This is a genomic window from Weissella oryzae SG25 (assembly GCF_000691805.2).
GTDB lineage: Bacteria > Bacillota > Bacilli > Lactobacillales > Lactobacillaceae > Weissella > Weissella oryzae.
Genome location: NZ_DF820485.1, coordinates 1 through 199,258 on the forward strand (window position 1 = coordinate 1; position 199,258 = coordinate 199,258).

General features: G+C 38.5%; 196 protein-coding genes, 2 tRNA genes and 1 riboswitch. Of the genes, 166 read left to right on the forward strand and 32 right to left on the reverse strand.

What is annotated here, in order from left to right; genetic code table 11:
• The first annotated feature begins 136 nt into the window (after window positions 1–136).
• From TT13_RS01505 to TT13_RS01630, 29 genes are all read left to right on the forward strand, one after another.
• On the forward strand, window positions 137–379 hold the full coding sequence (locus TT13_RS01505) for a hypothetical protein (protein WP_145912323.1): 243 nt from the start codon (window positions 137–139) through the stop codon (window positions 377–379).
• A gap of 83 nt (window positions 380–462) precedes the next feature.
• A complete protein-coding gene (locus TT13_RS01510; RefSeq protein ID WP_340147918.1) occupies window positions 463–873 on the forward strand; it encodes an HNH endonuclease in 411 nt (136 codons plus the stop codon).
• A gap of 106 nt (window positions 874–979) precedes the next feature.
• Window positions 980–1,453, forward strand: a complete 474-nt coding sequence (locus TT13_RS01515; RefSeq protein WP_027698338.1) for a phage terminase small subunit P27 family — start codon at window positions 980–982, stop codon at window positions 1,451–1,453.
• On the forward strand, window positions 1,450–3,282 hold the full coding sequence (locus tag TT13_RS01520) for a terminase large subunit (RefSeq protein ID WP_027698339.1): 1,833 nt from the start codon (window positions 1,450–1,452) through the stop codon (window positions 3,280–3,282). Before TT13_RS01515 ends, TT13_RS01520 begins: the two co-directional genes overlap by 4 nt.
• Window positions 3,283–3,298: 16 nt before the next feature.
• The gene (locus tag TT13_RS11210; RefSeq protein WP_190279598.1) at window positions 3,299–3,463 is read left to right on the forward strand and encodes a hypothetical protein; all 165 of its coding nucleotides are present in this window, start codon (window positions 3,299–3,301) and stop codon (window positions 3,461–3,463) included.
• The gene (locus TT13_RS01525) at window positions 3,460–4,548 is read left to right on the forward strand and encodes a phage portal protein (RefSeq protein ID WP_027698340.1); all 1,089 of its coding nucleotides are present in this window, start codon (window positions 3,460–3,462) and stop codon (window positions 4,546–4,548) included. Before TT13_RS11210 ends, TT13_RS01525 begins: the two co-directional genes overlap by 4 nt.
• A complete protein-coding gene (locus TT13_RS01530) occupies window positions 4,545–5,135 on the forward strand; it encodes an HK97 family phage prohead protease (RefSeq protein ID WP_045476392.1) in 591 nt (196 codons plus the stop codon). The genes TT13_RS01525 and TT13_RS01530 overlap by 4 nt, the downstream gene beginning before the upstream one ends.
• Window positions 5,122–6,399, forward strand: a complete 1,278-nt coding sequence (locus tag TT13_RS01535; RefSeq protein ID WP_027698342.1) for a phage major capsid protein — start codon at window positions 5,122–5,124, stop codon at window positions 6,397–6,399. Before TT13_RS01530 ends, TT13_RS01535 begins: the two co-directional genes overlap by 14 nt.
• A gap of 17 nt (window positions 6,400–6,416) precedes the next feature.
• The gene (locus TT13_RS01540; RefSeq protein ID WP_052348505.1) at window positions 6,417–6,737 is read left to right on the forward strand and encodes a head-tail connector protein; all 321 of its coding nucleotides are present in this window, start codon (window positions 6,417–6,419) and stop codon (window positions 6,735–6,737) included.
• On the forward strand, window positions 6,724–7,053 hold the full coding sequence (locus tag TT13_RS01545; RefSeq protein ID WP_027698344.1) for a phage head closure protein: 330 nt from the start codon (window positions 6,724–6,726) through the stop codon (window positions 7,051–7,053). Before TT13_RS01540 ends, TT13_RS01545 begins: the two co-directional genes overlap by 14 nt.
• A gap of 1 nt (window position 7,054) precedes the next feature.
• Window positions 7,055–7,537, forward strand: a complete 483-nt coding sequence (locus TT13_RS01550) for an HK97 gp10 family phage protein (RefSeq protein ID WP_027698345.1) — start codon at window positions 7,055–7,057, stop codon at window positions 7,535–7,537.
• Complete coding sequence (locus tag TT13_RS01555; protein WP_027698346.1) at window positions 7,537–7,926, forward strand: DUF806 family protein; 390 nt, start codon at window positions 7,537–7,539, stop codon at window positions 7,924–7,926. The genes TT13_RS01550 and TT13_RS01555 overlap by 1 nt, the downstream gene beginning before the upstream one ends.
• Before the next feature lie 47 nt (window positions 7,927–7,973).
• On the forward strand, window positions 7,974–8,606 hold the full coding sequence (locus TT13_RS01560; RefSeq protein WP_027698347.1) for a phage tail protein: 633 nt from the start codon (window positions 7,974–7,976) through the stop codon (window positions 8,604–8,606).
• Between the two features lie 86 nt (window positions 8,607–8,692).
• The gene (locus TT13_RS01565; RefSeq protein WP_027698348.1) at window positions 8,693–9,064 is read left to right on the forward strand and encodes a phage tail tube assembly chaperone; all 372 of its coding nucleotides are present in this window, start codon (window positions 8,693–8,695) and stop codon (window positions 9,062–9,064) included.
• Between the two features lie 32 nt (window positions 9,065–9,096).
• Window positions 9,097–9,252 (forward strand): hypothetical protein, encoded by a 156-nt coding sequence (locus TT13_RS11215; protein ID WP_190279599.1) that lies wholly within the window; start codon window positions 9,097–9,099, stop codon window positions 9,250–9,252.
• A 16-nt stretch (window positions 9,253–9,268) separates the two neighbouring features.
• Window positions 9,269–13,798: a tape measure protein gene (locus TT13_RS11030; RefSeq protein ID WP_082816159.1), complete on the forward strand. Its 4,530-nt coding sequence runs from the start codon at window positions 9,269–9,271 to the stop codon at window positions 13,796–13,798.
• A gap of 14 nt (window positions 13,799–13,812) precedes the next feature.
• On the forward strand, window positions 13,813–14,649 hold the full coding sequence (locus TT13_RS01575; protein ID WP_027698349.1) for a phage tail domain-containing protein: 837 nt from the start codon (window positions 13,813–13,815) through the stop codon (window positions 14,647–14,649).
• Window positions 14,650–15,726, forward strand: coding sequence for a prophage endopeptidase tail family protein (locus TT13_RS01580; protein WP_027698350.1), 1,077 nt, complete (start codon window positions 14,650–14,652; stop codon window positions 15,724–15,726).
• 4 nt (window positions 15,727–15,730) lie between these two features.
• Entirely contained in the window at window positions 15,731–15,988 is a 258-nt protein-coding gene (locus TT13_RS01585; RefSeq protein WP_027698351.1) for a hypothetical protein, read from the forward strand.
• Window positions 15,951–16,349: a hypothetical protein gene (locus tag TT13_RS01590; protein ID WP_190279600.1), complete on the forward strand. Its 399-nt coding sequence runs from the start codon at window positions 15,951–15,953 to the stop codon at window positions 16,347–16,349. Before TT13_RS01585 ends, TT13_RS01590 begins: the two co-directional genes overlap by 38 nt.
• Before the next feature lies 1 nt (window position 16,350).
• Window positions 16,351–17,802 carry a BppU family phage baseplate upper protein gene (locus TT13_RS01595; protein WP_052348506.1) on the forward strand — a complete coding sequence of 484 codons (1,452 nt, stop codon included), beginning with the start codon at window positions 16,351–16,353 and terminating at the stop codon, window positions 17,800–17,802.
• A 10-nt stretch (window positions 17,803–17,812) separates the two neighbouring features.
• A complete protein-coding gene (locus tag TT13_RS01600) occupies window positions 17,813–18,121 on the forward strand; it encodes a hypothetical protein (protein ID WP_027698353.1) in 309 nt (102 codons plus the stop codon).
• Complete coding sequence (locus TT13_RS11035; protein WP_082816160.1) at window positions 18,105–18,227, forward strand: XkdX family protein; 123 nt, start codon at window positions 18,105–18,107, stop codon at window positions 18,225–18,227. Before TT13_RS01600 ends, TT13_RS11035 begins: the two co-directional genes overlap by 17 nt.
• Before the next feature lie 11 nt (window positions 18,228–18,238).
• On the forward strand, window positions 18,239–19,342 hold the full coding sequence (locus TT13_RS01605; protein WP_145912325.1) for a collagen-like triple helix repeat-containing protein: 1,104 nt from the start codon (window positions 18,239–18,241) through the stop codon (window positions 19,340–19,342).
• Between the two features lie 18 nt (window positions 19,343–19,360).
• The gene (locus TT13_RS01610) at window positions 19,361–19,642 is read left to right on the forward strand and encodes an MreC domain-containing protein (RefSeq protein ID WP_027698354.1); all 282 of its coding nucleotides are present in this window, start codon (window positions 19,361–19,363) and stop codon (window positions 19,640–19,642) included.
• 1 nt (window position 19,643) lies between these two features.
• Window positions 19,644–19,859, forward strand: coding sequence for a phage holin family protein (locus tag TT13_RS01615; RefSeq protein ID WP_027698355.1), 216 nt, complete (start codon window positions 19,644–19,646; stop codon window positions 19,857–19,859).
• Window positions 19,852–20,919, forward strand: coding sequence for a glycoside hydrolase family 25 protein (locus tag TT13_RS01620; protein ID WP_027698356.1), 1,068 nt, complete (start codon window positions 19,852–19,854; stop codon window positions 20,917–20,919). The genes TT13_RS01615 and TT13_RS01620 overlap by 8 nt, the downstream gene beginning before the upstream one ends.
• A 212-nt stretch (window positions 20,920–21,131) precedes the next feature.
• A complete protein-coding gene (locus TT13_RS01625) occupies window positions 21,132–22,088 on the forward strand; it encodes a lytic exoenzyme target recognition domain-containing protein (RefSeq protein ID WP_052348508.1) in 957 nt (318 codons plus the stop codon).
• A gap of 543 nt (window positions 22,089–22,631) precedes the next feature.
• Window positions 22,632–22,967 carry a DsrE family protein gene (locus tag TT13_RS01630; RefSeq protein ID WP_027698357.1) on the forward strand — a complete coding sequence of 112 codons (336 nt, stop codon included), beginning with the start codon at window positions 22,632–22,634 and terminating at the stop codon, window positions 22,965–22,967.
• A 561-nt stretch (window positions 22,968–23,528) separates the two neighbouring features.
• Here TT13_RS01630 and TT13_RS01635 read toward each other — a convergent pair.
• Window positions 23,529–23,801 (reverse strand): SemiSWEET family transporter, encoded by a 273-nt coding sequence (locus tag TT13_RS01635; protein WP_422821960.1) that lies wholly within the window; start codon window positions 23,799–23,801, stop codon window positions 23,529–23,531.
• Between the two features lie 814 nt (window positions 23,802–24,615).
• Between TT13_RS01635 and TT13_RS01640 the strand changes: the two genes are divergently transcribed.
• From TT13_RS01640 to TT13_RS01670, 7 genes are all read left to right on the forward strand, one after another.
• The gene (locus tag TT13_RS01640) at window positions 24,616–25,029 is read left to right on the forward strand and encodes an Hsp20/alpha crystallin family protein (protein ID WP_027698359.1); all 414 of its coding nucleotides are present in this window, start codon (window positions 24,616–24,618) and stop codon (window positions 25,027–25,029) included.
• 293 nt (window positions 25,030–25,322) lie between these two features.
• On the forward strand, window positions 25,323–25,670 hold the full coding sequence (locus TT13_RS01645) for an MmcQ/YjbR family DNA-binding protein (protein ID WP_027698360.1): 348 nt from the start codon (window positions 25,323–25,325) through the stop codon (window positions 25,668–25,670).
• A 1,352-nt stretch (window positions 25,671–27,022) separates the two neighbouring features.
• Window positions 27,023–28,021, forward strand: a complete 999-nt coding sequence (locus TT13_RS01650; protein ID WP_027698361.1) for an amidohydrolase family protein — start codon at window positions 27,023–27,025, stop codon at window positions 28,019–28,021.
• A 514-nt stretch (window positions 28,022–28,535) separates the two neighbouring features.
• Complete coding sequence (locus TT13_RS01655; protein WP_027698362.1) at window positions 28,536–29,078, forward strand: hypothetical protein; 543 nt, start codon at window positions 28,536–28,538, stop codon at window positions 29,076–29,078.
• 480 nt (window positions 29,079–29,558) lie between these two features.
• Window positions 29,559–30,038 carry a hypothetical protein gene (locus TT13_RS01660; protein ID WP_027698363.1) on the forward strand — a complete coding sequence of 160 codons (480 nt, stop codon included), beginning with the start codon at window positions 29,559–29,561 and terminating at the stop codon, window positions 30,036–30,038.
• A 254-nt stretch (window positions 30,039–30,292) separates the two neighbouring features.
• Window positions 30,293–30,748, forward strand: coding sequence for a hypothetical protein (locus tag TT13_RS01665; protein WP_027698364.1), 456 nt, complete (start codon window positions 30,293–30,295; stop codon window positions 30,746–30,748).
• 313 nt (window positions 30,749–31,061) lie between these two features.
• Complete coding sequence (locus TT13_RS01670; protein WP_027698365.1) at window positions 31,062–31,535, forward strand: TspO/MBR family protein; 474 nt, start codon at window positions 31,062–31,064, stop codon at window positions 31,533–31,535.
• Between the two features lie 114 nt (window positions 31,536–31,649).
• On the opposite strand, the gene TT13_RS01675 is transcribed toward TT13_RS01670, so the two are convergent.
• Both TT13_RS01675 and TT13_RS11220 read right to left on the reverse strand, forming a co-directional pair.
• Window positions 31,650–32,282, reverse strand: a complete 633-nt coding sequence (locus TT13_RS01675) for a DUF1361 domain-containing protein (RefSeq protein ID WP_027698366.1) — start codon at window positions 32,280–32,282, stop codon at window positions 31,650–31,652.
• Between the two features lie 305 nt (window positions 32,283–32,587).
• A complete protein-coding gene (locus TT13_RS11220; RefSeq protein WP_190279601.1) occupies window positions 32,588–32,746 on the reverse strand; it encodes a hypothetical protein in 159 nt (52 codons plus the stop codon).
• A gap of 223 nt (window positions 32,747–32,969) precedes the next feature.
• On the opposite strand from TT13_RS11220, the gene spxA reads away from it, so the two are divergent.
• The 6 genes from spxA to TT13_RS01705 all read left to right on the forward strand — a co-directional run bounded on the left by spxA (window position 32,970) and on the right by TT13_RS01705 (window position 38,039).
• Window positions 32,970–33,374, forward strand: coding sequence for a transcriptional regulator SpxA (gene spxA / locus TT13_RS01680; RefSeq protein WP_027698367.1), 405 nt, complete (start codon window positions 32,970–32,972; stop codon window positions 33,372–33,374).
• Window positions 33,375–33,460: 86 nt separating this feature from the next.
• Entirely contained in the window at window positions 33,461–34,204 is a 744-nt protein-coding gene (locus TT13_RS01685) for an adaptor protein MecA (protein WP_027698368.1), read from the forward strand.
• Window positions 34,205–34,380: 176 nt separating this feature from the next.
• Window positions 34,381–35,169 (forward strand): competence protein CoiA family protein, encoded by a 789-nt coding sequence (locus TT13_RS01690; RefSeq protein WP_027698369.1) that lies wholly within the window; start codon window positions 34,381–34,383, stop codon window positions 35,167–35,169.
• A gap of 74 nt (window positions 35,170–35,243) precedes the next feature.
• Window positions 35,244–37,067, forward strand: coding sequence for an oligoendopeptidase F (gene pepF, locus TT13_RS01695; protein ID WP_027698370.1), 1,824 nt, complete (start codon window positions 35,244–35,246; stop codon window positions 37,065–37,067).
• A 69-nt stretch (window positions 37,068–37,136) separates the two neighbouring features.
• Window positions 37,137–37,523: a DUF948 domain-containing protein gene (locus TT13_RS01700; RefSeq protein WP_027698371.1), complete on the forward strand. Its 387-nt coding sequence runs from the start codon at window positions 37,137–37,139 to the stop codon at window positions 37,521–37,523.
• Between the two features lie 15 nt (window positions 37,524–37,538).
• Complete coding sequence (locus tag TT13_RS01705) at window positions 37,539–38,039, forward strand: YtxH domain-containing protein (RefSeq protein WP_027698372.1); 501 nt, start codon at window positions 37,539–37,541, stop codon at window positions 38,037–38,039.
• Window positions 38,040–38,117: 78 nt separating this feature from the next.
• On the opposite strand, the gene TT13_RS01710 is transcribed toward TT13_RS01705, so the two are convergent.
• Window positions 38,118–39,218, reverse strand: coding sequence for a M24 family metallopeptidase (locus tag TT13_RS01710; protein WP_027698373.1), 1,101 nt, complete (start codon window positions 39,216–39,218; stop codon window positions 38,118–38,120).
• A 245-nt stretch (window positions 39,219–39,463) separates the two neighbouring features.
• Between TT13_RS01710 and ccpA the strand changes: the two genes are divergently transcribed.
• The 3 genes from ccpA to TT13_RS01725 all read left to right on the forward strand — a co-directional run bounded on the left by ccpA (window position 39,464) and on the right by TT13_RS01725 (window position 40,881).
• On the forward strand, window positions 39,464–40,471 hold the full coding sequence (gene ccpA, locus TT13_RS01715) for a catabolite control protein A (RefSeq protein ID WP_027698374.1): 1,008 nt from the start codon (window positions 39,464–39,466) through the stop codon (window positions 40,469–40,471).
• A 126-nt stretch (window positions 40,472–40,597) separates the two neighbouring features.
• Window positions 40,598–40,669, forward strand: a tRNA-Glu gene (locus tag TT13_RS01720).
• A 123-nt stretch (window positions 40,670–40,792) separates the two neighbouring features.
• Window positions 40,793–40,881, forward strand: a tRNA-Ser gene (locus TT13_RS01725).
• A gap of 198 nt (window positions 40,882–41,079) precedes the next feature.
• Here the strand turns inward: TT13_RS01725 and TT13_RS01730 are convergent.
• Both TT13_RS01730 and TT13_RS01735 read right to left on the reverse strand, forming a co-directional pair.
• Window positions 41,080–42,258 carry a tyrosine-type recombinase/integrase gene (locus tag TT13_RS01730; RefSeq protein WP_027698375.1) on the reverse strand — a complete coding sequence of 393 codons (1,179 nt, stop codon included), beginning with the start codon at window positions 42,256–42,258 and terminating at the stop codon, window positions 41,080–41,082.
• A gap of 862 nt (window positions 42,259–43,120) precedes the next feature.
• On the reverse strand, window positions 43,121–43,873 hold the full coding sequence (locus tag TT13_RS01735) for a hypothetical protein (RefSeq protein ID WP_052348509.1): 753 nt from the start codon (window positions 43,871–43,873) through the stop codon (window positions 43,121–43,123).
• Between the two features lie 458 nt (window positions 43,874–44,331).
• Here TT13_RS01735 and TT13_RS01740 point away from each other — a divergent pair, with 458 nt between their 5' ends.
• From TT13_RS01740 to TT13_RS01850, 23 genes are all read left to right on the forward strand, one after another.
• The gene (locus tag TT13_RS01740; RefSeq protein WP_027698376.1) at window positions 44,332–45,804 is read left to right on the forward strand and encodes a helix-turn-helix domain-containing protein; all 1,473 of its coding nucleotides are present in this window, start codon (window positions 44,332–44,334) and stop codon (window positions 45,802–45,804) included.
• A gap of 408 nt (window positions 45,805–46,212) precedes the next feature.
• The gene (gene coaBC, locus TT13_RS01745; RefSeq protein WP_027698377.1) at window positions 46,213–47,409 is read left to right on the forward strand and encodes a bifunctional phosphopantothenoylcysteine decarboxylase/phosphopantothenate--cysteine ligase CoaBC; all 1,197 of its coding nucleotides are present in this window, start codon (window positions 46,213–46,215) and stop codon (window positions 47,407–47,409) included.
• A 16-nt stretch (window positions 47,410–47,425) separates the two neighbouring features.
• Window positions 47,426–48,595, forward strand: a complete 1,170-nt coding sequence (locus TT13_RS01750) for a hydroxymethylglutaryl-CoA synthase (protein WP_027698378.1) — start codon at window positions 47,426–47,428, stop codon at window positions 48,593–48,595.
• A 54-nt stretch (window positions 48,596–48,649) separates the two neighbouring features.
• Complete coding sequence (locus TT13_RS01755; protein WP_027698379.1) at window positions 48,650–49,537, forward strand: N-acetylmuramoyl-L-alanine amidase family protein; 888 nt, start codon at window positions 48,650–48,652, stop codon at window positions 49,535–49,537.
• A 272-nt stretch (window positions 49,538–49,809) separates the two neighbouring features.
• Window positions 49,810–51,120, forward strand: a complete 1,311-nt coding sequence (gene hisS, locus TT13_RS01760; RefSeq protein ID WP_027698380.1) for a histidine--tRNA ligase — start codon at window positions 49,810–49,812, stop codon at window positions 51,118–51,120.
• Window positions 51,117–52,922, forward strand: coding sequence for an aspartate--tRNA ligase (aspS, locus tag TT13_RS01765; RefSeq protein ID WP_027698381.1), 1,806 nt, complete (start codon window positions 51,117–51,119; stop codon window positions 52,920–52,922). Before hisS ends, aspS begins: the two co-directional genes overlap by 4 nt.
• Window positions 52,923–52,924: 2 nt before the next feature.
• Window positions 52,925–53,806: a YitT family protein gene (locus tag TT13_RS01770; protein ID WP_027698382.1), complete on the forward strand. Its 882-nt coding sequence runs from the start codon at window positions 52,925–52,927 to the stop codon at window positions 53,804–53,806.
• 148 nt (window positions 53,807–53,954) lie between these two features.
• Entirely contained in the window at window positions 53,955–54,140 is a 186-nt protein-coding gene (gene rpsU / locus TT13_RS01775) for a 30S ribosomal protein S21 (RefSeq protein ID WP_027698383.1), read from the forward strand.
• Window positions 54,141–54,215: 75 nt separating this feature from the next.
• Window positions 54,216–54,659 (forward strand): GatB/YqeY domain-containing protein, encoded by a 444-nt coding sequence (locus TT13_RS01780; RefSeq protein ID WP_027698384.1) that lies wholly within the window; start codon window positions 54,216–54,218, stop codon window positions 54,657–54,659.
• A gap of 99 nt (window positions 54,660–54,758) precedes the next feature.
• On the forward strand, window positions 54,759–55,742 hold the full coding sequence (locus TT13_RS01785; RefSeq protein ID WP_027698385.1) for a PhoH family protein: 984 nt from the start codon (window positions 54,759–54,761) through the stop codon (window positions 55,740–55,742).
• 4 nt (window positions 55,743–55,746) lie between these two features.
• Window positions 55,747–56,229, forward strand: a complete 483-nt coding sequence (gene ybeY / locus TT13_RS01790; protein ID WP_027698386.1) for an rRNA maturation RNase YbeY — start codon at window positions 55,747–55,749, stop codon at window positions 56,227–56,229.
• The gene (locus tag TT13_RS01795) at window positions 56,213–56,629 is read left to right on the forward strand and encodes a diacylglycerol kinase family protein (RefSeq protein WP_027698387.1); all 417 of its coding nucleotides are present in this window, start codon (window positions 56,213–56,215) and stop codon (window positions 56,627–56,629) included. Before ybeY ends, TT13_RS01795 begins: the two co-directional genes overlap by 17 nt.
• A 37-nt stretch (window positions 56,630–56,666) precedes the next feature.
• On the forward strand, window positions 56,667–57,575 hold the full coding sequence (gene era / locus TT13_RS01800; protein WP_027698388.1) for a GTPase Era: 909 nt from the start codon (window positions 56,667–56,669) through the stop codon (window positions 57,573–57,575).
• 168 nt (window positions 57,576–57,743) lie between these two features.
• Window positions 57,744–59,543: a pyruvate oxidase gene (gene spxB, locus TT13_RS01805; RefSeq protein ID WP_027698389.1), complete on the forward strand. Its 1,800-nt coding sequence runs from the start codon at window positions 57,744–57,746 to the stop codon at window positions 59,541–59,543.
• A gap of 151 nt (window positions 59,544–59,694) precedes the next feature.
• Window positions 59,695–60,333, forward strand: coding sequence for a hypothetical protein (locus tag TT13_RS01810; protein WP_027698390.1), 639 nt, complete (start codon window positions 59,695–59,697; stop codon window positions 60,331–60,333).
• Between the two features lie 6 nt (window positions 60,334–60,339).
• Window positions 60,340–62,418: a DNA topoisomerase gene (locus TT13_RS01815; protein WP_027698391.1), complete on the forward strand. Its 2,079-nt coding sequence runs from the start codon at window positions 60,340–60,342 to the stop codon at window positions 62,416–62,418.
• A 175-nt stretch (window positions 62,419–62,593) separates the two neighbouring features.
• Window positions 62,594–62,743 carry a 50S ribosomal protein L33 gene (rpmG, locus tag TT13_RS01820; protein ID WP_027698392.1) on the forward strand — a complete coding sequence of 50 codons (150 nt, stop codon included), beginning with the start codon at window positions 62,594–62,596 and terminating at the stop codon, window positions 62,741–62,743.
• A gap of 2 nt (window positions 62,744–62,745) precedes the next feature.
• The gene (gene rpsN / locus TT13_RS01825) at window positions 62,746–63,015 is read left to right on the forward strand and encodes a 30S ribosomal protein S14 (protein WP_027698393.1); all 270 of its coding nucleotides are present in this window, start codon (window positions 62,746–62,748) and stop codon (window positions 63,013–63,015) included.
• Between the two features lie 103 nt (window positions 63,016–63,118).
• Window positions 63,119–63,601 carry a large conductance mechanosensitive channel protein MscL gene (locus tag TT13_RS01830; RefSeq protein WP_027698394.1) on the forward strand — a complete coding sequence of 161 codons (483 nt, stop codon included), beginning with the start codon at window positions 63,119–63,121 and terminating at the stop codon, window positions 63,599–63,601.
• Between the two features lie 16 nt (window positions 63,602–63,617).
• Window positions 63,618–64,196: a TetR/AcrR family transcriptional regulator gene (locus TT13_RS01835; RefSeq protein ID WP_027698395.1), complete on the forward strand. Its 579-nt coding sequence runs from the start codon at window positions 63,618–63,620 to the stop codon at window positions 64,194–64,196.
• Between the two features lie 350 nt (window positions 64,197–64,546).
• Window positions 64,547–66,355 (forward strand): glycosyltransferase family 2 protein, encoded by a 1,809-nt coding sequence (locus tag TT13_RS01840; protein WP_027698396.1) that lies wholly within the window; start codon window positions 64,547–64,549, stop codon window positions 66,353–66,355.
• A 120-nt stretch (window positions 66,356–66,475) separates the two neighbouring features.
• Window positions 66,476–67,456 (forward strand): ABC transporter ATP-binding protein, encoded by a 981-nt coding sequence (locus TT13_RS01845; RefSeq protein WP_027698397.1) that lies wholly within the window; start codon window positions 66,476–66,478, stop codon window positions 67,454–67,456.
• A 5-nt stretch (window positions 67,457–67,461) separates the two neighbouring features.
• On the forward strand, window positions 67,462–68,289 hold the full coding sequence (locus tag TT13_RS01850) for an ABC transporter permease (protein ID WP_027698398.1): 828 nt from the start codon (window positions 67,462–67,464) through the stop codon (window positions 68,287–68,289).
• 50 nt (window positions 68,290–68,339) lie between these two features.
• On the opposite strand, the gene TT13_RS01855 is transcribed toward TT13_RS01850, so the two are convergent.
• From TT13_RS01855 to TT13_RS01870, 4 genes are all read right to left on the reverse strand, one after another.
• Window positions 68,340–69,110 (reverse strand): histidine racemase CntK family protein, encoded by a 771-nt coding sequence (locus TT13_RS01855; RefSeq protein WP_027698399.1) that lies wholly within the window; start codon window positions 69,108–69,110, stop codon window positions 68,340–68,342.
• A gap of 18 nt (window positions 69,111–69,128) precedes the next feature.
• Complete coding sequence (locus tag TT13_RS01860; RefSeq protein WP_045476398.1) at window positions 69,129–70,586, reverse strand: basic amino acid/polyamine antiporter; 1,458 nt, start codon at window positions 70,584–70,586, stop codon at window positions 69,129–69,131.
• Between the two features lie 297 nt (window positions 70,587–70,883).
• On the reverse strand, window positions 70,884–71,141 hold the full coding sequence (locus TT13_RS01865; protein WP_190279602.1) for a hypothetical protein: 258 nt from the start codon (window positions 71,139–71,141) through the stop codon (window positions 70,884–70,886).
• A gap of 4 nt (window positions 71,142–71,145) precedes the next feature.
• Window positions 71,146–71,565 (reverse strand): HIT family protein, encoded by a 420-nt coding sequence (locus tag TT13_RS01870; RefSeq protein ID WP_027698401.1) that lies wholly within the window; start codon window positions 71,563–71,565, stop codon window positions 71,146–71,148.
• 371 nt (window positions 71,566–71,936) lie between these two features.
• Here TT13_RS01870 and TT13_RS01875 point away from each other — a divergent pair, with 371 nt between their 5' ends.
• The 4 genes from TT13_RS01875 to TT13_RS01890 all read left to right on the forward strand — a co-directional run bounded on the left by TT13_RS01875 (window position 71,937) and on the right by TT13_RS01890 (window position 78,249).
• The gene (locus tag TT13_RS01875) at window positions 71,937–73,388 is read left to right on the forward strand and encodes a basic amino acid/polyamine antiporter (RefSeq protein WP_027698402.1); all 1,452 of its coding nucleotides are present in this window, start codon (window positions 71,937–71,939) and stop codon (window positions 73,386–73,388) included.
• 139 nt (window positions 73,389–73,527) lie between these two features.
• Complete coding sequence (locus tag TT13_RS01880) at window positions 73,528–74,496, forward strand: LacI family DNA-binding transcriptional regulator (RefSeq protein WP_027698403.1); 969 nt, start codon at window positions 73,528–73,530, stop codon at window positions 74,494–74,496.
• Window positions 74,497–74,622: 126 nt separating this feature from the next.
• Window positions 74,623–75,966, forward strand: a complete 1,344-nt coding sequence (locus TT13_RS01885) for an SLC45 family MFS transporter (RefSeq protein ID WP_045476402.1) — start codon at window positions 74,623–74,625, stop codon at window positions 75,964–75,966.
• A 15-nt stretch (window positions 75,967–75,981) separates the two neighbouring features.
• Window positions 75,982–78,249 carry a glycoside hydrolase family 65 protein gene (locus TT13_RS01890; RefSeq protein ID WP_027698405.1) on the forward strand — a complete coding sequence of 756 codons (2,268 nt, stop codon included), beginning with the start codon at window positions 75,982–75,984 and terminating at the stop codon, window positions 78,247–78,249.
• A gap of 105 nt (window positions 78,250–78,354) precedes the next feature.
• On the opposite strand, the gene TT13_RS01895 is transcribed toward TT13_RS01890, so the two are convergent.
• Window positions 78,355–78,969 (reverse strand): uracil-DNA glycosylase family protein, encoded by a 615-nt coding sequence (locus tag TT13_RS01895; protein WP_045476404.1) that lies wholly within the window; start codon window positions 78,967–78,969, stop codon window positions 78,355–78,357.
• Between the two features lie 320 nt (window positions 78,970–79,289).
• Here TT13_RS01895 and TT13_RS01900 point away from each other — a divergent pair, with 320 nt between their 5' ends.
• The 6 genes from TT13_RS01900 to glyS all read left to right on the forward strand — a co-directional run bounded on the left by TT13_RS01900 (window position 79,290) and on the right by glyS (window position 87,147).
• On the forward strand, window positions 79,290–80,009 hold the full coding sequence (locus TT13_RS01900) for an ABC transporter ATP-binding protein (protein ID WP_045476406.1): 720 nt from the start codon (window positions 79,290–79,292) through the stop codon (window positions 80,007–80,009).
• Complete coding sequence (locus TT13_RS01905) at window positions 79,990–81,048, forward strand: ABC transporter permease (protein WP_027698407.1); 1,059 nt, start codon at window positions 79,990–79,992, stop codon at window positions 81,046–81,048. The genes TT13_RS01900 and TT13_RS01905 overlap by 20 nt, the downstream gene beginning before the upstream one ends.
• Window positions 81,049–81,163: 115 nt before the next feature.
• The gene (locus tag TT13_RS01910) at window positions 81,164–82,513 is read left to right on the forward strand and encodes a dihydrolipoyl dehydrogenase family protein (RefSeq protein ID WP_027698408.1); all 1,350 of its coding nucleotides are present in this window, start codon (window positions 81,164–81,166) and stop codon (window positions 82,511–82,513) included.
• 288 nt (window positions 82,514–82,801) lie between these two features.
• On the forward strand, window positions 82,802–83,590 hold the full coding sequence (recO, locus tag TT13_RS01915; RefSeq protein WP_027698409.1) for a DNA repair protein RecO: 789 nt from the start codon (window positions 82,802–82,804) through the stop codon (window positions 83,588–83,590).
• A 547-nt stretch (window positions 83,591–84,137) separates the two neighbouring features.
• On the forward strand, window positions 84,138–85,064 hold the full coding sequence (gene glyQ / locus TT13_RS01920; RefSeq protein WP_027698410.1) for a glycine--tRNA ligase subunit alpha: 927 nt from the start codon (window positions 84,138–84,140) through the stop codon (window positions 85,062–85,064).
• Window position 85,065: 1 nt separating this feature from the next.
• The gene (gene glyS / locus TT13_RS01925) at window positions 85,066–87,147 is read left to right on the forward strand and encodes a glycine--tRNA ligase subunit beta (RefSeq protein ID WP_027698411.1); all 2,082 of its coding nucleotides are present in this window, start codon (window positions 85,066–85,068) and stop codon (window positions 87,145–87,147) included.
• 65 nt (window positions 87,148–87,212) lie between these two features.
• Here the strand turns inward: glyS and TT13_RS01930 are convergent, their stop codons facing one another.
• Entirely contained in the window at window positions 87,213–88,097 is an 885-nt protein-coding gene (locus TT13_RS01930; protein WP_027698412.1) for a 3-hydroxyacyl-CoA dehydrogenase, read from the reverse strand.
• Between the two features lie 338 nt (window positions 88,098–88,435).
• Here TT13_RS01930 and TT13_RS01935 point away from each other — a divergent pair, with 338 nt between their 5' ends.
• The 10 genes from TT13_RS01935 (at window position 88,436) to TT13_RS01980 (ending at window position 100,378) form a co-directional block, all read left to right on the forward strand.
• On the forward strand, window positions 88,436–90,322 hold the full coding sequence (locus TT13_RS01935; protein WP_027698413.1) for a lectin-like domain-containing protein: 1,887 nt from the start codon (window positions 88,436–88,438) through the stop codon (window positions 90,320–90,322).
• 129 nt (window positions 90,323–90,451) lie between these two features.
• The gene (locus tag TT13_RS01940) at window positions 90,452–90,958 is read left to right on the forward strand and encodes a hypothetical protein (RefSeq protein WP_027698414.1); all 507 of its coding nucleotides are present in this window, start codon (window positions 90,452–90,454) and stop codon (window positions 90,956–90,958) included.
• Window positions 90,959–91,038: 80 nt separating this feature from the next.
• A complete protein-coding gene (locus tag TT13_RS01945) occupies window positions 91,039–91,992 on the forward strand; it encodes a TerC family protein (protein WP_027698415.1) in 954 nt (317 codons plus the stop codon).
• 77 nt (window positions 91,993–92,069) lie between these two features.
• Complete coding sequence (locus tag TT13_RS01950) at window positions 92,070–93,104, forward strand: lactonase family protein (protein ID WP_027698416.1); 1,035 nt, start codon at window positions 92,070–92,072, stop codon at window positions 93,102–93,104.
• Window positions 93,105–93,197: 93 nt separating this feature from the next.
• Window positions 93,198–94,346: an AI-2E family transporter gene (locus TT13_RS01955; protein ID WP_027698417.1), complete on the forward strand. Its 1,149-nt coding sequence runs from the start codon at window positions 93,198–93,200 to the stop codon at window positions 94,344–94,346.
• Between the two features lie 183 nt (window positions 94,347–94,529).
• Window positions 94,530–95,045: a tRNA (cytidine(34)-2'-O)-methyltransferase gene (locus tag TT13_RS01960; protein ID WP_027698418.1), complete on the forward strand. Its 516-nt coding sequence runs from the start codon at window positions 94,530–94,532 to the stop codon at window positions 95,043–95,045.
• Window positions 95,046–95,058: 13 nt separating this feature from the next.
• Entirely contained in the window at window positions 95,059–97,833 is a 2,775-nt protein-coding gene (locus tag TT13_RS01965) for a DNA translocase FtsK (protein ID WP_082816163.1), read from the forward strand.
• Window positions 97,817–98,110: a hypothetical protein gene (locus TT13_RS01970; protein WP_027698419.1), complete on the forward strand. Its 294-nt coding sequence runs from the start codon at window positions 97,817–97,819 to the stop codon at window positions 98,108–98,110. Before TT13_RS01965 ends, TT13_RS01970 begins: the two co-directional genes overlap by 17 nt.
• A gap of 128 nt (window positions 98,111–98,238) precedes the next feature.
• A complete protein-coding gene (locus TT13_RS01975) occupies window positions 98,239–99,138 on the forward strand; it encodes an ABC transporter ATP-binding protein (protein WP_027698420.1) in 900 nt (299 codons plus the stop codon).
• Window positions 99,131–100,378, forward strand: coding sequence for an ABC transporter permease (locus TT13_RS01980; protein WP_027698421.1), 1,248 nt, complete (start codon window positions 99,131–99,133; stop codon window positions 100,376–100,378). The genes TT13_RS01975 and TT13_RS01980 overlap by 8 nt, the downstream gene beginning before the upstream one ends.
• A gap of 45 nt (window positions 100,379–100,423) precedes the next feature.
• Here the strand turns inward: TT13_RS01980 and TT13_RS11595 are convergent, their stop codons facing one another.
• On the reverse strand, window positions 100,424–100,549 hold the full coding sequence (locus TT13_RS11595; RefSeq protein ID WP_278279333.1) for a hypothetical protein: 126 nt from the start codon (window positions 100,547–100,549) through the stop codon (window positions 100,424–100,426).
• An 82-nt stretch (window positions 100,550–100,631) separates the two neighbouring features.
• On the opposite strand from TT13_RS11595, the gene uvrC reads away from it, so the two are divergent.
• Window positions 100,632–102,443 (forward strand): excinuclease ABC subunit UvrC, encoded by a 1,812-nt coding sequence (uvrC, locus tag TT13_RS01985; RefSeq protein ID WP_027698422.1) that lies wholly within the window; start codon window positions 100,632–100,634, stop codon window positions 102,441–102,443.
• Between the two features lie 66 nt (window positions 102,444–102,509).
• Window positions 102,510–103,820, forward strand: coding sequence for a GTPase ObgE (gene obgE, locus TT13_RS01990; RefSeq protein WP_027698423.1), 1,311 nt, complete (start codon window positions 102,510–102,512; stop codon window positions 103,818–103,820).
• A gap of 53 nt (window positions 103,821–103,873) precedes the next feature.
• Here the strand turns inward: obgE and TT13_RS01995 are convergent, their stop codons facing one another.
• A complete protein-coding gene (locus tag TT13_RS01995; protein WP_082816164.1) occupies window positions 103,874–105,100 on the reverse strand; it encodes a multidrug efflux MFS transporter in 1,227 nt (408 codons plus the stop codon).
• A gap of 269 nt (window positions 105,101–105,369) precedes the next feature.
• Window positions 105,370–105,468: riboswitch (purine riboswitch) on the forward strand.
• A 70-nt stretch (window positions 105,469–105,538) separates the two neighbouring features.
• Between TT13_RS01995 and guaB the strand changes: the two genes are divergently transcribed.
• The 26 genes from guaB (at window position 105,539) to TT13_RS02125 (ending at window position 131,340) form a co-directional block, all read left to right on the forward strand.
• Window positions 105,539–106,684 (forward strand): IMP dehydrogenase, encoded by a 1,146-nt coding sequence (gene guaB / locus TT13_RS02000; protein ID WP_027698425.1) that lies wholly within the window; start codon window positions 105,539–105,541, stop codon window positions 106,682–106,684.
• A 16-nt stretch (window positions 106,685–106,700) separates the two neighbouring features.
• Window positions 106,701–107,675, forward strand: a complete 975-nt coding sequence (locus tag TT13_RS02005) for an IMP dehydrogenase (protein ID WP_045476408.1) — start codon at window positions 106,701–106,703, stop codon at window positions 107,673–107,675.
• A gap of 413 nt (window positions 107,676–108,088) precedes the next feature.
• Window positions 108,089–108,688 (forward strand): Holliday junction branch migration protein RuvA, encoded by a 600-nt coding sequence (gene ruvA, locus TT13_RS02010; RefSeq protein ID WP_027698427.1) that lies wholly within the window; start codon window positions 108,089–108,091, stop codon window positions 108,686–108,688.
• Window positions 108,689–108,702: 14 nt separating this feature from the next.
• Window positions 108,703–109,713: a Holliday junction branch migration DNA helicase RuvB gene (gene ruvB / locus TT13_RS02015; RefSeq protein WP_027698428.1), complete on the forward strand. Its 1,011-nt coding sequence runs from the start codon at window positions 108,703–108,705 to the stop codon at window positions 109,711–109,713.
• 2 nt (window positions 109,714–109,715) lie between these two features.
• Window positions 109,716–110,762, forward strand: coding sequence for a tRNA preQ1(34) S-adenosylmethionine ribosyltransferase-isomerase QueA (queA, locus tag TT13_RS02020; RefSeq protein WP_045476410.1), 1,047 nt, complete (start codon window positions 109,716–109,718; stop codon window positions 110,760–110,762).
• Window positions 110,763–110,775: 13 nt separating this feature from the next.
• On the forward strand, window positions 110,776–111,987 hold the full coding sequence (gene tgt / locus TT13_RS02025; RefSeq protein ID WP_082816165.1) for a tRNA guanosine(34) transglycosylase Tgt: 1,212 nt from the start codon (window positions 110,776–110,778) through the stop codon (window positions 111,985–111,987).
• Window positions 111,988–112,008: 21 nt separating this feature from the next.
• Window positions 112,009–112,401: a preprotein translocase subunit YajC gene (gene yajC / locus TT13_RS02030; RefSeq protein WP_045476411.1), complete on the forward strand. Its 393-nt coding sequence runs from the start codon at window positions 112,009–112,011 to the stop codon at window positions 112,399–112,401.
• Between the two features lie 93 nt (window positions 112,402–112,494).
• On the forward strand, window positions 112,495–113,607 hold the full coding sequence (dinB, locus tag TT13_RS02035; protein WP_027698432.1) for a DNA polymerase IV: 1,113 nt from the start codon (window positions 112,495–112,497) through the stop codon (window positions 113,605–113,607).
• 95 nt (window positions 113,608–113,702) lie between these two features.
• A complete protein-coding gene (locus TT13_RS02040; protein ID WP_027698433.1) occupies window positions 113,703–114,647 on the forward strand; it encodes a DHH family phosphoesterase in 945 nt (314 codons plus the stop codon).
• The gene (locus TT13_RS02045) at window positions 114,647–116,011 is read left to right on the forward strand and encodes a DEAD/DEAH box helicase (RefSeq protein WP_027698434.1); all 1,365 of its coding nucleotides are present in this window, start codon (window positions 114,647–114,649) and stop codon (window positions 116,009–116,011) included. The genes TT13_RS02040 and TT13_RS02045 overlap by 1 nt, the downstream gene beginning before the upstream one ends.
• A gap of 159 nt (window positions 116,012–116,170) precedes the next feature.
• Window positions 116,171–117,127: a riboflavin biosynthesis protein RibF gene (gene ribF / locus TT13_RS02050; RefSeq protein ID WP_027698435.1), complete on the forward strand. Its 957-nt coding sequence runs from the start codon at window positions 116,171–116,173 to the stop codon at window positions 117,125–117,127.
• Complete coding sequence (locus tag TT13_RS02055; RefSeq protein ID WP_027698436.1) at window positions 117,117–118,817, forward strand: NFACT RNA binding domain-containing protein; 1,701 nt, start codon at window positions 117,117–117,119, stop codon at window positions 118,815–118,817. Before ribF ends, TT13_RS02055 begins: the two co-directional genes overlap by 11 nt.
• Before the next feature lie 92 nt (window positions 118,818–118,909).
• On the forward strand, window positions 118,910–119,548 hold the full coding sequence (locus TT13_RS02060) for a copper homeostasis protein CutC (RefSeq protein WP_027698437.1): 639 nt from the start codon (window positions 118,910–118,912) through the stop codon (window positions 119,546–119,548).
• Between the two features lie 2 nt (window positions 119,549–119,550).
• Entirely contained in the window at window positions 119,551–119,991 is a 441-nt protein-coding gene (locus tag TT13_RS02065) for a MarR family winged helix-turn-helix transcriptional regulator (protein ID WP_027698438.1), read from the forward strand.
• Window positions 119,992–120,063: 72 nt separating this feature from the next.
• Window positions 120,064–120,930 (forward strand): DegV family protein, encoded by an 867-nt coding sequence (locus TT13_RS02070; RefSeq protein ID WP_027698439.1) that lies wholly within the window; start codon window positions 120,064–120,066, stop codon window positions 120,928–120,930.
• Between the two features lie 139 nt (window positions 120,931–121,069).
• Window positions 121,070–121,912, forward strand: a complete 843-nt coding sequence (locus TT13_RS02075) for a DegV family protein (protein WP_027698440.1) — start codon at window positions 121,070–121,072, stop codon at window positions 121,910–121,912.
• Window positions 121,913–122,020: 108 nt separating this feature from the next.
• Window positions 122,021–122,893: a GDSL-type esterase/lipase family protein gene (locus tag TT13_RS02080; protein ID WP_027698441.1), complete on the forward strand. Its 873-nt coding sequence runs from the start codon at window positions 122,021–122,023 to the stop codon at window positions 122,891–122,893.
• Window position 122,894: 1 nt separating this feature from the next.
• On the forward strand, window positions 122,895–123,509 hold the full coding sequence (locus tag TT13_RS02085; protein ID WP_027698442.1) for a YpmS family protein: 615 nt from the start codon (window positions 122,895–122,897) through the stop codon (window positions 123,507–123,509).
• On the forward strand, window positions 123,509–123,730 hold the full coding sequence (locus TT13_RS02090; RefSeq protein ID WP_027698443.1) for a YozE family protein: 222 nt from the start codon (window positions 123,509–123,511) through the stop codon (window positions 123,728–123,730). Before TT13_RS02085 ends, TT13_RS02090 begins: the two co-directional genes overlap by 1 nt.
• A gap of 8 nt (window positions 123,731–123,738) precedes the next feature.
• Window positions 123,739–124,614, forward strand: coding sequence for a ribosome biogenesis GTPase YlqF (gene ylqF, locus TT13_RS02095; RefSeq protein ID WP_027698444.1), 876 nt, complete (start codon window positions 123,739–123,741; stop codon window positions 124,612–124,614).
• Complete coding sequence (locus tag TT13_RS02100; RefSeq protein ID WP_027698445.1) at window positions 124,601–125,377, forward strand: ribonuclease HII; 777 nt, start codon at window positions 124,601–124,603, stop codon at window positions 125,375–125,377. Before ylqF ends, TT13_RS02100 begins: the two co-directional genes overlap by 14 nt.
• Before the next feature lie 145 nt (window positions 125,378–125,522).
• Window positions 125,523–126,377 (forward strand): DNA-processing protein DprA, encoded by an 855-nt coding sequence (gene dprA, locus TT13_RS02105; RefSeq protein ID WP_027698446.1) that lies wholly within the window; start codon window positions 125,523–125,525, stop codon window positions 126,375–126,377.
• Between the two features lie 91 nt (window positions 126,378–126,468).
• The gene (gene topA / locus TT13_RS02110; RefSeq protein ID WP_027698447.1) at window positions 126,469–128,577 is read left to right on the forward strand and encodes a type I DNA topoisomerase; all 2,109 of its coding nucleotides are present in this window, start codon (window positions 126,469–126,471) and stop codon (window positions 128,575–128,577) included.
• Window position 128,578: 1 nt separating this feature from the next.
• Window positions 128,579–129,490 carry a tyrosine recombinase XerC gene (gene xerC, locus TT13_RS02115; RefSeq protein WP_027698448.1) on the forward strand — a complete coding sequence of 304 codons (912 nt, stop codon included), beginning with the start codon at window positions 128,579–128,581 and terminating at the stop codon, window positions 129,488–129,490.
• Window positions 129,491–129,575: 85 nt separating this feature from the next.
• Window positions 129,576–130,457, forward strand: a complete 882-nt coding sequence (locus tag TT13_RS02120; RefSeq protein ID WP_027698449.1) for an aldose 1-epimerase family protein — start codon at window positions 129,576–129,578, stop codon at window positions 130,455–130,457.
• A 154-nt stretch (window positions 130,458–130,611) separates the two neighbouring features.
• Complete coding sequence (locus tag TT13_RS02125; protein WP_027698450.1) at window positions 130,612–131,340, forward strand: M15 family metallopeptidase; 729 nt, start codon at window positions 130,612–130,614, stop codon at window positions 131,338–131,340.
• A gap of 82 nt (window positions 131,341–131,422) precedes the next feature.
• Here TT13_RS02125 and plsY read toward each other — a convergent pair whose 3' ends face one another.
• Window positions 131,423–132,055, reverse strand: coding sequence for a glycerol-3-phosphate 1-O-acyltransferase PlsY (plsY, locus tag TT13_RS02130; protein ID WP_027698451.1), 633 nt, complete (start codon window positions 132,053–132,055; stop codon window positions 131,423–131,425).
• Window positions 132,056–132,270: 215 nt separating this feature from the next.
• Here plsY and parE point away from each other — a divergent pair, with 215 nt between their 5' ends.
• From parE to TT13_RS02155, 5 genes are all read left to right on the forward strand, one after another.
• Window positions 132,271–134,292: a DNA topoisomerase IV subunit B gene (gene parE, locus TT13_RS02135; protein ID WP_027698452.1), complete on the forward strand. Its 2,022-nt coding sequence runs from the start codon at window positions 132,271–132,273 to the stop codon at window positions 134,290–134,292.
• Between the two features lies 1 nt (window position 134,293).
• Window positions 134,294–136,750, forward strand: coding sequence for a DNA topoisomerase IV subunit A (gene parC, locus TT13_RS02140; RefSeq protein ID WP_027698453.1), 2,457 nt, complete (start codon window positions 134,294–134,296; stop codon window positions 136,748–136,750).
• A 60-nt stretch (window positions 136,751–136,810) separates the two neighbouring features.
• Window positions 136,811–137,737: a manganese-dependent inorganic pyrophosphatase gene (locus TT13_RS02145; RefSeq protein ID WP_027698454.1), complete on the forward strand. Its 927-nt coding sequence runs from the start codon at window positions 136,811–136,813 to the stop codon at window positions 137,735–137,737.
• Between the two features lie 371 nt (window positions 137,738–138,108).
• The gene (locus TT13_RS02150) at window positions 138,109–139,071 is read left to right on the forward strand and encodes a diacylglycerol/lipid kinase family protein (protein ID WP_027698455.1); all 963 of its coding nucleotides are present in this window, start codon (window positions 138,109–138,111) and stop codon (window positions 139,069–139,071) included.
• A gap of 122 nt (window positions 139,072–139,193) precedes the next feature.
• On the forward strand, window positions 139,194–139,517 hold the full coding sequence (locus TT13_RS02155) for a hypothetical protein (protein WP_027698456.1): 324 nt from the start codon (window positions 139,194–139,196) through the stop codon (window positions 139,515–139,517).
• 110 nt (window positions 139,518–139,627) lie between these two features.
• Here the strand turns inward: TT13_RS02155 and rnjA are convergent, their stop codons facing one another.
• Window positions 139,628–141,313: a ribonuclease J1 gene (rnjA, locus tag TT13_RS02160; protein WP_027698457.1), complete on the reverse strand. Its 1,686-nt coding sequence runs from the start codon at window positions 141,311–141,313 to the stop codon at window positions 139,628–139,630.
• A gap of 3 nt (window positions 141,314–141,316) precedes the next feature.
• Window positions 141,317–141,529 carry a DNA-directed RNA polymerase subunit epsilon gene (locus TT13_RS02165; protein ID WP_027698458.1) on the reverse strand — a complete coding sequence of 71 codons (213 nt, stop codon included), beginning with the start codon at window positions 141,527–141,529 and terminating at the stop codon, window positions 141,317–141,319.
• A gap of 190 nt (window positions 141,530–141,719) precedes the next feature.
• Between TT13_RS02165 and TT13_RS02170 the strand changes: the two genes are divergently transcribed.
• From TT13_RS02170 to TT13_RS02245, 16 genes are all read left to right on the forward strand, one after another.
• A complete protein-coding gene (locus TT13_RS02170) occupies window positions 141,720–142,316 on the forward strand; it encodes a hypothetical protein (RefSeq protein ID WP_027698459.1) in 597 nt (198 codons plus the stop codon).
• Entirely contained in the window at window positions 142,316–142,804 is a 489-nt protein-coding gene (locus TT13_RS02175; protein WP_027698460.1) for a hypothetical protein, read from the forward strand. The genes TT13_RS02170 and TT13_RS02175 overlap by 1 nt, the downstream gene beginning before the upstream one ends.
• A gap of 51 nt (window positions 142,805–142,855) precedes the next feature.
• Window positions 142,856–143,449, forward strand: coding sequence for a peptide deformylase (gene def / locus TT13_RS02180; RefSeq protein WP_027698461.1), 594 nt, complete (start codon window positions 142,856–142,858; stop codon window positions 143,447–143,449).
• 3 nt (window positions 143,450–143,452) lie between these two features.
• A complete protein-coding gene (locus tag TT13_RS02185; protein WP_027698462.1) occupies window positions 143,453–143,740 on the forward strand; it encodes a UPF0223 family protein in 288 nt (95 codons plus the stop codon).
• The gene (locus TT13_RS02190) at window positions 143,737–144,516 is read left to right on the forward strand and encodes an inositol monophosphatase family protein (protein WP_242868505.1); all 780 of its coding nucleotides are present in this window, start codon (window positions 143,737–143,739) and stop codon (window positions 144,514–144,516) included. The genes TT13_RS02185 and TT13_RS02190 overlap by 4 nt, the downstream gene beginning before the upstream one ends.
• Before the next feature lie 108 nt (window positions 144,517–144,624).
• Entirely contained in the window at window positions 144,625–146,469 is a 1,845-nt protein-coding gene (gene typA, locus TT13_RS02195; RefSeq protein ID WP_027698464.1) for a translational GTPase TypA, read from the forward strand.
• Between the two features lie 82 nt (window positions 146,470–146,551).
• Window positions 146,552–147,847, forward strand: coding sequence for an APC family permease (locus TT13_RS02200; protein ID WP_027698465.1), 1,296 nt, complete (start codon window positions 146,552–146,554; stop codon window positions 147,845–147,847).
• A gap of 18 nt (window positions 147,848–147,865) precedes the next feature.
• Window positions 147,866–148,564 (forward strand): class A sortase, encoded by a 699-nt coding sequence (locus tag TT13_RS02205; protein ID WP_027698466.1) that lies wholly within the window; start codon window positions 147,866–147,868, stop codon window positions 148,562–148,564.
• A gap of 441 nt (window positions 148,565–149,005) precedes the next feature.
• Entirely contained in the window at window positions 149,006–150,361 is a 1,356-nt protein-coding gene (locus TT13_RS02210) for an MFS transporter (RefSeq protein WP_027698467.1), read from the forward strand.
• A gap of 166 nt (window positions 150,362–150,527) precedes the next feature.
• Window positions 150,528–152,303 (forward strand): oleate hydratase, encoded by a 1,776-nt coding sequence (locus TT13_RS02215; RefSeq protein WP_027698468.1) that lies wholly within the window; start codon window positions 150,528–150,530, stop codon window positions 152,301–152,303.
• 252 nt (window positions 152,304–152,555) lie between these two features.
• Window positions 152,556–153,749: a quaternary amine ABC transporter ATP-binding protein gene (locus tag TT13_RS02220; RefSeq protein ID WP_027698469.1), complete on the forward strand. Its 1,194-nt coding sequence runs from the start codon at window positions 152,556–152,558 to the stop codon at window positions 153,747–153,749.
• Between the two features lies 1 nt (window position 153,750).
• On the forward strand, window positions 153,751–155,472 hold the full coding sequence (locus tag TT13_RS02225; protein WP_027698470.1) for an ABC transporter permease/substrate binding protein: 1,722 nt from the start codon (window positions 153,751–153,753) through the stop codon (window positions 155,470–155,472).
• Between the two features lie 95 nt (window positions 155,473–155,567).
• On the forward strand, window positions 155,568–156,257 hold the full coding sequence (locus TT13_RS02230; protein ID WP_027698471.1) for a Crp/Fnr family transcriptional regulator: 690 nt from the start codon (window positions 155,568–155,570) through the stop codon (window positions 156,255–156,257).
• Between the two features lie 91 nt (window positions 156,258–156,348).
• Window positions 156,349–156,681, forward strand: a complete 333-nt coding sequence (locus TT13_RS02235; RefSeq protein WP_027698472.1) for a DMT family transporter — start codon at window positions 156,349–156,351, stop codon at window positions 156,679–156,681.
• Between the two features lie 3 nt (window positions 156,682–156,684).
• A complete protein-coding gene (locus TT13_RS02240) occupies window positions 156,685–157,008 on the forward strand; it encodes a DMT family transporter (protein WP_027698473.1) in 324 nt (107 codons plus the stop codon).
• A 218-nt stretch (window positions 157,009–157,226) separates the two neighbouring features.
• Window positions 157,227–158,489, forward strand: coding sequence for a D-alanyl-D-alanine carboxypeptidase family protein (locus tag TT13_RS02245; protein WP_052348510.1), 1,263 nt, complete (start codon window positions 157,227–157,229; stop codon window positions 158,487–158,489).
• Between the two features lie 104 nt (window positions 158,490–158,593).
• Here TT13_RS02245 and TT13_RS02250 read toward each other — a convergent pair whose 3' ends face one another.
• A complete protein-coding gene (locus TT13_RS02250) occupies window positions 158,594–159,604 on the reverse strand; it encodes a YeiH family protein (protein WP_027698475.1) in 1,011 nt (336 codons plus the stop codon).
• 99 nt (window positions 159,605–159,703) lie between these two features.
• Between TT13_RS02250 and TT13_RS02255 the strand changes: the two genes are divergently transcribed.
• The gene (locus TT13_RS02255) at window positions 159,704–160,525 is read left to right on the forward strand and encodes a LysR family transcriptional regulator (protein WP_027698476.1); all 822 of its coding nucleotides are present in this window, start codon (window positions 159,704–159,706) and stop codon (window positions 160,523–160,525) included.
• 52 nt (window positions 160,526–160,577) lie between these two features.
• On the opposite strand, the gene TT13_RS02260 is transcribed toward TT13_RS02255, so the two are convergent.
• Window positions 160,578–161,675 (reverse strand): YdcF family protein, encoded by a 1,098-nt coding sequence (locus TT13_RS02260; protein WP_045476417.1) that lies wholly within the window; start codon window positions 161,673–161,675, stop codon window positions 160,578–160,580.
• Between the two features lie 198 nt (window positions 161,676–161,873).
• On the opposite strand from TT13_RS02260, the gene TT13_RS02265 reads away from it, so the two are divergent.
• From TT13_RS02265 to yjeM, 14 genes are all read left to right on the forward strand, one after another.
• A complete protein-coding gene (locus TT13_RS02265; RefSeq protein ID WP_027698478.1) occupies window positions 161,874–163,061 on the forward strand; it encodes a multidrug effflux MFS transporter in 1,188 nt (395 codons plus the stop codon).
• Window positions 163,062–163,109: 48 nt separating this feature from the next.
• On the forward strand, window positions 163,110–164,297 hold the full coding sequence (locus TT13_RS02270; protein ID WP_027698479.1) for a thiolase family protein: 1,188 nt from the start codon (window positions 163,110–163,112) through the stop codon (window positions 164,295–164,297).
• Window positions 164,298–164,477: 180 nt separating this feature from the next.
• Window positions 164,478–164,636 (forward strand): hypothetical protein, encoded by a 159-nt coding sequence (locus tag TT13_RS11225; RefSeq protein WP_190279603.1) that lies wholly within the window; start codon window positions 164,478–164,480, stop codon window positions 164,634–164,636.
• A gap of 215 nt (window positions 164,637–164,851) precedes the next feature.
• Window positions 164,852–165,034 (forward strand): hypothetical protein, encoded by a 183-nt coding sequence (locus TT13_RS02275; RefSeq protein ID WP_027698480.1) that lies wholly within the window; start codon window positions 164,852–164,854, stop codon window positions 165,032–165,034.
• 586 nt (window positions 165,035–165,620) lie between these two features.
• Window positions 165,621–166,463, forward strand: a complete 843-nt coding sequence (gene mutM, locus TT13_RS02280) for a DNA-formamidopyrimidine glycosylase (protein WP_027698481.1) — start codon at window positions 165,621–165,623, stop codon at window positions 166,461–166,463.
• Window positions 166,456–167,055, forward strand: coding sequence for a dephospho-CoA kinase (coaE, locus tag TT13_RS02285; protein ID WP_027698482.1), 600 nt, complete (start codon window positions 166,456–166,458; stop codon window positions 167,053–167,055). Before mutM ends, coaE begins: the two co-directional genes overlap by 8 nt.
• Before the next feature lie 15 nt (window positions 167,056–167,070).
• Window positions 167,071–168,417 (forward strand): DnaD domain protein, encoded by a 1,347-nt coding sequence (locus TT13_RS02290; RefSeq protein WP_027698483.1) that lies wholly within the window; start codon window positions 167,071–167,073, stop codon window positions 168,415–168,417.
• Window positions 168,410–169,378: a primosomal protein DnaI gene (dnaI, locus tag TT13_RS02295; protein WP_052348511.1), complete on the forward strand. Its 969-nt coding sequence runs from the start codon at window positions 168,410–168,412 to the stop codon at window positions 169,376–169,378. The genes TT13_RS02290 and dnaI overlap by 8 nt, the downstream gene beginning before the upstream one ends.
• A 95-nt stretch (window positions 169,379–169,473) precedes the next feature.
• The gene (locus TT13_RS02300) at window positions 169,474–170,493 is read left to right on the forward strand and encodes a YibE/F family protein (RefSeq protein ID WP_242868506.1); all 1,020 of its coding nucleotides are present in this window, start codon (window positions 169,474–169,476) and stop codon (window positions 170,491–170,493) included.
• Between the two features lies 1 nt (window position 170,494).
• The gene (locus TT13_RS02305) at window positions 170,495–171,259 is read left to right on the forward strand and encodes a YibE/F family protein (RefSeq protein WP_027698486.1); all 765 of its coding nucleotides are present in this window, start codon (window positions 170,495–170,497) and stop codon (window positions 171,257–171,259) included.
• A 115-nt stretch (window positions 171,260–171,374) separates the two neighbouring features.
• Window positions 171,375–172,064 (forward strand): response regulator transcription factor, encoded by a 690-nt coding sequence (locus tag TT13_RS02310; protein WP_027698487.1) that lies wholly within the window; start codon window positions 171,375–171,377, stop codon window positions 172,062–172,064.
• A gap of 12 nt (window positions 172,065–172,076) precedes the next feature.
• Entirely contained in the window at window positions 172,077–173,552 is a 1,476-nt protein-coding gene (locus tag TT13_RS02315; RefSeq protein WP_027698488.1) for a HAMP domain-containing sensor histidine kinase, read from the forward strand.
• 69 nt (window positions 173,553–173,621) lie between these two features.
• Window positions 173,622–174,623, forward strand: a complete 1,002-nt coding sequence (locus TT13_RS02320; protein WP_027698489.1) for a nucleoid-associated protein — start codon at window positions 173,622–173,624, stop codon at window positions 174,621–174,623.
• A 205-nt stretch (window positions 174,624–174,828) separates the two neighbouring features.
• Complete coding sequence (yjeM, locus tag TT13_RS02325; protein WP_027698490.1) at window positions 174,829–176,316, forward strand: glutamate/gamma-aminobutyrate family transporter YjeM; 1,488 nt, start codon at window positions 174,829–174,831, stop codon at window positions 176,314–176,316.
• Between the two features lie 323 nt (window positions 176,317–176,639).
• Here yjeM and TT13_RS02330 read toward each other — a convergent pair whose 3' ends face one another.
• The gene (locus TT13_RS02330; RefSeq protein WP_242868507.1) at window positions 176,640–177,212 is read right to left on the reverse strand and encodes a cadmium resistance transporter; all 573 of its coding nucleotides are present in this window, start codon (window positions 177,210–177,212) and stop codon (window positions 176,640–176,642) included.
• An 80-nt stretch (window positions 177,213–177,292) separates the two neighbouring features.
• Between TT13_RS02330 and TT13_RS02335 the strand changes: the two genes are divergently transcribed.
• A complete protein-coding gene (locus tag TT13_RS02335) occupies window positions 177,293–177,619 on the forward strand; it encodes an ArsR/SmtB family transcription factor (protein ID WP_027698492.1) in 327 nt (108 codons plus the stop codon).
• 155 nt (window positions 177,620–177,774) lie between these two features.
• Here the strand turns inward: TT13_RS02335 and TT13_RS02340 are convergent, their stop codons facing one another.
• Complete coding sequence (locus TT13_RS02340) at window positions 177,775–179,211, reverse strand: MDR family MFS transporter (RefSeq protein WP_027698493.1); 1,437 nt, start codon at window positions 179,209–179,211, stop codon at window positions 177,775–177,777.
• A gap of 117 nt (window positions 179,212–179,328) precedes the next feature.
• On the opposite strand from TT13_RS02340, the gene TT13_RS02345 reads away from it, so the two are divergent.
• Entirely contained in the window at window positions 179,329–179,766 is a 438-nt protein-coding gene (locus TT13_RS02345; RefSeq protein ID WP_027698494.1) for a MarR family winged helix-turn-helix transcriptional regulator, read from the forward strand.
• A gap of 356 nt (window positions 179,767–180,122) precedes the next feature.
• Complete coding sequence (gene yidC, locus TT13_RS02350; protein ID WP_027698495.1) at window positions 180,123–181,091, forward strand: membrane protein insertase YidC; 969 nt, start codon at window positions 180,123–180,125, stop codon at window positions 181,089–181,091.
• A gap of 47 nt (window positions 181,092–181,138) precedes the next feature.
• Here yidC and TT13_RS02355 read toward each other — a convergent pair whose 3' ends face one another.
• From TT13_RS02355 to mvk, 6 genes are all read right to left on the reverse strand, one after another.
• Entirely contained in the window at window positions 181,139–182,029 is an 891-nt protein-coding gene (locus TT13_RS02355) for a YitT family protein (RefSeq protein WP_027698496.1), read from the reverse strand.
• A 121-nt stretch (window positions 182,030–182,150) separates the two neighbouring features.
• The gene (locus TT13_RS02360; RefSeq protein WP_027698497.1) at window positions 182,151–182,702 is read right to left on the reverse strand and encodes a TetR/AcrR family transcriptional regulator; all 552 of its coding nucleotides are present in this window, start codon (window positions 182,700–182,702) and stop codon (window positions 182,151–182,153) included.
• Window positions 182,703–182,821: 119 nt separating this feature from the next.
• The gene (gene fni, locus TT13_RS02365; protein ID WP_027698498.1) at window positions 182,822–183,856 is read right to left on the reverse strand and encodes a type 2 isopentenyl-diphosphate Delta-isomerase; all 1,035 of its coding nucleotides are present in this window, start codon (window positions 183,854–183,856) and stop codon (window positions 182,822–182,824) included.
• Window positions 183,857–183,871: 15 nt separating this feature from the next.
• On the reverse strand, window positions 183,872–184,900 hold the full coding sequence (locus TT13_RS02370; RefSeq protein ID WP_027698499.1) for a phosphomevalonate kinase: 1,029 nt from the start codon (window positions 184,898–184,900) through the stop codon (window positions 183,872–183,874).
• Complete coding sequence (mvaD, locus tag TT13_RS02375; protein ID WP_027698500.1) at window positions 184,893–185,885, reverse strand: diphosphomevalonate decarboxylase; 993 nt, start codon at window positions 185,883–185,885, stop codon at window positions 184,893–184,895. The genes TT13_RS02370 and mvaD overlap by 8 nt, the downstream gene beginning before the upstream one ends.
• Window positions 185,886–185,887: 2 nt before the next feature.
• Window positions 185,888–186,829 (reverse strand): mevalonate kinase, encoded by a 942-nt coding sequence (mvk, locus tag TT13_RS02380; RefSeq protein WP_027698501.1) that lies wholly within the window; start codon window positions 186,827–186,829, stop codon window positions 185,888–185,890.
• 121 nt (window positions 186,830–186,950) lie between these two features.
• Between mvk and TT13_RS02385 the strand changes: the two genes are divergently transcribed.
• The 3 genes from TT13_RS02385 (at window position 186,951) to asnS (ending at window position 191,675) form a co-directional block, all read left to right on the forward strand.
• Window positions 186,951–189,761, forward strand: coding sequence for a helicase C-terminal domain-containing protein (locus tag TT13_RS02385; RefSeq protein WP_027698502.1), 2,811 nt, complete (start codon window positions 186,951–186,953; stop codon window positions 189,759–189,761).
• Between the two features lie 68 nt (window positions 189,762–189,829).
• A complete protein-coding gene (locus TT13_RS02390; protein WP_027698503.1) occupies window positions 189,830–190,354 on the forward strand; it encodes a hypothetical protein in 525 nt (174 codons plus the stop codon).
• 25 nt (window positions 190,355–190,379) lie between these two features.
• Window positions 190,380–191,675, forward strand: a complete 1,296-nt coding sequence (gene asnS / locus TT13_RS02395; RefSeq protein WP_027698504.1) for an asparagine--tRNA ligase — start codon at window positions 190,380–190,382, stop codon at window positions 191,673–191,675.
• Between the two features lie 155 nt (window positions 191,676–191,830).
• On the opposite strand, the gene TT13_RS02400 is transcribed toward asnS, so the two are convergent.
• The 4 genes from TT13_RS02400 to TT13_RS02420 form a co-directional block, all read right to left on the reverse strand.
• A complete protein-coding gene (locus tag TT13_RS02400; RefSeq protein WP_027698505.1) occupies window positions 191,831–192,910 on the reverse strand; it encodes a tyrosine-type recombinase/integrase in 1,080 nt (359 codons plus the stop codon).
• A 176-nt stretch (window positions 192,911–193,086) separates the two neighbouring features.
• Window positions 193,087–193,536, reverse strand: coding sequence for a hypothetical protein (locus TT13_RS02405; RefSeq protein ID WP_045476426.1), 450 nt, complete (start codon window positions 193,534–193,536; stop codon window positions 193,087–193,089).
• 554 nt (window positions 193,537–194,090) lie between these two features.
• A complete protein-coding gene (locus TT13_RS02415) occupies window positions 194,091–195,344 on the reverse strand; it encodes an ImmA/IrrE family metallo-endopeptidase (RefSeq protein ID WP_027698508.1) in 1,254 nt (417 codons plus the stop codon).
• Entirely contained in the window at window positions 195,325–195,678 is a 354-nt protein-coding gene (locus TT13_RS02420; protein ID WP_027698509.1) for a helix-turn-helix domain-containing protein, read from the reverse strand. Before TT13_RS02420 ends, TT13_RS02415 begins: the two co-directional genes overlap by 20 nt.
• 270 nt (window positions 195,679–195,948) lie before the next feature.
• Between TT13_RS02420 and TT13_RS02425 the strand changes: the two genes are divergently transcribed.
• The 6 genes from TT13_RS02425 to TT13_RS11235 are packed head-to-tail and all read left to right on the forward strand — an operon-like array spanning window position 195,949 to window position 198,105.
• Window positions 195,949–196,185 carry a MarR family transcriptional regulator gene (locus TT13_RS02425; RefSeq protein ID WP_027698510.1) on the forward strand — a complete coding sequence of 79 codons (237 nt, stop codon included), beginning with the start codon at window positions 195,949–195,951 and terminating at the stop codon, window positions 196,183–196,185.
• Between the two features lie 3 nt (window positions 196,186–196,188).
• The gene (locus TT13_RS02430; RefSeq protein ID WP_052348512.1) at window positions 196,189–196,764 is read left to right on the forward strand and encodes a BRO-N domain-containing protein; all 576 of its coding nucleotides are present in this window, start codon (window positions 196,189–196,191) and stop codon (window positions 196,762–196,764) included.
• Window positions 196,764–197,555 (forward strand): phage antirepressor, encoded by a 792-nt coding sequence (locus TT13_RS02435; RefSeq protein ID WP_027698511.1) that lies wholly within the window; start codon window positions 196,764–196,766, stop codon window positions 197,553–197,555. The genes TT13_RS02430 and TT13_RS02435 overlap by 1 nt, the downstream gene beginning before the upstream one ends.
• A 15-nt stretch (window positions 197,556–197,570) precedes the next feature.
• Complete coding sequence (locus TT13_RS02440; RefSeq protein WP_027698512.1) at window positions 197,571–197,795, forward strand: hypothetical protein; 225 nt, start codon at window positions 197,571–197,573, stop codon at window positions 197,793–197,795.
• Window positions 197,796–197,815: 20 nt separating this feature from the next.
• A complete protein-coding gene (locus tag TT13_RS11230; RefSeq protein WP_190279604.1) occupies window positions 197,816–197,962 on the forward strand; it encodes a hypothetical protein in 147 nt (48 codons plus the stop codon).
• The gene (locus TT13_RS11235; RefSeq protein ID WP_190279605.1) at window positions 197,962–198,105 is read left to right on the forward strand and encodes a hypothetical protein; all 144 of its coding nucleotides are present in this window, start codon (window positions 197,962–197,964) and stop codon (window positions 198,103–198,105) included. The genes TT13_RS11230 and TT13_RS11235 overlap by 1 nt, the downstream gene beginning before the upstream one ends.
• Here TT13_RS11235 and TT13_RS02445 read toward each other — a convergent pair.
• Entirely contained in the window at window positions 198,088–198,306 is a 219-nt protein-coding gene (locus tag TT13_RS02445) for a hypothetical protein (protein ID WP_027698513.1), read from the reverse strand. The genes TT13_RS11235 and TT13_RS02445 overlap by 18 nt on opposite strands.
• Window positions 198,307–198,435: 129 nt before the next feature.
• On the opposite strand from TT13_RS02445, the gene TT13_RS11720 reads away from it, so the two are divergent.
• Together TT13_RS11720 and TT13_RS02455 are read left to right on the forward strand one after the other, a co-directional pair.
• Window positions 198,436–198,687 carry a helix-turn-helix domain-containing protein gene (locus TT13_RS11720; RefSeq protein WP_027698514.1) on the forward strand — a complete coding sequence of 84 codons (252 nt, stop codon included), beginning with the start codon at window positions 198,436–198,438 and terminating at the stop codon, window positions 198,685–198,687.
• A 71-nt stretch (window positions 198,688–198,758) separates the two neighbouring features.
• Window positions 198,759–199,199, forward strand: a complete 441-nt coding sequence (locus tag TT13_RS02455; RefSeq protein ID WP_027698515.1) for a hypothetical protein — start codon at window positions 198,759–198,761, stop codon at window positions 199,197–199,199.
• Window positions 199,200–199,258 lie beyond the last annotated feature (59 nt).

The window sequence follows — 199,258 nt, forward strand, 5'->3', positions numbered from 1 at the left end:
ACTAGATTGTTGCCTTTTTATTTTGTGATGAAAGGTGGTGAGAGTGGTGTAGTTATGAGAAAAGATAAAGAGTATGGCTTAGTATCCGGTGATGAAGAGCTGAGGATACTAAGACGATTAGATAAGGAGATTATTGATGAAGAAGAATCTATTAGAACGAATGCAATGGTCAAATGAGTATAATCGACCTGAATATTTTCCTCTTTACGCTAACAGTTCTATCGTAGGCTATATCAAGCAGGGCGGTAAGAAATATACGGGGAATACAAATGTTGTAAAAGATGAGCTGAATTATTCATCTGTAGAACATCTAAATGAATTAGATGATAAGCGGAAAGTGAAAGGCCATAGTTTACTTGCCAAGGTATTCTGCCGATGAGGATGCACAGATGTGCTGAGGTTAGATGTACTGAACTCATCCCTTTAAAGTATGACTACTGTCAGAAGCATTACGAGGCTCGTATGCAGCGTTTTAATAAGCAACGAGTAATTAGCCAAGAACTTAATGCAAAGACATTGAGAGGTCAGCAACAGCTTAGAGAAGCAACACATAGTTATGACAAGACCAAGCGCCAAGAATTACATGACGGTTTCTATCAGAGCGTACAGTGGACTAAGATTGCTGAGTACGTAAAGCATAGGGACGGTTACTTAGATGGGGTAAACGGCAGAGTATGGGACAAAGGACAGCTCATAGTTGACCACTTGATACCCAGACGACTGTTAGAAGGACGAGAGCAGTATGATACGTCTAACCTATGGCTATTAACTAGGCCGCAACACAATCACAAGACGGCAGTCGAAAAGAAATTGAATGACAATCAATTGAAAAAAGTTTCTAAAGATTGGTGGATAAAAGTTTTGAAAAAATAAAAATACCCCCCGCTATTGGTTAGGAAAAGAACCGAATAACAAATAGTGCCGTCTTGCTAATGCGTTGCAGTTATTTTTATTTTTTAAGTTGAAGGGAGGTGGTTAAATGCCACGAAAACGGAAAATTACAACTGATGAAGGTGATAGAAAAGACCAACGAGATGCAACCGAAGCTCTAAAAGAGTCTCTTCAAGACGCTAATCAATTACCTGAAACTGCACCAAGACATTTAACTAGTGAAGCTAAGAAACTTTGGGAAAAGTTAGTGCCAGTTTTGAATGATACTGGGTACATAATTGATGTTGATAGTTCAACAGTTGAAACATTGGTTATCAATTACGCTATGCTCCGGGAAGCTTATGAATCAATTAAGAAGAACAAGGTTGTTTATGAAATTGACGGTAAAATTTATAAAAATCCTGCAGTCGCTATCGTTGATTCAACAACGAAAATTATTAAGTCAGTTGGTAGCGATTTAGGCCTTTCTCCACAAAGTCGGGCAACGCTAATAGATATGGCTAAGGTTGAAGAAGATGACGAAGGCCAAGACTATGCAGAAAGGTTTGGCGCTGACAGATGATTAAATATAGAGATTTACTAGAACGGTATCCAGGTGACCCAGCTTTAACTTATGCGGTTGATGTTTTGCGTGGCAGGGTAATTGCTGGTGAAAAGATTAAGCGTGCGGCTGAACGCCATATCAGCGATTTAAGACGTATTGATAGCGATGAAGATTTTAAGTATTTATATGACGTTGACGAAGCGAAGAAAATAAATGAGTTTGCAGTGTTACTGAAAGATGTAACATCTGGTGAACCATTTAAACCTTCACCTTATCAGCGTTTTATTTTGGCAATGATTCAGGGATGGCGTAATCCAGAAACTAAGGGAATGCGTTTCAAGAATATCTTTATTTCAATGGCTCGAACAAATGGAAAGACACAATTACTTTCAGCTTATACTTTGTATAATTTTTTGTTTGGCTATCCTAAGATTAATCGACAGCTTGCAGTAAGTTCTATTGATATATCACACACGAAGCCATTATATAAATATATGACCTATAACTGGGACCAGTTAAAGAAAGGTGTATTCAAAAAGTTAGCCAACAGATGGGGTGTTGAATATAACCAAAATGAGATGCGTATAGATTCACAGTCAACATCTATGAAACGTTTATCAGCACAAGCTAGTGCATCAGATGGTGACCATTACACGACGGGAATTGTTGATGAATATCATCTGTTTGGTCAGGGCCAACGTGAGTTTGTAAACTCAATGACTTCTGGTATGGTTAATAATCCATTGGCACAGATGTTTTATATTTCAACAGCTGGACTCGACCCAAATACGCCGATGTTTGAAGATTACCGAAGATATGGCAAGTATCTTGAAGACGGTAACTGGTCTAATATTGACAAAGATTTGGTGCTGATTTGGGAACAGGACGATGAAGACGAGGCATATTTGCCAAATACGTGGCCAAAAAGCAATCCATTAATGGAATTGCCAGCCATGAAGAAAAATCTTGTTGAAGGTATCATCACAGAAAGAGATGCAAAGGCATCACAAGGTAAATTATCAGAGTTCATTGTAAAAAATATGAACATGTGGCAGAACGCCAAAGATAATGCTTTCTTACCACTTGATTTAATTCAGAAGGCAATCATTGAGCAAGATGATTTCAAGATGTTTGGACGTGATGTATATATTGGCTTTGATTTCTCTCAGACTAATGATGACACGGCATTAGCTTTTGTATTTCCTTATGTAGATACTGACGGTTCACAGAAGTTCCATTTGTATCAACATTCATGGATTCCGATTGCTAAAGCTGGCTCTATTGAAGCAAAGGAACAGCGAGATAGTATCAATTATCGAGATGTTGAACAGAAAGGCTTTGCAACTGTTACTCGTGATCGTTTTGGCTTGATTGATGAAGATGAAGTATTCAACTGGATGCTTCAATTTATTGAAGAGAATGAGTTACACGTTAAGGGTATGCTTCATGATCAGTGGGGTACAGGTAATTTTATTCGCCGGCTAGATGAAATCAAAGAAGAGTATTTAATTATCCCAGTACGTCAAGGGATTAAGTCATTAAATGAGCCTACTAAGTTTTTACAGACCTCATTCATTAAGCAGAATATAACAATGTTTGATGACCAAGCTATGCAACAAGCACTAGTTAATGCTGTGATTGTGTCAGATAACAACGGTATTAAAGTTGACAAAAATGTCAATTCACAAAAGATTGATATTGTTGATGCCATTGTTGACGCACTATTTGAAGGTCAATTCTACTTTACTGACTTTACTAACGTAGAAGAAAAGGCTACAAAATCGCCTTTTGGTAACATGTCAAATGATGAGATTAGCGATTACTTTGTAAATAACTTTACTTTTTAAGAAAGGAGAATAGCGAATGCAAAAATTATTTAATTACTTTCCGCTATTAATGTTAGTAGTTGGATTTATTTTAATTTCAATAGGAGCGTTTATTTGTTCGATTATGCTTGGCTTTGTTATATCAGGCCTATTATTGATTGTGTTAGCTTACTTAGTTATTCCAAAAGGTGATAATCAATGAGCTTTAGAAATCCATTTGAAAGGATAGAAACCCGTTCACAGGCCGGTGTTATATCTATTAATCCGTCCTTTGTACAGAATGGAACATTAATTACACCGGATGGCTTGGTATCAGCAGATGAAGCCTTGAAAAATAGTGATTTATATACCGTCATTAGCCTAATAAGTTCTGATATTGCAGCTGCTGATTTTAAAGGTGATGGCAAAGGCTTTATTAATATGCTGAATAGTCCGTCAGAAATTTCTAATAGATATAATTTTTGGCAGACAGTAATAGTAAATGTGTTATTGAGTGGAAATTCATTTGTAAAAATTGACCGTGAAGGTCGAAAGCTGCGTTTAATACCCACAAGTGCAGTGATTATTGATTTATCTAATGATAAATTGACCTATGAAGTCAGGGGTTATGACGATTATTTGCCAGAGAAAGTCTCATATGAAAATATGTTTCATTTTAAAATTATGGCTTATTCTGATGGTGAATATATTAGAAACTTAATCGGTCATTCGCCTTTGGAATCATTGACTAGTGAAATTGAATTGCAAAAGCAAGCCAATAGATTATCGTTATCAACGTTGATGAATGGTTTAAATCCAACAAGTAAAATTACTGTTCCAGAAGGTACACTGAGTCCAGAAGCAAAAGATACAATTCGCGATGAATTTCAAAAGGCTGTAGGTGGCAAAAATGCTGGTAAAGCATTAGTTTTAGACCAGTCAGCAAGCTTTGAAGTCGTTTCAATAAACGCTGACGTTGCGAAATATTTGGAAAATATGGATTGGAATAGGACACAGATAGCTAAAGCTTTTGGTGTTCCTGATTCATATTTGAACGGTGCTGGGGATGCACAATCCTCACTCGAAATGATTACACAAATGTATGTTAATGGCTTGAATCGATTTATTGAGCCAATTTTGTCAGAGATTAATCATAAGTTAGATAGCAACGATATTAGATTAGATATGTCGGACATTATGGATTATTCTGGGGCCATATTCAGGCAAGATATTAAAGATTACGTAGATAAAGGCATTCTCTCACCGGAGGATGCTTTTAATTTGCTCAAAGAAAGGAATATGTTGTGAACGAATTAGACGAGCGTGTTATCCATTTCAAAGATTTAGAGATTCGAGATGGAACTGAAACAAATGATTTTGTTGGTCAGATAGCTGGTTATGCTATTGCTTTTAATAGTCCTAGTGTTAGTGCTGGCCCGTTTATTGAATATATCGATAAGACAGCATTGAACGGCGTTGATTTGAGTAATGTGTTGGCGCTGTATGATCATGACTATTCAAACGTTTTAGGTCGAGTGACAGCAGGGACATTGAAATTAAAGGTTGATGCTAAAGGACTGTATTTTGAGCTGGATGTACCGAACACAACCTTAGGCAATGACATTTATAAGCAGATTAAACTTGGTAACTTGCAAGGGGTAAGTTTTGGATTTTCTGTTGATGATGGTGGAGATAGTTGGTCTTATCAGGATGGCAAACCGGTAAGAGCAGTTGAACAAATTGCCTCTTTGAAAGAGATTTCTGTTGTATCTGTGCCAGCATATGAAGCAACCACGGTTCAAGCTACTCGTTCATTAAATGATTGGCAAAAAAACAATAATTACAAAGAAAAAGTTGCAGTGTATATGAAAGGATTTAACAATGACAATGATTGAAAAACTCACAAAGAAAATCGCAGAGCAAGAAAAAAATCGAGAAGAGTTACGCTCTGAAATTCGTTCAGCTGTTGATGATGAAAAATCAAGCCCCGATGACGTTAAGGAAAAGATGGCTAAGCTTGATAAGGCAGATGAAGAATTAAACAAGAGTAAGAACGACTTAAATATTTTGAAAGCTGCTAAGGATAAAACAGAGTCAGATAAATCTAGTAATGAGAAAAATAACGATAAGCAAATCAAAGATGACTCAAAGAAGAACGAAAATTCAAATGAAGTAGAGAAGCGGGATGAAAATGATGATATTGAAACCCGAAGCAAGGAAGGGATGCAAATGAAAACTAAAGTAGCGCCAAACAAGAAGGATGTAGCATTAGGGGCATTTGAAAAGTTTTTGCGAACTGGTGAAACTCGTGATGTAACAGGATTAGGGTTGTCGGATGGGGCGGTAATTATTCCCGAAGCAATTTTGCCAGTAGAACATGAAAATTATCAATTCCCACGTTTAGGCTCATTAGTGCGTACAGTTTCGGTTACCACAACTACTGGAAAGTTGCCTGTATTCATGAATTCAACGGATTCATTGAGTGAACATACAGAGTACAAGCCAACTGGAAAGAATGCCAACCCAGAAATTAAGCCTATCCTTTGGGACTTGAAGACTTACACCGGAGCTTACGTCTTTAGTCAAGAATTGATGTCAGATTCATCATTTAACTGGCAAGCAGAACTTCAAGGCCGTTTGTCTGAATTACGTGATAATACTGATGATGGCTTGATTATTAATGCTCTTACATCTGGGATTACGGTAGAGCAATCAACAGATATTATTGCCTCCCTTAAGACTGCGTTAAATGTAACTTTGAAGCCAGCAGATTCTAATAGCGCTTCTATTGTGCTTTCTCAATCTGCATATAATGCTCTTGATCAATTGAAGGATGGAGAAGGGCGCCCAATGCTGCAACCCTCTATCACCAATGCTTCAGGAGAGACTTTACTTGGTAAGCAAGTTACTATCGTCGAAGATACATTGTTCCCTAAGGCTAAGGCTGGAGATATTAACATCGTCGTTGCACCTCTGAAAAAGGCTGTTATTAACTTCAAATTGACAGAAATTACAGGCCAATTCCAAGATACTTATGACATTTGGTACAAGCAACTTGGTATTTTCTTACGCGAGAACGTTGTTCAAGCTCGTAAGGATTTGATTATTAATATTACTGGTAAGGTTGCGCCGGTAACTGAGCCAACTACTGATAAGTAAGATAGGAGAAGCAGGGCATGGCAGAAGAGCAAGTAAATTTATTAAATGCTAAGATGCTGCTTGATGAACTTCACGTGGATGAGAGCCCAGAAGAATTGGCCACAATTAAATCCTTAATTAATGATGCGAGCGTTATTATCCGGGGGTCAATCCGGGATAATTTAAGTGAAGAGGATGTCCTTAAAACAGCAGGTAATTTGTTTAATAGACTCATATCCGCACTGGCAACACAAATGTATTATGACAGGACGTTATCCACTGGTTACAGTGCTGGTGTTCAAATTATGCTTAATCAATTACGGGCCAAAGTGTTAGGAGGTCAAGATGAAACCATCTGATTTTAATCACAAGGCAGATTTTGGAAAGATTGACACGGTTAAGAATAATAACACTGGGTCAACATCTAAGAAATTCGTTCCTGTATTCTCGTTATGGTTTGCACCTAAAACTCGCTCGATTGCTCTGCAATTACAGTTGCAAGGCACAGACCAATCAGATACTAGGGAAATAATCGTTAAGCATAATAAAGCGTTAAATGAGACTATGTTGGTAAAAATTGACGGAGAGCAATATAACATAGTTAATATTTCATCTGATGACACAAATCAAATTATTAGTTATGACTATGTGACTATAAAGCGAGTTGGTGGCTGATATGCCAGAAGAGATGAACTTTGAAGATATCCTGAATGCTTTTGTAAAAGAAGCTGAGGATGTAACTGTAAATATGAGTGTTGAGGATAAAGCCAAGATTACTAAAGCCGGTGCCGAGGTGTTTAAGACGGAATTGGAAACAGTGACCAAGGATAAGCACTATCGAGAAAGAAAAACGGGTAAAAATCCGCATCTGGCTGACAGTATAATAGTCCAAAATACTAATATTGATGGTATGAAAAACGGCTCGTCCGTTGTTGGATGGGATAAAAAGAAAGCCTATGTGGGGAACTTTATTGAGAATGGTACTAAGTTCCCTATGTACACTAAAAATGGCCGTAAATACAAACACGGCGGAGAAGTAAATGTTGTTGGTGATCATTTTGTCAGGGATGTTCGTGATTCTCCAGCCGTTCAGCAGAAGATGTTAGAGGCCGAAGCAAAGGCGTACGGGCAAATCATCAAGGATAGAGGAGGAAATTAATGGATAGACCTGTAGTATTGGCACAGCAAACGATATTAAACGGTAAATTTCCGATTGATGATGTCTACCTAGATGAAATCCCGGCGGAAATATTGAAAAATGATGACCTTACCAAGACACAGGTATTGCTGAAAGAAGCAAGGAATGAGCCTAGTGGTTGGGGAAATGAAACATTTACAAGTTTAGACGTTGCTGTTGATATTCAAATTTTTTATAGTTTGGATTTTAACGAAAATATGACGATGTTTGAGGTTAACTTGATGAAGGCATTTGAAAAAGATGGTTGGCGTATAGCTAGTTCACAACCACATTATTTGGATATTAGCTCATCTAGTGATATGCATCAAACAATCAAAAACATCACGGTATCAAAGAATATAACACTTTAAGGATTGACAGTTAGTCAGTCCTTTTTATTTTGGAAAGGAATTAATTTATGGCACAAGTAGGATTACATCGCACATTTTTGGCTAATATCGATAAAGTATTGCAAACAATTTTGAAAGGCGAGGCTGGTTTATCCGAAGATGGTTTGTTCGAAGTAACCACGGCAATGCTTGGTACTAAGACAGCCAATATTACTAATATCTCAACGAATGGTACGCCCATCTATGGAAACAATACCAAGGTAGACCAAACGCAAGCTAAGGGTGAACCATCAGTAGCTCTTGACTTTAATAATTTGCCCTTTGAGATTAAGCAAAAACTGTTGGGACGAATCAGTGATGGCAAGGGCGGCTATTTACAAGAGGAACGTCCACAAGTTGCCTTATTAATCGAGTCTCAAACTCTAGATCGTAAGAACTCAATTTATTACGGTTTAGCTAACGGAGAAATGCAAGAAAATGCTGTTAATGTACAAACTGACACTAATAATGAAGTGCGGGCTGATGATGCACTAACGTTTACATCATTTGGCGTTGATAAGTGGAACGGTGAAGCTATGAAGGTTTACTTCTCTGGTGATGCAAAGTTTGATAAGGCAGCAATGCTTGCAGATGTATTCGGTGGTTATACTGATGGCACTAAACCAGACACATCAGGAGACAACAAGCAACCACAAGCTTAAATATAAGCCTTACAGCCAAGGAAAATGGCTCAAATGGGGTGGGAAGCCCTTTTTACATAACCTGTGAACCATGAAAGGAACTAACTATGAATATTGTTGTTAAGCAACTACGTACAAATCCATTTGAGATTAAGAAGAGCACAAAGAATTTGAAGAAAACTTATCGAATGCAATTAGCAATGGCAACTATTCAAGACGTTGCTGATGATGAATCACTAGACGGTGTATCAGTATTGAAACGGCAAATGGAGTTACAAGATACGATTGTCAATTATACGGTCGATATGTTGGGTTTGTCTGAAAAGGAGACAGACAAGTTAGAGGAGTTAGAGTTTGACGAAGTAGTCGATATTTCACTTTACATTTCTATGCGGGTAACTGGTATGAGCGATAAGGAAATCGAAGAATCACGAGCAGAAGAGGATAAGGGTTTAGACCAAGCCCAGCCGAGCAAGTAATTAGATTTCATAATTTATTACTCGAAATCAAATTGTTTGAAAAAGATGCCATGCAAAATTTGCATTGGGATTTAAATACAGTTGATGAGCAAGATTATGCTGAATTAATTGAGGTCTTGTCAGCAAATAAGGACGATCATATGGTCTCACCAGAAGAGATGGCTAAGCAATGGGCCTCATTAAATTAGAGGAAAGGAGGAATATATGGCAGAGGAAAAAGTAGCCGGGTTAATGGCCACCGGTATTGGGCTGAATGTTAATAATGCTGTTGAACCACTTGGAAAGTTAAAATCTGCGGTTAAGGATGCAAATAATGAGTGGAAACAAATGGAATCGCAGGCGAAACAGTCAGGCGATACTGTTGGGGCAACAAAAGCTAGGTTTGAAGGCCTAACTGATACAGTTTCAAAGCAAGAGCAGGTATTAGCTAAGCTTAAGCAAGAGCAATCAGAAGTTAATCGAAGTACCGAGGCTGGAGAACAGACTTATCAAAAGTATGCTAATCAAATTACACAGGCTGAAAGTAAGCTCGCCTCTTTAAATACTCAAACCGAAAAAGCTCGAAAAGCTTATGAGTACCAGGAGAGCGGTTTAGCTAAGCTGAATGATGAGATTAAGCATTCGAATGATTTAACTGATGCTCGTGTTAAAAGATTAGAGGCCGAAGGCAAGACCGAGGAGGCTAATAAAACTAAAGTTGATGCACTTACTTCTGTTCAGGATAAGTACACTAAGATTTTAGAAATTCAGAAAAACGAACTCGAAAAATTGGGTGACTCTGGGGACAAAAATTCTAAGGCCTACAAGCTACAAGAGTTACGTGTCGAACAGACCGGAGCAAAGATTGCTGAAACAACTAGCAAAATCAAAACGTTAAATAATACTGACGTAAAACCTAATGTTAGCGGAGTTGGAAAAGCAAAGTCGCAACTTGAAAACCTGAACGATGTACTTGCTAGTACTCACAGTCGATTTAAAGATGTTCTAATGGGGAACATTGTTGCTAATGGTATTACTAATACGTTGAGTGACATTAAAAGCAAATTTACTGGTGCATTGAAGGCTGGTGTTGAATACAACAAGGAGATGCAGTCACTTTCTGTATCAATGGACAATTTCACTAATGGTGATGACAAGCTAAGCAAGGCATTAATTGGCAATGTTAAATCATTGAAAGAGGAATCGGGCTATGCAACTGACACCGTTTCATTGCTGACAAAGAAAACTTATGGACTTACTAAAAGCGTTGATGGTGCTAAACAACTATCTGATGCATTTGTTAATTTGGGACGAGCTACTGGACAATCTGATGAGTCTTTGCAAGGTATTATTAAAAAGTTCTCCCAAGTAAATGCTTCTGGTCAGATTACGACTGGTTCACTTACCAAAATGGAGAAGTCGTTGCCTGGATTTAATGCGGCATTAGCTACAAGCATGGGCAAAAGTCGAGATGAGATTAGTAAGTTGGCTTCTGATGGAAAACTATCAATGGCTGACTTATCGAAGGCTATCGAAACAATGTCGGATGCCAAGCCATATGCGTTAGATAACTATTACACTACGCTTGATGGATTTAGCAGTCATTTGGAAGAGAAGTATAAGAGCTTATCCGGTAAAATAACAAGCGGTTTCTTTCAGTCCAATAATGACTTTTTGAAGAACATGTCTAAGTCATTGGACGGTGAGGAAGTAGAAAATGCTTTTAATCACATTGGAGACTCAGCGAACAAGGCAGTAAATACTGTAGTTGATGCGTTTAGTAAGACTTTCAAAGGTACGAAGAATCCGATCGCAGATATAGCCAATAGTACAGCTGATCAGATTGAGAAACTTGGTAATTTTGTGGCCACGCATTCGAAGGATATCGAAAACTTTTTCAAAATGGTAAAGGATATTGGTGGAGCTGGATTTAAATTAATCGGTGATACGCTTAAAGTTACATTACCGATTCTTGAAAAGGTTGGAGATTTTGCATCTAAGCATCCGAAAGACGTTAAGTTGTTAGCGGAAACTTATCTAGGCCTTACTCTTGCATTAAAAGGCACACTTGGAACCTTAAAGGGTATTGAAAAAGCCAAAAGTTTTGGTGCATTTACTAAAGGGCTCTTTTTAAAGGTTGACACTGAAACAGGTGAGAAACAGCTAACAAAATTGGGCACTCTCGCTTCAAAAATCGGTGGGGGTATAAAAAATTCTTTGAAAGCAACTGCTAAAGTAATAACAACTGGGGCAACTAAAAGCTTTGGCTTGCTTAAAAAGGCAGGATTGGCAACTGGTAGAGGTTTGGGGAAGGCTCTAAGTGCTACGGCTAGAGTTGCAACAACCGGAGCAACTAAAAGTTTTGAATTGCTTAAAAAGGGAGCTAGTGCGACAGGTTCTTCAATAGCAAAAATGTTTAAATCATCCGAGACGGCTAAAATTGTAACCAAAGGTGCAACTAAATCATTTGATGTATTGAAAAAGGGCGCTCAATCAACGGGAACTTTTGTAAAGAGCAAGTTAAGTGCAGTTGCTTCGGTTGCAACTAAAGGCGCAACAAAGAGTTTAAACATATTTCAAAAGCTTGCATCAACAGCTAAAAACGGCATAACTAAAGCAGTTAGCTTCACGGCTAAGATTGCTACTAACGTCGCTTCAAAAACATATTCTGTTTTTAAAAAATCTTTACAAGCATCCGGAAAGGCGATTGTTAAAAGTTTAAAGTTTACTGCATCGATAGCAACTAAGGGTGCAACTAAGGCATTTTCTCTTCTAAAGAGTGGAGCGAAGTTGGCAGATAAAGCTGTTGCAAAGTCATTAAGTTTTACTGCTAAGGTTGCAACTAAAGCAGCCACTAAAAGTTTCGCATTGCTAAAAGCTGGTGCAAAAGGTGTTGCAAGTGGTTTTGTATCATTAACTGCCAAAATTAAAGCTTTTAGCTTAGCGCAGGCAGCGGCAACCGTTAAGACAAAGGCGTTGGCAGCAGCGACTAAGTTACAAGCAGCAGCCCAAAAGATTATGAACTTGTCAATGAAAGCTAACCCATTTGGCATAGCGGTAGTTGCTATAACTGCCCTAATTGCTGGATTTGTAGCGCTGTATAAGCATAGTAAAGCTTTCCGAGAGTTCGTTAATGGTTTAGCAAAAGCTGCAAGAGAATTTGCCAAGCAGATTATTAAAATATTTGCCAATATTTGGGACTCATTATCTGATTCATTTGGGAAATATGTTGATTACACCAAAAAGATTGTAAAGGCGTTTACTGATTTCTTCACTGGCAAATGGGGGAATCTAGGGAAAGATTTAAAAGACATCTGGAATTCACTCTGGAACTATTTAGAGTCGATTTTTGGTAAAAAAATTGATAGTTTACGAAAAGGAATTGAAGATTTTGCTGGTAAGATTGGCGATATTTTTAACGGCATTAAAAAGACGGTTTCGGATATTTGGAGCAGTCTTTGGGACGGCATGAAAAATATTGTTAAAGACGGTCTGAATGTAGTTATCAGTATTATCAATGCTGGAATAGGTGGCATTAACTCTGTAGTTCATACATTCGGTGGTAAAGAGAATGCAATCGGCAAGATTGATAAAATCAAGAAGTTTGCAAATGGAACTAAAGGAGCACCAAAAGGTCTAGCAGTAGTCAATGATGCCCCTGGTGTTGATTATCAAGAAGCCATTATTGATAACTCGGGAGAAGCTCATGTTTTAGAGGGTCGTAACCGATTAGTTAATTTTAGTGGTGGTGAAACAGTTATCCCGGCACATGCCATGCCTAAATTTGCTAAGGGAACTGATGATTGGTTGGGAGCAGTTGGTAATTGGTTTAAAGACAAGTGGGATGGCCTGGTTGAATTTGTCAAACATCCATTAGATTCATTAAGTAAGGTTATGACCAAAGCAGTTACAGGGATGATTGGAGGTCAAACTGCATTAGTAACCCAACTTGCACCAGCTATGGGTAATGGTCTTGTGGGTGGAATTGTTGACCCAATTAAAAGGATGTTCGAAGCACTAAAGAAAAAGCATGACTCTGATGGTGGAGGCGGTAAAGGTGCACCAAGTGGTTCGGGTGTTAATCGTTGGCGTGATCAAGTTGTAGAAGCTTTGAAAGCTAATGGGTTAAGCACTAATGATGACATGGTTAATAAAGTGTTACGGCAAATTGCTACCGAGTCTGGTGGTAATGAGAAAGCGGTGCAAGGCGGCTACACTGACGTAAACACACTTAGCGGTGATTTAGCTAAGGGATTGATGCAAACCATTTCTGCCACGTTTAATGCTTATAAATTCCCTGGTCATGGTGACATTTTTAACGGTTACGATAACTTGTTGGCAGCATTGAAATATGCTAAGAATCGATACGGAAATGATTTATCATTTCTTGGCCAAGGACATGGTTATGAATATGGTGGCATTGTGTCACAACATGGCCTATATGAAGTTGCTGAAAAGAACATGCCTGAAATGATTATCCCGTTGGCAGCTGATAAGCATAACCGTGCTAATCAATTGCTTTCAGAAGCAAATTATCGAGTAAATGGTACTACTAATTCAGCTGATTCAACTAGTAATATAGATGTTTCAGAAATACAAGCCGGTGTTAATCAATTGGTCGGTCTTGTTGGGCTACTCTTGGGTGTTAATAAAGAGCAGCTCATGGCTTTATCAAAAAACAAAGGTATCACAATGCCTGATTTGTATAATCGCATGGCTAAAGATAGTTCAATGAATAATTTCCAGTCAATTTAAGATAGGAGGAACAAATGCCAGGTTTATATGGAAGTCTTTACATTAAGTTAGATGGTAGAGATGAATTTGACTTAACCGCCAGATTACCGAATGTACACTTTTTAAACTTACAGAGTACAGCCCCAGCCATTACTCCAGATTGGTTGACTATAGCGGGTAGTGACGGGCAAAGGTTAAAATCGGTTAGTTTTGGTGCAACCACTATAACATTGAGCCTATTTATAAAAGCTACGAATATGGCTGAGTTCAGATTGATAAAAGCTGAATTACAGAGCATTTTTTATGGACGTACGCTTATAAGACTTAGAAGTTCGTTTAGCCCCGGCAAAGTATATAATGTCTTAGCTAATCCGGTTGATATTGTACCAATTCAGAATAGTTCACAGAGTTTAGTGGATTTAACCTTTACTAATCCAAGTGGCATGGCACAATCTTTAGTTCAGTCTGATAAACTGCCTGATTTAACAGATGATTTAGAGTACAGCATGAATATTCCGATTGATAAGGAACTTAAATATCAGTACGAAGAGTCGTTGTTTGATGTTTATAACCCTAGTGATGTTGCGATTGATCCTTATAGACAACATCATGATTTAAAAATCACGGTTAAGGGTGAGGGTAACAGTTTTAGTCTGGTGAATATGACCAATAACACAGCTATTACTGTGAATACTAGCATGAAGCAAGGGGACGTATTCATATTGAATGGTGTCTTACCATACTTGAATAACAGTTCAGACGTCGATACAGACTTCGGCCACATTGAATTGGCTAAAGGCGAAAACAACATTAAGATTACTGGCCTAAATAATGTTGATGTAACCTTTAGTTTTCCATTTCTATACTTCTAAATGTTTGCTGACAACACAGTTGTTATTCAATCGCATGACGGCCAGAATAAACAGATTTTATCAGCGATTGAATGGGATACATTTCAAAGAGTATGGGCTAAAAATGAGCAATATCAACTACTATTTACCGCTTATGACGACCGATCACTAGCATTTAACCTATTAACATCCGAAAATAGTGTGTTCTATGATGGACAAGAATATATCATTAAACAAATTGTTGATGAATTTAACGGTGGGCAACACACCATGCAAATTACAGCAACCCATGTATACTATCAGCTCTCTTCACGAGTTCAGTTCAATGTACGGGCAGGTGACAACTCATTTAGTTTGAGTGAAGCTTTAGGGTTCTTGTTTGACGGAGTTAGCGGCTTTAGTTATGAAATACATGGTGGTTTCAATAGCAGTAAAACATTGACTGATTTCGGTAATGTGCCGATTTCAGAAGGGATTTCAACAATAAAAGACACCTTTGGAGTTTATGCAGTTATCCCAGATAACCATGTGGTTAATATCTATGATGAATCTAGTTACGTTAAAGAAACTAGAAATGTCCTTAGGTATCGTAATGATACAAGCGATATTCAATTGCAGTATGACAGCCAAAGTATTGTAAATCGTGTGCAAGCAGTCTCAACAGCCGAAACGCCAGCCTTTGAGCCTTTTTTTGTAGAAAATCAGGAGTCTATTAACACTTGGGGCATAAGAGAAGGCGTCAGAGTGGAGAGCGACACGGTGACTGATGTAAATCAGATGAGAACTTTGGCTGCACAGTCTTTTGTTTTGCAACCAACAATTGCATTCTCAATAACTACAGAGGAAAATCGAAAAGTTAAGCCTGGGGAACTTTGGAATGTTCAAATTTTGGAAACTAACTTTTTAACCAAAGTAGAAGTTGTGTCAATTACTGAAACACCATTTACTTCTGCAGCTGTGCAAATTGAGTTGAATAATAGTCGAGCAAATTATTTAGATGCTCAAAAAGCGCAAGCAAAAATCATTAAGAATATTCAAGATAAACAGTCCAATGTTGATACGATTAATACATGGGTAATTGGATATGTGGAGGAATAAATAGATGGGCACAAGTAAACAAAATTCAGTCAAACCGGTAACTAAAACGCCAATTGTTCAAGTACCCGACCCTAGCGGCAATCCGTCTTTTGTGTTGACCCATTGGCAAGCAGTTAATGCTAAACCATTTGATGACGATAATAACCTTATTTTAGTTAGCCCTGATGGCGTGAAGTGGCGATTGATGATTGATAACAAAGGTACGTTAAAGGGGGAAAAGATAGTTGATGACAACGGCTCAAATGGTGAAAAAACTCAGTGAGTTAGATAGCCCAATATTAGATGTATATCAGGCTTTTTATGATGTAGCTATGATTGATACAATACCAGTTGAAATTAACGAAGTTACCATATCTAAATACGATGAGCAGGCGTTCCTAGATGTCGGGAACGCTATTTTATTGTTAAAAAATCGGGTGAACAAATTAGTTGAACTTCTCAACAAAAATAAATTAGTTGATATGAATGGCGATTCAGTTAGTGGCCTTGATTTCTGGCAACCTAATCGAACAGGAATTTATGAGCTAAAAGTAGAGTTTGAAAACCGGATAAATTCAATTGAGGCAACACTGGAGAAGATAAACGAAATTATGATTTTAAATGGACTAATGGAAAGGAAGTAATATGTTAATAGCAGATACAGTAGGTAAATTTGCCATTGTTAATACTCTGTTAAATACGACAGATGTAACCTTGATTGACCAACTAAATGGTCGTCAGGGTGACAATGGCCGAGAAGTATTCTTTTGGTTGAAGAAAGGCACACTACCTTTTGATATTTCGAACAAAGACATCAAGATTACCGTCAAAGATTCAGCAGGTAAGATTAAAGAGGTTTCAACGGTTAAAAATGTAATCAATACGCAAGCAGGCCAGTTCTCTATGATTATCCCAGCTGAGATGTATCAAGCATCAGGAGATATTCAAGAGGGTTATATTAGCGTTACTGATGAGACTGGAATGGTAGTTTCAAGTATTCCAATTATGTTTAACGTTTTATCGAATAACATCATTTTTACTGCAAACCCATCTAATGATTACATCGATACAATCGAGAAGGTAATTAGTGAAGCAAAGGCTAAATTAGCAAATATTAGTGACACTTTAGAGATGCAACAAGCTGCATATGATGCTCTAAAAGTTTCCTTAACGGCGATTATTCAGCAAATCAATGATAAGCAAGTAGCTATTTTAAATGGTGACAATGATTTCAGTGGTGCTAATACGTTTGCTCAACCCATTGATGGTGGTTTGGCAACTCGTTTAGCAACCTTTACTGATTTAGCGGATGTGGCTAAAGATACGTTCAAGTATGCTGGTAATTGGTCAATTAGCAACGTAGTTATTGGAAATTCGCCAGTTAGCGGGCAATATACTTTAGATGTAGAACCCGGTTATGATAGTCAATCAGGCCACCTAACAATTCATGATTTAGGTTCTAATACTGAGCTTTATGCAAGTGTTGATAAGGGAATAATCAAAGCCTGGAAACGAGTGTCGGGGGATTTAGTGGCAACACTTATTCCAGCTAAGGCAGACCTAAATGATTACACAGTACCTGGTATTTATGATAGTGGCGAAAATGCCGCAACAATTCTAAACGGGATTACTAACCCTAGTACCGAAATCGGTCATGATTTTATTTTGACTGTTACAGCTGATGCTAAAGGAACGACGATTCAACAGGACTTAAAAACCTATACAGGTTGGGCATTCACTCGGACGATTTATCAAGGTCAAGCAACGGTTTGGACGGCGTATTCTGGAACAATGAACACTACGATTGAAGGCCCATTTAAGAGTGCAATTAACTTATTGCGAACCGGTAATTATGTAATTGCTCGGATTGTCAATGTCACTCAGGGCTTGGCCGGCGGGCAACAGTCAGATGAGATTGTGCCAACTGATTATATTCCTGTTTACGTTATTAATAAGGTTCCGAATATGACAGAAGCAATTATCCGTTCATATTATGAGGATCGAGTATTGACGGTACAAAGTAACGGAACAGTTAAGAATTGGGGTTCTGAGGAGTTTAAAGGGACGGGCTATGGAACGTGGCCAATAATTGGCTAGGAGGTCAAAAATGTTTTATTTATATGATAAAAGCACACGAAAATATACCGGCATGGCAGTTACTAAACCAGCTGATAATTGTTTTACAGAGGTTGAACCTAGTGAAGCAAACATTCAAGATGTTTGGTATTTACGTATTTATCAACCTGAAACTAATACTTGGCGAGATTGGGACCCATTCGAGTATAAGAAGTGGTTAGAAAGTCAAAAGCCACAAGCGGATGACTTATTCAAAATGGATTTACTAGCTCAAATTGCGACCTTAACTGAAAAAGTGAATAAGCTAGTGGGAGGTACTCCAGATGTTTCAACAAATTAAAGAATGGTATGAGAAGAGTTGGATTACTGCTGATAAAGTTACCTTTTATCATAAGGCGGGCTTATTGACAGATGAGCAATATAAAGCAATCACCGGTATTGAATAGGAGGCTGATAATTGAGAAAAGTAGTGATGATGTCAGGCCATACTAACAAAGTAGCCGACACTGCTATGGCCTTTAGTTTCCGTTTAGTTTCCGACGGTGAAAACCAGAGTTTGACTGATAAAACAGTTACTGTGAATATCGCTAATTCAAGTGGCTACTTATTTACAATTACGCCTATGGTAAATGATGATGTTATCACCATGAAATTTACAGATAAGTTGCTGGAACAGTTGACCACGGATAACACTTATCAATTTGAAGTTTGCGTGACAGATGTCAATAATCAAGTAGCAATTTATCCTTCTGAGGGAGCGATGGGTTTTCAAGTTGTTAAAAATCTTAAAGAGGTCAATGGAAATCTAGTCCCGCAAATAACTATTGATTCGGTTATTGAACAGGTTACTAAGTACGTAGATACCAAAATGAATGAGATTGCCAAAGGAAAAGATGGTGATTCGGCATATCAGGTAGCTTTAAATGACGGTTTCACAGGTACCGAAGAAGAATGGCTTAAATCTTTGCAAGGTGAGCAAGGAGAACCTGGACCACCAGGAAAACAAGGCGATAAGGGAGACCCAGGTGAACCAGGAAAGCAAGGTGACAAAGGCGACCCAGGAAAACCAGGGCTCACCGTGCCATTAAACGAGTACGGTATTATCATTCGAAAGGGTGCGCCAATGGCCTTCTTTTTTGACCGAGAAGCTGACCCATGGCGCATTGTATTTGATAACGGTTCTTATATGACACTAGATGAATACCCAGCTCATCCGGGCGATAATGTTAATACAATTTATGGTTGGAACTCACCAAATATTAATACTTGGAGTAATAAGATTGATGATTACCCACTCACTGGTAATCTTTTTAAGATGATGAAGGGTATTATCACAATTGATACATGGAAGAAAGCAGACTCTGGTAAGTTATCATTTTGGGGGCGAACAACAATTACGAACCCAGTTAATAGTTTAGATAACTATGATTGGAGCAAGACCACACTTGGCATATCAGGTGGTATCTATGATGCCAGACAAATCAATGTTATTAAGGTTGCTTACCAGCTTGGTATTTGGACGGGTAAAGATGTAGAAGGTTTAGGAGCAATTAAAAAATAAGGAAGTAGGAATATAATTTTGTCAGATTTTATTAGTGGACTGTTTGGTGCGGTAGCGGGCTGGGTTGGAAGTATTGTTCTTGCAAAAATTAAGATTAAGCCTGAGATGGTGAATGTCACAACTGAAAGTTATCAAAAGGTAATGAATCGTTTATCTCAGGCGCTTGAAGAACAACAGGATTGGCTAGCAGAACGAGCAGAATTACGAGCGGAAATTAAACAACTCAATACAACAATCGAAGAATTAAAAGCACAGCTAGCAGGCTTTGAGTCTTTATTGATTAAAAAGGAAGGGAAGTAAATTGAATAAAATTGAATTTGCATCAGTCGCTACAACAGTTCTTACTGCATTAGCGACTTTTTATTTAGCCGTTGCTAAAATTTGGAATTTACCGTTTGGTGAAGAAGTGTCAAATACCATTTACGCAGTTGTAGCAATGATTGCATCTATTTTGGGTGGCTCAACCATTGGTAAAATTTCAAAGCGGAATCAAGATAAGGAGAAAGCAAGTGAATAAATTTAAAACTTTGGCTGTTGCGACTGCAACGGCCTTTTTGTTTGCAGGTGGAATGGCTGTTACTAATGATTCGGTTCATGCGGATAGTTACGGTACAGATGTAAGCAGCCACCAAGGTAATTATTTAGCTGATAACTGGGACTTTGCTATTGTGAAGGCTACAGAAGGAACAAGTTACACAAATCCATATATGTATAGTCAATCTCTTGAAACTCAACAAAAAGGAAAGCATTTAGGATATTATCATTACCTACGGTCTGATAGTGATGTAATTGCACAAGCGCATTACTTTGTTAATTCATTGAGTGCAGCGGACATTGCAAATCCTGATGTAACCTTGTGGTTAGATTTTGAAGAGGGAGCTGTTGATGGCAACCATTTTACGGGGAATGAGCCTAAGCAATTCATGGACGAGGTACAACGACTTACAGGCAAAAAGGTTGGTATCTATACTAGCTATTTCTTTGCCAAGGGAGCAAATGGCCGGTTTGACTGGTCAGATATTGCAGACCATCCACTTTGGGTGGCTTTTTATCCATATATGGGGAACACAACACTAACTGCTGAAATTAAGGAATGGGCTGAAAAGCAAATGTTAAGTATTCCTTGGTGGAGTAAGGTAACGTCTTACCAATATGGCGATGGTGGTGGTTATGATTGGGATTACTTATACGGTAATTGGTCGGACTTAACGGGTTCAACTAGTGATAACGATGATAGTTCAGTTACTCCACCAGATACAAGTAAGGCCGAAACCGCTTCATTAAATGATGTTTATGTAGTTGATTCATGGAAAACCTATAATGGTGATTGGTATGCTCGCAACAACGACATGAGTATCCCAGTAGCCGATTATAATAACGATATGCCAGTGCAAAGCCTAACTTTGACTGACCGTTATGGTAACGCTTTGAGCAATCAAGTAGCACAAGGTAATAACGGACGAATGGAGTACTTTACATTGAACGATAACTATAAAGTGCTTAGCCGTGCAGGCAATTCAATCGAGATTGAAATGAATGGCGAGCCAGTGTGGTTGAAGCTTGCGTATGTTAAGTAGTAGAATTTAATCGTAAAAAAAGAAAGGATAATCCTTCTCTCAATTTCATACTTAAAGCCGCATCAGGTAGATTAATTTCTACTTGGTGCGGTTTTTTATTGATTAATAATATCAAATTAGTTGATATTTATTTGAGTTGTTTTTGAATTTTTTTAGAATATATAATAATATGTGTTGCTGAAACAACATAATAATTTTAAGGAGATTTTTTAATGGTTGAAGTATTGGATAATATTGTAGTACCTGGACGTCCAGCACTTGATGCAGGATTGGCAAAACCACCCTTTACTCAAGTACATTTGCATTCTACAGCAAACATTCTTGACTCATTGGAGAGTGAAAAGAACTATCTTTCAACAAGTTATGAATCTGCTAATTATACGCATATTGTCGGTTGGAATCCAAAGACGAAGCAAGCTGAGGCTTGGCAAGTTATGGCTACCGATGGCGGCGCATATGATTTTGGCGGAGATTGGAACTGGGAAGCTTATGCTGCAATTGAATTTGCTGAGGGTTCAATTACAAATAAAGAGCAGTTCTTTGCGACTTATAAAATTTATATCGAGCTTGCGATTCAATTAGCTAAAGAAGCCGGAATTACTGACTTTACGCTAGATACTCCTGAAGTTCCAGGGGTTAAGACTCATAACTATGCGTCAGCAACTGGCCATGGATCTGATCACGTTGATCCTCTACCATTCCTAGAACGGTGGGGTGTATCTTATGATCAATTGAAGAAAGACATCCTTAATGGTGTGGCTTCACAGCCAAAAGAACCTCAAGGTGTTGTTGTTGGTGCTGTAGTAGAGCCTTATCGTGCAGATGATAAAGACAAGGGAACCTTGTTTACAGCAGACGCTGTTACAACTAGTGCTGGAATTGCGCAATTAGCTAGTTATCTATTAGCTGGTGGAGCTGATCAATTTGCTTGGGCTGATAATGGTATTCCAACTGCCTTTGTAGATGAATATGATAGTACTGGTGAAAATAAGACTGAAGATCAAGTTATCGAAGTTGGTTCATATTTCCGATTTAATGTTAACTTTGTTATCACAAGTCAAGCGAATAATGCAACTAGTGGTAAGAACTATAGTTTCATTATTCCTGAAGGTTACACATCAGGATATGGTTTCTGGGTATTAACTGACTATCTGCGAGAAGTAAAGTAATTTGGAATAAAACTTGAATAACCACAAATACCTTGCCTCACTAAGTAGATTAATTTCTACTTAGTGAGGCTTTTTTGTTTATTGACAGAGTCAACTTGTTAAGATAGAGTTTAGACATAGAAGACAACACCTTGGTACTCTCTTTTGAGGCAGACGCGTTCTGTAGACCAAGGTTTTTTCGTTTGTATTCACTGGTCGTCAAAATGCCCTAAAATAGGTAAGACATTTACATTAAATAAAGTATAAAGAGCATGGCACGCTCTTTTATTCGTAATTTAGCAACTAGTGATGACCTTGAAGAGTTAAAAGAATTGATTGCTGAGCGTGAGCAAAGCATAGACTAAAAAAGCCACTCAACATAGAGTGACTGAAAAATTTACTACAAATTTACTACAAAAACCTTTCAAACCGCCTGTATATAGGCAGGCGAAAGCCTGTCGGCGGCTAATTACTGGTTTATTTACAATGGAAAAGTACAATTATACTTACTTGAGATAAGCATAATTAAGGGCTATATTAGTTGTTAAGACGAGGTAGAAAGCTATGTTAAGTACAATTTTTCATATAGATGAAAGAGCGAAATGGTCTACAGTATTATCTAATCTACATCATATGGTTGAATGGATGGATAATAATAATAATGATGGGACAGTTGAGCTACTTGTAAATGGTGAAGCTGTTGTTGACTCGTTAAAGAATTCTAAACAGGACTTATCTGCATTAGTGGAGTTAGGCATTGATGTTAGAATTTGCAGGAATTCAATGAGTCAAAGGAATATTCTGGATGATGATTTACAGAATGATTTGAAAATAGTACCTTCTGGAGTAGTGGAGCTGGCACTGAAACAACAAGAAGGCTTTAGTTACATCAAACCCTAATTAATAAGGCATCTAATAATTATTAGGTGTTTTTTATTTTGTAACGAAAGAGTGTAGTGAGCATGACCAATGAAAAAAAATCAAAATGTGCCTTGCTTTAATGACATATAAAAAACATCCTCTGTTCTAAAACAATTAAAGCAGAATCTACACGCATGTAAAGATAAGGTCTGATTTAGTTCAAGCTTTTTGGTTTTGTAATGAACTAACTAATATAACTTATTAATTTAAAAAAGTGCATTGACCCTGTTTTTTCGCCATCCTTTAGAACAATAACATTACTAGTTAGAATTTCGCCTTGCTTATATGTCCTTGCTATAAGTTAAAACTAACTTACCTATTATAAAATAGAGCAGTTTAAAGACATGCTCAAGTCTGATATTTGAATAGCAGCGTTAAGTAATACTCAAGTCTAGAATGTACGTCACTTTGTTTTTTAGTGGATTAATTGCCTATGGCGGCCGACCTAATCGAATTATATGATGCTTTTTACGTTAGACATTTTCAATAGCCACCATGTATGACTAATAGATCTTTAAGAATATAAATAAGAATAAAAAGTTAAATAATTGCAGTTAAAGCAGCCGTAAATCCAAAAATAATTCCCGGAACATTAGCGAAGATAATCGCACGGTCTCTTGTTTTACCATCTAATCCAAAGAAACCATGGATAGTCCAAAAAATACAGTTTACCATGGCCACTAGAGGCTGAATTGGATTGCTAGGTTCTCCACTAAGGTTTGAAATAATTTGTGGAATATAAGAAACATACATAAGCACTGACATAATAGAAGCAACGCTCGCAATAATTTGTAATCCTTTTTTTGTAGCCATTTTTCTCCTCTTCATCTAAGCTTTTAACGTGAATCATGTTTGCACGTACTTGTGGATCCTACCTAAGATTAGATAGGCGATGTACTAGTTCAAACGACTCTGATGGTAGCCACACGAAAATGATGAGCTAGATAGTATCAATTGGTAGAATAAAGTTAATAAAAATCCCGAGGGTCATCTATTAGTATGGACATATATGTTATTTATCCAGTTGAAATATGTATCTTGGCATTGTACCTCAGCAGGATTAAGAAAGAACGTAATTGGAACCATGCCAATTGCGGTAATTAGCACGATTGAACAATCTGAGCACGCTACCAGTTAGTACATGATTTATAATTCAGTCCACGTTAACGATGTTAAGCCAGTTAATGGAATTTGGCAATTAGCTAATTATATCTTGTTGGATACTAAAGTATATAGCACGGCTTTTGGTTGGCTTTAAAACAGTAGTCTATTGGTAGTTATCAATTAAAATGATAACGCTAATAATAACAATGTTGGTGTTGGTACACGATAGCCCTTTCAATCAAGTCAAGTCGGTAGCGATGATACAATCGATGAATATGATTAAGCGGATAATGTCAGCATTATCTTCAGCAATTAGGACATGATTTTATGTAATGGTACGACTGAATAAATGCTTTTGATTTATATATTCAGCACTATAGAATTAATGATTGAATTCTGTTTAGTATGCCAATTTCATTTATTAAGATTTTTAACTATGATGTTTTCAGTGTAGAATTTAACAAATTAAAATCTTGGTGCTACTATATAAGTGTAGTTAAAAGAAAAAATATGGAGGCATTTAATGATGGCTAATGAGTTACTTAAGAATTCTTGGAATCCATTTGATGCGTTTGACATGGATTTTTTTGGAAACACAAGGGTTCCTCGCAGATTTATGAATACTGATATTTCAGATGAGGGCAGCAAGTACCTAGTTAGCGTAGAGTTACCAGGCTTACAAAAGGAAAACGTAAATTTAAGCTTTGATGATAATGTGCTAACAATCTCAACAGAGAAACACGAAATTGCAGATCATGGTCATGGCGACTTGATTCAAAGTGAACGGTCAAGTGAAGCAATGTCACGTTCGTTCCGCTTTTCAAACATTGATGAAGATAATATTTCTGCTGAGTATAAGAATGGTGTGTTGAAGGTTGAGCTACCAAAGCAAAATGAAGACGATGTTGAAGGTTATCATAAAATTGAAATTAATTAAATAATGTAAACTCGCTCGAAAGCTCTTAACTGATTACTTAGTTGAAATTGTTGAGTTCACTGAAGAGTGATTAGATGGTTTAATGAAAAAAGCAGGTACACTAACTAGTATTTAAACTTGTTAGTGTACCTGCTTTTTAAAAATTCCGACTGCCTTTAAATCTTAAAATATCATTTAATGAATTGATAAATACTTTAGTTTTTAATCAAACGCTTAGGTATTGTAATAAGTTGATATAATTATACTGAATTGCTTCCAATAAGCAATTGGTATGATTTTAAAGAGGTAATACAATGAGCTCAGATGAATTGATGATATTAGTTGAGGATACAATAAAAGCTAAGCTAGTTTATCCCTTTAATGCTGGTAATATGCACTCAAAGATTATTTATCATGTATATGAAAATGAAAGAAATGATAAGATGATTGCCATGGTTTATGAAGTTAAAAATAAGGTATATATCAATTTAAAATTGACACCCGAACATGTTGATCAAGTTGTTGAAATAGCTGGAGTTTCTCGGGGATTTCATATGAGTAAACGCCATTGGGTAACAATAGATATAAACAATACTGATGTGTCTCAAGCGGAATTAGTGAAAATGTTGCATGAAAGTGAACGCTTAATTGCCAATTTTTAATGACCATTTAGCTGGCTTGTCTATTTTAAATGAGTTTTAATTGAAATCAACTTGCTGTTGATTAGGATAATTGGTACAACTATATCTGTTGATTTTTAGAAAGTATTAACAGGATTATTAATCAAAGAGTCGCTTAGTATATAAGTACAAAGTGGCCCGCTTGTTTATAGAACACAAGAATATTAATGAACACTTTATTGTACATAATAGGCGATGCAATTATTTGCTTCTTATCTCCACTCTGTGGGATGTAAGATTCTGCTTTAGTAAGATATGGATTAATATATTTGAAACTAACTAAACGATGATGGTGCTAAGCTGTCGTCATTTTATATTCATTTTTTAACCTTTCACTAAAAGATAGTTGACAGGCTGGTGGGGAAGACACAAAATTTTACGGACTGTTTGAGTAATTTGCAATAGAATTTGATTTTTAAATCAATTTTAGTGGAAAAGATTTTATCTTTGTTGGTAGTAGGAAGCTAAGAATAAAGATAAATAGTAAGTACGCCTCGTATAATTAACAAAAATGAATTTTATAAACTAAAGTTATTTAAAAGAGATAGAAGAGTTGACAAAGATAAATTTGAAGAAAAAAGAATTTCAATCGTCATATGAATCTGTCACGGATTATGAAATAGACTATTAAATTAAAAAGGTAGCAACCTAAGTTACTAGCTTTTAATGATTAAAAATTATATATTTTGACCTAAAAAGATTAATTTATTTTGTAATAATAAAGTGCATTCCAAAAAATTAACATATAGTTATTAATTGTTGAATTATTATTGCTTTAGTTATGTGATACGATGAACGTGTTTGCTAATTCATTATCAATCTCTTCAAAATAATATTTTAATTAACCAACTTAACGTATATATTTTGACTTAGCAAATATCTATATAATCTTGGATGATATTACCATCCAAATTATAGGAGTGTCTGATTTTATTAGATACTCTTTTATTTTATGATATACTTAAATTGTTTACTAATTCACAATATTTATGATCTTCTACTCAACTTCAAATAAGCAAAAACATAATTCTAGCTATATAAATATAGTGTTTTAGTAAAATTGTATTCCTTTAGTTCAATGATTAAAGCAGATGGCTGTAACTTCCGGTTGTTTGATTCATTTTAGCAAGGAATATATCAAGACGGCTAATTTTTGTTAGCCGTCTTTTTGTGTACTTTATAAATTAAAATATTAGCTAATTAACTAACTTTGATTGGGATAATTATATTTATTTCTATTTTAAAAAAAAATAAAAATTCAAAAAAATAAATAAGATGCTAGACTATGAATGTAAAGCCTTACAAAAAAGAGATTAAAGAAAGAAGTTTTTAATATGGTTAAGAAGATTGCATTAGAAGAACATTATTCATCACCAATGAACGATGCATATTGGGATAAAGCAGCTGAAGCAAATCGTGATGGAAAACCTTATTTTGATTTCGTTGAAAAGCGCCTTTGGAATACAGATGACTATATTCCAGAACTACAAGCTATGGATATTTCTAAAGCAGTTATGTCTTTGACTTCTCCAGGTGTACAAGGAATTGCCGATACTAAAAAAGCAATTGAATTGGCTCAAAGTTCAAACGATGCGGTTTATGAAAAGTATGTTGCACAAAACCCCGAACAATTTACAGCTTTTGCAGCGGTTGCTTTACAAGATCCTGCTGCTGCCGCTTCCGAACTTGAGCGGGCAGTAAACGACTTGGGTATGAAAGGTGCACTAATTAATGGGTATTCGAATATTGGTAGTGAGGGGGAGACCGTTTATCTTGATGACCCATCTATGGATGTATTTTGGAAGAAGGTTAATGAGTTGGATGTACCAGTTTACCTTCATCCTCGTGATCCGCAACCTAATCAACAACGTATTTATCAGGATTTACCTGGCCTTATAGGTTCCGTTTGGGGATTTACCCAAGAAACTGCAGTGCATGTAATTCGTATCATGATGAGTGGACTATTTGACCGCTACCCTAATATCAAGTTGATTATTGGTCATCTTGGTGAAGGATTATCACAGACCTTGCCTCGTACCCAACATCGGTTATATAAGCAAATTAACGGAGAAAACGGTGGAGATTATAAGCGACCATTGACTGATTATTTACGAACAAATGTTTATGCCACGACAAGTGGTCACTTTACGACGACAGCCTTTAACAATGCCCTTTCTGTATTTGGCCCAGATCATATTCTATTTTCAGTTGATTATCCATATGAAGATAATGCTGATGCAGCTGTTTGGTTTGATCAATTACCAATTACGGATGAATTAAAGCAAAAAATTGGATATGATAATGCTGCCAAGATTTTAAGAATTGACGATTAATAATAATAGTCTCGTCTTTGAGAGCGCCTGATAAGTTCAGGCGTTTTTATTTTGCAATCAACGGTAGTGGGCGGTGTAATTATGGAGAAACAAGTATGGTTTAATTATCTGGTTATGCGAAGTTGAGGATGTTAAAACAATTAGAGTTAAGATGTTATCCGGACATAATGACAAGGCATTAAACAATGTCAATAGGTAGGGCGAGTTTGTTAAGAATAGCAAGGTACATTAACCACTAAACTGGGTAACTTCTACTCGCAATTTAGTAACTGGTGTCGAACTTGAAGAATTGAAAAAATTAGTTGATTGCTGAAACTAACATTTAGTTATGTAAAAGTATGTTTAATATGCTATGTGCACTTTTAATTATAAACAAAAGGACTTTAAATCAAATTTAATATGGCTATAAACGTTGTTTTTGACACATCAGAATAAAATGTACAACATGTTTATGAACAATTGACTCTTTACAGTAGTAGGTATAAAGTAGTTAAGTCGTATTAAAGGGGATATAATGAATTACAAGAAATTAATGTATACGTTATTAGCTACAACGGGGGTTGTAGGAGCTTTTGTCGGTGGTAGCACTATGGCCGATAATAATTGGATTGGTTCTGAGGCACTTTCACAAGTACGTGCCTCAGTGGATACTTTAAGTGGAAAAAACAAGAGCCTTTCAGATAAGTATCAGAATGTATCACAAAATCTTTTAGATAGTAAATCTGAAGTTACTAATTTAAATTCACAAATTAGTGCTTTGAACAAGCAGCTTGTATCTAAACAAAATGAGATGGATAATGCACTAAACCAATTGGATATTCAAAAAGAAGCTGAAATTCAGCAGAAGATCAATGAGATTCAACAAAAGATCGATGAAGGCAATCAAAAGGTTGCTGCTAAGCAAGCTGAAGTTGATGCAAAACAAAAAGAAATTGACACTTTGACAGAGCAGTTATCAAAGGCAAATGCCAATAATAATGAATTGCAAAAGGCTTTGGCAGATGCGCAAGCTACTGCGAAGTATGCTAGCGACTCAGCTAATGCTGCAAAAGATTAATTTTTAAAACCTCACTAGGTAGTTAGTTTCTACTTGGTGAGGTTTTTTAATAGTGTAATTTTAAACTTTAATAATTAGGTGATGAAAAGCGCCTAGAAACATGGTCGAAAAATTAACTACATGTTTTTTAGAGGTAGGTGTATTTCTTTTTGTTGGGGGCGTAGGTGTAGTGACAAATTTTGTTTACTTTAATGGACATGCGGATATTAATAACACGGTTAAACATAAGTTGTATTGAAATAAGTAAGAAGGATTAAGACCTAATTAACAGGGCTGACATAATAATTATTTAAATATATAAAGCTAATGGTACACATTGTTAAGAATATCTCAATTTAACTGAAACAAGATAGTTCAGCCTATTGGTATAGGTGATTAATAAAATAAAAAATTCACAATCTATTTTTTTGTACTATACTTAACTTATGGACAGAGAAAGCGGTTACTTTGGCTGAATAAATATTTTTTTGGAGGCTTTATATGAGTTTTGTATCTAAATTGTTGGTTTCTTCTAGTGTAATTGCTTGTACTATGGGGGCGTTTGGTGTAGTCGCGGATGCATCGAATGTCATGCAAACGCCAGACACAATGGTTTATACGAAAGCTAATGCAACAAACTTAGAGGCGATTGGTAACTATACTGCAATCTTCCCAGACTTTCAATATTACGGTATTGATGGTATTTCAGCTAATAATACGTATGGCCAGAAGTATACCGATAAATCTACAGTACTCTCTCTAAGAGCCGATTCACGAGTATTAGAAGATGCAAACGCAACAGGTGCTGTATTTCAAGCAGCTAATGGACAAGAATATGGTACAACTACATTTGTAAATGGAAAGATTGAGTTTAGCAATATTCCAGCCGGACAAATGAATGGCGGAGTTGTATATATTATTACTACTACTGATAACAATACGTTTGAGACACCAGTACTTGCTTTGAATCCATTGGTTTAGATAAGAGTATATGTTTGGATAATTCCTTGCAGTTTTGATAGCTACTTAGGCAGTAACAGTTAAATTTTGCATAAGGGTAAGTGGATAAGAGACAGTGGTCAAACGATTACTGTCTTTTATTATTGCGCATATCGACTGCTAGAATTATGAGTTACTTAAAATTATTTCCCCTATTCCTTTAGACTAACTAATATTTACTAGCTATGTTTTGTTTTGTACTATAAACTTAGAGTCTATCTAGGGGGAGTGCAGTTATGTCAAAGAAAAAATATTTAAATTTGTTTTTAGCTTTGTTAATTGGTTTAATTTTTTTGTTTTTAGCGGCCTTTTTCATCCTTTTCTTTATCTTTCGAGGAATTATTTTAGCTGGTCATGATAGCTTATTTCGTTTATTAGCAAGGGTTAATTATTCCGATCTGTATGATACTTTTGAATTTGTATTTATTTCGATGGTAGTGTTCGATTTATTGACGGTTGTTTTAAAAAGGTTAATTCAGATTAAAAAAAATCAGGTAGCAGATTTGTCAAAAAATTTTTTAAACCGGTTTTGGAGAAATAACTTCAGGATACATCTAACCTTCATATTGCTGACAATTTTTTTAACTATTTCAATCGGGCTGCCTGCTACAATAATGGATTCCTTTACGGCAATTGTGTCAATTTCGGTTCTAATAAGTAATTTAACTAAAACTAAAGATAAAAAAGATTGAAAATAATTATTATTATTTCTAATCGCCTTAGTGTTGTAGATGCCTAAATGAATAAGTATAACGAAGATATGTAAAAATTTAAGTTATGGGATTATGGTAGTGAACGGCTAGCTAGTAGGCAGTGTAAATTACGAGTTAGCTTGTTAATTATTTAGATGGTGAAGATAAAATTGAATATGATTAACTTCATACTTTTGATAGAAAATATTCTAACTTTAGTCTGTGAAAAATAGCAGAATAAAAATTAGATATATGTATGCTTTGAACTGAGCGGGAGTATTTGTTACTAACAGAAAGTTTCTAAGGGGGGCATATGAAGAATTTATCAATACCGTTAAGAGCGGTTATCTTTTCAATAATAATTATTATACTAGGTTCAGTTTCGGCTTTTAGTGTCGAATGGGTCCGTGGTGTCTCAATTGGAGTGATTTATGCTAGCTTTCGACTACCTACATTAGCACCACCACAATGGTTATTTGGTCCGACTTGGATTTTACTCTATATTATGTTGGGAATATATTGCGCCAGCTTGAGCAGATTGGATAGTAACAGGAAAAGTATATATTTTTTGATGTATGTCCAATTAGGATTGAATATTTTGTGGACGGTCGCATTCTTTACATTAGGTAATTTCTTACTTGCTAGTATCATGATTATTATCATGGATGGATTAGTGATAGCTTTATTACGGTTTGATCAACGAAAAATCAAGTATATCTTAATACCATATTTAATATGGCTACTATTTGCTAGCTATCTATCCCTAGCAGTAACGATTTTAAATTAAAACTAAACATATTTCGCATTCTTGATGTTCACCATAATGAATTGCCTTGGCTATTGAGAGTATATTAGGCAATTATTATTACGATTAAAAAAGCACCCGGAAGGGTGCTTTTCTCTATATATACTCCCTTTTGCAATAGATTAATGCAAATTGATAGATAAAGATTAAGAATAGCTGCATTAAGGAAAAGTAACTGACAAAATTCAATAATTCATTTGAGTTAGCAGCTAAAATTGTATTAATTGTCTCAGTTGGTTTAAAGAAGAGATCGCTTGAATTTAGACGAAGGAAACGGCCAAAATAGATTGCAAAGGCGGCCAAAATACTTAATATAATATATCCTAAAATCTTTAGACCAGCAGACCTTGTTAGCATGTTTAAGATGCTTTCCATACTTAGGAGTCCAAGAAGTAAGGCTAAGATGATGCTAACAGTAAGAATTGAGTAGTTAAAATACTGAAATGAGTTAGCTAGGCCTGTACCGATAGATGAAAGATGACTAAAGTCAGTTAGCATATAGATTGTATTTGGATAAAAAACTAGCCAAATCAAAAATAGTGGAATATGCAAATATGGTTTACTTGGTATGTTCTTGGTTAGCAGACTGAGATTAAATGGAATTAAGGCTAGGGCTAGGTTAACGATCAGAAATTGAAAGTGTGCCTTTGTAAGGTAAATATAGGCGATTAAAAGGAGGGTTGTTATATTAAGCACCATTGCTGGATGTTTTATCAAAAAATTTTTCATGATATGCGACACCTCCATTTTGAATTAGTTTAACTAAAATATCAGTATAGCGAATTATTTAGATTAACGAAAGTATCGAAGGGTTTAAGTTGATAGATTGATAAAAACTTTATAGAAATATAATGTTACTATATTGTTGCCTATTGTTCATTAGCTTGTTTTTATTTAGTATGCTGTGACATTATTAATTGTGTAGCTAACTTATTTAGTAGAAAATTGACTACTATAATTTTGTGATTTAATCGTTGAAACTGACATAAAAAAACTATTGTTAATTTCCAGCCAATTAACAATAGTTTCTATATTTATAATAGGATTGTTATACCGCCAAGGATTAAGAAACCAAGACCACAGATGAAAGTAGGGCTTATCCGCCAAGCGCCATGGGTAATTTTATAGGTAACCTGTGACTTGATGGCTAAAGAAATTAGTGTTATTCCGATGAATAGAATAAAGAAACTCATAAGTAATCACCTCCATTTGTTTTATTAATTAATTTTAATTGGTAAATCGGAAGAATTTACAGCTAATGTTTGTTTAAATTATGGTGCATAGATGGCATATAACCAAATTTAATATTAGCTTCTTCCAAAGATAATGCTAAAAATGGCAAAAGTTCTTCATAACTTACGCAAATAATATAAGTATTATAAGTACCAGGTAAAACAACTGAAGGGAGTATTTAAAATGGTAGTAATATTTACGTCACCTAGTTGCACATCATGTAGAAAGGCTTTAGCTTGGCTGAAAGCCCATAAAATTTCTTTTATTGAACGGAATATCTTTAAGGAGCCTCTAACTCGCGATGAGTTAAAAACGATTTTGCGATTAACTGAGAACGGTACGGAGGAAATTATTTCAACTCGTTCAAGTCAATTTCAAAAATTGGCAATCAATTTGGATGAACTTAAGCTAAGTGAATTAATTGACTTGTTGGTTAAGGAACCGACGTTATTAAAGCGTCCGCTGATGGTTGATGATCGTCGCCTACAAGTGGGTTATAACGAAGATGAAATTCGTTGCTTCTTACCACGGGCTGTTCGCCAGTCAGCATTAAACGATGTAATTAATTTTGCAGATATGCAGGCTTAAGTTGGAGATAAGCACGCCAGATTGCTAAATATTTGTTATACTTATGTAAGTATTTACGGAATTATGCTGAAAGGGGTGTGCCCATAATGGAAATGGAACGGATTAACGAGGATACAATTCGGGTAGTTGTTACAAATGAAGATCTAGCCGAGCGTAGTATGTCAGTGATCGACCTTCTGGGCAACCAAGAGGAGATTGAACATTTCTTCTATTCTATTTTAGAAGAAGTTGATATTGATCACGACTTTGAAAATAATGAAGCGGTAACTTTTCAGGTCTTGCCGAATCGGAATGGCTTGGAAGTATTTATATCAAAAAGTTTAAATGATAAAGATATGGTTAACGGCGTTATGAAATCAATGCTTGGTGACCGCGATATGTCTGAGAGTAATGATGAGGTTTCAGATGAGATTTTAGAACAACTCTTAGATCGTGATGATGACTCAAAAGTTGAACAGGCTAGCAAACAAGCTGTACCAGCAGAAGCTGATGAAACAGTTGATCGATTGTTGGACGGTGGTCAAAATACTAAAACCAGTCAAACAACTGCACATATAATGATGAAGTTTAACGACTTTGAAAATGTAATTAGTTTTGCTAAGATGATGGCAACTATTCCAGCACAAACGACTTTATATGAGTTAAAAGGGATGTACTACATGGAATTTCTCTTTAGTAGCACAACACGTCAAAGTGATATTCAAGATATTATGGCGGTTGCTAGGGAATATGGAGAAGTTACGCCGTTGTCCCCAGATGTTTTGACTGAACATGGTAAAGTTATTTTTACCATTCGGGCTTTGGCTCTGATTAATCAATACTTCAAGTAAGATAAAAGAGGTTGCAATACGCAGCCTCTTTTTTTGACTTTTAAAAACGTTTCGTATTCTATTTTATTGTAGAGGTTGCAGTTAGAATAATTTGAAGAAATAGCTTTAAGTAAAGACGCTTCGAGCAGAAACTTTTTAATTACAAACTATATTTTAACCAAGGAGCGAATTACGCATTGTTTCAGCAAGGTGAAAGTCAACTACATGAATGGCATAAGCATCAATTAGCAAATTATTTTGAAAATATTGGATATCATGTAGAAATTGAAGCTTGGATAGAGATGATTAAGCAGCGACCAGATTTATTAATTAGCAATGCAAAGCAAGCATTTGCAATTGAATTTCAACATTCAAAGATTAGTACAGCTTTAATTAAAAAGCGAACAGTAGGATATCAGAAAATTGGTTTAACGGTGATTTGGATAGCCAGCGAACAATTGCTTGCTAAGCAGACAGTAGCTGTAAATTGGGCTAAGTTTGGACAATGCTGGGGTGATGACTTAGTTTTATTTAATTGGCAACAAGGGAAAATATGGTTGAAAAAGTGGGTATGGGTTAATCAGTTATCACAGGATAAGTATCTTAGAAATTTTCAAGCTATTTGTAAGCAAAGCTTTTATGCAGATGAGCGACTACAGTCAATCGTTAATCGTCTTTACTATCAAGGTCGGATTATTAAAAATTTGCCTAAAGAATATCATAGCCCTTACTTGGCCACTAAATATTTAAAGATGCCATCATGGTTATTAAATTTAGATATATTATTGCTACTAGAAAGGAAGCAGTCAACGATTGTAGAGTTACTTAATCAGTTAATGCCACAATATTGGCTAAAAACCGGCGCAGCTGAGTTAGAATTCGTACAATATGTTTATCTTAGGCATGTTTTAAAAGTTTGGTTAAAACGTAAGATAGTTAGAGATCAAAATGGTAAGTTTTACCTAGCAAGGCCTTTAGTCTGGTAAGTGGTAAATCGCAATCATTATGAAAGTAGCTTATAATACAATATAAGTTATTGAAAAAAAGGATGGCGATAAGGATGGCTAAAAAATTACCAATACGGACAGAAGTTCCACTAGCGATGACTTGGGATTTGACCACAATTTTTAAAGATGATGATGCATGGCAAGCAGCCTATGATGATTTGGAAGACCGACTAGCCGGTGCAAATGTCTTGGCTGAAAATGCTGATGCTTCAGCAGCTAATTTATTAGTAGCTTTAAAATATGGCTTAGGTCTTATGCGCGATTTAGAGCGAATCTATGTATATGCTTCGATGAAAAGCGATCAAGATACAAATAATAATTTTTATCAAGGGTTAGCAGCTAAAGCGGGAGCACTAGCTGCTAAAGTATCAGCAGCGATTGCCTTCTTTGACCCATTAGTTCTATCATTACCAGCTGAGAAATTGACGGCATACTTTGCAGAGGAACCTGAATTACAATCTTATCAACATTATTTTGACTCGATTTTGACGCAGCGTGGGCACTTATTATCCTCTGATGAGGAACGCCTGTTAGCTGCCGCAAGTGATGTCTTTGGGGCTTCTGAACGTACATTTGGTATTTTGGATAATGCAGATCTTAAATTTGGGACTGTTATTGATGACGCTGGGGATGAAGTTCAATTATCCAATGGGGTATATAGTCAATTACTTGAGTCACCAATACGTAAGGTACGTGAGGAAACTTTTAAAACTTTCTATCAGTCATACATTGATTTGGAAAATACTTTCGCGTCACTTTTGGCGGGAAACGTTAAGAGCCAAAATTTTAATGCCCAAGTGCATAATTATGGATCAGCACGTGAAGCAGCTTTGGCTCGTAACCATGTTCCCGAACAAGTTTATGATAATCTCGTTACTGAGGTTAATAAGGCACTGCCATTATTGCATCGTTATGTTGCATTACGTAAGAAACTCCTTAATTTAAAGGAGTTACATTCTTATGATTTGTATACACCAATCTTAGGAACTCCGGATTATGAGATTGATTTTGAAGGGGCAAAGGCTGAAGCACTACAAGCATTAGCTCCTTTGGGTGATGATTATTTAGCGGTTGTAAACACTGCATTTGACAATCGTTGGATTGATGTGGTTGAGAATCAAGGTAAGCGATCAGGGGCCTATTCAGGTGGCTCTTATGATACGAATCCATTTATTTTGTTGAATTGGCAAGATAACCTTAATAATTTAGATACATTAGTCCACGAAATGGGTCACTCCGTACACTCATACTTTACGCGTCAAAACCAGCCTTATCACTATGGTGATTATCCAATCTTTTTGGCAGAAATTGCTTCAACTACGAATGAAAATTTGCTGACAGATTATTTGCTGAATAGCTTGGATGACAAGAAATTAAAAGCTTATATTTTAAATCAATTCTTAGATGGGGTGAAGGGTACAGTCTTTAGGCAGACGCAGTTTGCTGAGTTTGAACAGTGGATGCATGTGCAAGACGCAGCTGGTGTGCCGTTGACTGCGGAGGTCTTAGATGATGCTTATGCAGAATTAAATCAACGCTATTATGGCCCTGAATTGATGATTGATGAAGAAATTGCGCATGAATGGGAGCGCATTCCACACTTCTATTATAATTTCTATGTATATCAATATAGTACTGGATTTGCAGCAGCAGTCGCTATGAGTGATAAAATTTTGCATGGCGGTGAAAAAGCAGTTATTGAATACAAAAATTATTTGAAGGCTGGTTCATCAGCTGATCCAATTGATGTGATGAAGGCTGCTGGGTTAGATATGACAAAGCCGGACTATTTGCAGGACACATTTAGACTCTTTGAAGAAAGACTAACTGAATTTGAAAGCGTCGTTGCAGAACTCGAAGCAACTGATCAATTATAATTGCTTTTGATTGAAACAATTTGTGAAAGCGGTTAGAATTAGTTTAATGTAGATAACATGGAGGGTGATATGACGGCTGGCGGAATTGCATTAATTATTCTTGCAAGTGCTGTAATGTTGTTTGTGATATTCTTAGGAATTTTCCTTATGCGCTTGACCCGTAGTTTAGGCGTTATTACGCGGGATGTTGACATTATTGCGCGAGAAACAAATGATATTATGGCAAACGCAAATACTTTGTTAGATGATGTAAACGGTAAAGTTGCAACGATTGACCCAGCATTTCAAGCGATTGCGGATGTTGGAACCTCGGTTTCAGATTTAAATGAAGCGGTACAAAATGTAACTTCTAAGTTGCGAAGCAAGAACACCAATCGAGGAACTGCTGGTGCAGCCTCAGTTTTTGCGGCGGTTAATAACTTGCGTAAATCAAAAAAGAACGCGAAAAAAGATTAAGAAAGTAGGTAAAGTATGGCTAAGGGATTGTTTACAGGTTTAGTACTTGGTGCAACAGCTGCAACGGCTGGCTATCTTGCTTATAAAGCTTTGACGCCGGAACAGCAAGCTAATTTGCGAGATAAGGTTGATGGAGTGGTTAGCGAGGCTCAAGATTGGGTTGAGCCTCACGTTCAAACTGCATCAGAGAAGATAACGGATTTTATTGAAAAGGCTGATGATTTTATCGAAGAGCAGGGTTACGGTGATACTCGTGATCAAGCTTTGGAGAAGCTTGATCTGATGATGGAAACCTTGCAAGCTAAGAAGGATGAATTACGACAAGGTTATGATGACCTTAAAGAGCAAGCACGTGAAAAAATGGCTCCAGATTTAGCTGAGGCTGATATTAATATTGTATTAGACGATACTAATGAGCAATCTTTGTCAGATGCACTTGATGAGATTTATGGCGCTGATGACAAATCTGCAACTTCAGTTGAACCAATTGAACTGGCGCCTAAGGCTGAATCATAAGTCATTTGAAGATAAACTAAAATACCGGTCAATCATCTATTAGATGATTGACCGGTATTTTAGTTTATTGAAGGTTAATTAATCGATGATACGTAGTTCTTTAGATAGATGAGTAAATGAATCTGCACCATCTTCAGTTAGAACAACAGAATCTTCAATTCGGATTCCTAAATCACCAGGTATATAAATACCAGGTTCAATTGAGAAAGCCATGCCAGCCTTTAAAATAAGTTCATTTCCACTGGCAATTTGGATGCTCTCATGTACAGATGAGCCAATTCCATGGCCAAGGCGATGGACGAAATATTCACCATAACCAGCCTTAGTGATAACATCTCGGGCAACGGCATCTAATTCACCGGCTGTCATACCAGGCTTAGCAGCTGCTTGAGCGGTTAATTGAGCTTCCAGTACGATATTATAGATATCTCGTTGGTGATTGGATACTTGCTTAAAGGCAACAGTTCGTGTTGCATCGGAAACATATCCTTCATAGAGAGTCCCTAAATCAAATAGGGCTAAGTCACCATTTTTAAGTGTGTTTAAACCAGTTGCACCATGTGGCTCAGCAGCGTGTTTTCCAAATTGAACAAGCGAGTCAAAGCTCATACCAACAACGCCACGTTGTTTTAATTCATATTCAAGTTTTGCAGCAACGGCAAGCTCAGTTTTTCCTTCAGCTAGTGCAGCAAAACCATATTCGAAAGCAGTATCAACGTCTCGACCGGCTTGGTGCATCTTGGCAATTTCATCTGGTGTCTTAATTAAACGCATTTCAGTCATGACTGGGGTTAAATCAGCTGCAAAGTCGGCTTCTGATATGACGCGTTTAACTTCATTTGCTCGCAAGAGAGTTAATTGGCCAGCTTCAACTGCCCAACGGTTTAATGCTTGCTTGCTGTCACGAAGATGCTTAGCAATCAATTGATAAGCATCCTCGCTATCTTGATAACCGTAAACTGGAAAAGCCCATCCGGTTTGCTTAACGGCTTCAACTTCTAAGGCTGGAGCAAAGATAAATGGCTCGGCGTTGGGAAAAACAAATAAAGCTAATGTGCGCTCAATTGGATCTGATTCAAAACCTGTAAGATAGGCAATCGAATGAAAATCTGAGAAATAAGCAACATCTAACTGTTTTTCATTTAGCCATTTAGCAATTTGATTAATTTGTGTCGTCATAGCTTACATCCTCCAAATAATTGGTATTAGTCAATTAACACTGTATTAATAGTCATTATAGGCTATTTAAAAAAAAACGCACACTTAGTTTTTTTATGATATGATAGTCTAGTTTCTGAAAACTTATGAAAACATGATTGTATTCAGGTGTAAGCGGTTGCAGGGGAACAAAAAAACGCCTATAATACGAATAAGACTTAGGTTTTTTAACTAAGGAAGACTGTCAAAAAGGGGATTAATAACTAATGGATAAACAAACGGTTACGATTTATGATGTTGCGCGTGAAGCAAGTGTATCAATGGCAACTGTTTCACGAGTAGTGAATGGTAATGCAAATGTAAAGCAAGAAACTAAAGAAAAAGTTGAAGCTGTGATTAAGCGATTGGGCTATCGGCCGAATGCAGTTGCTCGAGGTTTGGCTTCGCGTAAGACAACCACAATCGGAGTTGTTATTCCTGATGTAACGGATAATTACTTTGCAGAGTTAGCTCGAGGAATTAACGACGTTGCTCAGATGTATCATTATCATATTATCTTGGCAAATGCTGATGAGGCAGGTACTAAGGAAGCTCAAGTTATTGATAATTTATTGAGTAAACAAGTTGATGGAGTTATCTTTATGGGTAATTCAATTGGCACTGCAGTACGTGAGGAAATGGTACGTGCAGATGTACCATTTGTTTTAGCTGGAACAGTTGATAAAACTGGTGAGCAACCCTCAGTTAATATTGATTACATTTCAGCTGTTGATGAAGCTACAGCTAGCCTTATTAAGGCTGGACATAAACAGATTGCCTTTATCTCAGGTCCTCTAGAAGATGAAATTAATCGTGACTATAAGTTAATGGGTTATAAAAATGCAATCACGGTTGCTGGTTATGACTATGATCCTGCTTTGGTCTTGTCAACAAATTATGATTATCAAAGTGGCTATGCATTGGCGGATCAAGTACGCAATACAGCTGCAACTGCAGCAATTATTGTCAGTGATGAGATGGCAGCCGGTGTATTAAATGGTTTGACTGATGCTGGCTTACGAGTACCAGAAGACTTTGAAATTATTACAAATAATAATTCAAAGCTAGCAATGATTACTCGTCCACAACTTTCATCAATTACCCAGCCAATGTACGATTTGGGGGCGGTTGCCATGCGGATGTTAACCAAGATGATGGAACGCGAAGAATTAGCAGTTAAAAATGTGATTTTGCCACACGGTTATATTGCACGTGAGTCAACCAAAAACAAGTGAAATTACTGTGGTAAAAATTGATAAATATATATTCAAAGAATTTTTATAAAAAAGCTTGCACAAAGTGAAAATAGCTGGTATATTAATATCTGTTGTTAAGAGCGACAACCTAGAAGTTAAGCTCTTGGCCCTTTCGTCTAGTGGTTAGGACACAGGATTTTCATTCCTGCAACAAGAGTTCGATTCTCTTAAGGGCTATACTTTTTATATATAAACTCTCAGGTTTAATGCTTGAGAGTTTTTTTGTGCAAATCTAAGTTAGTATTTTAACAGGGCTATTGAATCGGAATTGAATTTTCGCTATACTTATCTAGAACTGTTGGAGACATGGCAGAGTGGTAATGCAGCGGACTCGAAATCCGCCGAGCCGATGTTGAGTCGGTGCACGGGTTCAAATCCCGTTGTCTCCTTACAAAAGGTAAGTTGGTTGAATATGAAAGCCCCTAAACGTTGATTTAGAGGCTTTTTATTTTTTCTGAAACATCCTGAAACATTCTAATACAACACAGCTGAAACCACAGTGAAACCACGAAACTAATAAAATTTTGCTGATTTATAGCCATTCTTACAATGTGTAAATAGCGATTACAACCATTTTGAAACCAAATTTACCATAGATTGCGAACCATCTCTTGTCCTTTTTGAGCTTGTTCATCTAATAGGGCGCGATAATATTTGTTAATAATCTCAATAGTGTGTCCAGAAATTTGAGCAATGTACTCAATAGGCACGCCAGCCGCTATCAATATTGTATCGTGTGTGGCTCTCAGAGCCTTAGGGGTAATCTTTTGACCATCTCTAGTAGTCCAGTTACACTCTGGCACACCGGACTTCTTTAAAGCTAAAAATAGAGCTTTCTGCGTCATCTGTGGCGTAGATAGAATACGAGATGATTGTTTGTCACCCAGTTTCCTAAAAATCAAATTAGTAGCTCTTGAAATATGGCTATTATTTATATCCATTTTCTTGATTCGCATAAACACGGTTAATCGCTCAGCAAGCTCAGTTGAGATTGGAACATAACGATCCATACCGTTTTTAGGATAACGTTTAAGCTCATCCGTTTTATTAACGTAGTTATTTTGAATATGAATTTGCTTTCTTTCAACATCAATATATCGGAACTCTAAAGACTTTGCTTCATTAACACGAGCACCAGTTTCAAGCATTATCAATAACGCTAAATATTCCTGGTATTTAGGCTCATTTGGGACACTGTATAAGTAATTACGTAGAAGATTAGCATCATTGCGAGAGAGGGCAGGGACGGCCTTTTTAAGACGGCTATCAGTGCCAGTAATTTTAATGCGGTTTTCATAGGGGAATGGTGTTTTACGAATAACACCGTTATATTCTGCGTCTGAAAACATTCGCTGCAACATTGAACGATACTTGCTGTTTGTGCCGGTAGTGTAGATTTTACCTAAGATATTGAAAAATCTTTGAGCGAGCTGTTTTTGACCGTCCCAATCAATCATCTTAGTCTCAGGTAATTCTTTTTCTAAACGGCGCCGCAAGTTAAAATAATCTTGTTTTGAATTGACCTCTAGTGTTGGTTCAATCATATCCTGAAACCATTTCCAGAAATACTCTGAAATCAAACTAGAGGCATCAAATTTTGTGTACCCCCTATCAAAATCATGGTTAAGGTCATCTTCAACTTTTCTTGCCTCTGCTAAAGTATTAGCATATATACGAGCAGAGGCAGTTAGAGTACCGTTAATTCGGCGATGAACACGAACCATGTACTTACCAGCAAATTTACCGGTTGCGACTTTTTTAATCATCTTTCTTCTCCAATTAGATCCCCGGCAGGAGTACATATATTGGAAAGTAGTTTATAGACTTGCTAAGGTCTAAGTTAGACTATCACTAAAGCGTGTTATAATTTAGATACGAGTTGAGATAACATATACTGTTACCTTCAAGCTATTCTTGGTTTCGCGGCTAGGAATAGCTTTTTATTTACGCTGAACACATGTTATACTCTAGGTACAAGTTGAACCAAAGCTGATTGTCTTTGGTCTAAGCTACTTTCTGATTTTGCGGTCGGGAGTAGCTTTTTATTTACGCTAAATGTAAAGCGTGTTATACTTTAAGTACGAATTGAGTCATGTATGGCTATGCCTACATGTCTAAGCTACTTTCTGGTTTTGCGGCTGGGAGTAGCTTTTTTTGTGTCCTTGATGTGGTATTATTTAATCTGTGCTACCGCAAAAATAGGCACAGACTGGAGGCATATAGATATATGGCTCAATTCGTAATCGCAGTGTTAGCTGGTTTAGCAGTAAACCTAATAAGCTACATTGCTAAGTGTTGGATAGATAAGGACTAGTCCTAATTTATTGAACAGGCCCTATTGTTATTGCAGTAGGGCTTTTTTGTTGTGTTTTAAACTGGTCGAAATCGACCAGTTTAGAGAGACTTTTAACGTAGTCGTATAGTATAGATAAGTTTCAAATTACACATTGGATATTTTAAGATGTCACGATAGAACTTATTATTCTTGAGAGTTATCGGTAAGTAGTTTTTAAATAAAAAATGTCTGACTTTTTGGTTAGTGATTATGTATCCTGTCGATTGACAGGAATGAATTTATTGCGCTAGCTGGTCTATTTTATCCATGACACAAGTATGTAGATTGAGATTTTAAGATTTTTGTAATGACACAGTTTGAATATTAAGGATTAACAGTTGTCCTTTTTCTAGTGTGATTTTCATAGATTTATTGGTATCAGGCGATAAATCAGCATTAACTTGATTATCCGCGGTTCTTAGAGTGCCACCACCTGCAACTAGAGTTACGGTATACGTACCCGGTAAAACATCTTTACCAACTCTGTATTCTCCGGCAGTTAAATTACCATTTGAAATTGCAGGGCTAGCCTTAAGTGCTTCCAAATGGGCACTTGGAAAGCCCATGATTTTAATTGAACTTCCTTTTGGTAAAATTGCCCGATATGATGTTACATTTGAGTCTACAGCACTGTTGTCCAGCTGTGGCGAAGTTAAAATAATGTCTATTAAGCCGTCACTAGAGATGATGTTTCCAGAGCCCGATGGACTTGATAATTCATAGATACCAGCCGCAATATTGCTACCGACATGGTAAGATTTATCATTTTTAATATCAGTAGTCATTGCCGAATTTGTATGTTTTAAAAGATTATTACCCACAACAGTTGATTTACGCTTAGTAAATTGGTCTGTATGATTCGATGAAATTGGCTGGTTAGGTGAAAGTGTTGCAATTAATAGTCCTAACATAATAAAGGTAAGGCCACCCCAGCCAAAATACCGATAAATACGTTTCATTGGTTGCTTGTTATGTAGCTTTTGATAAAAGTGGGTCGTTAACATAATTAAACCAATTAGTACGCTGAAAATAAAAAAACTCCCCATAGTAAAAAACTCCTAAGCTTTTAACGTCATTCCTTGCTGGACGTATTATCAATTTGATAATGATGTAATGAAATAAATAAATGGCTAGCTGTACGGTTGGTTGATGTAGTTATAAAAAAATTAAATCTTTTTTAGTACGAATTTTGTATTATTCAATGTTAATTGAACTACTATTGAATATCATTAAATATAATTTTACAATTAACAAAATGATAGTACAAGTCAATAATGGCAAATAACCTTGAAATAGGATTCTGTAGTTAATCGTTTTAGCGGTTAAAAATAGATAGTAGATATTATTTAGTTGATGAAGCGAGTAAAACTAAACAGCTAAGTAACGTTATAGAATTAATTAATGGTATTATATTTCATGTGCCGAATTACTGGCATACTTTAATGCGAAAACTACATTGTTAAAATATAATGAGAAGCAATACTGGTTTGAGGGGAGTCGGATAATGGAAAAAATCTTTGCATGGGTTTTAGAACGAAAAGATTATGAAAAATTACAGTTAAACGACTACTTCTATAGTCGGCCTGAGATAATTGTGCCAATTAAGACGATTATGCGTGATTTAGCTTGGTCGCGATATCGAGTGCTAACAACCTATGAATTACTAGTTGCTGATTTAGCTAAGTTACAATCTAAGCAGCAAAGGCCTTTTTATTATGATGATGAATTAAAAGCAATTATTGTAAATCACAATGTAATTTTAGAACGTTATATTTTACAAAAAAAATATTTGGATAAGTCAATTGTTTGGCAGTATTTAGGTGAGCTATTAGCTGAACAGATAGTTTCTTTAGAAGATTTTGCGAAACGTTATCTAACCTCAGTTCCCGTTGTACGAGCAGCAAAACAACTCGTTGACCAACATTTAGCAGATTTAGATTTGCATATTTCAAAAGATAATCGCTTAATTGGTTCAGAAAATACAATTCGTTCTTTTTATTTTGGGATTGTACGAATCATTAAAGGACCACTAATGTTAGCTACACCTGGACAGCAATTTGATAGTATTGTGGACGAATTATTTGCGCGCCTTGAAAAGCGAATAAATAATCCATTGCGGCAAACCAATATTTTGAAGTTAAAATTAATTATTTCAATTTGGTTTCTCAGAATTCAAAAGGGAAATTTCTTACAAGACCGCGATGTGGATTATACATTTGCATCAGGCGTTGATAGTTTATATCAGACGGTTGCTGAGATAACTGGTGAATTGATTGCCAATCAACATATACAACTACTTGAAGCTCGTTATTTAACGGCGGCACTTTACGCAAGTGGAGTAGTGAGTGATGGGAAAATTGATATATTTGATTCAGCAGCACAGAGTAAACTATTAGCCTTACGGTCGATACTACAAGAAAGTTATCATGATTTTTTTAAAGCAGATTTTACCTTAAAGCAATTGATGACGCTTGATGAAATGATTTTTGCAGCGCACCTTCGTTTTCTCTTCTTTCCTTATGCGCGGCTTATATCAGACAATGAGGAGGGCTCGATTATCAAAGCACTACCGATTCAATCTGCCTTTGCTAGGTATGCGATAAATCAAATTACAGTTTTAAGTGAAGATAAGGCGGTTTCAAGTTATTTACCTTTATTGTTTAATGATTATTTAGTTACTTTTACTTATATCATTGATGAAAAGGTTCTCCCTGTCGTCAAAATTGTTTTAGATTTTACTGATAACCAAGCAATGGCTCGGCTACTACGCAAGCAAATTTTAAATATACAAGGGCTTAACATTGAGATTGAAGAATTCTTGAATGAGACAACTGATATTTATGTGTCAGATCAGATGTTGACTTGGGATAAAGCAATCCCTGCTTTTTTATGGGCATCCTTGCCGAGCGATTATGCTTTTTCAAGATTTTTAAACCAAGTAGTTACGATAACGAAAGACAAGTTTATCGCGGAATAAAGCAATAAATTTGATTTTTTTTGAAAATAATAAAAAAAAACTCATGGACGACTTTTTATGAATTTAGTACATTTATAAGTGTAGATGATTAACATTTCAATCCGGATATGTAAATGTTATTAAGAAATAACTTTGTTGATAGGATTAACGAGTTTTGGGGAAATTTGTAATGAAATCTGTGAGTTGTGTTTTCACAACTCAATTATGTGAACAAAGTTAGTGTTAGTTAAGTAAAGCCGTGGGGGCTTTGCTAAATTATTTACGTAGAAAGAGCCTATAGACGTGCAAATGTCTATAGGCTCTTTCCTTATGTCTAAAAATAACGGACCTGGGTTATAATGATATACATAACATTTTAATGAGGTGGCTTACTTTTAAGAGGCGCTGATAGTGTGGGGGAATTCAAGTATGTTTAATAACAAAAACATCGTTTTAATTGTAACGGGTGGGGTTGCAGCTTATAAGGCCGCTACATTTGCCCGCCTTTTAATTAAAGAAAAGGCAACTGTGCGGGTGGTCTTGACCAATGCAGCAAGTGAATTTATTACTGATAAAACATTTGCCGCTTTAACACAACAGCCAGTGCTAATGGATTTATTTGATAACAACGTAGATTATATCGCTCATATCAGCTTGGCTGACTGGGCTGATTATATTTTTGTGGTGCCAATCACTGCAAATATGCTTGCTAAAATTGCACACGGAATTGCTGACGATGCGGCTTCAACAGTTATTCTTGCTCGTCATACCCCCTTGATAGTGGTGCCAGCGATGAATGTAAATATGTATGAGAATCCAGCGGTTCAAAGGAATTTGGCCCAATTGAAAGCGGACGGTGTTTTTATAATTGAGCCGGTCACTGGGCTATTAGCTGAGGGCTATGTTGGTAAAGGCCGGATGCCTGAGCCACTTGAGATATTAAAGCAAAGTGAATTGAAGTTACGGCAAAAAGATGGTCAATTAAAAGGCCGTAAGGTGATAGTTACGGCTGGCGGGACGCTTGAGCCGATTGATCCAGTGCGTTATATTTCAAATCGCTCATCAGGGAAAATGGGCTTAGCATTTGCACAGGCTGCTAGTGAAGCTGGAGCTGAGGTGCTTTTAATTACAACTAGTGATTTACCAGTGCCCTTTGGTGTTGAGGTCAAACGAGTTGAGACCGCACAACAAATGCTGGACGCTATCTTGGCAAGGTATGACTGGGCCGATTTAGTGGTTATGGCTGCGGCAGTGGCAGATTACCGGTTTTCACAACCGGCAGAACAAAAGATTAAAAAGCAAGCTGAGCACCAAGCATTACATCTAGATTTGGTTGAAAATCCAGATATCTTAGCTCAGCTAGGTGCGGCTAAAACACATCAATATTTAATCGGCTTTGCAGCTGAAACTAACGATTTATTAGCACATGCCAGTGAAAAATTAAAAAAGAAGCACGTGGATATGCTATTGGCTAATGATGTTTCTAAAGAGAACATTGGATTTGGTTATGATACAAATGAATTATTAATTTTAGAACCAGATAAAAGTCCAATTACCTTACCTTTAGCTTCTAAGCTTGAATTAGCACGCAAAATTTTGCTAGACGTTGCGAAAAAAATAAAATAATGAAGGAGTAAAGATAATGACAGTTGGTATCGATAAAATTAGTTTTTTTTCACCAGACGAATATATTGATTTAGCGGAATTAGCGCAAAAAAGAGCCGTTGATCCAAATAAATTTATCATCGGCATTGGTCAGACGCAACAAGCTGTAATTCCGCCCACCCAGGATGCGGTGACCATGGCTGCTAATGCGGCGGATCAAATGCTAACAGCTCAGGACCGAGCTGAACTCAGTATGATTATTTTTGCAACGGAATCAGGCATTGATAATTCAAAGTCTGGAGCGATTTACTTACAAAATTTATTAGGGGTTAATAAATATATCCGCACAATTGAAGTGAAACAAGCATGTTATGGCGGCACTTATGGCTTAATGCAGGCGCGTGATTATGTAAGCCTAAATCCTGGTGCAAAAGTCTTAGTTGTTGCTAGTGATATTGCCCGTTACGGCTTAGCAACGCCAGGGGAAGTAACCCAAGGCGGTGGTGCAGTAGCGATGTTGGTTACGGAACAACCTAGTATTTTAAGTTTAGAGCGTGACAGTCAATTTATGAGTCAAGATATGATGGACTTTTGGCGGCCTATTTATGCCAGTGAAGCGCGGGTTGATGGTCATTTTTCACAAGATTTGTATCGTGACTTCTTTAAGGAACTTTGGCAACGTTATAAAGAGGCAAGTGGGCTTAAGGTTAATGATTTCAAGGCCTTTGTCTTCCACCTGCCCTATACTAAACAAGGGTTGAAAGCGTTACGAGATATTCTACCGGAGGCCAGTGAAGAACAAGCAGCTGTTCTCTTAGATGAATTTGAGGCCTCACGGGTCTTCAACAAACGGATTGGTAACTTATATACAGGTTCTTTATATTTAAGCTTGCTGTCATTACTTAAAAATAGTGATGATTTAGTGGCTGGTGACCGCCTTGGCCTATTTTCATATGGTTCAGGTGCTGAAGGTGAATTTTTCTCTGGAATTTTACAACCAAATTTCAAAGCTGGGTTAGTAAGCGACCAGGTTGAAACACTATTAGCAAAGCGACGGAAATTAACGATTGAGGCTTATGAGCAAAATTTCAAGACTGCCTTGGCAGGTTCAACAGATCGTTATCTTGACCCTAGTCAAGACTCAGCAAAGTTTGTTTTGACTGGTTTAAAAAACGAGCAACGCCAGTATATAAAACAAGTTAATTAACTATTATGAGTTGGGATATGCTATTATTAGTACTGATTTTCTAAGGAGGAGCCTATGCGAAAGATCGGTACAATTATTATTAGGTGGATCCAGCATTTCTGGCTCCCTTTATCGCTCACAGTTGCAATGCTTAGCGTTGCCTTGACTTTGATTTTAGTATTGCTAAATCGAGACCAAGTTACTGTGGCAATTCCTAATATTCCAATTCATAAAACGGCAGGAGTTACTGGTATTTCAGAAGGAGTCTTGAATCAAGGTGAACATTTAACGATTCTTGATCGGCGCGATGGCTGGTATGAAGTTAGACGTGATGATGAATCAAAGGGATGGGTGGCAAGCTGGCTGGTAAATCGTACAAAGCCACTGAATATAACACCGTTGTCAGAAACGACGATTGTGCTTGACCCTGGCCATGGTGGGTCTGATTCAGGTGCTTTGTCGACTGGAGGCAAGGAAGAAAAAACTTACACCTTGCAGCTTGCTAAGCGGGTACAGAGTGCCTTACTTGCAACGGGAGCTCGTGTCTTGATGACACGCTCAACAGATAAGACTGTATATTTAGACAATATTCCACTCGTTGGTGAACAAGCAAATGCTAATGCGGAAATTTCTTTCCATTTTGACTCTTCACCCGAAGAAAATACGGCATCTGGTTTTACTGCCTATTATTATCATAAAAATAATGGGTCAAACATATTAGCTAAATACATCAATGATGCGATGGCGCCTAAGATGCCATTGGAGAATCGTGGTGTTGAATTTGCAAATTACTTGGTGTTGCGTGAAAACAAGATTCCGGCAATCTTATTGGAGAATGGCTACATTAATAGTGATCATGATTTTAGTTACATTGAAAAGCCTAGTTATCAAACAACAATTGCTAAACAGATAACGGTTGGTCTGAATAATTATTTCTCAGATTTACAAAAAAATGCAAAGTAGCTTGACCACCTAGAGATTGTAGACGATAATGAACAAAGATAATTGAACCGATGAGGGAGCTAACTTGCGGCAATCTAGACAGCGAATGGGGATTGGTGGAAGCCCAGTAAGATTTTAAGCAAGGTGACACTCCTCAGGTCGCTTTAAAGCGCGTTTGCCTCGTTACGGCTCAAAGAACAAAAACAAGGTGGTACCGCGCAAAAGCGCCCTTGATGACTAAGGGGTCATTAGGGCGCTTTTTTTGCGGAAAAACCTTTTGAAAGGGAAAAATTATGGCTAAACAAACATTTCAAAAGCCAAAGGGCACAGCAGATTTACTTCCAGGAGAATCAGCTAAATGGCATTTTGTTGAAGAAACTGCCCGTTTACTTTTTTCAGATTATCAATATGCAGAAGTTCGAACACCATTGTTCGAAAATTTTGAGGTTTTTTCACGCTCGGCTGGTGATACATCTGACGTTGTTACTAAGGAAATGTACGACTTTCATGACAAGGGAGATCGGCATGTGGCATTACGTCCAGAAGGGACTGCTGGAGTTGTCCGTTCCTTTGTTGAAAATAAACTTTTTGGACCGGAGCATCAAAAGCCATATAAAGTCTTTTACATCGGCCCAATGTTTCGTTATGAGCGGCCACAAGCTGGTCGGATGCGTCAATTTCATCAAATTGGTGTAGAGGCCTTTGGCTCAGAGTCACCAGCCTTGGATGCAGAAGTAATTGCGATGGTTGTAGATTTCTTCCAAACTTTGGGCTTGACTAGCCTTAAGGTAACAGTAAATTCATTAGGAGATCAGACGTCACGTGATAATTATCGGATGGCTTTGATTGACTATTTGAAGCCACACTTTGCAGAGTTGTCAGCAGATTCACAAAAACGTTTAGAAAATAATCCACTGCGAGTATTAGATTCAAAGGATCCTCGTGACCAACAATTTGTGGCAGATGCTCCATCAATTTTGGATTATTTGACACCAGACGCAAACAACCGTTGGCAAAAATTGCAAACATATTTGGATGCCTTGGGCGTTGAATATGAAGTCGATGCGAATGTTGTTCGTGGCCTTGATTATTACAATCACACAATTTTTGAGGTTATGACGCAAAATGAGGCACTTGGTCAAGGTTGGACAACGATTGCCGGTGGCGGACGTTATTCAGGTTTAGTTGAAGAATTTGGCGGCCCTGAAATGTCAGGTGTTGGCTTTGGTATTGGTTTAGAACGGTTAATGCTATTACTTGAAAATAGTAGCGTAACTCTACCTAATCCAGTTGGATTAGATGTTTACGTCGCTAATCAAGGCGAGGGGACTGATGTAGCCGCTTTACAAATGGTACAAGCAGTGCGTAGTTTTGGTTATTCTGCTGAGCGCGATTATCAGGAGCGTAAGCTAAAAGGACAGTTTAAAGCAGCTGATCGTTTGAATGCAAAATATATCATCACAATTGGTGAGCGTGAATTAGCAGAGCAAAGTGCTAATTTAAAAAATATGGTGACTGGGCAAGAAATTACAGTTAAATTAGCAGAGCTATACACTAATTTACCTAATCTGCTTGAGACAGAAGATAGTGGGGAAGAAGCATGAAACGAACAAACTATGCAGGATTAATTGACGAGAGTTATTTAGAACAGACTGTAACCTTGCAAGGTTGGGTACAAAAGCGACGTGATTTTGGTGGCTTGATTTTCGTTGATTTACGTGACCGAGAAGGGTTAGTGCAATTAGCCTTTTCAGAGGAAAGCTCAGCTGATGCTTTGCATTTGGCAGAAAAAATACGAGCTGAATATGTGATTGAGGTAACTGGAGTCGTTACAGCGCGAGTTGCTGGCCAAGAAAACCCAAGGTTGAAGTCAGGTAAGATTGAAATTAAGGTCACTTCAGCTAGCATTTTAGCCGAAGCTCAGACACCACCATTTGAAATTGGTAATGCTGAGAATGTATCTGATGAAATGCGGTTAAAATATCGCTATCTTGATTTGCGTCGACCAGAAATGCAGCAAAACTTGTTGGTTCGGTCAAAGATAACAGCAGCCACGCATGCCTTCTTAGATGCAAATGGCTTTATTGACATTGAAACCCCAATTTTGGCCAAATCAACACCAGAAGGTGCCCGTGATTACTTAGTGCCATCAAGAATTTATCCAGGTTCTTTTTATGCCCTACCACAATCACCCCAACTCTTTAAGCAGTTATTAATGGGAGCTGGTTTTGATCGCTACTATCAAGTGGCACGTGCCTTTCGTGATGAAGATTTACGGGGCGATCGCCAACCTGAGTTTACACAACTCGATGTTGAGATGTCCTTTATGACACAGACTGAAATTATGGCGTTAGTTAATCAATGGGTACAAGCAATCATGGCTAAAACAGTTAATTATGACTTGGCCATTGATGAAATTCCAACACTTGATTATGCTGATTCGATGCGACGCTTCGGAACTGATAAGCCAGATATGCGTTTTGATATGGAGTTGCAAGATCTCTCAACCTTGATGGCAGATGCTGAATTTGGTGTTTTTGCCAATGCAATCAAAAATGGTGGACAAGTTAAAGCCATCGTTGTGCCAGGAGCGGCAGACAAATACTCACGTAAAGACATTGATAAACTAGGACAATACGTTGAGCGTTTTGGTGCTAAGGGTCTAGCTTGGCTTAAAGTAACTGATGATGGTATTACTGGACCAATTGCTAAGTTCTTGACTGCCAAGGAAGCTGAGCTCTTAGCAGCTACAGATGCTAAAGCAGGTGATTTGATCTTGTTTGCTGCTGATAAGGCTGAAACTGTAGCGGCAACTTTGGATGCCTTACGTCGGATGACGGCCAAAGAAATGGGGTTAATTGATGAAAGTAAGTGGGCGTTTGCTTGGATTGTAAACTGGCCATTGTTTGACTATCAAGCTGAGGAAGACCGTTGGATTTCAGCACACCACCCATTTACTATGCCTAATGAAGAAGATCTTGATTTACTAAACAGTGTCGAAAGTGCGCATAAAGCACATGCACAATCATACGACTTAGTCTTAAATGGCTATGAATTAGGATCTGGTTCAATTCGTATTCATCGGATGGATATTCAAGAAAAGATGTTGGCGGCCCTAGGATTTACCAAAGAGGCTGCTCATAAGGCATTTGGCTTCCTTTTGGAAGGCATGACTTATGGGTTCCCACCAATGGGCGGAATTGCTCTAGGCTTAGATCGATTGGCTATGTTATTGGCTGGACAGGATAATATTCGTGAAGTGATTGCCTTCCCGAAGAACTCTAAGGCAACTGAACCAATGACTGAAGCTCCGCTACCAGTTGCAAAAGTTCAAGTTGAAGATGAACTTGGCTTGAAAGCACCTGTTTATGCGGAAAATATTGCGCCAAATATGGCAGAGGCATAACGATGGAACAATTTGATCGATTTTCTGGCGAACACGAGTATTCTGCTCGTGTTGGTGCAGCAATGGTATATGCGGTTGCTGCTTCAATTGCATTGAATTATTTTTGGACGCCCGGTCATATTTACTCATCAGGATTTACTGGGTTGGCTCAATTATTAAATACTGTAGCAGATCGGCTGTTTGGTATTCCAGCACCGGTTTACATCCTTTATTTGATTTTGAATATTCCCTTGTTAGTCTTTTCTTGGATTAAGATTGGTCATCGTTTTACATTTTTCTCCGGCTTGGCGATTGCCTTAGCCGCCCTTGCAATGCGCGTTTTGCATGGCCCAGACATTCCTTGGGTTAAAGACCCATTGGTTGATGCTATTTTTGGTGGTGCCTTGAATGGTTTTGGAACTGGGTTGGCCTTGAGAAATGGGTTATCAACAGGTGGTTTAGATATCATTGGTATCTTAGTTCGTCGTTGGACTGGTATGAAAATGGGGGCGGCCAACTTAACGTTTAACTTTTTCATTCTTTTAGGTTCAGGAATCTTATTTGGCCCAGAATTTGCGCTATACACGGGAATTGGCTTAGTTGTAAATGCGCGGGTAATTGATTTAGTGTATACACGTCAGCAAAAACTGCAAGTAATGATTGTTACGGAAAATGAATGTGCCGTGGTGGATGCACTACAAAATAAAATGCGCCGTGGAATCACCATTATTCATGGTGCTGAAGGTGGATTTAACCATCACAATAAGGATGTCTTGTTCACAGTGATTTCGCAACATGAACAGTATGATTTGCAAGATGCCATTCATGAAGCTGATCCAGTTGCATGGGCTTCTGCTTGGCGAATTGACCGAACATTTGGTCGTTTCTTTGAACCACGTTTGTAAAAATTGCCGGGATTTTTTAAATTCAGCCAATTACCAATAGGTTTCATAGAAAACGTTGACATAGGCTAACATTCTGGTAACATAGTTAGAGGATAAAGTGTGCGACGAATATAGTTGAAAACTAACACGGGAAGGGAGGGTAAACATTATGGCAAAGACAGTTGTTCGTAAGAATGAGTCTCTTGATGATGCTCTCCGTCGTTTCAAGCGCGGTGTATCAAAGGATGGTACTTTACAAGAGTACCGTAAGCGCGAGTACTACATTAAGCCATCAGTTCAACGTAAGTTGAAGGCTGAAGCAGCACGTAAGCGTAAAAACAAGAAGAGCCGCTAAGCGCGTGTTCTAGCCGGGTTATCGTTTAGACGATGATCCGGTTTTGTTTTATAATGAGTAAAAAGGAGAAAAAAGATGAGTTTATTAGAACAATTAACAGCTGATATGAAAACAGCGATGAAAGCTAAGGATAAAGAGACTTTGTCTGTTGTACGAATGGTAAAGGCTTCTCTATCAAATGAAGAAATCAAATTGGGACATCCATTGAGTGCAGATGATGAATTAGCAGTATTGTCACGAGAGATGAAGCAAAGGGTTGAGGAACAAGCTGCCTATGCTGATGCCGATCGTACTGATTTAGCTGATGGCATTCAAGTGCAAATGGATGTCTTAAAGCGCTATTTGCCAGAACAATTATCTGCCGATGAAGTAGCAGAAATTGTTAAGGCGACAATTGCAGAAGTTGGTGCAAGTTCAAAGGCCGATTTGGGTAAAGTGATGGGTGCTTTGATGCCTAAGGTTAAAGGTAAAGCTGATGGAAAGTTAGTAAGCCAGACCGTACAAAGTTTGCTAGCCTAATTAGAGTATATTACATAGCTTTTTTAGCTATGATACATAGTACAGATTATTTAACGGTGCGGTATAATAGAAGCACTATGAGATGTAAGGGGAAGGAATTTGACAAAACCATTCGAAAAGCAATATACGTTTGAAAATGCGGAGCAAGAGATTGGCTTAGTTGGCCCTCAAGATGCTAATCTTCATTTATTAGAAGAAGGGATGCAAGTTGTAATTGTTGTGTTTGGTGACAAATTGACGATTAAGGGTGAGCAAACCGCGGTCGAGGGAACCTTTGCGGTTATAGAGGCTCTAACAGCTTTGATTAAAAAAGGAATTAAACTAAATGCGACTGACCTGGTTTCTGCCATGAAGATGTATGAGCGGGGAACCTTGGAATACTTTGCAGATTTGTATACAGAAACGCTGCTCCATGACAGTAAAGGGCGAGCCGTTCGGGTTAAAAATTATGGTCAAAGGCGCTATGTGCAAGCAATTCAACATAACGATATAACTTTTGGCATTGGACCAGCCGGTACAGGTAAGACCTATTTGGCAGTTGTTATGGCAATTGCAGCGCTAAAGCGTGGTGATGTTGAACGAATTATTATTACACGACCAGCAGTTGAAGCTGGCGAAAGTTTGGGCTTTCTGCCTGGTGATTTGAAGGAAAAAGTTGACCCTTATTTACGGCCAATTTATGATGCTTTAAATATGCTAATAGGAGCCGAACGGACTGAACGGTTTATGGAGCGGGGAACGATTGAAATCGCACCTTTAGCTTATATGCGTGGTCGAACCTTAGATAATGCTTTTATCATTTTGGATGAAGCACAAAATACGACAACGCAACAAATGAAAATGTTTTTGACACGATTAGGTTTTGGTTCGCAAATGATTGTGAATGGTGATATTTCACAAATTGATTTGCCTAGTCGGGTACGGTCTGGTCTAATCCAAGCCGAAACGATTTTACAAAATGTAGACCACATTGAATTTATTAATTTTGCTGCTGACGACGTGGTTAGACACCCGGTAGTCGGGGCAATTATTAATGCCTATGATTTTTATGATGCAAAAGAAGCCGAAAAGAAAGAAGCGTAAGATTATGGATTTGGCAGTTTTTGACCAAACAAAGGAAGGCGTGTCAGCCGAACATATTGAATTGACTAAAAAAGTTTTAGACTATGCCGGAAAATACATTGATTTACCAGACAATACTGAGATGTCAGTAACCTTTGTAAATAATGATGAAATTCAGCGGTATAATCGTGAATATCGTGGCTTAGATAAGCCAACGGATGTAATTTCTTTTGCGATTGAAGAAGATGGTGATGATACTCCGCTAATTATGGATGATGAAATGGCGGCGGACTTAGCTAAAAATATTGGTGATATTATTGTGTCAGTAGATAAAATTGCCGAACAAGCAGTTTATCTTGAGCATTCCTATGAACGCGAGCTGGGATTCTTAATTGTGCATGGCTTTTTACATCTAAATGGCTATGACCACATGCGTAGTGAAGAAGACGAGCGAATTCATTTTGCGCTACAAGCAAAAATATTAGATGACTATGGCCTTACACGATAAAGGAAATAAAAAGCAACCACAAATCGAAAAGAATAGTAATTTTTTGCAAGCTTTGGGTCATGCTTTAGAAGGAATTGGTCAGCTCTTAGTTCGCGAAAGAAATATGCGGATTCATTTTGCAGCAGCACTAATCGTTTTGATTGTTGGTTTAAAAGTTGGATTGGGGCGTTCTGATTGGCTATGGGTGACTGTGGCGGTATTTACAGTGATTATGGCGGAATTTGTCAACACGATTGTTGAGGCGATTGTTGACTTAATTGTAGGAGATCATTATTTCTTTTTAGCAAAGGTAGCAAAAGATGTGGCTTCTGGTGCAGTTTTGGCTGCTGTGGGTTTTGCAATCATCATTGGAATTTTAATTTTCCAGCCATATATTTTCGCTTATTTAAGAACATTTTAAAGGCTCCATAGTGCGAGCCAGATTGGATAATATAGATATGAGTACAGAATTTAAGTCAGGCTTTATTGCCTTAGTTGGCCGGCCAAACGTTGGTAAGTCAACGCTCTTAAATAAAATGATTGGCGAAAAAATTGCCATTATGTCACCAAAAGCACAGACAACCCGAAATAAAATTCAAGGTATCTACACAACGGATGAAGGGCAGATTGTTTTCTTGGATACACCAGGGATTCATAAACCACAAAATTCATTGGGTGATTACATGGTTAAGACAGCGATGTCGGCCTTGCACGAAGCAGATGTAATTTGGTTTATTGTCAATGCAGATCAAAAGCGAGGCGCAGGTGATGACTTTATTATCAACCGCTTGCGGGAGACTGAAACGCCAGTTAATTTGATTATCAATAAAATTGATTTAATTCATCCAGAGGAACTTTTGGCAATTATTGCTGATTATTCACAGCAAATGGAATTTAATGATATCTATCCAATTTCAGCCTTAAAGGGTGATGGTGTTGATGAATTACTCAATAATGCCATGGCTAATTTGGCCGAAGGACCACAATATTATCCTGCTGATCAAATTACTGATCATCCAGAACGCTTTATTATGGCTGAGTTGATTCGTGAAAAGGTCTTGCAACTAACCCGGCAGGAAGTCCCACATTCAGTAGCTGTAGTGATTGATAAGATTGAACGGCAAGATGATAAACATTTACATGTCCAAGCAACGATTATTGTTGAGCGACCAACACAAAAAAATATTGTGATTGGTAAGCAAGGTGCAATGATTAAAGAAATCGGTATCCGTGCCCGACGTGATATTGAGCGTTTGCTTGGTGACAAAATTTTCCTTGAGACTTGGGTTAAGGTTGAAGAACGATGGCGTGATAAGCCACAAGCACTACAAACCTATGGTTATAAGGAAGACTCAGATTTTATTTAAATTAATTAAGCCCAAGCATAACTTTGCTTGGGCTTTTATATTAATTACTAGTTGTTTATAGGTTGATTGCATGTAGAAATCTATAATGAGCGATTGAACTTACAAAAATCAAGTAGTATACTGAAAGCGTAAACAAATTAGAGTTGTGACTTATGGGGGGATGAGAGTATGGCAAATGATCAAAAGATGATTAAAGCCGGTGATGCGATGGTTAAGGTTCTAGAAGCTTGGGACGTCGATCATTTATACGGAATTCCAGGGGGTTCAATCAATTCAACAATGGACGCACTCCTGGATGAAAAGAGCAGTATCAAATACATTCAGGTTCGTCATGAAGAAGTTGGGGCTATGGCCGCAGCTGCGGATGCAAAGCTAACTGGTAAGATTGGGGTTGCCTTTGGCTCAGCTGGCCCTGGTGGTACTCATTTATTAAATGGGCTTTACGATGCACGTGAAGATCACGTTCCTGTTTTGGCCTTGGTTGGTCAGTTTGGAACTTCTGGTATGAATATGGACACTTTCCAGGAGATGAACGAAAATCCAATTTATGCGGATGTAGCAGTATATAATGTAACGGTGGTGACAGCTGAGTCATTACCACATATCATTGATGAGGCAATTCGTCGGGCTTATGCACAACATGGCGTAGCTGTGGTGCAAATCCCAGTTGATTTACCATGGCAAGAAATTCCAGCTGAAAGTTGGTATGCCTCTGCTAACAGTTTCCAAAAGCCAGTTTATGAACATGTTGATATTGAGCAAGCACAAGAAATTACTGATATTTTGACAGCTGCAAAACGGCCGCTGATTTATTTTGGAATTGGTGCAAAGCAGGCAGGTGCAGAATTAGCTGCTTTGGCTGAAAAGTTGAAGATACCACTTATGAGTACTTATCCAGCTAAGGCCATTTTACCTGATCGCCAGCCATACTATCTTGGCTCAGCTAATCGAGTAGCACACAAGCCAGCCAATGAGGCCTTAGCTCAAGCAGACGTCGTATTATTTGTCGGCAGCAATTATCCTTTTGCGGAAGTTTCAAAAGCCTTTAAGCACGTTGAAAAGTTTTTGCAAATCGATATTGACCCAGCTAAGCTTGGTAAGCGCCACTATGCAGATGTCGCAATGTTGGCTGACGCAAAGCGGGCTTTGGCAAAGATAAATGAACTAGCTAGTGAAAAAGCTGCGACCCCTTGGTGGCAGGCTAATTTGGCTAATGTAGCGAATTGGAATGAATATCTAGTTAAGCTAGAGAGCAAGAAGGATGGCCCATTGCAGGCCTATCAAGCTTATGCGGCAATCAATAAGATTACAAACGCAGATACGATTTTCTCTTTGGATGTTGGTGATGTGAATCAGCTAGCAAACCGTCACTTAATTCTCCAGCCAAGTAACCGCCACTTCACTTCAAATCTATTTGCAACCATGGGAGTTGGGATTCCAGGTGCCATTGCTGCAAAATTAAACTATCCTGAGCGACAAGTTTTGTCACTTTCTGGTGATGGTGGTGCTGCAATGGTAATGCAAGATTTGGTTACTGAAGTACAGTACCATTTGCCAATTATTAATGTAGTCTTCTCAAATCATCAGTTTGGTTTCATTAAAGATGAGCAAGAGGATACTAATAAAGGTTATCTAGGGGTTACTTTCAATGATATTAACTTTGCCAAGGTAGCAGAGGCAGTTGGCATGAAGGGCTTCCGAGTAACGGAAATTAATCAATTAGCCGATGTTTTTGCTAAAGCAAAGGAAATTGGTCAGACTGAGCCAGTCTTAGTGGATGTAGTCATTACCAATGAACGGCCAATTCCGGTTGAGGCCATGGTTTTGGACCCACGACGTTATGATGCAGAAGCAATCGAAGCATTTAAGAAGCGTTATGAAGCCGAGGACCTACAACCATTTGCTAAGTACCTAGCAGATTATGGTGTGGTAATTGATAATGCAGAAATTGAACAGGGTGGCTTCTAATTAATTTCTAGCCAACATGATTTTGATATAGTTAACCTAATTAATTGAAAATAGCTTTGCTAATCATAAGCAAAGCTATTTTTGTACTGTCGATAATTTGGTAGAATTAGGGGTTAAGAATAAAATAATCTTTATAAATTAGGAGGTAGCTATGCAAAATCAATGGTGGCAAAGAAAGTGGGCTTTAGGATTAGGCGGCATTGGTGGTTTATTAATCATTCTTTTACCACTGTTAGGTACAATTATTTGGCCCATTTATCGACCAGCTAGCTATCCAATTGCAATTCTATTGGCACAAGATGCTGATTTTGGATTAGCCTTTCGTAATATGTATCTAGTTGGCTTTGCCTTAATTCTATTAATGTTAGTGGCTTTACAATTGTTGTATCGTTACGAAGCTAGCTTAAAACTACAGCACAGCGTTGCCTGGCTTTTTGGTGGTTTGGCAATTTTGACCCTATTTGGCTACTTGATGCCCCTACAAAATATGGCTGACTTAGCTGTATCTAAAGTAACCTGGTCACTTCGAGATGTTTTAGCGTTAATTGTGAATCTATTATTAGCTTGGACCCTTTGGCGTTTTAGTAAAGCTTTGGCAAATCATAAGTTATTTTCACCAGCTAATGTGTTAAGACTTATGACAATTTTGTTTTTACTGTTCAATGCACTTGAATATGGTATGGCTCTGCTAGGCTGGCCTTTGAGTGGCTTAATGGATCTATTGAGCTATGATAGTTTGGCTTTGGCCTTTATCTATCTGTCTTGGTATTATATGCGACAAGCGGAGTGATTTTTAATGAAAAAGTATCTAATTTTAACGGAAAAACCTTCAGCTGCCCAAAATTTTAGTAAAGCATTGGGGGGCTTGACGGGTGATTTTGCCGATTTCACCTATCAAATTACAAATTTGCGTGGGCATGTAATGACCCTAGTTGATCCGGAAGTAATGGTGGAAGAGTCACTTAAGAAACAATATAGATCATGGCAAATTAAATACTTACCTTGGCAATTATCAGATTTTTCTTGGCAGCGGGACTATATTAAAACCCGCAATTTACGGACTGGCCGGCTTGAATCAACTAAAAAGTTAGTTGATGAATTAAAAAAGGAGAGTCGGCGTGGTTATGATGCGATTGTGATTGCAACTGATACGGACCCATCAGGTGAAGGCGAATTATTAGCTTGGGAAGCGCTCGAGGCGATTGGTTGGTCCGGGCAAGTATTGCGAGCAAACTTTATTGACGAATCAATAAAAGAACTGCAAAAAGCCTTGCGAAACCTACGGGATGTTTCAGTGATGGCTGAAGATGGTGAGTATTTAAAAGGTGAAGGAAGGAATCGCTGGGATTTTGCTTCAATGCAGTTAACTCGAATTGCAACAACGGCTGCTAAACGAGCTGGTTTTAAAGTAGTTGCCCGTGAGGGACGTCTTAAATCAGTGATTGCTTGGAAGATCTACGAACAATTAATGGCAATTAAAAATTATGTGGCGAAACCTTTTTTTGAAGTTAAGTTTATTGATCCGGCAGGCCATATCTTTACCAGATCAAGTAAAAGTGATGATTTGGCAAGTTGGCGTTTTATGGATAAGCAAGCCGCTATAAATGATTTAGCTAATTACCATTCAAGTGCAGTTACAAATGAGCAACATAAAAAAAAGCGACAGCAACCAGGACGATTGCTTGATTTAGCGGGCCTAGCTGCTAGTTTAGCGACACGCGGGTTTAATGCTAAAGAGATTTTAGCAACTTACCAAAAAATGTATGAAGCTCAATTAGTGTCTTATCCACGAACTGAGGACAAAACAATTACCCCAGAGCAATTCAATGAGTTAGCACCACTAGCAGACAAAATTGCCGCTTTAGTGGGGGTTGATCAGACCTTATTGACTCATCGACAGGCACGAAGTACACATGTTAAACCACAAGGTTCGCATGGTGCTAACCGCCCTGGTTTGACCTTACCAGGTAATTTAGCAAGTTTGAGTAAGTATGGGCCAAGTGGGCCGGCAATTTATGAATTATTAGCAAAAAACTACTTAGCAATGTTAGCAGAAGACTACATTTATGACCATGTAACAGCAGAATTGCTGGATTACCCCAAATTTAAAACGGCTTTCAATATTCCAATTGCTCTAAACTTTAAAAAGATTTTTGATAGCCAACAGGAAGTCGCACTCGATGACCATAAAACAACCTATAAAAGTAATCAAGTGGGGCCAATGGCTGACCCTATGGTGGCTGAAGGGGTTAATCCTAAACCACAACAGCCAAGTACAAAATGGATAATGGCTTTTTTGGAAAAGAACCAAGTGGGTACTGGTGCGACAAGAGTTTCAACCTTAGCTGAAATGGGTCGGGGGAGTCAAGCGATGTTAAAGGAAAATCGAGGCAAGCTAACCTTAACGCAAACTGGGGATGTATCAGCAATCCTGGTTAAGGATACTTGGATTGCTTCACCCAAAATTACTAAGCGTTTGTTTGAAATGATGGAACAAGTCGGGCGTTTTGAGATAAAACAAGCTAAACTCTCAGAATCAGTTACGATGCTAGTTGAACATGATTTGCCAATCATGGTTGCAAATGCTGAACAATTGATTCCTTTACTAGGCCAACCAAAAGCAAGTAAACCTCGGCGAACGCCAAGTGAGAAGATTACAGCTGAATGGCAGGGGCAGACGATTTCTTTTGCTAAAGAGTGGAGCGGACATACATTTACAACCGCCGAAATTGAGCAACTAATAGCGGGACAAGAGATTACATTTCCAGCTAAAACTAAACGCGGTAAAGATTATATGGCACGCGGACAGTTGGCTAAGCAAACATATAAGGGTAGTACCTTTTATGGATTTAAATTAAAGCCAAAAGATAAATAGTTCGATATAGTACGTGCGCTATAAAAAGCTTGCAATATGTTTATAGCTCCTGTAATATAAATATTTGTAATTTACTAGCTATTAAAACGATATTAAGGAATTAGTTATCAATAGCTGGTTCTGTCGTCAATAATAGTTGTGGATCAACCACAAATACATTTAAGGAGTTATGTTAATGCGCATTAACATTATATTGGAAGCCGCCGAAACTGGTGAGCGTATCTACCTTACTTCGAAGAATCGTCGTAACACACCAGACCGCTTGGAGTTGAAGAAGTATTCACCAAAGCTACGTCGCGTTACTACATTCAAGGAGGTAAAGTAATCATGGCTAAAAAGTCAAAGATCGCTAAGGCAAAGAAGATTGAAGCTACAGTTGAGAAGTATGCTGCTAAGCGTGCTGCTTTAAAGGCAGCTGGTGATTATGTTGGACTATCAAAGTTGCCACGTAATGCATCACCTGTACGTATGCACAATCGTGATTTGATTGATGGACGTCCTCATGCTTACATGCGTGAGTTCGGAATGTCACGTTTGAACTTCCGTCAATTAGCACACAAGGGTCTTATCCCTGGTGTTAAGAAAGCTTCTTGGTAAGAAGCTCAAAGGCCACTTTCTAGTGGCCTTTTTTTTAGCAGTCACTAAGTTAGGTTTAGTATTATAATTTAAAAAGGTGTTGGGGATAAGGGAGATTATTTAAATGGCAGAAAAAGATAATAATCGATTAGATCAATTAGAAAAGGGGATGCAAAGTCTCCAATCAGCAACAGATATGTTAATGCGACATTCGCTACTGGTTGATTTTCGTAAGTTTCTTACTAACGATAAGGTAATGGGCTTTGCAATTGGTGTAATTGTCGGAAATACTTTTACTGATGTCGTAAAGTCCTTTGTAGCATTATTAACGGGAATTATTAATTTTTTTGTAGTGCTAATCTTATCGCCAGAGCATATTTTGAAGTGGCAAGTAATTCCTTTGGATAATTTTATCCAGTCATTGTTGTCGATGCTTTTAATTGCTGGTTCGGTCTTCTTCTTTGTTAAATTATTGAATAATGTGTGGGCACGTAATCCTGAGGAACAATTTGGTTATAATGCAACCTTTGTTGAGACGCAAAAATTGCGTAAGGCTCAGGAAGAGACAAATGATTTATTGCGTGAATTGATCGAAAAGTCAAAATAATGGTGAGGCCAAAGAAATGCGAATCCAAGATCAAGAAAAACGGTTAGCTTTAAAAAAAGCAGCATTAACCCTTGTCGCTAATGATGGAATAACTCAATTGAGCATGGCAAAACTAGCAAAAGCAACTAACCTTTCAGTTGCAACGGCGTACATTTACTTTGAAAATAAGACGGACTTATTGGGACATCTTTATACAGAAGCACTAGAACAAATTTTGCTTGCGACGGATGGCATTGAATTAAGCGGCTTACCCTTAAAGGAACAATTTACACAGGTATTAAATCATTATGCAAAAGCGTTGTTGCATAATCCTCTTTATGCAAACTTTATTCGAATAATGAATACAAACCAAGAAGCCTTGCCGATTGATTTACAAGGGCAAGGGGCACTTGTAAGTGCAGATTTTTTGACGGTTTTAAAACTTGCACAAAAGCAACAACAACTAAGAACTGACAATGTTGATATAATTGTTGCTCAAGTGATTCAACCGCTTTTTTGGTTAATTACCGAGCGGCAACGTCTGGCAGTTACTATAAGTGATGATGAAATCGCAACTTTTATTGATATGGCTGAGCATGCAATTCTATTGGTATGACCTAGTGAGCCAAATTGAATGCTGAATTAGAGCATGATATAATTGTATGTCTGCCTTAATATCCAATGGCAATTTATATCGTGATGCAGTTATGATGGAATTAAGGATTTGCGAGCAATTTATTAGCGAGTTAGGATATTTACTATGTTTAGATGTAGTAAAAAAATGACTAGAAGTTTTAATTAATAGGCCTAATGAAATTAATTAAAATATATCTATTGTGTTAATACGATATAAAGTATACGTAACAGTTTTAATCAAAAATAATTAATGGCTAAGAATACTAGTGGGTGCTTAGTCAACTTTTTGGTAATCAAAGGTAAAACGTATGTATAAAAGGAGTAATTTAAATGGAAATCTTACAAAACTTTATTTATCCAATGAACACGGCTTTAGGTTCGAAAAAGAAGTATCTAAGGACAGAGGGCAGTGTTTATTACGATGAGCAAGGTTTATCGTTGCAAAAGTACTCAACTGCACGTTTCGATACATACTATAACGCCCTTTCAATGCCATTATGGCAGCAACGAGTTGGCCTAGATCAGGTCAGTTTGGTAATTAGTGGAAGTGGAAAAATTGAAGTAGAGCTATGGGAAGTTTTCCAAAGCCGCTTAGATGTCGATTATTTTGGGTATCCAAAACGACAATTAGTCAAAAAGACAATTGATTTAACCGAAGAACAGCAAGTCGTGTTTGATTTGGACATTTCGGATAACCTTGAGTACACTGGCTTAATTTCTCCCAAGATTATTGCTTTAAATGATGTGAAAATCAAAGATTTTGCTTGGGCGACAAAGGCATCTAAAAAGCGCGATGTAAAGCTAGGAATTTCAGTAACGCACTTTAATCGTAAGGCCTATGTAATTCCAGCAATCAAGCGCATTAAAGAACAGCTATTGGATGATGCTGCTTGGCATAACAAAATTGATTTTGTGGTTGTTGATAATTCACAAAATATCACGCCAGAAGAAGCAATGGGCGTACAAATTATTCCAAATGAAAATACTGGTGGTTCAGGTGGCTTTACACGTGGCTTCTTGCACTATAAGCGCGACACTGACGCTACGCACGTCCTCTTTATGGATGATGATGCAAGTTTGGAAGTGGAAAGTGTTAAACGGGCATATATGATTCTTTCCTTCGCTGAGCAAGATAATACAGCAGTTGGAGCAGCTTTGTTCTATGAAGATAATCCTGATTTCTTAATAGAACGGGGAGCACATTTGTCAAAACGTTGGGTTGCACCTGAATTCCATAATTTCCCAGCTCTCGAACCACATGAAGTATTAATTACTGAATTAAATGAGAATACGGAGAAAACTTATATGGGTTGGTGGTTCTGTGCCTTCCCAATTAAGTATGCAAATAAACTTGTGCCACCATACTTTGTTCGTGGCGATGATGTATCTTTCTCCCAATTAAATGACTTTAATATCATTTATGGAAACGGAATTGCTTGTTATGCTGAGAGCTTTATGACTAAAGTTGCTGGTATGACAACTTATCTTGAATCAATCAACTCAACCATTGTTAATGCTTTGTTTAATAACCATCGAGGAACAATTTTTGTTGAGTATGCAAAGCGTTATATTGATCAATTGGTATCAGGCCGTTACGGTTATGTTGATGTATTACGACTTTCATTTAAGAATTTTGCACAACTAGATGCTGACCGCTTTGTTAAGAGTATTGATTTAAAGCCAATGTTCCCAATCTTTAAGGATTTAACCAAAGATAATGCGTTGGCCGAGATTGATTTGACCCAATACAACATCGTTCAACATCAGGTAAATGACGAGAGTCGCCGGCAAAAGTTCTTCCGTTTATTGACGTTTAATAAACTCTTTTTGCCACAAAATAAGGATCAAGTTGTTGAGCAAGAGTTTATTCATCGAGCACACTTTAGAGATGTTGCAGGTTATAAGAAGATTTTGTACTATGATGCCAAGTCAAGCAAAGGCTTTGTCGTTGATGTTAAACGTGGCAAGACTTTGAAGTATCTATTCCTCTTATTAGCCGACGGAATTAAATTTACTTTCAGTTATCCTAAGACACGGCAACGTTTATTAAGTAAACTTGATTACTTAACCAGTGAGCAAATGTGGGATGAGATTTTGAAGCTTGATGCAAAGGCTGTTAAAACACCTAATGAAAAGTAATCTTAGTTCATTAAATTGCAAGTAGCTTTAGAAAAAATTATTGGGCGATTTGTATTTTTTCAGAAAGTTCTGTACAATTATCAAAAATCGAAATTAATTTTGTTAAAAACGAGAATTTAAATGACAAATAAAGAAAAGAAAATTATGGCGAAGGCCGAGGGCGTTACAAAGAACTTTTCTTTGTACGCCAATCAGTCTGAAAAGCTAAAATCGGTTTTCAAAGGTAATCAGGCAGAAGCTAATTTTTGGGCCCTGCGAGGTTTATCCTTTGAAGTAGAAGCAGGCGATGTTGTTGGGATTGTTGGAACAAATGGTTCTGGTAAGTCAACCCTGCTAAATATTTTGAGTGGTGTAATCCCTCAAACTTCGGGAAACTTAGAATTAAATGGCTCAATTGGGGTAGTTGCAATTAATGAAGGCCTCAATTGGGAATTGACGGGTCGTGAAAATATTCGTTTAAAGCAAATCATGATGCGCAATAACATGCGTCAAATCAATAAGATGATGCCAGATATTATTGAATTCTCTGAATTAGGTGATTTTATTGATCAACCGGTTAAAGACTATTCAAGTGGTATGCGCGCTAAATTAGGCTTTTCAATTGTTACACACAATGATCCAGATATTTTGATTATTGATGAGGCTTTATCAGTTGGAGATTCTAATTTTTCAAATAAGGCATTAGGTAAGATTAAAGAATTTATTGCGCAGGGTAAGACTATCTTCTTTGTATCGCATGATTTAAAGCAAGTTAGACAATTTACTAATAAAGTGATGTGGATTCAATACGGTGAAATGCTTGATTTTGGTCCAACAAAAGAAGTTGCTGATGAGTATGCAGCCTTCGTCAAGCGTTTAGACCAGATGAGTAGCCAGGAGCGTGATGCTTATGTTGAAGAACAAAAGGCTCAGCAACGTCAGTTTAAAATTGATGACTTGGTGACGACGCTAAAAGCTGAAGATAAAAGTGAAGAAGAAATTCATAGTATAACTAAGTTCCGTAGTTTTGAGGGCTTTGGCCCCTTTAGTTTGTATGGTTCACTGTTAATTGTTATCTTACTAATGGCGTATATCGTATATCATTTTGTAAATGGAGGTTAGCAAGCATGTGGACTGTGATTAAGTCAGTTTGGAATCTTGCAGCAGAGCAAGTAACTAATCTGGGCATGACCGTAAGGCTAGCATTTTACGATACACAAGCACGAAATGCTCATAAATATTTAGGAACACTTTGGGAGATTCTTGATCCGTTATTTCAAGTTACAACTTATGCAATCATTTTCGGTGGTGGTTTTCGGACTAAAGCGCCAGTTGAGGGAATGCCTTACTTTGTCTGGATGTCGGTCGGCTTTGCGGCTTGGTATCTAGTAAACCAAGGCTTCTCAGATACAATCCGTTCAATGCAGGATCAGATTTTTATGGTACGAAATGTTAAGTTTCCAGTATCAATTCTGCCTTCAATTCGGGTAGTTCAGGTGTTCCCAGCCGTTGCTTCAATTTCTTTGGTGGCTGGAATTGCCATGTTTACAACTGGTAATTTTCATCCAAGCCTATACTGGTTACAAATCATTTATTACGGCTTTGCAGCAATGGTAATGCTATTTTTCTTGGGTGTATTCTCCGCAACGATTAACATTTTAATCCCGGATTATGATATGTTGGTTCGACAGATATTACGGTTGACTTTCTTTATGTCAGGTATCTTGTTCCAACCTGCACCAGGCGATTTCTTTAATAATCTAATTTACTTCAGTTCTAAAGTTAATCCATTTTATTATATTGTAAATGGTTGGCGTGAGACCTTTCTCTACCAGAAGTGGTTTTGGAATTCACCATCAGTGATGGGGATGTTCTGGTTGGAAATTGCTTTGTTTGCAATTATAGGTACACACCTATACTTGAAGTTTAAAGACCAGTTAATTGATTTTGTTTAAAATATAAATATAAAAAGAACCCCAATTGATATTATCAATTGGGGTTCTTTTTATATGGTTAAAGTATAGTGGCCTAGGACCGAAACAGGACCAATAATGCTAGCTTCAGTCATGGTAGCATTAACCTTAGCTGTAATCGATTCACCAGACGGTTGCTCGAGATTTAGAGCACAAGCTCGTTGATTTTTAAAGGCTGATACTAGAGCAACGGCGACTGTACCTGAGCCACAGGCTGTTTCAGCGAAGATCGTTTGAATGGCCTTCACTAGAACAACAGGATAAATGGCATTTAGTTGATAATCAACAAAAATGACGCCTACGCAGTCAGGATCATCAACTTGATATTCCTTAATTAAAGCGAGTGCTTGTTCTTTTAGGCCGGTGGGTTTAGTGGTAACTGGGACAACCAGATGTGTAATACCAGCTAAACGAACTAAGTAGTAACCATTAGCAAGGGGCATAACTGGTTCATTCCCGGTTAAAAGTGGAATCTCAGACCAAGCACCGGCTTCATTGACGCCAGCTTGAACTGTTTGCAGGCCATCATAGACCTTTAGCGCCATTTTACCAGGGCGACCGTCTAAATAGGCAAAGGCCGCTGAGCGAGTAGCGTTACCACAAAACTCGCCACCAGCCATTAATAGTTGTGGAGCGGTCTTGGAGGCTAAAAAGCCCACTTGCTCAACTTCAGGATGTTTGGCAAGAATTAAATCATTAATCTGCTGGCGCTGGCTTGCGTCTAAGATGAGATCATCAACTAAAGCTGTAGCATTACCCGCCGGGTGATAGATTGCATAGGTTAAATTTTTATTTGAAATCATAAGATAGCTCCCAAACATTTAGATTGCAATTTTACCAGCTAGCAGCGCCAGAATTGCACCAAGGGCAAATAGGGTAATAATAATCATTAAAATCCACTCATAAGGTGCAATTTTTTTATTGTTTTGCTTACGCGCAAAATAATAAAAGATAAAACCAATGATGTAAACAATTGAAGTTAACCAAAGGAAGACAAGACCAGCAAACAAAACTGACATAATTTCAAAAGCACTGGCAATCGTTCCGACAATTAACAACCCGGCAGAACGCTTTTGGTAGCCTTCTTTAACCAAATAAGCTCCAACGAGGGCGTAACAAATTAACATAACTGATGTACAAAGTGAATAAGCAAAGTTATAGGCTTGCGATGTGAAGATTAGGGAAACTAAGAAGATTTGAATGAAACCTTGCGTTAGCCAAACTCCAGTAGATGCAACACCAAAGCGGTTAATCTTACCAAACCAGGCTGGCAAAACTTTTTGTTCAGCCATTAATTTGGTAGTTTCAGCGGTTAGTAGGGTTAATGATAGCCAAGCGCCCAGAATAGAAATGATTAAACCGACAGAGATGAAGGCCCCACCAACTGGGCCAACCATACGTTCAAATAGATAAACTAAGGCAGGGTGGGGAACTTTAACTAATTGGGCCTGTGATAGATAACCGTAAGGCAACATTGAAATTACAATATAAATAATGATTAAGGTCACTAGGCCAATCATCGTTGCTTTACCGGCATCTGATTTACGTCGGGCCCGACTAGAAAGCATCGTCGCACCTTCAAAACCGATAAAGACCCACATCATTGTCATTAATGAACCTTGAATTTGCTTAAGGATACCGCCAAAGGTCGCGTGACTAAATGATAAAGTCGTCGCTTGTAGGTTAACAGACATGTTTGACCAGAAGTGCGCTGTAAAGACACCGGCTTTAAAGGACATGAGGGTAACAACGAAGAAGGCAAAAAGTGGAATTAGCTTACAGACCGTAACAATTAAGTTAACAACCGCCGCTTCCTCAATACCACGGCAAACCAACCAAGCGATTAACCAAGAAATAACTGAAGCAACGAAAATATCAAAAACGGTATTACCGGCTTTCATTGCTGGAAAGAAAAAGCCTAAAGTTGACATAAGCATTGTGGCAAAAGCGACATTTGCTAGCCAATTTGAGAGCCAGTAGCCCCAGCCAGAGATAAAGCCGGCAAAATCACCAAAGCCTGCACGGGCATAATCAGTAATTCCGTTTAATTCGAGTTTATTGACCGCTAAGTAGTTCATACCTAGGCCAAGCATTAAAATACCAAAGCCGGTAATTAACCAAGCAACTAATGCACCACCGGGGGTTGCGTTTTGGGCTAAAGTTGCTGGTAAATCATAGATTCCAGATCCAATCGAAGTTGAAATAACAACGGCGATTAGAGCCGGGAGGGCAATCCCTTTATTAGGCTTAGTAAGATCAGTAGCATTATTTGTATCCATAGTTTCATCCTCATCATTTATGTATGGTTATGCACTTTATCCAAAAGAAAAAGACCGAATAGTCTTCTATCCGGTCTTATTTTTAAATAAGAATCACCGGCATAGATACTTTTGAATGTAATCAAAAACTGTATCTATACCTTGTTTAGTACGATACACGTTTATCTATGCAAATGATGATGAAGTGTTACGTTTGACTTAAACATAGTGATTCTCCTTTGGTTAGTATGTAATGTTTATATCCTAACATTAGCATCTAAAATAAGCAATACCAAATTAATTTATCAATTAGCTAAATTATTTACGTTGGTACTTAGCAAGTTCAGTTTCAATGCGTGTTTTTGCTTCGGCAATGCGAGCAAGCGGCGCTTTATTTTTAAAGGCCAGCTTAGCTTGCTTCTTTTGAATTTCGTTTTGAAAAGCATTAACCGCTGATAAGGTGGCTTCAAGTTCTTTAAGCGAACTCTGTAAAGCTTTGATACTCGTCCCCAAATGACTCAAAACTTTTTGCCAGTCTTGCCAGGCGCTTTTTAAATCTTTAAAGAAATTATTCATACGGCTAATTAAAATTGGCGCTAATTTTAGCGGCAATTGCAGCATAAGTATCAGCGTCGTAGTCGCTACTATGGTCGGGGGCAGGAATGACAATTCCATCATCAGCGTAGCGCGGTAGTAAGTGGAAGTGTGAGTGGAAGACTGATTGACCAGCGGCCGCTCCATTGTTAGAAATAATATTCATACCAATAATCGCAGGATCACTAGCTTGAATGGCCCGGGCAATCATTGGTAGTTTACCAAGCACGCGTTGAGCTAGGTCAGTATCATATTCAAAAATATTAGCAACCTCGGCTTTTGGCACTACTAAGGTATGACCTGGGGTTGCCTGGCTCAAGTCAAGAAATGCCAACACATCATCATCTTCATATACTTTATACGCAGGAATTTCACCTGAAATAATTTTATCAAATATATCAGCCATGTTATTTTCTCCTGTTACAATTTCCTTCATTATACCGTTTAGCTGGGTGGGCGTAAATAAATGTCCATTAGATTGTAACTTTAAGACCACGATTCTTTAATTCGTGGGGTTGAATACTTATGTCAAATTAACGGCTTAAAAGAATCACTTGTTAATAAACAGACTAATTACATTTAAATAAAATCAAATATAGTGAATTATTGATTTATAAAAAGAATTATTCATACAAATGTCTGATTTTTTGATTGAATGATACATATACGTTCTTAAATGGACTAAAGATTCTTCGTACTTAAACAATAGAATAAAAATAGATATTAAGAGCAAACGTTTTCCTAATTGGAAACAGTAAACAAATGGAGAGGTGTAATATGGAAGATGTAAAGAACAAAGGAAATACCGCTGTAAAAGGGCTTGGCTTAGCAGCTTTGATTACGATGGCAATTTCATCATCAATTGGTGCTGGAATTTTTGATTTACCAGCAACCGTTGCTCGAGCGGCAACTCCGGGTGCCGCTTTGTTGGCTTGGCTAATTACCGGATTTGGAATTTTGATGTTGGCCTTATCAATGAGTTATTTAGCCATGCAGCGGCCAAATTTATCTGGCTTTTCTGATTATGCCCGCGAGGGCTTTGGTGATTTCGCAGGTTTCTTGACTGGTTGGGGCTATTGGCTATCAGCTTGGTTGGGGAATGTCGCCTTTGCGACAATCATGATGTCAGCTTTCGGGTACTTTTTCCCAGCTGTAGCAAGTGGTAACTCAGTTGCGGCAATTTTCTTTGCCTCATTAATTTCTTGGGGACTAACGCTACTAGTTATCAACGGTGTTGAATCAGCCGCTTTAATTAATTTGGTGGTTTTAATTGCCAAGTTAATTCCAATCTTTGCTTTTATCGTGATTGGTTTGATGTTGTTTAAAGCCGGTGTGTTCACACAAGAGTTTTGGTATAACTTCTCGGTTAATACATCTGGTGATGCCGTCTTTAGTCCAGCGACTGCCGGTGGTATCTTAAACCAAGTACGTGGTTCAATTATGGTAATGATGTGGGTCTTCGTCGGAGTCGAAGGGGCTTCGATGATGGCTAGTCGAGCTCGGCGGAAAAAAGATGTTGGCCGTGCAACCGTAATTGGTATTTTATCTTTGATTGCAATTTACCTGGTTGTATCAATGATTCCGTACGGTTACTTGCCACAATCAGAACTAGTCAACATGGATAGTCCAGCGCTGGTCTATATTTTTGGTCGCATGGTCGGTGGCTTTGGTGGAGCCTTTATCTCAATCGGATTGATTCTATCAATTTTGGGTGCTTGGCTTTCATGGACAATGCTACCTGTTGAAGCAACGTCACAAATGACTAAGCAAGGTTTGATGCCAAAGTGGTTTGGTAAGACTAATAAAAAGGGTGCACCGATTAATTCTTTGCTATTAACTCAGGTTTTGGTGCAATGCTTTATGATTTCACTGTATTTCTCAGATCAAGCCTATGATTTTGCTTTCTCATTAAGTACGGCGATGGTTATGATTTGTTATGGAATGGTGGCAGCTTATCTATGTAAGGTTGGTTTTGAAGAGCGTCATCCTTGGATGATAATAATTGGTGGTTTAGCGGTGCTCTTCCAAGTTGGGGCTTTGCTACTAGCCGGGTTGGGCTATCTTTGGATTTGCTCAATTTCATATATCCTTGGCTTTGCCTTTTATATTTATTCACGGCGTGAAAATAATAAAAGAATTAGTAAGACCGAGTGGATTGTTATGGCTGTCTTAACAATAATTGCAATTGGTGCAATCTGGGGGCTAGCCACAGGAGTAGTTGGTTATTAATCGAAAAGGAATTGCGGTGGACGTAATTCCTTTTTTTGCTTTTATATTGGGCTGAATTATGTAATATATAACATATAGACTTTATCTGGGACTAACAGCAGGCTTAATATACAAAAAATTAATACAATGAAGGTAAGTTATGGCAGACAGTGTAACAATTAGAGATTTGGCAAAAATGGCTGATGTATCAGTTTCGACGGCGTCGAGGGCTTTGAATGATAATCCTAGTATTAGCTTAAAAACTCGGGAGCGTTTACAAAAATTAGCTGTTCAAATGGGTTATCAAAGCAACCTGGCCGCCAAGACGTTAGCATTAGGTCGGTCCAATACGGTAGGGGTGATTTTTCCAATTGCGGTAGGAGTACAGACGAATAATGCTTTTTTCGTTAATCTACTTAACGGGATAAATGAACAACTAAGATTGCAAAAATGGGTTACTTCAATTGCAATGGGGGAAACTGCTGAAACTTTAATGGATAATGTTAAGGTAATGGTCGAGCAGGGGCAAGTTAAGCGTTTCATTTTTCTATCAACGCAAATGAATGAGCCAATTTTAGCTTATTTGCAGCAATATCACGACATACGTTATGTCGTGATTGGTCAACCACATGATCGGCAAACAACACTTTTTGTGGATAATGATAATTATTTAGTTGGTCGTGGGACAATTGATCAGCTGCTAGCTACTAATCCGATTAAAACCATAGCATTAGTTTCTTCAAATCGTGAGGCTGATTTTGAAATGCTACGCAAGCGTGGCATCCAAGACGTGGCTGCTGAACGGAAAATCAAATTAATTAAGCTAGAGCTTGAATTAGAAGGCGATGAGGCACTATTGAATCAATTCGTTGAACAATATGCTGACAGTTTAGAAGGGATTATTGGCACCGATGATGATGTTGCGATGATGCTTTTAACTAAGCTAATGCAGGCAAAAAAGCCAATCCTGCCAACAATTGGGGTCAATAATACTTGGTATTTAAAGAATATCTTTGGCAGTAGCTTTAAATCAATTGAGCTACATCCAAAAAAACTCGGAGCTGAGGCAGCGAAGTTATTGTTTGGTCAAGAAAAGGTTAAGGCCGTCTTAGTAGATTTTGAAGTTTAAAAATGCAACCGTAGGTAAAAATTAGTTTTACGCAAACGGTTGCATTTTTTTGAAAGCGGTTGCATAATAAGTTTTGTAAAAGAAAGCGTTTACTAGTTACGTATTTATTTTGATTTGGAGCTTATCATGGAAAAAGCAAATGTTTCAACCTTGCCGCGTTTACCATTGTCTACAATTTGGATGCTCTCATTTGGGTTCTTGGGTGTTCAAATGGCCTTTTCATTACAGAGTTCAAATATGGGTCGAATCTTTCAAACATTAGGTGCTGATCCAACTCGCTTAGGATTCTTTTTCATCTTGCCACCTTTAGCTGGAATGGTTGTTCAGCCACTAGTTGGTAAATATTCCGATAAAACTTGGATGCCTAAATTAGGTCGGCGTCTACCATACTTGTTGATTGGGGCAATTGTTGCAATTATTGTAATGGCCTTGTTGCCTAATTCTGGTTCCTTTGGCTTTTCAACAGTGATGGGACTATGGTTTGGTGCCATCACCATTTTGTTCATGGACCTATCATCAAACGTTGCGATGCAGCCATTTAAGATGATGGTTGGTGACATGGTAAATGAAGAGCAGAAGGGCTATGCTTACTCCGTTCAATCATTTCTATCAAATACAGGTTCCGTTTTAGCATCAATCTTCCCATTCTTATTAACCGCTTTTGGTGTTGCAAACGTTGCGCCTGATGGGGAAGTACCACAATCAGTTATTATTTCATTTTATGTAGGTGCCGTAATTTTAGTAATCTGTTCATTAATTACGGTTTTAAAAGTTAAAGAATATACGCCAGAAGAGTATGCTTTGTATCATGGAATTTCAGCCGATGCAGCGACTGAAAACGTTGGGATGTTTAAATTATTAGCTCGTGCACCAAAAATCTTTTGGACAATTACCATTGTGCAATTCTTCTGCTGGATGGGCTTCCAGTATCTTTGGACCTATGGAACTGGGGCGGTTGCGGCGAATGTTTGGCATGTTGCTGACCCTGCTTCATCAGCATACCAAGCAGCTGGAAATTGGTTTGGAATTTTATCTGCCGTACAAGCAATCGCTGCGGTATTATGGTCATTAGTATTAACTAAGGTACCAAATGACAAACACAAGCCCGCTTACGCACTTTCATTGCTATTTGGCGCAATCGGTTTTGCTTCGATTTTCTTTGTGCATACACAGGGCGCTTTGATTGTTTCATTTATTTTGATTGGAATTGCTTGGGCTGGAATGATGGCTTATCCATTTATTCTTTTGACAAATGGCCTAGAGGCAGCTGGTGAGGGTGCTCATATGGGAACTTTCTTGGGCTTGTTTAATGGATCAATTTGCTTACCCCAAATTGTTGCCTCAGTTGCATCCTTTGCAATCTTCCCATTGTTAGGATCAAGCTTCCCAATGATGTTGTTGCTATCAGGAATCTTTTTGGTACTTGGTGCCTTGGCAGTTAGCCTGATTAAAGAGGCTAAGATTAATTAAGGATAGGAAAAAATAATGAAACGAATTTTTGAAGTTGATCCGTGGAAGATCACCACGCATACGCTAAATCCTGAAGATAAAAGATTACAAGAATCAATTACTTCGTTAGGTAATGAGTATATGGGAATGCGGGGTATGTTTGAAGAAACATATTCCGCTGATAGCCATCAAGGAATTTATCTCGGTGGTGTTTGGTATCCAGATAAGACCCGGGTTGGTTGGTGGAAGAATGGTTATCCAGAATATTTTGGTAAAGCCATTAATGCGCTTAATTTTACCAAGATGCAGATTTTTGTCGACGGGGTTGAGGTTGATTTGGCCAAGCAAGTACCAAGTGATTTTGAACTATCATTAGATATGCAAAAGGGCCTTTTGACACGGACCTTTACGGTGCTAAATGTCCAAATTACAGTCGAGAGATTCATCTCAGTTGCCTTTAAAGAGCTGGCTGGTATGCGTTTTACTTTTAAAGCAATTGATGGTCAGACGCATCAATTAAAACTAGTTAGTTTCATTGATGCCGATGTTGTTAATGAAGACTCAAATTATGATGAAAAGTTTTGGCAGGTTCTGGACAAGGATAGTAACCTTGAAAATTCTTGGTTAGCCAGTCAAACAATTGCAAATAATTTCGGTGTACCACAGTTTACGGTGATTGCTGGTCAATCATTTAAAGGTGATTTTGCAGCAAACGATTTTGCAGTAAGTGACTTTGCAGTAAATAATACTTTCATCGGTGAATTAACAGCCACTAAGCCACTAACCTTTGAAAAGCGTGTGATTGTTACGACTTCACGTGATTATGCTAGTGAGGCGGAAAATATTGAGGCTAATCATCGCTTAGTTGAAAAGCAAGCTAACCAAAGCTTTACTACTTTATTAGATGAGCATATCGCAATCTGGGCACAACGGTGGGAAAAAGCCGATGTTAAGATTGAAGGCGATGAAGCGGCACAGCAAGGGATTCGCTTTAATCTATTCCAGCTATTTTCAACCTATTATGGTGAAGATGCGCGCTTAAATATCGGACCAAAGGGCTTTACCGGTGAGAAATATGGTGGGGCAACTTATTGGGATACTGAAGCATTTGCAATCCCGGTCTACCTTGCTGTGACAGAACCAAAAGTTGTAAAGTCACTATTAAAGTATCGGTACCAACAACTTGCTGGTGCATACCATAATGCTCAACAACAGGGCTTGGCTGGTGCACTATACCCAATGGTCACTTTTGATGGGATTGAATCCCACAATGAATGGGAAATCACTTTTGAAGAAATTCATCGAAACTCAACGATTGCATTTGCAATTTACAACTATACAAAGTTGACTGACGATCATACTTGGGAGCAAAATGAAGGCGCAGAAATTTTGGTCGGGATTGCCCGCTTCTGGGCTGACCGCGTCCATTATTCTAAACACAGCGATGCTTATATGATTCATGGCGTAACTGGACCAAATGAGTATGAGAACAATGTAAATAATAATTTCTATACCAATTGGATGGCTAAATGGGTTTTGGAATATACGAGTCGGATTTGGCCAAATGTATCAGCGGCATATGCCGAAAAGTTGGCGGTATCAGCGACTGAGCTAGAACTTTGGCAAAAGATTATTGCAAAGATGTGGCTACCAAAGGTTGATGTAACAGATGTTGACGGGGTTAAGCGGCAAGTCTTCTTGGCGCAAGATGGCTGGCTAGATAAAGAACTTATCCCAGTTAAGGACTTGCCAGCTGATAACTTGCCAATTAATCAGCATTGGTCATGGGATCGCGTGCTACGTTCACCATATATCAAGCAATCAGATACATTACATGCGATGTATTATTTCCCCGAAGCGTTTACTGAGCAGGAAAAGCGGGATAATTATGCCTTTTATGAGCCGTTCACGGTGCACGAGTCATCATTAAGCCCTTCAGTACATGCCATTATTGCTGCTGACATTCAGCTTGAAGACAAAGCGGTTGAGTTCTATGAGCGCACAGCCCGGCTTGATTTGGATAATTATAACAATGATACTAAAGACGGCCTGCATATTACCTCAATGACAGGCGCATGGTTGGCAATTGTACAAGGCTTTGCTGGTATGCGCGTTGTTGATAATCAATTGACCTTTAAGCCATTTCTACCTAAGAAATGGACGGGCTATGATTTTCGCATGGTTTACCGTGGACGGGTATTAGATATATCCGTTAAACCTACGGGAACGAAGGTGACTTTGCTTTCAGGTGAAGATCTTAAAATTATGTTAGATGATGAAGAAATCTTATTAACTAATAGCTAAAAGCATTTGTCATCGTAAAAGATAAGCGTGAATTGATTAACGTTAGTAAGTCTACATCAAAAATAGTTTATAAAAAAGCGTTCAATAATTTGTACGCTTTTTCTTTTACAACTTTAATTGTTGACTGATAAAAGTCCTTAGAGCAGGTACTTTTTCTTCAATGAACCAGGCGTTTTTTGCCAGCCAGATGTTATTACGGGGTGAGGGATGTGGTAGCGGTAAGATTGTAATTGTCGCTTGTTGGTTTTTTGGGATTGTTAGCGCATGAACAGCTTTGGTTAGGGTAGCAGAGCTAGGTAAGTTGAGATAGTAATGGATTGCAGTATTACCGACTAAAACATAGGCCTTTAAATTTGGCATTAGCGCTAATAAGCGTGGATGGTATTTGGGAGCCATAGCCTTTCTAGGCAATTCATCACCGCCATTTTTTGCCTTACCCGGAAAGTAGAAATCCATCGGAATTACAGCCAATTTATTAGAATTGTAAAAAGTTGTGCGGTCGATGCCGAGCCATTCGCGTAGGCGATCACCACTTTGGTCATCCCACATTACGCCATGGGCTTGAACTTTGCGGCTCGGTGCTTGTCCAATAATTAGGATGGTTGCTTCGGGATGAATTGATAACATTGGTTCCCAACCTTGCACCGTATATGCTTGATTTTCAGGGTCAGCCTTAATGTCAGCAATAATTTGAGCATAAGTTTTTGTAAAGTCGTCCATGAGTATTTATTTCAACCTTTCTAAAATTGCTTTTATCTTAATTTTAAGCTTTTTTCTAACAAAGACCAGGGCAGCATAATCATTTATAAACTTTCCATTAGTAAGACCCTTTTAGTACAATTAACTGTGTACTGTATAAGTTAATAATATAGACATCAGAGCTAGAATTGTTGCAACGATTAAACTAGATAGGTGGGTTAAATCAATTACAGGGGCATTTGAACAATAAGTGTCAGAAAAAATTTGCTTTACAGATTATAAATCATTGGAATCAAGACGATTTTGTTAAAATAAAAGTGCTTAGTTAAAAGGAGGCAACGATGAGTCTTATAGTGAAAAATTTATTTGGTGGTTATGGGAAAGAAACCATTTTACATGATCTTAGTTTCGAAGTGGCAGCTGGTGAACTGTTAGCCTTAGTTGGTTTAAACGGTTCTGGAAAGTCAACAACAATTAAACACATTATTGGCCTTTTAGCCCCTAAGCGTGGAAACATCGAGTTAAATGGATGGACCTTGACGCAAAACCCCTTAGATTATAAAGCGCAGATTGCTTATATCCCAGAACAACCAATCTTGTATGAAGAGTTGACACTCAAAGAACATATTGAAGTGACAATCAGGGCTTATGAACTTGAACCAAAAGCAGCCTGGGAAAGAGCCGAACGTTTATTAAAGCTTTTTCGCTTGGATAACAAGTTACAGTGGTTTCCAGTTCATTTTTCCAAAGGGATGCGTCAAAAAGTAATGTTAGTCATGGGATTTATGATGAATGCACCCTTGTTAATTATTGATGAGCCATTTATTGGCTTAGATGTCTTAGCTGTTGATGCTGTTTTACAATTGATTGCGGAGCGTAAAGCAGCAGGCGGGAGTATTTTATTGACGACCCATGTTTTAGACCACTTAGTTGATTTAGCCGATCGTTTTGTTTATTTGGCTGATGGTCAAGTAAGGGCAAGTGGCTTGACTATAGATTTTAATGACCTAGTTCCTGAGTTAAATCAAAAAGGGGTTCATAATGAAGATTTTAACCTTTAAGCGGCGATTGCATCGGCAATGGCAGCAATATAGTAAATATCTGCGCTATGTATTTAACGACCATGCAGTAATTGCCTTATTGATTTTATTGGGTGCAGGTTTGGTAGCCTATCGTCAAATCTTGTTGACTTTACCTAAAACTTTATTAATGCAGGTGCTTGCCTTGGCCTTATTGGGGCTAACATTATCCTTTTTTTGGCGGGGAGCAACATTTATTTTGCCAGCAGATCCAGTGTATTTATTGGCTGATGAAGGGCGCTTACGAAAAATAAAAAAAGCTGCGGGAAGATATAGTATTTTTTGGAATGTCTTAGTACAAGCGCTGATGACCTTAGTGCTAATGCCATTGCTACTACGTTTGTTTGCGTTTACCGTTACTTTACTTTTATTTGCAATAACATTGTTGGCCAAAATTAGTTTGACCTATGCAAATTTGCAAAAAGTTACACGTTTTACAGATAATCAAACTAACTTAATAGATTGGGAAGGCTTAGTTAATTTTGAGCAGGCACGTCGGCAACGAGTTTTGAATTTCTTCAATATGTTTATCGACGTACCCGGCTTACAGGTCCAAATAAAACGGCGCGCTTGGTTAGAACCATTTAGCAGTTGGCTTGAGCCAAAACAAAAAACAGCGATTGGTTTGATTATGACACAGACTTTTGTTCGGCAACCACAGTATTTGAGTAGCTGGTTGCGCTTAACTTTGTTTGGTTGCTTAATAATTTTGTTTAGTAATGCTGGACTTGGTAATATCTTATTAGCTTTTCTTTTATATCTAATGATATTGCAGTGGCTGCCACTATTAAATGCGCAGCAACATATTGTTTTTGATATAGTCTTCCCAATTAACGATAAGACTCGAATTAAAGGCTTTATGTACATCACAAGCAAATTAATGCTAATAACAACCTTGGTTTGGATGATTGTCGGTTTAGTGATAACAAGGCTGAATATTATAATTAGCCTAGAAATATTGGGATTAGGGGTTTTAGCATTAATTCTAGAATATGCCTACTTGAGACATAGGTTTAACTAACAAAGTTATAAAAAATTGATGCAGGTCAAAGGCAATTGTTACAGTTTGTTGTAAACTATCTGTAGGTGGAGTTGACAATTGTTGGCTTACATTGAAAATGAACGGGGGAATAAGCATGTTTACACAAAATTATGATTATGATGTACTGTATATTGGTAGTGGTCATGGAACCTTTGATGGAGCGATTCCGCTAGCTGCAAAAGGTGTAAAGATTGCGGTTGTTGAAGCCGAACGGATTGGTGGTACCTGTCCTAATTGGGGATGTAATGCAAAAATTATTCTAGATAATCCAGTTGCGCTAAAGCGACACATGGAAGACGTTCATGGGATTGTTAATGGTAGTGTAACGATTGATTGGCCAGCCAATATGGCACACAAAGAAGAGATAATCGATGGATTACCACAAGCAATCGAAGGCATGATGACTAGTAATAAAATCGATGTTCTCTTTGCACGAGCAAAGTTAGTTGATGCACATACTGTTGATGTCAACGGTGAGCTTAAGACTGCTGATAAAATTGTGATTTCGACTGGTTTACGCTCTAATCATTTGACAATACCGGGCACTGAGTTTGCCCACGACAGTCGAGACTTTTTAGCCCTAGAAACAATGCCAAAACATATCACAATTATCGGTGGTGGCTATATTGCTTTGGAGTTTGCAACAATGGCTAATGAATTTGGCGCACAAGTCAACTTGCTTTTGCATGGTGATCAAGCCTTACGGGCTTTCCCACAGGCTTATGTTGAACAAATTTTAGCTGACTTAGCTCAACGTGGTGTAAATATTAAGCGCAATGTTGAGATTACCGCCTTGGAGCAGAGCAGCGATGAAGTGATTGTGCATACGGCAGCAGATGGTGAATTTACGACTGACTGGGTTTTGGATGCAACAGGTCGTATTCCTAATGTTGAAAACATTGGATTAGAAGCGGTTGGCGTTGATTACAATCAAAATGGAATTGTAGTTGACGAATATTTGCGGACGTCGGTACCTAACATTTACGCATCAGGGGATATTATCGATAAAAAGATTCCAAAGTTGACACCAACTGCTGTATTTGAGTCAACTTATCTAATGCATACTTTTGCTGGTGATACTACTGATCCAATCAACTATCCAGTTATTCCAACGGTTGTCTTCACGAGTCCAAGAATTGCCCAAGTTGGTGTTAGCTTAGACTATGCATTGGCTAATCCGGACAAGTATACAGTTCAAAAGCATGATATGAAATCAGATTGGTTCCGTCAAGTGGGAAAGCCTAAGTTTGGTGAGGGCGCTTTGATTTATAATCAAGCTGGTCAGTTAGTCGGTGCAACTGAATTAAGCGAGGATGCAGCAGAAGTTATTAATACTTTGCTACCAGCCATCGAATTTAAGTTTACGGCCGAGCAACTAGAGCGTTTGGTTTACCTCTTCCCAAGTATTGGCTTCTCAGCCCATGCTTTGATTAAGAAGCCTTAAGCACTTAAAAATTATTAATAGTAAAAATCGGTTAATAGCTAACTTTTATAAAGGTTAGCTATTAACTTTTTTGTTTTATATAGAAGATAAGGTATTTAGTTTATACCAATTGGGAGGCAGTGAGGTGGTAAATTTGATAAGAGCTTGCTTTAGATTTAGTGTAATTGATGAAAGTTTCTGGCCTTTTTTTGCTATAATATTTACTGATAAGGTGTAAGTAAATAGTATCTTACAGCTGTGCGGCGTAATAACTTTAATAAGAGAATAGAAATTAATGAGGGGAAGTTGATGGCAGAACGAAATCATACAAATTTCCAGGCAATTGTTATGTATCAACGGACTTATAAAGAGCGTGATTTAATGGTAAAAATGTTGACGCGCCCAGCTGGAAAACGGATGTTCTATATAAAAAATGGTAAGGGGAAACGCTATCCCTATGCAGCAGAGATTCAGCCCATGACGGTCGCAACTTATGAGGGCGTACTGAATAATAAAGGATTATCCTTCATTGATGAGGTGAAGGCGGCTAAGCTACCCGCTAAATTGATGCTCGATGTTGAGAAGAATGCTTATGCGACCTACATCTTGGGCTTGATTGATGCTGCCTTTGTTGATAATCAGCCCCTAATAAAGTGGTATGATCAAGTTGCCTTAGCGATTGAGCGGTTAAATTCAGACAGCAATTTTGATGCACAGGGCTTAGCCAATTGGTTTGAATTACATTTACTCCCTGCTTTTGGAATTGGCATTAATTGGCAAGGCTGTGCGATTGACGGCCGGCGTGATTTACCTTTAGACTTTTCTGAAAAGTATAGCGGTCTCTTATGCCAAAATCATTGGCATTTAGATGAACAGCGGATGAATGCTGAACCACAGGCAGTTAAATTGTTAATGATGTTAGCAGAATTAGATTTAGAAAAAATCAATTCACTTTCAATCAAGGCGGCCAATAAGGTTGATATGGCAAGAATTTTGGATAAAATCTACGATGACCAAGTCGGGGTACATTTAAAGGCCAAGTCTTTTATTCAACAATTGAACGAATGGCAAGGGCGGATTAGCCGCGAATTTAATTGAGATAGAGATGGGTTAAGAAAAGTTGGTAAAAATGCTACAAGCTAGCGGACGATGACCTTCAACTTGATTTTAGAATTCACCTATACTTATACTAGGGCATATTTTCGCTAGTAATTAATAGAGGGTTGTGGAGGGAGAGACTCAGACAGTCAAAAGCAATTTACTACAGTTATCAGTTATGAAAAATTCGGTATACAACGTATTTTTAAGATTTGTGACCACTAGTTGCATTTAAATGAGTTAGCTTACCTTTAGGAAAGAATCCTAAGTCTAAATTTCATTGACAGCTTGGGTGTAAGTGCTACAATTATTCAAGTAATGCAGGCAGAATAAGCAAAAGGTAGTTAGTTCAGCAAGTTATCGTAGATGTGAGGATAACCTAACCTTTTTGCTGGGCACTACCTGTACAACCTAATACTTAATTAAGTTGCTGCTTTTTTGGCAGAAGTAGGGTGGAACCGCGATTTATCGTCCCTACATCAAGTACCCATAGTGCTTGGTGTAGGGCTTTTTTATGTTTTCCAGTAAATGAGAGGAATAATTAATTATGACAGAGAAATTGTCAGTACAAGATATTATTTTAACTTTGCAAGGCTTTTGGGCTAAGCAAGGGGCGATGTTGATGCAAGCCTACGATACAGAGAAGGGTGCCGGAACGATGAGCCCCTACACTTTTTTGCGGGCAAATGGACCAGAACCATGGCATGCGGCCTATGTTGAGCCTTCGCGGCGTCCAGCTGACGGACGTTATGGAGATAACCCCAACCGACTTTATCAACATCACCAATTTCAAGTGGTAATGAAGCCATCTCCTGACAATATTCAAGAGTTGTACCTAGATTCTTTAAAAGCCTTAGGTATTGACCCACTTGAACATGATATTCGTTTTGTGGAAGATAACTGGGAAAACCCCTCTATGGGGGCAGCCGGGATTGGTTGGGAAATCTGGCTTGATGGAATGGAAGTAACGCAATTTACTTATTTCCAACAAGTTGGTGGAATCCAGGTTGATGCAGTAACCTCTGAAATTACTTATGGCCTAGAACGGCTTGCTTCTTACATTCAGGATGTACCAACGGTTTATGATCTTGAATGGGGTAATGGGGTGATGTACGGTGACATCTTTAAGGAGCCTGAATATGAACATTCAGTTTACTCATTTGAAGAATCTGATCAAGCAATGCTATTGCAACACTTTAACGAGTATGAAGCAGAAGCCAAGCGGGCCCTGGAAGCTGGCCTAGTACATCCAGCTTATGATTATATTCTAAAATCATCACATACCTTTAACTTGTTGGATGCTCGGGGAACGGTTTCAGTAACCGAACGGGCTAAATATCTTTCAAGAATTCGTAGCATGGCGCGGATGGTTGCCCGGGCCTTCATTGATGAGCGTAAGAAGTTAGGCTTCCCATTGCTAAAGGATGAAAAATTAAGAGCTAAGTATTTACCAGCTGATGAGGAGGAGAAGTAAGATGGCAGATTTTTTACTAGAAATTGGTTTAGAGGAAATTCCCGCTCACTTGGTAACACCAGCAATTGAGCAATTACAAAGTCGTGTTGCTGATTTTATGGCCGATGAACGGCTAGGCTTTGGTGAAATTAAAGCTTATTCAACCCCTCGGCGTTTAGCGGTATTAATTAATGACGTTGCTGCTAAAGCAGAGGACTTTGAAGAAGAAGTTAAAGGTCCTGCTAAGCGGGTTGCACTTGACGCAGATGGCAATTTTACTAAAGCTGCGCAAGGCTTCGTGCGCGGACAAGGTTTGACCACTGATGACATTACCTTTAAAGAGTTTAATGGTAATGAATATGTCCATGTGACTAAATTTGAAGCTGGTAAACCAGCAATTGAAGTTTTGGCTGGTATCAAAGCGGTAATCGAGGCAATGACTTTCTCAACTACGATGAAGTGGGCTCGGCATACTTTTGAGTATGTACGGCCAATTCGTTGGATTGTGGCATTGCTTGATACAACGGTGGTTCCTTTTGATATTTTAGGAGTTGAATCTGGTCGGACAACTCGGGGACATCGCTTCTTAGGTCATGATATCGAATTAGCGCAAGCTAGTGATTATGTAGCTGATTTAAAGTCGGTATTCGTGGAAGCTGATGCAACAGCGCGTAAGGCTGAAATTCAAGCGCAAGTTGAAGCAATTGCAGCAAAAAATAATTGGCAAGTGGTAGTTGATGCTGATTTGTTGGAAGAAGTTAACAATATTTTAGAGTACCCAACAGCTTTTGCTGGTAGTTTTGCAGAGGAATATTTGCAAGTGCCCGATGAAGTTTTGATTACTTCAATGAAAGAGCACCAACGTTTCTTCCACGTGGTTGATGCAGCGGGTAAGCTCTTACCACACTTCATTTCAGTTCGTAACGGAAACGCTGAGCATATTGAAAATGTGATTGCTGGTAACGAGAAGGTGTTGGTTGCCCGCCTAGAAGATGCTAAGTTCTTCTACAATGAAGATCAGAAGCATTCAATTGATTTTTACAATAACAAGCTAGAAAATGTTTCCTTCCATGCCAAGCTTGGCTCAGTTGCCAATCATACGCACCGTGCCAAAGTAATTGCAACGAGCTTAGCTGAAGCGCTAAACTTAGACGCTGAACAAATTACTGAATTACAACGAGCCGCTGATATTTATAAGTTTGATTTGATGACTGGAATGGTCAATGAATTTGATGAGCTACAAGGTGTCATGGGCGAAAAGTATGCTTTGATTTTTGGCGAATCAAAGGCAGTGGCACAAGCAATTCGCGAGCACTACATGCCAATTTCAGCTGATGGAGCATTACCAAGCTCAACTTTGGGTAAGCTCTTAGCGATTGCAGATAAATTAGATAGTCTCTTGGCCTTCTTTGCGGGTGGCATGGTACCATCTGGTTCAAACGACCCATATGCACTAAGGCGTGCGGCAACCGGGGTGGTTGCAATTTTAGCTGATAATGGTTGGGACTTTGATCTTGCTGACTTATTAAGCAAAGCAGTTGTTCAAATTAATGCAGCTGATGATAAATTGGGTCTACCAAGTGAAGTGGCAGTGGCGCTACCTGAAAATATCAGTAAAGTGATTGCCTTTTTGACAGATCGTGTTGTTAAGGCTTTGCAAGATGCTGGTATACGTCGCGATATTATCAACGCGGTAACGAAGAATAACATTGCAGATACGACCTTAATGGCTAAAGCAGCAACAGTCCTCAGTGCACACAAGGATGATGAAAACTTCCGCTTGGGTGTTGAAGCCTTAACTCGAGTTATGCGTTTGACAACTAAGAATGCAACTGAAGCAAGTGTACAAACTGGATTGTTTGAAAATACGGCAGAAGCTGATTTATGGAATGCAGTACAACCATTAGCAAATATTATGGAACTTGATGCTCGGTTGGTAGCATTACTTGAACTACAGCCAGCAATTGCCGCTTACTTTGCTGAAACGATGGTTATGGTTGATGATGATGCAATTAAGCAGAATCGCTTAGCGACCTTACAAGCGGTTACTAAGGAAGCTAGCCAACTAGCCAACTTCCTTGAGTTAGATGTAAAGAGTAACTAAAAAGTTAATAGATAAAAAGCGAGCAAGATGAATCGAATCATCTTACTCGCTTTTTTGTTATAGAATTAAGCCTTTAGAAAATTGGCATTTTGGAAGGCGGGGTTAGGATAGCTGTAGAAGCCTTGACCACTTTCGACGCCAATGTTTCCAGCATCAATCATTGCCTTAATTTTATTTGCTATTAATTGAGCCTTTGGATCAGGATTAGCATGATTAATAGCATAAACAGTATGCATACCGACCATGTCCATAATTGCAAATGGACCCATTGGAGCACCAGTTGCAATCATCCAGGTCTTATCGATTGCACTTGGCTCAGCGATGTCATCGACCCAAAGTTGACTGGCACTTGATAACAGGGGAACAAGCATCGAGTTTAATACATAGCCAGCTTGTTCTTTCTTAACCACAATTGGAACCATTTTGATTTCGTGCGAAAAAGTTACTAAACTATCAACCAATGTTTTATCAGTTGCGGGACCAGCCATAATTTCAGCAGTATTGCCACGCCAAATTTGATTAGCAAAGTGATAGCCCAAGAATTGGGCTGGGCGACCAGTTGATTCAGCCAAACTGCTTGGTAGTAGCGTCGATGAATTAGTTACAACTACTGTTTTATCCGGTGCTAATTTAGCAAACTCACGATAAAAGGCTTCTTTAGTTGCCAAATCTTCTGGCAAAGCTTCAATCACCAAATCAGCATCAGCTAGTGCATTAGCCAGGTCGGTAGTGTAATGAAGATGCTCTTGGGCTGCTTGCTTACTGGCATCAGAACTCTTGAAATACGCTTGAACTTCATTTTCCCAGACAGCAACTCGCGCTTGTGCACGTTCTAGCGAACCAGCTGAACGTCCCCAAATGGTTGTGTTTTTACCGCTATATGCTGCCATATAGGCAATTTGTGAACCGAGTGTGCCACCACCTGCGATGACGATATTCTTATAGGTCATAATGTAAAACCGCCTTTCCTAGCAAAAAAGTAACAAAAGGATACAGGTAAATTATACTACTTTTAGGTAATAAGTATTTGATAAGTGGAGAGTCATAAAATTTTCAAAGTCAGCCTTGAAAACTTTGAATAAGATAAAATTAATATTAATTAGATGAATTTAGTTAATATTAAGAACAAACAAACTGAATATACTTATTTTGGTCGCTTTTATAAAATTCTGATTTGGGTAAAAATATTACAAAAATAATCATTAAGTAATAATAAATTGGGCAAGTCTGTTCCGCATACTAGGGTTTGGACAATGACTTAATTAAAAAACTTAATGAGGTTTAAGATATGAAAATAATGAAGAAGGTTAAAGGTTTACTAGGCGTTAGTCTATTAGTTGGTGCTACTTGCCCGATTGGTCAGACAATCTCAGCAACTGATACAGTTGTACCGCGTAGTGGTGGGCGGGTAACAACAATCACTAAAGACAATTTTTTAGACGAGTTTACGATTGCCAAGCACGTTGATGCCACGCACCCAAGTGCGCAAATGCCTCAGTATGATGCGAGTACGGGAATTTTAACATTAACGCCGAATCTGCAAGATCAATCTGGTAGTGCTACTTTGAACCATCGGGTGTCACTTTTAGATGATTTTACCTTGAAAGGCGCCATCTATTTAGGTGATAAATTAGATAGTGCTTGGAATGATAAGAATGCGGGTAGTTCTTCACCAGGAATGGATCCATCCTTAATGGGTGGTGGTGATGGTATTGGTTTTGCCTTCCATCCCGGGGCAATTGGTGATATTGGTTATTCTGGTGCTAACATGGGTATCGGCGGACTTAAGAATGCCTTTGGTTATAAGTTTGACACATTTTATAATTTAGCCACAGCAGCGGATCCTAATGGTAAAGACTCAAATCATCGGTTGGGTTGGGAACAAGACCCAACTAATGTCTTAGACCGTCCAAATCTAGGGCAACCTAATCTTGCGACCGGTGGTTGGCCGGGTAGTCCTTTTGGCGCTTTTGTTAAAACAAATGGCACCAATGGTTTTGCTAACCACGTTGGTGCTTCAGTTGAATATCTTGATAAAAGCAACATTTTAAATGACGCAGTTGCCCGGGCGATGACGGCTGATGGTTGGGATGCAGAAGGTGATGCAGATAAGGGTTTCATACCAATTACGTTTAGCTATTTGGCAAGTAATCAAACTATTCGAATTGATTATAATGGTGGTGGTACGAGTCGTTCTGGCGTTGGCTACACGGATACATTAAACGTCAGTGATGAAGTTGCCCTTAGCGAATCCTTTGCCCTAGCGATTTCAGCTGGGACTGGCGCCTTTTTCAATCTGCAACAGTTTAAAATCGAAAGTTTTAGTTACACAGCGGCCAAGGAAATGAGCATTCAAAAAAATTGGCTAAATGATGATCCAAGTATGCGACCAGCTAATGTAATTGCACAAGTTTTGCAAAAAAATATTGATGGCGAAAGCTATCTCTTTGAAGAAGTGGAGCTCACTGCAAATAATAATTGGCAAGCAACGTTGACTGAACTACCTGAATTTGATTTAGATGGGCATGAACTAGAATATATCGTGCTTGAAGTGCCAGTACCAGGTTACGAAGTTTCGATTGATAGTCAATTTGATAGCACCTATCAGCAGTATAATATTACATTAACTAATCGTGCAGTTAATGAGGATGATAATGTTGATCTAACTTTAAATAAAATTTGGCGGGGGGATGAAGCTAGTCAACGACCAGCCGAAATCTTCGTTGAGCTGTATCGTAATGGTGAGCTTTTGGAAATTGTTCCCATAGTTGCACCTAAGGATGATGCAGAGACTAATCAATGGACAATGACATTGACGGATTTACTTAGCAAGGACGTTAATGGTCAAACCTATCTTTATACAATTAAGGAACAGGCGGTAGAGAATTATCAGAGCGAAATTAAGGCAGACGGCACAAAGTTTACAATTACTAATACACTAAATGATAACGGGAATGGGGCTAAAATTGATGACCCAGATAGTGCTCCCAAAGATACACAAGCTGATTCACCTAAAGTACAGCACTTAGGTCAGCAACAAACAGGCAAAGCGGCACAGAAGCCGGCAGATGAGCAATTACCACTGCTCGACAAACGAATTTTATGGGCACTCGTAGTTGTAGGGGCAGTATTGGTAACAGGAGCGGGTTATATGCTCTGGCGTAAAGTTAGATAAATAAATGATGACTTAGCTAAATTAGTTAAGTCATTTTTTCTTGTTCTCTTCGTAATCTAACAACAAAAAATTAATGATTAACCGGCATAATAAAGTTAACGAAGTGGATTTCAGTCAGGAGGCAAGATTATGGTTCACAAACGCGATGAAATTAATAGTCGATTAATTCGACTTTTACCAAAAGAAGCAGCATTACTACAACTTGATTTAGCTAATTTGCTGGCGCAAAGTAAGCCAGTAACCTATGAACGACCAGTAACTCGGGCCTTACAAGCAATTGATAATTATCTGCATGAAGATGAACACCCTAAGGTAGTGCCAACGACTAAATTAACGGCAACAGACTTAATGTTGCAACTCAAAAAAGCCATCGAGGTTTGTTTGCATGCAAGAAGGCAAGCAATTGACGCCGCCCAATCATTAATGGCGGCAGTTGCTGGCACGGTTTTTGAGCATGATACAGAGTTGATTATGGTCATGGCTGAATTGCAAAAAGCAATTATTGACGCCCAGCAGGATGATTATCGGGTGTTGACCGCCGATATTGATTTTTACCGATTAAAATTAGCACAACTCTACCGGGTTAGTTTTGAACAACGTGGGCGTAAACTTAAGGCACAAAAATCACCTGGATAGTAGAGAGAAGACTATCCAGCTGAAGCAGATTAAGCTAAAATTAATTAATAATAAATGTTTAGTTTTACTGGAGGTCATAAATGGATATAGGAATAGGTTATTGGATTGGCTTTTTCATCTTTGTACTTGTAATGTTAGCCTTGGATTTAGGTGTTTTTCACCGTAAGGACGAAGAACCAACCATCAAGGCGTCACTACTTTGGTCAGCCTTTTGGATTGCCTTAGCCTTCGCTTTTGCGGGCTTGGTGTGGATAAAGGGTGGTGGGCAGAATGCTTTGGATTTCATTACTGCTTACTTACTTGAAAAATCTTTGAGTATCGATAATCTTTTTATCTTTATCTTAGTGTTTAGCTTCTTTGGTATTAAATTGAAGTACCAACATAAGCTACTATTTTGGGGTGTATTTGGCGCATTAATCATGCGGGTGATTTTCATTCTGGCCGGAGCAACTTTGCTACATCAATTTGCCTGGTTAATGTTTGTTTTCGGGGTTTTCTTAATTTACGTTGGTTTAAAAATGTTGTTTGAAAAAGAACATCAACAAGACTTGGCGGATTCAAAAATTATTAGTTTTTTGCGGCGTGTTTTACCATTAAAAGAAGATGTGGTTGAGCCACACTTAACAGTTAAAGTCGATGGTAAACGGTATGCAACCCAGTTTCTGCTGGCGTTGATTTTCATTGAAGCATCAGATTTGTTGTTTGCAGTCGATTCTATTCCAGCTGTTTTGGCGGTATCACAAGATACGTTCATTGTGATTACATCAAATATTTTTGCAATTATGGGGTTGCGTTCGCTTTACTTTGCTTTGTCGGGGATTCTACCGATGTTTAGATATATTAAGTATGCACTGGCTTTGATTTTGGCCTTTATTGGTAGCAAAATGGTGCTGAATGAAGCGGCTAAAAGTTTTGATTGGGCCTTTCATATTAGTAATGAAGTTTCCCTAATTGTTATCGTCAGCCTATTGGTATTGGCAATTTTAGCTTCTTGGTTCCGTGACCGCCCACGGAAGCGGCATGAATTTAAATGATTTTTAGCTGGCTTTTACCGGGTAAATACCATATAATGTAAGGGTTTACAGATGATTTTATGAAAGCAGGCAGAAAAATGGCTTTGGAGAAAATTTTATTTGGTACGTATACGCGGGGTGCATCAAAGGGAATTTATACCGCAAATTTGAATAATATAACCGGACAATTACAGGACGCACAATTGGTTGCAGAGCTTGGTTCACCAACTTACCTACATTTGAGTAAGGCTGGCTATCTGTACGCAATCAATAAAAAAGATGCTGACCGTGGTGGTGTTTCAGTTTATGATTACCGGGATGGTCAGAAGGCCGTTTTGATTCAAGAAAAGCTTACTGAAGGCCGGTCACCAGCATATATTTCAGTTGATGAAGACCGTCAATTGTTATATGTGACTAACTATCATAAGGGAACAATTGAATCATTTGCGATTAAAGCTGATGGAACAATCGAACTTTTGGATCGCTTTAAGTCTTGGGGTGAAGGTCCACGACCAGAACAAGATAAGGCCCGCCTACACTTCACAAACTTAACACCAGACAAGCGCTTAGTGTCGGTTGATTTAGGTGCAGATAAGGTTTATACCTTGGATATTAGTGATGAAGGTATCTTTAGCTTAGTTGCAACCTACCATGCCGGAACTGGTTTTGGACCACGGCATATTCGCTTTAGCCCGGATGGGCAATATGCTTATTTGCTAGGTGAATTATCATCACTTTTGTCAGTCTTAAAGTATGACGAAAAGACTGGTAGTTTTACGCTAATTCAAACCAGCTCAACGATTCCAAGTAATTGGAATGAACATAATGGTGCTGGTGCAATCCGCTTATCAGCAGATGGCCGATTTGTTTATACTTCAAATCGTGGTCATAATTCAATTGTGGTTTGGCAAATCAATCAGACAACTGGTAAAGTAGACCCAATCCAAACGATTAGTACGGAGGGTGATTTCCCACGTGATTTCAACTTGAATGCCAATGGCGAGTACTTAGTTGCTGGTAATCAAAATACTGATAATATCACGGTTTATCGTCGTGATACGACCAGCGGTTTATTAACATTAGTACAAAAAGATTTTGTCGTACCTGAGGCCATTAATGTCGAATTTGTTTAATTAACAAATAAGTGATAATGCTACGATGACGGCAAAAGGCTCTGATGGTGCAAATACTATCAGAGCCTTTTTCATTAAAGTGGGGGTAAGGCAATGGAAAAATCAAGTAAGCAGCAACGTTCCTGGTTATGGCGCTGGGTTGCAAATAATAAAGGGGTATCAGTTTTAGTCATTATTCTCTTAGTTTTACTGATAATCTTTATGTTAAAGCAGGTTAGCTTTATTTTTGGCCCAGTGCGGCAGTTTTTAGCGGCTGTTGGGGCGCCAATTATTTTGGCGGGGGTCTTTTATTATTTACTAAACCCATTAGTTGATTATTTTGAAGAAAAACACCATGTTAAACGTTTAATTACGACCGTCATAATTTTTTTGGTGCTAGCAGCCCTACTCGTTTGGGGGATTTTAACGGGAATCCCTTGGTTTAGGGGTCAAGTAGCGGCCTTTTTGGACAAATGGCCGGAATATTGGCGCGCTTTAATTAAATTGGCTGACCATTGGAATCGAAGCCAACAGTTTCAACAATTAAATATCTGGCTTAATGCCACTAATCAAGATTTAACCGGTTGGTTTAAAGAATTGGCGGGGAATTATAGTGAAAATGGTGTGAAACATTTAACGGCCCTAGTTGGGACAGTGACGGCGACTTTGATCACCTTAGTAACCTTCCCATTTATTCTTTTTTACCTACTCAAAGATGGTCATGACTTACCCAAGTATATGGCTAATATGTTGCCAGACCGGTTTCAAGCCTCCTTTTTAGATACATTGAAGGCAATCAATGAACAAATTGCTAATTATATTCGTGGCCAGTTATTAGTTGCCTTAGCAGTCAGTATCATGTTTATGATTGGTTATAGTGTCATTGGGTTACCATCGGCTTGGCTACTCGCTTTAATCGCGGGTATTTTGAATTTGATTCCATATCTAGGGACCTTTTTATCAATGATACCGGCCTATGTTGTAGCGCTCTTTATTTCACCGTCCATGGTGGTTGCAGTAACCGTGGTCTTTGTAATCGAGCAAAATTTGGAAGGTCGGGTAATTTCACCTAAGTTGCTAGGTTCAACTCTAAAAATTCACCCGGTAACGGTGTTATTAGTGCTTTTGTCAGCTGGTAATATGTTTGGCTTGATGGGGGTGATTTTTGGCATTCCTGGCTATGCAATATTAAAGGTCTTGGTTACGCGGATTTTTGCTTGGTGGAAGGGAAATTCAAAACTCTTCAGTGACCAGCTTGAATAGTTGCCGCCTATAAAAAGTTAAGCCAGTTGCTAACTTAGTGACTGGCTTTTTTGTGGTGAATTGTTAAGAAATGGGCAAAGAAGCAGGAAAATAAACATTTTTCAACTTGACCACATGGTATAATTCATTTATGTAGCGATAGATGTGGTCAGGCATACTTGACCACTAAGAAGGAGTGTTAACATGTCAACAAATCATATTGTGTTGTTTGAGCCTTTGATGCCAGCCAACACCGGCAATATTGCCCGGACTGCCACTGGGACGAATACTAAATTACATTTAATTGAACCATTGGGCTTTAAATTGGATGAAAAGCATGTGAAGCGAGCCGGCTTAGATTATTGGGATACGGTTGATATTACTGTACACGAGAATTTACCAGCCTTTATGGCTAGTTTGCAAGATACGGATGAACTATTTTTAATTTCGAAATTTGCACCCCGTTCTTATCATGAAGCTGATTATACGAACCCTGATCATGATTATTATTTCTTATTTGGTAAAGAAACAACGGGACTACCAGAGCCTTTCATGAAGCAACATCCAGAAAAAGCGCTCCGGATTCCGCAAAATGATGACCATATTCGTTCACTAAATCTATCAAACACAGCAGCAATCATTATTTATGAAGCGCTCCGGCAACAGAGCTTTCCAAATCTTGATCTAACGCATGCTTATGATTACGATAAATTAAAGTAAAGAGGAGGCGACTATGGCAACGTCGACCAAAAGAACAGTTAAACGTAAGTCGACAAATCCAAGGCCAAGTAAAACTACTAGGGGAAGAAAGCCACAACCAAAGCCAAGTTATTTAGGAAATATTATTGGTGTGGTTGCAATGCTAATTGCAATCTTTGCGGTTCTTAAGTTAGGAATGCTCGGGAAATTCTTTGCAAACTTAACCCGCTATCTAGTTGGAAATCCATATCAGATTTTTTTAATTGCTTTGATGGTCCCCTTACTAGGCGTAATTGCTTATGGCCGCTGGCCTAGCAAGTTTAAATTACGCTATTATTTAGGTTTTGCAACTGCAATGCTCGGAATAATGTTAATGCTAACAATCCTTTTATTTAAGGGCTTGGATATGCACCATAATTTCATTCATACAGTTGTATTACTAATTAATCAAGACCTTAGCAACCAAGCTGTGTCAACGGATGTCGGTGGTGGGGTAATTGGGGCTGCTTTATACAGTGGAACTTACTTAATTGCCAGCGATTTTGGCTCTTGGTTGATTGCAATTATCCTGGTAATTGCTGGAATAATTATCACTTTTAACCTCGATGTAACAGATGTATTTGCCACCTTCTTTAATTTTACGGCAGCCACCGGTAAAACAGTTGAAAGTGGTGTCCAGTCCGGGTTGGAGTATGCCAAGATTAAGTCTGGCGATTTTAAAGAGCGAGCTGAGACCAGGGCAAATGAACGGAAGAACTTTGATAGTCTAATGGAAGCCGACCCATTTGGTAAAGACACACCAATTGTTAAGGTAAATATCGATGACATTGAGCCAACGGTTGCAGTTGCACCAAATGAACATGCTTCAGAGGAGAAGCTGACAGCAGAAACCTATAAGGCACCTACGATTATTGCACCAGAACCAGAAGATGAGCCAGTAAGTACCAGTGCACCAAGTGCTGTTGAAGCAGTCCAGTCAAATTATGAACAACCTGCTTTTAATGCGGCCAATGATGTTGAGCCGGCTGAACCGGTTGCGGATGGGTCAGAACTTGATTCAGTTGATTCAGCAATTTTTGCTTCACTCGCTGATCAGCAAGAACAAAAGGTTACGACAAGCCATGCCAAGTTGACCCATGCAGATATTTTAGGCCATGATGAACATAAAACTTCACCCAAGACAACCGCACACCAAAGTAATGTTGGGCATGTCGAGCCATCTAGTCAATCCGTACCAACTGCTGATGTGGCAATAAGTCCAGTTGATGATCATGATTATGTCTTACCAACAACGCGTTTATTAACCCGAGTTGGTTCAACCGATCAGTCGCACGAACGTGAAGGTTTGGCCGAGAAGGCTCACATTTTGCATGATACATTAAAGTCATTTAATATTAATGCAGATGTTGAGAAGGTCGTTTTGGGACCAACCGTTACGCAATACGAAATCAAGCCAGCAATTGGCGTTAAGGTTTCACGAATTACCAACCTAGCAGATGATTTAGCCTTAGCGCTAGCCGCTAAGTCATTACGAATTGAAGCCCCAATTCCGGGTAAGTCGTTGGTCGGAATTGAAGTTGCAAATGACAAACAAGCAATGGTTGGTTTCAGGGATATGATGGATAGTGTTGGTGTTGACCGCACTAATCCACTTAAAGTACCAATTGGTAAGAGCGTTTCTGGTGAAGTTGTTAAAATGGATCTAGCCAAAATGCCACATCTGCTAATTGCTGGTTCAACGGGTTCAGGAAAATCAGTGGCCATTAATTCAATCTTAGCTTCAATCTTGTTACAGGCTAAGCCTAGCGAAGTTAGGCTGATGCTGGTTGATCCTAAAAAGGTTGAACTTTCAGTTTATAACGATATCCCACACCTAATCACGCCAGTCGTTTCAGATCCTCGTAAGGCAGCGTTAGCTTTGAAAAAAGTGGTTGCCGAAATGGATCGACGCTTTAAGTTATTGGCAGAGGCGGGCGTACGTAATATTGCAGGCTACAATAAACAAATTGATGAAGCCAACAATAAGGCCGATGGTACCATTTATCAGCGTATGCCATACTTGGTAGTGGTCATTGATGAATTAGCAGATTTGATGATTACTGTCGCTGGTGAAGTAGAACCAGCCATTGTGCGGATTGCACAGCTAGGTCGTGCCGCGGGAATTCATTTAATTGTTGCGACGCAACGGCCATCAGTCGATGTGATTACTGGTTTGATTAAAGCCAATGTACCTTCACGTATGGCCTTTGCCGTATCTTCAGGGGTCGATTCAAGGACAATATTAGATAGTAATGGTGCTGAAAAGTTATTGGGTCGTGGTGATATGTTGTTTGCTCCAATTGGTGCAAACAGTCCCCAAAGACTTCAAGGCGCCTTCTTATCGGATGATGATGTTGAAGCCTTAACTGATTTTATTAAACGGCAAGGTACTGCTCAGTATGACGATTCAATGACGGTTTCAGATGAAGAGGTCAAAGCCCTTGATGGTAATGATAGTGGTAGTGATGGTAATCGAGCTGATGAACTTGATGAGCTTTGGGATGAAGCAGTTGACTTTGTGGTAGACCAGCAGCGTGCATCAACTTCACTGGTACAAAGACGTTTCCGCATTGGTTATAATCGGGCAGCTCGTTTAGTAGATGATATGGAAGCACGTGGCGTAGTTGGCCCACAAGATGGGGCTAAGCCAAGGCGTGTCTTGGTTTCAAAAGAGATGTTATATCGTTTGAAAAATGGTGAAAACAAGGCCACGGCAAGTGATGCAGCGACTATCAGTAACGAGGAGGACGACAATGACTTACCGTTTTGATTTAAAAGCAGCACAGAGTGACCAGACACTGGTTGCATTAAGTTTGGATGATGTACACTTTGATGTCGGTCGGAAGTGGATTTTTGATCCAGTTAAGCAGCAATTTGCTTTGTCTTTTACTGATGAAATTCGAACAATCAGTGAGTTACGTGATGATCCGCAAGTTCGCTTTTACCTCCAAATTGCGGGACAAAATCCGCATGCTAAGACTAGTTTTGCTAATTTGGACTACCAACCAATCAAACGTGATGAAATTAAAGGCTTGTCAGAAGCTTAATTATTTTAAAACTAACCTGATGGACAATTTATTGTCGGTCAGGTTTTTTGTACTAGAAAAATTGGCTTGCCTTACCAGAAGTAACTCTTTTCAGGTATAATAATGTAAAAAGTGAAAAGAGTAATAGAATGTTTGAAATCAAAAAGCTAAATAAATATTTTGGTGATAAACATGCCGTAAGTGATTTGGATATGACAATTAAACCAGGTGAAGTTTTGGGCTTAATTGGTCAAAATGGAGCGGGGAAAACCACAACTTTTCGGATGATTTTAGATTTTATCCCGATGACTTCAGGTAGCATTACTTGGGATGGTAAGACTATTTCAGCTGAACGCAAACAACGGATTGGCTTTTTACCAGAAGAGCGTGGCTTGTATCAAAAATGGACCATTGAGGAGCAAGTATTATATTTTGCCGAACTGCATGGGATGAAACGGGCAACAGCTAAACTGGCACTGCGTGATTGGATGCAACGACTTGAGGTAGTTGGTAAACCAGAGGATAAGGTCCAGAAGTTATCAAAGGGAAATGCTCAAAAAGTTCAGTTGATTGGGACTGTCATTTTTGAACCAGACTTTTTGATTTTAGATGAGCCTTTTACTGGTTTGGACCCAGTAAATACGGAAATCATGATGGCAGAAATTCGTCGTTTAAAGGCCAATGGAGCTTCAATTATTTTTAGTTCGCATAATATGGCAGGAGTCGAAAAACTCTCTGACTCGTTAATTATGTTAAAAAATGGCGTGACTGTTCTGGCTGGGGCAACACAAGCAATTCGTGAGTCCTTTGGTCGGACTGAAATCTATTTAGAAGCAGCAACTCCCGATGAAGCGCTAAAGGCGCTGCCAGGCGTTTTGAGTGTGAAGGCGGATGGAATCGGTCGGCGAATTGAACTTGCTGAGCCGGTCGTTGGTGAAGCAGTCTTTAAGCTAGTGAGTCAAGCGGGCTATGTCCCAGTTTTTGCTCAGCAAGCACCAACACTAGATGATATTTTCCGGCGGGAAGTAGTGGGAGGAACCAATGTTTAAAGTACAGTTTTGGATTGTTGCACGCCAGACGTTTAAAACCCGTTTAAAGACGCGCGCATTTTGGCTGGTAGTTCTGTCACCGCTATTGATGTTAGCGGTGGTAGCTGGGGTCGCCTGGCTAGTTAATGCAACTAATAGTGATAAGACACCTCGCTTGGCAGTTGTTGATGCACCCCAAGTTACTGCCTTTTTGAAGAATGAAAAAACCGTTAAGGCCAAGCTTTCGAATGTTGCCACGGTTAGTGAAGCAAAGACCCAGGTTAATCATGATAAAATTGATAACTATCTATTGTTTGACCAAGCAACTGATCAGTTTACTTTGAAAAGTGTCAACGGTGCTAGTCCTGTTGATAGTCAAACCTTGCAAGCAGCCCTAAATCAATATGGCATTCTTAGTCGGGCTGAGCAATTAAACTTAAAGCAAAGTGACTTAGTCAAGCTTTTGGCGCCGACCAGCTTAAAAACCGAGGTTGTTTCACTGCATGGTAAAACAACTGACGGTAGTGCAACCCGGACAGCGAACCAAGTAATGTCGTCAGCCTTAGGTATCGGTATTTTTATTTTCTTAACCTTCTACGGCGGAATGATTTCCAATGAAATTGCCAATGAAAAATCATCACGAATTATGGAAATCTTGCTAGCAGCAACTAGCCCAGCAGTGCAGTTTTTTGGTAAGATTGCCGGAATTGCCGGCTTAGCAATTTTGCATCTGTTGATTTATACGGTTGTTGGAATTGGGGTAGTCTTTGCGCTGCCTAATAATGCCGAGGTACGGCAAGTAACCTCAGTTTTGTCGGGGGTTGACAGTAGCTTTATGATAGTAACAGGGTTGTTAGTTTTTGTTGGTATCTTGTTGTACATGGTTCTAACAGCCGTGGTGGCTGCAATGGTCAACGATCAAAGTCAGGTACAACAAGCTGTTGCCCCAATTTCTTATTTAGCAATGGTTGGTTATATTTTAAGCTTACTGGTGGCGGTTCAGCCTAATAACTTAATGATTAAAATCTTATCCTTCGTACCCTTTGTTTCACAGACCTTGATGCCAGCTAGAATGAGTGTACAGTACGCGACGGTTGCCGAAGGTTTAATCGCATTGGCCTTAGAATTGATAGTTTTAGTCTATATTGGTTGGGTAGGCTTAGGTGTCTACAAGAAAAATGTCTTGCAGTATAATGATGGTAATTTAACGCGAGCAGTTTTACTTTCAATTCGCGATTTATTTGTTAAAACCAGAAATTAAAAAAACGCTGAGTTTAGCTCATTGAGCCACTCAGCGTTTTGTCATTTATTTTTGCTCGTCATCGTTTTTTAGAAACTTATCTTTATTGGGATCGATGGTATCAGGTATGATGAATAAATCATCGAATTGCTTACCCAATGCGTCCTCAGTCCGCTTATGTTGTAAAGCCATGAATACTACCTCCATTGCCATTAGTATAACACGAGTAGACAGACATGATAAAATAGTTAGAAAATTAAGAAGGGAGTTATCTATGGCTTCTGAACATATTGAACAAAAATTAGCTTTATTACCAGATTTACCTGGTTCTTATCAAATGAAAGATATAAACGGAAAAATCATATATGTTGGTAAGGCAAAAAATTTAAAAAATCGAGTACGCTCCTATTTTAAAAGTGAGCATAGTGGTAAAACGGAACAGTTAGTTGAAAACATCGCTGATTTTGACTATATCGTTACTAGTTCGGAAAAAGAGTCACTTCTATTAGAAATTACTTTAATTCAAAAATATCAACCATACTATAATATTAAGCTAAAAAAGGGGACTGGCTATCCCTATATTAAGATTACCAATGAGCGTGATCCAAAAATTGAACTAGTAAGCGAGATTTTAGATGATAAAGCGCATTATTTTGGTCCATACCCAAACGTTTATGCAGCATCAGAAACAATGCACTTTTTGCAAAAAACGTATCCGCTACGGCGGTGTAACGGCTATCAAGGACGACCATGTCTATATGCAAACATGGGTCAATGTTTAGGGGCTTGCTGGCGTGAAGTACCAGTTGAAGAGTATGAGGCGCAAATTCATAATATTGACCGTTTCTTAAATGGCGAAACAAAAGTAGTAACTAAGCAGTTAACGCAAAAAATGTTGTCAGCTTCTGAAAATATGGAGTTTGAGCGGGCCGCAGATTTACGCGATCAATTAAATTTTATTGATCAGACTGTTGAAAAGCAAAAGATTATTTCTGGTGATGGGACACCACGCGATTTGTTTAATTTTTATATGGATAAAGGTTGGCTTTCGGTGCAGGTTTTCTTTATTCGACAAGGACGATTGATGAAACGTGAAAAGCGGACTTTCGCTGTAATTGATTCAGCCGAGGATGAAATGACCGCCTTTATTGTGCAATTTTATAGTCGCAAAAACGTAGTTCTGCCCAAAGAGATTTTAGTGCCAAAACAAGTGAACCGTGAAATGATTAAGGAAGTTTTAGCGGTGCCGGTAAGGACGCCCCAGCGAGGTGAAAAATACGCACTTTTGGCATTAGCTGAAAAAAATGCTAAGTTAGTCTTAGAGGAAAAATTCCGCTTGATGGAAATGAACAACAATAAAACTAGCGGCGCTATGCAAGAATTGGCTGATGCACTAGGCTTGGCAAAGCTAAAACGGATTGAAACCTTTGACCATTCCCACATTCAAGGTGCCGAGATGGTTTCGGCAATGGTTGTTTTTGAAGATGGCCTACCAAATAAAAATCTGTATCGTAAATATAAGTTAAAGACGGTCGAACATGCTGATGAAAAAGCTGCGACCCAAGAAGTCATTCGCCGACGTTATACGCGTTTGCTAAAAGAGCATGCCCAGATGCCAGATTTGATTTTAATGGACGGCGGTGAAATTCAGCTAAACGCTGCAAAAGAAGTGATTGAGGATGAATTAGGCTTGGCGATTCCAGTGGCCGCAATGGTCAAAAATGACCGACATCGGACAGCCGATTTAATCCGTGAAGAGGGTGACACGCATGTCCACTTGGATACCCGCTCACAAGGTTTTTTCCTCTTGCAACGGATTCAAGATGAAGTACATCGCTTTGCAATTACTTTCCACCGCCAGTTGCGGTCAAAAGCTTCATTGGGTTCAAAGTTGGATGAAATCAATGGTGTTGGGCCTAAAACCCGTCAGAAATTATTGACTAAGTACGGGTCGTTAAAAAAGATTGCTGAGGCACCGTTAGCTGATTTACAGACCTTGGGTATTTCAGAAAAAGTCGCGCGCCAAGTTAAAATTTCATTGGAAAGTTTGCAGAGTGCAGACAAAGATGGACATAAAAAAAGGTAACTGTCGCTATTGAGCGGTTTTTCCTGTAAAATGAATTGGACTATAAAGAAAGTGAGGTCATCAACCATGGCGTTTGTCGACCAAGTTAAAATTAATGTAAAAGCAGGAAAGGGCGGCGATGGTGCTGTTTCTTTCCGTCATGAAAAATATATCAATATGGGTGGACCTTTTGGTGGTGATGGTGGTCGCGGCGGCTCAGTCGTTTTGACCGTTGATGAAGGTCTCCGGACCTTGATGGATTTCCGCTACAAGCGCCACTTTAAGGCGACCCCTGGTGGTAATGGAGCAACTAAGGCTCAAACTGGTCGGTCTTCTGATGACTTAGTGATTCGTGTGCCGGAAGGTACCACGGTGACTGATGCAGAGACTGGTGAGGTAATTGGTGACCTAGTTAATAAGGGTGATCGATTAGTTGTTGCGGCTGGTGGACGTGGTGGTCGTGGAAATATTCGTTTCGCTTCTTCAAAAAATCCAGCCCCAGAAATTGCTGAAAACGGTGAGCCGGGTGAAGAACGTGAAATTCAACTTGAACTTAAGGTCTTAGCAGACGTTGGTTTGGTCGGTTTTCCTTCAGTTGGAAAGTCAACGCTGTTATCAGTTGTTACAGCCGCTAAGCCTAAGATTGCCGCTTACCACTTTACAACCCTTGTACCTAACTTGGGGATGGTGCGTTTAGATGATGGTCGTGATTTTGTTATGGCCGATTTACCAGGTTTGATTGAAGGTGCTTCTGAAGGAATCGGGCTCGGAATTCAATTCTTACGCCACGTTGAGCGTACTCGTGTTATCTTGCATATGATTGATATGTCGGGTGCTGATCCAGATGAGGATCCATATGAAAATTATCTAGCGATTAACCAAGAGCTTGCTGAGTATGATCCAATGCTTTTGGAGCGGCCACAAATCATCGTGCCAACAAAAATGGATATGCCGGATGCAGAAGCAACTTTAGCTGATTTTAAAGCTAAGTTAGCAGCAAACAGCGACCAAGATGCACAGCCAGAAATCATGCCGATTTCTTCGCTTACGCGGACTGGCTTGGAACCACTTTTGCAGCGGACAGCTGACTTGTTGGATGCAACTCCACAGTTTGTTCCTAAGGGCATGGAAGCGACTGACGATGAAAGTGCTCTGTATGAATTTAAAGCTGATGCTCAACCATTTGAGCTTTCTCGTGATGAAGATGGAACTTGGATTTTGTCAGGTGATGAAATTGAACGTCTCTTCAAGCGAACGAATACGGGCTATACAGAATCATTGATGCGTTTTGCACGTCAATTACGCTTTATGGGCGTGGACCGTGCCTTAGCAGATGCTGGTGCTGAAGCAGGGGATACAGTTCAAATTTTGGACTTTGCCTTTGAATATGAAGCCTAAGTATAGTTAACAAAAAAGACCTGGAATTTATATTCCAGGTCTTTTTGCAGCCATTATTGATAATTAATTGAACCATTACGAATGGCTTTAGTATTAAACCAGAATAAGATTGCATTAAGCGCAATTAAAAGTGCAGAAAATAGGAAAATCCAACGATAATCAAAAGCAGACGCGACAGCGGTTCCCAGAAGTGGGCCTAAGACGGCGCCAATTGATTGAAAACTTTGATTATAGGCAAAGACCCGGCTGGTGATTTCGTGTGGGGTCGTTTTAGTCAACAAGGTCTGCACCGCTGGCAACATGGTTGCATCAGAGATTCCAACCAAGAAGCGAAGAATTGCTAGCATGGTAACGGAAGTGACAAAGGTTGTTGGGACAAAAACGGCAAAAGCGAAGAGAAAGCCAATGAAAATCATGCGGTGAGTACCAATTCGATCACCAATTACCCCGAAACGTGGTGCAGCAATCATGGTCGCAATTCCTGGCATGGCAGCTACAATTCCAGCTAAGAAGGTCGAATTAGAACTGTTATTGGTTAATTCACGGACAAACAATGCGACAATTGGTGAAATTGAAGTATTGACGGCCTGAATAATCATCGTTGTAATAAAGAGACCAATCGTTAGCTGACTGGAGGAAACCATTTTAAAGACTTCCCTAAGCTTTGGCGATGCGCCTTTAGCAACTGGCGTAAATTCTTCTTTGACAAAGAAGAGTACTAAGAGAAAAGAAGCAAAAAGTAGTGAACCGGTAACAAAGAATGAAACACGGTAAGAAACAACTGAAGCAATGGCACCACCAATAAAGGGACCTAATAATTGACCAGCAGTTACCCCGGTAACTAGAGTACCCAGGGCATAGCCAGACTTTTCTTTAGGTGTTTGAGTTGCCACCATCGCATTGGCATTTGAAATGAAACCACCAAAGAAGCCTTGTAGGGCACGTAAGAACATTAACTGCCAGACGTTAGTTACTAAGCCCATTAAGAAAAAGACCACTGCCATTCCTAGAGAAGCCCGCAACAGCATTAGCCGGCGGCCGCGTCGGTCGGCTAAGCGCCCCCACATTGGTGAAACTAAGGCCGTAACTAGGAAGGTAATTGAGAATACCAAACCAGAATAAAAAGTTAGTTGACCACGGGAAAAATTACCCAAGGTATCAACATATAACGGTAGGAAGGGCATGACGGATGAAAAGCCGATACCGGACATAAAAACGCCAAACCAAAGGACGTACATATTTCGGCGCCATGTTTCCATACTTGAAAGTGTTTTAAACATAATCCACCTCGATTAAACTATTGACAATAGTTTACCATTTTACGCGTTCTCGCGAAAGGATGCAATATTAAATATGAATGTGAGCAAACTTTATTTAGTAATACTGAGCTAATTAAAGAAGACTGATGATTTTTATGTGTTAGGCCCGGTTGATGATTTCTAATGCAAAATATATGACGCTATCAAGAAAAAATTTACGCATAAGCAAGTTACCTTAGCAAAAGCTAGGCCTTGCATTTCATGAGAAAGCTAGTAAACTAACAGGAACAAGTTAAATACGTATTTTTGCAGATATAACGTTCGTATAATGGTCGAACAGTTTCTACCGCCTTCCAAAGTTGGCGACTATCCGCAAATGCTATTAGTGAACTCTTTGACGCATTTGTGGATATTTATATATCTACGACTGCGTTTTTTATATATTAAAAGGAGAGTCGAATGGCTAATTTTTCAATCAAAAACAAATTTATTCCCTTGGGTTTAACCTTTGACGATGTACAGTTGAAAGCTGAGCAAAATCAAACAATTGCCCCAGAAGAAGTACTACTTAATACTAGTTTAACACCGACCTTACAATTGAAATTACCATTGTTGTCAGCAGCAATGGATACAGTTACGGAAGCTCGCTTTGCAACGGCTTTGGCCCTGCTAGGTGGGATGGGTGTAATTCATAAGAATATGTTGATTGAAGAACAGGCCAAGCAAGTGCAAGCGGTCAAAGATTTTGCATTTAAGCTAACAGAAAATCCGAATGCAGCCATTGATTCAGAAAACCGTTTATTAGTTGCTGGGGCTGTTGGTGTGACCTCAGATACACTTAAACGAGTAGCTGCGATGGTTGATGCCGGTGCTGACGCAATTGTCCTTGATTCAGCACATGGACATTCTGAAGGCGTATTACGCAAGGTACGTGAAGTTCGAACAGCCTTTCCTGATTTAAACATTATTGCTGGTAACGTTGCTACTGCAGCTGGAACACAAGCGTTATATGATGCCGGCGCTGACGTTGTTAAAATTGGTATCGGCCCTGGATCAATTTGTACAACACGAGTTGTTGCTGGTGTTGGTGTACCCCAAATTTCGGCCATTCAGGATGCTGCAAAGATTGCCCAAAAAATGGGCAAAGCAATTATCGCTGATGGGGGGGCACAAACTGCTCTAGATGTTGTAAAAGCAATGGCAAGTGGCGGAACAGCTGTTATGCTTGGCTCGATGTTTGCTGGAATTTTAGAAGGCCCTGGAGAAGTTTATACAGAACCAGACGGAACTAAGTACAAGTCTTATCGTGGGATGGGGTCAATTGCCGCAATGGAAAATGGTTCTAAGGATCGCTATTTCCAAGGAGAAGTTAATGAGGCAAACAAGATGGTGCCTGAAGGAATTGAAGCTAAAACAGCCTATAAGGGCGATTTAACTTCGGTTTTAAGTGACCTAGTTGCAGCAATGCGTCTTGAGATGGCTGATATGGGAATTAGTACAGTTAAGGCCTTAAATGAGCAAGTTGAAACTACCTTAGCAATTGATATTTTCGATTTCGAAAAGGCCAACCGTGGACCAGCTGGTTTAACAATGACTACTTTTTAAGGAAAGGCGATAAAAAATGACAATGAGTACACAAGGGCTTGGTTATGATCAAGTTTTATTAGTTCCTGCAGAATCACATGTTTTACCAAATACAGTTAGTTTAGCAACAAAAATTGGCAAACAATTAATACTACAACTACCATTATTTGCTGAAGCAAATGATTTGACCGACTACCAACATGCGATCGCTGTAGCCCGTTTAGGTGGCCTTGGCCTTATTGCACCACAGGCAACTACTGAGGCCGAAGTAGCTATGCTCAAGGCGGTTAAGCAAAGTACGGTTGATGTTCAAGCTAATCCTTTGGCAAGCCTTGACCAGGCTGGTAATTTACAAGTTGGCATTGAAATTTGGCTTAAGGCCGATACACTCGCCCATGTGACTAGTTTGGTTGCAGCCGGCTTAGATGCTGTTATTTTGTATCTTGATACTGCAGTTACTGACGAAACCTTAGCGCAAATTGCCGAACTACGACAAGCTTTTCCAGAGCTATTTTTGGCGGTTGGTGCTATCGAAGATTACGCTACCGCTAAATTGATATTTGCCCAGGATGTCGATGCAGTCGTTGCAGGCCGCGCCGTAGATTCAAGTTTACCCAATGATAAGACCTATCCATTTTTGACCAGTGTGATGGCAGTTGCGACTGCTGCGAGTGAGTTTGATAAGCAAACAATTGCCCTTGGTGGGCTAAATTATTCTGGTGATGTGGTTAAAGCAATTGCCGGGGGTGCTAATGCAGTAATCTTATCAACGTTGTTACAAGGTGAGATTTTAGCTGATGCAAGTGGTCTAGAACAGCATATGCAAATTACCGATGCTGTGTTCCAAGTCTTAGGTGGTTTACGTTCAGGAATGGGCTACACTGGTGCGGCATCAATTGATGCCTTAATCGAAACCGGCCAGTTTGTAGAAATTTCAGATAACGGACTGCAAGAATCACATCCCCATGATGTTGAAATTACGAAGCAAGCACCTAACTTCCATGAGCGTTAAAATTTTATAAGGTGATATGAAACGATGAATATAAAATTCATCGTTTTTTTTATTAAGATAAAGGTATTTTAAGTTGATTTGGCTTTTAATAAAATATATTCGGCCATTACCTGCTTTAAACCTGCGTTTTAGCATAAAATGGTGAGTTAGAGCATTTGAACAGCAATATTACACAGCCATGGAGAAATTTGTGGGTAGTGTTTTTTACTAAGATGTTGAACTATTGAGTAATTTAATTTGTGCTAAATCGTCTAAGAACTTATATTATTTTAAATAATCAGATGAAAAATGACAGTTAAGGTTAAAATAGAACAATACCAAGTGTAACTCATACCATTTAATTAAATAAAACCGAATTACTTGCAAGGAACAATGCGCTATAATAGAAAAGAAAATTAAAAGGGGTCGATTAGATGTATGAATATTTAAATGGGATAATTACTTTGATTGATCCTACTTATATTGTGGTGGAAGTTGGCGGAGTTGGTTATCATGTACAGGTTGCTAATCCTTATGCTTTTACTTTAGAGCAACCAACGCGAGTTTATGTGGAACAGATTGTACGTGAAAATGAGCAAGCTTTATACGGCTTTAGCGCGCAACAGGAAAAACAGCTATTTTTGAAGTTACTAGCTGTATCAGGTATTGGACCCAAATCTGCTCTAGCGATTTTGGCGCGCAATGATCATGTTAGCTTAGTACAAGCCATTCAAGATCAAGATATTACTTATTTAACAAAGTTTCCAGGCATTGGTAAAAAGACCGCTCAGCAGATTGTATTGGATCTACAAGGCAAGCTTGGTGAATTGCCAATTATGCAAGAAATTAATGTTAATTTGGCGCTACCAGTAAAAACTTTGGCCGATAACCAACCCTTGGCTGATGCGATTGAAGCTTTAGCAGCACTAGGTTATACGACAAAGCAATTGCAAAAAATTGAAAAGACTTTGGCACAAGATGACTTAGCCGATTCAGCTGCCTATATTTCGGCTGGCTTAAAACTATTAAATTAAAGTGAGGTAGCCTTATGGATGATGAAATATTAAATAAGCATCCGTTAGATGCTGGTGAGGTCAGTATTGAGCAATCTTTGCGACCAACCTTACTAAATCAATACATTGGTCAGAGTGCGTTAAAGGAACGCCTAGCGATTTACATTCAAGCAGCGCTAGAACGTGAAGAGCCTTTAGACCATGTCTTACTCTATGGACCACCGGGGTTAGGTAAGACCACCTTGGCCATGGTAATTGCCAATGAACTGGGGGTAAATATTCGGATGACCACCGGCCCAGCGATTGAAAAAAGTGGTGATTTATTAGCCTTGCTAAATGAATTAACACCCGGTGATGTTTTATTTATTGATGAAATTCACCGGATGCCCCGAGCAGTTGAAGAGATGCTTTATTCGGCAATGGAAGATTTCTACGTAGATATTATTGTTGGTGAAGGGCAGACGGCCCGACCGGTTCATTTTCCGTTACCACCGTTTACCCTAATTGGCGCAACTACTCGAGCAGGGATGTTATCACAACCATTACGTGATCGTTTTGGGATTGTTGAACATATGAATTACTACAATGCAGCTGAACTAACTGAAATTATTCAGCGCTCGGCTAGTATTTTTGCCACAGAAATTCAACCGGCGGGTGCTTTTGAACTTGCACGACGTTCAAGAGGAACCCCGCGAGTTGCGAATCGACTTCTACGACGAGTACGCGACTTTGCTGCGCATGAGAAACAAAGCTTAATTGATAATCAATTGGTTGATTATGCTTTGCAGTTGTTAGAAATTGATACAGCAGGCTTAGACCAGATTGACCATAAAATTTTGCACACAATGATTGACTATTACCAAGGTGGCCCAGTAGGTGTTAATACGATTGCAGCAAATATTGGTGAAGAAGTTGATACAATCGAGTCAATGTATGAGCCCTATTTGTTGCAAATTGGTTTTTTGCAACGAACCCCAAGGGGGCGAGTTGCAACGCAGGCCGCATACGAACACTTAAAAATCGCTTTTAATCGCGAGGAGAATTAATTATGGAACCAACGCATTATACTTTAGAAGATTTTGATTACGATTTACCCCATGAGTTAATTGCCCAAACCCCTTTAAAGCAACGTGATTCTTCACGTTTGTTGGCTTTAAATGCAGTAACGGGTGCTTATGAAGACAAACATTTTTATGATATTATTGATTACCTTAACCCCGGTGATGCGGTGGTAATGAACAATTCACGGGTCTTACCTGCTCGGCTGTATGGTGAGCGGCCAGAAACAGGTGGCGGGGTTGAAGTTCTTTTGCTACGTCAAGATCATGGGGATGTTTGGGAGACCTTAGTTAAACCAGCACGAAAGTACCCAGTTGGCCAAGAAATTGTCTTTGGCGACGGTCAACTTAAAGCCGTTGTGACTGAAGAACTTGAACATGGTGGTCGGATGATTGAGTTTAAGTATGACGGCATTTTCTTAGAAATATTGGAACAATTAGGCGAAATGCCATTGCCTCCATATATTAAAGAAAAGTTAGAAGATCAAGAACGCTATCAAACAGTTTATTCAAAAGTGAATGGTTCTGCTGCCGCACCAACGGCCGGTTTGCACTGGACCCCTGAACTATTGCAAAAAGTTGCTGATAAAGGTATCAAGTTAGTTGAGTTGACCTTGCACGTTGGTCTAGGAACATTCCGCCCAGTCGAAGAGGATAACATTGAAGACCATAAGATGCACTCAGAATTTTATCAACTTTCTGATGAAGCTGCGGCAACATTGAATGAAGTTCGGGCGAATGGTGGTCGAATCATTGCGACTGGTACAACTTCAATTCGGACTTTAGAGACAATTGGCTCTAAATTTGCTGGTGAACTAAAAGCTGATTCAGGCTGGACTGATATTTTCATCAAGCCTGGCTATCAATGGACTGTGGTTGATGCCTTTATCACGAATTTCCATCTACCAAAATCAACCTTGGTCATGTTAGTAGCGGCCTTTACTGGGCGAGAAAACATCTTAAATGCTTACCAACATGCAATTGATGAACGTTATCGTTTCTTCTCATTTGGTGATGCAATGTTTGTTCACAAATAAGAAGGAGTACAGAATGAAACGTAGTAAGTTTGACGAGTATTTGCTCGAAAAATATCCAATTAATGAAGCATATGTCAATGATCCAAATCGGCCAGTGATATACGAATTGTTGCACGTTGAAAAAGATACAGGTGCACGTCTAGGCAGAATTTATACACGTCATGGGATTGTGCATACGCCAATGTTTATGCCGGTTGGTACACAGGCAACCGTAAAAAATGTTTCACCCCGTGACCTGGATGAAATCAATGCACAGTTTGTTTTATCAAATACGTATCATTTATGGTTACGACCAGGGGATGATATTGTTGCAGCAGCTGGCGGTTTACATAAGTTTATGAACTATAACGGCCCAATGTTGACTGATTCAGGTGGTTTCCAGGTCTGGTCACTGGCTAAGCATAATAGTATTGCTGAGGAAGGTGTTACTTTTAAAAACCATTTGAATGGTGACCAGATGTTCTTGTCACCAGAAGTTGCGATGCGCATCCAGAATAACCTTGGTTCAGACGTGATGATGCAGCTAGATGAAGCAATTCCATATTTTGAAAGTTACGACTATGTGAAAAACTCAGTTGAACGGACAACGCGTTGGGCAGAGCGAGCTAAGATTGCCCACAAACGGCCGCAAGATCAAGCGCTTTTTGGTATTATTCAGGGAGCTGGGTTTAAAGAGTTACGCAAGCTTTCGGCAGAAGGTTTGGTTGCTTTAGACTTGCCTGGTTATGCAGTTGGTGGTCTTTCAGTTGGCGAAACTAAAGAAGAGATGAATCGAGTTTTAGATTTCACCATGCCAATGTTGCCAGCGGATAAGCCGCGCTATTTGATGGGGGTTGCGGCACCTGATTCATTGATTGATGGTGCAATTCGCGGAGTGGATATGTTTGATTCAGTCTTGCCAACTAGAATTGGTCGTAAGGGAACTTTGATGACCAGTCATGGGCGAATTGTTATTCGGAATCATAAGTATCAAAATGATTTCTCCTTAATTGATCCGGAAACAGAAGATTATGGTTCACAAACGTTCTCAAAGGCCTACTTACACCATCTATTTAAGACGAATGAATTGTATGGACAAAATATTGCTAGTGTTCATAATCTACGTTATCTGTTAAAGTTAATGGAAGACATGCGTCAAGCCATTGATGAAGACCGTTTATTGGCCTTTAGGGCTGACTTAATGGAGAAATATGGGTATAATAAGGCTAATGCCCGGCTATTTTAATGTAATGAGGAGCTAATTTACATGAATTCTATGAATATTTTACTTATCTTGGGTCTTTTTGTTGTTATGTACTTCTTTATGATTCGTCCACAACAACAACAGCAAAAGAAGCGTGCCGCAATGCTTGCTGGTATCCAAAAGGGATCAGAGGTTATTTTGCGTTCAGGCCTACACGGTAAGATTGACAGTCTTGATGCAGAGAAAAAGACAATGACAATTGATGCCGATGGTGTTTACATGACTTTTGAACAAAGTGCCATTCTTACAGTGGTTGCTTTGGACAAGCATGTTGAAGCAAAGCCTGATAAGCACGAAGTTAAGCGCGAAGAGAAGACAGTCGAACCAACTGTAGCCCCAGAAGCTACAAAGGAAGAAGCAACGACTGAGCAACCAAGTGCTGAGAAAGAAAACTAATTTAAAAGAATTAGTAAACGAAGGTCCTAGATAATTTAGCAATTTTCTGCTAAGTATCGGGCCTTTTTATTTTCTAAAATTTAAGGAGGGAATATGGCCGATTTACTGCAAATACCAATTAATTTAAAGGGTAATCGGCGGATTTTACATATTGATATGGACGCATTTTACGCCCAGGTCGAAATGCGAGATCATCCCGAATATCAAACCGTCGCTTTGATTCTAGCGCGTGATCCACGTACTTCAGGTGGGCATGGAGTGGTTGCAACAGCTAATTATTTAGCACGTGAGTTAGGTGTGCACTCAGCAATGAGTGCAGCTGAGGCTTTAAAACTTGCTCCCAATGCAGTCTTTATCCAACCAAACTTTCCACTTTATCGAGAAATATCAGATCAAGTCCATACAATTTTTCAAAGTATCACGCCTAAATATGAAACGATTGCCCTTGATGAAGCTTATCTGGATTTAACAGAACAATGTACAACCTTTGATGAAGCAATTGCGGTGGGGCATTTATTGCAACAAAGAATATATGCTGAACTGCAACTAACTAGTTCAATTGGTATATCTTACAATAAGTTTTTAGCTAAACTGGCCTCAGAACATAATAAGCCAGCTGGCTTTACGGTGGTTAAACCAAGTGAAATTCGTGCCTTTCTTGATGAGATGCCAATTGAAGAGATTCGAGGTGTTGGCGTTAAGACAGCTGAGAAGATGCACACCCTGGGTGTAAATAATGGCCATGATTTGTTTAATCAAGAGCAAACAACCCTATTGCAAAACTTTGGGAAGATGGGGTATGAATTTTATCGGCGTATTCGTGGGGTTGATGACCGAGCGGTTGAGTGGCAGCGGTCACGTAAATCAATTGGTAAAGAGCATACCTATAATCCCTTCTTAGATACTGAAGAGCAAGTGCATAAAGAGCTACGGAATATAGCGGTTGCCTTAGTTACGGCTTTAGAGCAACGACAGCTTCAAGGTAAAACCTTGGTGCTCAAAATTCGGACCGAAACTTTTGAAACCGAAACAAGGCGTAAAACTTTCGTAGACTTGATTCCCAACGATAGTCAATTTATTTTTGAAGAGGGACAGGGCCTTTTTGATGAATTGGGGGGCTATCAACAACCTTTGCGTCTGGTAGGTTTAACGATTACTAACTTACAGAATCAGGCGCAGACGGAATTGTTATTACCTTTATTTTAACTTTGCGTCAAAGCCGTACTAAGTTCTATGCTATACTTAGAGCAGTGTGAATAATCGCAAATTACTTAGTTAATATATAGAAATGGAAATAAAGCATGACAGCGCAAACTGCAATTTTAGCAGAAATAAAAAAAGCTTCTCGAATTATCATTCATCGCCATCAACGTCCTGATCCAGATGCGTTTGGTTCACAATTTGGGTTAGCTGAATTATTAAAGACCTCTTTTCCAGAAAAGGAAGTATATGTTGTTGGTAAACAAGTACCAAGCCTTGCCTGGATGGGTGACATGGACAAAATTGCCGATGAATTATATCAAGATGCTTTAGTAATCGTAACGGATACGGCGAATGAGCCACGAATTGATGACCGCCGTTTTGACTTAGGGACAACTTTAGTCAAAATTGACCATCACCCAAATGAAGACCCCTATGGTGATTATAATTGGGTTGTTGAGGGTGCTTCGTCAACTAGTGCTCTAATCTTTGAGTTTTATAAGAGCTTTGCTGATGAATTAAAATTATCAGATGCCGGAGCTGCTTATTTGTATGCCGGAATTGTTGGTGATACTGGCCGTTTCCTTTATGGAACAAAGTCAGCTACTATGCAGGTAGTTGCTGATTTAATGCAATTTAACTTTGACTGGTTTGCAATTAATCAACAGCAAGAAACGATTTCTTTAGAGGCCGCCAAAGCTTCAGCCTATGTTTATGATAATATGAAAATTTCCGATGAAGGTTTGAATTATATTGTTTTGACAAATGAGGTCGTTGAAAGCTTTGATTTAGGCGAATTTGGCACAGCCTTTATCGTGCCTTTGCTCGGCCGAATTAATACCGTTAAGGTATGGGCGGTTTTCGAACAACAGGATGAAGGTTATTACCGTGTTCGCTTGCGCTCACGAAATACAACAATTAATGAAATTGCTAAGCGCCATGGTGGTGGGGGTCATCCTTTTGCATCAGGTGCGTTGGCAAAGGATGAGGCAGAAGTAAAGCAAATCATTGCTGAGCTAAATGCTTTATTAGAAGAGGAGGCCTAATGGCTAAGTTTACAGATTATAATTTGCGTCCAGAAATTATCCAAGCATTGGAGCAAATTCATTTTAATGAGCCAACTGAAGTGCAGGCTCGACTAATTCCAGTCGTTTTACAAGGCCGGTCTGTTGTTGGCCAATCGCAAACTGGTTCGGGAAAGACCCATACATTTTTGATTCCTATTTTCCAAAAGTTCCAAGCTGACAATCAAAATGTGCAGGCAATTATTACGACACCATCGCGAGAATTGGCACAACAAATTTTTAATGCGGCCAAACAATTAGCAACAACTTTTGCTGATGGACAGGCCCCTAGGATTGGTTTGTATATTGGTGGAACTGACAAGAATCGTCAGCTACAACAATTAAAAACCCAACAGCCACAGCTTGTGATTGGTACACCTGGTCGAATTAAAGACCTTTACGAGGCCAATGCAGCATTAGATATTCATACAGCCACAGCTTTAGTCGTCGACGAAGCTGATATGACTTTGGATATGGGCTTTTTGAATGAAGTTGATACGATTGCTTCAGCCCTACCAAGTAATTTGCAGATGATGGTCTTTTCAGCTACGATTCCACAAAAATTGCAACCATTTTTGCGTAAGTATTTGACCAATCCAGTTATTGAAGAGATTCCAACTGCTACGGTAATTTCACCAACAATCGAGAATATTTTGGTTGGAACTAAAGGCCAGACCAAAGATGAATTAGTTTACTCATTGCTAACAATGGGTACGCCTTATATGGCCTTGGTCTTTACTAACTCAAAGGCCCGTGCCAAGGCGCTCGCTAAGTATTTGCGTACGCGTGGATTGAAAATTGCTGAAATTCATGGGGATATTCAACCGCGCGAACGTAAGCGGACAATGGCAGCAATTCAAAATTTGGACTATCAATATGTGGTTGCGACTGATTTAGCTGCCCGCGGAATTGATATTCCAGGAGTATCATTGATTATCAATGATGGTATTCCAACGGAACTCGAATTTTTCGTACACCGGGTTGGACGAACTGGCCGTAATGGTCAGCCTGGAACAGCAATCACAATTTATAACCCAGACGAAGAAGACCGAGTTGCAGCGGTTGAACATATGGGAATTACTTTTAAGCCAATGACTTTGACTAAAAGTGGTGAATTAAAAGATGGTTATGATCGTCGTCGTCGTGAACAACGAAATAAGTCGACGGTTAAACTTGATCCAACCATGATTGGTATGGTCAAGAAGAAGAAGAAGAAGGTTAAGCCTGGTTATAAGCGACAAATCAAGTCAGCAATTGCTCGTGATGCTCGTTATAAGAAGCGAGTTGAGGAGCGTGCATCATTGCGTGCTAACCGTAAGGCTAAGAAAAAAGCTAGTAATAAATAAAAATGAGACCTTTTATCAAGAAAAAATTGTCAAATAATTGACAGTGATTAATGGTAGAAGGTCTTTTCTTAAAGACTCTGGGTTAAAAAGTCGAATTTAAATCAATTGGGGTGACAAATTGAGTTTTTCACTGCCGATTAAAAATTAAGGAGCTAAAGGATGGAAGTTATTAAGTTACATCATCCCTATCGTTCAGAAGAGATTAAGGATACTGATGTTGTTTTGGCAATGGGATTTTTTGATGGGGTGCATTTAGGACATCAGGCCGTGATTAAACAAGCCTCGGTTGAGGCCAAGCAAAAGGGCTTGCCCTTAGCTGTTTTGACTTACGATCAACATGCTTCGATTGTGTTTAAACAACATACAAGCCGCTTAACATATTTAACGCGGTTAGAGAAAAAACTAGCCCTTTTGGCTGATTTGGGTGTAGATATTGCATATGTGGTTAATTTCACTTCGCAGTTTGCTGCACTAACACCACAAGACTTTGTTGACCAATACATTGTTGGGCTACATGCTAAAGTTGCTGTAGCTGGCTATGACCATACCTATGGACCTAGTAGTGCAGATATGGCTCACTTACCTGGCTATGCAAAAAATCGGTTTAAAGTGGTTGAAGTACCAGCAGTTACAATTAATGGGACTGAAGGAGCTTCACGGCATGGTCGAGAATTATTGGCAAATGGGGATGTGATGGCCTTAAATCAATTACTTGGTCGAACATATGAAACGAGCGGAACTGTTGTCCATGGTGAAGCACGTGGCCGAGAGATGGGATATCCAACCGCCAATATCGAAACACATAGTGAGGAACGCTTACCAGCAGTTGGCATTTACGTGGTTGAGTTGAAAATTGGCGATGTTTGGCAAGCTGGTATGGCATCGATTGGCTATAATGTTACCTTTGGGGATAATCGACCTAAAACTTTAGAAATTAATCTATTTGATTTTAAAGAACAAATATACGGTGAAGCGGTTATTGTACGATGGCATAAATATCTACGCAGTGAAGTGAAATTCACAGGTATGCCGGCCTTAATTGAACAATTAAAGTTGGATGAACTTGCATCACGCCGCTATTTTAGAGAAAAAGAGGGCAATAACGATGTCATTTGATGGTCTTTTTACTAAAGCAATGGTTCAAGAGCTTGATGCAAAATTAGCGGGTGGTCGGATTATGAAAATCCACCAACCTTATCCAAATGAAGTTTTCCTGGTTGTAAGAAATAATCGTAAAAATTATCCCTTACTACTAAGTGCGCACCCAACTTTTGCCCGCGCTCAAATATCAAATATTAAATATGCAAACCCACAGACTGCACCAAACTTTGCAATGATGTTAAGAAAACATCTTGAAGGAGCGAGTTTACTGCATATTGAACAAATCGAAAATGATCGGATGATTAAGATTACTTCGGCTGGGCGAAATGAAATTGGTGATGAAGAAAAGACATCATTAATTTTAGAAATGATGGGGCGACATTCTAATTTGTTTTTGATTGACGAAGCCAGTCAGCGAATTCTTGATTTAATTAAGCATGTTTCGGCTGATCAGAATCGAGTGCGAACATTAATGCCAGGTGGGAAATATATTATGCCGCCGAAACAAGATGTACTTAACCCCTATCAAAGTTTAGCTGGTTTAGCTAATTTAATCTTGGATAACCCCGTTGAAGCAGACCTGGCTAAGGCAATTCAAAGCCATTTTCAGGGTTTTGCACGTGATTCAGCAAGTGAATTAGCACAAGTAGTCCAGCAAAATGGAGATGCATTAAAATTAGCGACCGATTGGTTGAATAAATTTAAGCAACCTGAACCACAATTAAGATTAAGCCAAAGAGGGGTTAATTTTGCACCATTTGATTGGCTAACGCTTAGTGGACAAAAAATTGCTTATCCAAGTCTCAGTGAGATGTTAGATGCTTATTTTGCAGAAAAGTCCGAACGTGACCGGGTTCAGCAACAAGCAGCCGTTGTTTTACGAGTAATCCGTAATGAATTAAAGAAGAATCGGACTAAATTAAAGCGGCAACAAGCTGATTTGGATGCTGCTGCTAATGCGGATGAGTACAAGATAAAAGGTGAGTTATTAACAACTTATTTGTATCAACTAACTAAAGGGATGACGTCAATTGATTTGCCTAATTATTATGATAATGAACGGCTAATTAAAATTGACCTATCAAACCAACTAGGACCGTCACAAAATGCGCAACGATACTTTACAAAATATAATAAACTAAAAGCTTCGGTGAAGTATTTAAACGAGCAGATGGCTTTGGCACAGGCAGAAGTTAATTATTTTGAGAATCTTTTGGCGCAAGTTGATTTAGCAAGTCCACGTGATATTGAAGAAATTCGGGTAGAACTTGTACAAGAAGGTTACATAAGGCAACAGAGTAAGAAGAAGCAAAAGCCACAAGTTAGCCAACCAGAAAAATTCTATGCCAGTGATGGAACTTTAATTGAAGTTGGGAAAAATAATTTGCAAAATGAACGCCTATCAATGAAGACAGCTAAGAAAAATGATATTTGGCTTCATACAAAGGATATTCCAGGTTCTCACGTGATTATTCACAGTGATAGTCCAAGCCCGGCAACCTTAACAGAAGGTGCGATTTTAGCCGCTTACTTCTCAAAGGCACGTGATTCAGCTAACGTGCCAGTTGATTATCTACCAGTTCGTCGTTTACGGAAACCTAATGGGTCAAAACCTGGTTTTGTAATTTTTGAAGGGCAAACAACGATTAATGTGACTCCTGATTATGCAACTGTGCAACAGTTAAGGACGAACAAAAGTCAATAATTTATTAAAAAAACATGAGCACTACTTAGTGTTCATTTTTTTTACACAATTTAAAGGTAAAATGATAGTAAACGAAGAGGAGGACCGGACATATGCTAAAGGAAATGGCAGTTGCCGATCTAGATGGTGTTTACGCAGCAATTAATGCTGGTGTCGACCGAATTGAGCTAAATGATCATTTAGAACAAGGTGGATTGACGCCAGATTTTAACCTAGTTGCTAAGGCGGTTGAGTTAACAGCACAAGCTAAAATTGATTTGGTTGTGATGGTTCGTCCCCGAGCTGGTAACTTTTGCTATTCGCATTTTGAAGTTGAAACGATGTTACAGACAATTTTACATTTACGCACATTAGGCGTTAGTAAGGTTACATTTGGCGTGCTGACGCCTGATGGTGGAATTGCACGGAACTATATGTTGAAGCTATTAGAGGCCGCTGGTTCCATGGAAGTGATTTTTCACATGGCTTTTGATGATATTACACATGAAAAACAAGCAATGGCTATGTATTGGCTCAAGGAGCATGGTGTCAAACGGATTCTAACACATGGCGGTCAATTAAGTTCGCCAATTGATATGACCTTGGATTGGTTAAAAGAAACAATTGCAAACGCACCCTTAGGAATGACAATTTTACCTGGTGGTGGTGTTACTTACGAAAATGCGAGCATGATTGCCGAGAAATTAGCTGTGTCTGAGTTACATGGTACAAGAATTGTAAAGTTGGTGTAGTTATGAAGAATATTTTAGATGCGTTACGAGAAACTGAAAAAATTTATCGGGTAAATTTAACTAGAATAACGAAGAACAATGGAATAACGATTGCAGAGTGGCAGTTATTAATGCAGGTAGCCGCAGGCTTTGATACTCAAGATAAATTAGCTAAGGCAATGGCTTTAGACAATTCAACGCTTTCAAGACAACTTAGCTCTTTGTATAAAAAACAATTAGTTACGAATACAGCAATTGGTCATGATAAACGCCAGTTAGTTTATGAGGTTACTGATTTGGGGAAGCAGACACTAACAGCAGTTACGGATGCTCATGAGCAATTTGAGACAAGTTTGTTTCAGCTTTGGGATCCAGAAGAAGAGCGAATGTTACAAATTTTGTTAAATCGTTTAGAAAAATCATTGTCCAAGGTCCGAACTCAGGCAAATTACCTACAAAAGTAAGTTATTTTTGTGGTAAACTTATTTAATTATTGTATTTGGGTAGGTAATTGCTACTCTGGAGAGGATTTTTAAATGAAAATTGCGATCGTAACAGATTCGACAGCTTATTTAACAGCTGAAGAAGTTACCGAAAATAATATTAAAGTTGTGTCAATTCCTTTTATTTTGGATGGGGAGGTTTTTCAAGAGGGCCGTTCAATTTCAAATGCTGATTTCTATGAACGCTTATTGAACTCAGATAGTTTTCCATCCACTTCACAACCTTCAATTGGTGAAACTACTGCCTTATACGAACAGATTCGAGATGAGGGGTATGATACGATTATTGCGATTCATTTGGCATCAACAATTTCAGGTTATGTCCAAAATGTTGCAAGTCTAAGTAATGCAATTGATGGATTACAAGTTTACGCCTATGATTCAAAAATTACAGTACGCTTAATGGGTTCACTAGTAATTAAGGCGGCTCAAATGGCAGCAGCGGGGGCGACTGTTGAGGAAATTTTGGCTACTTTGGATAAGCTAAGAGCTTCGATGGATGAATATTTTATCGTCGATGACTTGCAAAACTTAGTACGGGGTGGTCGTTTGTCAAATGCTTCGGCAGTAATTGGTAGTCTATTGAAGGTTAAACCAATTTTGACTTTTGATGAGAAGAGCGATTATATTGTACCCTTTGAAAAAGTACGTTCAATGAAAAAAGCAGTTGGCCGTGTCGAAGAGCTCTTTGCGGCTGGCCGAGCTAAAGCTGATTACCCACTACAAGCAACGGTCTATCATACTTATGCACCAGAGGCAGGACGTGAGTGGCAAAATAAAATCCAAGCAGCTAATCCTGATATGAAAATTGATTTTGCAGAAATTGGACCAGTAGTTGGCACTCATTTGGGTGTTGGAGCCCTAGCTTTGGCTTGGATGCGGGATATTAATTCCCTTTAAACGAATAAATTAAGGGCTAGAGTGGTATGCGGTTTTTAAAACTAGTTAATTTAGTTTTACTAGCCAAAAAAACTTGCAAAAGAACTTATTTAAGACGATAATTAAGACAATTAATATAAATTTAACGGGGAAATAAAACATGGCCCAAGTAAAGATAGTAACAGATTCAACAGCAAGATTATCAGATGAAGAAATTGCAAAATATGATATTAAGGTAATTCCATTAACTGTAATGATTGATGGAACCGTTTATACTGATGGAGAAACTCTATCAGCAATTGATTTTATGGATCGAATGGCAGAGGCTGAAAATCTACCAACAACCTCACAACCGGCATTAGGGGCTTTTACACAAGTTTATGAAAGCTTTGCCCCTGATGATGAAATCATTTCACTACATTTAACTAGGAACCTATCAGGAACAGTAACGGCTGCTGAACAGGCTGCTCGGCTGGTAGATCGTGATATTACAGTAATTGATACGGCTTTCATTGATCGGGCATCAGCCTTTCAAGTTATTGAGGCTGCCAAGTTAGCACAAGCTGGCGCAGCCAAGGTGGATATCTTGGCCAAGATTGCTGAGACGCAAGCAAATACAAAGCTTTTTGTAACGATTGCAGAGTTGAAAAACTTGGTTGCAGGCGGACGATTATCTAAGACAGCAGGCTTTATCTCGTCAGTTTTGAATGTAAAATTGGGCGCTCGTGTTGTTGAGGGAAACATTAATGTTGAAGCTAAGGGTCGTGGTCAAAAGGCAATTACAAAATACATTGATGGAATCATTGAAGAAGTTCAAGCTGATGCGAAGCAAGTAATTGGAATTGGTTTGTCACATGCCGGTATTCCAGAGGAAGCAGCAGCGCTTGGCAAGAAATTGCAAGCAGTATTTGCGGATGCGAAAATTGATATTCAGCAAACCACACCAGTTGTTGCAACTCATACGGGAGTTGGCGCTTTTGGTATTTCTATTTTAGAAGGCTAAGTCCTACGGTAGTTTTAGAACTGGAACTTTTGTTCCGGTTTTTTTGTCTGCTCAGCCTAAAAATGGTAGAATTTGCTAAGGTAATTGGTAGATAGTAATGGAGGGAATATGAAAAGATTTAATCAAATAGTAGTGGCCCTCCTAGTTTTGGTAGCAGCTTTGGGGTTACTTAATTGCGGACAGATTGTACAAGCGAAAACTATTCATTTAGTTGCGGTTGGTGATTCCTTAACTGAAGGTGTTGGCGATACAACAAAACAGCAAGGATACACCAAACGCACGGCAAAATTATTGGAAAAGCAAGCTAAAGTTAAAGTTACTACGGCCAACTATGGTAAAGCTGGTGACCGTTCAGACCAGATTCTTAAACGAATAAAGTCTAATCCAAAGGCGCAAAAGGACTTGCAGCAAGCAAATGTGATTACATTAACGGTTGGTGGCAATGATTTACAGCAAGTGCTTTTTTCAGCAATCTTTGCTAAGGACTCAAATTCAGTCACAGCAATTGTTGATAAGAGTTTGCCGGACTATAGTACCAACCTAGCAAATTTAGTTTCCTACTTAGAAAGCCAAAATAAAAAAGCGCCCATTTATTTATTTGGTAATTACAATCCGCTGTATGTTTATTTAGCCAATCGAGTTGATTTAAATGATGATGTTAAACGTTATAACGCAGTCAATGCTCAGTTGGCAACCGATGATTCACGGGTAAAGTATGTTTCGACATTTTCAACCTTAACTTATGGACAATATAAGACTAATAGTCAAAGAGCTATGCTAGCAAAAGAAGCGACACAAGCTAATCAAGGGTCTTTGAATAATAAAAGCGTACGTGATACTTTAAATGGTGATGATAAAGAAAAGAATGCATATATTACAAATTTAGACCATTATCATCCGAATGATTTAGGGTATGATAAGATGAGCAAGCTTTTGGTAAAAGAAATGCAAAAAAATAAAAAAGCATGGTTAGGAGAATAGTGTGGAACCAAGACGAGTAACAAGATTTGGTACGGTATGGCCAAGTCGTGAGCGCTGGCAAGGAATGCTGACTGGAGCTGGAATTACGCTGGTTTTGGTCGTCTTGGCAGCAATTGTATTAATTTTAATGCCACAAAACCAAAATAAAGTACAAGAGTCAACGGCTAATGTAGGGCAGGCTGGTTTTGAAGTTGCAATGAATCGCGATGAATTGAATGGACTAGTTGATGAATATTTAAACCAAGATTCAACGTTAAAAAAGTCTTTGCGCTTTCAAATGACAGATACAGGTATGATGGTCTACGGTACTTACCAACTTTTGGGGCAAAATATTGATTTTGGAATGAAAATGTTACCAGAGGTTACAAAAAAAGGGAATGTTGACCTTAAAGCTGAATCGGTTGCAGTTGGTCAGCTCCCATTACCGGTTAAATATGTAATGGGTTATCTTGATAAAAGTATTGACTTGCCTAAGTGGATCACAATTGATACGAATCATCAGAATTTATTAATTGATTTAGGAAAGATGCCAGAAGTTCAAGGAATGCACTTCAAGGCAGAAAAAATCGATCCTAAAGCTGGCAAATTTGTATTTCGAGGAGGCTTTGAAAAGTAATGCGTCGATCTTTCTTTCAATGGTTGATGACACAGCGTCAACCAGTTGCCGCTGATGAAGTAGAAACCTTTGCTAATGCGGCTTTTTATGACCAACAATTTCCAAAGCAAAGCAGTAATTTCGAAAAAATTTCTGTGTACTTAGAAGAAAATGCAAGTTATTTACATTCGATGACGATTTTTGATCAGGCATGGGAAATGTATTTAGCAAGTGAAGAATAGGAGTTTATATGGCACAAATTATTCAGTGGTTCCCGGGACATATGGCGAAAGCCTTACGTTTGATGCGTGAAAATCTTAAATACGTTGATATTGTTTTTGAATTAGTTGATGCAAGAATCCCTTTAAGTTCACGGAATCCAGAACTGGATGAAGTTTTGGGACAAAAGCCGCGTTTGTTAATTATGACTAAAACAGATTTAGCGGACCCAGAACGAACTAAAATTTGGAAGAATTATTTTGAAAATCAAGGGTTAGCAGTTGTTGCCCTCGATACACGTGGTCATAAGACACCTCAAATTATTACTAAGGCTGCGCGAACAGTTTTAGCAGATAAATGGGCAGCCTTAGAGGAAAAAGGGGTTAAAGATAAGCCAATTCGGGCTTTAGTTGCCGGAATTCCCAATGTTGGTAAATCAACCTTGCTAAATCACTTGGTCACAAAAAACGTGGCAATTACTGGTGATCGGCCAGGCGTAACTAAAAAGTTACAATGGTTAAAAACACCAACTAATTTGGAATTACTAGATACACCAGGTGTCTTATGGCCAAAATTTGAAGATCAACGGGTTGGTTTTCATCTTGCTATGACGGGAGCCATTAAGGATCAATTGATTAATCAAGATGATGTCGTCCTAGCTATGTTGGCTTATTTCCGTGAATATGCACCAAATGCGATTATTGAGCGTTATCACTTGCCAGCAGAGGCTTGGGCTACGAATACTGATGTCGAATTGTTGTTATTGATTACGCAAAAGCTTGGCTTTAAAGATGATTATGATCGCGCAGCCGAACGAATTTTGATTGATTTGCGGCGAGGCAAACTGGGACCATATACTGTTGAAATGCCCGCAGATAATATCGGTATGGTCAATGACGCTAAATAAATTAACAATTAATCAAATTAAGACTAAATTGGCAGACGGAGAATTTTCTAAAGCTGATTTAGAGTTTTGGCGTGATGATACGCGGCAAGGCGTTCAAACGGCAATTACGCAATTTGAACGGCGCATTGAAAAACAACAAGCCAAACAAATAGCCTTTAATCAACGGTTAGAATTTGAACAAACTGCCTGGCATTCAAATATGATAGTTGCTGGGATTGACGAAGTTGGTCGCGGACCATTGGCTGGGCCAGTTGTAGCCGCAGCAGTTGTTTTAGATCAAAGTTTTGACCTTTTAGCGGTTCACGATTCAAAACAACTTAGCCTTAAAATGCGGCAAAATCTTGACCAAGCAATTAAGCAAAGCGTTGTCGATTACGCCTTTGGGGTAGTATCGGTCGAAGTTATTGACGAAGTTAATATCTATGAAGCTAGTCGAATTGCCATGAAGCAGGCAGTTGAAGGTTTAGCGGTTGAAGTAGATCAGCTATTGATTGATGCGATGACCATCGACTTACCATTGCCACAGGAAAAATTAATTAAAGGTGATGACCGGAGTATTAGTATTGGAGCAGCTAGTATTTTAGCTAAAAATTATCGTGATCAACTAATGGCTGATTACGCAGAATTATATCCAGGTTATGGCTTTGAGAAAAATGCTGGTTATGGTACAAAAGAGCATCTAGCTGGTTTGGCTAAATATGGACCAAGCCCGATTCATCGACGGACTTTTGCGCCTGTAAAGAAGTATCTATCTGCCAACTAACGGCGCCCTTAGTAAAATAGAAGTCAGTTACCAGATATTTTGGTGACTGATTTTTGCTTTTTTTAGTAATTTTCAAAAATAACCTTTCAAAAACTTTAGGCAGCACGGAAGAAATTTACCTCTATTTATAAGTAGAGGGCAATATATGGATATGCGTGACTTCTTTTTGAGTTTATTGTTAGTTAAGAACATAAGTTATATAGGTCGAACGAAGATTTGGCGTTTTTTGTTGGCAAATCCCGACCAAAAGTTACCACTAAAACCAGCGTGTTTAAAGGGAATTCTAGGCAATCAGTTTGTTGGCTCGTATCCTACTTTACAAGACATTGCAAATTTAAGACGTTTACCACAAATTTCAATTTTGGATGCAGATTACCCAACCGCACTAAAAGAATCAATTAACCCACCACTGGTCTTATTTTACCGTGGTAATCGACATTTACTCCAACAAAAGAAATTAGCCATTGTTGGTACCAGGCAGGCGAGTGATTATGCATTCAGATGCTTAGTCGATTGGGTCCCAGCCCTTGTAGAAGCTGATTATACGATTGTTTCAGGCTTGGCTAGCGGAGTGGATGGTCTAGCACATGAAATAACTTTGGCGCAAGCGGGCAACACGATTGCGGTAATTGGTACAGGGTTAAATGTTACTTATCCGAAAAGGGTTAATCCACTCCAAATACAAATTGGCCAACGCGGTTTAATTTTGACTGAGTATTTACCAGATAGTCAGCCGTTAAAACATCATTTTCCAGCGCGCAACCGAATTATTGCAGCTTTGGCAATGGCAACAATTATTGTTGAGGCCAAAACACGGTCAGGATCGCTAATTACTGCTCAGTATGCCTTGGAAGAGAATCGATATGTATTTGCGCTTCCCGGCCCAATTGATAAGGTAAATTCACAGGGAACTAATCATTTGATTGATGAGGGAGCAATTCCAATTCTTTCTAAAGAAGATCTATTAAAGAAATTGGCGGATATAGTTCACTATATCTAAGTGCTTGAGTTTAAAAAATATAATAATATTTGTCAAAATTAATAAATAGTGTAAGATTGAGCTATATCTTAAAGAAGAGAGAGGTGCACGCATGGCAAGTACAACTGACGAAAAACCAGCTAAGAAGCCTGCGAAAAAGCGCGCCACAACAAAACGCAAAAAAAACTTAGTGATTGTGGAGTCGCCTTCAAAGGCAAAAACGATAGAAAAGTATTTAGGCAGTAATTATAAAGTTGTGGCAAGTATCGGTCATATCCGTGATTTACCTAAATCACAGATGGGGGTCGATATTGAAAACGACTATAAACCAAAATATATTAACATTCGTGGTAAGGGTGATGTAATTAAGGGCTTAAAAAAGGAAGCTAAGGCAGCAAAACATGTCTATCTTGCGTCCGACCCGGATCGTGAAGGTGAAGCAATTGCATGGCATTTATCACATATCTTGGATTTAAATTTAGATGCAAGTGAAAACCGAGTAGTTTTTAACGAAATTACAAAGGATGCTGTTAAGGAAGCTTTTAAACATCCTCGCCAAATTAATATGGATTTGGTTGATGCACAACAGGCACGTAGAGTTTTGGATCGGTTAGTGGGTTATTCAATCTCACCAATCTTATGGAAAAAGGTTAAAAAGGGTCTTTCAGCTGGACGTGTACAATCAGTTGCGCTTGGTTTAGTGATTGCACGTGAAAATGAGATTCAGGCATTCCAGCCAGATGAATATTGGACGCTTGATTCAGAATTTTTGAAGGAACGACATAAATTTAAAGCAGCCTTCTGGGGTGCTGATGGTAAAAAGGCAGCATTAGCTGACAACGAGCAAGTGCAAGCAATTTTGGCACGGATCGACCAAAAAGCTGGTTTTGATGTTACTAAGGTTGAAGCCAAGGAACGTAAGCGTAATCCACAGCCACCATTTACAACATCAACGATGCAACAAACAGCCAATACTCAGCTGAATTTTCGAACGCGCAAAACGATGATGGCTGCCCAACAGTTGTATGAAGGAATTAACTTAGGTGGTAAAGATGGAACTGTTGGGCTAATTACCTATATGCGTACTGATTCAACCCGTATCTCGGAGCTTGCGAAAAATGAAGCAGCAACATTTATCGTAGATGAATATGGTACTGAGTATGCAGCTACCAAAACGGTTGCAGTCAAACAACAAGAAGGTGCGCAAGATGCCCATGAGGCGATTCGACCAACTTCAGTTTTACGTACGCCAGAGTCAATCAAAGATAAACTAACCAATGACCAATTCCGACTATACTCATTGATTTGGTCGCGTTTTGTTGCTAGTCAGATGACAGCTGAAATCTTGGATACAATGGCAGTTACCATTGAGCAAAATGGGGTGATTTTTAGAGCAAATGGGTCTAAGACTAAATTTGCTGGTTTTACAAAAGCCTATCCTGCTGCACGGGAAAAGGACAATAAATTACCAGAATTAGCGGTAGGTGATGTTGTTACTTTGGCACAAATAAGTCCGGAGCAACATTTCACGCAACCACCGGCTCGTTATACAGAAGCAGCCTTAGTTAAGGCCCTCGAAGAGAATGGGGTTGGGCGACCATCGACTTATGCAGCAACAATTGAAACGATTCAAAAGCGTAACTATGTTCGCATAGATGCTAAGAAGTTTGTGCCAACTGAATTAGGAATTTTAGTTCAAAATACGGTTCAAGAGTTCTTCCCAGATGTCACCAACATTAAGTTTACAGCCGCAGTCGAAACTAATTTGGATAATGTTGAACAAGGAAAAGAAGAGTGGGTTGAAGTAATCGATGAATTCTTCCAACCATTCCAAAAAGAGTTGACTAAAGCTGAAGATGAGATGGAAAAAATCGTTTTGAAAGACGAGCTAGCAGGTTTTAATTGTGAAGTTTGTGGTGCCCCTATGCTAACTAAGATGGGGCGTTATGGGAAGTTTTATGCCTGTTCACGTTTCCCAGATTGTCGTAACACACAAACAATCGTCGAAGAAATTGGCTTGACTTGTCCAAAGTGTAAGGTGGGTCAAATTGTAGAACGTAAGACTAAGCGTGGTAGGACCTTTTATGGTTGCTCACGTTATCCTGATTGTGATTTTGTTTCTTGGGATAAGCCAACTAAAGATACTTTAGCTGACGGTACAACACCAAAAAGCGAAGACAAAAAAGCTACGGATGAGGCAAATAAAGAGGTAAAAGCTTAACATGACAGCGACAACAAACAAGTATTTAAAGCTATTTATTGAATATTTACGAGTTGAACGCCAGTATTCAGCCGAAACAATTAAAGCGTATCGTTCAGATATTAATCAGGTACTAGATTTTTTAAATGTGGAAGATGAACAAAAGGATATCTTAGATATGGATCAGCTAGATGTACGAGTATATCTAGCTAAACGTTATGAAGCTAATGATAGTAGTAGAACAATTGCGCGTAAGGTCAGTTCCTTGCGGGCTTTTTTTCAATTCATGATTCGAAATGAATTAACTGATAATAACCCTTTTGCGGACGTTCAACTTAAAAAAGCAGGTCAACACCTACCACGTCATTTTTTTGAGGCAGAGATGAAGAAAATTTTAGCCTATGTTGAAGAGGGCGAGAAGCCACAAGACGTGCGTAATCGTTTGATTATTGAAACATTATATGATGCTGGTCTACGAGTATCTGAGCTAGCAAATTTGAAACTATCCGATGTTGATTTAACGAATCGGATAATTATGGTTACCGGAAAAGGAAATAAAATGCGAGCTTTGCCATATGGAGATTATTTGGCGGCCGCCTTTAAACAATACTTGCAAAATGCGCGACCAGCACTTCTTGCAAGTAAAGTAGATTATCAAGGCTACGTCTTTTTAAATCAGAAAGGGCAACCTTTAACAGCATCAGGAATTGAATATATTTTGAAAAAAATAGCTAGTGCGGCTGGAATTACTCAGGCGGTTAGTGCGCATATGTTTAGACATACTTTTGCAACGGACTTACTCAATCACGGAGCTGATTTACGGTCAGTTCAGAGTTTGTTGGGACATAGTAATCTTTCAACTACCCAAATTTATACTCATGTAACCACTCAAGATTTGCAAAAGAGTTATCGGAATTTTTTCCCTAGAGCTTAAAACTTTATGAAAGCGCTATCTGAAAACCGTGGTAATAGCTTAAAATATTTGCTAAAATTATAAGGTGAAGGTAGGGGTATTTATTATGTCAGTAAAATTAGATAATGGTAGTATTTGCGTTGGGCTTTCAGAGAATGGCGCTGAATTGATTTCAGTTGTAAATAAGCGGACTGGTTTAGAATATATTTGGCAAGCAGACCCTAATTTTTGGGGTCGACATGCGCCAAACCTTTTCCCAATTGTTGGTCGACTACGCGGTGATCGTTATAAGTTTCGGGATAAAACATATTTTATGCCACAACACGGTTTTGCACGGGATAATGAGTTTGATTTAGTTGAAAAAACGGCAACAACAGCACGCTTTCGGCTGACTGATAGTGAAGAAACGCAAGCAATTTATCCGTTTAAATTTCAGTTTGATGTAGAGTACCGCTTGACTGCGCAAGATACATTGGGAATTGCTTATATTGTTACTAACTTGGATCATCAGGACATATACTTTTCAGTTGGTGGTCATCCCGCTTTTAATGTACCTTTATTGCCAGAAGAGAAATTTACGGATTATTATGTAAACATCGAACCGCGTAGACATTATGATCGCGTTAAGTTGGTTGGTTCTTATTTAGATAATAACCAGGAAGACACCTTTGATGCACGTGTGCCGTTGCGTTTACGGCGTGATGATTATAAGGATGACGCAATTATTTTGAAGCTTGGTGGTAATCCGTTGTCGATTGTTTTAGCTCGTCTAAATGAATCACATGGGATTACAATGCACATTCAGGATGCTAAATATGTAGGAATCTGGACGCCTTATGTTAAGGAAGCACCATTTGTCGCAATTGAGCCATGGTGGGGGATTGCTGATACAGTCGATGCCGATGGGAACATTACGCATAAGTACGCAATTAATGACTTAGCGCCAGCACAAATCTTTACTGGGTCATATTCTTTAACTTTCTTTTAGTAAAAGTGGTTATTTTGTTCCCATAAAGTTTACGCGATTAGTTCGGTTTATACTAGGTTAAAGAAATACATGTACAATAACTATTGCCAAAATAATTGAAGCTGAATGTGCTTTAAGCATTGATTTGATGATAATAGTTAGAATGGGGATAGATATGCGAAAATTTTCTTGGCTGGTAGGTTGCTTAATCTTAATTGTTTTGGGTGTGCTTGTTTTTAATAAATTTAATAACTCACAACAAAGCTCAAAGAAAAGTAATCAGGCAAGTTCAACAAAAAGTACGGCTTTACCAGATGCTAAAACAACTGATTGGAATTTAGTGATTGTTAATCGACAAAATCCGCGAGCGGAGATGAATCCAGACTTAGCAACCGTTGAAAATGTCCAAGTTGATCGTCGCATTGCGCCGGCTTTGACAAAATTTTTAGCAGCTGCTCGGGTGATTGACCCGGCAGAACACTTAATTTCTGGCTATCGCTCGGTTGCTTATCAGACCAATCTTTATAATAATTACGTGGCAAAGGAAATGGCTGGTGCAGCTGGAACTGTTAATGCAGGCGGTGGTCCAATTTCAAAGAGTCAAGCTGAGAAGAATGCTCAGACTTATTCGCAACCACCAACAATGTCAGAACATGAAACTGGCTTAGCTGTTGATATGAGTACAGTTGATGAGTTAGATGCTAGTCCAGCTGCAATTGTTAAAAAGGTTGCCGCAATTGCACCTGAATACGGCTTTATCTTACGCTTTCCAGCTGATGGTAAAGCTAGTACTGGTGTTGGTTATGAGGACTGGCATTATCGTTATGTTGGGGTTGATAATGCAAAATATATTACAAAACACCATTTAACTTTAGAAGAATATGTTAAGTTACTAAAAAATTAACAGACTAAAAATACCTCATAAGTATTAAGACCAGCGGTCGATACTTATGAGGTATTTATATTTTTAAAGCAAACTTGCTTTATTAATTATGATGACGTTGTTTGGCCCAATAATAAAATCCAAAGGGAACGAGGCTTTCAGTACCATTTTTAATTCGTTTAATATTGGCTCGATGGCGATAAAAAACGAAGGCCGTCAATATGACCGCAATCACTGTGAGTAACCAGTCCTGTTCAATAATGGCGGCAATCGTAACCAAGGTGAAACCAACCATCGAAGCTAATGAAACCATACTAGCAAGTAAAATAACAGTAACAAAAACGGTTGAAGCAAAGATAAACATATGGGGTGTATAAGCTAGTAGAACACCAGCACTCGTTGCAACTGCTTTACCACCACGAAATTTAATCCACATCGAAAAAGTATGACCAACAATGGCACCAAAACCAACAAAAAATAGCCATTCTTTAGTAGGTACCGTACCCCAGATTGCAGCCATATAAGCTCCAGCCGTTCCTTTAAGAATATCAAGCACCAAAACGGCAATACCTGCTCGATTACCTAAGACACGGAAGGTGTTGGTGGTACCAATGTTACCGGATCCTTCAATTAATAGATTTTTATGATAGAATCTTTTACCAATCCAGTAACCGAAAGGTAATGATCCTAGAATGTACGCTAAAATAAATGAGATGATGAAGTGTGATAAACTCATCAAATTTCCTCCTAGTTATTATTTTGCAAAAATGCAAAAATAAAAATCAAGTTTTATTATAGCAGGAATTTTGGTCAAGGTAGCGATATATTTATATGTTTTTCTTGGACTTTGCTAGCAATACTTGCAAAAAAACAAGTGCTTGCGATATTATGAAAAACAGATGTGCGTCAAAATGCGCAAAAAAAGCTTTGTAAAAGAGAAAGGAAGCGTCCATGGCAGATATAAACAGTTATTCGGATGATTCCATCACGGTTTTAGAAGGACTAGAAGCAGTTCGTAAGCGTCCCGGTATGTATATTGGTTCAACCGACGGACGCGGCTTACACCATTTAGTTTATGAGATTTTTGATAATGCAGTTGATGAGGCCTTGGCGGGCTACGGCGATGAAATCAAAGTTGTTATCCATGCGGATAATTCAATTACGGTTGTCGACCATGGAAGAGGAATGCCAGTTGGAATGCATGCCTCTGGGAAGCCAACGCCTGAGGTCATTTTGACAATTCTTCACGCTGGAGGAAAATTTGGTCAAGGTGGTTATAAAACATCAGGTGGACTACACGGAGTAGGTTCATCTGTGGTTAATGCGCTGTCAGAATCCTTAACAGTGACCATCGTACGTGATGGTATTAAGTATCAAGAACACTTTATCAATGGGGGAAACCCAGATGGTACTTTAAATAACTTAGGTAAAACTAAGGATCCTACTGGTACAACCGTTACTTTTAAGCCAGACACAACTATTTTTTCGACTACAGTCTATAATTTTGATATTCTAGCAGAACGCTTACGCGAGTCAGCCTTTCTCTTACGTGATATTAAAGTTTCTTTGACTGATGAGCGACCAGGTCAGGAGCGTAGCGAACTTTATCATTATCCTGAAGGTATCCAAGCTTTTGCAGCTTATCTGAACGAAGATAAGGATACACTTGGCCCAGTGATGGCCTTTGACGGTAAGAAGCAGGGCGTTGAGGTTGAGGTTGCTGCGCAATACAATGATGGTTATTCTGAGACAATGATGTCCTTTGTTAATAATGTACGAACACCTGGTGGGGGAACTCATGAGGCCGGCTTACGTACTGCTTGGACTAAGGCCTTTAATGACTATGCTCGTAAAGTTAATTTATTAAAGGATAAGGATAAAAACTTAGATGGTTCTGATGTGCGTGAAGGGTTAGCAGCAGTTATCTCGTTGCGAGTACCAGAAAACTTGTTGCAGTTTGAAGGTCAAACTAAGGATAAGCTAGGTACACCAGAAGCTCGCTCAATCGTTGATGCAATTGTTCAAGAGCAACTTGGCTTTTATTTAATGGAAAATGGTGAGTTTTCACAAAGTTTGATTCGTAAGTCTTTGCGTGCCCGCGAAGCCCGTGAAGCAGCCCGACGTGCTCGTGATGAAGCCCGCTCTGGCAAAAAGAAGGGGCGACGTGAAAAGTTGCTATCTGGTAAGCTATCGCCGGCCCAATCAAAAAATGCGTCAAAAAATGAATTATTCCTAGTTGAGGGAGATTCAGCCGGCGGTTCAGCAAAGCAAGGTCGTGACCGTAAATTCCAAGCGATTTTGCCATTGCGTGGTAAAGTGTTAAATACGGAAAAGGCCAAACTAGCCGATATTATGAAAAATGAAGAAATTGCCACAATCATCTATACTATTGGTGGCGGTGTAGGAGCTGAGTTTGATGTTGCTGATATTAATTACGATAAAATTATTATCATGACCGATGCCGATGATGATGGCGCCCATATTCAAACGCTTTTGCTAACTTTCTTTTATAAATATATGCGGCCTTTGGTTGAAGCTGGACGCGTCTATATTGCACTACCACCGCTTTATATGATGCGTAAAGGTGCTGGTAAGAAGCAATCAATCGAATACGCTTGGACGAATGCTCAGTTAGCTGAAAAAGAAGCTTCAATCGGCCGAGGCTACACCTTGCAACGGTTTAAGGGGTTGGGTGAGATGAATGCTGACCAGCTTTGGGATACAACGATGAATCCGGCTAGTCGAACTTTAATCCGGGTTATGATTGAGGATGCAATGCTGGCTGAAAAGCGAGTAACGACCTTAATGGGTGATAAAGTTGAGCCACGTCGAAAGTGGATTGAAGCAAACGTAGCCTTTACCCTAGAAGAGGGTGGCTCTATCTTAGAAAGTGATGAAACTACCACTCCAGTTGTTGAAGATGAGGATTTTCAGATTCCAATAATTGAGACTTGGCAAGATAGTGAGGTTTAAAATGGTTGAACAAAATATTCAAGAATTAAGCCTTGAAGCAGTTATGGGCGATCGTTTTGGTCGCTATTCAAAATATATTATCCAAGAACGGGCTTTGCCTGATATTCGTGACGGCCTTAAGCCCGTACAAAGACGGATTTTATATGCAATGAATCGTGATGGAAATACTTATGATAAACAATTCCGTAAGTCGGCTAAGTCTGTCGGAAATGTGATGGGTAATTTTCATCCGCACGGTGATTCATCAATTTATGAAGCAATGGTCCGGATGTCACAAGATTGGAAACTACGGGCACCACTGGTTGAAATGCACGGAAATAATGGATCAATTGATAATGATCCGCCGGCCGCAATGCGTTATACCGAGGCACGGCTATCAAAATTAGCTGGTGAAATGCTCAAAGATTTGGATAAAAAGACCGTTGAGATGGTTTTGAATTTTGATGATACAGAGTATGAGCCAACTGTGCTACCAGCTCATTTCCCAAATCTTTTGGTTAATGGAGCTACTGGAATTTCAGCGGGTTATGCAACTGATATTCCACCTCACAATTTAGGTGAAGTGATTGATGCCTTGGTTTATTTACTCGCTCATCCTAAGGCGAACTTAGCTGATTTAATGAATTTTATTCAAGGGCCAGATTTTCCGACCGGTGGAATTATTCAGGGCTTAGATGGTATTCGAGCTGCTTATCGTGACGGTAAGGGTCGGGTTGTCTTACGTTCAAAGACGAAAATTACGCCGTTGAAAGGCGGTAAAAGTCAGATTGAAATCAGCGAAATTCCTTATGAAGTTAATAAGGCGGCTTTGGTTAAAAAAATGGATGAGATTCGTTTAAACAAAGACGTTGCGGGAATTGTTGATGTACGTGATGTGTCTGATCGTGACGGTTTATTAATAATTATTGAATTAGCTAAAGATGCAAATGCTGATGGAATTTTAAATTACCTCTTTAAAAAGACCGACTTGCAAATTACGTATAATTTCAATATGGTTGCGATTCATAATCAGCGGCCCGAACGTGTTGGCTTAAAGACGGCACTAACTGCCTTTTTGAGTCATAAAGCCGATATTATTACTAAACGAACACGCTTTGATTTGAATAAAGCAAAAGAACGCCAGCATATTGTTACGGGTTTGATTAAAGCTCTATCAATCCTTGATGAAGTGATTGTAGCAATCCGAGCTTCTGAAAACCGGCGTGATGCCAAGCAGAATCTGATTGATCAATTTAGCTTTACTGATGCGCAAGCTGAGGCAATTGTTACTTTGCAACTTTATCGTCTAACTAATACCGATGTAACCCAGTTGCAAGCTGAGTTTACAGAACTTGAGGGTAAAATTGCGAATTACGAAGAAATTTTATCCGATCCAAAAGCACTACGACGGGTTTTGCGGGGTGAGTTGCAAGCAATTAAAAAGGCTTACACATCTGAACGCCGGACAGTTATTGAAGCTGAGGTTCAAGAGCTTACAATTGACCGAACAGTAACGGTGGCGGATGAAGATGTAGTTGTCTTGGTTTCACGTGAGGGCTACATTAAACGAGCCTCAGTTCGTTCATACACGGCCTCAAGGGAGGAAGACGGACTCCGTGAAGACGATGAACCAGTTTATCTGGGCAAAGTTAACACACGGCAACATATCTTTATCCTGACAAATCTGGGTAATGTAATTTATCGACCAATCCATGAGATACCAGAAGCAAAATGGAAGGATGCAGGTGAGCACCTTTCACAAACTATTACCGGTTTAGCCCCAGAAGAGGTTATTTTGACGGTAAAGATTGTGGACGATGTTAATCATCTAAATGGTGAGTGGTTAATTACAACCAGTGACGGGATGATTAAACGAATGGCCTTTAGTGATTTAGCACCACGTTCATCTTACAAAAAACGATCAATGGTGTTGATTAAGCTAAAAGCGGCGCCAGCACAGATTATCGGCTTAGAATTACTAGAACAAGTTGAACTGTTGCATGGCGAAGTAATGATTGTCACACACGGGACGTATGCTTTGCGTTATCCAATCGAAGAGGTACCGACGACAGGGCCACGAACGGCCGGGGTCAAAGCAATCAACCTAGCAGCAGACGATTACGTTGTGAGTTCGTCGGTGGTTGATGATACAAAAGCACTGGCTTTGATTTCTAACCGGGGCGCTTTCAAGTGGATGGCCGTAACTGAAGTACCAAGCACTAGTCGAGCGCGTAAGGGTGTGATGATTATGCGCGAACTTAAGCGGGATCCACATCAAATTGTGGCGGCGCAAGTGGTTACGATTAGTCAGCCAATTAAGTTGCGAATTACGACAGACCAAAATAAGCACTTTGACTTCTTGCCAAGTGAACACCCATTAGGCCAACGTTATAGTAATGGTAGCTTTATTATTGATACCGATACTGATGGTTTACCTACAAGAATGGAGCTTTTCTTAGAAAAGCTCGTGATTGCTTAAAGTGTCACTTAAAAAATGTGCTAAAATTAAAGTATAAAATTTTGAATGGAGATTCTAAACATGGCAAAGACGCTTGTTTTTGGACACCAAAACCCTGATACAGATACGATTGCAGCTGCCTTGGCTACATCATTTTTTTTGAATACTGCTTACCAAGCAGACACTGAGGCAGTTGCCCTTGGTGAGCCAAACGCTGAAACTCAGTTTGCTTTGGATTATTTCAAAGTTTCAGCACCACGCGTAATTGAGCAAGCAGATACTGATACAGTCGTCTTGGTTGATCACAACGAAGCAGGTCAATCAGTCGCTAACTTGGCTGATGTAACTGTTACGGGCGTTTATGATCACCATAAGATTAACTTTAAGTCAGCAGCGCCTATGTACTTCATCAATATGCCTTATGGATCAACGGCCACAATCTTGTATTATGAATACAAGAATGCGAACGTGACGATTCCAGCGGCCATTGCTGGTATGATGGCTTCAGCAATTATTTCAGATACACTTTTGCTAAAGAGCCCAACGACTACACCAATGGACCAACCAGCCCTAGAAGCATTAGCTGAATTAGCTGGCTTGGATGATTACAAGGCTTATGGTCTAGCTATGTTGAAGGCGGGAACTGATTTATCAACGCGTACAGCTAAGCAATTGATTGATGGGGATGCTAAGTCATTTGATATGAATGGCCAAACAATTCGCATTGGTCAAGTTAACACAGTTGATATTGAAGATGTTTTTGCACGCCGCGATGAGCTTGTTGCAGCGATTGAGCAAGAATTAGCTGAAGATGGTTATGATACCTTTGTATTCGTAGTTACAAATATCTTAGACTCAGATTCAGAAGTGCTTGTCTTAGGTGCAAATCAAGCAAAGGTTGCCGCAGCCTTTGATAAGGATTTGGTTGCAGATCGTTTTGCATTACCAGGTGTTGTTTCACGTAAGAAGCAAGTGGTACCACCACTAACAGCTGCGTTTGAAGCATAAAACAATAAAAAAACTTGAGTTAAATTGCATGGAAACATGAAATTAATGCAGAGTAGCTTGTGAATGGCACTTGTGTTCTCATCAAAATTGATGATGAATATAAGTGCTTTTTATTATCGTAATTAATTTGCCCAAGAAATTAGATGAATATCTAATTTTAAGTAAGAGCTATTGTATTGAAATAGTGAGTTAAGTTTTTAAAGTGATTTTAATTGTGAGCATAATTTTACTAGAGGGACTAAATCAACTGTTGAGAAAAGTAATTAATTACCTACCTTACTAGACATTTGTAATTATTTTAAATATTTTGTCACCTAAATGATACAAATATGTTATATTAATATCTATCGAAGACAGATGAAGGTAGAGATATGAAACGGCTTATTTTTCTTGTCAATCCGGCCGCACAGTCGGGGCAAGCGGCACAAATTTGGCAGAGTTTTGCAAAATATTTAGAGCAAAGCCAGCTTGACTATCAAGTTAAAATCAGTAAAAATGCCAAAGACATTTATGATTGGGCTTATTTATGGCAAAAACATGATAGTGCTTCAAGTACGCTAGTAATTTTTGGGGGTGATGGTTCTTTAAATGAGGCAGTTAATGGGCAATTAGCGACCGGGGTAGCTAACATAGCGCCAATTGCCTATATTCCGGCTGGGTCGGGAAATGATTTTGCTCGTGCTAATCATTTACTTAAAGACCAACAACCAGCGGCAATCATTCCACAATTAGTGGCTAAAATTGAACAAGGATTGGCTACAGAGTTGGATATTGCCCAGGTTTTTGATCGCACACAAAAAACAACCGAATATTTTGTAAATAACTTAGGGATTGGTTTTGATGCGGCAACGGTAGCCGCAACCAATGATTCGACTATTAAGCGATTTTTAAATTACCTTCATTTAGGACAACTAGCTTATTTTGTGACTTTGTTTAGTGTTTTACGCACCCAAGATACCTTTGGAGTGACATTACGGGTTGATGGAAAACTGGTACAGATGAATAAAAGTTATCTATTAACCTTTTCTAATCATCCTTATTTTGGGGGTGGGGTGAACATAATGCCCGATGCAGATTCAACCGACGGTAAACTTGATTTAATTGTGATTGAGAAGAACAACATGTGGCAATTATTAAGAACTTTAGTTAGCGTCCTTAAAGGTAAACATTATGTTTTGCCCGAGGTTCATCGCTATACCGCCGATAAGTATGAACTAATTAGTCCACGCTTAGAGTTTGGTCATATTGACGGTGAAGAGCTAGGAGTTCATGCTTTCGAACTGGAACTAAAAAGTCGTAAGCACCAATTTTTTCTTTTGAAAGAGGTAGAATAAGGGTGTTTTTGGTAAAAAAATAGTGGACTTTCTTGAGCGAAATGACGGAAAAATGTTTTTGTTTTTGGTATAATATAGACCACAGTTAGATAAAAATATTAATGCTATGAGGCAAATTAAATATGTGGATAGTTTATCTATTAATTTTACTAGTCGTTTTGTTGGCTTTTGCCCGTGGGCTCTTGGGTCTGCTGGTTAATCTTTGCATGCTCGTATTTGGAATACTAATGCGCTTTTGGCCGCTAACACTTTTCATTTTAGCTGGGATAATTTTTGGCTTTGGTCATATTATTATTACAATTCTCCTAGGTATTCTATTATTAATCGGTGTAGCAATCTGGAGAATCCGTTCTTATCATAAAAAGTTGGTTCAACGCCAGTACTTTTATAATCGCGGTTATGATGAGTCAGAGCATCGAGAGCGGCGTGATGTAACGCCAAAGTAATTACAATTAAAGAGTAGGCTAAAGCTAAGTTGGTTTTTAAACTAACTTAGCTTTTTTATAAAAACAGATGAAAAAAAGCAGGCAAATTATTTATTTGCCTGCTTTTCTATTTAATTATTAACCATGATAAACTCTGGTAGAATCAATGGCCGACGCTTAGTCTTTTCGTATAAGAATCGTTGCAAGTGTGAAACCACGGCATTACGGATTGTATGCTCAGAAGCATTTTTATCACGCATTGCGGTTAAGATTGCATGGAAAATTTCTTTACGACCCTCATTGATAAGTTCTTCAGATTCACGCATATAGATAAAGCCACGTGAAAGAATATCTGGTCCAGCAGTAATTTCTTGGTTAGCTAAATCAATCGTTGCAACGACGACAACCAAACCATCTTGCGACAGCATTTGACGGTCATGCAAGACAGCTGCGCCAACATCGCCAATGCCATTACCATCAACGTAGGTATCCTCAGCTGGGAAGTGATCAGCCAAACGAGCTGAATCAGCTGTTAAGGCTAAGACATCACCATTATCCAGAACAAAAGTGTTATCATCAGGAACCCCAATTTCATGGGCTAGTCCTTCATGCACCTTAAGCATCCGGTATTCACCGTGGACCGGCATAAAGTACTTAGGCTTAATCAAAGATAGCATTAACTTTTGCTCTTCTTGGCCACCGTGACCTGAGGCGTGAATATTATTAACCTTACCATGAATAACACGGGCGCCAGCTTCTTCAAGTTCGTTGATTACCCGGTTAACTGATTGAGTATTACCGGGAATTGGTGAGCTAGAGAAAATGACGGTATCATCAGGCTGGATTGAAATCTGCTTATGAGTCCCATTAGCAATCCGGGCTAACGCAGCCATTGGCTCACCTTGTGAACCAGTAGAAAGAATCAAAACTTCATTTGCAGGAAGATGATTGATTTCATGAGCATCTACGAGCATTTCCTTTGGAATATCGAGATACCCCAAAGCCATTCCGTTATTAACGGCTGATTCCATTGAACGACCAAAGACCGCAATCTTACGACCGTGGGCTAGGGCAGCTTCAGTTGCCATTTGGACACGCGACATATTTGATGCGAAGGTTGCAAAGATAATGCGGCCTTCAATGTCATCAAAAAGACGGTCAATGGTTTTACCAACCCACTTCTCAGACTTAGTAAACTCAGGACGCTCAGCATTGGTAGAATCAGACATAAGGAGTAGCACACCTTCTGAACCGATTCGAGCCATTTTTTGCAAATTAGGTGGCTGCTTAGTTGTAGGGGTCAGATCAAATTTGAAATCACCAGTCTCAACAATTGTGCCAGATGGTGTGTGAACAGCAACCCCAAAAGTATCAGGGATTGAATGTGTTGTACGGAAAAATTCAACGGATAGATGTTCAAAATTAAGAACTGTATCCTCATTCAATTCATGGAGCTCGGTGCTGTTAATTAAACCATGTTCATCAAGCTTATTTTTTATTAAGGCCAGAGCAAGTGGGCCAGCATACACAGGGACATTAACGGCATTCAAGAAAAAATGAATGGCTCCAATGTGATCCTCATGCCCGTGAGTAATAATCAAAGCTTTGATCTTATCACGGTTCTCTTTGAGATAGGTGTAGTCAGGAATAACATAATCAATTCCGAGTAATTCATCCTCAGGGAATTTAACACCGGCATCAATTACGATGATTTCATCACCATATTGAATACCGTAAGTATTCTTTCCGATTTCACCTAATCCGCCAAGCGCATATACGGCCGTCTCGTCTGGACGAATATCCAGATCCATTACCATAAGTTAGAACTCCGTTAGCTTAAAGTCTGCGTTTTGTTGTTCGTAGGCTAAGGCTTTTTCTGAGAGTTCTTCGATGAACTCAACGTTATAAGCTGTATTTTGCTCAACTGCTAGGCGTGCGCTTGGCATTGAGTCCATATCAACATATAGAGACTTTGTGTTTTCCCGCTTAGGGTTTTGAATTTTGGTTGGTTGATAGTAAACCTTGTAAATCATAAAATTTTGCTCCTTCTTAATCGAATTAGTCTAACTTATAATTAGACATTCCTAGGTATTAGTTTAGCAGATTTACCCTCTTAAAGCTATATGAAGGCAATTGTATAAAGAGCGGTCAATTAACTAGCTTTTATCAAAGCTATAAATTTAGTAAACTAAGTAAAAGGTGAAAAGTGATGGAGGTAAAAGCATGCGTAGATCGATTTGGCAAAATGTAAAGCGCCAACTAGGTGGTGCAAAAAATAAATGGCGACGTACTTATGTAACAATGACAACGCCGGCGGAAGTTAAGGCAGCAAATGAGTTGAAAAAGCAGTTGCCAACGAGCTATGCAAGCTATTTCTATATGGCCAGTCAAAGTAGTAATAGTGATGCAGTTACTTTGGCAGGCTATTTGGTTTTAACGGCTAATCTACCTGCTAGTCAGTCCGTTTTACTTCAAAATGATTTAACCAGTACCGCTGATGCCGAACTAGCAGCAACTGTAGAAGCCTTGGAGAGCGTCCCGCATATGAAGCGGCAAAGTGGGGCTTTTGTAATTGTCACTGGCCAATTACAACTTGTTAAAGAATACAATGATTTCTCACTATTTGAGCATTATGGACCAAACAGCAAACAAAATGACGATGCTGGTCGTTTGATGCAAAAGATTGCTGAGCTCGTTTTGACCTATCGCAATCTGCGCATTGTTAGTTATGAAGAAACTGATAATCGTAAAGCACAATTTTTACAAAATAAATTGATGCGAATTATTACAGCATATGTGGATGCCAAAAGGAGTAAATGATGCATGATTTGGGATGGATGTTCCTTGGTCTCTTAATTGTGATTTTACTAATCGTTACTTTTATTAGGCGACGTGGTCGGCGGAAAACTGAAAGACAAATTATCGAGTCCCAACAATTAGTTAATTCAGCACTCCGAGTTGCCGTGCAGTCACTAGAGCCCTTTAAAGTAAAAATGCCAACGGATTTGACGACCGAGATTGTAGCCAATATTTGGGGGCACAATGTAATGGCCTTTGAATTAATTTTGGAAAATCAAGGGCGAGCTGACTTACAGCAAATTACAAGTCACTTAGATCAAGCGCTAAGTGACTATGCTAAAACGCATGGTTTGCGTGCTTTTGGTATGCAAAAAGAACCATTATTAGTAACGGACGCCTGGTATGATAATGTACAAGGTGATTTACATCTGGACATTGCTCATGTAACAAATGCGCAAACTTTAGCTTATTTGAGAGATTTAGCTCGGTTAAACCAACCGGCATTTTGAAGAATAATGGTATACTGATTTTTGGAGATTTTACAAGTTAGGAGTAGCAAAATGTACTTAATGGAAGATATTGTACGTGATGGTAAAGAAGACGGTGCGGTTTTACGCGCACAGGCAGCTAAAGTTGAATTTCCATTAGCAGCTGACCTTAAGGCAGCCGCTGAAAATATGATGGAATATTTGGTGATTAGCCAAGATGAAGAGCAAAACGAAAAATACGGCTTGCGACCAGGTGTTGGTTTAGCAGCACCACAGATTGGAATTTCAAAGTTGTTCTCATCAATTCTGATTCCAAATGATGATTTAGAAGAAACTGATGACGATAATGTAGAAGATCAATATTTCTTTAAGGGAACCATTTTTAACCCAGTAATTACGCGCCAATCAGTCAAGCAAACGGCACTTTCTATGGGTGAAGGTTGCCTATCTGTTGATGAGGATGTGCCTGGCTTAGTACCGAGAGCCTACCGAATTACAGTTAAATATCAAGATGAAACTGGGGCAAGTCATGAGTTAAAGTTAGAAGGCTACCCAGCGATTGTGTTCCAACATGAAATCGATCATTTGCATGGTGTTCTTTACTATGATCACATCAACAAGCAAGATCCTTGGCATGAGCCTGACAATACAAAGTTAATCGGGTGAGTTATGGTAAGTGATAAAAATTTTAATTATCCGATGTTAGATGGCTGGTCAACCAAAGACATTGTCGCTGTGGCCGCCCTCTATTCAGCAGTGGCACAAGCTAATGAACAGGGAATTGCTAAGACAGACCTCCTAGCTGCTTATCAAGCCTTTAAGGTAGTTGTACCAAGCAAAGGGGAAGAAAAGCAGCTAGATCGCGAATTTAAGGCTGAATCTGGGTATAGCATTTATCAAACCATTCGTTTTGCTTCTCAACAAAAGAACTTTGTTAAAGCTGAAGGACAAATATGATGAATCCAGTGGAACAAAAAAGCTTAGATCAAAGGGTAACGCAATGGTTTGGACAAGCTCGTAACTTGATTATCCAACGAATGGCTGAGCATTTTGAGGTTGAGCATAAAACGTCACGGAGTGATTTAGTAACTAGCGTTGATCGTGAAGTTGAGCAGTTATACATTAGCTTGATTCGCCAAGCTGATCCTCAAGCCCGTATTCTAAGTGAAGAGGGCTATGGTGATGATTTGGGTGATTTGTCTGGCCATGTCTGGTTCATTGACCCAATTGACGGGACAATGAATTTCGTTAAACAACAAAGTGACTTTGCATCTATGTTGGCCTTATATATTGATGGTCAGCCAGTCTTAGGCTGGATTATGAATGTTATGGATGATCAATTAATTCATGGTGGCCCAGAAATTGGAGTTAAGTTAAACGCAGTTATACTACCAGCCTTGAAAAATACAGCCCTTGAAGATGGTTTAGTCTATTTGTCTGGAGCTCGTCTCTTACAAGGACAATATAATTTTCCAGCAATTGCCAAAGCAGCTCTAAGCTATCGTGTGTATGGTTCAGCTGGAATTTCCCTCTGCCAAGTATTTCTTGGCAGAGCAGTTGCTTATGCTAGTCGCTTAAAACCTTGGGACTTTGCTGCTGGACTTGTTTTAGCTAAAGGATTAGGATTAAAAGCGACGCTTATTGACGGCGACCCGATAAATATGTTATCATCAGGGACAGTTTTAGTAGCTACTACACAAGCATATACTGATATTCAGTTACTTAACAAATAGTTAAGAAAAAACGCTAAGCGGGCCGATTTTTCGGCTCGCTTTTGTGCGGAAGCACCTATTGAAATCGTTTACAAAGGGTTAATACCCCACATTAAAGGAGAATTTATTTTGGCAAAGCGTGAAGATATTCGAAACATTGCGATCATTGCCCACGTCGATCATGGTAAGACGACGTTGGTCAACGAATTGTTGAAGCAATCAGATACTCTTGATCTACGGACAGAGTTGGATGATCGTGCCATGGATACAAATGATTTGGAAAAAGAGCGTGGAATCACAATCTTGGCCAAAAACACTGCCGTTAAGGTTGGCGACAAGCAAATCAACATCTTGGACACACCAGGTCACGCGGACTTCGGTGGTGAAGTTGAACGAATCATGAACATGGTTGACGGTGTGCTTTTGGTCGTTGATGCTTTTGAAGGAACGATGCCACAAACACGTTTCGTTTTGAAGAAGGCCTTTGAGCAAAACTTGGTACCAATCGTGGTTGTCAACAAGGTTGACCGTCCCGGTGCCCGTCCATCAGAAGTTGTTGATGAAGTTTTGGACTTGTTCATCGAGCTTGGTGCTGATGAGGAACAATTGGACTTCCCAGTTGTCTTTGCTTCTGCTATGAACGGAACATCATCATATGATCCTGATATTGCAACGCAAGAGCACACAATGGCACCAATCTTTGATACTGTCTTTAAGACAATCCCAGCCCCAGAGGATAACTCAGAAGAGCCACTACAATTCCAAGTTGCTTTGCTTGATTATAATGACTTCGTGGGTCGTATTGGTATCGGACGTGTCTTCCGTGGAAAGATCAAGGTTGGGGATGCAGTTTCAGTTATGAAGCTTGATGGCTCAACGGAGAACTTCCGAGTAACTAAGTTGTTTGGTTACATTGGTTTGGACCGGATTGAAATCAACGAAGCAATTGCTGGTGATTTGATTGCCTTGGCAGGTCTAAATGACCTTTCTGTTGGTGAGACCGTTACGGCTTCATCACATCCAGAAGCTTTGCCAGTTTTGCACATCGACGAGCCAACTTTGCAGATGACTTTCCGTACAAATGACTCACCATTCGCTGGTCGCGAAGGTAAGTTCGTGACTGGACGTCAACTTGAAGATCGTTTGAACCGTGAGCTAGAAACTGATGTTTCTTTGCGTGTTGATGATACAGATGAAGCTGCTGCTTGGCTTGTTTCAGGTCGTGGTGAGTTGCATTTGTCAATCTTGATTGAAACTTTGCGTCGTGAAGGCTTCGAATTGCAAGTATCACGTCCAGAAGTTATCTACAAGGACATTGACGGCGTATTGTCTGAGCCATTCGAAATGGTTCAAATTGATACACCTGATGATTCAACTGGTTCAGTCATTGATTCAATCGCGCAACGTAAGGGTGAGATGCGTAACATGGAACCAACTGGTAACGGAACTACGCGTCTTGAGTTCTTGGTACCTTCACGTGGTTTGATTGGTTACTCAACTGAGTTTATGTCAATCACACGAGGATATGGTATCTACAACCACACCTTTGATTCTTACGCGCCAGTTGTTAAGAACTGGAACCCTGGCCGTCGTAATGGTGCCCTTGTTTCAATCAACCAAGGAACTGTTACCACATACGCTATGATGGGTGTTGAAGGTCGTGGAACAATGTTGGTCCACCCTGGTGATGAAATTTATGAAGGTATGGTTGTTGGTATTAACAGTCGTGACAATGACATTTCAGTCAATGTTACTAAGGGTAAGAACATGACCAACGTTCGTTCATCAAATAAAGACCAAACTGCTTCAATCAAGACTCCAAAGGACTTCACACTTGAAGAGTCACTTGAGTTCTTGGATGAGGATGAGTATGCCGAAGTTACACCTGAAAACGTTCGTATTCGTAAGCAAATTTTGAATACAAGTGAGCGTGAGAAGGCTACAAAACGTCGTAAGATGGCACAACAAGGTTAAAAAATAGCTTAATCTTTAAAAAGGCATTTGTTTTCAGTATACTGAGAACAAATGTCTTTTTACTTTAAGTGAGGGTAAAGAAATGGAAAAGAAACAACTGAGCTTTTTAGGAATTTTCCTATTAGGCATTAATGCAATTGTTGGCTCGGGAATTTTCTTGTTATTAGGTCAGATTTATCATTATACTGGCATCTATTCAATTTTAACAATTGTTCTGGCTGGGGGGATGGCTTCGATTATTGCCCTTAATTACGCTGCAATGGCGGCCCGTTATACCGAAGATGGTGGTGCCTGGATATATGCTGATTATGTCTTTGGGCGTTTTGCAGGCTTCCAGGTGGGCTGGTTCGGTTGGTGGTTAGCGGTAATCACTTTAAGTGCTGAGATTGTGGCACTCTTAACGGCGTTAAGTACGATTATTCCGCCACTACACGATAAATTTATCTTTAATACTGTAGCAATCACTATTTTGCTGGTTTTGGGGTTAATCAACACATTTGGCACGGCTTTAATGGAAAAGGTAGATAACATTACGACCTTAGCTAAAATAGCGGTCCTTGTCGTTTTTACAATTTTAGGGTGCTTTGCCGTTAAGGCTAGTAACCTTTCCTTGGCTTTACCGGCAAATATGCAAAGTATTACGGGCTTTTCAAATCAATTGTCACAAGCCTTAGTGATTATCTTCTATGTTTTTACAGGCTTTAACTTCTTACCAATTGCAGCACGGGATATGAAAAATCCGGAGAAGAATTTACCTAAGGCTTTAATTATGATTATGGTAAGCGTTACCTTGATTTATGCCGCTGTTCAAACGGTCGCAATCGGTCTTTTGGGTGATAAAATTGTAAATTCAACTTTACCAGTAGCTGATGCTTTTGCGGTGATTTTTGGACCACAGGGTAAATTATTTATTGTTATTGGTATGAGTATTTCGATTCTTGGCGTAGCAATCGCCGGCTCTTTTAATGCACCAATTGAAATGACTTCATTAGCAAATGAAAAGCAATTACTGCCAAGTGTGTTTGGTAAAAAGAATCGTTATGATTCTCCATGGACGGCTAATATTATCACTATGGGCGTGGCCGCTTTGTTGATTTTGAGTGGCGGATATATTTTCTTGGTTAAGTTAATTGTCTTAGCTTCCTTCGTACAATATGTACCAACTATTTTGGCAGTAATTAAAACACGACATGAAAAGCAAGTCGCTGGGGCCTTTACCTTACCAGGTGGGATGATTTTACCAGTGATTGCTCTATTGGTGATTGCCTACCTCTTATCGGCGCAGTCACTGATAATATTAGTATGGGAAGTTGCTATATTCTTAGTAGGTTGGTTAATCTATTATGTTGATCGTAAGGTTAGTACACATAAAAATTAAAATTTTGGGGGAGTAAATATGTGGCGGTGGTTAAAACGTTTAATATGGGTGTTAGTGTTATTAATTGGTTTGGCATTAGTTTTCCATAAACAGATTGCTTTTTATGTTTTATCAAATTTTCAGCCAAAGGTTAGTCAGCAATCAATTAAAAAAGCTGATAAACAGAATGGTAATTATAATTGGGCCAAGGTTGATTCATTGTCAGCTGAACAAATCTTAAAGGCACGCCTAGAGGCTGGGAAAATCAATTTCATTGGTTATGTTGCGATTCCAGAAATTGGCTTAAATGTACCGATTTCAAGAGGTGTAGATAATCTAAATATCTCACTTGGTGCGGGGACACTAAAGCCAAAACAAGTTATGGGTGAAGGTAATTTTGCACTAGCTAGTCATTTTATTCAAGGAAATAGTGGTCGTAATCTTTTGTTTTCACCAATTTATTATTCGGGTAAGGTTGGCCAAAAAATTTATCTAACCGATTTAAAGCAAGTTTATGAATATACGGCAACCGTGCATAAAATTATTGATCCGACTGATGTGAGTGTTGTAGATGACGTTCCTGGACAGAAATTAATTACCTTAATTACTTGTAACTATACTGCTGATAATGGGCGAGTTTTGATGCAAGGTCGTCTAGACAAGTCGATGAGCTTTAAGGATGCACCTAAAAAACTGCAGCATCAATTAGCTTCAGAAGATAATCGTTGGATTAAGTGAAATAGGACTAGTTAAAAATTATTTTAATATATAGTTATAATACTTTATATGCAGCAATTTTCAGATGGATTTTAAAGTCGAATATAGCTAAACTTAAAACAGTAATCCTAAGTGGTTTACTGTTTTTTTTATCACAAACATTGAAATTAAGAGGCAAAATTAAAGTGAGAAAGAATGATGTGGGCGATGAATGTTAAGAATATTTAAAGAAAATGGATAATTAATAAACCAATTGCTTTGGCTACAAACACCGGTGTAAAAGCTTTTACGACTCGAAGGCATAATGAATCAACTTGGACAAAAACCATATGTAAAGATTAAAAACGTAAAAAATCTATCATTTGTGATGAAAAGTAATATACTTAGGTAGTAAACGTTTTCTTTTTGCCTAAATTTTATTTATAGCGGTATTTTTCATTTTTTAGAATAGGAGTAGTTATTATGGATACGAATGTTCAAAAGCCAGCTACAAACCGCTGGCTAGTGATTTTCGGTACAGTTCTAATTCAATTGGCCGCAGGTTCATTTTATGCTTGGTCAATTTTCAATAATGGTTTTATGCTTAAAACAGGTGGGGTTCCCACAGTTGTTAATGGTGTAAAAAAGATTGTGGGTGGTCTACCTGCTGGATCAGTATCATTTACATTTACTTTGGGTATGTTAGCTTTGTCATTAGCAACTTTGGCTGGTATTCCTTTAGCTAAAAAGTACGGGATTAAGATTATTGCGATTATCGCTTCAATCGTTTATGGTCTTTCAATCTTAGGATTAACGGTAATTGGTAAGGATTCTTCAATCTGGACGCTATGGTTGCTTGGTGGAGTTATCTTGGGGGCGATGAATGGTGTCCTTTACTTAACGACATTGACCAATGCGATTAAGTGGTTCCCAGAGCGCAAAGGGCTAATTTCTGGAATCTCAGTTGCTGCCTATGGACTTGGCTCATTTATCTTTAAGTTTATTGACCAAGCTGTTGCTGGTGGTGCGGGTGCTGTTACTGGCGCCAATATTGACCACGTCCTTACTTGGTGGGGAATCTTGGCTTTGATTTTGGCCGTGGTTGGGTCATTCTTCTTGAAGGATGCACCAGATGATCCAAAGCTTGCATCTGCAAGTGTTGTTAGCTCATCAGACAACGACTTCACTACTGCTGAGATGTTGCACACTTCACAAGCATATTTGTTGTTTGTATGTTTGGTTACAGCAGTTATGTTTATGGGACTTTTGGGTGCAGCCGTAACTAATATGGCTTCACTTGGTACCCATTCACCAGCCGATGTTGCTACTTGGGGTGGTACAACCGCAGCCGCAACCTTCGTTGCTATTGTTGCCTTGCTTAACACAATTGGTCGTTTCGTAATGGGATGGCTTTCTGATGTTATCGGCCGTAAGAATGTCTTCTTCATTACTTATATTTTGCAATTGGTTTCATTGGTTGTCTTAGTTATGACTAAGCCTGGTTCAATGAGTATGGGTATGATGTACACCGTTGTGATTGTTTTGGCCTTCTGTTTTGGTGGTAACATCACAGTGTTCCCAGCCTATGTTGCCGATTTCTTCGGTTTGAAGAATTCAGCCCGTAACTACTCAATGATTTACCAAGGCTTTGGTATTGGAGCAATTTTGGTTGGTTTCCTAATGGCTTCTGGTAATCCATTGATGCCTGCACCTGTTACTTATTCTAACGGCGCAGTTTTGACACAAAACTTTACCTTAGTTTATTGGACTTTGATTGTCTTGGTAATTATTTCGCTAATTATCTTTGCAACAATCAAAAAGCCAGTAAAGAAGGCTTAATTATTAAGCAGTTGAATCATTATGATTTAACTGCTTTTTTGCTGGCATAATTTAAAGGTTTTGCATATAAATCAAACAGATTAGTCATTTTTGTATATTGAAAGCGCTTAGATTCCTACTATAATCAAGGTGTAGACTTTAAGTTGAAGTTGAAAGGGGAGTTGAGATGCGTTACACAAATGGAAATTATGAGGCCTTTGTTCGACCAGCAAAGAACGCTGGTGTTGAGAAAAAAACAGCTCATATTGTTGGGAGTGGTCTAGCTGGTTTGGCTGCTGCAGTCTTTTTGATTCGTGATGGTTACATGCCAGCAAAAAATATTCATATTTACGAAGAACTTGATGAAGCAGGTGGTTCTTTGGATGGGCATTTCATTTCAAATGTCGGTCTGGTAACCCGTGGTGGTCGTGAAATGGAAAACCATTTCGAAACCTTGTGGGATTTGTACCGGAGTATTCCGTCACTAGAAGTACCTGATGCCAGTGTATTGGATGAGTTTTATCGCCTAAATAGTGAAGATCCAAATTCATCAAACTGCCGTATGATTGCCAAGCGGGGTGAAAGAGTACCTGATGACGGTAAATTTACGTTAAGTCGGCAGGCCCAAAAGGAACTCATGGATTTGTTTATGCGTTCTGAAGATCAGCTAATTGGTGAAAAAATTGAAGATGTATTTTCAGATGAATTTTTTGCTTCAAACTTCTGGTTATATTGGAGCACAATGTTTGCCTTTGAAAAATGGCATTCTGCAATCGAAATGCGCCGGTATATTCACCGCTTTATTCACCATATTGAAGGATTACCTGATTTTACAGCACTTAAGTTTACTAAATATAATCAATATGAGTCGCTGGTAAAGCCAGTTTTGGCTTATCTAAAGGACGCAGGTGTTAATTTCCACTATTCAACTGAGGTTAATAATGTCCTAGTTGAAGAAAATAATGCGCAGCTAACTGCTAAGCAACTAATCTTAACGGAGAATGGACAGAGCAAACAAATTAATTTAACCGGCGATGATTTGGTTTTTGTCACGAATGGATCGATTACTGAAAGCTCAACGCAAGGTGATCAACATACACCAGCACCAATTACGCATGAAGCAGGTGGTAGCTGGCGTTTGTGGGAGAATTTGGCTGCCCAATCGCCTAAGTTTGGGCATCCTAGTGTCTTTTATAAGAATTTGCCAGCTGAGAGTTGGTTTGTTTCTGCAACTGTTACTTTCAAGGATGATCAAATTGATCCTTACATAAAGCGACTTACGCAACGTGATTTACGTACTGGTAAGGTTGTGACTGGTGGAATTGTTACAATTAAGGATTCTAATTGGTTAATGAGTTTCGCAATTCATCGTCAACCACACTTTAAGGAGCAAAAGAGTGGCGAGACAGTTATGTGGGTTTATGGTCTATTGTCAAATAAGCCAGGAAACTATATTAAAAAGCCAATTGAACAGGCTAGTGGTGAGGAAATTGTCGAAGAGCTAATGTATCACTTGGGAATGCCAGAGGCAGAGATTCATACATTTGCTGAAAATGCGGTTAATGCCGTGCCGGTTTACATGCCATTTATTACCTCTTACTTTATGTTACGACAACCAGGTGATCGGCCTGCAGTTGTACCTGATGGTGTACAAAATTTGGCCTTTATTGGTAATTTTGCTGAGTCGGCACAGCCTGATACAGTCTTTACAACAGAGTACTCAGTTCGTACAGCGATGGAAGCAGTGTACACTCTGTTGAAGGTTGATCGAGGCGTGCCAGAGGTCTTTGATTCAGCTTATGATGTACGTGAGTTAGCTAAGGCTATGTATTATTTGTCAGATAAGAAACAGATTGCTGAAATGGACTTGCCATTTATTGAAAAGCAGGCCATTGAACATGTATTGAAGAAGTACCGCGGAACCTATCTAGAAGAAATTGCTCGTGGAGCAAATTTGTTATAAAAGTGAAACGAGATTTAAAACACCAAAAAATTGGTATAGCTTTATTATGAGACGTAAATAAAATTGTGTTCAGCCAGTTAAGGGGCTGAACACTTTTTTTGTTAAATTGGTATACTTGGTTTTCTTTGACAAAATATCATACAAAGTGTTTACAATATTTAGAACAACTTACAGAAAAAGTAGGGAACGAATAAATATATTTGTTTAATAACAGATATAAAAGATTTACGAAATAAGTTGGGGGCATATTTTATGGAGAAAGTAAGTATTCAACATTTAACTAAGATTTTTGGTAAGAAAGTAAAACCAGCCTTGAAATTGGTTGAAGAGGGCGTAGCCAAAGAAGAAATCTTAAAACGAACTGGGGCCACTGTCGGCGTGTACGACGCCAATTTGGAAATTGAAGCTGGTGAAATTTTTGTGATTATGGGCTTATCAGGTTCCGGTAAATCAACGCTGATTCGGCTGTTGAATCGTCTAATTGAGCCAACGGCGGGTGAAATTTATATTGATGGTCAAGATGTTTCAAAACTTAAAAAGGACCAGCTATTAGAAGTAAGACGCAAGAAGATGAGTATGGTCTTTCAGAGCTTTGGTCTTTTCCCACAACGAACAATTTTGGAAAATACTGAGTATGGTCTGGAAGTTCAAGGCGTGCCAAAAGCAGAACGGCAGGCTCGAGCTGAAAAAGCACTAGAAAATGCTAATTTGTTAAGCTTTAAAGATCAATATCCAACGCAACTGTCAGGTGGAATGCAACAGCGGGTTGGTTTAGCGCGAGCATTAGCAAATGATCCGGAGATTTTATTGATGGATGAAGCCTTTTCGGCCTTGGACCCGCTGATTCGGCGAGAAATGCAAGATGAACTGCTTGATTTACAGGCAAATTTTAAAAAGACCATCATTTTTATCTCACATGATTTAAATGAAGCTTTGCGAATTGGTGATCGAATTGCCATCTTAAAGGATGGGCAAGTGATTCAGGTTGGAACTGGCGAACAAATTCTAACGCATCCAGCAAATGATTATGTGCGGGCATTTATTGAAGATGTTGACCGTTCAAAAGTTTTGACGGCTGAAAATATTATGATTCCACCGCTAACAACCAATATTGATGTTGATGGACCAACGGTTGCTTTGAAGAAAATGCACGATGAGGAAGTTTCAGGGCTAGTTGCCGTTGATCGTAACCGAAAGTTTAAAGGTTATGTAAGTAGTGAAGCTTTGTACGCTGCACGCCGTGAGAAGAAGCCTTTGGTTGAATCAATTACAGAGATGACAACGATTCCAAAAGATACTTTGGTTTCAGATGTAATGCCATTAATCTATGATTCACCTGCACCATTGGCCGTAGTAGAGGATGGTCGTTTGCTGGGTGTTATTATTCGTGGTCGTGTGCTTGAAGCCCTAGCTGAAACAGAGATGAACATCAACGAGGGGGAATAATATGATATTACTGGGGAGTATGAAAATACCATTGGCGCAATGGGTTGAAACAATCGTAAATTGGTTGACAAACCATTTAGCCGGCTTCTTTAGTGCCATTCAGAGCGGTGGTACAAGTTTTATGGATGGAATTACTGCGGCCTTAACTGCGATTCCATTCTGGATATTTATTTTAGTAATTACAATCTTAGCGGCCTTACTTTATGGGAAAAAGTGGGGCTTCCCACTGTTCGCCTTCTTAGGTCTACTATTGATTGTTAATCAAGGTCTATGGGCTGATTTGATGAGTACAATTACACTGGTCTTAACTGCCAGTTTAATTTCGATTGTCATTGGTATACCATTAGGAATCTGGATGGCTAAGAAAGATACAGTGGCTAAAATTGTTCAGCCAATTTTGGACTTTATGCAAACAATGCCTGGTTTTGTTTACTTGATTCCGGCAGTTGCCTTCTTCGGAATTGGTGTCGTACCCGGTGTTTTTGCATCAATTATTTTTGCATTGCCACCAACTGTCCGATTTGCTAATTTAGGGATTCGCCAAGTACCAAAAGATTTGGTTGAAGCAGCGGATTCATATGGTTCAACTGCATGGCAAAAACTATTTAAGCTTGAATTACCACTAGCAAAGGGAACAATCCTGGCCGGGGTAAACCAAACGATTATGTTAGCACTATCAATGGTTGTGATTGCATCGATGATTGGTGCTCCAGGGCTTGGTCGTGGGGTGCTTTCCGCCGTACAAAATGCTGATATTGGTAAGGGCTTCGTCAATGGATTAGCCTTGGTTATTTTGGCAATTATCATCGATCGCTTTACACAAAAATTAAATCGACCAATTGAAGAGAAGGTTGATCAAAAGAAACAACCTTGGAAAAAATGGGTTGGCCTTGCGACAATTATTGTCTTAGTTGGTAGTGCAATTAGTGGAGCCTTTGTTGCTGGTGAAAAAAGCAATAAAACTGTGAATTTAGTCTATGTGCAATGGGATTCAGAAGTTGCTTCAACCAATGTTTTGGCAGAAGCAATGCGAGAACATGGTTATGATGTTAAGATGACGCCACTTGATAACTCTGTAATGTGGCAATCAGTTGCAACAAAGCAAGCAGATGCAACCGTCTCTGCTTGGTTACCTATAACTCACAAGGCTCAATATGACCAATATAAAAAGGATTTGGATCTGTTAGGTCCTAATCTAAAGGGCGCTAAAACTGGATTAGTGGTGCCGGCTTATTCATCAATTAATTCAATTGAGGACCTTAATAGTCAAGCTGACAAGACAATTACTGGGATTGAACCAGGTGCAGGTATCATGAAATCGGCTCAAAAAGCTTTGGATGCCTATGGTTTGTCGCAACAAGGTTGGCAAATTACACCAGCTTCAACTGGTGCCATGACGATTGCCTTGGCAAAAGCGTATAAGAATCATCAAGACATTGTAATAACGGGGTGGTCGCCACATTGGATGTTCCAAAAATATGATTTAAAGTATTTGAAAGATCCTAAAGGGATTTTTGGTAAAGAAGAAACCCTTAATACAATTGCTCGTAAGGGCTTAAAGCAAGATAAGCCTAAAGTGTATGATATTTTGAAGAAATTCCACTGGTCAAAAGATGATATGGAATCAGTTATGTTAGATATTCAAAATGGTCAAACACCAGAAGCAGCTGCTAAAAAGTGGATTAAAGCACACAAGACCCAAGTTGATGATTGGTTCAAGTAAGTAGATAAAGACTCAGTAGATTACTGGGCCTTTTTTTAATTAAATATAAAGTAGTAAAATGTTGATAGATTATTTAAACTTTTGGAGGCAGCAAAATGTTAAATCATCCGGTATCCGGTTATCATAATTGTTTGAAAAAGGTACCGCTTTTTGCTGGCTTAAATGTTGAAGAGCTAACGTTAATCACAACAATTGTCCAGCAGCGGGAATATCTTAAGGGCAATTTAATTATGCAGCCAGAGCAAGAAGCAAACTTAAAGATTCTCGAAGCTGGTACAGCTAAGATGTTTAGTATTACTAATACTGGCGAATTACAATTCATTCGGCAGATGCGTACTGGTGATTATGCAGGTGAGGATAGTATTTTAAAATCAAGTGCAACGGCTGATGATTTTTATATTGAAGCTTTGAAGCCGTGCCGAATTTGTTATATCCGACAAGCAGATTTTAAAGCACTTTTAGAAAAAACACCTAGTCTAGCTTTAAGGATGTTGGAGTTATATGCACAAAAAATGCAAAAGGCCCAGCAACATATCAGCTATTTATCGCTTACGAATATTGAAAAAAGAGTAGCGCAGTATCTTTTGGATCAAGGACTAACTGAGTTTGTTTTGACGATGAAATTACAAGATTTAGCTGCTTATTTAGGCACTCAGCCGGAAACCCTATCTAGAAAGTTAAAGTATTTTGCTGATATGGGTTGGCTCAATCGTCACGGGAAGCAGATTAGTTTAAAAAATAGGTCGGGGATGGCTGCTTATTACGACTTGATTGCATATAACTAAGTCCTATAATTTTAGTAGCCAATTTTTAATTTAAATATAGTAAAATTAATTATTATCATTCGAGACTAAAGAAAGATTTTGGGGAAGCATAATGTCAATTATTAAAAATCCATGGTTTAAAATTCTTTTGGCGATTATTTTTGAAGATGGTTGGGTTGTGGGGATTAAACACGCGAATAGCTTGGTAACTTGGGGGTTGACTTTGCTGGCTTTAGGCTTGTCATTCTTGCTATTTATGCTTGCAAGTGAGAAGCTGCCAGTTGGTACAGTCTACGCTGTCTTTGTTGGCTTGGGAACGGCGGCAACTGTGATTACCGGTTGGTTAGCTTTTGGGGACCAGCTAGATTTGCCAGAGATATGCTTCTTATTGATTTTGCTAAGTGGAGTTATTGGTTTAAAGTTTATCACAGAGGAGAAAAAGTAGCTTATGGCATGGATTATTTTGATTTTAGCGGGGCTGATGGAAGTTTCTGGTGTCATTATGATTAATGAATGGCAGCGACGTAAAAAGTGGTGGGCAGCCTTGGGCATGGCCCTGGGTGGAACTTTAAGTATTGGCCTTTTGACCTTGGCGATTCGTTCAATCCCAATGGGAACTGCTTATGCAATTTGGACCGGTATTGGGGCTGCTGGTGGTACGATTGCTGGCATGTTTTTATATCATGAATCACGGGATAAGTGGCGAATTTTATTCATCATTTTGATTATTATCGGTGCCGTTGGTTTAAAGGCGACTACTAGTGCTGCCTAGGTTAAATAATGAAGTTTAGGTTGGTGTCAAAATTTTGGCATTGGCCTTTTTATTTTGGTTAGACTTGGTTAATAATTGACAATTATCAGTGTCTTAGTAAAAATGATTGTGCCCATCATAGATATATTTATTTTAGCTTAAAGTAGTGGTTATTAGGCTTAATAAGGGCTATTATATGCTAGTAGAGTACATCTAGTTTATTGAAAAGGTTTAAGCGAATGACTCAAAAATTACGAAAATCAATTAATTTAAAACGATTGATTGGCAAGAGTAGCTTGACCGGGCTAATTCTTTTAATTACCTTAGTTGGTTCAAACGGTGTATCGGCAGCACTTTTACAACCAAAAATACAATCAGCAGCAGGGATTGTGGTTGATGCGCAAACTGGTCAAGTGATACTTAGTAAAAATAGCCAGGAGCGCCTGCCAATCGCATCAATTTCTAAATTAATAGTAATTTATATGGTTCAACAAAAAATTCAAGCTGGTAAGCTTTCAAGTAGCCAAGAAGTTCATATTTCAAATGGGTTAGCTCAATTTAGTCAAAATCATACGGTTGCAAATGTGGCCATGAATACAACCCAATCATATACTGTTTTACAATTGGAAGAAGCTGCGCTCTTACCATCGTCAAATGCTGCAGCAATGGCTTTAGCACAACTTGTATCCGGAAGCCAACAACAATATTATAAGGAAGCAACAGAACTTTTGGCGGCCTGGGGAATAAGACATGTGCAATTATATTCAGCGTCGGGACTAAGGAGTGGAGAGGCTGATTTAACTAACTTACGTAGTGCGCCCCAGACAGCTGACGGGTTGGAAAACACCTTATCAGCCAGAGAAACTGCGTTAATTGCTCAAAAGTTAGTTAATAATTATCCCAATATATTGGCAATCACTAAATTATCGCAGGCACAATTTCCAAATCTACAAGGGGAAGATCGGCCGATTCAAAATACTGATAAGCTATTAGGTAGGACTAACTATGCAATTGAAGGATTAAAGACTGGTACGAGTGCGAATAATGGCGTAAATTTTGTTGGCTATGCAAGAGTCAACGGACGACAAGTTATCACAGTAACTCTAAATGCGCCCCAAGATGCGAACTTTACAGATACGCTAGCAATGTTAGATACGGTCGCTAATGAAACAAAAGTAACTGATTTGACTATGCATACAGCAGTTAAGATTGATAATGCTAAAGTAGCGGCCGGCGAGGTTGCCTTGGTTACAAAGCCAATTGCGGTATACTCATTAAAAACGGCGGCACCACTTAAATTAATTAGCAAACTCACAATGGTAACCAAGCAAACAAAAGCACCAATTGCTAAAAACCAAGAGATTGCTAACAGACGCTTAGTTTTAGCTGACTCGGCACAAAATGATTATCTACAATCACTTCCAGTACTTAAATATCAAGCAAAGAGCAAAATTAATCAGACAAACTTTTTGGTGACTTGGTATCGAAAAATTACAAAGTGAGTAAGGTTACATAGTCTGTATCAAGCCGACTGTGCAACCAAGTTAAAAAAATAACACATAAAAAAGCTTTGCTAGTTTATAAAAACTTGCAAAGCTTTTTATAATTAATAAATTGAATGAATTAGTAAAATAGCAGCTAAGACTTGGAAAGTAATGGTTACTAAACCATAACCCAAGAATTTAACACCTGAAGCACGAATTGTCTGCCACTTAAGGTTAAGGCCAATTCCAGCCAAATTAACGACCCCAAAGAAGCTAGTAACTGCTTTGGCAGAGTGGATGACAGGCATGGGTAAAGTGAAAATTGTACTTAAGAAGAGTAAACCTAAGAAGGTATAAATAAACCAAGGTACCATTTTATGTAGCTTAATAGCTTTCTTTTCACCAACGGCAGTACCATCAGCTGCTTGCCGTTTATGTGCTGAGTTTGACATTGCTAATACAACAACTGATAACAAAAGCACTCGTAACATCTTAAATAGAGTTGCATAGGCAATTACGCTTGGATTTACCAATGAAGCAGTACCAATTACTTGACCAACTGATTGAACAGTTCCACCAATCAAGGCACCAATGAGCAAGTTATTACCATGATAAATTGATGGTCCTAAGATTGGTAAGATAAATAGTAAAACAACCCCAGATAGTGAAACAGTGGCAACTGCTGTGCGACGTTGATTGTCAGTTGCATTAATCTCAGGCGCGACAGCTGCAATAGCACTTGAACCACAGACAGCATTACCAGCCCCCATCAGCATGGCAGATTGGGAACTAACCTTAAAGAGCCGGCCTCCAATAAACATAACAAAGAAAATTGTTGCAGTCATTTGAATGAGAATGAAAACAATTCCCTGCCATCCTAGTGATTCGATGGTGCTTAAGGTTACCTCGACACCAAGAAGGGCGATACCAATTTCAATTGGGTATTTCTCGGCCCACTTAACACCAGGTTCCCAAAGCTTTTGCCTAAGAATAGTATTACCAAGCAAAATACCTAGTAGAAGGGCGATGGCTTCAGCTCCCAAGTGGGGAAGATATTGACTAAGATAGTCGGAAAAAATTGCAACTCCAAGGGTTAATATAATCCCAAGAAGCATTTTTTTGGTGATTTTCATCATGACACCTCTTTCTATATGATAATATAAAGGAATTCCATTAATTAGTAAAATAAATTATAGTTATAAGGTTGATTAATTTATTTAATAGGAGGCGTGATGTTCACTTTATTTGAAACTTTTTTAGCCGTTTATGAAACTAAAAGTTTTACTCGAGCTGCTGACCATCTCTTCGTTTCACAACCGACCATTACGGTTCGGATAAAAAAACTTGAGACAGAATTAAATACGGTTCTTTTTGTCAGAGGAAAGAACCAAGAGATAATGGCAACTGAGGCAGCAGAGATATTTTATGGACGGGCAGTTGAATATTTGGCAGATTGGGATGAGTTACAAAAAACAATTCGCCAGTCAGATGAAGCCCGCAGACCTTTTAAAATAGCGGTTTCGCATAGTGCGGCGACTAGTATTATGCCATTGATTTTTAAGACTTTTATTGCTGACTTACCCAAGTTAGATGTTGAGATAACTTTAAATAATTCAGAAAAGGTTTTTGATTTAGTTAGTAATCATGAGATTCATTTTGGAATTATTGAGAAGCCGATTATGGGTGATCAATTGATTAGCATTCCGCTATTTAGAGATGAATTAGTACTAGCGGGTGATCAGACGAGCGGTATTTTTTTCATCCGCGAAACTGGTTCTGGGGTTAGCCACTACACACAAAAATATCTTAAAGAGCAGCAAATTATTCCTAAAAATCTTATTCGTATGGACAATAACGATATGATTTTAGCGCATGTTAAGGCCGGTTTAGGAGCCTCAATCTTATCAAAGCGATTTATGAGCAATGAAATTCCTTATCAAGAAATTGGGAAGGGTTTTAAACGAATGTTTTATGGTTTAGCTTATGCTGATGAACAAGATTCATTAATTAAAAAGTTAATTGAGCAAATTCGGGCAGTTAGTGAGTTTAATTAAAGTAAAAGCAGTAAAAAGAATTGAATCTTTTTACTGCTTTTACTAGTTCTTATTATTTTATGGAAAACTCAAGGAAAGTGCTAATAACAGAAACGACTAGAATCAAAGCAAAAACAAAGGCGTGAAAACGTTTGTGTTGCATTAAAATTGCAATGTATTCACGTAAAATCGCCGATGGAATGAAATATTTACGCGTTTTAGCGCCTAGACCACTAATATCCAAGCCGGCAAAGAGGGCATAGCCTGTTGCTCGGTAAACGTGATAGTCACTAGTTGAAAAGAGTCCTTTGTTTAGGTCGAGTCCTTTTGCCTCAATCAACTCTTTTGAAAATTGCATATTTTCTAAAGTGTTTAATGATTTTGTTTCACTGAGTAAATAAGCTGGATTATAACTTTCCTGTTCAATGACGTATTCTCGCATAGCTTGTCCCTCGGGAAGTTGCTCGTCTGTACCTTGACCACCTGAGAGGACAATATAGGGAACCTTGCCAGTTAGAGCAATTTGCTTTTTGGCAAAGTTAAGTGCTCGGTTAATTCTAGAAGCTAAGAGTTTTGAAACTTGGTTTCCGTTGATTAGCCCAGCACCTAAAACGATAATATAATCTTTGTTGTACTTTGGTCGTATCATTTTTAATAGTAAGAATGATAAAATGAAAGCTACAAAATTAAATAATAGATAGGCCATGCTTAAGCTTTCAACTGTGTTTAGCAAGCTTATTAACCAACTTGGCAGGACTTTGCGTAAAAGATCGATTAGTAGTGGGTAGACTAGTAGTCCAGTACCAAGTAATAGAGTTAGACTGTTGGCTAAGTTTTTTGCCTCACGACGCCACATTATAATTCCGTTAATTAACAAGAAAAGCCAAAGAAAAATAGAAATAAATAAAAGGGTTACGGCAATCAAAATGACGATTGCTAGCCAAATCATAAATAAGATGTCATTGCCACTTAGCATGATGAGACCAGTAATAGTTAGGCTAAAGATTGCAAGTACAATACTAAACAGGTAGCCATTTAATAGCCGAACATGATTAGAGCGGTATGAACGTATTAAAAGAAAGATAGCCAATAACAAGGCAATAAACAAACCACTAGTTATAGATAAAAGGGCCGTACTATTAGCTAACTCGGGTAGTATTTTTTGATACATAATAATCTCCTTAAAGTCATAATAAATATACCATAAGGGCAGTTCCACTGCTTGTTAAATTGGCTGATAAAATTGAAATACAGTGGAATAACAAAAAGATTGGTAAGCAATTAAGATAAGGCCTTAAAAATTGTCGCTCAAAAGTCAACTTTGTGATAGGTTATTAAATGATGAAATACTCGCTAGATTGGGGAACAAATGAAGAAGCAAACAGATATTTATCAAAAAATTATTTTGGGAATTTTGAGTGCAATCGGTCCTTTAGCAATGGATTTTTTCTTGCCAGGCCTACCAATGATTCAAAAAGAATTTGGCATTACAACTTCTCTAACTCAGTTGACGGTTACAATGTCTTTAATCGGAATCGCTTTAGGACAAATTTTTCTTGGGCCACTAGCAGATCGGATTGGACGCCGCCAACCATTATTGATAGGGATGGTAGTATTTACCCTATCATCGGCGCTAATTGCTGTTACAGATAATATTTATTTCTTTTTGTTAATGCGTTTAATTCAAGGAATTGCCGGTTCAGCAGGAATTGTTCTATCATTAACAATCATTACTGATTTATTTACTGGTAAGGCGTTACGGAGTAATATAACCATTAATCAGGCAATTAATGGGCTTTTTCCAGTCATTGCGCCAATCTTTGGTGCTCTAATTATGCAAGCAACGTCTTGGCGTGCAACATTTTGGGGCTTAGCCCTAATTGGTATCATGCTTTTTTACAGTGTTTGGTGCTATCTTCCTGAAACGCTTGCTAAAGATGAAATGACTGAGCAAAAAACTTCTTTTATTAAAGGTTATCGACAGATTTTTGCTAATCGGACATTTACACGCTTGGTTGTAATTCAAGCTTTGGTCATCATTCCTTTGTTTTCATATATTGCGGGATCAGCTTTTATTTTACAAGGGATGTATCATTTATCGCTAACAAGTTATAGTATTGTTTACGCATTTAATGGTGTCGGGATGATTGCCACAACCTTAATTTCAAATCAACTAAGTAATTATTTTAAAGAAACAACTATCTTGGTTGCCTTTATTTTATATGGCCTTATTGGGGGTGGCTTATTGGCATTGACAATCAGCATTAAGAGCTTAGGCTTATTGGTTATAGCCTTGTTTATGATTGTCTCGGCAGTCGGTGCGTTATTAAATCTCGGTGCTTCACTAGCATTACAAAACTTGGTAGGTGACAAAGGTGCTGGTTCAGCGACATTAGGCGTTAGTCGTTTCTTAGTTGGGGGATTAGTATCGCCTTTGGTTGGAATTATGGGTTCAACTACGATAGTTCCACTTGTCGTAATTGTTTTGTTCAGCCAAATTATTGCTTTACTTTTGGTGGTACGGCATATTACCAAAACTAAGCAAGCAAGGGCTTAAATCCAATAATAGTGTTTATTAATAATAAGATAGGATTAAGAAATCAAAATGGAAAGAATTTTTATCGTTGGGGCAAAGCGGACACCTATTGGAAAATTTGGTGGGGCTTTAGCAAGTTTACAGGCTTCTGATCTTGGTGCGTTAGCCATTGAAGCGGCCTACAAGCAAGCTGGCGTTGAACCAGCAGAAATTGATCAGGTCATTATGGGGAATGTAATCCAGGCTGGTCAAGGACAAAATCCAGCCCGTCAAGCTACTTTAAAATCGGGTCTACCGGTTAAAGTTCCGGCGATTACGATTAATGATGTATGCGGTTCTGGATTAACAAGTATCAATATTGCAGCCAGTTTGATTCAATCAGGACAAGCTGATGTGATTATTGCTGGTGGCATGGAGAGTATGTCAAATGCTCCTTATGTCTTGAAAAGGGATTATGCTGAACAAACTAAGCAAGCTGAAAATTTAATTGATACACTGCAAACAGATGCTTTAATTGATGCTGAGGGGCAATTTAGTATGGGAATAACGGCTGAGAACATTGCAGAAAAATATGCAGTCAGCCGAGATGATATGGATTATTTTGCGGAGCAGAGTCATGCCAAAGCTGTTCTGGCACAGCAGAACGATAAATTTGCTAGTGAACTTGTGCCAGTCACCTTATTTGATGAAAAGGGTGAAACTAAGCAGATTTCGCTTGACGAGGGGCCACGACCTAATAGTACCTTTGCTAAGTTAAGTACTTTAAAGCCGGTTTTTAAAGAAAATGGGACAGTCACAGCTGGTAATGCTTCTGGAATCAATGATGGAGCGGCAGCCTTAGTCTTGATAAGTGAAAGTAGAATGCACGCTTTAAATTTGTCTCCATTGGCTGAATGGAAAAATGCAGCCACAGTTGGCTTGGAACCAGCCTATATGGGGCTAGGACCTTATTATGCAATTAAAGAGATTTTAGCAAAAGCTAATCTATCGCTTTCGGCAATTGATATGTTTGAGTTAAATGAAGCTTTTGCGGCACAAGCGATTGCTAGTAACCGACTGTTAAATCTTGATACTAAAAAAATCAATCCTAAGGGTGGGGCTCTTGCTTTGGGGCATCCAGTTGGGGCTTCTGGTAGTCGAATCTTAGTAACATTAATTTATAATTTGATTGAAAATAAGGCTAAGACTGGTTTGGCTGCACTATGTGTTGGTGGAGGGATGGGTGTAGCAACGCTCATTGAGAATGCAGAGCTTTAAGAGGATTTTTAATTTAATAATTAAGAAATGTGGGTTAGAATTTTAGTTCTAACTCTTTTTTGTAAATAGATGCTTGTCTACTGTAGTTGATAGCTAAGCTATTTAAACTTAATTATCTTTGATGTGCGTTGACAATTCTAATTAGAGTGTGTAACATTCTTCACTAATGGGGAGGGAACTATGACAGAAAGAATTGAACGGCCAATTAAGAATTTAGAGAATGAAAAAATTTTGACTGATTGGTATGAGAGCGCAGGTTACAAGGTCACAGCTAAAACCAAGCAGATAGCAGCAAAGAACGGTAATTCTATATCGCTAAGATATTTAGTGATTGATTAAGTAGCATTTTTACTTTGGTTCATAACGAATTGGAAGCACTGATTTAGTTTTGATGGTTCAGTGCTTTTTTTGCGGATTATGGCGAAAAAGGTACTAATAGTTAATTTTTCATTCAAACAGTTGGCTGGCTTGGTGAAGCGAAACCTTTGCTAGTAAAGACATAATTGGCTATTATGGTTGTTGTAGCAAAAATATGAATGAGATTGGGGAAAGATATGAGTCTTATTTGGGATATGATAGCAATTATTTCAGCGATTAGCTTCGTAATATTTGGCATTTTTTGGTTTGCTTCAGTTATGCGTAGAAATCGGCCTGTTAAAGTTTATGTGATTGCTACTTTAATTAGTGCGGTGATTTTTGCCAGCATGTTTATTTGGTTTCACGCTTTTGGTAGCTAAATTAACACGCTGAGTAAATAAGTGTTTTTGTTGAGTTCCTTAAGTGACAGATTGTTCTTTATAAATTTGCCTTCCTAGTCTACTAATTTTGAAGTGGGTTGGGCATACAACGCTTATCTATGGAAGAATATAATTTTTATGAATCAAGTTGTTATGTATACTTATTTTTCCTTAAGTTAATAATATAAGCCCTACTAGGTTGGTACGTTTCTCTCTAGTAGGGTTTTAAATTTCTTAAATAAGTTTTTTGAATGTGCAGAAGCTAATAACTATAATCCTGATAAGCGTTCTAGGGAGTAAGTTCTAAAATAACTTAGTTATAAAGAAAACCTGATAAATTTAATGGTAAATTACATTATACAAGCTCAAACATATAGATGATGAAAAATTAAAATCAAAAAGTTGGATTGAATAGCTAAAATACTGACGCATAGTCAGTAAGTAAATTAGGGCATTTTTTTATTTTTTGATACAATAATTTTAAAGATTACGCTTTTAAGAGCTAGTTTCAAAAACTCAAAGGTAGTGAATTAGGGTGTTTACCAAGTTGAGCGATGAAATTATTCAAAAGGGAGGAAGAAGCATAATGCCAGAGTTACCTGAAGTGGAAACGGTCCGACGTGGACTAGAACAATTAGTTGTTGGTAAAACAATTATTGGAACAGAAGTTCGTTGGGAGAAAACAATTAGCGGCATGGCGCCAGAGTTATTTAATCAAGCATTAGCTGGTAAACGAATTTTGAATATCAAGCGGCGAGGGAAATACTTGATTTTTAATTTTACTGGTGAGCTATCTATGGTTTCTCATTTAAGGATGGAGGGTGCCTACTATACAGTGCCCGAAGGCACACAGCCTGGTAAACATGACTTAGTTACTTTTCATTTGGATGATGGCACTGATTTATTTTATCGTGATACCCGTAAGTTTGGGCGAATGGTCTTAATTGATAGTGATAAGGTAATGACTGTAGGTGGGTTAGCAACAATAGGCCCTGAGCCCACTGAGCAGACACTGACATTGGACTATATGATTGATGAATTTAAACATAGTAAAACACGGCTAAAGCCCTTTTTATTAGATCAAAAGCATATTGCTGGCTTAGGGAATATTTATGTTGATGAGACTTTATGGCAGAGTAAATTACACCCAAAGACACCAGCAAATCTAGTGAGTGTCACAGAGCTCGCTGAACTACGAAAAAATATTATTAACGAGTTAGCACGAGCAACTGAGCATCATGGTACAACCATTCATTCGTTTACAAATGCTTTTGGAGGAGCTGGTGGCTTTCAAAATGAGCTTCAAGTTTATGGCCGAGTAGGAGAACCTTGTTTACGTTGCGGGACACCGCTAGAAAAAATTAAAGTTGCGCAAAGAGGGACGACTTTTTGTCCGGTTTGCCAAGTAGAAAGGTCTAAAGATGATTAAAGTTGGGCTAACTGGTGGAATTGCCTCTGGCAAATCCTTAGTGGCTAGTTATCTAGCCCAAAAGGGGCTACCAATTATTGATGCAGATCTTATTGCACGTGAAATTATCAAGCCGGGTATGCCAGCTCTATTAGCAATTAAAGAAGTTTTTGGTCATTCTGTTTTTAATGCGGATGGAACATTAAACCGCAAGGCCTTGGGAGAATTTGTTTTTTCTAATGCTCAGGCTTTAGCAGATTTAAACGCGATTACCCACCCTTATATTTATAGTGAGATTAACCGCCAACTTTTACAATATCAAGAAGCTGGTAATCAGTTGGTGATTTTAGACATTCCTTTATTATACGAAAGTGGTAATTTAGCACAGGCCCAGCCAGTAATTGTTGTAACAGTTTCAGCAGAAATACAGTTAGAGCGTTTAATGCAGAGGAACAATCTAACAAGAGTTGCTGCGCAACAAAGGATTAAGGCGCAAATGCCTTTGGCTGAGAAAGTTGCGAAGGCTGATTTTGTGGTGGACAACAGCGGTAGTATGGATGAAACATACCGACAAGTTGATCAAATTATTGATGCAATCAAAAGAAATAATTAAAGGAGGCAAGCCGGTATGTTTAATTTGAATCAACGTTTTAGAACTGTGCGAGTAAGAGCAATCACGGCAATTGAACAAGAAGCATTAACTGTATTATATTTACCAATTATTGGTCGAGATGCTTTTTCGATTTACATGGCCTTGTACTATCAATTGCCAAGTTCAAGTCCACAAATACGACATGCAGACTTGTTTGATCAGTTGGCGATTGATCAAGCCAAATTTAAGGCTGCCCGTGAAAAATTAGAGGCTTTAGGTCTTTTACAAACTTATCAACAGGATTTACAAGCCGGTACACAATGGGTATATAAAGTATTTATGCCCGAAGTACCACAAACATTTTTAGCAGAGCCATTATTGGCATCGTTATTAGCTCACTATTTGGGGGATGGTGCATATGCCGAGATTGTGAGTCGATATACAGCTTCAAATGTTGAAATTGCTGGCGAAAATATTACCAAATCCTTCTTTGAAGTGATTGGTACAAATTCCTTCGAGCATATAACGACTAGTATTAGTGAAAATGCATACCAAGAAAAGGCAATTATAAATTTCCATGTTAAAGCTGACCAACAAATCGATTTAACTTTGTTGACAAATTTACTGCAAAATAATGGGGTAACAAAGGCTGATTTGTTAAAGAATACGAATGAATTACAACTATTGAAACAGTTGTATGCTTTATCGGACTTAGAGTTAGCGCGTAACATTCAAAGTACTTTGCAGGCAGATGCTAAAATTAATATAAATGCTTTGCAGAGTAAATTGGCGAACGATTTTAGTCAGACTCAGTTACCTAAAAAAACGGATAGTGTAAAAAAAGTACCAGTTAAACTAGAACAGAAGAATAACCAACCATTAACGGCAGAACAAAGTCTATTAAAAGCAATTAAGGATCTATCTCCACTTCAGTTTTTAGCAAAATTGCGCAAACAAAAGAATGGCTTTGTAACAGATGCTGAACAAAAGACAATCACTAAGTTGGTAAAAGAGCAGTATTTACCAACTGAAGTTTTAAACGTGGCAATTTATCAATTAGCAGCTCGTGAGGATCGGGCTTCTTTGAGTCAGGCTTTATTACAGGCGATTGTAAATGATTGGCGTCAGGTTGGTATAACTGATGCAAAAGCTGCTTTTACTTATTTAAATAAGCGTAATACGCATAAAGGTGCCGACACTCAAAAGAGTAATAGAGGACGTAAAGGATACACAAGTCGGTCAGCTATAGTCAAAGAAACACGTCCAGATTGGGAGAAACAGACAGTTGCCCCAGTAGCATCAAATGAATTAAGTGCAGCACAAAGCGCACTGGCAGCTTTAAATGCAAAGATTAAGGCTGAAAAGGAGCAAAATAATGGCTGATCGAATTTTTTCAGATAAGAGTGTGCAAGGTGGTCAAATGGATTTAGGGCGAGCAATGCGTGAAAAAATGCAAGAACTTAACTTAAATCCTTCTTTAGCAGCAATTAAGCAGATGGTTTTGGCTGATACAACAATTCAAGAATTTATTACAAATAACCAAGTTACACCAACAATTGTCAATCGTGATTTTGCAGTTTTGTATGAATATTTTAATCAACAAAAGCGTGCGCAAAGTGGACAAGCAGTTGTGCATCAAGGGTATCGACCGGTATTAACCTTATCGGCGGACCAAATTGTTATCTTATATCAACCAGATGAACAGACCATAGCTAGCCAAAAACTAAAAGCACAAGGGCAATTAGTTCAGGCCATTGGTATGCCTAAGCTGATTGAACGGGCCCAACTATCTGATTATGATGCAAAAGCCGATGCAGGTCGGCAAGTTGCTTTTACGCAGGTTGTAAGCTTTATTACAGAATACTTAGCAACACCTAAACAATTTCATCGGGGACTTTATGTCCATGGTTCTTATGGGATTGGTAAAACCTATTTAATGGCTGGAATGGCAAATCAATTTGCTTCAGCTGGTGTAGCTGTTACATTGGTGCATTTTCCAACTTTCACTAATGAAATGAAAGGAGCCATTGAAACTAATAAAGTTGCTGAAAAATTAGCTGCCGTTAAGGTTGCCTCAATCTTAGTGTTAGATGATATTGGAGCGGAGTCGATGAGTGCTTGGATTCGGGATGATATTTTGGGGGTAATCTTAGAATATCGAATGCAAAATGAGTTGCCTACGTTCTTTACGTCCAACTTTTCAATGGCACAATTAGAAAAAGAACATCTCTTAACGACACGAGATGGACAAGAGCCAGTTAAAGCTGAACGTTTAATGCAACGCATTAAGTATTTGGCAAAGGAGGTTATGATGTCTGGTTCAAATCGGCGTCTAACAGATTAATGATTAATTTTTTGCGGATATACCGGCTAAAAATAATGCAGTTTACGGTGCTAATATTCTTGGCAGTAGGGAGCTACGTTTTTTTTAACAATAATATGCAAATGTATCAGCAACCAATGGGGGTAGTGACACAGATTGTAAAAGATAGCAAAAGCACCCAAAGTGATCAATTTGATAATCAAGTAACTCAGCATGAGCAGTTTGTACGTGTGCGCATGGCTAATGGTAAAAATATTGGTAGACAGGTTGAGCTAGTGAATACTGCTGATTCAGCACAGGCAATTACGCAAATCTTAAAGGTTAATGACCGTATTTTTTTGCAGAAGGCTGATAATGATGTTTGGCAATTTTCAACAATGAAACGTGATCAATTTTGGGTTCCAATATTGATATTAATCATCGGTAGCTTAGTTTTAATGATGGGTAAAGCTGGTCGATTAACTGCTTTGTCCTTACTAATCAATGTTAGCCTTTTTGTTTTGGTTGTTTATATTGATTTACGGTTGCCTGATGGTAATATTTTTTGGCTTTTTGCCGGTTTTGCGCTGATCACTTCGATTATTACTTTAGGCTTAGTCTTGGGGATTCGAACAAAGTTGATGTGGACGGTTATGCTAACTGTGATTACGACTTCAGCTTTGGCAATGTTCTTAGCAAATTTAGTTTTCAATTTAACTAATAGTAATGGTCTGCACTTAGAGTTAATGGAGTACATTACGCAACTACCAAAACCATTGTTTTATGCAATGACCTTAGTGGGTGTGTTGGGAGCAGTCATGGATGAAGCAACTGATATGATTGCTACACTCTTTGCGTTGATGCAAGAGAATCCTGAAATTTCTTTATCAGCTTTGGTTAAGGCCGGGCGACGAGTTGGTCAGGAAATTTTTGGAGCTCTAACAAATGTACTTTTTTTAATTTTTATTGCTGAAGAAATTCCAATGGCAATTTTGTATCTACATAACGGTAATACCTGGTCTTTTACCTATATGCAGAATATGTCTTTGGGAATGATTCAAACTTTAATCTCGGCAATTGCCATTGTATTAACAGTACCAGTAGGGATTGGCTGGGTCGCTTTATTAAAGTACCTTGGCCAACGAAAGGGGGCTTAGCATGACCGTCACAGTTTTGTTGAGTATTATCCTTTTTAGCTTAATGTTTTTAGTTGGTGGATTTAAAGGTATTGGTGCCTTTATTTCGCTCTGGTTAAATTTTGCAATCTTAGTTGTAATGATTACAGCAATTTCATTTGGCTTTAATGCAACCTGGATTTTAATTATCGGTGGGGGTATTGTGTTATTGATTACAATTTTGAGTACTGGAGCAAGTGAGCAAGTGACGGCAAACGCTCTGTTAGTTGCAATTGTAATTATGCTTATATTGGCGGTTCTGATTTTTCCACTTGAACATTTGGCAATGGCTCAAGGCTTTGCTGAACAAAATTCAGATTCTTTGGAAGGCCTCTCATTAGGAATTAATATTAGCTTTGTGACTATTGGGGTAGTTGCCGCACTATTGGCAACACTTGGTGCAATTGCTGAGGCAGCAGTTGCTATTGCTACGGCAATTGAGGAAGTACGTGAGAGTCAGCCAGATATGAATTTTCAAAAATTTGTCTTAGCCTCTACGCGGGTTGGTCAGCAGATCGTTGGTACTGCGGTAAATACTGTCTTGTTTGGTTTTATGGCTGATTTTTTAAGTTTAGCGATTTGGTTTGCGAAATTAAATTATAGTTTAGCAACAATTATTAATTCAAAGCTTTTTGTTTCAGCGATGTTATCCTTGTTATATGCAATTTTGGGGGTTATTTTAGTATTACCTCTGATGATTGGCTTATATCGGTGGCAAGAACACTTGAAAAAAGAGCGTAAAAATTAAGCTATACGGCCTTTATTTTGATACCATATATTAGAAATATATGGTATCATTGGGCGTATTAGCCATAATTTATTGGTATTTTATTAGATTATTAAAGAAAGAGTTGGGTGACCAGATGAGCAATATCCTTGTAGTTGAAGATGAGGTGAATTTGGCGCGCTTCGTGGAATTAGAATTACAGCATGAAGGCTATGAAACGCATGTTGAGGACAATGGGCGCGGTGGCCTACAGGCAGCTTTAGATAATGATTATGATTTAATTTTATTAGATTTAATGCTACCAGAGCTTAGTGGCCTCGAAGTTGCACGGCGTTTACGCGAAGTTAAAAATACACCAATTATTATGATGACCGCACGGGATTCAGTAATTGATCGTGTTTCAGGTTTGGACTATGGTGCAGATGATTATGTAGTTAAACCCTTTGCAATTGAAGAATTATTAGCTCGAGTTCGCGCTTTGTTAAGACGGATTAATATTGAGACTGAAGAGCATAGTACTCATCAGAGTGTGGTTAAGTATCGAGATTTAACCGTTGAAAAAGAAAACCGGATCGTACGGCGGTCAAATGAAATTATTAATCTAACAAAGCGTGAATACGAATTATTGCTTATTTTAATGGAAAATATCAATGTTGTACAAAGTCGTGAAGATCTTTTGAAAAAGGTCTGGGGCTACGATTCACAAATTGAAACCAATGTTGTTGATGTTTATATTCGTTATTTACGTAATAAAATTGATTTAGCCGACTCACATGCATCATATATTCAGACCGTGCGCGGCACTGGATATGTAATGCGGCAGTAAGGAGTTCCCCCAATGGCCGAAGAAACCATTGTTAAAAATACACCACAGCGTAGGATGTCGCTGCGCTGGAAATGGGCGCTCGGTTCAGCTGTTGGTGTTTTTTTAATATTTATGTTATTTGCGTTATTTTTGAATATTGCTTTTTCAAATGAGCTTGTACATAATGAAAAGCTACAGATGCAGCACTCAGCATTAGTAATCAAGCAACGGCTTGGTAATTTAGATAAGGGTGGATTAGATCAGCAATCAATCGACCATTTATTAAGCACAAAGGGCACTGATTTTAGTGAGATTACTGATGACCCCATTGCCATGAACGTTTCCAAACCAGGCTATCAAATTGCTTTATTCAAAGTAAACGGGCAGCAAGTTTATCCAAAACAAGCAACCGACCTTCGTGTTAAGCCGGGTGAGAAGCATGATTTTTATTTTGAACACAAAGTTTTAAATTTAAAGGGAAATTTGTTCTGGCAAGAGGCACTTTATAACAATGCCGGGCAAAAATTAGGCTATATTGTAACTCAAAATAATTTAGCAGTTGTCCATAAAATCTTCCAACGGATTTATTTAATTAGTGGCCTATTAATCGCAATTGGCCTAATGTTAATTGCGCTCTTTGGATACTGGTGGTCCGGGCTGCTCCTACAGCCAGTCGCCGACATTCAAAAGGTTGTTGACCATCTAAAAGAGGATCCACAGGCACCAGACAGGGTTATTATTCAATCGCGCTTTCATGATGAGTTAAGTTCATTAGCAGAATTAGTAAATGATATGTTGAACCGCATGCAACGCTTTATATTGCAACAACATCAATTTGTTGAGGATGTTTCGCATGAATTGCGAACACCAGTGGCAATTGTAAAAGGGCATATGGAATTGTTAAACCGTTGGGGTAAAGATGATCCGGCAATTTTGGCTGAGTCGATTACTGCTTCTTTAACAGAGATGCGGCGGATGGAAGGGTTAGTCCAAGAGATGCTTGATTTGACACGTGCAGATCAGGTCGAATTAACCTTTACTGAAGGGGATACAGATGTTCAAGATGTAATTCATTCAGTTTATAATAATTTTAAGATGATTTATCCTGAATTTACCTTTGGGTTAGAGGACGATTTAGAAGGACCCACGATTGTTAATATGTCGCGCGATCATTTGGAACAAATCTTAATTATATTGTCTGACAATGCTGTTAAATATAGTCGTAAACGCCAAGAGGTTCACTTTGCAGCCTCCTCAACAGGACCAGTCGTGATGCTAGCAGTGCAAGACTTCGGTGAAGGCATCAAACCACAGGACGCTGAACGAGTCTTTGACCGCTTTTATCGCGTTGATAAGGCTCGCTCACGTAAACAAGGAGGAAACGGTCTAGGCCTTAGTATTGCCCAGAAACTAATCGAAGGTTACGGCGGACATATTGAGCTAGAATCAGTCTTAGGGCAAGGATCGATTTTTAGAATTACCTTGCCAATTAAAGCTAAAAATAAATAGAGTCTAACCTTGGTCGCTTAAATTTATCTAGCAGCCAAGGCTTTTCTTTTAAAATAATGGGGTAGCAAAATGATTATTAAACATGCAATTTTACATATTTTAGATAAGGACGCTGGCCATTTAGTAACATCGCAAGGTGAACTAAATTTGACGCAAAGTGGTGTTCATGAATATTTGGAAAAATTATTGGAAAAATTAAATCAAGGTGATGTGAAAAGTGGCCAATTACAAGCAGATGATTTCTTATCTGCCTATGTTGATAACAATAATACGCAGACTTTTGCCGAAAAAACCGGACAGCTAGCCGAAAAATTGTTTGAAACCATTGCAGCAGCAGAAGAAGTTCCCGCCGGTGATATGCTAAGCTTGGAATATTCAGAAGGGCAAGATGATTTTTTTGCATTATTGAAACTAAATTTCGCACCCCGGTATGCTCATAACGTTGAGTATGAAGATGATATGATGGTAAACAAACTAGTTTTGAATCAAGCGGTTCTACCAGCTGCTAGTCAACGACCTGATGAAGGCATCGTAGTAAACTTAATGACAGGTGACTATGTATTGATTGAGAAGAATTATTTGATTGACGGGCATCGAGTAAACAATTTTTCAAAACGCTTCTTAGAGTTAGAACCAGCCAACTCAAATAAGGTACAACTAACAGAGTTAAAGAAAGTAATTAAAACCGTAGCTGATAAGTATGATTTACCTTTACACGAGGCTTATGCAAATACGCAAGAAGGCGTCTTTGAGCAAATTTCAGAGGGTGAAACGATCAATATTAAAGAAATCAGTCATAAAGTCTTTAAGGAAAATATAGCCGCACAGACCGATTTTCAACAAGTCGCTAATGATAAGGAGCTGGATCAAGAGATTATTTTAGCCAATCCAATGAAATATGAGAAAAAATTTGCAATTCAGCGTTTTAAATTAGATTCTGGTATTGAAATTTCAATTCCAACAAATATTTTTCATGATAAAAGAAAAGTCGAAATTATAAATAATCCGGATGGTTCTTTATCATTACTAGTAAAAGATATTGAAAGTATAATGAATACCTTCAATGGGTAGGCATTAACAGTTGAATTTAAATTAATCATTTTTGATATGAATTAATTTAGTAATTGAAAAGAAATACTGGATAATTATAAAAAAACATAGGTTTTTCAGATTGAATTCTAATAAATTTGCAATTTTTTTGTTAAAGGGGTAAAGTAATATAAATTGTTTTTGGTGAATTTTTTTCATAGTTTAAGTTTTAGGAGAATTGTTTCGTATGGATAAGAAACGAATCGGTCAAGGCGCCTTAATAATGATGATTTTTACATCAGTATTCGGATTTGCCAATGGGCCAGTTGCCTTTACCCAAATGGGTTATGCTTCAATTATTTGGTATTTGATTGGTGGGGCTTTGTTCTTCCTACCAACATCATTGATGTATGCTGAGTTTGGAGCTGCATTGAAGGAATCTGAGGGTGGAATCTATTCTTGGATGGAAGCTGGTATTGGTGCACGCTGGGCCTTTGTCGCTACCTTTATTGTTATTGCATCTTGGATTATCTGGATGATTAACGTTTCGCAAAAAGTTTGGATTACAATCTCAACTTTACTTTTTGGTTCTGACACAACAGAGACCTGGTCATTGTTTGGTATGAATGGTTTGCAAACCGTTGGTGTATTAGCAGTTATTTTCGTAGTTATTGTTGCAATTTTGGTTAATCGTGGTGTTCAATCTGTTGCTAAGATTTCATCAGTTGGTGGATTGTTCGTTATGGCCTTGAACCTTATCTTGTTGTTTGCTTCAATCGTTATCTTAATTGGACATCATGGAGTGTTCCAAGAGCCACTTAAGGTTAGCTCGTTTGTACAATCATCAAATCCCTCATTCCATAAGCTAAGTCAAGCAATTCAATTTGCTCTTTATGGTATTTTCGCATACGCCGGTTTGGAACAAATGGGTGGTGTGATGAAGGATGTCGATAAGGCTGAAAAGACTTATCCTAAGGCCGTTTTGATTTCAACCGTTTTGATTGGTGTTGGTTATTCACTATCAATCTTCTTGTGGGGTGCATCTTCTAATTGGTCAGCTTTGTTCCACAATAAAGCTGTCAACCTTGGAAACATCACTTATGTCATGATGAGCAATCTAGGATATCAATTGGGTAATGCCCTAGGTATGGGTCATGGCGGTGAAGTATTGCTTGGACAAATCTTCACCCGTTTCGCTGGTTTGTCAATGTTCATGGCTTATACAGGTGCCTTCTTCGTGCTATCATACGCACCATTGAAGTCATTTATCATGGGTTCTCCAAAGGAAGTATGGCCAGAGCGGATGCGTCGTTTGAACTCACATGGTGTACCTTCATTCACCATCTGGGGACAAGCAATCATCGTTGCAATTTTGATTCTAGCAATTGCCTTTGGTGGTAATGGTGCAACGCAACTTTATCAAGTATTGACGAATATGAGTAACGTTTCTTCAACCTTGCCATATGTCTTCCTAATTTTCGCTTTCCCCATGTTTAAGCGTCTAAATAATGTTGACCGTCCTTTTGTTTTCTACAAGAGTAAGGCAGCAACTTGGATTGTGACACTACTTGTTGAAGCTTTGGTTATTGTTTCAATCGTCTTGACGATTGTGGCTCCATTCCAGATTAAAGATTACTTTGATGGAATTTGGACCGCTGCTGGACCAATTGTCTTTGGAGCAGTCGCCTTAATCATGTTTGAAATTGGTGAGCGTCGAGCAGGACACAAGCTATAAAGCATAGTTAATAAAGGAATATATTTAAGAAGAAACTCAATGTGTGGTTTATCTTGAATGCCTATAAACGTCTATTCACAGCAATGCGAATAGACGTTTTTTTAGCTATAATTACATTGAGGTATATTTACCCTAGTAGATATAAGGGACCGGTTATTTTTGAATGAATGACAAAACTAAACTAAATTCATAATGTGGTTATTCAGTTAAATAGATGTGCTATAAAAGTATAAGCATACTAGCTAGTAAGAATAATGTGTAATTTGCTGTAAAAAAAGCATCTGTTAGTGTTAAAATCTAACAGATGCTTTTTACCAAAGTAATTATACAAATAATTGATAAATTTTTAATAGTAAGTTTGTATCGTACATAACAAAAATTCCAATGCCAATATAGATTACTCGTGTTAGTGGTTCACCATACCTATCAAAGATTGACTTGATAATCTTAGTTCTGCCAGTATAAAAAGCAAGTATATTAGTTAATAAGGCTAGTACTAGGAAGTATAGACCGCCCAAGAGTGACTCGGTTAAATTAAGGGTGGCAAGCACTGGAATATATAAAGCCAAATTATCTGCGCCACAAGAAATAAGGTATATAAAGAAAACGACAAAGATTGTTTTATGTGGATTATTGTTCTCAGCAACGGTTTCTTCCTCACCGGGTTTAATACCAAACCAGATGGGGACTAAACCTAAGATTCCAATTGTCCAAGTTGGAATGAATGCTTGGATCGTTTGACCAGCAATGGTGCTTAAGATGTATAATAAAACAACACCAGCTGCATACCCCCAAAAAGTATCTTTAAATCTATATTTTTGTAATAAAAATATCAGTATTAAGAAGAAATCTAAGTTGGCACCAATAAATAATGTTGTTAGTAATGTTATGTTCATTATTTGACCTCTAAACGCATTCTATTTTGGTTATATAATAACATGGTTATATGTTTAAATACAGAACAAGGTAAGTAAAAATGGATAAAAACGAAAAACTTGTCATTAATAAAGCTGAAAACGTCTTAAAAGTTTTAAGTAGTTCGACACGGATGAATATATTACTTTTATTAGAACAAAAGCCGATGACAGTAAATGAATTAGTTGAGCAATTAAAAATATCGCAACCAGCCGTATCTAAGCAGTTGCGATTATTAAGGGAGTATCAAATTGTTTCCTTTAATAAGCAAGGCAAGGAAAGTTTATATGGTCTTGAGGACTTACATATCTTAAACGTAATTAATTCTACAATGGAGCATGCTAAGCATGTCTTAGCTAAAGAAGATTGTAATTTAGCTGCAAAATAGGGAAATACATTTAATAAATTTTATGAAAATAAAAAAGGTGGTCTGTTTCTAAATTTGAAGCAGATCACTATTTTTTAAAGCGGGTGTTATTAGCCTGTGAATAAGTAGGCAATAGCGTTGAAATAGCTTAGAAAGCATATAAAACAAGTATCTAATTAATTCTTTACCCGCTTATTAGCCTTAAGCAAGAAGGCAAAGAATATACCGACTACACCGATTATCGTTGAGATAAGTAAGGCAGCATGTGCACCATTTAACATTGCAACCTTCATACCATGAATGAAAGCCTCGGGATGAACTTTTAGTAGGTTCTCGCTAGGAGCGGTTGAAGATGAAACATTCTGCATTACAGAAACAAGTGCAGCAGTTCCAATTGCGGCGCCTACTTGGCGTACCACATTGTTGCCAGCGCTTCCATGACTAATTAAGTCTGGTGTTAGTGAGTGCATGCCGACAGTTCCGGCTGGCATCATCGCAAATGTTAAGCCAACATTACGTAGGGCATATATGCTAATAACTGCCCAGATTGGTGTGTTAAGGTTGATAGTTAATAGAATTAAGGTACTTAGCGTCATAACGGAAATTCCGACGATAATGCTTAAGCGACCTAGATTTTTTTGGACTAATTTACCGGATAGTGGTGCCAAAATGAACATGACAATTGCACCAGGTAAGAGGGTTAGACCTGATTCTAAAGCGGTAAGACCACGGACATTTTGCAAATATAGAGGTAAAATAAATTCAACGGACACCATACTGATTTGTGCGACAGCACCAATGATGGCCGCAACAGTAAAGTTACGATTAGCAAAAATTTTTAGGTTTAGCATTGGGTTACTGATTGTTAATTGGCGCCAGATAAAGATGCCAAGAATTACGATACCCAAAATTAAGGTTGATAAGACTTTAAAGCTTGACCAACCATTGTCAGCAACAAGGGAAGCGCTATAAAGGATGCCACCAAAGCCAAGAGTAGAGGTAATTACTGAAAGAACATCCAACTTGGTATCCTTATGAGGAATAACATCAAACATGTACATTGCTGCCAAGATTATATCAATTACTAATAGTGGAATGATAAGACCAAAGATTGCCTTCCAACTCAATGAATCGACAATGTATCCGCCCAAAGTAGGGCCGATTGAGGGGGCGATTCCAAAGACCATACCCAATAATGTGGTAGGGGTTCCACGGTTCTCTTTTGGATAAACTGAAAATAAGATTGCCATTGTAAGCCCAGAAATTATTCCGGCCCCAGTTGCTTGAATCAAGCGACCGATTAGTAAAAATGTAAAGTCATTTGCTAGATATGCAACCACTGTACCAATTAAAAAGATGGTCAATGAAACAATCACTAATTTTTTAGTATTGAAACGGTTAGCAAACCAAGCGGAAATAGGGATTAAAATGCCACCGATTAATGAATAGCCGGTTGATAGCCATTGAACATTTGATAGACTAATTTTTAAATCACTGATAATCGTTGGTTGAGCTACAGATAGAATCGTTTGATTCAACATAGCGATAAAAGCACTGATAATTACAACCGTTACTAATAAGCCACGGTTATAATCTTTGTTTAAATTTTTCATTTTTGAATTCTCCTTTTATCAAGTTCGGCGCCGAATTTGATAAATAGAATTATAGGTGTTAGTTTCTATATGTCAACATATTAGATGACTTATTTGAAAAAGGAGCCGTTGGTTATTATGGATGAAGCAAGTCAAATAGCAAGGTTGTTACGCAGTGTATTAATGAAGCAGCGTCAGCAATATGATCAGCTATCACAAGAATATGATATTTCTAGGACACAGGCTAGGACGCTCTCTTATGTTGCTAAGAATCCAGGTTTGAATCAAAAGCAAATTGCCGAATATCTTAGCGTTAGAGGGTCAAGCACATCTGATTTACTTAAAGACCTTGAAGCCGATGATTATATTGAGCGCTATGCTAGCAGGGGAACTAAAGATCGATCAAAAAAGATCTATGTTACTGCAAAAGGTCTAAAATTAATCGAGCGCCTAGACAAACTATTTATTGATATTGATGGAAAGCTAATTGCGGGTATTTCCAAAGAAGACACGGTAAATTTGAAGCGGATATTATCAATGATGGATAATTTTTTAGAGAGTAATTTAACGAATTAATGTTTGGTCGTGGTGGATTAAATTTACTTTTAGTGTATAGTAATTAGGCTTGTAGCTGATTTTGCGACTGATATTTTATGTCGCATTTATATGGATGCTTTTCAAAGTACTGCAAGGTGATAACTATACGATGTGAATACTTTTTACCAGAGCTAATCGGTTAATTAACAGCAAGACTTGCTTAATCTACAGGTATTCTTCGTTGATAGAGTTCAAACAATATAGTAAGTTTTTTTATGCGTAAGTTAGGGTAATAGCTAATAAAAGTTTGGGTATTTTCAAGCCTTTAGACTAGCGATATGTTATAATTTATTCTATCGATTTAATAAAGTAAATGATTTGAAGGAAGTTAAAGAATGAAGATTAAAGGGATAACCCCAATATTACTTGTTGTGTTAGTTGTTCTGTTGATTACAGGTAAAATTGGTTTTTTGCAAGGACCACTGACCACTTTTATGGAATATGTTGATCATTCAATTGGTGGGGTTAATGCTATCGGTTGGTCTATCGTTATTTTGACAATCGTAGTACGGACGATTATGCTACCATTAATGGTGCATCAACAAAGACTAGCAACGATTCAGCAAGAAAAGATGCGGATGCTACAACCACAGTTGTCAAAAGTACAGGCAGCACAAAAGGCTGCAACAACACCTGCGGATCAGCAAAAAGCTAGTGCAGCTATGATGTCAATTTATCGTGAGAATAACGTTTCACTGCTTGGTGGTATGAATTTTGCGGCTTTAGTTATTCAATGGCCAATCTTTTTCGGTTTGTATCGAGCAATTCAACATGCCCACGGAGTTGGTAATGCGGCCTTCTTTGGTATTACATTAGGCGAGAAGAGTATTACTCTGGCAATTGCTACAGCTGTCGTCTATGCACTGCAATCATGGCTATCAATGATTGGCGTACCCAAGGAACAAAAGAAGCAAATGGCAACAATGATGTATATCATGCCAGTTATGATGTTCTTTATGACTTATATCACTAATGCCGGTATTGCTTTGTACTTCTTTGTTGGAGCTATCATGGTGGTTTTACAAACGTTGATCATCGTAATTTGGCGACCACGCTTACGGCGTAATGTTGAAAGTAGCTTTGTGGTTAAAGATGTCGCTGATGATGCCTTAGCCGGACGACTAAAGTCTGATGCACCCCAAGGTGCTTTCGCACGTGCAATGCAACAAGCCCAGCAAGCAGCTTCGCAAAATGAGCAGACGCAGGAGCCAAAAGACATTGAGGCAACTGAACATGAAACAACGGATCAAAAGGTAGCTAACCGGGAACGTAATGCCGGTAAACAACAAAGAGATTCAGAATAAATAAAAAATAGGTTACCTCAGATGAGGTAACCTATTTTTGTGTAGAACTAACTTAAATGAAGAAATTTTCGCTTAGGCCGACTAAAAGTAAAGCCTTCGCCCAAGGTTTCTTGTACATTAATAATTGTAACAAAGGCACGTTCGTCAACCTCAGCGATAATCTGGCGAACGGTTGCCATTTCTGAAGAATCTACAACTGCATAAACAACTTTTTGTTGGTTATGGGTATAACCACCTTCCGCTGTTAAGAGTGATGTGCCACGGCCTAAACTATCCATGATTGCATGGCTCATTTCTTCTGGCTGACTAGTGAAAATCATAAAGGCCTTGGCTGGATAAGCACCCTCTTGCGTAAAATTGACAATCTGAGCAAAAACGAAAGAGGCAATCAGTGTATAAATCATATGATTTATGTCGATATAAACCAATGAAGCAAGTAGTACAACAATATCTAAAGCAAAGAGCGAACGGCCCATTGGGATACTAAAATTCTTTTCAAAAATTCGCGCCAACACATCGGTTCCACCAGTAGTCCCACCAGCCCGATAAATAATACCTGAACCAAAACCAGCAAATAGGCCGGCTAGAAGGGCTGAAATAAAAATATCATGGTGCAAATTAAAGTGTGAGGGGAATAATTGCCAAAACCATAGCCAAAAAGAAAGAGCCCCAGTACCAAAAATGGTATAAATTAAAGCTTTTCGGCCTAATTGGCGGTAACCAAAAACTAGTAGGGGAATATTAATCAATAAAGTTGCATAGGCCGGATTAAAGCCGGTCAATGCGCGGATAATCAAAGTAATTCCTGATACGCCGCCCTCTGCTAAGGCATTTGGAATATTAATATTAATTAACGACCAACCATATATGGCAGTACCGACAGTAAAAAGTAATAGATCACGAATACGAATATGGTTAGTATTTACAGTTGCTGACATATTTTTCCTCCAGTGTATAAAGTAACTATCATTCTAACAGTCTAATAAAGAATCTGCTATTGTATAAAAAAACACTCATTTGATAAGCATTCATCAAATAAGTGGATCAATGGTTATAAAATTATAAGGTTGCTTGTTGGGCTGCAGTCATTTCAACTGCAATTTTAGTCATTTCAGTGACTGATTCATGTAAACCAGTTGCTAACCAGCGAATTGCTAAAGCCAACATTCCAGAAGCGATGAAGTCAGACACATAATCAATGCTCATTGCATCATTAGCTTTTGAACGTAGATAATCGGTGTATAAACCATGCAGAATATCTCTTAATGGTGGATAAAATTGTTCACGTAAACCAGAATTCAATAGTACCGCAATCGCAGTACCATTAGCTTGAATGAAGCCAAAGAAGGCATTTGCAATTGCCCCTGACTCAAGTGGTAGAGCAGCTGCTTCATTACTGAAGTCTTCTGTAAGTTGAGTGACGAATGAATTGATAACCGCTTCCTTTGTACCAAAATGGCGATAGAAAGCCATCCGCGACACGCCTGCCACGCGAGTAATCTCAGTTACTGCGAGTTGGTCATAGGTCTGGCTTTGCAACAAAGTCAACGTTGCATCAATGATTTGCTCATCGGTTTGACGCCGAATACTTTCCGTTAACATATTTTTCATAATTTAATTGTACATGTCAATAAGTTATAAAAGAGCAATCCGGGCCTAAAAACAAAGGGCTCTTATAAAAGTTTACCGTAAATTAATATCTAGCTTAATAATAGCTAGGATATTTATTTTTAGCGTTGATTAAGATAGTTACTTAAATTAGGTGCCAAAACATATTCAACCTTTTCAAGGTCATCAAAAGTATGGGCGCCTACAAGGGTATATAATTTTGCCAGATGATTTTGCCATTGCTGGATTTCACTAATTAAGCCGGTAGTATCAGCGGTTAAAATTGTATTTAAGAAATGACCGGCTACACCAACTGCCTTGGCACCTAAAATTTGTGCCTTAAGCACATCAAGAGGTGTTTGAATACCACCGGTAGCAAAAATAATTGGACGCTTTGGCAACATTTGAGCTTCAAGTAAACTTTCAGCGGTTGTTAATCCCCAATCATAGAGATAGGCATGTTCGGCTGTGCTATTTCGATTGCGACGATCTTCAATTTTAGCAAAATTAGTCCCTGAACGACCACCTAGATTGATATATTGAGCGCCTAATTCTTGCAAACTTTGAATATTATTTTGTGATAAACCAAAACCAACTTCTTTGATAATCACCGGAACAGAAACAGTTTGAATAATTTTTGCAAGCTCATCTGCCCAGATAAAAGAACGATCGCCTTCTGGCATAATAAGCTCTTGGGCAACATTAATATGAACTTCTAGAGCGTTTGCACCAATCATATCAATAGCAAGTTGTGCCTCTTTAGCTGTATGGCCTGCACCGATGTTAGCAATTAAAAATCCGTTTGGATTAGCCTGACGAGCAATCGTAAAGCTAGCCTGAACGCTGGAATCTTTGAGGGCAATACTTTGCGAGCCAACAGCCATTGCTAAGCCAGTTGCTTTGGCAGCCAAAGCTAACTTCTCGTTGATTTGGCCAGTTTTTTGACTACCACCAGTCATGGCCTCAATGTAAAAAGGACTAGTAAAGGGGAATTTAGTGTCAGCAACGGCTAGATTAACATCGGCTAGGTCACTTTCTGGTAGGGCATTTGGAATGAGACGAATATCATTTAAAGAAGAAGAGAGTTGATCGTGACGTTGTTGAGCCGCAGCTAATGCAAGGTGTTCGTCTTTGCGATGTGCATGAGCAGATTCCATAAAAAGCCTCCGTAATTAGAACCAAATATTTAGATTCAGCGGTAAAATACCGTTATTTTGCCAGTCCACTAATAAAGCAGCTTGACTGGCTTGGTTTATAGTAATGGCAAAACCATTGTCACCGCCACCAGCACCAGAAATTTTAGCAGGTAAGTTAAATTTATTAACGCTCTCAAGTAATTTTCTAAGGGCAGGTGTTAAATATACAAGGCCTTGCTTTTCTGTGTAATTTAAGAGTAGATGTTGAATACTTGCTAAGTGGTTAGTTAGCGCCAAAAAGTTGGCATGTTCAATATCATTTATAATTTTTTGCGTTAGTTGAGTCGATTGGTGAAAAAAATCATTGTTAGGTTCAATTTGAACCTGTTTAAGGCGTTTTTGAGTTGATGCTGGAATACCCGTCCAACCAACATTAAATTGCCAGTTATTTGGCCACTTGATTGGTTGAATGAGTAAACTTGGCCAGGGATTTTTAATTAAAGCGGCAAGCTCAAGCTCAGCTTGTAATTTATTTAATGCAGTTAAATCAAATTTTTGATAAGCAATGACGCCGCCAAAGGTTGCTGCAGCAACATCGCCCATTGAACCCCGTGCAAAGGTAGGTAAACTTAGCAAGGTTAACGTTGCTGCTTTAAAAAGTTCAAGTGAGGTTAGATGCCAGGCAAAATGTTTATTTGCAGCACTTAAAACCGCCACTACTAAGGCTCCAGACGAACCAAGTCCTAGTTTTTGACCAGCTAAATTAAGGTTACTGGTAATATTAATTGTAATAGGTGATACTGAATTTCCAGTTAGTGCTTGATTTAAAGCTTTAATCTGTTTGAGCAGGGTTAACATTAAAGTCCAACGGGGGTGGGGATGCTGGACTGTATCGGGATTAAGTAATTGGCCTAATTGGTTACTGATTAGCTGGTTTTTTGGGCTATCAGTAATTTCAGCAGTTAAAAACCGATCAACAGCTGCAACAATTGCTAACTCACCTGTCTTTGTTATTGCATATTCCCCAGCAATATATAGTTTACCGGGGGCGGAAACTTTAGTCATTGATTTTTAACCCTTTGGTAATATAAAGGCCAGGTCCAGGAGTTGCAGCTGTGATAGTTGCAGTTGGCAGCGATGCCTGGATTGCCTCGGTAATGATAGTTGTGTCGCTTGGCTTGGAAATGATTTTAACATTTGGCCCGGCGTCCATAGTAACATAGGCGATAAGGCCTTCTTTACGAAGATTTTGAACTAAGCTGATAATTTGCCAGCTTTCATCAGTTAGGTAGGTAAAGGCTGGCGAGGCCATCATATTTTGTGCATGCATTTGTAAAGCATTAGCCTCAGCAATTGCACCAATCGCAGCTAAATCATGACGCTCAATCGCTTCGAGCATAGGATTGACCTGAATATTTGCATGAGCAACCCAGCTTTGATAAAAGGGATCGGTAGCAACAACATTTTGCATGCCATTTGAAGAATTAATTTTTTTAGGTTGGTCGTTAATAATGACGGTTAATAATTGAATTGGCCAAGATACTTCCTCATTAATAGACCGTGCATATGAACTAAGGTCATCATAGCCACGTTCCCAAATTGCAAAACCACCATAAATTGATCTAGATGCAGAACCAGACCCTTGACGCGCTAAGCGTGAAAGTTCAATTGGACTAAGGCTTAGACCGGCTGCCTTACTAGCTGCACCTGCTAAGGCAGCAAAAGCGGAGGCAGAAGATGCTAGGCCAGCAGATGTGGGAACATGGTTATAAGAAGTTACCCGCGCAGAATTAGTTAAGCCGGCCATTTGACGAACTAAGTCCAAAAGATGTTGTACTTTTTTGGTGCTGGTTTGCGTTAGGAAAGCACCATCTAAATAAATTTCATCAGCAGCTAAGTTATCTAAGAATTCGACTGTCGTGTCAGTATAAAACTCATTTAAAGTTAGTGAAACTGAACTAGTAGTTGGAATGATTAAGTTTTGATCTGCTTTACCCCAATATTTTAGTAGGGCAATATTTGTGTGTGCTCGTGCGGTATATGCGGACATAATTAACCCCTTTTTACTTGATATTTTTGAACCCATATTTCACGAGCACCAGCTTTTTCTAGGGCGGCGATAATTGCTTCAATATCGGCATGATTGTCAGCCAAAGCAAGCATTGCACCACCAACGCCACCACCAGTTAGTTTTGCACCAAGAGCACCAGCTTCAAGTGCAGCATTAATCAAGTTATTTAAATATGGGTGAGAAACTCCAATAGCATCTAAATGTTCTTGCGCTGTAGTCATAATAGGGCCAAGTTTATCGGCTGAGTTTTTTGCCAAAAAATTACGGGCGGCTCTTGAAAGGTCACCTAATGCAGTGAGGTGGTTTTGCGTTTCAATTGGATCATTTTGTAATTGTTCACGCACAACACTAACAGCTAAACCTGTTTGCCCATGCACACCAGTATCAGCAATGATTAAGGTAGCATCTAAATCCATCGCAATTGGTTCAGGTAGATTACCTTTCATAAACCAAACTGGAACGTCGTGCGCTGCAGTAGCAGCATCAATGCCGCTAGGTGATCCATGAGTGATTGATTCTTCTACATTTGCCCAGCGTTGAAGCTCTAGATTACTCAAGGGGGTTTCAAATAGGGCGAAAAAGGCACGTACAATCGCAACGGCGGTTGCAGCGGACGAACCCATTCCACGCTCAAGTGGAATGGTAGATTGAATTTTTAAAGAAAATGCTAGGTTTGGCATTTTAAAAAATTTTAGTAGCCGATTAATTAGCTGACGGATTCCCTCAAAGGCTTCGGTCATCTCACTTAAAGGACCTTGATAATTTTCAGCCAAAATAATTTGACCAAAGTCACGTTTAGTGACAGTTACCAGCATATTTAAATCAGGTAACGGCAGGGCGATAGCTGGCTCATTATAAACGACAGCATGTTCACCTAACAAAATAATTTTTGCGTGACTCTTACCAGTTGCAATTTTAAGCACGGGATTCACCAATCTACTTTCATAAAAAATACTGTCTTCATCATATCAAAAGTAAAGCTTTTGAGAAACACTCCATGTTATAATGGTAAGCGATTATTAAGGAACACGTGGTACGAAAATGATGCAAAATAAAGACATCTATGCTGTGGTTGATCTTGAAACCACCCGCACGACTGCGCAAGAGGGTCGAATTATTCAGGTCGCCATCGCTTTCGTGCAGAACAATACAGTGATTAATCAGTTTTCAACATTGGTTAATCCACAAAGTAATATTCCACGCAATATTACTAAACTAACAGGTATCACTGATGAGATGGTTAAGAGTGCACCAACTTTTAAAGATGTTGCAATTACCTTACATGCAATGTTAGTGGGCACAATTTTTGTTGCCCATAATGTTAATTTTGATTTACCATTCTTAAATTTAGCTTTTGAACGGGAAAACATTACACCTTTAAAGAATCTTGCTTTGGATACAGTGCAATTAAGTCAAATTATTTGGCCAACTGCGCCGGGTTATCGGTTAAGTGATTTAACACAGTATCTTAAGTTTGAACATAAAAGGCCTCATCAGGCCGATTCAGATGCTTTAGCAACGGCAATGCTTTTGATTGAAATATTGAAGCAAGTAAATTCACTGCCAATGGTAACTTTGCAAGGGTTAGTCGATTTACCATTGGCCTTAGTACGCGATACAAAGCGCGTCTTTGAAAAAGCTTTACATATAAATCAAGCAACACCACAGCCTTTACCAAAGCAGTTACAGGTTATTTCTGGCTTAGCAATTCGCCGTTTTTCTAATCCAACGCCGCTAAGTAATAAAAATAGTTATGTCTATCCTGCAAAAAAAGCGAATATGGAACAGATTTTGGCGCCTGAGTTAAAGTATTCAGCTCAGCAAGCCAAGCTAATGAATTTAATCTATGAACATTATCATGAGCTAAATGAAGAAACAACGCCGCTGGTCTTAGAAGCACCAACTGGTATGGGGAAAACGCTAGGGTATCTATTACCATACGCATACTTAGCAAACGAACAAGGTCGATCAGTTGTAATTGCAACGCCAACTATTAATTTACAACATCAGGTGGTTGATGTTGTTAATAATGAATTAAATAATATTTTACCTTTTGATATACGTGGTGTTAGTTTAAAAGGTAAAAGTCACTTCTTAAATTTGCAAAGTTTTTATCGAGCCTTACAAGTAGATGAAGGTTCGGCCAGTTTGCAGTTTATCAAAGCACAGATTTTGGTTTGGCTAACGGAGACGTTAACTGGAGATTTAGATGATTTAAATCTTAATAATGCTTCTGAACGCTTTTTGCATAAGCTAACACAATCAGCGAATAATCCAGCTGGCTCAAATTTCTATGGTCATGAGTTCTGGGAGCGACAAGAAATTATGGCACAACGGGCACAGTTTTTGGTTGTTAATCATGCATATTTGGCAAGCTATGCTCGTGAATTAGGCCGCAACCAAAAACCCTTTTTAGTTTTGGATGAGGCTCAAAGTCTACCCGATGCGGTAATCAATCAGAGTCGGCAAACCTTAGATTTTGATCGTTGGCGAGCGAACACTCAGTTTGCATATAGTACAGTGATGGCTGATAGTCAGCATAATGTTGGAGCAATTTTAAAGCGTTTACCTGGTGGAAATAATTTTCAAGCCCATTTGGGTGACAATTTACAAGCTTTGCAAGCGGCGGAAATGCTGTTAAAGAAAACTATGTATCGTCATTTTTTGCTTTCAAGTAAAACGCCGCCGACAGATGGACGGCGTGAGGCAGCTGTTGAAGTGCCGCTACTTGCTCAATATTGGATTGACCAAGCTGATACAACGCAGGCAATTCACCAATTGGCTTTACAATTAGATGATATTCTTGACGATATTATGAGTGCATTCTCTCAATTAAAAGGGGCATTCACTCTTGAAGAACGACAAACATTGGCCGATTTCAGACGACTATTAAATGCAATTTCTAATGCTGAAAATCAATTAGTTACTTTTCAACAAATATTGGTGGACTTTCCATCCGCTAGTGTGTTTTGGATAACTGAAATTAGTCGTCAAGAGGAAAATCATATTATTTTAAGTGGGGGGCTATTACATACCTTTGATTATTTCAAAACACGCGTATATCCTTACTTTGAGCCAGCGACCTTAGTTGGTGCAACACTATTTACTTCCAGCAAATCAACTTATCTATACGACCGTTTAAATATTGATCGTAGTCAGAGTACTAGCTTCCGTTTTCCAGAAGTATTTGACTATGCTAAGCAAGCTGAATTTATAATTGCCAAAGATGCACCAGATGTAAATGATAGCCGCTATGGTGCTTATTTAGCTAAACAAATTATCGCTTTGACAACTACCGTGCAAGAAAATACCTTAGTACTGTTTACCTCGCATGAAATGTTGCAGCATGTGTTTTCGTTGCTACAAAATAGTCATCAATTTGCCCAAAGTAACATGACGGTTTTGGCACAAGGAATTTCTGGGGGACCGCAGAAATTATTGAAGCGGATGCAAAAAGAGCAGCATTTAGTCGTTTTGGGAGCTGCTAGTTTTTGGGAAGGAATTGATTTGCCTGATCAGCAAGTACGGATGGTTTTAATGACCCGGATTCCATTTGAACAACCAGATAGTATGGTGCAAAAGGCAGAAGAAGCAGTGCTATTGAGTGAAGGTAAACAACCTTTTTATCAAAATACCTTACCTAAGGCGGTTCTAAAATTACGTCAGGGAGTTGGTCGATTAATTCGACGTCAGGATGACTATGGTGTAATCGTGATTTTTGATAGTCGAATGCTAAATAAACGTTATGGGAAAACTTTGCAAAAGATGCTACCAAAGGAGTTACCACAAGTCGAACTTAATTCAACTGAGATAGTAGATAATGTACGTGAATTTTTCGTAAAGCATCATAAATAGCTTTTATCTGCTCATAAAATTTGATATTCTAAGTAAGTATGATTTTCGATGAAAGGAGTCATCAACTAATGGAGATGCGCTCGCAGGTTCACAGACGACGGCACCGTGGTACAAAGTGGTTATATGCAATATTGATATTATTTATCATATTTGGCTTGATTTGGGCTTTTTTTGACAGTGCAATGAGCCCGGTTATCAAGGCACAAGACAAGTATGAAGCATTAGTTGTGAATGATAAAAAATTGAAGAGTGTTGATAGTTTCTATCACCTTTCAAGAGATGGTGTAACCTTTTATAGTTTATTAGGTAAAAATCCTAAAAATGAAGCCAGCGCAGTCATTTACAGTACAAGCAACAATCGCTTGACCAATCATGCAACTACAGTTGATATGCAAGGCAAGATGACAAGCGGAGCAGTTCGTAGGCAAGTTGAAAGTGAATATCATCCCAAGCAGATTACATCATTGGGGATGACTCTTTATCAGGATGTTCCAGTTTGGGATGTAACCTTTATTGATAAATCTGGCAATATGAACTTTATCACTTACCAAATTTCAAATGGCCAAGAAGTACGGACAATTCAGAATTTGTAATGATAAGAAGAAGAGGTAGGTAAAAATGGAAACAATCCGTATCGAGGATGCCAAGAACTTTGTTGACCAAGAAGTTCGCATCGGTGCATGGTTACGCAATAAGCGTGGTTCGGGTAAGATGCAATTTTTACAATTACGCGACGGGACAGCTTTTTTCCAAGGTGTTGTTGTGAAAGAAAATGTTGGTGAGGAAATCTTTGCTAAGGTTAAAGAATTAACTCAAGAAACTAGCATGTATCTAATTGGAACAATCAAAAAAGATGAGCGTTCACCTTTTGGCTATGAGCTACAAGTGCGTGACTTAACAGTGGTTGGGGAATCAAATGGTTATCCAATTACACCTAAGGAGCACGGAACTGACTTTTTGATGGATCACCGGCATCTTTACTTGCGCCATATTCAACCATTTGCAGTTTTGCGAATTCGTAATACGATTATTGCTGCAACTTATGAGTTCTTTAACAAAGAAGGTTTCATCAAAATTGATTCACCAATTTTGACAGGTTCAGCACCTGAAGGAACAACTGAGCTTTTCCATACAGAGTATTTTGATACAGACGCTTATATGTCACAAACTGGTCAACTCTATGCGGAAGCTGGAGCAATGGCCTTTGGACGGGTATTTACTTTTGGACCTACCTTTAGAGCAGAAAAGTCCAAGACTCGACGTCACTTAACTGAATTTTGGATGATTGAGCCAGAGATGGCTTGGATGACCCAAGAGGATTCTTTAAAGGTTCAAGAAAAGTATATTGCTTACCTAATTCAAGCAGTTTTGGATCGTAATGAATATGAACTTGATTTGTTAGGTCGTGATAAGGAATTGCTTGCATCATATACGCAATTACCTTATCCACGTGTGTCTTATGACGATGCTGTTAAATTGCTACAAGAGAATGACTTTGATGTTGAATGGGGTGTTGACTTTGGTTCACCTGAAGAAACATTCTTGGCAAATCACTTTAATAAGCCAGTCTTTATTACTAACTTCCCTAAGGAAATTAAGGCCTTCTATATGAAGCGTCATCCAGATCGTGACGATGTCGTAATTTCGGCTGATTTGTTGGCTCCTGAAGGATATGGAGAAATCATTGGTGGTTCAGAACGTGATACTGACTATGATTATCTTGAAGCACGGATTAAAGAACAAGGCTTAGATCTCGAAGAGTATTCTTGGTACTTAGATTTGCGGCGCTTTGGTTCAGTACCGCACTCTGGGTTTGGCTTAGGTCTTGAACGTGCAGTCACTTGGATTACAGGTGAAGAGCATATTCGTGAGGCAATCCCATTCCCACGTACAATGAATCGTCTTTGGCCTTAAAAGATAGATAAACACTTACAAACCCTTATTTATAGGCGTTTGTGGGTGTTTTTTATTTACTATAAATTGCCCATTTTCACCTATTTTGGCTATGATTTAGGGCACAAAAAGGCACATTTTTTATTTTTGGGCACAAAAAAGGCACCCGAAATATGCTAGATTTTAGACAATATATCTAGAGTTTTACTTTCTTCACTCACTTGTTTAACTTGCAATAAATGGGCATAAACTCGTAATGTAATTGTGGTATCAGCGTGGCCTAGTCGTTTGGAAATATAGTTAATGTCGATTCCGTTTGCGATTAAATAACTGGCATGGGAATGGCGCAAACCATGAATAGAAACAAGGTTTTTAAAATTAAGTTCCTCCTCAATGCGATGCAGCCACTTATTATTAATAGTTGCAAATTTGCGCCCATCAAAGAGTTCTTTTTTATCATTGAAGTTATGATTAAGAATATATTTTTGATAGTCGTCAAAGAAGGCCTTAGGCAGCTTTATATCTCTTATAGAATTTTTAGTTTTAGGTGTTGCATTTTCACCTGAACGCTGTTTTGTCTTTGTGACCGATAGTGTTTGTGATTCTACATCTATGTCATCAGTAGTAAGCGCCAATGCTTCACCAGCTCTGAGACCTGATAAGGCAATGAGGTATACAAAGAAGCTTGTGTGCCAAGTTATTAGCTTCTCAGATGAACGGATGTAATCAATTAGCCTCTGATACTCATCTGCTTCAAGAAATTTTTCATCTGATGATTTGCCATCACTACCTGATATACGCACATTGTAGGTTGGGTCAGTCTTGATTAAACCATCATGAAAAGCTTGGCCAATTACCATTTTAACTATCTGATTTCTTTTTTTAACAGTATTCCTAGCATGTGTCTTAGAATAATCATTTAGAAAGCGTTGATAAATGTTACGCGTAATTTGGTCTAAATATAGGCTTGAAAAATATTTATCCACAATATATTTTTGAACGGCATACCAATTAGCCTGGGTACTCTCTTTAATACCTGACAATACATGAGTCTCTAAGTACTGATTAAAATAGTCAGAGAATAGGGTAGAGGATGCTTCTAGTCTTAGCGGATCATTATCAGCTTGCCACTGTGCAAGCCAACTATTTGCTTCACCTTTGGTACGAAAAATCTTAGTCTTACGTTTGCGTTCTCCATTAACAACATAGCTAAAGACAGCGCGCCATTTACCATTGGATTGTTTGCTAACTGACATAGGTTAAACCTAACCTTTCGTTTGTAAAATTGAGCAGTTTAAAGACTTGCTCGGGTCTGATATACTAATAAACAGAATCAAGCCCGTTAAATTGACGAGTAGGGTTCAAAGCTCTAAATCCACATCACTTTGCTGCCAGGCGGGGGATGTGGATTTTTTATTTTAAAAAATTGCTATTACTTTAATCCTGTTGAAGCTTTTGAAGTAAGCAACCATGTACCATCGTCTTGTTTAGCAAACTGTAAAGTAACATTTGAACCTGAACCCATGTCACCATTAGTATTTGTCCAAATAGCAGTTTTTACAGTAGTATTGCTGATTGTTGACTCCGTTACTGTAGAAGCTTTACCAAACTTAGATGTAACAGTGTCCATGTTTTCACCACCAGCACCATTATTAACAATATCTCCAGCTGTCAAAGCATCATAGTCAGCTTGTGACCATTTTTGAGAGGCCACTGAAGAAGAACTAGAAGCTTTAGATGTAGAGCTTGAGCTTGAAGTTGTAGCGGATGTTTTTGAATTTTTGTTCCCCCCCATTGCACCACCGATTGCTAGCAATACAATAACTGCAATTACCCAAAACCATACACGCTTATAGAAAGGCTTCTTAACCTTAGAATCCATTTGAAACTCCTCAATAGTGATACCCAGTTCACTATAATGCAAAGCTTTTAACGTGGATCATGTTTGCACGTATTGTTATACAAATCACAAATATATGTGTAATTAAACAGCTACTTTAAACGTGATTTAACAATATCCGGAAAGTAAGGATTCGAATTAGACGTGCCAGTTTCTTTATTAATTGAATCATCAAACATAGATTGAAATGTAAACGTAGTTATATTACCGCATTTTGGACAATACCTAGCGCTTCCTGAGCAGTAGCTTCCACACCCTGAGTATTTTATGTCAGAATCAAGCACATGAATATTTATCTTGTGGTTTTTGAAGTCCTCAAACGGATCACTAGTCACTAGATTGCTCTCAGTATCCGTTATAAGCTCGACTAAAGTGTGCCCAGTACATCTATTAACTACATAGGTGTCACATTCAGGACAGAAATCAGTCTTTCCATCTAGATTATATTGGCAACCAGGACATTCACCAATAAGGCGGGAAGGGTTGCCAACTACGTCGAATGCAAAGTATTTAGTCATAATTAACCCCAACTATATTTAAAATGGTAGATCCGCAGGTAATGCAGCATTCATTTTTTCTTCTTGCCAGTTGTCAAATAGGCTTTGAACATAAAAGGTGGTTACGCTCCCGCATTTTGCGCAGTATCGCGCCTTACCTGAACAAGCATAATCACAATCGGTTTGAAAGTTTGTATTGGATAATAGGTTCTTAGAGGTGACATCTATTCGGGCATCATCATTTCCGAACGGACCATAAACTGTTAGATATAAAAATTCATTAGTGCTCTTGTTCCTTGCAAAATTCATCTCGTCTTGTCCAGTACAACGATTAATTAAGAATAAACCGCATATTTCACAGAAATTAGATTGATAATCTATTTCAGAACCGCAATTAGGGCACTCTTCACTTAAGTGGCTTGGCTTGCCAGCTACATTAAATTTTTTATATTCAAACAATTTTTGTTCCTCTGTTTCGTGAAATTTAGCAGTTTTATCTTCTAAGCGAATATCTTTACTTGCACAAACTGGGCAAAAAGCGACTTCATCTGAGAATGTAAAACTAAAAGAGTTGCAATTATTGCAAACTATAAATGGTAAGAATTTTATCTTAAAGCCTTCAAAAAAACTTTTATAACCATATCCAGGCAAGTGTTCGGTATAGTTCTTTCGTATGATAAACGAAATTTTGGAATCTGAGATTAATCTTTCTTTCCATTGACGCTTTATGAAAGGATGAGCTTTTATTCTTCTATAAGCAACTTTAGCAGCTTGTGTTGACACATCGAACTTTTTTTCAATCGACTTTGCGTTATCTTGCTCAGTTATAAAAATTGGATTAATTAAGAACAAGGAAGCAAAATTATTTGCTTCGTCCTCGAGCTCGTCATAAAAATCTTCACTAAGGCCGCCTCGATCTAATTGTGTTTCTGATTTATTCAAATGTCCCAAGAAGTAATGTCCAAGTTCGTGAGCAATGCTGAACCTAATTCTGCCGATAGGCAATCGAAGAGGATCATCATTATAAAAAACGGTGAATAAATCTTTTCCCGTGGTATTGTCGTGAAATTTTCTAATGAATGCATCATCAGAATTTGAGTGGAATTTTTGCTTTAACGATTCAACATCTATATGCAACACTTTGGAAATTTCTTGATACGAAGAGATATTAAAATTTTGAATTTTTTTTATTTCTTCAAAGAGATTAAAAGGGATACTTTTAGGGTTCAGCTCTACATAACTACTGGCTACCGCAGCGTTAATTTTTTTCCAATCAGTTTTCTTTTCGCGCATCTTTTATTAACCCCATGTAGTCAAGAACTTTTTTTAGTTCCGTATCTGACATATCAGCTCCGGTAGCCGTAATATCGTTTAATTTATCATCTGCACGAGAAAGACCACTTTCTACGAATCTTCGACTAGTTGGTTGAGGATCATCTGTATTACCAAGTAGGTAATCGACTGAAACGTTTAACTCTTTTGCTACTTTTTTTAGAGTTTCGACTTTCGGCTCTTGGGTTTTCCACTTATAGATAGTTTTTTCACCAAGACCGGCATTCGAAGATAATTCTGTTATGGAAATACCTTGTTTTTTTGCTGTTTCTTTAATTCGTTCAAATAGTGTCATATCAATACCTCAAAGGGCACTAATTTATAATAGAGTATCCTAAAGTATCTTTTTCGTTGACAAAGTATCCAACTGGGTCTATTATAAATCATGTACCTAGTTATTAAACGGAGTACAAAAGCCATAATATTTAATAGCTTGCAGGCTTATGAAAATAAATTATTAGGCGTTTTAGTAACGTTTGTTTATGTGTGTAATTATAGTATCCAACAGGGTACTGTGTCAACTTTGTTTATAAACTTCGTACAAATTTCAATGGAGGTGACAACTGTGTCAGATAAAGGTGATTGGAGTGAGGAGCTAGGAAAAGCTCACATCATTCAACAAAATGTTGCTGATTTTCTAGGTATAAGTAAAAGTCAAATGACCACATTAGTAAATAAGATGGTTTTAGCTGATGGAAAGACGGCTAGCAGCTTAGATAAAAGGCGATGGCAATATGCTCTTGACTATATTGAGTTAAAGCAAAAAGAAGTATTACGTAAAAAGAAAGTAGAAGAGGTTTAGAAAATGAACGAGATACAAGTGTTTAATAGTTCGGCATTTGGTAAATTGCCAATTATCGAGATTGATGGAAAAGAATATTTTGGTGCAACCGAGGCAGCAAAAGCATTAAGTTTTGCAAACCCATGGGATGCTATCAAAAATTATGTCGATAAAGATGACCTAGCGGACCACGAGGTCATCGATAGCTTAGGTCGTAAGCAATCTAAGAAGTTTGTAACTGAGCCTGGACTATATGCTTTGATCTTTGGTGCAGCGCGACAGGGTAATAATCCAGAAATTAAAGCGAAAGCGAAAGAATTTCAAAAATGGGTATTTGATGAAGTTCTACCGTCAATTCGCAAAACCGGTATCTATCAGGTACAAACAAATGTCTCAATGAATGATTGGTATTTAATTGAAGACGAAAAAGAGTTGCGAGAGGAGCGTAAGTCAAAAAATGCTCGAAATTACGCAATGAAATTGAATGCTGAAACACGACAGATGGAAACGCGTTTAAAAATTGCTGAACGAGTGAGTGATCCAGTAATTCGTCAAAGACTCATTAATCAGTTGGGTCAGCAAATGATGGAGGTTATGTGATGGATGAAGTGAAAATTTTTAATTTTGAACAAAATGAAGTTAGAACAACGCTGATTGACGATGAAATTTATTTTGTTGGTAAAGATGTAGCAGAGGCAATTGGCTATGTGAATACCAAGGACGCTCTTAAAACACACGTTAAAGCAAAATATAAGAGGGGGTCGCAAATCACTACCCCCTCAGGGAACCAAGAAATGGTAGTTATTTCTCAATCTGGTGTATTCCAATTACTAGGTGAAAGTCATTTGCCATTAGCAAACAAATTTCAAGATTGGTTATATGAAGAAGTCCTTCCATCTATTAATAAACATGGTGTTTATCTTACAGACGCTAAGGTGGAGGAAGTCCTAGCCGACCCAGACACGATTATTAAGCTTGCTACACAGGTGAAGCAAGAGAGAGCTGAGAAATTAATGCTGGCACAGCAAGTTGCAGAAAGTCGTCCAAAGGCTGATTACTACGACAAGATTATGAAATCAAAGTCCCTAGTAACAATTAGTCAAATTGCAGAAGATTATGGTTGGTCTGCTCAAAAAATGAACGCAAAGCTTTATCAGTTAAGAGTTCAACATAAGGTTGGTGGTCAATGGTTACTCTATTCAAAGCATAAGAATCACGGCTATACGTTTAGTGAAACACAAGATATTTCGCAGCGTGTTGGTCAGGATAAGGTTGTTATGAATACTAAATGGACTCAAAAAGGACGTGTATTTATTTATAACTTGTTAAAAAACGAAGGCATCCTACCTAGCATTGAACGAGAGGTCAGCACTTCGCAAGAATCAATTTAATTAGGAGGCAAAGTAATGTCTAGGAAGGTGTCTGAAATCAAGGACCGTGGATTACCTATGATGAATGTTAGTGAAGTTGCAGCTTGCATATTTGGTAGGTCAGTCCAGAACTTTTCTGCAACTATCAGGTATACGTCTAAATTCAAGAGAGAAGTACCAGACATGGGAAATGGTAATCGTTCCAAGTACAAACGCTCTGATGTTCTTAGGTTTTATAAGCTTAGAAATTGGTATGACTAACTATGAAGGGAGGTGAGAACATGTACCACGCAATAACTATTGATGACTTAAAACTGCTCTTGGGTTTTGTTGCAGTGATTTTAGCAACAGGAGGAGCGTTAGTCGGACTTGTTAATTTAGTTCATTTAATGATAGTCAAATTTTTTAAATATACGGAGGTGGGATGATGACAAACGATATTAGTTTATCTGTAAAGTTGAATGGAGTAGATGAATTAAAAAAACTGACCGAGCAACTTGATAGTCAGCTTAGTCAGGTTTCGGACACGATAGGAAAAATTAATGAACTTAAATTAGAATTGGAAATCTAAATTTAGTTTGATTGGTTCTCCACACTGTGGGCAATTACTTCGTCCCTCAGGTACTGAGACACTTGCTTCACAATGAGGACAGGTAACGTCAAATAATTGTGATGATAGCGAATCTTTAGCAAGTTTTTTTACATCACTTTCTAATTGTTTACCAAATTTTCTCATGTCTGACTTGCTGCTGATCTTAAAATTTTTAGCCATATAATATTCTCTTTTCTAGTAAATATTTGGTATTAATCTTTTGCGATTTAGTAAGTCACAATTCGATAAATCCTAATGTGTATTATACACATTGTAAAACAAAAACGAAAGGAAATATAACAGAGAGTTATGAAATATATAAGAGATACAATTCAGCCGTATTTAGACAATCAAAATCATAATTGGAGTTGGTTATCAGATGTTACAGGTTTATCGAGATCTGTAACGTATGGAATAAAAAATAATTCAAGGAATAACATAACGTTACGTAACATTACAAAAATTGCATTAGCTTTAAACATGGATATGAATGATTTGAAGGTGCTGGAAACACAAAAAAGCACGTCAATGGCTGCCACCACTAACGTGCAAAGTAAATAATTCTCGACAAAAATTTACCTCTTGATTTTATCACGTGAGGTAAATCGTCGCAAAACATATAGGAGTTAATCATGTCAGATATTCAAGAAGCAATCTCAACACTGAATAAATTGTTGGAGAGCGCAAAAAGTTCTAAAGCATTAACAGCCTTTCTAGGTGGGTTTGATGAAACAAGTACTGAACTAGTATCACAAATTAAAACTGCTCAGAAGAACGAAATTGTTTTGTTAACCGCATTATTAAGTGAAGCTGAATTAAAAGCTCAGCAAGAACAGCTTTATTATGTACTATCACCAATTAATGATTTAGGTGTTCTAAATGAAATAACAGTAGCTGGCAGTCAGGTGAAATGGCATACTTTTGCATCTTCTTTAGAAGGTAACCACCAGGATACTCAATTTAAGACTCGATTCAATCAATCAGAGTTAGATAGTCTAAAAAATAAGTTTCCACGCATGAACTTCGAAACGTCAACAGTGCGAGTGGAGGACTATGACAATGAACATGCTTGATGGTCAGCTCGACCCAGCAGAATTTCAAACGTTTACTTTATCGGATGGTACCGAGGTAC

Bases quoted from the DNA above. Each gene is read 5' to 3' on its own strand.
- TT13_RS01780 (WP_027698384.1), top strand. From the start codon at position 54,216: ATGAGTTTATTAGAACAATTAACAGCTGATATGAAAACAGCGATGAAA.
- TT13_RS01855 (WP_027698399.1), bottom strand. From the start codon at position 69,110: ATGATTTCAAATAAAAATTTAACCTATGCAATCTATCACCCGGCGGGT.
- TT13_RS01560 (WP_027698347.1), top strand. From the start codon at position 7,974: ATGGCACAAGTAGGATTACATCGCACATTTTTGGCTAATATCGATAAA.
- TT13_RS01895 (WP_045476404.1), bottom strand. From the start codon at position 78,969: ATGGACGACTTTACAAAAACTTATGCTCAAATTATTGCTGACATTAAG.
- yjeM (WP_027698490.1), top strand. From the start codon at position 174,829: ATGGATAAGAAACGAATCGGTCAAGGCGCCTTAATAATGATGATTTTT.
- TT13_RS01950 (WP_027698416.1), top strand. From the start codon at position 92,070: ATGGCTTTGGAGAAAATTTTATTTGGTACGTATACGCGGGGTGCATCA.
- TT13_RS02145 (WP_027698454.1), top strand. From the start codon at position 136,811: ATGGCAAAGACGCTTGTTTTTGGACACCAAAACCCTGATACAGATACG.
- topA (WP_027698447.1), top strand. From the start codon at position 126,469: ATGGCAAGTACAACTGACGAAAAACCAGCTAAGAAGCCTGCGAAAAAG.
- TT13_RS01585 (WP_027698351.1), top strand. From the start codon at position 15,731: ATGGGCACAAGTAAACAAAATTCAGTCAAACCGGTAACTAAAACGCCA.
- TT13_RS01535 (WP_027698342.1), top strand. From the start codon at position 5,122: ATGACAATGATTGAAAAACTCACAAAGAAAATCGCAGAGCAAGAAAAA.
- TT13_RS02120 (WP_027698449.1), top strand. From the start codon at position 129,576: ATGTCAGTAAAATTAGATAATGGTAGTATTTGCGTTGGGCTTTCAGAG.
- TT13_RS02345 (WP_027698494.1), top strand. From the start codon at position 179,329: ATGGATGAAGCAAGTCAAATAGCAAGGTTGTTACGCAGTGTATTAATG.
- ruvA (WP_027698427.1), top strand. From the start codon at position 108,089: ATGTATGAATATTTAAATGGGATAATTACTTTGATTGATCCTACTTAT.
- glyS (WP_027698411.1), top strand. From the start codon at position 85,066: ATGGCAGATTTTTTACTAGAAATTGGTTTAGAGGAAATTCCCGCTCAC.
- TT13_RS01965 (WP_082816163.1), top strand. From the start codon at position 95,059: ATGGCAACGTCGACCAAAAGAACAGTTAAACGTAAGTCGACAAATCCA.
- TT13_RS01815 (WP_027698391.1), top strand. From the start codon at position 60,340: ATGAAAAAGTATCTAATTTTAACGGAAAAACCTTCAGCTGCCCAAAAT.
- fni (WP_027698498.1), bottom strand. From the start codon at position 183,856: ATGGAATCTGCTCATGCACATCGCAAAGACGAACACCTTGCATTAGCT.
- spxA (WP_027698367.1), top strand. From the start codon at position 32,970: ATGGTAGTAATATTTACGTCACCTAGTTGCACATCATGTAGAAAGGCT.
- TT13_RS02185 (WP_027698462.1), top strand. From the start codon at position 143,453: ATGGTAAGTGATAAAAATTTTAATTATCCGATGTTAGATGGCTGGTCA.
- TT13_RS02155 (WP_027698456.1), top strand. From the start codon at position 139,194: ATGTGGATAGTTTATCTATTAATTTTACTAGTCGTTTTGTTGGCTTTT.
- ccpA (WP_027698374.1), top strand. From the start codon at position 39,464: ATGGATAAACAAACGGTTACGATTTATGATGTTGCGCGTGAAGCAAGT.
- TT13_RS01910 (WP_027698408.1), top strand. From the start codon at position 81,164: ATGTTTACACAAAATTATGATTATGATGTACTGTATATTGGTAGTGGT.
- TT13_RS01940 (WP_027698414.1), top strand. From the start codon at position 90,452: ATGGTTCACAAACGCGATGAAATTAATAGTCGATTAATTCGACTTTTA.
- TT13_RS02305 (WP_027698486.1), top strand. From the start codon at position 170,495: ATGACCGTCACAGTTTTGTTGAGTATTATCCTTTTTAGCTTAATGTTT.
- TT13_RS02090 (WP_027698443.1), top strand. From the start codon at position 123,509: ATGCGTCGATCTTTCTTTCAATGGTTGATGACACAGCGTCAACCAGTT.
- ylqF (WP_027698444.1), top strand. From the start codon at position 123,739: ATGGCACAAATTATTCAGTGGTTCCCGGGACATATGGCGAAAGCCTTA.
- TT13_RS11030 (WP_082816159.1), top strand. From the start codon at position 9,269: ATGGCAGAGGAAAAAGTAGCCGGGTTAATGGCCACCGGTATTGGGCTG.
- guaB (WP_027698425.1), top strand. From the start codon at position 105,539: ATGGCTAATTTTTCAATCAAAAACAAATTTATTCCCTTGGGTTTAACC.
- TT13_RS02175 (WP_027698460.1), top strand. From the start codon at position 142,316: ATGCATGATTTGGGATGGATGTTCCTTGGTCTCTTAATTGTGATTTTA.
- yidC (WP_027698495.1), top strand. From the start codon at position 180,123: ATGAAGATTAAAGGGATAACCCCAATATTACTTGTTGTGTTAGTTGTT.
- TT13_RS02385 (WP_027698502.1), top strand. From the start codon at position 186,951: ATGCAAAATAAAGACATCTATGCTGTGGTTGATCTTGAAACCACCCGC.
- TT13_RS01905 (WP_027698407.1), top strand. From the start codon at position 79,990: ATGAAGATTTTAACCTTTAAGCGGCGATTGCATCGGCAATGGCAGCAA.
- mvaD (WP_027698500.1), bottom strand. From the start codon at position 185,885: ATGTCCGCATATACCGCACGAGCACACACAAATATTGCCCTACTAAAA.
- TT13_RS02230 (WP_027698471.1), top strand. From the start codon at position 155,568: ATGTTAAATCATCCGGTATCCGGTTATCATAATTGTTTGAAAAAGGTA.
- TT13_RS02370 (WP_027698499.1), bottom strand. From the start codon at position 184,900: ATGACTAAAGTTTCCGCCCCCGGTAAACTATATATTGCTGGGGAATAT.
- TT13_RS01955 (WP_027698417.1), top strand. From the start codon at position 93,198: ATGGAAAAATCAAGTAAGCAGCAACGTTCCTGGTTATGGCGCTGGGTT.
- coaBC (WP_027698377.1), top strand. From the start codon at position 46,213: ATGTTTAATAACAAAAACATCGTTTTAATTGTAACGGGTGGGGTTGCA.
- TT13_RS01525 (WP_027698340.1), top strand. From the start codon at position 3,460: ATGAGCTTTAGAAATCCATTTGAAAGGATAGAAACCCGTTCACAGGCC.
- dprA (WP_027698446.1), top strand. From the start codon at position 125,523: ATGGATATGCGTGACTTCTTTTTGAGTTTATTGTTAGTTAAGAACATA.
- TT13_RS02005 (WP_045476408.1), top strand. From the start codon at position 106,701: ATGACAATGAGTACACAAGGGCTTGGTTATGATCAAGTTTTATTAGTT.
- TT13_RS02420 (WP_027698509.1), bottom strand. From the start codon at position 195,678: ATGACACTATTTGAACGAATTAAAGAAACAGCAAAAAAACAAGGTATT.
- TT13_RS02430 (WP_052348512.1), top strand. From the start codon at position 196,189: ATGAACGAGATACAAGTGTTTAATAGTTCGGCATTTGGTAAATTGCCA.
- TT13_RS02240 (WP_027698473.1), top strand. From the start codon at position 156,685: ATGGCATGGATTATTTTGATTTTAGCGGGGCTGATGGAAGTTTCTGGT.
- TT13_RS02435 (WP_027698511.1), top strand. From the start codon at position 196,764: ATGGATGAAGTGAAAATTTTTAATTTTGAACAAAATGAAGTTAGAACA.
- TT13_RS02260 (WP_045476417.1), bottom strand. From the start codon at position 161,675: ATGTATCAAAAAATACTACCCGAGTTAGCTAATAGTACGGCCCTTTTA.
- TT13_RS02440 (WP_027698512.1), top strand. From the start codon at position 197,571: ATGTCTAGGAAGGTGTCTGAAATCAAGGACCGTGGATTACCTATGATG.
- TT13_RS02290 (WP_027698483.1), top strand. From the start codon at position 167,071: ATGTTTAATTTGAATCAACGTTTTAGAACTGTGCGAGTAAGAGCAATC.
- TT13_RS01665 (WP_027698364.1), top strand. From the start codon at position 30,293: ATGTCAAAGAAAAAATATTTAAATTTGTTTTTAGCTTTGTTAATTGGT.
- ruvB (WP_027698428.1), top strand. From the start codon at position 108,703: ATGGATGATGAAATATTAAATAAGCATCCGTTAGATGCTGGTGAGGTC.
- queA (WP_045476410.1), top strand. From the start codon at position 109,716: ATGGAACCAACGCATTATACTTTAGAAGATTTTGATTACGATTTACCC.
- TT13_RS01655 (WP_027698362.1), top strand. From the start codon at position 28,536: ATGAATTACAAGAAATTAATGTATACGTTATTAGCTACAACGGGGGTT.
- TT13_RS01735 (WP_052348509.1), bottom strand. From the start codon at position 43,873: ATGGGGAGTTTTTTTATTTTCAGCGTACTAATTGGTTTAATTATGTTA.
- TT13_RS02125 (WP_027698450.1), top strand. From the start codon at position 130,612: ATGCGAAAATTTTCTTGGCTGGTAGGTTGCTTAATCTTAATTGTTTTG.
- TT13_RS02310 (WP_027698487.1), top strand. From the start codon at position 171,375: ATGAGCAATATCCTTGTAGTTGAAGATGAGGTGAATTTGGCGCGCTTC.
- TT13_RS02225 (WP_027698470.1), top strand. From the start codon at position 153,751: ATGATATTACTGGGGAGTATGAAAATACCATTGGCGCAATGGGTTGAA.
- TT13_RS02100 (WP_027698445.1), top strand. From the start codon at position 124,601: ATGACGCTAAATAAATTAACAATTAATCAAATTAAGACTAAATTGGCA.
- TT13_RS02080 (WP_027698441.1), top strand. From the start codon at position 122,021: ATGAAAAGATTTAATCAAATAGTAGTGGCCCTCCTAGTTTTGGTAGCA.
- TT13_RS01580 (WP_027698350.1), top strand. From the start codon at position 14,650: ATGTTTGCTGACAACACAGTTGTTATTCAATCGCATGACGGCCAGAAT.
- TT13_RS01550 (WP_027698345.1), top strand. From the start codon at position 7,055: ATGCCAGAAGAGATGAACTTTGAAGATATCCTGAATGCTTTTGTAAAA.
- TT13_RS01660 (WP_027698363.1), top strand. From the start codon at position 29,559: ATGAGTTTTGTATCTAAATTGTTGGTTTCTTCTAGTGTAATTGCTTGT.
- recO (WP_027698409.1), top strand. From the start codon at position 82,802: ATGGCAGAACGAAATCATACAAATTTCCAGGCAATTGTTATGTATCAA.
- TT13_RS02045 (WP_027698434.1), top strand. From the start codon at position 114,647: ATGGCTAAGTTTACAGATTATAATTTGCGTCCAGAAATTATCCAAGCA.
- TT13_RS01900 (WP_045476406.1), top strand. From the start codon at position 79,290: ATGAGTCTTATAGTGAAAAATTTATTTGGTGGTTATGGGAAAGAAACC.
- rpmG (WP_027698392.1), top strand. From the start codon at position 62,594: ATGCGCATTAACATTATATTGGAAGCCGCCGAAACTGGTGAGCGTATC.
- TT13_RS01740 (WP_027698376.1), top strand. From the start codon at position 44,332: ATGGAAAAAATCTTTGCATGGGTTTTAGAACGAAAAGATTATGAAAAA.
- TT13_RS01930 (WP_027698412.1), bottom strand. From the start codon at position 88,097: ATGACCTATAAGAATATCGTCATCGCAGGTGGTGGCACACTCGGTTCA.
- era (WP_027698388.1), top strand. From the start codon at position 56,667: ATGAGTACAGAATTTAAGTCAGGCTTTATTGCCTTAGTTGGCCGGCCA.
- TT13_RS01675 (WP_027698366.1), bottom strand. From the start codon at position 32,282: ATGAAAAATTTTTTGATAAAACATCCAGCAATGGTGCTTAATATAACA.
- TT13_RS11230 (WP_190279604.1), top strand. From the start codon at position 197,816: ATGTACCACGCAATAACTATTGATGACTTAAAACTGCTCTTGGGTTTT.
- TT13_RS01890 (WP_027698405.1), top strand. From the start codon at position 75,982: ATGAAACGAATTTTTGAAGTTGATCCGTGGAAGATCACCACGCATACG.
- TT13_RS01875 (WP_027698402.1), top strand. From the start codon at position 71,937: ATGGAAGATGTAAAGAACAAAGGAAATACCGCTGTAAAAGGGCTTGGC.
- TT13_RS02210 (WP_027698467.1), top strand. From the start codon at position 149,006: ATGGATACGAATGTTCAAAAGCCAGCTACAAACCGCTGGCTAGTGATT.
- TT13_RS01770 (WP_027698382.1), top strand. From the start codon at position 52,925: ATGGAACAATTTGATCGATTTTCTGGCGAACACGAGTATTCTGCTCGT.
- TT13_RS01625 (WP_052348508.1), top strand. From the start codon at position 21,132: ATGGTTGAAGTATTGGATAATATTGTAGTACCTGGACGTCCAGCACTT.
- TT13_RS01600 (WP_027698353.1), top strand. From the start codon at position 17,813: ATGTTTTATTTATATGATAAAAGCACACGAAAATATACCGGCATGGCA.
- TT13_RS01835 (WP_027698395.1), top strand. From the start codon at position 63,618: ATGCGAATCCAAGATCAAGAAAAACGGTTAGCTTTAAAAAAAGCAGCA.
- TT13_RS11210 (WP_190279598.1), top strand. From the start codon at position 3,299: ATGCAAAAATTATTTAATTACTTTCCGCTATTAATGTTAGTAGTTGGA.
- TT13_RS01995 (WP_082816164.1), bottom strand. From the start codon at position 105,100: ATGTTTAAAACACTTTCAAGTATGGAAACATGGCGCCGAAATATGTAC.
- TT13_RS01880 (WP_027698403.1), top strand. From the start codon at position 73,528: ATGGCAGACAGTGTAACAATTAGAGATTTGGCAAAAATGGCTGATGTA.
- TT13_RS01635 (WP_422821960.1), bottom strand. From the start codon at position 23,801: ATGGCTACAAAAAAAGGATTACAAATTATTGCGAGCGTTGCTTCTATT.
- pepF (WP_027698370.1), top strand. From the start codon at position 35,244: ATGGCTAAAAAATTACCAATACGGACAGAAGTTCCACTAGCGATGACT.
- TT13_RS01595 (WP_052348506.1), top strand. From the start codon at position 16,351: ATGTTAATAGCAGATACAGTAGGTAAATTTGCCATTGTTAATACTCTG.
- TT13_RS02065 (WP_027698438.1), top strand. From the start codon at position 119,551: ATGAAGAATATTTTAGATGCGTTACGAGAAACTGAAAAAATTTATCGG.
- TT13_RS01810 (WP_027698390.1), top strand. From the start codon at position 59,695: ATGCAAAATCAATGGTGGCAAAGAAAGTGGGCTTTAGGATTAGGCGGC.
- TT13_RS01730 (WP_027698375.1), bottom strand. From the start codon at position 42,258: ATGATTAAAAAAGTCGCAACCGGTAAATTTGCTGGTAAGTACATGGTT.
- TT13_RS01865 (WP_190279602.1), bottom strand. From the start codon at position 71,141: ATGAATAATTTCTTTAAAGATTTAAAAAGCGCCTGGCAAGACTGGCAA.
- parE (WP_027698452.1), top strand. From the start codon at position 132,271: ATGGCAGATATAAACAGTTATTCGGATGATTCCATCACGGTTTTAGAA.
- TT13_RS01685 (WP_027698368.1), top strand. From the start codon at position 33,461: ATGGAAATGGAACGGATTAACGAGGATACAATTCGGGTAGTTGTTACA.
- TT13_RS01545 (WP_027698344.1), top strand. From the start codon at position 6,724: ATGAAACCATCTGATTTTAATCACAAGGCAGATTTTGGAAAGATTGAC.
- TT13_RS01870 (WP_027698401.1), bottom strand. From the start codon at position 71,565: ATGGCTGATATATTTGATAAAATTATTTCAGGTGAAATTCCTGCGTAT.
- TT13_RS01670 (WP_027698365.1), top strand. From the start codon at position 31,062: ATGAAGAATTTATCAATACCGTTAAGAGCGGTTATCTTTTCAATAATA.
- TT13_RS02200 (WP_027698465.1), top strand. From the start codon at position 146,552: ATGGAAAAGAAACAACTGAGCTTTTTAGGAATTTTCCTATTAGGCATT.
- dnaI (WP_052348511.1), top strand. From the start codon at position 168,410: ATGGCTGATCGAATTTTTTCAGATAAGAGTGTGCAAGGTGGTCAAATG.
- TT13_RS02250 (WP_027698475.1), bottom strand. From the start codon at position 159,604: ATGAAAATCACCAAAAAAATGCTTCTTGGGATTATATTAACCCTTGGA.
- obgE (WP_027698423.1), top strand. From the start codon at position 102,510: ATGGCGTTTGTCGACCAAGTTAAAATTAATGTAAAAGCAGGAAAGGGC.
- ribF (WP_027698435.1), top strand. From the start codon at position 116,171: ATGGAAGTTATTAAGTTACATCATCCCTATCGTTCAGAAGAGATTAAG.
- TT13_RS01980 (WP_027698421.1), top strand. From the start codon at position 99,131: ATGTTTAAAGTACAGTTTTGGATTGTTGCACGCCAGACGTTTAAAACC.
- TT13_RS01830 (WP_027698394.1), top strand. From the start codon at position 63,119: ATGGCAGAAAAAGATAATAATCGATTAGATCAATTAGAAAAGGGGATG.
- TT13_RS02220 (WP_027698469.1), top strand. From the start codon at position 152,556: ATGGAGAAAGTAAGTATTCAACATTTAACTAAGATTTTTGGTAAGAAA.
- TT13_RS01860 (WP_045476398.1), bottom strand. From the start codon at position 70,586: ATGGATACAAATAATGCTACTGATCTTACTAAGCCTAATAAAGGGATT.
- TT13_RS02055 (WP_027698436.1), top strand. From the start codon at position 117,117: ATGTCATTTGATGGTCTTTTTACTAAAGCAATGGTTCAAGAGCTTGAT.
- yajC (WP_045476411.1), top strand. From the start codon at position 112,009: ATGAATTCTATGAATATTTTACTTATCTTGGGTCTTTTTGTTGTTATG.
- TT13_RS02150 (WP_027698455.1), top strand. From the start codon at position 138,109: ATGAAACGGCTTATTTTTCTTGTCAATCCGGCCGCACAGTCGGGGCAA.
- TT13_RS02405 (WP_045476426.1), bottom strand. From the start codon at position 193,536: ATGGATTCTAAGGTTAAGAAGCCTTTCTATAAGCGTGTATGGTTTTGG.
- parC (WP_027698453.1), top strand. From the start codon at position 134,294: ATGGTTGAACAAAATATTCAAGAATTAAGCCTTGAAGCAGTTATGGGC.
- TT13_RS02335 (WP_027698492.1), top strand. From the start codon at position 177,293: ATGGATAAAAACGAAAAACTTGTCATTAATAAAGCTGAAAACGTCTTA.
- def (WP_027698461.1), top strand. From the start codon at position 142,856: ATGTACTTAATGGAAGATATTGTACGTGATGGTAAAGAAGACGGTGCG.
- TT13_RS01515 (WP_027698338.1), top strand. From the start codon at position 980: ATGCCACGAAAACGGAAAATTACAACTGATGAAGGTGATAGAAAAGAC.
- TT13_RS02360 (WP_027698497.1), bottom strand. From the start codon at position 182,702: ATGAAAAATATGTTAACGGAAAGTATTCGGCGTCAAACCGATGAGCAA.
- TT13_RS02320 (WP_027698489.1), top strand. From the start codon at position 173,622: ATGATTATTAAACATGCAATTTTACATATTTTAGATAAGGACGCTGGC.
- TT13_RS02190 (WP_242868505.1), top strand. From the start codon at position 143,737: ATGATGAATCCAGTGGAACAAAAAAGCTTAGATCAAAGGGTAACGCAA.
- rpsN (WP_027698393.1), top strand. From the start codon at position 62,746: ATGGCTAAAAAGTCAAAGATCGCTAAGGCAAAGAAGATTGAAGCTACA.
- TT13_RS01755 (WP_027698379.1), top strand. From the start codon at position 48,650: ATGCGAAAGATCGGTACAATTATTATTAGGTGGATCCAGCATTTCTGG.
- glyQ (WP_027698410.1), top strand. From the start codon at position 84,138: ATGACAGAGAAATTGTCAGTACAAGATATTATTTTAACTTTGCAAGGC.
- TT13_RS02455 (WP_027698515.1), top strand. From the start codon at position 198,759: ATGTCAGATATTCAAGAAGCAATCTCAACACTGAATAAATTGTTGGAG.
- asnS (WP_027698504.1), top strand. From the start codon at position 190,380: ATGGAAACAATCCGTATCGAGGATGCCAAGAACTTTGTTGACCAAGAA.
- TT13_RS02315 (WP_027698488.1), top strand. From the start codon at position 172,077: ATGGCCGAAGAAACCATTGTTAAAAATACACCACAGCGTAGGATGTCG.
- plsY (WP_027698451.1), bottom strand. From the start codon at position 132,055: ATGAGTTTATCACACTTCATCATCTCATTTATTTTAGCGTACATTCTA.
- TT13_RS01540 (WP_052348505.1), top strand. From the start codon at position 6,417: ATGGCAGAAGAGCAAGTAAATTTATTAAATGCTAAGATGCTGCTTGAT.
- TT13_RS01975 (WP_027698420.1), top strand. From the start codon at position 98,239: ATGTTTGAAATCAAAAAGCTAAATAAATATTTTGGTGATAAACATGCC.
- TT13_RS02075 (WP_027698440.1), top strand. From the start codon at position 121,070: ATGGCCCAAGTAAAGATAGTAACAGATTCAACAGCAAGATTATCAGAT.
- TT13_RS02300 (WP_242868506.1), top strand. From the start codon at position 169,474: ATGCAAATGTATCAGCAACCAATGGGGGTAGTGACACAGATTGTAAAA.
- mutM (WP_027698481.1), top strand. From the start codon at position 165,621: ATGCCAGAGTTACCTGAAGTGGAAACGGTCCGACGTGGACTAGAACAA.
- rpsU (WP_027698383.1), top strand. From the start codon at position 53,955: ATGGCAAAGACAGTTGTTCGTAAGAATGAGTCTCTTGATGATGCTCTC.
- TT13_RS01520 (WP_027698339.1), top strand. From the start codon at position 1,450: ATGATTAAATATAGAGATTTACTAGAACGGTATCCAGGTGACCCAGCT.
- TT13_RS02340 (WP_027698493.1), bottom strand. From the start codon at position 179,211: ATGAAAAATTTAAACAAAGATTATAACCGTGGCTTATTAGTAACGGTT.
- spxB (WP_027698389.1), top strand. From the start codon at position 57,744: ATGGCAAATGATCAAAAGATGATTAAAGCCGGTGATGCGATGGTTAAG.
- TT13_RS02390 (WP_027698503.1), top strand. From the start codon at position 189,830: ATGGAGATGCGCTCGCAGGTTCACAGACGACGGCACCGTGGTACAAAG.
- TT13_RS01510 (WP_340147918.1), top strand. From the start codon at position 463: ATGCAGCGTTTTAATAAGCAACGAGTAATTAGCCAAGAACTTAATGCA.
- TT13_RS01565 (WP_027698348.1), top strand. From the start codon at position 8,693: ATGAATATTGTTGTTAAGCAACTACGTACAAATCCATTTGAGATTAAG.
- TT13_RS01555 (WP_027698346.1), top strand. From the start codon at position 7,537: ATGGATAGACCTGTAGTATTGGCACAGCAAACGATATTAAACGGTAAA.
- TT13_RS01750 (WP_027698378.1), top strand. From the start codon at position 47,426: ATGACAGTTGGTATCGATAAAATTAGTTTTTTTTCACCAGACGAATAT.
- coaE (WP_027698482.1), top strand. From the start codon at position 166,456: ATGATTAAAGTTGGGCTAACTGGTGGAATTGCCTCTGGCAAATCCTTA.
- TT13_RS02415 (WP_027698508.1), bottom strand. From the start codon at position 195,344: ATGCGCGAAAAGAAAACTGATTGGAAAAAAATTAACGCTGCGGTAGCC.
- TT13_RS02070 (WP_027698439.1), top strand. From the start codon at position 120,064: ATGAAAATTGCGATCGTAACAGATTCGACAGCTTATTTAACAGCTGAA.
- TT13_RS01945 (WP_027698415.1), top strand. From the start codon at position 91,039: ATGGATATAGGAATAGGTTATTGGATTGGCTTTTTCATCTTTGTACTT.
- ybeY (WP_027698386.1), top strand. From the start codon at position 55,747: ATGGATTTGGCAGTTTTTGACCAAACAAAGGAAGGCGTGTCAGCCGAA.
- hisS (WP_027698380.1), top strand. From the start codon at position 49,810: ATGGCTAAACAAACATTTCAAAAGCCAAAGGGCACAGCAGATTTACTT.
- TT13_RS02400 (WP_027698505.1), bottom strand. From the start codon at position 192,910: ATGTCAGTTAGCAAACAATCCAATGGTAAATGGCGCGCTGTCTTTAGC.
- TT13_RS01840 (WP_027698396.1), top strand. From the start codon at position 64,547: ATGGAAATCTTACAAAACTTTATTTATCCAATGAACACGGCTTTAGGT.
- TT13_RS02355 (WP_027698496.1), bottom strand. From the start codon at position 182,029: ATGTCAGCAACTGTAAATACTAACCATATTCGTATTCGTGATCTATTA.
- TT13_RS02170 (WP_027698459.1), top strand. From the start codon at position 141,720: ATGCGTAGATCGATTTGGCAAAATGTAAAGCGCCAACTAGGTGGTGCA.
- TT13_RS01885 (WP_045476402.1), top strand. From the start codon at position 74,623: ATGGAAAAAGCAAATGTTTCAACCTTGCCGCGTTTACCATTGTCTACA.
- TT13_RS11235 (WP_190279605.1), top strand. From the start codon at position 197,962: ATGACAAACGATATTAGTTTATCTGTAAAGTTGAATGGAGTAGATGAA.
- TT13_RS01640 (WP_027698359.1), top strand. From the start codon at position 24,616: ATGATGGCTAATGAGTTACTTAAGAATTCTTGGAATCCATTTGATGCG.
- TT13_RS02445 (WP_027698513.1), bottom strand. From the start codon at position 198,306: ATGGCTAAAAATTTTAAGATCAGCAGCAAGTCAGACATGAGAAAATTT.
- TT13_RS01705 (WP_027698372.1), top strand. From the start codon at position 37,539: ATGGCTAAGGGATTGTTTACAGGTTTAGTACTTGGTGCAACAGCTGCA.
- TT13_RS01575 (WP_027698349.1), top strand. From the start codon at position 13,813: ATGCCAGGTTTATATGGAAGTCTTTACATTAAGTTAGATGGTAGAGAT.
- dinB (WP_027698432.1), top strand. From the start codon at position 112,495: ATGGCCGATTTACTGCAAATACCAATTAATTTAAAGGGTAATCGGCGG.
- TT13_RS11720 (WP_027698514.1), top strand. From the start codon at position 198,436: ATGAAATATATAAGAGATACAATTCAGCCGTATTTAGACAATCAAAAT.
- TT13_RS02165 (WP_027698458.1), bottom strand. From the start codon at position 141,529: ATGATTTACAAGGTTTACTATCAACCAACCAAAATTCAAAACCCTAAG.
- TT13_RS02235 (WP_027698472.1), top strand. From the start codon at position 156,349: ATGTCAATTATTAAAAATCCATGGTTTAAAATTCTTTTGGCGATTATT.
- TT13_RS01845 (WP_027698397.1), top strand. From the start codon at position 66,476: ATGACAAATAAAGAAAAGAAAATTATGGCGAAGGCCGAGGGCGTTACA.
- rnjA (WP_027698457.1), bottom strand. From the start codon at position 141,313: ATGGTAATGGATCTGGATATTCGTCCAGACGAGACGGCCGTATATGCG.
- TT13_RS02245 (WP_052348510.1), top strand. From the start codon at position 157,227: ATGACTCAAAAATTACGAAAATCAATTAATTTAAAACGATTGATTGGC.
- TT13_RS11035 (WP_082816160.1), top strand. From the start codon at position 18,105: ATGTTTCAACAAATTAAAGAATGGTATGAGAAGAGTTGGATTACTGCT.
- uvrC (WP_027698422.1), top strand. From the start codon at position 100,632: ATGGCTTCTGAACATATTGAACAAAAATTAGCTTTATTACCAGATTTA.
- aspS (WP_027698381.1), top strand. From the start codon at position 51,117: ATGAAACGAACAAACTATGCAGGATTAATTGACGAGAGTTATTTAGAA.
- TT13_RS01795 (WP_027698387.1), top strand. From the start codon at position 56,213: ATGGCCTTACACGATAAAGGAAATAAAAAGCAACCACAAATCGAAAAG.
- tgt (WP_082816165.1), top strand. From the start codon at position 110,776: ATGAAACGTAGTAAGTTTGACGAGTATTTGCTCGAAAAATATCCAATT.
- TT13_RS02060 (WP_027698437.1), top strand. From the start codon at position 118,910: ATGCTAAAGGAAATGGCAGTTGCCGATCTAGATGGTGTTTACGCAGCA.
- TT13_RS02255 (WP_027698476.1), top strand. From the start codon at position 159,704: ATGTTCACTTTATTTGAAACTTTTTTAGCCGTTTATGAAACTAAAAGT.
- TT13_RS01505 (WP_145912323.1), top strand. From the start codon at position 137: ATGAAGAAGAATCTATTAGAACGAATGCAATGGTCAAATGAGTATAAT.
- TT13_RS02265 (WP_027698478.1), top strand. From the start codon at position 161,874: ATGAAGAAGCAAACAGATATTTATCAAAAAATTATTTTGGGAATTTTG.
- TT13_RS02205 (WP_027698466.1), top strand. From the start codon at position 147,866: ATGTGGCGGTGGTTAAAACGTTTAATATGGGTGTTAGTGTTATTAATT.
- TT13_RS02215 (WP_027698468.1), top strand. From the start codon at position 150,528: ATGCGTTACACAAATGGAAATTATGAGGCCTTTGTTCGACCAGCAAAG.
- TT13_RS01650 (WP_027698361.1), top strand. From the start codon at position 27,023: ATGGTTAAGAAGATTGCATTAGAAGAACATTATTCATCACCAATGAAC.
- xerC (WP_027698448.1), top strand. From the start codon at position 128,579: ATGACAGCGACAACAAACAAGTATTTAAAGCTATTTATTGAATATTTA.
- TT13_RS01710 (WP_027698373.1), bottom strand. From the start codon at position 39,218: ATGACGACACAAATTAATCAAATTGCTAAATGGCTAAATGAAAAACAG.
- TT13_RS11595 (WP_278279333.1), bottom strand. From the start codon at position 100,549: ATGGCTTTACAACATAAGCGGACTGAGGACGCATTGGGTAAGCAATTC.
- TT13_RS02330 (WP_242868507.1), bottom strand. From the start codon at position 177,212: ATGAACATAACATTACTAACAACATTATTTATTGGTGCCAACTTAGAT.
- TT13_RS01970 (WP_027698419.1), top strand. From the start codon at position 97,817: ATGACTTACCGTTTTGATTTAAAAGCAGCACAGAGTGACCAGACACTG.
- TT13_RS01700 (WP_027698371.1), top strand. From the start codon at position 37,137: ATGACGGCTGGCGGAATTGCATTAATTATTCTTGCAAGTGCTGTAATG.
- TT13_RS01645 (WP_027698360.1), top strand. From the start codon at position 25,323: ATGAGCTCAGATGAATTGATGATATTAGTTGAGGATACAATAAAAGCT.
- TT13_RS02270 (WP_027698479.1), top strand. From the start codon at position 163,110: ATGGAAAGAATTTTTATCGTTGGGGCAAAGCGGACACCTATTGGAAAA.
- TT13_RS01850 (WP_027698398.1), top strand. From the start codon at position 67,462: ATGTGGACTGTGATTAAGTCAGTTTGGAATCTTGCAGCAGAGCAAGTA.
- TT13_RS01630 (WP_027698357.1), top strand. From the start codon at position 22,632: ATGTTAAGTACAATTTTTCATATAGATGAAAGAGCGAAATGGTCTACA.
- TT13_RS02040 (WP_027698433.1), top strand. From the start codon at position 113,703: ATGACAGCGCAAACTGCAATTTTAGCAGAAATAAAAAAAGCTTCTCGA.
- TT13_RS02275 (WP_027698480.1), top strand. From the start codon at position 164,852: ATGAGTCTTATTTGGGATATGATAGCAATTATTTCAGCGATTAGCTTC.
- TT13_RS11225 (WP_190279603.1), top strand. From the start codon at position 164,478: ATGACAGAAAGAATTGAACGGCCAATTAAGAATTTAGAGAATGAAAAA.
- TT13_RS11220 (WP_190279601.1), bottom strand. From the start codon at position 32,746: ATGAGTTTCTTTATTCTATTCATCGGAATAACACTAATTTCTTTAGCC.
- TT13_RS01960 (WP_027698418.1), top strand. From the start codon at position 94,530: ATGTCAACAAATCATATTGTGTTGTTTGAGCCTTTGATGCCAGCCAAC.
- TT13_RS01935 (WP_027698413.1), top strand. From the start codon at position 88,436: ATGAAAATAATGAAGAAGGTTAAAGGTTTACTAGGCGTTAGTCTATTA.